The 228,387-nt window shown below is 44.8% G+C and carries 232 protein-coding genes, 2 tRNA genes, 1 other RNA gene and 3 pseudogenes (1 of these 238 only partly in view); 148 read left to right on the top strand and 90 right to left on the bottom strand.

Translation table 11 applies throughout. From position 1 onward, the window contains the following. Window positions 1-152: 152 nt before the first annotated feature. From LZG75_RS08160 to mqo, 6 genes and pseudogenes are all read left to right on the top strand, one after another. Window positions 153-365 (top strand): annotated as a pseudogene (locus LZG75_RS08160) (cupin domain-containing protein); the annotation flags it as partial. 164 nt (window positions 366-529) lie between these two features. Then, window positions 530-1,669, top strand: coding sequence for a kelch repeat-containing protein (locus LZG75_RS08165; RefSeq protein ID WP_233937207.1), 1,140 nt, complete (start codon window positions 530-532; stop codon window positions 1,667-1,669). Between the two features lie 288 nt (window positions 1,670-1,957). After that, window positions 1,958-2,491: a hypothetical protein gene (locus tag LZG75_RS08170; RefSeq protein WP_233925616.1), complete on the top strand. Its 534-nt coding sequence runs from the start codon at window positions 1,958-1,960 to the stop codon at window positions 2,489-2,491. Between the two features lie 187 nt (window positions 2,492-2,678). Continuing rightward, window positions 2,679-2,881, top strand: a pseudogene (locus tag LZG75_RS08175) (IS3 family transposase); the annotation flags it as partial. Window positions 2,882-3,156: 275 nt separating this feature from the next. Beyond that, complete coding sequence (locus tag LZG75_RS08180) at window positions 3,157-4,851, top strand: thiamine pyrophosphate-binding protein (RefSeq protein WP_233937208.1); 1,695 nt, start codon at window positions 3,157-3,159, stop codon at window positions 4,849-4,851. Continuing rightward, window positions 4,838-6,340: a malate dehydrogenase (quinone) gene (gene mqo / locus LZG75_RS08185; protein ID WP_233937209.1), complete on the top strand. Its 1,503-nt coding sequence runs from the start codon at window positions 4,838-4,840 to the stop codon at window positions 6,338-6,340. Before LZG75_RS08180 ends, mqo begins: the two co-directional genes overlap by 14 nt. Window positions 6,341-6,677: 337 nt before the next feature. On the opposite strand, the gene LZG75_RS08190 is transcribed toward mqo, so the two are convergent. The 4 genes from LZG75_RS08190 to LZG75_RS08205 all read right to left on the bottom strand — a co-directional run bounded on the left by LZG75_RS08190 (window position 6,678) and on the right by LZG75_RS08205 (window position 12,072). Continuing rightward, complete coding sequence (locus LZG75_RS08190; RefSeq protein ID WP_233937210.1) at window positions 6,678-8,024, bottom strand: arylsulfatase; 1,347 nt, start codon at window positions 8,022-8,024, stop codon at window positions 6,678-6,680. A gap of 31 nt (window positions 8,025-8,055) precedes the next feature. Beyond that, complete coding sequence (locus tag LZG75_RS08195) at window positions 8,056-9,027, bottom strand: tripartite tricarboxylate transporter substrate binding protein (RefSeq protein WP_233937211.1); 972 nt, start codon at window positions 9,025-9,027, stop codon at window positions 8,056-8,058. 307 nt (window positions 9,028-9,334) lie between these two features. Then, entirely contained in the window at window positions 9,335-11,566 is a 2,232-nt protein-coding gene (locus tag LZG75_RS08200) for a molybdopterin cofactor-binding domain-containing protein (RefSeq protein WP_233937212.1), read from the bottom strand. Between the two features lie 8 nt (window positions 11,567-11,574). After that, on the bottom strand, window positions 11,575-12,072 hold the full coding sequence (locus LZG75_RS08205; protein WP_233937213.1) for a (2Fe-2S)-binding protein: 498 nt from the start codon (window positions 12,070-12,072) through the stop codon (window positions 11,575-11,577). A 114-nt stretch (window positions 12,073-12,186) separates the two neighbouring features. On the opposite strand from LZG75_RS08205, the gene LZG75_RS08210 reads away from it, so the two are divergent. After that, window positions 12,187-13,266, top strand: a complete 1,080-nt coding sequence (locus LZG75_RS08210; protein ID WP_233937214.1) for a sterol desaturase family protein — start codon at window positions 12,187-12,189, stop codon at window positions 13,264-13,266. A 35-nt stretch (window positions 13,267-13,301) separates the two neighbouring features. Here the strand turns inward: LZG75_RS08210 and LZG75_RS08215 are convergent, their stop codons facing one another. The 3 genes from LZG75_RS08215 to LZG75_RS08225 all read right to left on the bottom strand — a co-directional run bounded on the left by LZG75_RS08215 (window position 13,302) and on the right by LZG75_RS08225 (window position 15,715). Further along, window positions 13,302-14,015: a MipA/OmpV family protein gene (locus LZG75_RS08215; protein ID WP_233925620.1), complete on the bottom strand. Its 714-nt coding sequence runs from the start codon at window positions 14,013-14,015 to the stop codon at window positions 13,302-13,304. A gap of 63 nt (window positions 14,016-14,078) precedes the next feature. Beyond that, window positions 14,079-14,816 (bottom strand): sterol desaturase family protein, encoded by a 738-nt coding sequence (locus tag LZG75_RS08220; protein ID WP_233925621.1) that lies wholly within the window; start codon window positions 14,814-14,816, stop codon window positions 14,079-14,081. Window positions 14,817-14,827: 11 nt separating this feature from the next. Beyond that, on the bottom strand, window positions 14,828-15,715 hold the full coding sequence (locus LZG75_RS08225; protein WP_233937215.1) for a carboxylesterase: 888 nt from the start codon (window positions 15,713-15,715) through the stop codon (window positions 14,828-14,830). A 37-nt stretch (window positions 15,716-15,752) separates the two neighbouring features. Between LZG75_RS08225 and LZG75_RS08230 the strand changes: the two genes are divergently transcribed. The 5 genes from LZG75_RS08230 to LZG75_RS08250 all read left to right on the top strand — a co-directional run bounded on the left by LZG75_RS08230 (window position 15,753) and on the right by LZG75_RS08250 (window position 19,790). Further along, window positions 15,753-16,208 (top strand): DUF4118 domain-containing protein, encoded by a 456-nt coding sequence (locus tag LZG75_RS08230; RefSeq protein ID WP_233937216.1) that lies wholly within the window; start codon window positions 15,753-15,755, stop codon window positions 16,206-16,208. After that, a complete protein-coding gene (locus LZG75_RS08235; protein WP_233925624.1) occupies window positions 16,201-16,428 on the top strand; it encodes an acyl carrier protein in 228 nt (75 codons plus the stop codon). The genes LZG75_RS08230 and LZG75_RS08235 overlap by 8 nt, the downstream gene beginning before the upstream one ends. A gap of 1 nt (window position 16,429) precedes the next feature. Continuing rightward, window positions 16,430-17,686 carry a beta-ketoacyl-[acyl-carrier-protein] synthase family protein gene (locus LZG75_RS08240; protein ID WP_233925625.1) on the top strand — a complete coding sequence of 419 codons (1,257 nt, stop codon included), beginning with the start codon at window positions 16,430-16,432 and terminating at the stop codon, window positions 17,684-17,686. Window positions 17,687-18,206: 520 nt separating this feature from the next. Further along, window positions 18,207-19,298, top strand: coding sequence for a hypothetical protein (locus tag LZG75_RS08245; RefSeq protein ID WP_233937217.1), 1,092 nt, complete (start codon window positions 18,207-18,209; stop codon window positions 19,296-19,298). Between the two features lie 93 nt (window positions 19,299-19,391). Beyond that, entirely contained in the window at window positions 19,392-19,790 is a 399-nt protein-coding gene (locus tag LZG75_RS08250; RefSeq protein ID WP_233937218.1) for a hypothetical protein, read from the top strand. A 43-nt stretch (window positions 19,791-19,833) separates the two neighbouring features. Here the strand turns inward: LZG75_RS08250 and LZG75_RS08255 are convergent, their stop codons facing one another. Continuing rightward, complete coding sequence (locus tag LZG75_RS08255) at window positions 19,834-20,529, bottom strand: SDR family NAD(P)-dependent oxidoreductase (protein ID WP_233937219.1); 696 nt, start codon at window positions 20,527-20,529, stop codon at window positions 19,834-19,836. A 91-nt stretch (window positions 20,530-20,620) separates the two neighbouring features. On the opposite strand from LZG75_RS08255, the gene LZG75_RS08260 reads away from it, so the two are divergent. From LZG75_RS08260 to LZG75_RS08285, 6 genes are all read left to right on the top strand, one after another. Continuing rightward, window positions 20,621-21,025, top strand: a complete 405-nt coding sequence (locus LZG75_RS08260) for a thiol-disulfide oxidoreductase DCC family protein (RefSeq protein ID WP_233925327.1) — start codon at window positions 20,621-20,623, stop codon at window positions 21,023-21,025. A gap of 86 nt (window positions 21,026-21,111) precedes the next feature. Next, window positions 21,112-21,396 (top strand): DUF427 domain-containing protein, encoded by a 285-nt coding sequence (locus tag LZG75_RS08265; RefSeq protein WP_233925328.1) that lies wholly within the window; start codon window positions 21,112-21,114, stop codon window positions 21,394-21,396. Between the two features lie 10 nt (window positions 21,397-21,406). Continuing rightward, on the top strand, window positions 21,407-21,979 hold the full coding sequence (locus LZG75_RS08270; protein ID WP_233937382.1) for an SRPBCC family protein: 573 nt from the start codon (window positions 21,407-21,409) through the stop codon (window positions 21,977-21,979). A gap of 120 nt (window positions 21,980-22,099) precedes the next feature. Then, entirely contained in the window at window positions 22,100-22,639 is a 540-nt protein-coding gene (locus tag LZG75_RS08275; protein ID WP_233925329.1) for an OmpA family protein, read from the top strand. 29 nt (window positions 22,640-22,668) lie between these two features. Further along, complete coding sequence (locus LZG75_RS08280; protein ID WP_233925330.1) at window positions 22,669-23,067, top strand: hypothetical protein; 399 nt, start codon at window positions 22,669-22,671, stop codon at window positions 23,065-23,067. Between the two features lie 88 nt (window positions 23,068-23,155). Continuing rightward, window positions 23,156-24,223 (top strand): asparaginase, encoded by a 1,068-nt coding sequence (locus LZG75_RS08285; RefSeq protein ID WP_233937220.1) that lies wholly within the window; start codon window positions 23,156-23,158, stop codon window positions 24,221-24,223. A 178-nt stretch (window positions 24,224-24,401) separates the two neighbouring features. Here LZG75_RS08285 and LZG75_RS08290 read toward each other — a convergent pair whose 3' ends face one another. From LZG75_RS08290 to LZG75_RS08300, 3 genes are read right to left on the bottom strand one after another with little or no spacing between them, the layout of a single operon-like run. Then, window positions 24,402-25,064, bottom strand: a complete 663-nt coding sequence (locus LZG75_RS08290; protein WP_233925332.1) for a hypothetical protein — start codon at window positions 25,062-25,064, stop codon at window positions 24,402-24,404. Next, on the bottom strand, window positions 25,061-25,402 hold the full coding sequence (locus LZG75_RS08295; protein ID WP_233925333.1) for an NIPSNAP family protein: 342 nt from the start codon (window positions 25,400-25,402) through the stop codon (window positions 25,061-25,063). The genes LZG75_RS08290 and LZG75_RS08295 overlap by 4 nt, the downstream gene beginning before the upstream one ends. 55 nt (window positions 25,403-25,457) lie before the next feature. Beyond that, the gene (locus LZG75_RS08300) at window positions 25,458-26,162 is read right to left on the bottom strand and encodes a substrate-binding domain-containing protein (RefSeq protein ID WP_233937221.1); all 705 of its coding nucleotides are present in this window, start codon (window positions 26,160-26,162) and stop codon (window positions 25,458-25,460) included. 252 nt (window positions 26,163-26,414) lie between these two features. On the opposite strand from LZG75_RS08300, the gene LZG75_RS08305 reads away from it, so the two are divergent. The 3 genes from LZG75_RS08305 to LZG75_RS08315 are packed head-to-tail and all read left to right on the top strand — an operon-like array spanning window position 26,415 to window position 28,662. Beyond that, window positions 26,415-27,146: an SDR family oxidoreductase gene (locus LZG75_RS08305; RefSeq protein WP_233925334.1), complete on the top strand. Its 732-nt coding sequence runs from the start codon at window positions 26,415-26,417 to the stop codon at window positions 27,144-27,146. Window positions 27,147-27,168: 22 nt separating this feature from the next. Further along, the gene (locus LZG75_RS08310) at window positions 27,169-27,657 is read left to right on the top strand and encodes a heme-binding protein (protein WP_233925335.1); all 489 of its coding nucleotides are present in this window, start codon (window positions 27,169-27,171) and stop codon (window positions 27,655-27,657) included. 12 nt (window positions 27,658-27,669) lie between these two features. After that, a complete protein-coding gene (locus tag LZG75_RS08315) occupies window positions 27,670-28,662 on the top strand; it encodes a tripartite tricarboxylate transporter substrate binding protein (RefSeq protein WP_233937222.1) in 993 nt (330 codons plus the stop codon). An 18-nt stretch (window positions 28,663-28,680) separates the two neighbouring features. Here LZG75_RS08315 and LZG75_RS08320 read toward each other — a convergent pair whose 3' ends face one another. Next, window positions 28,681-29,013, bottom strand: coding sequence for a LysR substrate-binding domain-containing protein (locus LZG75_RS08320; RefSeq protein WP_233925338.1), 333 nt, complete (start codon window positions 29,011-29,013; stop codon window positions 28,681-28,683). On the opposite strand from LZG75_RS08320, the gene LZG75_RS08325 reads away from it, so the two are divergent. The 14 genes from LZG75_RS08325 to LZG75_RS08390 all read left to right on the top strand — a co-directional run bounded on the left by LZG75_RS08325 (window position 28,994) and on the right by LZG75_RS08390 (window position 47,760). Continuing rightward, window positions 28,994-29,242: a nitroreductase family protein gene (locus tag LZG75_RS08325; RefSeq protein ID WP_370635225.1), complete on the top strand. Its 249-nt coding sequence runs from the start codon at window positions 28,994-28,996 to the stop codon at window positions 29,240-29,242. The two genes, LZG75_RS08320 and LZG75_RS08325, sit on opposite strands and share 20 nt — an antisense overlap. A gap of 589 nt (window positions 29,243-29,831) precedes the next feature. Beyond that, on the top strand, window positions 29,832-30,986 hold the full coding sequence (locus tag LZG75_RS08330) for an NnrS family protein (RefSeq protein ID WP_233937223.1): 1,155 nt from the start codon (window positions 29,832-29,834) through the stop codon (window positions 30,984-30,986). After that, complete coding sequence (locus tag LZG75_RS08335) at window positions 30,983-32,203, top strand: nitronate monooxygenase family protein (protein WP_233937224.1); 1,221 nt, start codon at window positions 30,983-30,985, stop codon at window positions 32,201-32,203. Before LZG75_RS08330 ends, LZG75_RS08335 begins: the two co-directional genes overlap by 4 nt. Further along, window positions 32,190-34,601 (top strand): adenosylcobalamin-dependent ribonucleoside-diphosphate reductase, encoded by a 2,412-nt coding sequence (locus tag LZG75_RS08340; RefSeq protein WP_233937225.1) that lies wholly within the window; start codon window positions 32,190-32,192, stop codon window positions 34,599-34,601. Before LZG75_RS08335 ends, LZG75_RS08340 begins: the two co-directional genes overlap by 14 nt. An 11-nt stretch (window positions 34,602-34,612) precedes the next feature. Next, complete coding sequence (locus LZG75_RS08345) at window positions 34,613-36,478, top strand: type IV pili methyl-accepting chemotaxis transducer N-terminal domain-containing protein (protein ID WP_233937226.1); 1,866 nt, start codon at window positions 34,613-34,615, stop codon at window positions 36,476-36,478. 15 nt (window positions 36,479-36,493) lie between these two features. Next, on the top strand, window positions 36,494-37,156 hold the full coding sequence (locus tag LZG75_RS08350; protein ID WP_233925345.1) for a response regulator: 663 nt from the start codon (window positions 36,494-36,496) through the stop codon (window positions 37,154-37,156). A gap of 124 nt (window positions 37,157-37,280) precedes the next feature. Next, complete coding sequence (locus LZG75_RS08355) at window positions 37,281-38,546, top strand: nitrate/nitrite transporter (protein ID WP_233925346.1); 1,266 nt, start codon at window positions 37,281-37,283, stop codon at window positions 38,544-38,546. A 22-nt stretch (window positions 38,547-38,568) separates the two neighbouring features. Next, window positions 38,569-39,951: a NarK family nitrate/nitrite MFS transporter gene (locus tag LZG75_RS08360; RefSeq protein WP_233937227.1), complete on the top strand. Its 1,383-nt coding sequence runs from the start codon at window positions 38,569-38,571 to the stop codon at window positions 39,949-39,951. 20 nt (window positions 39,952-39,971) lie between these two features. Further along, window positions 39,972-43,745 carry a nitrate reductase subunit alpha gene (locus LZG75_RS08365; RefSeq protein WP_233925348.1) on the top strand — a complete coding sequence of 1,258 codons (3,774 nt, stop codon included), beginning with the start codon at window positions 39,972-39,974 and terminating at the stop codon, window positions 43,743-43,745. 14 nt (window positions 43,746-43,759) lie between these two features. Then, complete coding sequence (narH, locus tag LZG75_RS08370; RefSeq protein WP_233937228.1) at window positions 43,760-45,283, top strand: nitrate reductase subunit beta; 1,524 nt, start codon at window positions 43,760-43,762, stop codon at window positions 45,281-45,283. Between the two features lie 10 nt (window positions 45,284-45,293). Further along, a complete protein-coding gene (gene narJ, locus LZG75_RS08375; RefSeq protein WP_233925350.1) occupies window positions 45,294-45,971 on the top strand; it encodes a nitrate reductase molybdenum cofactor assembly chaperone in 678 nt (225 codons plus the stop codon). Further along, a complete protein-coding gene (gene narI / locus LZG75_RS08380) occupies window positions 45,968-46,669 on the top strand; it encodes a respiratory nitrate reductase subunit gamma (RefSeq protein ID WP_233925351.1) in 702 nt (233 codons plus the stop codon). The genes narJ and narI overlap by 4 nt, the downstream gene beginning before the upstream one ends. Before the next feature lie 35 nt (window positions 46,670-46,704). Further along, window positions 46,705-47,292, top strand: a complete 588-nt coding sequence (locus tag LZG75_RS08385) for a nitroreductase (RefSeq protein ID WP_233925352.1) — start codon at window positions 46,705-46,707, stop codon at window positions 47,290-47,292. A 189-nt stretch (window positions 47,293-47,481) separates the two neighbouring features. After that, complete coding sequence (locus LZG75_RS08390) at window positions 47,482-47,760, top strand: nuclear transport factor 2 family protein (RefSeq protein WP_233937229.1); 279 nt, start codon at window positions 47,482-47,484, stop codon at window positions 47,758-47,760. Here LZG75_RS08390 and LZG75_RS08395 read toward each other — a convergent pair. Genes LZG75_RS08395 through LZG75_RS08405 form a run of 3 tightly spaced genes read right to left on the bottom strand, consistent with a single transcriptional unit; the run spans window position 47,757 to window position 50,595 of the window. Beyond that, window positions 47,757-48,239, bottom strand: coding sequence for a cupin domain-containing protein (locus LZG75_RS08395; RefSeq protein ID WP_233925354.1), 483 nt, complete (start codon window positions 48,237-48,239; stop codon window positions 47,757-47,759). The two genes, LZG75_RS08390 and LZG75_RS08395, sit on opposite strands and share 4 nt — an antisense overlap. A gap of 35 nt (window positions 48,240-48,274) precedes the next feature. Beyond that, window positions 48,275-49,477: an ammonium transporter gene (locus LZG75_RS08400; RefSeq protein ID WP_233937230.1), complete on the bottom strand. Its 1,203-nt coding sequence runs from the start codon at window positions 49,475-49,477 to the stop codon at window positions 48,275-48,277. Window positions 49,478-49,488: 11 nt separating this feature from the next. Next, window positions 49,489-50,595 carry an alpha/beta fold hydrolase gene (locus LZG75_RS08405; RefSeq protein ID WP_233925356.1) on the bottom strand — a complete coding sequence of 369 codons (1,107 nt, stop codon included), beginning with the start codon at window positions 50,593-50,595 and terminating at the stop codon, window positions 49,489-49,491. A 141-nt stretch (window positions 50,596-50,736) separates the two neighbouring features. Between LZG75_RS08405 and LZG75_RS08410 the strand changes: the two genes are divergently transcribed. The 5 genes from LZG75_RS08410 to LZG75_RS08430 are packed head-to-tail and all read left to right on the top strand — an operon-like array spanning window position 50,737 to window position 55,375. After that, window positions 50,737-51,099, top strand: coding sequence for a hypothetical protein (locus tag LZG75_RS08410; RefSeq protein ID WP_233925357.1), 363 nt, complete (start codon window positions 50,737-50,739; stop codon window positions 51,097-51,099). Between the two features lie 50 nt (window positions 51,100-51,149). Further along, window positions 51,150-52,421, top strand: a complete 1,272-nt coding sequence (locus tag LZG75_RS08415; RefSeq protein WP_233925358.1) for an MFS transporter — start codon at window positions 51,150-51,152, stop codon at window positions 52,419-52,421. A gap of 2 nt (window positions 52,422-52,423) precedes the next feature. After that, window positions 52,424-53,605 (top strand): CaiB/BaiF CoA-transferase family protein, encoded by a 1,182-nt coding sequence (locus tag LZG75_RS08420; protein ID WP_233925359.1) that lies wholly within the window; start codon window positions 52,424-52,426, stop codon window positions 53,603-53,605. A 15-nt stretch (window positions 53,606-53,620) separates the two neighbouring features. Beyond that, window positions 53,621-54,403, top strand: a complete 783-nt coding sequence (locus tag LZG75_RS08425; protein ID WP_233925360.1) for an enoyl-CoA hydratase — start codon at window positions 53,621-53,623, stop codon at window positions 54,401-54,403. Beyond that, entirely contained in the window at window positions 54,404-55,375 is a 972-nt protein-coding gene (locus LZG75_RS08430) for a tripartite tricarboxylate transporter substrate binding protein (protein ID WP_233937231.1), read from the top strand. It begins immediately after the preceding gene. Here the strand turns inward: LZG75_RS08430 and LZG75_RS08435 are convergent, their stop codons facing one another. After that, the gene (locus tag LZG75_RS08435; protein ID WP_233937232.1) at window positions 55,376-57,073 is read right to left on the bottom strand and encodes a thiamine pyrophosphate-binding protein; all 1,698 of its coding nucleotides are present in this window, start codon (window positions 57,071-57,073) and stop codon (window positions 55,376-55,378) included. A gap of 1 nt (window position 57,074) precedes the next feature. Next, window positions 57,075-58,067, bottom strand: coding sequence for a tripartite tricarboxylate transporter substrate binding protein (locus LZG75_RS08440; RefSeq protein ID WP_233937233.1), 993 nt, complete (start codon window positions 58,065-58,067; stop codon window positions 57,075-57,077). Window positions 58,068-58,183: 116 nt separating this feature from the next. Here LZG75_RS08440 and LZG75_RS08445 point away from each other — a divergent pair, with 116 nt between their 5' ends. The 12 genes from LZG75_RS08445 to LZG75_RS08500 all read left to right on the top strand — a co-directional run bounded on the left by LZG75_RS08445 (window position 58,184) and on the right by LZG75_RS08500 (window position 70,696). Beyond that, a complete protein-coding gene (locus LZG75_RS08445; RefSeq protein WP_233937234.1) occupies window positions 58,184-58,630 on the top strand; it encodes a hypothetical protein in 447 nt (148 codons plus the stop codon). Window positions 58,631-58,669: 39 nt separating this feature from the next. Next, complete coding sequence (locus LZG75_RS08450) at window positions 58,670-59,761, top strand: hypothetical protein (RefSeq protein WP_233937235.1); 1,092 nt, start codon at window positions 58,670-58,672, stop codon at window positions 59,759-59,761. 85 nt (window positions 59,762-59,846) lie between these two features. Continuing rightward, a complete protein-coding gene (locus LZG75_RS08455; protein ID WP_233937236.1) occupies window positions 59,847-60,275 on the top strand; it encodes a CHRD domain-containing protein in 429 nt (142 codons plus the stop codon). A gap of 47 nt (window positions 60,276-60,322) precedes the next feature. Further along, the gene (locus LZG75_RS08460) at window positions 60,323-60,769 is read left to right on the top strand and encodes a (2Fe-2S)-binding protein (protein ID WP_370634816.1); all 447 of its coding nucleotides are present in this window, start codon (window positions 60,323-60,325) and stop codon (window positions 60,767-60,769) included. An 11-nt stretch (window positions 60,770-60,780) separates the two neighbouring features. Continuing rightward, complete coding sequence (locus tag LZG75_RS08465) at window positions 60,781-62,973, top strand: molybdopterin cofactor-binding domain-containing protein (protein ID WP_233937238.1); 2,193 nt, start codon at window positions 60,781-60,783, stop codon at window positions 62,971-62,973. 4 nt (window positions 62,974-62,977) lie between these two features. Next, window positions 62,978-63,421 (top strand): sulfur oxidation c-type cytochrome SoxX, encoded by a 444-nt coding sequence (gene soxX / locus LZG75_RS08470; RefSeq protein WP_233937239.1) that lies wholly within the window; start codon window positions 62,978-62,980, stop codon window positions 63,419-63,421. Then, window positions 63,418-63,867, top strand: coding sequence for a SoxY-related AACIE arm protein (locus LZG75_RS08475; protein ID WP_233924098.1), 450 nt, complete (start codon window positions 63,418-63,420; stop codon window positions 63,865-63,867). Before soxX ends, LZG75_RS08475 begins: the two co-directional genes overlap by 4 nt. Then, window positions 63,864-64,193, top strand: coding sequence for a thiosulfate oxidation carrier complex protein SoxZ (soxZ, locus tag LZG75_RS08480; RefSeq protein ID WP_233924099.1), 330 nt, complete (start codon window positions 63,864-63,866; stop codon window positions 64,191-64,193). The genes LZG75_RS08475 and soxZ overlap by 4 nt, the downstream gene beginning before the upstream one ends. A gap of 24 nt (window positions 64,194-64,217) precedes the next feature. Then, complete coding sequence (soxA, locus tag LZG75_RS08485) at window positions 64,218-64,970, top strand: sulfur oxidation c-type cytochrome SoxA (RefSeq protein WP_233937240.1); 753 nt, start codon at window positions 64,218-64,220, stop codon at window positions 64,968-64,970. A gap of 100 nt (window positions 64,971-65,070) precedes the next feature. After that, window positions 65,071-67,377 (top strand): heavy metal translocating P-type ATPase, encoded by a 2,307-nt coding sequence (locus LZG75_RS08490; RefSeq protein WP_233937241.1) that lies wholly within the window; start codon window positions 65,071-65,073, stop codon window positions 67,375-67,377. Further along, window positions 67,374-69,350 (top strand): tetratricopeptide repeat protein, encoded by a 1,977-nt coding sequence (locus tag LZG75_RS08495; protein WP_233937242.1) that lies wholly within the window; start codon window positions 67,374-67,376, stop codon window positions 69,348-69,350. Before LZG75_RS08490 ends, LZG75_RS08495 begins: the two co-directional genes overlap by 4 nt. Before the next feature lie 44 nt (window positions 69,351-69,394). Beyond that, the gene (locus LZG75_RS08500; RefSeq protein ID WP_233937243.1) at window positions 69,395-70,696 is read left to right on the top strand and encodes a glutamate carboxypeptidase; all 1,302 of its coding nucleotides are present in this window, start codon (window positions 69,395-69,397) and stop codon (window positions 70,694-70,696) included. 11 nt (window positions 70,697-70,707) lie between these two features. Here the strand turns inward: LZG75_RS08500 and LZG75_RS08505 are convergent, their stop codons facing one another. Continuing rightward, on the bottom strand, window positions 70,708-71,853 hold the full coding sequence (locus LZG75_RS08505; protein ID WP_233937244.1) for an alpha-hydroxy acid oxidase: 1,146 nt from the start codon (window positions 71,851-71,853) through the stop codon (window positions 70,708-70,710). Window positions 71,854-71,986: 133 nt separating this feature from the next. Here LZG75_RS08505 and LZG75_RS08510 point away from each other — a divergent pair, with 133 nt between their 5' ends. After that, window positions 71,987-72,313, top strand: a complete 327-nt coding sequence (locus LZG75_RS08510; RefSeq protein WP_233924104.1) for an NIPSNAP family protein — start codon at window positions 71,987-71,989, stop codon at window positions 72,311-72,313. A gap of 24 nt (window positions 72,314-72,337) precedes the next feature. Beyond that, window positions 72,338-73,249 carry a DMT family transporter gene (locus tag LZG75_RS08515; RefSeq protein ID WP_233937245.1) on the top strand — a complete coding sequence of 304 codons (912 nt, stop codon included), beginning with the start codon at window positions 72,338-72,340 and terminating at the stop codon, window positions 73,247-73,249. Window positions 73,250-73,252: 3 nt separating this feature from the next. On the opposite strand, the gene LZG75_RS08520 is transcribed toward LZG75_RS08515, so the two are convergent. Continuing rightward, window positions 73,253-74,026, bottom strand: coding sequence for an SDR family oxidoreductase (locus LZG75_RS08520; protein WP_233937246.1), 774 nt, complete (start codon window positions 74,024-74,026; stop codon window positions 73,253-73,255). A 73-nt stretch (window positions 74,027-74,099) separates the two neighbouring features. On the opposite strand from LZG75_RS08520, the gene LZG75_RS08525 reads away from it, so the two are divergent. The 12 genes from LZG75_RS08525 to LZG75_RS08580 all read left to right on the top strand — a co-directional run bounded on the left by LZG75_RS08525 (window position 74,100) and on the right by LZG75_RS08580 (window position 85,034). Continuing rightward, on the top strand, window positions 74,100-75,119 hold the full coding sequence (locus LZG75_RS08525; RefSeq protein ID WP_370634810.1) for a Bug family tripartite tricarboxylate transporter substrate binding protein: 1,020 nt from the start codon (window positions 74,100-74,102) through the stop codon (window positions 75,117-75,119). A 28-nt stretch (window positions 75,120-75,147) separates the two neighbouring features. Next, entirely contained in the window at window positions 75,148-75,891 is a 744-nt protein-coding gene (locus LZG75_RS08530) for a 2OG-Fe dioxygenase family protein (RefSeq protein WP_370635192.1), read from the top strand. 13 nt (window positions 75,892-75,904) lie between these two features. Beyond that, window positions 75,905-77,101, top strand: a complete 1,197-nt coding sequence (locus LZG75_RS08535) for a nitrate/nitrite transporter (RefSeq protein ID WP_233924107.1) — start codon at window positions 75,905-75,907, stop codon at window positions 77,099-77,101. Next, window positions 77,067-79,556, top strand: a complete 2,490-nt coding sequence (locus LZG75_RS08540; RefSeq protein WP_233937248.1) for a heavy metal translocating P-type ATPase — start codon at window positions 77,067-77,069, stop codon at window positions 79,554-79,556. The genes LZG75_RS08535 and LZG75_RS08540 overlap by 35 nt, the downstream gene beginning before the upstream one ends. A gap of 19 nt (window positions 79,557-79,575) precedes the next feature. Beyond that, window positions 79,576-79,764, top strand: a complete 189-nt coding sequence (gene ccoS / locus LZG75_RS08545; protein ID WP_233924109.1) for a cbb3-type cytochrome oxidase assembly protein CcoS — start codon at window positions 79,576-79,578, stop codon at window positions 79,762-79,764. Window positions 79,765-79,876: 112 nt separating this feature from the next. Further along, window positions 79,877-81,319 (top strand): cytochrome-c oxidase, cbb3-type subunit I, encoded by a 1,443-nt coding sequence (gene ccoN / locus LZG75_RS08550; RefSeq protein WP_233924110.1) that lies wholly within the window; start codon window positions 79,877-79,879, stop codon window positions 81,317-81,319. Between the two features lie 10 nt (window positions 81,320-81,329). Then, entirely contained in the window at window positions 81,330-81,983 is a 654-nt protein-coding gene (gene ccoO / locus LZG75_RS08555) for a cytochrome-c oxidase, cbb3-type subunit II (RefSeq protein ID WP_233924111.1), read from the top strand. A gap of 17 nt (window positions 81,984-82,000) precedes the next feature. After that, window positions 82,001-82,162 (top strand): CcoQ/FixQ family Cbb3-type cytochrome c oxidase assembly chaperone, encoded by a 162-nt coding sequence (locus tag LZG75_RS08560; protein ID WP_255696488.1) that lies wholly within the window; start codon window positions 82,001-82,003, stop codon window positions 82,160-82,162. Between the two features lie 2 nt (window positions 82,163-82,164). Beyond that, complete coding sequence (gene ccoP / locus LZG75_RS08565) at window positions 82,165-83,088, top strand: cytochrome-c oxidase, cbb3-type subunit III (protein WP_233924112.1); 924 nt, start codon at window positions 82,165-82,167, stop codon at window positions 83,086-83,088. Window positions 83,089-83,090: 2 nt separating this feature from the next. Then, window positions 83,091-84,551 (top strand): cytochrome c oxidase accessory protein CcoG, encoded by a 1,461-nt coding sequence (gene ccoG / locus LZG75_RS08570; protein ID WP_233937249.1) that lies wholly within the window; start codon window positions 83,091-83,093, stop codon window positions 84,549-84,551. Between the two features lie 37 nt (window positions 84,552-84,588). After that, complete coding sequence (locus tag LZG75_RS08575) at window positions 84,589-84,777, top strand: FixH family protein (RefSeq protein WP_233924114.1); 189 nt, start codon at window positions 84,589-84,591, stop codon at window positions 84,775-84,777. Next, on the top strand, window positions 84,774-85,034 hold the full coding sequence (locus LZG75_RS08580) for a hypothetical protein (RefSeq protein WP_233924115.1): 261 nt from the start codon (window positions 84,774-84,776) through the stop codon (window positions 85,032-85,034). The genes LZG75_RS08575 and LZG75_RS08580 overlap by 4 nt, the downstream gene beginning before the upstream one ends. Here LZG75_RS08580 and LZG75_RS08585 read toward each other — a convergent pair. Further along, window positions 85,031-85,771 (bottom strand): helix-turn-helix domain-containing protein, encoded by a 741-nt coding sequence (locus LZG75_RS08585; protein ID WP_233924116.1) that lies wholly within the window; start codon window positions 85,769-85,771, stop codon window positions 85,031-85,033. The genes LZG75_RS08580 and LZG75_RS08585 overlap by 4 nt on opposite strands. 50 nt (window positions 85,772-85,821) lie before the next feature. Between LZG75_RS08585 and LZG75_RS08590 the strand changes: the two genes are divergently transcribed. Beyond that, window positions 85,822-86,541: a sulfite exporter TauE/SafE family protein gene (locus LZG75_RS08590; protein ID WP_233937250.1), complete on the top strand. Its 720-nt coding sequence runs from the start codon at window positions 85,822-85,824 to the stop codon at window positions 86,539-86,541. Here the strand turns inward: LZG75_RS08590 and LZG75_RS08595 are convergent. Both LZG75_RS08595 and LZG75_RS08600 read right to left on the bottom strand, forming a co-directional pair. Beyond that, the gene (locus tag LZG75_RS08595; protein WP_233924118.1) at window positions 86,515-88,158 is read right to left on the bottom strand and encodes a SulP family inorganic anion transporter; all 1,644 of its coding nucleotides are present in this window, start codon (window positions 88,156-88,158) and stop codon (window positions 86,515-86,517) included. The two genes, LZG75_RS08590 and LZG75_RS08595, sit on opposite strands and share 27 nt — an antisense overlap. Window positions 88,159-88,166: 8 nt before the next feature. Continuing rightward, complete coding sequence (locus LZG75_RS08600; protein ID WP_233924119.1) at window positions 88,167-88,568, bottom strand: DUF2177 family protein; 402 nt, start codon at window positions 88,566-88,568, stop codon at window positions 88,167-88,169. A gap of 81 nt (window positions 88,569-88,649) precedes the next feature. Here LZG75_RS08600 and LZG75_RS08605 point away from each other — a divergent pair, with 81 nt between their 5' ends. Next, window positions 88,650-89,090 (top strand): universal stress protein, encoded by a 441-nt coding sequence (locus LZG75_RS08605; RefSeq protein ID WP_233937251.1) that lies wholly within the window; start codon window positions 88,650-88,652, stop codon window positions 89,088-89,090. Between the two features lie 11 nt (window positions 89,091-89,101). On the opposite strand, the gene ccmI is transcribed toward LZG75_RS08605, so the two are convergent. From ccmI to LZG75_RS08655, 10 genes are all read right to left on the bottom strand, one after another. Further along, window positions 89,102-89,947 (bottom strand): c-type cytochrome biogenesis protein CcmI, encoded by an 846-nt coding sequence (gene ccmI, locus LZG75_RS08610; protein WP_233937252.1) that lies wholly within the window; start codon window positions 89,945-89,947, stop codon window positions 89,102-89,104. After that, on the bottom strand, window positions 89,944-90,447 hold the full coding sequence (locus LZG75_RS08615; protein ID WP_233924122.1) for a cytochrome c-type biogenesis protein: 504 nt from the start codon (window positions 90,445-90,447) through the stop codon (window positions 89,944-89,946). The genes ccmI and LZG75_RS08615 overlap by 4 nt, the downstream gene beginning before the upstream one ends. Beyond that, window positions 90,440-90,964 (bottom strand): DsbE family thiol:disulfide interchange protein, encoded by a 525-nt coding sequence (locus LZG75_RS08620; RefSeq protein ID WP_233924123.1) that lies wholly within the window; start codon window positions 90,962-90,964, stop codon window positions 90,440-90,442. Before LZG75_RS08620 ends, LZG75_RS08615 begins: the two co-directional genes overlap by 8 nt. A 10-nt stretch (window positions 90,965-90,974) precedes the next feature. Beyond that, complete coding sequence (locus tag LZG75_RS08625) at window positions 90,975-92,909, bottom strand: heme lyase CcmF/NrfE family subunit (protein WP_233924124.1); 1,935 nt, start codon at window positions 92,907-92,909, stop codon at window positions 90,975-90,977. After that, window positions 92,909-93,385, bottom strand: coding sequence for a cytochrome c maturation protein CcmE (ccmE, locus tag LZG75_RS08630; protein WP_233937253.1), 477 nt, complete (start codon window positions 93,383-93,385; stop codon window positions 92,909-92,911). Before ccmE ends, LZG75_RS08625 begins: the two co-directional genes overlap by 1 nt. Further along, window positions 93,369-93,545: a heme exporter protein CcmD gene (ccmD, locus tag LZG75_RS08635; RefSeq protein WP_233924126.1), complete on the bottom strand. Its 177-nt coding sequence runs from the start codon at window positions 93,543-93,545 to the stop codon at window positions 93,369-93,371. The genes ccmE and ccmD overlap by 17 nt, the downstream gene beginning before the upstream one ends. Continuing rightward, complete coding sequence (gene ccmC / locus LZG75_RS08640; protein ID WP_233924127.1) at window positions 93,545-94,285, bottom strand: heme ABC transporter permease CcmC; 741 nt, start codon at window positions 94,283-94,285, stop codon at window positions 93,545-93,547. The genes ccmD and ccmC overlap by 1 nt, the downstream gene beginning before the upstream one ends. A gap of 72 nt (window positions 94,286-94,357) precedes the next feature. Beyond that, a complete protein-coding gene (gene ccmB / locus LZG75_RS08645) occupies window positions 94,358-95,044 on the bottom strand; it encodes a heme exporter protein CcmB (protein WP_233924128.1) in 687 nt (228 codons plus the stop codon). Next, on the bottom strand, window positions 95,041-95,694 hold the full coding sequence (ccmA, locus tag LZG75_RS08650) for a cytochrome c biogenesis heme-transporting ATPase CcmA (protein WP_233937254.1): 654 nt from the start codon (window positions 95,692-95,694) through the stop codon (window positions 95,041-95,043). Before ccmA ends, ccmB begins: the two co-directional genes overlap by 4 nt. An 11-nt stretch (window positions 95,695-95,705) precedes the next feature. Then, window positions 95,706-97,193 carry a M23 family metallopeptidase gene (locus tag LZG75_RS08655; protein WP_233937255.1) on the bottom strand — a complete coding sequence of 496 codons (1,488 nt, stop codon included), beginning with the start codon at window positions 97,191-97,193 and terminating at the stop codon, window positions 95,706-95,708. Window positions 97,194-97,323: 130 nt separating this feature from the next. Here LZG75_RS08655 and LZG75_RS08660 point away from each other — a divergent pair, with 130 nt between their 5' ends. Together LZG75_RS08660 and LZG75_RS08665 are read left to right on the top strand one after the other, a co-directional pair. Next, window positions 97,324-97,572, top strand: a complete 249-nt coding sequence (locus tag LZG75_RS08660; protein WP_233924131.1) for a hypothetical protein — start codon at window positions 97,324-97,326, stop codon at window positions 97,570-97,572. 52 nt (window positions 97,573-97,624) lie between these two features. Next, entirely contained in the window at window positions 97,625-98,758 is a 1,134-nt protein-coding gene (locus tag LZG75_RS08665) for a mandelate racemase/muconate lactonizing enzyme family protein (protein ID WP_233937256.1), read from the top strand. Here LZG75_RS08665 and LZG75_RS08670 read toward each other — a convergent pair. The 4 genes from LZG75_RS08670 to LZG75_RS08685 are packed head-to-tail and all read right to left on the bottom strand — an operon-like array spanning window position 98,755 to window position 103,656. Further along, the gene (locus tag LZG75_RS08670) at window positions 98,755-100,770 is read right to left on the bottom strand and encodes a TRAP transporter fused permease subunit (protein ID WP_233937257.1); all 2,016 of its coding nucleotides are present in this window, start codon (window positions 100,768-100,770) and stop codon (window positions 98,755-98,757) included. The two genes, LZG75_RS08665 and LZG75_RS08670, sit on opposite strands and share 4 nt — an antisense overlap. Window positions 100,771-100,798: 28 nt before the next feature. Beyond that, a complete protein-coding gene (locus LZG75_RS08675) occupies window positions 100,799-101,749 on the bottom strand; it encodes a TAXI family TRAP transporter solute-binding subunit (protein WP_233937258.1) in 951 nt (316 codons plus the stop codon). 36 nt (window positions 101,750-101,785) lie between these two features. Next, on the bottom strand, window positions 101,786-102,706 hold the full coding sequence (locus tag LZG75_RS08680; protein ID WP_233924135.1) for a dihydrodipicolinate synthase family protein: 921 nt from the start codon (window positions 102,704-102,706) through the stop codon (window positions 101,786-101,788). Continuing rightward, entirely contained in the window at window positions 102,703-103,656 is a 954-nt protein-coding gene (locus LZG75_RS08685) for a 2-hydroxyacid dehydrogenase (protein WP_233924136.1), read from the bottom strand. Before LZG75_RS08685 ends, LZG75_RS08680 begins: the two co-directional genes overlap by 4 nt. 91 nt (window positions 103,657-103,747) lie before the next feature. Between LZG75_RS08685 and LZG75_RS08690 the strand changes: the two genes are divergently transcribed. Then, a complete protein-coding gene (locus LZG75_RS08690) occupies window positions 103,748-105,526 on the top strand; it encodes an IlvD/Edd family dehydratase (protein ID WP_255698864.1) in 1,779 nt (592 codons plus the stop codon). 4 nt (window positions 105,527-105,530) lie between these two features. Next, window positions 105,531-106,472, top strand: coding sequence for a 3-hydroxyacyl-CoA dehydrogenase family protein (locus tag LZG75_RS08695; protein WP_233924137.1), 942 nt, complete (start codon window positions 105,531-105,533; stop codon window positions 106,470-106,472). Between the two features lie 7 nt (window positions 106,473-106,479). Here LZG75_RS08695 and LZG75_RS08700 read toward each other — a convergent pair whose 3' ends face one another. Both LZG75_RS08700 and LZG75_RS08705 read right to left on the bottom strand, forming a co-directional pair. Beyond that, on the bottom strand, window positions 106,480-107,685 hold the full coding sequence (locus LZG75_RS08700) for an MFS transporter (protein WP_233924138.1): 1,206 nt from the start codon (window positions 107,683-107,685) through the stop codon (window positions 106,480-106,482). Between the two features lie 7 nt (window positions 107,686-107,692). Next, window positions 107,693-108,361 (bottom strand): site-2 protease family protein, encoded by a 669-nt coding sequence (locus LZG75_RS08705; protein WP_233937259.1) that lies wholly within the window; start codon window positions 108,359-108,361, stop codon window positions 107,693-107,695. Window positions 108,362-108,389: 28 nt separating this feature from the next. Here LZG75_RS08705 and LZG75_RS08710 point away from each other — a divergent pair, with 28 nt between their 5' ends. From LZG75_RS08710 to ygiD, 3 genes are all read left to right on the top strand, one after another. Beyond that, window positions 108,390-108,554 (top strand): hypothetical protein, encoded by a 165-nt coding sequence (locus LZG75_RS08710; protein WP_233924140.1) that lies wholly within the window; start codon window positions 108,390-108,392, stop codon window positions 108,552-108,554. A gap of 94 nt (window positions 108,555-108,648) precedes the next feature. After that, window positions 108,649-108,786: a hypothetical protein gene (locus tag LZG75_RS08715; RefSeq protein ID WP_233924141.1), complete on the top strand. Its 138-nt coding sequence runs from the start codon at window positions 108,649-108,651 to the stop codon at window positions 108,784-108,786. An 11-nt stretch (window positions 108,787-108,797) separates the two neighbouring features. Further along, entirely contained in the window at window positions 108,798-109,577 is a 780-nt protein-coding gene (gene ygiD, locus LZG75_RS08720; protein WP_370634817.1) for a 4,5-DOPA dioxygenase extradiol, read from the top strand. Between the two features lie 36 nt (window positions 109,578-109,613). Here the strand turns inward: ygiD and LZG75_RS08725 are convergent, their stop codons facing one another. From LZG75_RS08725 to LZG75_RS08755, 7 genes are all read right to left on the bottom strand, one after another. After that, on the bottom strand, window positions 109,614-110,612 hold the full coding sequence (locus LZG75_RS08725) for a tripartite tricarboxylate transporter substrate binding protein (protein ID WP_233937260.1): 999 nt from the start codon (window positions 110,610-110,612) through the stop codon (window positions 109,614-109,616). A gap of 59 nt (window positions 110,613-110,671) precedes the next feature. Continuing rightward, on the bottom strand, window positions 110,672-111,193 hold the full coding sequence (locus LZG75_RS08730; protein WP_233937261.1) for a chromate transporter: 522 nt from the start codon (window positions 111,191-111,193) through the stop codon (window positions 110,672-110,674). Further along, window positions 111,190-111,729 carry a chromate transporter gene (locus LZG75_RS08735; RefSeq protein WP_233937262.1) on the bottom strand — a complete coding sequence of 180 codons (540 nt, stop codon included), beginning with the start codon at window positions 111,727-111,729 and terminating at the stop codon, window positions 111,190-111,192. The genes LZG75_RS08730 and LZG75_RS08735 overlap by 4 nt, the downstream gene beginning before the upstream one ends. Before the next feature lies 1 nt (window position 111,730). Continuing rightward, entirely contained in the window at window positions 111,731-112,705 is a 975-nt protein-coding gene (locus LZG75_RS08740; protein ID WP_233924146.1) for a D-2-hydroxyacid dehydrogenase family protein, read from the bottom strand. Window positions 112,706-112,724: 19 nt separating this feature from the next. After that, window positions 112,725-114,098, bottom strand: a complete 1,374-nt coding sequence (locus LZG75_RS08745) for an MmgE/PrpD family protein (RefSeq protein ID WP_233937263.1) — start codon at window positions 114,096-114,098, stop codon at window positions 112,725-112,727. A gap of 28 nt (window positions 114,099-114,126) precedes the next feature. Then, a complete protein-coding gene (locus tag LZG75_RS08750; protein WP_233924148.1) occupies window positions 114,127-115,131 on the bottom strand; it encodes a tripartite tricarboxylate transporter substrate binding protein in 1,005 nt (334 codons plus the stop codon). Window positions 115,132-115,225: 94 nt separating this feature from the next. Then, the gene (locus LZG75_RS08755; RefSeq protein WP_233924149.1) at window positions 115,226-116,002 is read right to left on the bottom strand and encodes a sulfurtransferase; all 777 of its coding nucleotides are present in this window, start codon (window positions 116,000-116,002) and stop codon (window positions 115,226-115,228) included. A 181-nt stretch (window positions 116,003-116,183) separates the two neighbouring features. Between LZG75_RS08755 and LZG75_RS08760 the strand changes: the two genes are divergently transcribed. Both LZG75_RS08760 and LZG75_RS08765 read left to right on the top strand, forming a co-directional pair. Continuing rightward, the gene (locus LZG75_RS08760) at window positions 116,184-117,200 is read left to right on the top strand and encodes a tripartite tricarboxylate transporter substrate binding protein (RefSeq protein WP_233924150.1); all 1,017 of its coding nucleotides are present in this window, start codon (window positions 116,184-116,186) and stop codon (window positions 117,198-117,200) included. Between the two features lie 46 nt (window positions 117,201-117,246). Further along, window positions 117,247-117,798 (top strand): carboxymuconolactone decarboxylase family protein, encoded by a 552-nt coding sequence (locus LZG75_RS08765; RefSeq protein ID WP_233924151.1) that lies wholly within the window; start codon window positions 117,247-117,249, stop codon window positions 117,796-117,798. On the opposite strand, the gene LZG75_RS08770 is transcribed toward LZG75_RS08765, so the two are convergent. From LZG75_RS08770 to LZG75_RS08785, 4 genes are read right to left on the bottom strand one after another with little or no spacing between them, the layout of a single operon-like run. After that, complete coding sequence (locus LZG75_RS08770; RefSeq protein ID WP_233937264.1) at window positions 117,770-118,270, bottom strand: hypothetical protein; 501 nt, start codon at window positions 118,268-118,270, stop codon at window positions 117,770-117,772. The genes LZG75_RS08765 and LZG75_RS08770 overlap by 29 nt on opposite strands. After that, window positions 118,263-119,111, bottom strand: a complete 849-nt coding sequence (locus tag LZG75_RS08775) for an FAD:protein FMN transferase (protein ID WP_233937265.1) — start codon at window positions 119,109-119,111, stop codon at window positions 118,263-118,265. The genes LZG75_RS08770 and LZG75_RS08775 overlap by 8 nt, the downstream gene beginning before the upstream one ends. Next, window positions 119,112-119,651, bottom strand: coding sequence for an FMN-binding protein (locus LZG75_RS08780; RefSeq protein WP_233937266.1), 540 nt, complete (start codon window positions 119,649-119,651; stop codon window positions 119,112-119,114). 11 nt (window positions 119,652-119,662) lie between these two features. Next, window positions 119,663-120,580: a DUF6662 family protein gene (locus LZG75_RS08785; protein WP_233924155.1), complete on the bottom strand. Its 918-nt coding sequence runs from the start codon at window positions 120,578-120,580 to the stop codon at window positions 119,663-119,665. 147 nt (window positions 120,581-120,727) lie between these two features. Here LZG75_RS08785 and LZG75_RS08790 point away from each other — a divergent pair, with 147 nt between their 5' ends. The 6 genes from LZG75_RS08790 to LZG75_RS08815 are packed head-to-tail and all read left to right on the top strand — an operon-like array spanning window position 120,728 to window position 125,920. Beyond that, window positions 120,728-121,405 (top strand): 3-oxoacid CoA-transferase subunit A, encoded by a 678-nt coding sequence (locus LZG75_RS08790; RefSeq protein ID WP_233924156.1) that lies wholly within the window; start codon window positions 120,728-120,730, stop codon window positions 121,403-121,405. Between the two features lie 31 nt (window positions 121,406-121,436). Beyond that, on the top strand, window positions 121,437-122,099 hold the full coding sequence (locus LZG75_RS08795) for a 3-oxoacid CoA-transferase subunit B (protein ID WP_233924157.1): 663 nt from the start codon (window positions 121,437-121,439) through the stop codon (window positions 122,097-122,099). 36 nt (window positions 122,100-122,135) lie between these two features. Continuing rightward, window positions 122,136-123,131 (top strand): tripartite tricarboxylate transporter substrate binding protein, encoded by a 996-nt coding sequence (locus tag LZG75_RS08800; protein ID WP_233937267.1) that lies wholly within the window; start codon window positions 122,136-122,138, stop codon window positions 123,129-123,131. Window positions 123,132-123,157: 26 nt separating this feature from the next. Then, window positions 123,158-124,330: a thiolase domain-containing protein gene (locus LZG75_RS08805; RefSeq protein WP_233937268.1), complete on the top strand. Its 1,173-nt coding sequence runs from the start codon at window positions 123,158-123,160 to the stop codon at window positions 124,328-124,330. Further along, entirely contained in the window at window positions 124,327-124,728 is a 402-nt protein-coding gene (locus tag LZG75_RS08810; protein ID WP_233924160.1) for a Zn-ribbon domain-containing OB-fold protein, read from the top strand. The genes LZG75_RS08805 and LZG75_RS08810 overlap by 4 nt, the downstream gene beginning before the upstream one ends. Beyond that, a complete protein-coding gene (locus LZG75_RS08815; RefSeq protein ID WP_233937384.1) occupies window positions 124,721-125,920 on the top strand; it encodes a class I SAM-dependent methyltransferase in 1,200 nt (399 codons plus the stop codon). Before LZG75_RS08810 ends, LZG75_RS08815 begins: the two co-directional genes overlap by 8 nt. A gap of 8 nt (window positions 125,921-125,928) precedes the next feature. On the opposite strand, the gene LZG75_RS08820 is transcribed toward LZG75_RS08815, so the two are convergent. Beyond that, the gene (locus LZG75_RS08820; protein WP_233937269.1) at window positions 125,929-127,818 is read right to left on the bottom strand and encodes a hypothetical protein; all 1,890 of its coding nucleotides are present in this window, start codon (window positions 127,816-127,818) and stop codon (window positions 125,929-125,931) included. A gap of 294 nt (window positions 127,819-128,112) precedes the next feature. On the opposite strand from LZG75_RS08820, the gene LZG75_RS08825 reads away from it, so the two are divergent. Then, window positions 128,113-128,799, top strand: a complete 687-nt coding sequence (locus LZG75_RS08825) for a Crp/Fnr family transcriptional regulator (protein WP_233937270.1) — start codon at window positions 128,113-128,115, stop codon at window positions 128,797-128,799. Window positions 128,800-129,026: 227 nt separating this feature from the next. On the opposite strand, the gene LZG75_RS08830 is transcribed toward LZG75_RS08825, so the two are convergent. After that, window positions 129,027-130,370, bottom strand: coding sequence for a hypothetical protein (locus tag LZG75_RS08830; protein WP_233937271.1), 1,344 nt, complete (start codon window positions 130,368-130,370; stop codon window positions 129,027-129,029). A 115-nt stretch (window positions 130,371-130,485) separates the two neighbouring features. After that, on the bottom strand, window positions 130,486-131,127 hold the full coding sequence (locus LZG75_RS08835) for an outer membrane protein (RefSeq protein ID WP_233937272.1): 642 nt from the start codon (window positions 131,125-131,127) through the stop codon (window positions 130,486-130,488). A 261-nt stretch (window positions 131,128-131,388) separates the two neighbouring features. Between LZG75_RS08835 and LZG75_RS08840 the strand changes: the two genes are divergently transcribed. Continuing rightward, entirely contained in the window at window positions 131,389-133,650 is a 2,262-nt protein-coding gene (locus LZG75_RS08840; protein ID WP_233937273.1) for a hypothetical protein, read from the top strand. A gap of 156 nt (window positions 133,651-133,806) precedes the next feature. On the opposite strand, the gene LZG75_RS08845 is transcribed toward LZG75_RS08840, so the two are convergent. Then, window positions 133,807-135,531 (bottom strand): glycosyl hydrolase family 18 protein, encoded by a 1,725-nt coding sequence (locus tag LZG75_RS08845; RefSeq protein ID WP_233937274.1) that lies wholly within the window; start codon window positions 135,529-135,531, stop codon window positions 133,807-133,809. Between the two features lie 46 nt (window positions 135,532-135,577). Continuing rightward, on the bottom strand, window positions 135,578-136,747 hold the full coding sequence (locus tag LZG75_RS08850) for a hypothetical protein (protein ID WP_233937275.1): 1,170 nt from the start codon (window positions 136,745-136,747) through the stop codon (window positions 135,578-135,580). Between the two features lie 130 nt (window positions 136,748-136,877). Here LZG75_RS08850 and LZG75_RS08855 point away from each other — a divergent pair, with 130 nt between their 5' ends. Beyond that, the gene (locus LZG75_RS08855) at window positions 136,878-137,213 is read left to right on the top strand and encodes a hypothetical protein (protein ID WP_233937276.1); all 336 of its coding nucleotides are present in this window, start codon (window positions 136,878-136,880) and stop codon (window positions 137,211-137,213) included. A 96-nt stretch (window positions 137,214-137,309) separates the two neighbouring features. On the opposite strand, the gene LZG75_RS08860 is transcribed toward LZG75_RS08855, so the two are convergent. After that, a complete protein-coding gene (locus tag LZG75_RS08860) occupies window positions 137,310-137,951 on the bottom strand; it encodes an outer membrane protein (RefSeq protein ID WP_233937272.1) in 642 nt (213 codons plus the stop codon). Window positions 137,952-138,212: 261 nt separating this feature from the next. Between LZG75_RS08860 and LZG75_RS08865 the strand changes: the two genes are divergently transcribed. Next, the gene (locus tag LZG75_RS08865; protein WP_233937277.1) at window positions 138,213-140,255 is read left to right on the top strand and encodes a hypothetical protein; all 2,043 of its coding nucleotides are present in this window, start codon (window positions 138,213-138,215) and stop codon (window positions 140,253-140,255) included. 45 nt (window positions 140,256-140,300) lie between these two features. Further along, window positions 140,301-140,816 (top strand): DUF6790 family protein, encoded by a 516-nt coding sequence (locus LZG75_RS08870; RefSeq protein WP_233937278.1) that lies wholly within the window; start codon window positions 140,301-140,303, stop codon window positions 140,814-140,816. 283 nt (window positions 140,817-141,099) lie between these two features. On the opposite strand, the gene LZG75_RS08875 is transcribed toward LZG75_RS08870, so the two are convergent. From LZG75_RS08875 to ompA, 6 genes are all read right to left on the bottom strand, one after another. Then, on the bottom strand, window positions 141,100-141,690 hold the full coding sequence (locus LZG75_RS08875) for a mobile mystery protein B (RefSeq protein ID WP_233937279.1): 591 nt from the start codon (window positions 141,688-141,690) through the stop codon (window positions 141,100-141,102). Next, the gene (locus LZG75_RS08880; protein ID WP_233937280.1) at window positions 141,684-142,142 is read right to left on the bottom strand and encodes a mobile mystery protein A; all 459 of its coding nucleotides are present in this window, start codon (window positions 142,140-142,142) and stop codon (window positions 141,684-141,686) included. The genes LZG75_RS08875 and LZG75_RS08880 overlap by 7 nt, the downstream gene beginning before the upstream one ends. 284 nt (window positions 142,143-142,426) lie before the next feature. Then, window positions 142,427-142,785: a transfer-messenger RNA gene (gene ssrA, locus LZG75_RS08885) on the bottom strand. A 53-nt stretch (window positions 142,786-142,838) separates the two neighbouring features. After that, window positions 142,839-143,507 carry an HAD family hydrolase gene (locus LZG75_RS08890; RefSeq protein ID WP_233937281.1) on the bottom strand — a complete coding sequence of 223 codons (669 nt, stop codon included), beginning with the start codon at window positions 143,505-143,507 and terminating at the stop codon, window positions 142,839-142,841. Between the two features lie 10 nt (window positions 143,508-143,517). Beyond that, window positions 143,518-144,219, bottom strand: a complete 702-nt coding sequence (ubiG, locus tag LZG75_RS08895; RefSeq protein ID WP_233937282.1) for a bifunctional 2-polyprenyl-6-hydroxyphenol methylase/3-demethylubiquinol 3-O-methyltransferase UbiG — start codon at window positions 144,217-144,219, stop codon at window positions 143,518-143,520. 111 nt (window positions 144,220-144,330) lie between these two features. Beyond that, window positions 144,331-144,939, bottom strand: a complete 609-nt coding sequence (ompA, locus tag LZG75_RS08900) for an outer membrane protein OmpA (protein ID WP_233937283.1) — start codon at window positions 144,937-144,939, stop codon at window positions 144,331-144,333. Window positions 144,940-145,092: 153 nt separating this feature from the next. Here ompA and gyrA point away from each other — a divergent pair, with 153 nt between their 5' ends. From gyrA to cysM, 15 genes and pseudogenes are all read left to right on the top strand, one after another. Next, window positions 145,093-147,780, top strand: a complete 2,688-nt coding sequence (gene gyrA / locus LZG75_RS08905; RefSeq protein WP_233924169.1) for a DNA gyrase subunit A — start codon at window positions 145,093-145,095, stop codon at window positions 147,778-147,780. A 28-nt stretch (window positions 147,781-147,808) separates the two neighbouring features. Continuing rightward, window positions 147,809-148,906 carry a 3-phosphoserine/phosphohydroxythreonine transaminase gene (gene serC, locus LZG75_RS08910; protein WP_233924170.1) on the top strand — a complete coding sequence of 366 codons (1,098 nt, stop codon included), beginning with the start codon at window positions 147,809-147,811 and terminating at the stop codon, window positions 148,904-148,906. Window positions 148,907-148,909: 3 nt separating this feature from the next. Further along, a complete protein-coding gene (gene pheA / locus LZG75_RS08915; protein WP_233924171.1) occupies window positions 148,910-149,992 on the top strand; it encodes a prephenate dehydratase in 1,083 nt (360 codons plus the stop codon). A gap of 6 nt (window positions 149,993-149,998) precedes the next feature. Next, window positions 149,999-151,135: a histidinol-phosphate transaminase gene (gene hisC, locus LZG75_RS08920; protein ID WP_233924172.1), complete on the top strand. Its 1,137-nt coding sequence runs from the start codon at window positions 149,999-150,001 to the stop codon at window positions 151,133-151,135. Beyond that, complete coding sequence (locus LZG75_RS08925; RefSeq protein WP_233937284.1) at window positions 151,132-152,004, top strand: prephenate dehydrogenase/arogenate dehydrogenase family protein; 873 nt, start codon at window positions 151,132-151,134, stop codon at window positions 152,002-152,004. Before hisC ends, LZG75_RS08925 begins: the two co-directional genes overlap by 4 nt. Beyond that, entirely contained in the window at window positions 152,001-153,338 is a 1,338-nt protein-coding gene (gene aroA / locus LZG75_RS08930) for a 3-phosphoshikimate 1-carboxyvinyltransferase (RefSeq protein WP_233937285.1), read from the top strand. The genes LZG75_RS08925 and aroA overlap by 4 nt, the downstream gene beginning before the upstream one ends. Before the next feature lie 19 nt (window positions 153,339-153,357). Then, window positions 153,358-154,014 carry a (d)CMP kinase gene (gene cmk / locus LZG75_RS08935; protein WP_233937286.1) on the top strand — a complete coding sequence of 219 codons (657 nt, stop codon included), beginning with the start codon at window positions 153,358-153,360 and terminating at the stop codon, window positions 154,012-154,014. 154 nt (window positions 154,015-154,168) lie between these two features. Further along, window positions 154,169-155,842 carry a 30S ribosomal protein S1 gene (rpsA, locus tag LZG75_RS08940; protein ID WP_233937287.1) on the top strand — a complete coding sequence of 558 codons (1,674 nt, stop codon included), beginning with the start codon at window positions 154,169-154,171 and terminating at the stop codon, window positions 155,840-155,842. A gap of 52 nt (window positions 155,843-155,894) precedes the next feature. Next, window positions 155,895-156,221: pseudogene (locus LZG75_RS08945) on the top strand (integration host factor subunit beta); the annotation flags it as partial. A gap of 23 nt (window positions 156,222-156,244) precedes the next feature. After that, window positions 156,245-157,456 carry a lipopolysaccharide assembly protein LapB gene (gene lapB, locus LZG75_RS08950; protein WP_233937288.1) on the top strand — a complete coding sequence of 404 codons (1,212 nt, stop codon included), beginning with the start codon at window positions 156,245-156,247 and terminating at the stop codon, window positions 157,454-157,456. 34 nt (window positions 157,457-157,490) lie between these two features. After that, window positions 157,491-158,855 carry a UDP-glucose/GDP-mannose dehydrogenase family protein gene (locus LZG75_RS08955; RefSeq protein ID WP_233937289.1) on the top strand — a complete coding sequence of 455 codons (1,365 nt, stop codon included), beginning with the start codon at window positions 157,491-157,493 and terminating at the stop codon, window positions 158,853-158,855. Window positions 158,856-158,874: 19 nt separating this feature from the next. Next, on the top strand, window positions 158,875-159,807 hold the full coding sequence (gene rfaE1 / locus LZG75_RS08960; RefSeq protein WP_233924374.1) for a D-glycero-beta-D-manno-heptose-7-phosphate kinase: 933 nt from the start codon (window positions 158,875-158,877) through the stop codon (window positions 159,805-159,807). After that, a complete protein-coding gene (gene rfaD, locus LZG75_RS08965; RefSeq protein ID WP_233924179.1) occupies window positions 159,804-160,823 on the top strand; it encodes an ADP-glyceromanno-heptose 6-epimerase in 1,020 nt (339 codons plus the stop codon). Before rfaE1 ends, rfaD begins: the two co-directional genes overlap by 4 nt. Window positions 160,824-160,923: 100 nt before the next feature. Continuing rightward, window positions 160,924-161,361 carry a ComEA family DNA-binding protein gene (locus tag LZG75_RS08970; protein ID WP_233924180.1) on the top strand — a complete coding sequence of 146 codons (438 nt, stop codon included), beginning with the start codon at window positions 160,924-160,926 and terminating at the stop codon, window positions 161,359-161,361. Window positions 161,362-161,456: 95 nt separating this feature from the next. Then, window positions 161,457-162,395 (top strand): cysteine synthase CysM, encoded by a 939-nt coding sequence (gene cysM / locus LZG75_RS08975; protein WP_233924181.1) that lies wholly within the window; start codon window positions 161,457-161,459, stop codon window positions 162,393-162,395. Here cysM and LZG75_RS08980 read toward each other — a convergent pair. Next, on the bottom strand, window positions 162,392-163,723 hold the full coding sequence (locus LZG75_RS08980) for a lytic transglycosylase domain-containing protein (protein WP_233924182.1): 1,332 nt from the start codon (window positions 163,721-163,723) through the stop codon (window positions 162,392-162,394). The two genes, cysM and LZG75_RS08980, sit on opposite strands and share 4 nt — an antisense overlap. Before the next feature lie 42 nt (window positions 163,724-163,765). On the opposite strand from LZG75_RS08980, the gene LZG75_RS08985 reads away from it, so the two are divergent. The 5 genes from LZG75_RS08985 (at window position 163,766) to LZG75_RS09005 (ending at window position 169,968) form a co-directional block, all read left to right on the top strand. Continuing rightward, the gene (locus LZG75_RS08985) at window positions 163,766-164,686 is read left to right on the top strand and encodes a histone deacetylase family protein (protein ID WP_233924183.1); all 921 of its coding nucleotides are present in this window, start codon (window positions 163,766-163,768) and stop codon (window positions 164,684-164,686) included. Window positions 164,687-164,718: 32 nt separating this feature from the next. Beyond that, window positions 164,719-166,371 (top strand): acyl-CoA synthetase, encoded by a 1,653-nt coding sequence (locus tag LZG75_RS08990; protein WP_233937290.1) that lies wholly within the window; start codon window positions 164,719-164,721, stop codon window positions 166,369-166,371. 108 nt (window positions 166,372-166,479) lie between these two features. Continuing rightward, window positions 166,480-167,229, top strand: a complete 750-nt coding sequence (locus LZG75_RS08995; protein WP_233924185.1) for an electron transfer flavoprotein subunit beta/FixA family protein — start codon at window positions 166,480-166,482, stop codon at window positions 167,227-167,229. Further along, window positions 167,230-168,168, top strand: a complete 939-nt coding sequence (locus LZG75_RS09000) for an electron transfer flavoprotein subunit alpha/FixB family protein (protein WP_233937291.1) — start codon at window positions 167,230-167,232, stop codon at window positions 168,166-168,168. A gap of 12 nt (window positions 168,169-168,180) precedes the next feature. Continuing rightward, window positions 168,181-169,968 (top strand): acyl-CoA dehydrogenase, encoded by a 1,788-nt coding sequence (locus LZG75_RS09005; RefSeq protein WP_233924187.1) that lies wholly within the window; start codon window positions 168,181-168,183, stop codon window positions 169,966-169,968. 21 nt (window positions 169,969-169,989) lie between these two features. On the opposite strand, the gene LZG75_RS09010 is transcribed toward LZG75_RS09005, so the two are convergent. Both LZG75_RS09010 and LZG75_RS09015 read right to left on the bottom strand, forming a co-directional pair. Continuing rightward, complete coding sequence (locus LZG75_RS09010; protein ID WP_233924188.1) at window positions 169,990-170,454, bottom strand: hypothetical protein; 465 nt, start codon at window positions 170,452-170,454, stop codon at window positions 169,990-169,992. A gap of 14 nt (window positions 170,455-170,468) precedes the next feature. After that, window positions 170,469-171,029: an META domain-containing protein gene (locus LZG75_RS09015; RefSeq protein ID WP_233924189.1), complete on the bottom strand. Its 561-nt coding sequence runs from the start codon at window positions 171,027-171,029 to the stop codon at window positions 170,469-170,471. Window positions 171,030-171,155: 126 nt separating this feature from the next. Here LZG75_RS09015 and rpsP point away from each other — a divergent pair, with 126 nt between their 5' ends. From rpsP to LZG75_RS09045, 6 genes are all read left to right on the top strand, one after another. Next, window positions 171,156-171,407 carry a 30S ribosomal protein S16 gene (gene rpsP, locus LZG75_RS09020; protein ID WP_233924190.1) on the top strand — a complete coding sequence of 84 codons (252 nt, stop codon included), beginning with the start codon at window positions 171,156-171,158 and terminating at the stop codon, window positions 171,405-171,407. 6 nt (window positions 171,408-171,413) lie between these two features. After that, the gene (gene rimM / locus LZG75_RS09025; RefSeq protein ID WP_233924191.1) at window positions 171,414-171,971 is read left to right on the top strand and encodes a ribosome maturation factor RimM; all 558 of its coding nucleotides are present in this window, start codon (window positions 171,414-171,416) and stop codon (window positions 171,969-171,971) included. A gap of 13 nt (window positions 171,972-171,984) precedes the next feature. Then, the gene (gene trmD, locus LZG75_RS09030; RefSeq protein ID WP_233924192.1) at window positions 171,985-172,734 is read left to right on the top strand and encodes a tRNA (guanosine(37)-N1)-methyltransferase TrmD; all 750 of its coding nucleotides are present in this window, start codon (window positions 171,985-171,987) and stop codon (window positions 172,732-172,734) included. A 101-nt stretch (window positions 172,735-172,835) separates the two neighbouring features. Then, entirely contained in the window at window positions 172,836-173,246 is a 411-nt protein-coding gene (rplS, locus tag LZG75_RS09035; RefSeq protein WP_233924193.1) for a 50S ribosomal protein L19, read from the top strand. A gap of 66 nt (window positions 173,247-173,312) precedes the next feature. Continuing rightward, window positions 173,313-174,044: a CoA pyrophosphatase gene (locus LZG75_RS09040; RefSeq protein WP_233924194.1), complete on the top strand. Its 732-nt coding sequence runs from the start codon at window positions 173,313-173,315 to the stop codon at window positions 174,042-174,044. Then, window positions 174,041-175,003, top strand: coding sequence for a CobD/CbiB family protein (locus LZG75_RS09045; RefSeq protein ID WP_233937292.1), 963 nt, complete (start codon window positions 174,041-174,043; stop codon window positions 175,001-175,003). Before LZG75_RS09040 ends, LZG75_RS09045 begins: the two co-directional genes overlap by 4 nt. Here the strand turns inward: LZG75_RS09045 and rsgA are convergent. Both rsgA and LZG75_RS09055 read right to left on the bottom strand, forming a co-directional pair. Further along, window positions 174,984-175,961 (bottom strand): ribosome small subunit-dependent GTPase A, encoded by a 978-nt coding sequence (gene rsgA, locus LZG75_RS09050; RefSeq protein ID WP_233937293.1) that lies wholly within the window; start codon window positions 175,959-175,961, stop codon window positions 174,984-174,986. The genes LZG75_RS09045 and rsgA overlap by 20 nt on opposite strands. Before the next feature lie 30 nt (window positions 175,962-175,991). Beyond that, a complete protein-coding gene (locus LZG75_RS09055) occupies window positions 175,992-177,242 on the bottom strand; it encodes a M48 family metallopeptidase (RefSeq protein ID WP_233937294.1) in 1,251 nt (416 codons plus the stop codon). A gap of 15 nt (window positions 177,243-177,257) precedes the next feature. Here LZG75_RS09055 and orn point away from each other — a divergent pair, with 15 nt between their 5' ends. After that, window positions 177,258-177,827: an oligoribonuclease gene (gene orn / locus LZG75_RS09060; protein WP_233924198.1), complete on the top strand. Its 570-nt coding sequence runs from the start codon at window positions 177,258-177,260 to the stop codon at window positions 177,825-177,827. A 38-nt stretch (window positions 177,828-177,865) separates the two neighbouring features. Here orn and mog read toward each other — a convergent pair whose 3' ends face one another. Beyond that, the gene (mog, locus tag LZG75_RS09065) at window positions 177,866-178,489 is read right to left on the bottom strand and encodes a molybdopterin adenylyltransferase (protein ID WP_233924199.1); all 624 of its coding nucleotides are present in this window, start codon (window positions 178,487-178,489) and stop codon (window positions 177,866-177,868) included. A gap of 26 nt (window positions 178,490-178,515) precedes the next feature. Here mog and pmbA point away from each other — a divergent pair, with 26 nt between their 5' ends. Continuing rightward, on the top strand, window positions 178,516-179,862 hold the full coding sequence (gene pmbA / locus LZG75_RS09070; RefSeq protein ID WP_370634812.1) for a metalloprotease PmbA: 1,347 nt from the start codon (window positions 178,516-178,518) through the stop codon (window positions 179,860-179,862). Window positions 179,863-179,884: 22 nt separating this feature from the next. Here the strand turns inward: pmbA and LZG75_RS09075 are convergent, their stop codons facing one another. The 4 genes from LZG75_RS09075 to fdxA are packed head-to-tail and all read right to left on the bottom strand — an operon-like array spanning window position 179,885 to window position 182,599. Next, window positions 179,885-180,373 (bottom strand): dihydrofolate reductase, encoded by a 489-nt coding sequence (locus LZG75_RS09075; protein ID WP_233924200.1) that lies wholly within the window; start codon window positions 180,371-180,373, stop codon window positions 179,885-179,887. An 11-nt stretch (window positions 180,374-180,384) separates the two neighbouring features. Further along, window positions 180,385-181,179 carry a thymidylate synthase gene (locus tag LZG75_RS09080; RefSeq protein WP_233924201.1) on the bottom strand — a complete coding sequence of 265 codons (795 nt, stop codon included), beginning with the start codon at window positions 181,177-181,179 and terminating at the stop codon, window positions 180,385-180,387. Between the two features lie 20 nt (window positions 181,180-181,199). Further along, a complete protein-coding gene (locus tag LZG75_RS09085; protein WP_233937295.1) occupies window positions 181,200-182,246 on the bottom strand; it encodes an NAD(P)/FAD-dependent oxidoreductase in 1,047 nt (348 codons plus the stop codon). Window positions 182,247-182,275: 29 nt separating this feature from the next. After that, a complete protein-coding gene (gene fdxA, locus LZG75_RS09090) occupies window positions 182,276-182,599 on the bottom strand; it encodes a ferredoxin FdxA (RefSeq protein WP_233924203.1) in 324 nt (107 codons plus the stop codon). Between the two features lie 110 nt (window positions 182,600-182,709). On the opposite strand from fdxA, the gene LZG75_RS09095 reads away from it, so the two are divergent. Continuing rightward, window positions 182,710-183,699, top strand: a complete 990-nt coding sequence (locus tag LZG75_RS09095) for a D-glycerate dehydrogenase (RefSeq protein WP_233924204.1) — start codon at window positions 182,710-182,712, stop codon at window positions 183,697-183,699. Window positions 183,700-183,756: 57 nt separating this feature from the next. On the opposite strand, the gene LZG75_RS09100 is transcribed toward LZG75_RS09095, so the two are convergent. Genes LZG75_RS09100 through LZG75_RS09120 form a run of 5 tightly spaced genes read right to left on the bottom strand, consistent with a single transcriptional unit; the run spans window position 183,757 to window position 189,793 of the window. Then, the gene (locus LZG75_RS09100; RefSeq protein WP_233924376.1) at window positions 183,757-184,047 is read right to left on the bottom strand and encodes a hypothetical protein; all 291 of its coding nucleotides are present in this window, start codon (window positions 184,045-184,047) and stop codon (window positions 183,757-183,759) included. A 12-nt stretch (window positions 184,048-184,059) separates the two neighbouring features. Continuing rightward, window positions 184,060-185,391, bottom strand: coding sequence for a gephyrin-like molybdotransferase Glp (gene glp / locus LZG75_RS09105; protein WP_233924205.1), 1,332 nt, complete (start codon window positions 185,389-185,391; stop codon window positions 184,060-184,062). Next, window positions 185,388-186,071, bottom strand: a complete 684-nt coding sequence (mobA, locus tag LZG75_RS09110) for a molybdenum cofactor guanylyltransferase MobA (RefSeq protein WP_233937296.1) — start codon at window positions 186,069-186,071, stop codon at window positions 185,388-185,390. The genes glp and mobA overlap by 4 nt, the downstream gene beginning before the upstream one ends. Before the next feature lie 12 nt (window positions 186,072-186,083). Beyond that, window positions 186,084-187,205, bottom strand: coding sequence for a GTP 3',8-cyclase MoaA (gene moaA, locus LZG75_RS09115; protein WP_233924207.1), 1,122 nt, complete (start codon window positions 187,203-187,205; stop codon window positions 186,084-186,086). A gap of 41 nt (window positions 187,206-187,246) precedes the next feature. Next, a complete protein-coding gene (locus tag LZG75_RS09120) occupies window positions 187,247-189,793 on the bottom strand; it encodes an Rne/Rng family ribonuclease (protein ID WP_233937297.1) in 2,547 nt (848 codons plus the stop codon). 433 nt (window positions 189,794-190,226) lie between these two features. On the opposite strand from LZG75_RS09120, the gene LZG75_RS09125 reads away from it, so the two are divergent. Genes LZG75_RS09125 through LZG75_RS09135 form a run of 3 tightly spaced genes read left to right on the top strand, consistent with a single transcriptional unit; the run spans window position 190,227 to window position 192,962 of the window. Beyond that, window positions 190,227-191,243 carry an RluA family pseudouridine synthase gene (locus LZG75_RS09125; protein WP_233924209.1) on the top strand — a complete coding sequence of 339 codons (1,017 nt, stop codon included), beginning with the start codon at window positions 190,227-190,229 and terminating at the stop codon, window positions 191,241-191,243. A gap of 58 nt (window positions 191,244-191,301) precedes the next feature. Then, window positions 191,302-192,021, top strand: a complete 720-nt coding sequence (locus LZG75_RS09130) for an HAD-IA family hydrolase (protein ID WP_255696494.1) — start codon at window positions 191,302-191,304, stop codon at window positions 192,019-192,021. Further along, on the top strand, window positions 192,021-192,962 hold the full coding sequence (locus LZG75_RS09135) for a S49 family peptidase (protein WP_233937298.1): 942 nt from the start codon (window positions 192,021-192,023) through the stop codon (window positions 192,960-192,962). The genes LZG75_RS09130 and LZG75_RS09135 overlap by 1 nt, the downstream gene beginning before the upstream one ends. A 21-nt stretch (window positions 192,963-192,983) precedes the next feature. On the opposite strand, the gene LZG75_RS09140 is transcribed toward LZG75_RS09135, so the two are convergent. Next, window positions 192,984-193,751 (bottom strand): SAM-dependent methyltransferase, encoded by a 768-nt coding sequence (locus tag LZG75_RS09140; protein WP_233924211.1) that lies wholly within the window; start codon window positions 193,749-193,751, stop codon window positions 192,984-192,986. Continuing rightward, window positions 193,748-194,374, bottom strand: a complete 627-nt coding sequence (locus LZG75_RS09145) for a Maf family nucleotide pyrophosphatase (RefSeq protein WP_233937299.1) — start codon at window positions 194,372-194,374, stop codon at window positions 193,748-193,750. The genes LZG75_RS09140 and LZG75_RS09145 overlap by 4 nt, the downstream gene beginning before the upstream one ends. A 31-nt stretch (window positions 194,375-194,405) precedes the next feature. Here LZG75_RS09145 and LZG75_RS09150 point away from each other — a divergent pair, with 31 nt between their 5' ends. The 17 genes from LZG75_RS09150 to nagZ all read left to right on the top strand — a co-directional run bounded on the left by LZG75_RS09150 (window position 194,406) and on the right by nagZ (window position 209,776). Continuing rightward, window positions 194,406-194,957, top strand: coding sequence for a DUF177 domain-containing protein (locus LZG75_RS09150; protein WP_233937300.1), 552 nt, complete (start codon window positions 194,406-194,408; stop codon window positions 194,955-194,957). Between the two features lie 109 nt (window positions 194,958-195,066). Continuing rightward, window positions 195,067-195,246, top strand: coding sequence for a 50S ribosomal protein L32 (rpmF, locus tag LZG75_RS09155; RefSeq protein ID WP_233924214.1), 180 nt, complete (start codon window positions 195,067-195,069; stop codon window positions 195,244-195,246). A gap of 92 nt (window positions 195,247-195,338) precedes the next feature. After that, window positions 195,339-196,352 (top strand): phosphate acyltransferase PlsX, encoded by a 1,014-nt coding sequence (plsX, locus tag LZG75_RS09160; RefSeq protein ID WP_233924215.1) that lies wholly within the window; start codon window positions 195,339-195,341, stop codon window positions 196,350-196,352. Next, on the top strand, window positions 196,349-197,344 hold the full coding sequence (locus tag LZG75_RS09165; RefSeq protein ID WP_233937301.1) for a beta-ketoacyl-ACP synthase III: 996 nt from the start codon (window positions 196,349-196,351) through the stop codon (window positions 197,342-197,344). Before plsX ends, LZG75_RS09165 begins: the two co-directional genes overlap by 4 nt. 14 nt (window positions 197,345-197,358) lie before the next feature. Then, window positions 197,359-198,303 (top strand): ACP S-malonyltransferase, encoded by a 945-nt coding sequence (fabD, locus tag LZG75_RS09170; protein WP_233937302.1) that lies wholly within the window; start codon window positions 197,359-197,361, stop codon window positions 198,301-198,303. Then, the gene (gene fabG, locus LZG75_RS09175) at window positions 198,300-199,043 is read left to right on the top strand and encodes a 3-oxoacyl-ACP reductase FabG (RefSeq protein WP_233924218.1); all 744 of its coding nucleotides are present in this window, start codon (window positions 198,300-198,302) and stop codon (window positions 199,041-199,043) included. The genes fabD and fabG overlap by 4 nt, the downstream gene beginning before the upstream one ends. Before the next feature lie 102 nt (window positions 199,044-199,145). Further along, window positions 199,146-199,388 carry an acyl carrier protein gene (acpP, locus tag LZG75_RS09180; protein WP_233924219.1) on the top strand — a complete coding sequence of 81 codons (243 nt, stop codon included), beginning with the start codon at window positions 199,146-199,148 and terminating at the stop codon, window positions 199,386-199,388. A gap of 14 nt (window positions 199,389-199,402) precedes the next feature. Then, window positions 199,403-200,650 carry a beta-ketoacyl-ACP synthase II gene (gene fabF, locus LZG75_RS09185; RefSeq protein ID WP_233924220.1) on the top strand — a complete coding sequence of 416 codons (1,248 nt, stop codon included), beginning with the start codon at window positions 199,403-199,405 and terminating at the stop codon, window positions 200,648-200,650. Between the two features lie 137 nt (window positions 200,651-200,787). Further along, window positions 200,788-202,209 (top strand): DegQ family serine endoprotease, encoded by a 1,422-nt coding sequence (locus LZG75_RS09190; RefSeq protein ID WP_233924378.1) that lies wholly within the window; start codon window positions 200,788-200,790, stop codon window positions 202,207-202,209. A gap of 161 nt (window positions 202,210-202,370) precedes the next feature. Then, window positions 202,371-204,173 (top strand): translation elongation factor 4, encoded by a 1,803-nt coding sequence (gene lepA, locus LZG75_RS09195; protein ID WP_233937303.1) that lies wholly within the window; start codon window positions 202,371-202,373, stop codon window positions 204,171-204,173. Next, entirely contained in the window at window positions 204,174-204,980 is an 807-nt protein-coding gene (lepB, locus tag LZG75_RS09200) for a signal peptidase I (RefSeq protein ID WP_233924222.1), read from the top strand. 3 nt (window positions 204,981-204,983) lie between these two features. After that, window positions 204,984-205,775 (top strand): ribonuclease III, encoded by a 792-nt coding sequence (gene rnc / locus LZG75_RS09205; RefSeq protein ID WP_233924223.1) that lies wholly within the window; start codon window positions 204,984-204,986, stop codon window positions 205,773-205,775. 1 nt (window position 205,776) lies between these two features. Next, window positions 205,777-206,763 (top strand): GTPase Era, encoded by a 987-nt coding sequence (gene era / locus LZG75_RS09210; RefSeq protein WP_233924224.1) that lies wholly within the window; start codon window positions 205,777-205,779, stop codon window positions 206,761-206,763. Further along, window positions 206,764-207,498 (top strand): DNA repair protein RecO, encoded by a 735-nt coding sequence (recO, locus tag LZG75_RS09215; RefSeq protein WP_233924225.1) that lies wholly within the window; start codon window positions 206,764-206,766, stop codon window positions 207,496-207,498. Window positions 207,499-207,528: 30 nt separating this feature from the next. Then, window positions 207,529-208,296, top strand: a complete 768-nt coding sequence (locus LZG75_RS09220; RefSeq protein WP_233924226.1) for a pyridoxine 5'-phosphate synthase — start codon at window positions 207,529-207,531, stop codon at window positions 208,294-208,296. Then, window positions 208,293-208,688 (top strand): holo-ACP synthase, encoded by a 396-nt coding sequence (acpS, locus tag LZG75_RS09225; RefSeq protein ID WP_233937304.1) that lies wholly within the window; start codon window positions 208,293-208,295, stop codon window positions 208,686-208,688. Before LZG75_RS09220 ends, acpS begins: the two co-directional genes overlap by 4 nt. Further along, window positions 208,685-209,776, top strand: coding sequence for a beta-N-acetylhexosaminidase (gene nagZ / locus LZG75_RS09230; protein ID WP_233924228.1), 1,092 nt, complete (start codon window positions 208,685-208,687; stop codon window positions 209,774-209,776). The genes acpS and nagZ overlap by 4 nt, the downstream gene beginning before the upstream one ends. A 40-nt stretch (window positions 209,777-209,816) precedes the next feature. On the opposite strand, the gene efp is transcribed toward nagZ, so the two are convergent. Then, entirely contained in the window at window positions 209,817-210,377 is a 561-nt protein-coding gene (efp, locus tag LZG75_RS09235) for an elongation factor P (protein ID WP_233924229.1), read from the bottom strand. Between the two features lie 80 nt (window positions 210,378-210,457). After that, on the bottom strand, window positions 210,458-211,513 hold the full coding sequence (gene earP / locus LZG75_RS09240) for an elongation factor P maturation arginine rhamnosyltransferase EarP (RefSeq protein ID WP_233937305.1): 1,056 nt from the start codon (window positions 211,511-211,513) through the stop codon (window positions 210,458-210,460). Between earP and uvrC the strand changes: the two genes are divergently transcribed. The 5 genes from uvrC to LZG75_RS09265 all read left to right on the top strand — a co-directional run bounded on the left by uvrC (window position 211,512) and on the right by LZG75_RS09265 (window position 214,835). After that, window positions 211,512-213,401, top strand: coding sequence for an excinuclease ABC subunit UvrC (gene uvrC / locus LZG75_RS09245; RefSeq protein WP_233924231.1), 1,890 nt, complete (start codon window positions 211,512-211,514; stop codon window positions 213,399-213,401). The genes earP and uvrC overlap by 2 nt on opposite strands. Before the next feature lie 48 nt (window positions 213,402-213,449). Beyond that, window positions 213,450-214,022: a CDP-diacylglycerol--glycerol-3-phosphate 3-phosphatidyltransferase gene (pgsA, locus tag LZG75_RS09250; RefSeq protein WP_233924232.1), complete on the top strand. Its 573-nt coding sequence runs from the start codon at window positions 213,450-213,452 to the stop codon at window positions 214,020-214,022. Between the two features lie 44 nt (window positions 214,023-214,066). Continuing rightward, window positions 214,067-214,142, top strand: a tRNA-Gly gene (locus LZG75_RS09255). 49 nt (window positions 214,143-214,191) lie between these two features. Then, window positions 214,192-214,265, top strand: a tRNA-Cys gene (locus LZG75_RS09260). 120 nt (window positions 214,266-214,385) lie between these two features. Beyond that, window positions 214,386-214,835, top strand: a complete 450-nt coding sequence (locus LZG75_RS09265; RefSeq protein ID WP_233924233.1) for a hypothetical protein — start codon at window positions 214,386-214,388, stop codon at window positions 214,833-214,835. 13 nt (window positions 214,836-214,848) lie between these two features. Here LZG75_RS09265 and lexA read toward each other — a convergent pair whose 3' ends face one another. After that, window positions 214,849-215,553, bottom strand: coding sequence for a transcriptional repressor LexA (gene lexA / locus LZG75_RS09270; protein ID WP_233924234.1), 705 nt, complete (start codon window positions 215,551-215,553; stop codon window positions 214,849-214,851). A 317-nt stretch (window positions 215,554-215,870) separates the two neighbouring features. On the opposite strand from lexA, the gene rpsF reads away from it, so the two are divergent. The 5 genes from rpsF to dnaB are packed head-to-tail and all read left to right on the top strand — an operon-like array spanning window position 215,871 to window position 218,841. Then, window positions 215,871-216,254: a 30S ribosomal protein S6 gene (gene rpsF, locus LZG75_RS09275; RefSeq protein WP_233924235.1), complete on the top strand. Its 384-nt coding sequence runs from the start codon at window positions 215,871-215,873 to the stop codon at window positions 216,252-216,254. 50 nt (window positions 216,255-216,304) lie between these two features. Beyond that, the gene (priB, locus tag LZG75_RS09280; protein WP_233924236.1) at window positions 216,305-216,598 is read left to right on the top strand and encodes a primosomal replication protein N; all 294 of its coding nucleotides are present in this window, start codon (window positions 216,305-216,307) and stop codon (window positions 216,596-216,598) included. Window positions 216,599-216,611: 13 nt separating this feature from the next. Next, window positions 216,612-216,884: a 30S ribosomal protein S18 gene (gene rpsR / locus LZG75_RS09285; protein WP_233924237.1), complete on the top strand. Its 273-nt coding sequence runs from the start codon at window positions 216,612-216,614 to the stop codon at window positions 216,882-216,884. Between the two features lie 13 nt (window positions 216,885-216,897). Next, window positions 216,898-217,350: a 50S ribosomal protein L9 gene (gene rplI, locus LZG75_RS09290; RefSeq protein ID WP_233924238.1), complete on the top strand. Its 453-nt coding sequence runs from the start codon at window positions 216,898-216,900 to the stop codon at window positions 217,348-217,350. Between the two features lie 51 nt (window positions 217,351-217,401). Then, on the top strand, window positions 217,402-218,841 hold the full coding sequence (gene dnaB / locus LZG75_RS09295; protein ID WP_233924379.1) for a replicative DNA helicase: 1,440 nt from the start codon (window positions 217,402-217,404) through the stop codon (window positions 218,839-218,841). A 9-nt stretch (window positions 218,842-218,850) separates the two neighbouring features. Here the strand turns inward: dnaB and LZG75_RS09300 are convergent, their stop codons facing one another. Next, window positions 218,851-219,384, bottom strand: a complete 534-nt coding sequence (locus LZG75_RS09300) for a C40 family peptidase (protein ID WP_370634813.1) — start codon at window positions 219,382-219,384, stop codon at window positions 218,851-218,853. Further along, window positions 219,365-221,038: a PhoH family protein gene (locus tag LZG75_RS09305; RefSeq protein WP_233937306.1), complete on the bottom strand. Its 1,674-nt coding sequence runs from the start codon at window positions 221,036-221,038 to the stop codon at window positions 219,365-219,367. Before LZG75_RS09305 ends, LZG75_RS09300 begins: the two co-directional genes overlap by 20 nt. 57 nt (window positions 221,039-221,095) lie before the next feature. Here LZG75_RS09305 and LZG75_RS09310 point away from each other — a divergent pair, with 57 nt between their 5' ends. Next, window positions 221,096-221,272 (top strand): hypothetical protein, encoded by a 177-nt coding sequence (locus tag LZG75_RS09310; RefSeq protein ID WP_233937307.1) that lies wholly within the window; start codon window positions 221,096-221,098, stop codon window positions 221,270-221,272. On the opposite strand, the gene LZG75_RS09315 is transcribed toward LZG75_RS09310, so the two are convergent. The 7 genes in view from LZG75_RS09315 to LZG75_RS09345 are tightly spaced (at most 46 nt apart) and all read right to left on the bottom strand, a layout consistent with a single transcriptional unit that may run on beyond the window. Further along, complete coding sequence (locus tag LZG75_RS09315) at window positions 221,246-221,713, bottom strand: peroxiredoxin (RefSeq protein ID WP_233924240.1); 468 nt, start codon at window positions 221,711-221,713, stop codon at window positions 221,246-221,248. The two genes, LZG75_RS09310 and LZG75_RS09315, sit on opposite strands and share 27 nt — an antisense overlap. A 37-nt stretch (window positions 221,714-221,750) precedes the next feature. Further along, complete coding sequence (locus tag LZG75_RS09320; RefSeq protein ID WP_233924241.1) at window positions 221,751-222,686, bottom strand: polysaccharide deacetylase family protein; 936 nt, start codon at window positions 222,684-222,686, stop codon at window positions 221,751-221,753. A gap of 16 nt (window positions 222,687-222,702) precedes the next feature. Then, the gene (locus LZG75_RS09325; RefSeq protein WP_233924242.1) at window positions 222,703-223,752 is read right to left on the bottom strand and encodes a bifunctional UDP-4-keto-pentose/UDP-xylose synthase; all 1,050 of its coding nucleotides are present in this window, start codon (window positions 223,750-223,752) and stop codon (window positions 222,703-222,705) included. Window positions 223,753-223,798: 46 nt separating this feature from the next. Next, the gene (locus LZG75_RS09330) at window positions 223,799-224,662 is read right to left on the bottom strand and encodes a formyltransferase (RefSeq protein ID WP_233924243.1); all 864 of its coding nucleotides are present in this window, start codon (window positions 224,660-224,662) and stop codon (window positions 223,799-223,801) included. A 9-nt stretch (window positions 224,663-224,671) separates the two neighbouring features. Further along, window positions 224,672-225,619 (bottom strand): glycosyltransferase, encoded by a 948-nt coding sequence (locus LZG75_RS09335; RefSeq protein WP_370635402.1) that lies wholly within the window; start codon window positions 225,617-225,619, stop codon window positions 224,672-224,674. A gap of 37 nt (window positions 225,620-225,656) precedes the next feature. After that, entirely contained in the window at window positions 225,657-226,850 is a 1,194-nt protein-coding gene (locus LZG75_RS09340; RefSeq protein WP_233937309.1) for a DegT/DnrJ/EryC1/StrS aminotransferase family protein, read from the bottom strand. Window positions 226,851-226,854: 4 nt separating this feature from the next. Further along, window positions 226,855-228,387 carry the 3' portion of a glycosyltransferase family 39 protein gene (locus tag LZG75_RS09345; protein WP_233937310.1) on the bottom strand. The gene runs 144 nt beyond the window's last position, so only the last 1,533 of its 1,677 coding nucleotides appear in the window; its start codon lies beyond the right edge, outside the window; its stop codon occupies window positions 226,855-226,857.

Below are 228,387 nucleotides of genomic sequence, written 5' to 3' on the forward strand. Positions count from 1 at the left end.
CTGCCAGCAGGCTATCAATGAGTTCTTGGGGTACTGCTCGTTTTGCTGCTTCGGTCATCATCATTACTCCTATGGAGTGGGCTTTTACCCATTATTAGACCGTTTACACAAAATTTAGTACACCCCCGCCTCTCATGCAGCAGGGTAGCGGGTCTACTTTAGTTCGATGGGCGCCGCAAACATATTTCAATCCACATCGGCATTACGGTGGAGAAGAGATCTTTGTGATTGATGGGGTATTTGAGGATGAGCATGGCCGTTACCCCGCTGGATCATGGATCAGAAGTCCTCATATGAGTCAGCACCAACCCTTCAGTAAAGAGGGCTGCACTATCTTTGTGAAGACAGGGCATTTACCGACCTAGATAAGCGGGTACCATTCAATTCTCTAGCCCCGTTCAACTTCTGACGGGCTCACCAGAAAAGTAAACCCCCGCTTTATTTCATAATAAAATAATTTAGAATTTACCTTGCTATTTCTTTTGTAAATTAAAGTTCCGCCAACCTAAATTTTAATAGAGCTTTACATATGAAAAAATTTGTCTTATTGACTTTATCTACCTTCATTGCCGCTTTCCTAGTTTCTTGCAGTGGTAATGGAGATTCAGGATCATCGACATCATCTAGCACTACGGGTACATTTACTGCAACTGGCATGATGACAACTTCTCGCTCTATGCCAACGGCGAATTTATTGGCCGATGGTCGGGTACTGGTGGCGGGTGGAGTGGGACCTGCAAGTATCGCTGTTGCCTCTGCTGATCTCTATGACCCTACCTCAAGAACATTTAGCGCTACTGGATCGATGACAAATCCGCGCTACGCAGCAGCCTCTGTGCGACTTTTAGATGGGCGTATTTTTGTAGCTGGCGGTGAGGGTGTTGATGGAACTGGTATTAGTACTGTTGAAATTTATAATCCCGCATCTACTACGTGGCAGGTAACCAGCAACATGAGTACCCCACGTGTAAACCCAACAGCAACATTACTCAATAATGGAAAGGTGTTGGTTGTAGGTGGATATTCCTACGATAGCAATTGCTGTGCTCTTGCTAGCGCTGAAATCTACGATCCTACTACCGGAACCTTTTCTTCTACCGGATCATTGTCTACTGCACGTCGAAACGCAACAGCAACCCTTCTTAATAACGGTAACGTATTAATAGCTGGCGGCTATAATGGAACCAATTTAGATGCACCAGAAATTTACGATCCTATTACTGGTAAATTTAGTGTGACTGGCTCAATGGGTACACCTCGACGCTTTCCAACGGCCAATCTTTTGTTAGATGGAAAAGTACTGATTGTTGGCGGATATGGTGAAAATAATTCTGTCCTTGCCTCTGCTAGTTTATACAATTCACAAACTGGTACTTTTTCTTATACGGGGTCAATGAACACTCCAACTGGTCGACAAACATCCACACTGTTGATTGACGGCAAGGTTTTGATTGCAGGTGGATACGATCTGACAAATGTCCTTTCTTCTGCAGAGCTTTATGATCCAATTACAGGCACCTTTTCTGTTACTGGATCTATGACAGTACCTCGCTGGCGTCATGCAGAAGCGCGTTTATTAAATGGTGATGTCTTAATAGTGGGTGGCGCAAGCGTGGGAGGAAACTCCGGCGGCGCAATTGCATCGGCAGAGATTTATTCAAGAAAATAGAGCTGAGTAAGGCCAATAATATTAGTTCCGGAATCCTTTAGTCCTAGGCTCAAGTCCTCTTGGGCACACCATAAAAACCCTCACTAGCAATAGTGGGGGTTTTATCTTTTGAGCGTTACTTTAAGTAACGCTTGACTGGCTTTTGCGCAATATGAGGCAGTTAATAGCACCTCTTTTGCAAATATATTACTAGATACCTAATATTAAAACAAAGATCGATGCCTATATTTTTGGCCATTTAATTTATTACTGCAGTAGTATTACTAACACCATATTTTTGAGGATTAAATGAACTCTCAATACGATAAACGGTTTTTGATATCCGGACTCATCATGTTGGTGCTTGGGCTTTTAGCGCCAATTTATTCGCCCTATGCATTAGCAAAAATAGGCATCTTACAGGCGCACCTAATTGGAGCATTACAAGCTTTAGTGTTCTTTTCTTTTGCTTGGATGTGGCCTCAATTATCTCTTCCAAGATTTACTAAGTCTATTGCCACGGTTTCCTTGTATATCTCGTTATGGGCTAATTGGATTGGAACTTTATTTGTCGGTATTTTTGGTGCCGGGAAAGAGCAATATATTGTCAATCAAGATCTCGTTCCAGGTGCCAAAGGCTTTTGGAATATAGCAACCCTATTATTGATAAATCTTTCTCAGTTGGCTGTATTAGCCGTAGTCTTGGCCATTATTGGTTTCTTGGGGTGGGTATGGACTGCCAAAAAAGAGCGAATCATGAATTTCATTTCATTATTACTACTTCTAGCTATTTTAATAATTAGCCTTTTTCAAACCTTCAATCCACAATATTCAAATGGCTAGAGAGGCTAAATGAAATAATTATGTGCTTTTAGTTCAAAATTATTAGAACGGTCTGCTTTACAGCGTATTGCTGGCAAAATCCTTTGGTTGTTAATTTGCATCTAAAACTGAACCCATTCTCATACTTATTTGCAGCCAATTTCAGCCCACCGTCTTTTTAATATAGTCGGCTAGTAAAAGAAAACCTAATCACTTGGTGGTCGAGAGCTTCTTCCAATTACTCAAAAGGGAGCGCATCAAACGCAAAACCTATGCCAGTAGTGCAAAAGAAGGGAGGGCATCTTTGATTACATCAAAATGTTTTACGACCAAAGGAAGTCTCCGTGGGACAACCCGGTTAGGCGCCATGGTTACAACAATGGGCTTTCTCCAGTAGTATATGAAAAGTAGTACCAAGCGAGACTGGGAAGTGTCTAGGATATGGGTAGCGATTCAGTTCACCTTTAAGGTGAAGATTATCAAAAATCCTCTCTTTGGGAGGGGTACTAAAAATCAGGTCAGTTCATTAAAGAGCACATTGTAAAAATTTTGTAGTATTGTTCAGCCGTAATTTTGGCTAAGTTAATCTGCACTAAAATAGGGCATATGCCATAAATCTGCAATATTTTCCTTTCTAGTATTAATAGATTGCCTTAAAAATCGATTAAATTTTAAACAAGATAGATATGAATAATTCTCCATTAGTCAGCGTTGGCACTTATTTAGGGCTGCGGCTCGTGCAGGCTGGGATGCGAAATTTTTTTACTGTTCCAGGGGACTTCAATTTAGTTTTATTAGATCAATTATTAAAAGTGCCTAATTTGCGTATGATTAGTTGTTGTAATGAGCTTAATGCCGGCTATTCTGCAGATGGTTACGCTCGTGAAGCAGGCTTCTCAATGGCCGCTGTAACTTATACAGTAGGTGGTCTTAGTATGTTAAATGCCGTTGCTGGGGCATATGCTGAAAATTTATCCCTATTGGCAGTATCAGGCGGTCCCAATACCAATGATTCACCGGAGCACTATAAAACCCACCACACTATTGGTGAATACAATATTTATCATCAAGAGCAATGCTATGCCCCGGTAGTGAAGGCGGTATGTGCGATTCGCCACCTAGAAGATGCCGCCAGAATGATTGATGATGCTATTAAGGTCTGTTTGATTGAGAAAAAACCGGTTTATTTAGAAATTGCTTGTAACCTAGCTGGTCAACTTATCCCGGCCCCAACCGACTCTTTTTTAGAAAATTTTAGTTTTAAGGCTAAGAGTGATGAGAGAGCCCTAAATGCAGCTGTTGCAGCAGCTGCTTCTCGCATCAATGCTGCTATTAAACCCATCTTGATCGCAGGTGTTGATATTAGAACTGCTGATGCGAGCGAGTCTTTTTTACAACTAGCAAACAAAATGGAATCCGCTGTAGTCGTCACTCCCGATGCCAAGGGAATCGTACCTGAGGATTTATCCACTTTTATCGGCACTTATTGGCCAGAGGTCAGTAGCCCAAGTTGTTCTGCTATTGTTGAATCTAGTGACTGTCAAATTATGACGGGAGTACAGTTAACCGACTACACCACAACAGGTAGAACTGATCTTTATAAAAAGGACTCATCAATAAAAATTGGTAAAAATTCTATTAGCATGCCAGAAGGTTATTTTGCTAATGTGCAAATGAGTGATTTTTTGGCTGCCTTGGCTACCAAAGTAGCGAAAAATGATGACTCTATGCAAGAATTTTTGCGCCTTAAAGTTGATCCTCCAACTACTCCACCAGCTGCACCAGCCGATAAGTTATCTTTAAAAGAATTACGCAGACAAATTCAGGGAATTCTTACGTGTGACACTATCTTAATTGCTGAAACGGGTGACTCTTGGTTTAATGGGCAACTTTTGCATTTACCAAGGGGGTCACGCTATCACGTGCAAATGCAATACGGGTCAATTGGTTGGTCGGTAGGGGCTACATTTGGAGCCGCTCTGGGCTGTAAGCCTGGGGGTAGAGTCATTTCGCTAATTGGTGATGGGTCTTTTCAGTTAACGGCTCAAGAGCTATCCAATATGATTCGCTACAAGGTCAACCCTATTATTTTTCTTATGAATAATGGCGGCTACACCATTGAAGTAGAGATTCATGATGGGCCTTATAACAATATTCAAAATTGGGACTATGCGGGCTTAATCAACATCTTTAATGCAGGCAAAGGCAATGGCCTTGGTATTCGTGCTAATACGGCTGGTGAACTAAGTAGTGCAATTAAACAAGCCTTGGTGCATGAGGGTGGTCCAGTGTTAATCGAATGCTCTCTGAGTAGAGATGATTGCTCTATTGAGTTACTTGAATGGGGTAGCCGAGTAGCCAAAGCAAATGCAAGAATATAAAGCTATTAGCGAGCTTGACTGCGTCTTAGTTGGCGCAGGAATTATGAGCACTACTTTAGGCGTTTTCTTAAAGGAGATCAATCCAGATTTATCAATCGAGCTTATTGAAAAGCTGGGGAGTGCGGCTTTAGAAAGTTCAGAAAGTTGGAATAATGCAGGGACAGGCCATGCAGCCAATTGCGAGCTGAACTACACCCCCCTTGAGGCTGATGGCTCTATTAATATATCTAAAGCGCTTGAAGTCAACGTTGAATTTGATCTGTCCCGCCAATTTTGGTCTTACCTCATTCAAAAAGGCGCAATAACAGAACCGCAATCTTTCATTCATCCTGTGCCTCATATGAGTTTTGTTGAGGGAAATGACAATGTAGCTTTTCTTAAAAAAAGACAAGTGGCACTTAGTGCCCATCATTGTTTCCATGGGATGGAGTACTCCGAAGACCCAGATCAAATTGCTGAGTGGGCCCCGTTGTTAATTAAAGGAAGAGATGTTGGTAAAAAAATTGCAGCAACACGCATTGTTTCTGGGGCGGATGTAAGTTATGGATCATTAACTTCGCAGTTGCTAGGCCATTTAATAAAATTATCTGATTTTCGGGTTACATTTTTAGAAGAAGTTATTCATCTACAGCGTGAACCCGATCAGCGTTGGCGTCTTACGATTAAAAATCAGCGCAATGGTAATGAGCGTTTCGTAATAGCCAAATTTGTTTTCTTGGGCGCGGGCGGAGCTGCGCTACCTTTATTGCAAAAGTCGGGCATTCCTGAGTCGGTTGGATATGCTGGTTTTCCAGTGAGCGGCATATGGTTGCGTTGCAATAACCAAGATGTAGTCAGAGAGCACGAAGCAAAAGTATATGGAATAGCCTCTGTAGGGTCACCTCCCATGTCTGTTCCTCATTTGGATACACGCATTATTGATGGTCAACATTCATTACTCTTTGGCCCCTTTGCAGGCTTCTCTACTAAATTTTTAAAGTATGGATCTTGGCTCGATCTTTTCAAGTCGATTCGACCAGGCAATCTCTTGCCACTAGCAGCTGTTGGTATTACAAACTTAAGTCTTGTTAAATATCTAGTAGGGCAAGTATTGCAATCCAGTACAGATCGACTGAATTCACTTAAACAATATTACCCAACTGCCAATGCGAAAGACTGGGTAATTGAAGTCGCTGGCCAGCGTGTGCAAATTATCAAGAAAGATGCCACCAAAATTGGGATTTTAGAATTTGGTACCGAGATAGTTGAATCTAAAGACTCGTCCATGGTGGCCTTGCTTGGAGCTTCACCAGGTGCATCCACAGCTGTTGCGATCATGGTAGATATAATAGAGCGAATGACCCCTACTAAACTTCTGCCAAGCGAGTGGAGAGTTCAGATGAAAAAAATGATTCCATCTTATGGCGAATCTTTAATTACAGATGCCGCCCTTTGTAAAAAAATTAGGGCCAACACTGCAGAGACTTTGGGCTTGGTTAATATTAATTAAAGCTACACACCCGTTCTCAAAATTTCCTAGGTGTTACTTTGCATCTAAAACTGAACCCATTCTCATACTTATTTGCAGCCAACTTCAGCCCACCTTCTTTTTAATATAGTTCGCTAGTAAAAGAAAACTTGATCACGTGGATCAATTAAAGTTAGAGACCAATGGTGGGTTAGTTTTAGAGGCAAATTAATAATATGACGACTTTTATTTAAATTAAGTAATCATAGAGCCAAGCCGTAAGTTCTTTCTAACCCGTTTTTATACCAGTACTTTTGCCTATTTAATACTTGTTCAGGACTTAAATACAGCTAATTCGTGTGGTTAAGCAAAACATGGTTCAGATTGGTTTAAAGTCATCAGATGCGCCAGGGGGTATTGGTGGGTGCGTTTTTAAAGAGTTCTGAAAATTTATTACCATTTTTCGAATTGGGCCCCTCACCCAGCCCTGTGTCGTATTCACATCTGATTCTTCTTTTGGATCCTGGACAATATTAAATAGATAGGGTGTTTCTAGATGATTGGCACCAGCATTAGGCTCTACTTCCCAAACAAAATGCATTTTCCAGTCACGCCACTTTGCGGCCCTAAGTTCAGTTTTTATAAAATATACAAATCCTTCACGATTTGATTTCTCTTCCTTGCCTAGTAAAAATTGACTTTGATCGATCCCGTCAATCGGTCGATCTATCGGCATTTTTAAGTCAGCAATATGTGCTAGGGTAGGCAATAAATCTACCACATGAATAATTTCATTTGTCACTTTTCCAGCTGGAATTTTATTAGGCCAGCGAATGATGAGAGGCACTCTAAGGGCGCCCTCCATTGCGGTATGGTAGGTACCCGTCCACATGCCTGCGCTACCCCGCCAGGGCCGACGATACTCTGGCCCGTTGTCACTGGCAAAAATGAATATGGTATTTTCTGCGAGATCGTCTTGATTAATTGCATCCATTATTTGACCTACTCTTGCATCCATTTCAATTAATGAATCAGCAAAGTCGCCATAATTTGAATTACCCTCAAAATCACGGTGAGGCAGGGTTGGAAAGTGCAACTGAGTTAATGGAACATAAAGAAAGAATGGTTTTTTATTTGCATTACGGTGAATAAATTCACAACTGCGTTTTGTTAACTCGGCATCAATTTTTCGTCTCATTTCTAAATCGTATAGCTCTTTCTTTTCAGCTAGATTACCTTTTTTACCCTCCATCACGTAAGGAGCCTCAACAACGGATTGGTCATACCCAATTGAATCAAAAAACATACTTTCATTAGTAGTTCTTGGAATTCCATACCACTCATCAAAGCCTTTGTCATTAGGATATCGGCCTGCCTTATCGCCTAAATGCCATTTGCCAAACATTGCAGTCGCATATCCTGCTTCTGAAAATAGCTCTGCCATAGTTTTTTCCCAGGGGATAATCCCCTGAGGTAAGCCAGCTGGAACCGATTGAATTGCCCCAGTTCTAATGGGGTGTCGACCGGTCATGAGTGCAGATCTAGTTGGAACGCAATCGCTTTCTACATTAAAGTTGAGAAAGCGAGTGCCCTCTTGGGCAAGGGCATCAATTCTGGGAGTTGGCGCACCGCGAATTGCTCCACCGCCATAGCAACCTAGTTCGCCCCATCCAAGATTATCGGCAAGTATTAAGACAACGTTTGGTTGAGTATCTATTTTTTTCATTATAAAATTTATTAGCGATAAAGAGCAAATATTAATCGACTGGAATTTTTAGTATCTTATTTAATTCGATCCAGCGCTGTATTGAGTTTTTTAAAAATACCTCAAATTCACTTGCAGGCATAGGCCTTGCTGTTAATCCAACATCAAGTAATTTTAGTTTTATCTCGGGCTTTTCTAAAATCAATAAAATTTCTTTAGAAACTTTATTGAGAATCGCTGGGGGTAGATTTTTAGGGGCAACGACTCCCACCCACTGCGTAATAATAATATCTTTAAAACCTAATTCAGCTAAAGTTGGCACATTTGTGGCATTAGGATTTCGTTGTGCGCTAGTAAGGGCTAAAATGCGAATTCCCCCCTTCTTTTGTTGTGAAAGTAGGGGCGCAAAACCTAAAACTGCGGCAGGGGTTGTGCCCCCGGTCAGATCGATAATTGCTTGTCCGCCGCCTTTATATGGAATGTGCGTCCATTTGAAATCTGCTGATTTTGCTAACCACTCACCAATGTAATGCTGGTTTGTACCTTGGCCAGAGGTTCCATATGAAATAGTCCCTGGCTTACTTTTTGCCGCATTCAATAGGTCTGCTAATGTAAGGTAGGGCGTTTGACTTGACACTGCGATCCCAATGGGTTGATCGCCTATTAAGGCGACGCCAATTAGATCTCTCCCTAGGCGCCAACTTAAGGACTCTCTGGTGGCGCTTAGGATGGCAGAACTGTCGGAGGCAATGGCAAAGGTATAGCCATCTGGAATAGCATTAGCGGCCAGCTGCAACCCAATAGCGCCGGAAGCTCCGGGCTTATTTTCAATAACAATGGACTGATTTAAGGCTTTACCTAACTCAATCGCAATTATTCGGGTAATGATGTCATTAGTGCCGCCTGCTGCCTGCGGCACAATAATGCGAATAGGTCGATCTTTAGGCCACTCCTCAGCCCAAGAATTATTACCAGAGAGAATACTGGTAATCAAGATACAGCAAGTAACTATGTATTTTTTCACCATGTACCAGTATCGTTAATTTTCAATAGTTTAGCTTATTGATGAAAATACCCAGCCTTCGAATTAAAAATTAGGTAATCTTAAATTTACATTAACGTAAGTTACAGCCCACCATCTTTTTGATATAGCCCTAAGACGGAATTTTTGGCGCCTAGTTGCTCTACGGATGTCTTTAACCACCTGCTCAGCAGGGCTCTTAGGTTGATTGGATTTGATGTTCATCTTCATTCCTTATGTTAGAAGATGAACCAAAATCCTCCTTTAATCAAGTGCCCCTATTTGTCTCATAGTTGCTGACGTCGGACAATTAAGCTAACTTCAGCCCCTCTTTACTTAAGGGAAAGTTACGCACAGGCCTGCCGATTGCCGCTGAAATTGCGTTGGCTACGGCAGGGCCAACTACACAAATAGTAGGCTCTCCAACACCACCCCAAAAGTCAAAACTAGGCACTAAGACAGATTCGATGCGTGGAGTTGAGGCAAGGCCCAGCAATGGATAGGCATCCAAGTTTTTTTGCACGATACGCCCATTTTCTACAGTGATTTCGGGATTGAAAATCGCTCCCAATGCCATCACTACCGAACCTTCAATTTGTTCGCGTGCTAAATAGGGGTTAACTACATGACCAGAATTGAGGGCAAAAACTAATCGATCGATTTTGACGGTATTACCTTGCATCGATACTTCGGCCACGCACGCAGAATAGCTAGCATATCCCATAAACTGAGCTATACCTCGATACACCCCGGGCGGAAGTGGTTTTCCCCAATCTGCTTTCTGCGCTGCTGCATTCAAGACGGCCAAATGCTTGGGATGATTTTGCATCAATGCTTGTCGAAAAAGTAGTGGATCTTTATTTGCTGCCTTAGCACACTCATCCATGAAGCATTCCATGAAAATCGCATTTTGATTTGTATTGACACCACGCCATGGACCAACGGGTATATGCGTATTTCTCATGACATATTCAGTTAACAGCGTCGGAAATTGATAGCCCAGCTGTGCATCGGGACCCTTCTCATAAAGACCTTGAAGTTGCCGTTCATCTTTACCATTTTTAATATTCTGTGGTGCAAGCGTGGCATTAATCGACGGGCCAGAAACCTTAATATGCATACCCGTTAGATTTCCTGATGAATCTATGCCAGCAGTCATTTTTGCCATCGCAATGGGATGATAAAAATCATGAGTCATATCTTCTTCACGACTCCAGATTAATTTGATAGGCACACCTGGAAATTGTTGCGCAATTTTAGCGGCTTGGGTTACATAATCTTGTGTAGAGCCCCTACGTCCTAAGCCTGTACCTGAATCTAATTTATAGATCTCGCATTTATCAAGCGGAATACCCGTAGCCTCAGAGAGCGCAGCATGAGAACCTTCCCCATTTTGCGTGGGAACCCATGCTTCAGCCTGACCCCCTGAAATTTTGACTGTGGCATTCATGGGCTCCATATTGACGTGGGCACGATATGGAGTGAAATAGATTGCTTCCACTTTTTTAGGTGAGCCTTGAATAGCGCCTAGGGCATCACCTTCTTTTCGCTGCCAGTAGTTACCTTCTTCATCTAGAGCTTCTCTAAGTGTTTTGTTAATACCAGCTGAAGATACATTTGCGCCTTTGCCTTCATCCCAGACGATAGGTAAAGCGTCTAGCGCTGTTTTAGCGCGCCACCAAGAATCTGCAACTACCGCTACCGACTTATCGCTTACCTGTACAACGCCTTTAACCCCACGCATATTTTTAATTTGAGCCTCATTAAAGCTCACTAACTTGCCACCAAAAACGGGACATGCTTTGATAGCGGCACAAAGCATGCCAGGCAATTGCAAATCTGCACCAAATACCTTAGAGCCGTTGACTTTATTTGCGGTGTCAATACGGGCGTAAGGTTGCCCCGCGACCTTCCAGGTGCGCGGATCTCTTAAGGTAATAGCTTTAGGGTCGGGAGGACTTAAAGTAGAGGCAAGCTCGGCAACTTGTCCATAGCTAATTTGCCTACCTGTTTTGGCGTGAGTAATGATCCCTTTATCTACCGTCAATTCGCTGACTGGAACATCCCACTTATTCGCTGCTGCTTGCATCAGCATTATTCGCGCTGCTGCTGCACCGCGACGCACATAGTCTTCAGAAATACGAATACCACGACTGCCACCGGTACCATGCTCGCCCCATGTTCGTTTTCTGGCTAGGCTATGCCCCGGAGTTGGTGACTCTGTACTGACATTTTTCCAATTACACTCGAGCTCTTCAGTAACCATCTGCGCTAAACCTGTTCTTGTACCTTGGCCCATTTCTGAGCGGGCAATGCGGATCAGAACAGTTTCATCTGGCTTAATACTGACCCAAGCATTTACCTCTGGTGCGCCAATTTTTAATGGGCTATTGTGGTCATAGGCATTATTTTTTTGAGCCAGAGCATATTCAGGCAGTGCACCAAGCCCGAGCATTAAACCACCGCCAGCAAGCGTGCCCTTAATAATAAATTGACGACGCGAAGCGTTATCAAGATTTGGAGTTTGGTCAATTAGTCTCATATTTTTTCCTAACCACGACTCTGAGGAGAGGCTGCATACAGAGCCAAAATATCTACTAACGTCTTCTGTCCAGAGGCGACATGAATGCCATCGCGAATTTTTTGATAAGTACCACAGCGACAAACATTAGACATGGCTTTGTCAATATCCTGATCGGTTGGCCTAGGATTCTTTTTCAACAAAGCGGCAGCGGCCATGATCTGACCAGATTGACAGTATCCGCACTGAGGAACATCTAGTGCAATCCAGGCTTTTTGCACAGGATGCGAGCTATCTTTAGAGAGCGCCTCAATAGTCGTTATTTTCTTACCACCGACCGCAGAGACGGGAATCATGCAGGAACGCACAGGTTCGCCATTCATATAGACTGTACAGGCCCCACATTGCCCAATACCACAACCATATTTGGTGCCTGTAAGGCCGACGAACTCCCGAATTGCCCATAAAAGGGGCATATTAGGCTCGACATCGACGTTGTATATTTGCTCGTTAATGGTTAACTTCATGCTTGGCCTCTTATGTTTTATTATTTGCTATCGTTTTTTTTAATACTATATATTATTCTGGATAGCTAAGTAAACAGTAAATCAGGTCAATTAAATTTCTATTAAAATTGCTGGGTGAACGAACAGTTACTAAATCAGATTATCCTAATAGCCATCCCCATTTTCAGCATTTTTATGTTGGGCGAATTTTTTTATGGCTTAGCAATTGCTAAAAATACTTATCGGCTAAACGATACCATCAGCAGCATCAGCCAGGGACTACTAAGCCAGTCTATTTTGCTTTGCCTGGTTTTTTTTCAAATTGGGGCTTATGAATTACTCTACATATATTTTGGAGCAAGATCGTTTACGCTTTTTTGGGAAAGCTGGTATGGCTGGATCATTGCATTTCTAATATATGACTTTATAGATTATTGGCTTCATCGGGTCAGCCACCAATCTGCTCTGCTTTGGGGTTCTCATGTCGTCCACCACCAAAGTCAATTATTTAACTTTTCTACTGCTTTAAGACAGGAAAGTTTTTTCCCCATTATTGCCTGCTTCTTTTTTGCAGTCATGGCGCTACTCGGAATTCCACCATATCAATTTGTTTTAATTGGTCTATTTGTATTAATTTATCAATTCTGGATGCACACTGAACATATCGGCAAATTAGGATGGTTTGATAGCGTCTTTTCTTCACCCTCGAATCATCGAGTGCATCATGCAATCAACGACGAATATATTGATAAAAATTTTGGCGCAGTTTTAATCATTTGGGACCGAATTTTTGGCACTTATCGGGAAGAAAAAAGCGCCTGTATCTATGGCACCCAAACCCCCTTAAATTCTTGGAATCCTTTATGGGCGCTTGGTTCAGTATTTATTAACCTATATAAGAAAAGTCGCAACTATTCTGGGCTGATAACGAAACTCAAAATCTTCTTTAAGGGTCCTACTTGGAGGCCCAATGACGAAGGGGTGAAGGATTCAGAGGTAGTTGCTAATGTTTTTCAAATATATAACCCACCCTTGACGGGGCTGCAGAAATGGGTTGCAGTGATTATTTTTTCTGTGACAATTTTATTTTCTATTTATTTTTTTATCACAGTAGATCAGTACGCCTATTTCGATAAAATTATGTGCTTGATATTGGTTAGTATCGGCTTGTATTATGCAGGGTTTTTTATGGGACAAAAAAAGCAACCCACTTGAACCAAACCCCTTGTGATTATTTTTTCCTATACAAATTACTTAAATCGGTAAGCTAATGCCATAAATAGGTTGTCTTCAAATGTTCGGTTCATGACCGGGCTATTGCTAATTCCGCTTCCCATCCACTTGCGTTTGCCATAAATATTAATATACCAATCTTCAATAATTGGCACTTCTAATAAGAAACCTAACATTAAATTATTAGTAGCAGGAGCGGTATAGCTTTGGTAGCCGATGGTGTTCGCTTGTTGGTTATTTAAACCATAGTAATAGTTTGCATATTGGCTCGACTGTCTTTCAATACCGAGTTGGGGATACAGGGTTATTTTACGAACTATTTCAAGCTCACCGAAGTAGGAAAAATCATATAAAGCCCCCTTAGATTGACTAAAGTCATGGTAAGCATTGATAAGAAATCCCCCAATTGGTGTTTCTTGGAAGGTGCCAATCCCAATGGGAATGGGGTAACGCTTAACAATAGTTGTGGTTGTGAAGGGCGATTTAACCACGAAGTTATCGAGAATTGCTTTGCCAGTTACCTCAAGGTACCCATAACCAATTTTGGCTGTTTTAATACCGAACATATCAATTCTTGCAAAAGCTCTTTTATAGTTAGCAAAAACATAGGGCGCAACAAATGTCTGCGTACCATAAGTACCAAGGTGTAAATTAGAGGTATAAGTTGCTAAACCAATGTCACCAACTAAATGATCAGGAATGTCATCATCATAGGGTTTATCTTGAGCCAAGCAAAAAAAAGAAGAGGTAAAAAAAAGAAGAAAGAAGAAGCAACGCATTAAGTAAAAATTACTTTATTTAATATCGCGGCAAGAGAGCATATGCATTACTTTGCGCTCCGAATCAATTTCAAAGCCGCATTCTACTAGGCGAGATGAGTTTTCATAGGTGCCAAAAAGAATATCCCAAATAGGTAGGCCATAATTATTAGTATGGCGATTGCGTTCATGATGAATGCGATGCATTTCAGGTCTGACAATGAAATAGCCTAGCCAATGTGGGGTAGGGGTGTTGGTATGCTCCCAGAGTTCGAAGATGCTAACCCAAAGAGATGCCCAGACTGCAGATTCAATGTTTAATCCCAGAAAAGAGTAGGCAACAACATTAATAATGAGGGCATTCGCTAAGAAATCACTGGGGTGAGCATACAGCGCAGTTAGAGCTTGAATACGATGGGTGCTATGGTGAATTTGATGAAATATTTTCCAGATTAAACTATTGTGATGTCGAAGGCGGTGCCACCAATAAACAAAAAAAGTAATGCAAACATAGGCAAAGAGGCCATTCAGCCAGGGGGGAGTTTTTAAAAATTGCGTTGAAAAATTTGGAAATATTACGATGGCGCCCAAATGAGGAACCAAAAATATACCAATTATTATTGTCAGTAGTACTCCAAGACTGCCGAAGATAAACAGCCTTATAAGCCAGGATTTATCTGGGCTATAACGATGTAATGGGCGAATTTTTTCTAAGCCAATAAAAAAACCAGTAACTGCAATAAGAGCAATGATTGACGTCTCAGAAGTTAGCACAAGCCAATTCCTTAAGTCAATTTATTGAGCTCTTGATGCGACTTTTCCACCCTTAAAAAACGCTGCAGTTCAGGAGAAATAATTTTGTTTCTAATTTTTGAATTAGACAAGATGTCATACGTTTCTTTTAAAAAAGCAATTGACTCATAAGCAACGGTTTCGCGTTCATTATCAACCGTTATCATATGATAGCTATTCCCAAGGTAAATAGATCTCTTGAGTTCAGAGCTAATTGACTGATTCAACAATTCAACGTTATTTGGATGCGCAATCTCATCATCTACCGCATGAATAGTTAATGTTGCAGCAGTAACATAAGCTAGATTTTTTTTCACATAAGAGCACAATTGATTCGCTTGATAAATATGGTTAAGCGTCATATATGACCCGCCAATTTCTGAAATCTGATGGTTTGACATCGCTTTTTTAATGTAGGCTCGAATTTGAATATTTTTAACCCCAAAGGGATCTCGTTCCTTGTATTTAAATCGCCCTCCTAAGCCAAGCCATATTCCTAATTTAGCAAAAATTCGGTACCAAGGAATGGCCCATCCGTTGTAATTTAAGGTAGTAGATAGGCACAGAATTGCATGAATATTATCTAGCCTAGAGCCAACACCGAGCGCTAAAGTTGCCCCAAGTGAAACTCCACCAAGAGAGATGGGTAGCGACTCTTTCATCTGTAAATTACTCACATAATTAACTGCCTCATTAAGCCAATCATTCCAATTACCAGCATGATCACCAAAGTTATAGCCATTAAAAGTAGGGGTTTCAACACGAAAGCCACTCTTCCTGAGGACATTAGCCAAATAGCTTAACTCGAGCGGGGAAGAAGAAAGCCCATGAAATAGTACAATTAATGGGCTAGAGCTTGGAGTAGCTGCGAATGTATGCATGTAAAGATATTTTAGGCTTTTTTGGGAAGGGTAGGCAATGCAAATAAAAAATGCCAATAATTGGTGCGCGGTGCCCAAGCGGGCTATTTACCCCGTAACCCTTCTGGCATTCTTTTTGATAACTTGGGGTTTATTTGCTTTAGGGCAAGTTTTCTATAGTGAAAATCCTTATAAGTTCTACTATTTAATAGCGATCTTTTTAGCATATTCCTTTGGTTTTTTGCCTGCCTTAGTTTTTATTATTGGTGGCACCCTTTATGCTAATTATTGGTTTGTCGCCCCCTTTGGAGAATTTGAATTCAGCTTTCACGATTTGCAACAATGGGCGTTAAACTTTGCACTGGGTTTTACGTGCATATTATTGATTGAATATCTGCAACGTGAGCGGTATAAAACGAAATTACTATTATTGGTTGCAGACTCGCGCTATTTAATTTTATTGCACCGCGATAATGAGCTCATGAATGCATTGAAAAAAGAAAATAATGTCTGAAACAATGAAAATTCTGCTTCAGCAAGTGGCGGATCGCTTTGATAAAAATATCGATGATATTAGTCCAGATATGACTTTAGAGTCACTGGAGATTGATTCCCTTGGAAAAATAGAATTATTATTTGATCTAGAAGATCATTTTAAAGTGCGGATTCCGAATGAAACTATTAATCTCACCACGCTTCAAGATGTCGCAGATTTAATTGATTCTGCAAAATAAAGTGAGTGTAGATTCACAGCCCAATCGTGTGGTTATTACTGGTTTAGGTGCAGTTTCTTGTTTAGGCGTTGGTGCAGCTATTCAATTTCAAAAAGCCGCTACTTGTACGTCCGGAATAACCAGCCTTAATAAAGCACTAGCTATCCCCGTTGATTTAGCCTGTGCTGGTTTAGTCGCCAATCCACTGCCAATCCAATTGGATGCTTCATCACAAGGCATGTTCGATCGTGTGGCGCAGTTATCTTGGAGTGCGGCAAGAGAAGCGCTTGAACATTCTGGGCTAAAGGATCTGCCCGAGAAAACATTAGATCGTTGCGGAATTTTTTGGGGCACTGGTTTTGGGGGCGCAAATACGGTTGAAAGTGCCTTCGAGGATATTTTTATCAAACAGAAGGAGCGTGTTAGACCTTTTACTGTTATTGGTGTAATGGCGAATGGTTCAGCGGCATTAATTTCATTGAAGACGGGTTTTAAAGGCCCTTCAATGACTTATGCCACAGCATGTGCTTCCTCAGCGCATGCGATCGGCGAGGCTTATCGTAGCATCAAACATGGTTACTGTGATCGCGCAATTGCAGGCGGTGCAGAGAGTCTATTTACTGCAGCGTCGATTAAGTCTTGGGAGGCGTTGAAAACACTTGCCACTCCTGATCTCGAAAATATTGCCAATTCTTGCAAACCATTTTCAAAAAATCGTAGTGGCTTTGTATTGGGTGAGGGAGCTGCTGCAATTATGTTGGAATCATGGTCTAGCGCAAAAGAGCGTGGCGCTATTATCCTTGGAGAAATTATTGGCTATGGCACTTGCTCAGATTCATCACACATTACCAAGCCAGATCCTCTGGGTCAGGCTAAAGCAATGCAGCAAAGCTTAGAAGAGGCCCGCCTTAACTCTGCCGAGGTGGTTTACATTAATGCTCATGGTACTGCCACGCAAGTTGGTGATATTGCCGAGACCATTGCCCTTAAAAAAATATTTGGAGATGAGGGCGCCAAACGCCTATCGATTAGCTCAACTAAGGCCATTCATGGGCATACTCTTGGAGCCGCAGGCGCATTAGAGTTGCTGATTACTATTCAAGCAATGCAAAAAGGAATTGCTCCTGGAACCGCATTCTTGGAAATACCCGATCCTGACTGCGATCTCAATTTCTTGCCATTAAGATCCGCTGAAATACCGATTCCTTATGCAATGAGTAATTCCTTCGCCTTTGGTGGCTCAAACGTTTCACTTCTATTAGCCAGGGATGTGAATTAATTAATTTTTTTCTTAATTGGTGCGGTAATGTTATGAAACCAAAGTACCCCTAAGATAATGCCCGTTATCAAGACCTCTGCATCACTTACCAGCCCGTGAAAATTATCTGCCGCATAAGAGTTCGAGTTTAAATTAATCGCTAATTCTAAAAACACAACTGAAGCTGTAAAAATTAAGCGTGCCTTTTTTAGGGTTTGTAACAAGGGAGCATGGAGTTTATTTGCATTGATCAACAAATAGATTACTGAACAGAAATTGATAGACCAGAAAAGATAGATAAAAAAAGTTAAATTGAAAGGCGCGCTTAAGTAGTAAAGCGTAGAAACTAGAATCTGTAAAGAAAGTAAAAATTTAGTCACTTGAGTTAATTGTTTATTTAAACGATAACTGTACACCTTTTATTATAGATTTTCAGCGCCGGCTAAACTAATTTTCATAAATTTTGACATATATGTAATAATGGATAAATCATTACTAAATATTTTATTAACTTATCGCCGACCCTTTATATGGAGTTTTCATGACATCAGCAATGCAACGAAGTATTTTTTTAATTAGCATTGTTATCGCTAGTGTATTAGCAGCCTGTGGCGGCGACGGGACTAGTAGTTCTTCAACAGCTATTACTTACACTACTCTGAATAACCCCATAGCTACTGCAGCAAATTATATGAGCTTGACTGGTATTCGTGGTGTTGATAATTCCACTGATGTTTACATTACTGGAGCAACCATAGTAGGGACAACATATATAGCCCAGCTCTATAAAGGTCCCCTTACTGGAGGCGGCACATACTATACGATGCCCTTTCCCTCTTCTACTGGAGCTACTATTAGCAGTACTAATTCATATAGTGTTGACAATCTTGCAAATGGTGCAGTGAACTTAGTTGGTAGCTATACCACTACTCAAAATGCCAATCAACAGGGCTTTATTTATACTGGGTCTGTCACGAATAATCCGACTTCTGGATATGTCACGCTGAATTATCCGAGCGCTCGTCAAACCATTCCACATAGTGTTATGAATGATCTGGTGGTTGGGGGATATGAGACGCCGCTCGGCAAATTGCGGGCTTTTATTTACCAAATTAGTACTGGCCAATTTACCGATCTTAAAGTAGTAACTGATGCCAACAATGCGGTGACCGCTTATGGTGTTTGGCACAATGGTGGTAACAGTTACACCATTGTTGGTGGTTATACCGATATATCCACCAAAGAGCAGGCCTATATTCTTGATTACGATTCAAGTACGGGGGTTATAACTAATACAACAACGTATACCTACAATAACCAGGCTTCAGCTTTGACCCATTTTGAAGGTATTACGACTAATGGCAACGGCGGATATTATTTGGCTGGGTTTGGTCAAGTAACCTCAGGCGGTGCCGTTTCATGTGCTTTGGTCAGCATGACTAGAACCATTTTAGGACCCTTAAAAACGGCTGGATTTACAACTACCCCAACATGGGTCCAAGCAGTCTTTCCTGGAGCAACAACCCAATATGCCAATACTGTTTACCAAAATAATCTTTTAGGAACCTATTTACCGGGTCCGATTGCATTGAATGGCTATGTTGCAAATATTCCTACGAGTTTAATTAAATAAACCTATGACAGTATGCTCGGGTTCAATTGCCAGTTTCATTACAATTAAGGCGTGGCTTGGGGTAGCATATGAAAATTCTCTGGAGGAACTAACGTGATTCGATGTATCCGTTTATGGACAGGCGCAGACAATAACTCGTATTTTGAAGAGGGCGTGATTGATTTGAATTTAAAAAATAATCGCGGTGATGTACTTTCATCAGCATTTACAGCTCAAACGATTTCATTTCAAGAAACAAGCGAGGGGGGTAAATATGATTGGCATAATGACCCTGTAAGGCAGATTGTCATTACCTTAACCGGCACTTTAGATTTTGTCACGCGCAATAATGAGCGCTTCACCATTAATCCAGGTGATATCTTGTTGGCCGAAGATTCAACTGGCACTGGGCATTCTTGGAAATTAGTCGGCTCTGCACCATGGAAACGTGCCTATATTGTCCTTGCACCAGGCGCAGCGGTTGCCTTTAAAGCCAATAAAGCACAGCAGTAAAAAAAAGATTTAGCAGGCTTGAATTTCCATCTTGCTTTACTATTCACCAGGGTAGCCTTTCTCCTGAATAAGAAAGAAAGCTGCCAGAGTCTTCTTTGGTAGCGCTTTCTAAGACATGAAACATATCCTTGACGGCATCATCTGCATTCCTGCCAATTTCTTGGCCACGAAATGGTTTCGATAGATTGGAATTGACAGTACCAGGATGTAAGGCGATTAAAGCAATATTTGGCTTTGTTCTTTTGAGTTCAATGGCCGCTGTTTTAATCAACATATTTAATGCTGCTTTAGAAGCACGATAGCTATACCAGCCCCCAAGCCGATTATCTTCAATACTGCCAACTTTAGCCGAGAGGGTAGCCATTACGCTATTTTGTGGATCCAACAGTTTTGAGAAGTTTTTGATGGTTAATGCTGGGCCAATGGCATTAATATTCATTAGCTCATTTAATTGAGCATGATTCAAGTCAGCCAATTTCTTTTCAGGCATCCATTTTTCAGAATGTAATAAGCCAATTGTATTAATAATGAGCTGAAATGGCCCTAGGGCAGCAAGACTGTGGGCAGAAGATTCAATCGTTTCTGGTAGACGATAGTCAATAGGGTAAATAGAGTGACGGCTGATGCCCTCCACCTTTACACAAGCAGGATTATTTTCAAGCAGCCTCATAAAAGCAGAGCCGATAGTTCCAGATGAGCCAATGACTAAAGCGCGGAATGGTTTAGGCAGTAATCCCATGGCGTCCTATTGAGGGTATTGATTTATCTTCTAAAAATTAAGCATGATATGCCTGCAAGCAGCTTTAGTAAATTGGTCTTACACTTACTGAATGTCAAAAAAATTGCAAACACTTACCTTATTTTATGATGGTAAATGCCCCTTATGTCAGGCAGAAATTCGTTTTTTATCCAGCCGAAATGAAGCAGGCCTCTTAAATTTTATTGATATTCATTCCACTCGATATGATCCTCTTAGTATTGGCGTTACGTGCGAACAAGCATTGGCAGCAATGTACGCTCAATATGAAGATGGGTCAATCATTCATGGAGTTGCTGTTTTCCCCGAGGCTTATTGCCGGGCACGCTTATCTTTTTTAGCTTGGTTATTCTCCAGAAAAACACTTCAGCCCAGCCTAAAGGTAGCCTATCGGTTTTTTGCTAGAAATAGACATCAAATTTCTAAATTATTTGGACCAAGTGCATTGTGGCTGGTGAATTTGAAAATTAATAGATAGTCCTTGGGAAGCGGCTAAACAGACCAAGATAGGCAAATTCAACCAGCAATAGTAATTCGATTTATCCTCAATAAAAAAGGTAAGTGATGAAAGCAATTTGGAATAAGACAATCTTGGCAGATTCAAATCAGACTATTGTGGTGGAGGGTAATTATTACTTCCCATCTACGGCATTAAATATGGAATTTTTTAAGAAATCAGATAAAAAAACAGTTTGCTCTTGGAAAGGTACTGCTAGTTATTATGATATTGAGGCAAATGGCCAAGTCAATAAAGATGCTGCTTGGTATTATGCTGAGCCAAAGGCGGCGGCTAATAATATCGCAGGATATATTGCTTTTTGGAAGGGTGTTGAGGTACGAGATATTTAACTTGAAGTTAATGCACTTAAAATTATTTAGTTTCTTCGCAGCAACTTTTTTTTTAATATCGAGTCATGCTCAAGACAGCACTAATCCTTATGATGTAAAAGTGACAGTTACCTCCTTAGGAGGACGCTTGCAAATCAGCGCTACTTATGCAGTACCAGTTAATATGTGTAGTGCTTACACATTCCTTACCGACTATGAAGCCTCAAAAAATATTCCTGGTATTGTTGATGCGCAGATCATTTCACGAACTGCCAATAAAGTTCGCGTATACAGGGCGATAGAGGAAGAGATTCTTTTTTTTCAGGTTGAGCTGAAATCCTTGGTTGAATATACCGAGACCCCATATCAATTAATTAGTTTCGAACAAATTAGTGGCGATGCTAAATTCTATAAAGGCACGTGGAGACTTGTATCTGAGAAAGCTAAAACAGTCTTCAAATACGATAGCTTAGTTGAGCTAGATTCAGTAGTGCCATCTTTTGTAATTGCTTATTTTATAAAAAATAACATTCGTAGCCGCCTTGAGGCAATGGCTAAGAAGGCAACTCAACATAAAATTGTCGATATGGCAAACTGTAAATAGCTTGATTTCATAATCTTAGCCAAGATACTGCAAATGTGACTTGCGCATTTGCTATACTCAAAAAGACAGTTATAAAGAATCAATTGACTTTATTTGAGTCATCAACAAAGAAAGAATGGTATGAATTTACTTCAAAAGTATTTACTTTTAATTTGTACAGCAAGCCTTGGATTATTGGCTGGCTGTGTAACTCAACAAAGTTATAACCAGCTTGACGGGGCTTATAGTCAATTACAGCAGGCGTTTCAAGGCGATGAAGTGGAAATTCGTAAGTTACAAGGTGAATTACGCATCACCATTAAAGATAAAATCCTCTTTCCAGAAGGCGGATATCGTTTGAATAGTAAGGCTGATGCAGTGTTAGCCAAAATGGCACCAACCTTATCGGGTTTTAAAAATACGAAAGTTGTTGTACGGGGATATACCGATAATGTGCCAATTGGGGCAGGCCTCAAAAAAGAAGGCATAGAAACAAATCTTGATCTCTCTTCAAGACGTGCCGACAATGTGGTTGATTACCTCATCAAAAAAGGCGTTAGCCCTGGTTTAATTTCTGCGCAAGGTATGGGTGAAGCTAGCCCTATGGCGCCAAATGATACCGCCGATGGTCGTGCACAAAACCGCCGTATTGAAGTTACCTTAGTTGGCCCAGGTACCTAATCTCCAGTTTTTTTAATTAAGGATTAAAAATGAGTTATCAATTTAAAGTAGTAGCTGCCGTAGTTACTGGTCTTCTTTTGGCTGCTTGCTCAGGGATGCCAGATGTTAAAACCCCATCAGCAGATTTTATTAAAATCAATAACGGCATCTTGACTAGTAGTTATGGCAAAACTATCTATACTTTTGATAAAGATCAGGCTAATTCAGGTAAATCTGAATGCGTAGCCACTTGCGCTGATAACTGGCCGCCTGTATACGTTGAGTCGGGCATTAAAGTTTCAGGAGATTTCTCCGTTATTACTCGTAGTGATGGACAAAAGCAGCTGGCCTACAAAGGGAAGCCTTTATACTTTTTTGCCAAAGATAAAAATCCTGGCGATAAAACAGGTGATGGAGTAAACAATATCTGGCATACAGTAAGCCCTTAAGGTTACTCTTGACCTAGAGCCCCCAACAGTCGGACCTCAAGTCTAACCAAGGGGGCGTTTTTATGTGCAATTTTTTTGATAATGGCATATGAACACTAAGCCTTTAAATGCCGAACAATCTCCCCATATTTTAGTTTTAGGAATGGGAGGGACGATTGCTGGGCTAGCACCAAGCCCAGAAGTAAATCCGTTGGCTTATGAGGCGGGTCAAATTGAAATTGGTGATTTGTTAACAAAAATTGAGCAAATGTTCCCTCAAGGTCTTCGTATTATTTCTAGGCAGATTGCAAATATTAACAGTAGTAATTTAAGTGAATCCTTGTTAACGGAATTAGGTGAGCAGGTTAAAAAGGCGCTAGCAAGTTCTACGCTAATAGGCATAGTTATTACGCATGGCACAGATACAATCGAAGAAAGCGGTATATTTTTACAAGCTACTTGTGGCAAGTATGCTGAAAAGCTGGGAAAGCGGGTTGTCCTTACAGGGGCGATGTTGCCGTCGAATGCGGCTGGTGCAGATGGACCAGAAAATTTACTCAACGCAATTCAATGGGCATACACGGCGATTGATAACTGTCCAGGGGGTGTATTCGCAGTCTTTGCAGGTAAGGTCTGTATGGCACGTGATTTAGCAAAACGACATAGTAGTGCCCTAGCTGCACCCTTGCTAGACTCGCCCTCTAGTTCCGTCTCGTTAATTAATCCTTCATGGCTATCCACAGTAAGAGCAGCACAAGCAGTATTAGTAGACGATTTACCTATCCCCCAAGTTCAGGAGTGGCCTTGGGTTGAGATTTTGACAAGCCATGCAGGCGCACGCGCCGACCTTGTTCAATTGTGTATTAATGCTGGGGTAAAAGGATTAGTTCTTGCAGGAACAGGTCAGGGTGGGTTTAATAAGGCATGGCAAGACTCGGTTAATCAAGCAATTGCCGCAGGGGTTGCGATCGTTCGAGCCACCAGAACTGGCGCTGGTATCGTTCGGCCCAACATACCCGCACAAGATCCTGAGGGCTGCATTGCTGCTGGAAGCCTATCACCCCCAAAGGCGAGGATTGTTTTACAGCTAGCACTCAATGCGGCAAAAGTGAGTCAGGCTGAAGCAGAATCTTTTCGGCCAAGATGGCAAGATTACTTTGCACTACAGACATACTAGTGCACTGCAAATACCAAATTTAATAAGAGCTAAGAGAGTTACTGCCTGCATTCGGTATCTGATTTCTGAAGTCATCATCCATCCCGCCATCTTTACTGAAATTGCTCGCACACCCCGTGAACAAATTTGCAAAAAAAAGAGCAATGATTATTTTCCGCATATGCTTTTCCTTTAGAGTTTAATGTTGTATTAATTCGTCAATAAAAATCTGGTAACGCTGACTCTTGGGTTTATTCATATCTTCAGAATTCACATATTCAATGGATGTTTTTCCACCAATTAACCCTCTCGGCAAAATCATGACCCTTGCAAACGCTGAGGCTAAGGTCTTATCGGTGGCAGCATAAACTGCATCAGGGCCAGCCTCAAACCAGGCGCTCAAGGGTTGATGAGTATGGATATTGCCGAGGGTATGAATTTGGATAGAACCAAATAGTAAACAGCGAATACCCCCACCCAGATGTCGATGAGTCAGCGCCTCGCCTTCAGGAGGAAAATCGACTCTATCACAGCGAATAATGTACTGACTTAAATCACCTAACGCCATCTTGGCCGCTAAGAGTAGAGTACTTTGTGACGCTTGAATTTTATTAGAATTATCAACTTCATTAACCAGTTCCCAGCGCAACATGATTGCGTCAGCACTTCCACCACCCAAGGAAAATGATTCTGGAATAGAAAGGGCGCTATTCTGCGATAGAGTGAGCCTTGTAGAGACGCCATTTTTGATGGCTATACTTCCCTCAACTATATATATGGCTCGAGCATAGGTTGAGTTCAATTCGATCGATGCTGACTTTGCAGTTAGCTGATCAAGATAAAGTCGTAATTCGTAATTCATTTTGTAGCTTTTAATTGCTGCTCAAGCCACTGCGCAAAAAAGGGTGCTGGTTTTAAAATTCGGGTTTCTTGTACCAGCATCAGTGGCCTAATTTTAGGCAGATAAGCCTGCCAATGAGGGTCAAGCGCCAAAACGCCCCGTCTTTTTTCTCGATCTGCGGCGTCTTGGTATGCCCAGAGGTGAATTACCGTATTTTGCGGGCCAGTATCTACAGTGTAATAACCCACATTACAACCCAAAATATTTAATTGTATTGACCGACCTTCATCTTCATAAAGCTTAAGATACTCGGCAACTTTGCCGTGATGTAATGTATAGATTCGCTCTTCGACAATCATTTAGCTTCCTTTTGCTTGTAGTGCTGTAGTCAAATAATTTATATTAAAATGATCATTACCGTTTAATTAAATCCATACCGCTATTTTGAATGGGAACTGAAGCCTCGGGAGAGGTCAAAAATTGAATTAATTTTTTCGCCGATTCAACCTGTGTAGAACCTTGCGTGATGGCAATAGCAAATATCTGTAAAAGCTGAATTTCTTCTGGCAAGCGCCCAATAAAATCAATGCCTGTGACATTGACAAGTTCGCTGCTTGGTTGAATAGCTATAGCAGCTTCTCTTGCGGCTAATAGCGAGGTTGCTTGGCTACCGCGTTCAGTAATTTTTACTGAGATTTGTTTGGTAATTCCCAGCTTCGGAAAAAGTTCTTTTGTGAGATAAATACCGCTTGTACTGCCAGGGACAACAATAGAGTTAGCGTTCAATAATGCTTGTTTGAAGGCGGCAACAGTACTGATATCCGGCCTTGAGGCGCCTAATGGAACTGCCGCACCTAAGGGCGCAAGAGCCAAGTCGACATCTGAGCCGGGAATAATTCTACCTAAAGCAACTAATTCTGCAAGCCCTTCGCGGGACAGTATCACCACATCTACAGTGGCGCCACTCTCAAGTTGTGCTTTGATTGTTTTTGGTCCTGTACCTTGGGATGCTCCAGATAGAGTTTTGACTGTAATCCCCGTCATTTTTTCAAATTGCGGTAGCATTTGCTGGTATGGGCCACTAAATCCACCAGAAATAATTACTTGAAGTTGTGCCATGGAAGAGGTACTGATTAGAAATGCGCCGATACTGAAGAAAATATATTTCAAGGATGTCGCCCTATATTTTTACTGCGAAAGATAACTTATCGCCTAAGCCAGTGAAAGTATATTGTTTTTAGGTTGCAGATGGTAAATTTGAGTCAATTTAGCTGTAATCTATTAAAATTAAAGAATACTTAATTTTCACACTATTCTAGTGGTATGTACGGTATATCAATTTATTCTTATCTATAACCTATTTAGCATGAAATGAGCAAGACTAAAAATATCCTCATCTCGGGTGGAAGCGGCGGCATCGGCAGAGCTATTGCACGTAGAGTAATTGAGGATGGCTATAGCGTTATTAATTTAGATCAAGTACCCCCGAAAGAATTACTTGCTAGCGAAACATTTCATCGAGTCGACTTAACTGACGCCAAAGCAACTCAGGGGTTAATTGCAGACTTGCTGAAGACCACCAGCATATTACGCTTAGTAAATAACGCCGGTATTATTCGTCCCGGCGCCCTTGAGGATGTTAGTCTTGATGATTTTAATGCCGTGATGGACTTAAATCTGAAGGCACCGATGCTATTGGCTCAAAGTCTGATGCCGGCGATGCGCACTGCTCAATTTGGGCGAATTATTAACATTGCTAGTAGAGCGGCACTAGGCAAAGAAGAGCGCACGGCTTATGCTGCTAGCAAAGCTGGCCTGCTCGGAATGACGCGCACCTGGGCGCTTGAAATGGCCCACTTTGGTATTACGGTAAATGCCATTGGACCAGGGCCTATAGCTACTGAATTATTTACTTTGGGTAATCATCCTGACCATCCTAAAACAAAAAAAATTATTGCCAATATTCCAGTGAAGAGAATGGGTGAGCCAGAAGATGTTGCGCACGCTGTTGCACTATTTTTGGATGACCGCGCTAGCTTTATTACCGGACAAGTACTCTATGTTTGTGGTGGCATTACAGTTGGTCTTAGTAACGCAGCTTAATAATCCTTTATAAAGAACCATTATGGAAGAAAAACTGATTTCAATTTATTCAAGCCTAGACTTGGAAATAGCGGATAGCATTATTAATGCAGCAATTAAAATACGTGCAGCTAATGGAATTTTGCCGCAGGCGATTGCTGTCCTGGATTCGGGAGGGCAACTTGTGGCATTTAAACGTGAAAATGGCTGCGGTATCATGCGCTTCGATATTGCGCTTGGTAAAGCTTGGGCAGCTCTTGGCATGGGCATGTCAACTCGCCAAATTAGAGATCGCTTAGCGAATCGCCCCGTTTTTCTAAATGCTTTAGGAGGCGCGGCGGGTGGGCGGTTTATTCCAGTTCCAGGGGGTGTACTGATCTTAAATCAGCAGAGAATAGCCATAGGGGCTGTTGGCATTAGTGGCGATACCTCAGATAAAGACGAGTATTGCGCAATTGAAGCGATTAAATTATCTACGCTACTCGCTGAACCAGCCGAGCCGTCACCCGACTGGAATAGTAGTCAACTTTAATTGAGAAGCAAGATGAACTTAAGCAAAATATTTTTTTCAATAATGAGTTTATTTTTGTTTAGTACAAATTTTTTATCTGGTACTTCACAAGCACAAAATACCTACCCTACTAAGCCAATCCGTTTGGTTGTTCCATTTCCAGCTGGTGGACCAACCGACCAGTTTGCAAGGTTATATGCCCAATCGCTAGGGGTTCAGCTTGGGGTATCAGTAGTGGTTGATAACAAAAGTGGTGCTAGTGGTGCCATTGGTTCGCTTGAAGTAAAAAACAGCAATCCTGATGGCTATACCCTATTATTCGGCACTGCCTCTACGCATGTTCTTTATAGCCTGATCAATCCTAAGCCGCAATATGATTCGATCAAAGATTTTGTTGAAATTGCTGTGGTTGGTGATGCCCCCATTGTTTTTGCTGTAAGCCCCACCACTACTGGTACCTTCAAAGAGCTACTAGAATTTGCAAAACTGAATCCAGGTAAATTGCAATATGGCTCTGCAGGCGAGGGAACCTATCTACATATCGTTGGGGAGAGATTGAAATATGAATTGGGCGGCCTACAAATTCAACATATTCCATTCAGAGGAAGCGCGCAATCAATACCAGCATTGATGGGCAGCCAAATTAATATGACAGTCGATACATTGGGTTCTGTAATTAATCAACATCGAGCAGGAAAGCTAAGAATTGTCGCTATTGCAACTTCTAAGCGCTCGGCTTTATTGCCCGATGTGCCAACAGTGAGTGAGGTTACAGGCCTGAAAGATTTTCAAGCGGCTTTATGGAATATTGTCTCTGCACCGCATGGGCTTTCGCCTGAAATTACTAATAAATTAATCAATGCAAGTACGAAGGTACTTTCTGAGCCAGCCCTGATTGAAAAATTGACTACCCTTTCGATTCAGCCAATTAATAATATTACTGGGATAAAAGCGACTGCATTTATTGCGAAAGAGTTAGTGAGTTTGCGTCCAGTTGTGCAAGCGGCAAACCTGAAGAAAGAGTAATTGAACTACTGCATAGCTTTATAAGCAGATGCTATGAACTCCACAGGGTTTGATCATTGTCTCAGAGCCTACTGTTTGGCGTACGACCTCAGCCAATAATTGGGCTGCTGGCGAGGGCTCTTTCCCTTCGGGGAAAACAATGCCTAAACGCCGAGAGACTAGTGGGTTTTGAATGGGGCGCACTGCTAATGCAGTATTGCTTGGGCCAGGACAAAGCATTGACGGTAAAACGGTTACACCTAGCCCTGCTTCGACTAAACCTAATAAGGTGTGAACTTGCGTAGTTTCATAAACAATTTTTAAGTCAATACCAAGGGGCTCGGACCATTCAGTGCCCTTAAGTGAACGCATTATTTCTGCTGGATGTGCTATTCAAAATATCTTTCTAATGGCACATGCAATGGGCTTTGGAGCCAGTCCAACGAGTGGTAAGTCGATGTATATGCAGCCTATTCGTGATTTATTTGGCCTTAGTGTGGATGAAGATCCTTTATGTTTTATCAATATTGGCACACCGGATCGGTCGATGCCACAAAAACTACGAATGCAACCTACAGAGTTTGTCTCAATACTGAATTAGTCTTGCGCAAGAAATCATATTGGCGTAAGAAATAATTTATTTTTTAGTTTATAGTTATTATTCATCATGATTAATAATTTACCTTAAGGTAATGAGACTATGGAAATTAATATTGCTACAGAAGGCGAGCGCCTCTATCGTCAGTTATTAGCTGAAATTACCGCCTGCAACTGACCAGCGGTGGAAGCAATGTTTGCCCCCGGATTTCAATCAGTTCATTCTGATGGAGCACGTGATAGAGCTACCGAAATTCAAATGATTAAAAACGAAAAGATTGGCAAGTGTACGGTAAGTGATTTCAAAGTAACTCAGGTAGCAAACCTGAAGAAAGACTCAGTGTAGTTTGGCTGGCCCAAGGATTTCAATTACTTTAGTATTTTTAGCTTTACCATTACAAAAGAGTAATAAATCTAGCTAGTTATTTGATCTAGCGCAAAAAGATCGCTTTTTTTATAGGGTATAAACCCTATACTTAAGAATAGTTCTATAGAGCTATTTCATTTCTCCATTAATAAGTTGAGAATGCTGGCATTGCTTGTGATGCTGCAGCGCAGTAAGCCTATTTATAAAATTGATTGGAGTATATAAGGTGAGAAGCAGAACGCCCCCAATTTTTTCCTTGGGGTTTAGACCTTTTTATTTATTTGCCGCTTTATGGTCTGCGTTAGCGTTATTTGAGTGGCTTTTAGAATTAAATGGATATGGCATACGAAGGCAGCAATTAATTGTGGGCATGCAATGGCATGCTCATGAAATGCTGTTTGGCTTTGCCGCTACTGTCATTACTGGTTTTTCTTTAACAGCCGTTCGAGCCTGGACTGGTTTAGAAACCCCCACAGGCCTCTCTTTGGCTTTGCTAGTTCTTTTGTGGCTTTTAGGTCGCATTGGCCCTCTTTTAAACCCATTTTTTGCTATTTTTGATATCGCATTTCTTCCGGTAATTGCAATTGTAATTGGGCGGTTAATTTATCAACGTCGAATGCTTAGAAATCTTTTTCTACCGCTGACCATTTTAGTATTAGGTTTCTTGAATGGACTTTTTTATTTAGCGGCTTTAGGTTATATATCAATCGATCCAAACCCTTTACTTTTTACTGCCTTGTATTTAATTACCATGATTGAAGTCATGATTGGCGGCAGAGTAATACCAAGCTTTACTGCAAATGCGGTTCCTGGAATTCAGCAATTTCGTCATCCCACTTTAGCCAAAGCAACATTATTATTTACCGCGATATCATTTTTAACTCTTGCATTTTTTACGCCAAATATTATTTCAGCTGCCTTATGTTTTATAACTGCTACGCTACATGCCATTTTACTGTGGGGCTGGCGACCACTTGAAACTAAAAATAAACCAATCTTGTGGATATTACATATCTCATATGCTTGGCTGGTGCTTGGCTTTTCTTTATTAGGCATTTACTCGCTTAAATTAGTCTCGATCTATCCGGCCTTGCATGCATTTGGGATTGGGGCTACTGGCGGTTTAATTATTGGCATGATTACGCGCACAGCACTTGGCCATACTGGCAGACCATTGGTTGCTGGCAAGATCGAACATGCATGTTACTTATTAGTGCCTTGTGCTGCTACTTTTTGGTTAATAGCTCATCTGGCACCAAGTTATTTATTTAATCCCTTACTGGCAATATCGGGTGCTTGTTGGTGTTTGGCTTTTTTGCTGTATTTGCATAAATACTCTCCAATAATGTTTTCTGCAGACTTCATTAAAGCTGCTAAATGAATCCTTTAATACCGCAATCATCTGATCATCTGCTTGCATCAAGTGGGCTTAAAAGCTTGACAATAAAAGGCAAAACTATTTTACCGATAGTACAGGGTGGTATGGGTGTTGGAGTTTCAGCTCATCGCTTAGCTGGCGCAGTTGCAAAATTAGGCGGCATGGGAACCATTTCTTCAATTGATCTACGCCGCTTACATCCAGATTTAATGGATCTGACCCAACATCTTCTCCCTTCAGCAATAAGTAAAAAGGCTATAAATCAAGCCAACCTTGAGGCCTTGAAAAGAGAAATTAAGATGGCTCAAGAGGGTTCGAGTAGTTTCGGACTTATCGCAGTTAATGTTATGCGCGCTGTTAATGAATATGAGGCTTATGTTGCTTGTGCTTTAGAGAGCGGTGTTGATGCGATTGTGGTTGGCGCGGGGTTGCCGCTTGACCTGCCAGATCTAGCCGCCGGTTATCCAGCCACAGCATTAATCCCAATCTTATCGGAGGCTAGAGGTGTGCAAATATTGGTAAAAAAATGGGAGAAAAAAGGGCGCTTGCCAGATGCAATTGTGATTGAAAACCCTAAATTAGCTGGAGGTCATCTGGGGGCCTCTTCAGTTGCCGATATTAATAATCCTAAATTTGATTTTGAACATGTTATTCCTCAGGTAATCAATTTTTTTAAAACGATGGGGATAGAGGGTCAAATTCCTTTAATTGCTGCAGGTGGAATCAGTAATTTACAGGACATTCAAAAACTACAGTCCATGGGAGTATCAGGCGTTCAGTTGGGCACAGCCTTTGCGGTAACGATAGAGGGAGATGCAGATCAAGCATTTAAAAAAGTATTGGCAGGGTCAAAGCCTGAAGAGCTGGTTGAGTTTTTAAGTGTTGCCGGCTTACCTGCACGTGCGGTAATGACGCCTTGGTTAAAAAATTATATGAAAGCTGAGGCCAAGTTAAAAAATAAGGCACGTAAAAAGCCAAGATGCACAATGATATTTGATTGTTTGCATGATTGCGGCTTAAGAGACGGTAATGCTGCTTGGGGACAATTTTGTATAGATAAAGTTCTTGGGAGTGCATTAATGGGAGATACCCAAAAAGGCTTATTTTTTAGAGGGGCTGGAATATTACCCTTCGGCGATCAAATTCGTTCAGTGGCTGATTTATTTAATTGGCTGTTATTAGAAGTAATGCCCAAGATAGATAACTATGCAACAAATTAGTATTGATGTTTTAAAGGAAAAATACCTTAAGCCTGGCGAAGAGGATGCTGAGGCTATTTTTAAAAGGGTAGCTATGGGTTTGGCTGCTGTTGAATTACCAGCATTACAAAAAAAAATAGAAGCCCTTTTTCTGAAAAATATGCTAGCGGGAGCAATCGGCGCTGGTCGAATTATGAGTGCTGGCGGAACCGGTATTCAATCAACCTTAATTAATTGTTTTGTGCAGCCAGTTGGTGATTGTATTCAGGATTTTGATGAAGATGGATTTCCAGGAATATATGAGGCATTAAAACAAGCCGCAGAAACTATGCGTCGTGGCGGTGGAGTTGGCTATGATTTTTCGCGCATTCGGCCAAAAGGTGCCGAGGTAAAAGGCACTGCATCATTTGCTTCTGGTCCTTGTAGTTATATCAATGTATTTGATCAATCTTGTTCTACTGTTGAAAGTGCAGGCTCGCGGCGGGGTGCACAAATGGGAGTTCTCAAAATAGATCATCCCGATATTTTTGAGTTTATTAATGCTAAGCGAACCCCTGGGCGCTGGAATAATTTTAATGTTTCTGTAGGTGTTTCTGATGAATTTATGCGCGCAGTTGAAAGAGACAGTTTATGGGATTTAGTTCATAAAGCTAAGCCAAGCGATAAAAATATTACCAAAGAATTTCATCAACGTGCAGATGGGCTTTGGGTTTACCAAACAATCAAGGCAAAAGAAATTTGGCACCTGGTGATGGAATCCGCATATGATTTTGCTGAACCTGGGATTTTATTTTTAGATAATATTAATAGTGATAATAATTTAAGTTATTGTGAATCTATTGAAGCTACGAATCCATGTGGCGAACAACCCTTACCACCATATGGATGTTGTGATTTAGGCCCAATAATTTTGCCTCGCTTCGTTATTAATCCATTTGGATTTGCTGGAACTGCATCGTTTGATTACCCTGGATTTATTGAGGCAGTAAAAATTCAAGTAAGAATGCTGGATAACGTACTAGACGTAACTTATTGGCCTCTAAAAGAACAAGCTATTGAGGCCCAATCAAAACGTCGGATTGGTGTTGGTTTTACGGGTCTTGGGGATGCCTTGATAATGCTTAAATTAGCTTATAACAGTAACACCGGTAGATCTGAGGCGGCAAATATCGCAAAACATTTACGCGACGCCGCATATCAAGCTTCAGTCGATTTGGCAAAAGAAAAAGGTGCTTTTCCTGCTTTAGATATTGAGCAGTATTTGAGCGGAACAAATTTTGCTAACCGTTTAGATAGCAATTTAAAAACCGAGATTCGAAAATTTGGAATTCGGAACAGTCACTTACTTTCAATTGCCCCAACTGGAACAGTCAGTCTGGCTTTTGCTGATAATGCTTCCAATGGAATTGAGCCACCATTTTCTTGGGCTTATCAGCGCAAAAAAAGAGAGGCTGATGGATCAACCAGGGAGTACTCAGTAGAAGATCATGCATGGCGAGTTTTTAAAGAAATGGGGGGAGATATAAATGCTTTACCAGACTACTTTATTACCGCCTTAACAATGTCTGCGGAAGATCATATTGCCATGATGGAGGTAGTGCAGCCCTATATTGATACAGCCATATCAAAAACAGTTAATGTGCCTGCCGATTATCCGTTCGCAAGCTTTGTAAATTTATATTTGAAGGCGTGGCAATCAAATTTAAAAGGCCTGGCAACCTACCGGCCAAATTCAATTTTAGGTTCAGTTTTGCATGTGAATGAAACTGAGCCAGAAGAGATACCAATAACAACTCAAGGTGTATCTAACTTGGGAGGTAATCCATCAAAAAAAGTAGTTGATCGCCGACCCAATGGCGAGTTACCAGCTGTAGCTGAAAAAATTAATTACTGGACTCAAGATGGTCAAAAAACGCTATATTTAATTATTTCATTTTTAAACGTACATGGGTTTGTTAATGGAGAAGAAGTTCAATCAGAGCGAGCCATTGAATTTTTTATGCCAGTAGGCCAAAGTGGTGAATCGCAACAATGGATTACTTCAAGTATGCGCCTTCTTTCATTGGCTGCACGCGGTGGATTTCTAGTAAGAGCGCTAGGAGATATGCGTAAAGTTGCATGGGATCGCGGACCAGTTCGCTTGGGAACTAGGAAAAAAGATGATGGTATCGAGGTGCCAATGTGGCATGACTCTGAAGTATCAGCAGTTGCATTTGCCATTGAAAACATTTTGATAAGGCGTGGTGTTGCACAATTTAATGCACATACTGATATTCAGATTAGTAATGAGACAGCTGAATTAAATACTTCAGGAATGATGAGGGGAAAAAAATGCCCTGAATGTGGGGCGCACGCATTAATTAAAAAAGATGGCTGTGAATATTGCACTAATTGTGGATTTATCGGAGCTTGTGGATAAGATAATTAAAAATGCAAAACGAATTTACCCTCAAACATAAATTAGTCATTATTGGCACAGCACTCTTAGTGCTAGCAATGATATCTATTAGCTTTACTTTGTGGGTAACTTGGAAGCTTGAAGGTGGGGCAGCGGCAATAAATGAGGCAGGTAGAATGCGAATGCAAACTTATCAGCTAACTCTCTTAATTAATGAAAATGAGTCAAAGCTAGCGGCGCAACTAGAGCAAAAATTTGACGATAGCATGCAAGTGTTAAGGTTGGGAGACCCATCTAGGCCTTTATTCGTACCTTGGAATCAGGCAAATACGGCAGTTTTTTTAAATATTCAAGCACAATGGAATGATATTAAACATGGCCTTGCTTTACAGCAGGCCAATGTACTTTCCGTCCAGAATATTGATCGCTTTATCTTTAGCATTGATCGCTTTGTAGGCCTGATCGAGGGAGAGGTTGATTACTGGACTGGGCTATTGCATTTATTTCAATTTGGGATGTTAGCCATTTCTTTGATGGCAACTCTAGTCATAATGTATGTTGGCTATTCTGTTATTTTAGATCCTGTAACTAAGTTACGCATTGGGTTTGATGAAGTTAGGTCAGGCAAATTAAAAACCCATGTACAAATTGATGCCCAGGATGAATTTGGAGATTTGGCTAAAGGTTTTAATGCCATGACTGAAAATTTAAATGATCTATATGAAAGCCTGGAAGCAAAAGTACGCGAGAAAACTATGCACTTGCAAGAGCGCCAAGAAAGATTAGCTGCCATATATGATTTAAGTTCTTTCGTTTCGAGTGAAAATAATTTAGAGAATCTGGCAAAAGGTTTTGCTGATCGTGTGTCATTAATTAGTCATGCAGCAGCAATTGCTATTCGGTGGACCGATGAAGCTAATAAGCGTTATTTTTTATTATCTGGAACAAATTTACCGGATTCAATTTTGGCTGGTGAGCAGTGCATGAATGCAGGTGAATGCCACTGTGGAAACTCTACAGGTATACAAGATATTAAGGTAATTAAATTTAACCTGAACGAGGAGAGGGATCGATTTTGCGTTAAAGCAGGCTTTCAATCTCTTATTACTGTGCCTATACTTTTTCAGCAAAAGTTATTGGGGGAAATTGATTTATTTTATGCTGAATCATGCATTATTGATCACGAGCAATATGCTTTACTTGAAACGCTGGCCAATCATTTGGCTGGGGCAATGGAAGCTCTTCGAATCAAGGCCTTAGAGAAGGAGGCTGCCATTTCTGATGAACGTAGTCTCTTAGCTAGAGAGCTTCATGATTCGATTGCACAATCATTAGCATTTTTAAAAATTCAAGCTAGTCTATTACGCGATGAAATATCAACATTGCAAATGCCAAATGTCAAAGCAATTTTGAATGAACTAGATGAGGGTTTGAGGGAAAGTTATAGTGATGTGCGCGAACTTTTATTGCACTATAGAACTAGAACAAATGTTGAAGATATTGAATCGGCTATTAAGACTACGTTGCAAAAATTTGAGCACCAATTTGGCATTCAAGTAAACCTTAAAATGTATGGTCAGGGATTACCCTTGGCGCCTGATGTGCAAATTCAAGTGCTACATATTATTCAAGAGGCTTTATCCAACATTAGAAAGCATGCTAAAGCGGAAACTGTTACCCTAACGGTAAGGCAAAATCCGATTTGGTCTTTTGAAGTTATAGATGATGGTATTGGTTTTTTAATTGATTTAGATAAATTGGATAGTACCCATGTAGGGATGAGTATCATGAGAGAACGGGCCAGTAAAATTAATGCCGAAGTAACTATTTCTTCTTCTCCAAATGGCGGCTCGAGGGTTTTTTTACGTTTACCTAACTTGGCTTCAATGAGTGCTTAATTAAATAATAATTAATTGGAAAAAATTAGCATACTTGTAGTTGATGACCATACTCTTTTTAGAAGGGGGTTAATTTCTTTACTTGCTCAAGCTCCTGATTTCGATGTAATTGGTGAGGCAGGTGATGCAGTTGGAGCTTTGCGAATTTGTGAGGCCTTGCATCCCGATGTGGTTTTGCTTGATAATCACTTGCCTGGTGCTAGCGGCATTCAATCTTTGCCGGATATTTTTCGCGCTGCTCCTGATGTCACGGTCATTATGCTTACAGTGAGCGAAGATGAGGCTGATTTAATTCAGGCTTTACAAAATGGTGCCCAAGGCTATTTGCTAAAGACGAGCGAAAAAGATGATTTACTTATTGGAATACGAAAAGCATTTAATGGTGAGTCTGTTATTAGTCAGGAAATGACCCATAAATTAGTTACTGCATTTAAATTTAGTAAAAAAAATAATTTAGATAAAAATACTAGTGGCGCCTTGGCTGCCAGTCTTTCACCTCGAGAGTTGCAAATCGTTTGTCAAATTGCCAAGGGATCGAGTAATAAAGTAATTGCTCGTGAACTTGGTATTGCTGATACTACTGTTAAGATTCATGTGCAGCATGTCTTGCGTAAATTAAATCTTTCCTCCCGAGTGCAGGTAGCCGTATTTGCAAACGTCGAGAGGCTCTGCCCTTAGAAGTAGCCCTAAAGGACTAGTAAAGATGAAAAGTCTAGTTCCTTTGCTATTCTTAAATATCCTTTTGGGGGATATTCCTAGAGCAATTTAGTTTTGATAATGACTCATGAAAAGGGAGATTTTCATGAGTGCCATTACTCAAACAAATTCTAAAGCATATTCAGTTCTAATTATTAGCACCTTTGCCTTTACGGTGTGCTTCATGGTCTGGATGATGTTTGGCGTAATTGGCATTCCTATTAAGAAAACACTGAATTTAAGCTCTACTCAATTTGGCCTTCTTACTGCAATGCCGATCTTAACGGGTTCTTTGGTTCGTGTGCCTTTAGGGATATGGACTGATCGCTATGGGGGAAGAATAGTCATGCTTTCTTTAATGTTAGCTTGCGTAATTCCAATCTGGCTGATGTCATATGCAACGCAATATTGGCATTTCTTAATGATCGGACTATTTGTCGGTTTGGCTGGTGGATCTTTCTCAGTAGGCACTCCCTATGTAGCGAGATGGTTCCCAAATAATCGCCAAGGTTTTGCCATGGGTGTTTTTGGCGCTGGAAATTCTGGCGCGGCAGTAAATAAATTTCTAGCACCTGCTTTGGTAGTTGCTTTTGGTTGGTCAGTTGTGCCACAAGTTTACGCGGCTGTCATGCTTGGTGCCGCCATATTATTTTGGTTTATTAGTTATAGTGATTCCACGCATCTAGTGAGTACTAATACCTCATTTAAAGAGCAACTCAAGGCATTAAAAGATCCCAAAGTATTGCGCTATTGCCAGTATTACAGCATTGTTTTTGGCGGCTATGTAGGCCTTAGTTTATGGATGGTTCAGTATTACGTAGGCGAGTTTGGCCTAGAAATACGTACAGCAGCGCTATTGGCTGCATGTTTTTCATTACCAGGTGGAGTTTTACGCGCAATTGGCGGATGGTTTGCAGATAAGTATGGTGCCCACCAAATAACTTGGTGGGTAATGTGGGTTAGTTGGATATGCCTTTTCTTGCTTTCCTATCCTCCAACTGAATTCATCATTCAAACAATTAATGGACCAGAAACCTTTCATATTGGTTTAAATATTTATTTATTTACTGCGCTGATGTTTATTTTAGGAATTGCTTGGGCATTTGGCAAGGCGAGTGTCTTTAAATATATTGGCGACGACTACCCAAATAATATTGGCACCATTTCAGGAATTGTTGGCTTAGCAGGGGGGCTAGGGGGTTTTGTATTGCCTATCTTATTTGGAGCATTGTTAGATATCACCGGTATTCGGTCGAGTGCATTTATGTTGATGTATGGAGTGGTATGGGTATCACTCATTTGGATGTATTTCACTGAAGTCCGTCGTTCTGAACTAATGGGCGGTAAGGCCATTCCATCTGCAATTCAATAATTTACTATTAAAGGCGACTTATATGTCTTCTACTGTCATCACCCGCTGGGATCCTGAAAATAAACAATTTTGGGATGGAATCGGTAAGGCTATAGCAAAACGAAATTTATTAATTTCAATTCCGGCATTAACCTTAGCATTTTCAGTTTGGATGGTTTGGTCTGTAGTAGTAGTGAATTTACCAAACGTGGGCTTTAAATTCTCCACTAATCAATTATTTTGGCTCGCTTCTTTACCTGCGCTTTGTGGTGCAACCCTGCGTATTTTTTATTCTTTTGCAGTACCTATTTTTGGCGGTCGTCGTTGGACGGCAATTTCTACGGCTTCATTATTAATTCCAGCAACTGGGATTGGTTTGGCAGTCCAAAATACTGCTACGCCATATGAAATATTTATCTTGCTCGCATTGTTGTGTGGATTTGGAGGCGGTAATTTTGCATCATCTATGGCAAACATTAGCTTTTTTTATCCGAAGGCACAAAAAGGGACAGCCCTAGGATTAAACGCTGGATTAGGTAATTTGGGTGTATCAATTATGCAATTAGTTGTACCGTTGGTCATTACCACAGGGATATTTGGAGTATTTGGTGGCGAACCTCAAACAGTGATTAAGGCAGGCAATACTTCTTTGCTTTGGTTGCAAAATGCGGGATTTATTTGGTTACCTTTTATAGCTGCAGCATCTATTGCTGCTTGGTTTGGCATGAATGATTTAGCTGAAGCAAAGGCATCTTTCGCAGATCAGGCAGTAATTTTTAAACGTAAACATAATTGGCTAATGTGCTGGCTGTATCTAGGCACATTTGGATCTTTTATTGGCTATTCTGCCGGGTTCCCCCTGCTTATTAAAAGTCAATTTCCTGGGGTAAATGCTTTGAGCTATGCCTGGTTAGGCCCCTTAGTTGGTGCGCTAGCTAGACCTATTGGCGGATGGTTGTCTGACAAGTTAGGGGGAGCCAGAGTCACTTTTTGGAATTTTATTGCCATGAGTGGGGGTGTATTTGCTGTTTTAAATTATTTACCTAGCCATGGAACAGGTGGAAATTTCTTCGGTTTTTTAATTGCTTTTATGACTTTATTTGCTACCTCCGGTATTGGTAATGGCTCTACCTTTCGTATGATTCCCGTTATTTTTCTCACTGAACGTCAACGGGAAGCGAGCCAAACACAGTCAGGACAGGATCAGGCAATTCGTGATGCTAATAAGGAGGCTGCAGCTGTGCTGGGATTTAGTTCCGCAGTTGGTGCTTATGGTGGTTTCTTTATACCCAAAAGTTATGGCTCATCAATCGCCGCAACGGGCGGTCCAGAGGCCGCTTTATATGCATTTATTGTTTTTTATGTTACATGCACTGTGATCACTTGGCGGTATTACAGCCGTAAAAATGCCCCAATGCCTTGTTAAGAATTCATTAAAGGATAAATATGAGCCACTTTCTAGATCGCCTGAAATTTTTAACTGCTGATTCTGAGAAATTTTCGAATGGTCACGGTAAAACAGTTGCAGAAGACCGCACCTGGGAAGATGCCTATCGTTCTCGCTGGCAGCACGATAAGATTGTACGTTCGACCCATGGCACTAATTGCACTGGATCTTGTTCGTGGAAGATTTATGTAAAGGGTGGAATAGTTACTTGGGAAACCCAACAGACAGATTACCCAAGAACTCGGCCTGATTTACCCAATCATGAGCCACGAGGGTGCGCACGGGGGGCTAGTTATAGCTGGTACATGTATAGCGCAAATCGAGTGAAGTATCCAATGATACGAGGACGCTTGCTTAAACAATGGCGAGAAGCAAAATCAATTGCCAAAAGTCCTGTTGATGCGTGGGCCAATTTAGTAGAAAACCAAGAAAAACGTAAGGAGTGGCAGGCACAACGTGGAATGGGTGGATTTGTAAGGGCCTCATGGGATGAAGTAAATGAAATAATAGTGGCAGCAAATATTTACACCATTAAGCAGTATGGCCCAGATCGTATTATTGGCTTTTCACCCATCCCTGCAATGTCAATGGTAAGTTACGCCGCAGGCTCGAGATACCTGAGTCTAATTGGCGGTGTTTGTATGAGCTTCTATGATTGGTATTGTGATTTACCGCCTGCTAGCCCTCAGGTGTGGGGAGAGCAAACTGATGTTCCTGAGTCAGCCGATTGGTATAACTCAACTTTCATTATCGCTTGGGGATCAAACGTACCGCAAACGCGCACACCTGACGCACATTTTTTTACCGAAGTTCGATACAAAGGCGCCAAAACTGTAGCCATCACACCAGACTACGCAGAAGTTTCAAAGTTAGCTGATATTTGGATGCATCCGAAGCAAGGCACCGATGCTGCTATCGCTATGGCAATGGGGCACGTCATTCTTAAAGAGTTTTATTTTATTAAACGGACTGCGTATTTTGACGATTACGTGCGTCGTTATACCGATATGCCAATGTTAGTCATGCTAGAAGAAAAGGTCATTGAGGATGGCAGGACGATCCTTGTCCCTGGCCGTTATGTTCGTTCGAGTGATTTTGAGGGCAAGTTGGGGCAGACCAATGGCGCTGATTGGAAAACAGTAGCATTTGATATCGGTGGTAAACCAGTAGTGCCTAATGGATCGATTGGCTTTAGATGGGGTCCCGACGGGCGCAAAGATTTAGGCAAGTGGAATTTAGAATCAAAAGAAGCGCAATATGACCGAGAAATCAAATTAAAACTGTCTCTCATGGAAGATCAGTTGTTACATGAGATTGTGCCAGTTGGATTTCCCTATTTTGGTGGAATTGTTACGCCTCACTTTGATGTTAATAAACAAACCGATGTATTGGTTCGCAATATACCTGCAAAAAAAATTAGCTTAGGTGAAGTAGATAATAAAAAAGAAGTTTATGTTGCCACAGTCTTTGATTTATTGGCCGGAAATTATGGAATTAATCGAGGCCTAGGCGGCGAATGCGCAAAATCATACGAGGACAATGTGCCCTATACGCCCGCCTGGCAAGAATTAATTACTGGAGTCAAACAGGAGCAAGTAATTGCCGTTGCTCGCCAGTTTGCTGAAAACGCCGAAAAAACGCAAGGTAAGTCAATGGTGATTATTGGCGCCGCAATGAATCACTGGTATCACTGCGATATGAATTATCGCGGCATTATAAATATGCTAATGATGTGCGGCTGTATAGGACAAAGCGGCGGAGGATGGGCACATTATGTAGGTCAAGAAAAGTTGCGCCCGCAAACAGGATGGACTCCTTTGGCTTTTGCTTTAGATTGGATTCGTCCTCCGCGTCAACAAAATTCAACCAGTTTTTTTTATGCACATACTGATCAATGGCGTTATGAAAAGCTAGGGATGGAAGAAATTCTTTCACCCTTAGCTAATAAAGCTGACTATCAAGGCAGCATGATTGATTACAACGTTCGTGCTGAGAGAATGGGCTGGTTACCCTCAGCGCCACAGTTAAAAACAAATCCATTAGATGTTGCGAGAGATGCTCTCGCTGCAGGAATTGATCCCAAAGAATATGTGGTAAAGAATTTGCAGACTGGCTCATTAAAAATGAGCTGTGAGGACCCTGATCATCCCAATAATTGGCCGCGAAACATGTTTGTCTGGCGCTCAAACTTACTGGGGTCTTCTGGTAAAGGCCATGAATATTTTCTCAAGCACTTACTGGGTACGTCTCATGGAGTTCAGGGCAAAGACTTGGGTGTCGATGAGGCTAGACCTTCTGAGGTAGCTTGGCATGAGCAAGCACCCGAAGGAAAATTAGATTTATTGGTTACATTAGATTTTCGAATGAGTACAACCTGCTTATATTCTGACATTGTTTTACCTACGGCAACTTGGTATGAAAAGAATGATTTAAACACCAGCGATATGCACCCTTTTATTCACCCTTTATCAACCGCAGTAGATCCAGCGTGGGAAGCTCGAAGTGATTGGGATATTTATAAAGGATTTGCTAAGAAATTTTCCGAAGTTTGTGTTGGTCATTTAGGCGTAGAAAAGGATATTGTATTAACACCATTAATGCACGATACGCCTGCCGAGCTTGCTCAAGCGTTTGATGTGCATGATTGGAAAAAAGGCGAATGCGAGCTTATTCCCGGTAAAACTGCACCTCAAATTACTCTAGTCGAGCGAGATTATCCTAATACTTATCAGCTGTTCACGGCTTTAGGGCCGCTAATGGATAAAGTAGGGAATGGGGGTAAAGGTATTGCATGGGACACCAAAGATGAGGTTGAGCAGCTACGTGATTTAAATGGACGTGTTAAAGATGGAGCCATGAAGGGGATGGCTAACATTAATACTGATATAGACGCAGCAGAAGTAGTATTAATGCTAGCCCCAGAAACTAATGGTCATGTAGCTGTAAAGGCCTGGAATGCCTTATCGAAAATAACTGGTCTTGAGCATGCGCATTTAGCCTTACATCGTGAAGATGAAAAAATTCGCTTTAGAGATATTCAAGCGCAACCTAGAAAAATTATTAGTTCACCAACATGGTCAGGCCTAGAAAGTGAAAAAGTTTCTTACAACGCTGGATACACCAACGTGCATGAATATATTCCATGGCGAACCTTAAGTGGCCGGCAACAGTTTTATCAAGATCACAAATGGATGCGGGCATTTGGGGAGGGTTTAGTGTCGTATAGACCCCCAGTTGATTTAAAAACAATTAATGGCATTAAAGGGATTAAACCTAATGGCAATAAAGAAATTGTCCTGAATTTCATTACGCCACATCAAAAATGGGGAATCCATTCTACTTATAGCGATAACTTGATGATGTTGACCTTAAACCGCGGGGGCCCAGTGGTATGGCTCAGTGAAGATGATGCGGGTGATGCAGGAATTGTAGATAACGATTGGGTAGAACTTTATAACACTAATGGCGCTATAGCTGCGCGCGCAGTAGTTAGTCAACGCGTTAATCCTGGAATGGTGATGATGTACCACGCCCAAGAAAAAATAATAAATACACCTGGCTCCGAAATTACGGGTTTGCGTGGTGGTATTCATAACTCGGTAACCCGTATTGTATTAAAGCCAACCCACATGATTGGGGGTTATGCGCAATACAGTTACGGCTTTAATTATTACGGCACCATAGGCACTAATCGCGATGAATTTGTCACCATTCGAAAAATGCGCAAGATTGATTGGCTAGATAGTGAAAATAGGAACGCTATACAAGCGTAACAAGGAAAATTAAAATGAAAATTCGAGCGCAAATTGGCATGGTATTAAACCTTGATAAATGCATTGGTTGCCATACTTGCTCAGTAACCTGTAAACAAGTCTGGACTAATCGTCCGGGCATGGAATACGCTTGGTTTAATAACGTAGAAACGAAGCCTGGTATTGGTTATCCTAAAAATTGGGAAAACCAAGAAAAGTGGAAGGGCGGCTGGTCTCGGAAAAGCAATGGCAAGCTTGAGCCCAAGCAAGGCGGTCGATCAAAAATTTGGATGAATTTATTTGGCAATCCTAATTTACCTGAAATTGATGATTACTACGAACCTTTTACCTTTGATTACGAGCACTTACAAAATGCTCCAGAGTCTAAGGCAACCCCAACTGCGCGGCCTAAAAGCTTAATTACTGGGAAGCGAATGGAAAAAATTGAGTGGGGACCCAACTGGGAGGAAATTTTAGGTGGTGAATTTTCTAATCGGAGTAAAGATACCAACTTTGATCAGATGCAAAAAGATGTCTATGGGCAATTTGAAAATACCTTCATGATGTATATGCCAAGATTATGTGAACATTGCTTGAACCCTGCCTGTGTAGCCTCATGTCCGTCAGGGTCAATTTATAAGCGCGAAGAAGACGGCATCGTCTTAATTGATCAAGACAAGTGTCGCGGCTGGCGGATGTGTGTTTCAGCCTGCCCTTATAAAAAGATTTACTATAACTGGAAGAGTAGTAAGGCTGAAAAGTGTATTTTTTGCTACCCACGCATCGAGTCCGGACAGCCTACCGTATGCTCAGAAACTTGTGTAGGCAGAATTCGATATTTGGGCGTCATGTTATACGATGCTGATCAAATTGAACATGCTGCCAGCGTTGAGAGTGAACAGAATTTATATGAAGCCCAATTAAAGATTTTTCTGGATCCACATGATCCAGTAGTGCAAAGGCAAGCTTTACAAGATGGTGTGCCGCAAAATTGGTTAGATGCCGCTAAGAAAAGTCCAGTCTATAAAATGGCCATGGACTGGAAAATTGCCTTGCCGCTGCACCCTGAATACAGAACCCTACCCATGGTTTGGTATGTGCCACCACTTTCTCCGATTACTGGCGCAGTTGAGGCCGGATATGTTGGTGTGAATGGCCATATTCCCGATGTTAGGCAATTACGCATTCCAATTCAATATTTGGCAAATATGTTAACGGCGGGAGACGAGGCTCCAGTAGTTGCTGCATTAGAAAAAATGCTTGCAATGCGAGCTTGGCAACGAGATAAACATGTCAATGGCACTGAAAATCATGCTGCTTTAAATCAAGCCGGAATTTCTGCTAGTCAAGTTGAAGATATGTATCAAATTATGGCAATTGCAAACTACGAAGATCGATTCGTGATTCCAACTACGCATCGTGAATATGCAGAAAACACATTTGAGATGAAAGGAAGTTGCGGGTTTACATTCGGCAACGGCTGTTCAGATGGAGATTCAGAAGCTAGCCTCTTTGGTGGAACTAAGCGCCGCACGATTCCAATAAACCTAAGTGCTTAAGGGGATACGGATGAAAGATTCATTACCACTACGCGCATTATCTAGATTACTTCAATATCCCGATGTCGAACTTCGGGAAAATTTATTAGAAATGAAGCCTATTGTTATGGCCTTGCCAAAAATAAGCAAGTCTGTAGGAATTGGATTAAATGAATTAATACAATATTTACACTCTACCGATCTTTATGTTCTGCAGGAGGAATATGTAGAGTATTTTGATCGGGGAAGGGCTACCTCCTTACATTTATTTGAGCATGTGCATGGCGACTCACGTGAACGTGGTCAAGCGATGGTTGATTTATTACAGACCTATAAAGCGGGTGGTTTGATACTTGCAACCAACGAACTACCAGATCAATTATCAATTGTGCTTGAGTTTGCTTCCACTTTAAGACTAGCTCAGTCAAGGCAATTTATCGCAGAAATGGCGCATGTTTTGAACGCAATTTATAGTGCATTAGTAGCCCGCCAAAGTAGGTATGCATGGGTTGTCGCTGCTGCAATTGAATATTCTAGAGAGAAAGTAAAAATTCTTGCTCTAAAGCTTAAAGAAGAATCAATTGACGAGACTTGGGCAGAACCTCCTGCATTTGGGGGATGCACTACTCAAGGTCAAGGTAAGCCAGGCGATGAACAGCCACTTCATTTTATTCAGCATGCTAAAGATAAACAAGGAGTTCAAATATGAACTATTTAGAGTTATTTATTTTTGGAATTTATCCCTATATATGCCTAACGATATTTTTTTTAGGCAGTTTAATTCGCTTTGATCGCGATCAATACACCTGGAAAAGTGATTCAAGCCAGCTATTGCGTAAAAAACAACTACGTTTAGGTAGTATGTTGTTTCATATTGGTGTGTTATTTTTGTTCTTTGGGCACTTCTTTGGGATGCTCACCCCCCATTTCTTTTATGAGTCATTTATTGCTGCTGGTGAAAAGCAGCTTGTTGCCATGATAACGGGTGGTATTGCAGGTATCTTTGGATTGGTTGGTATAAGTATTTTATTGTATCGGCGTTTAATGGATGATCGTATTCGGCTTACTAGTAAGCCTAGCGATATTTTAATATTGCTTATTTTATGGGTACAACTTGTACTTGGGTTAGCAACAATTCCATTATCTGCTGCTCACTTAGATGGTTCGATGATGTTGAAGCTGGCTGGTTGGGCGCAGCATATTATGACATTTCAGGGTAGTGCAGTTGAGTTATTAAGTGGAGTTAATTGGATCTTTCGCCTCCATATGTTTTTGGGTATGACGCTGTTTCTAATCTTTCCATTTACCCGGCTGGTGCATATTTGGAGTGGCTTTGCCTCTATCACCTATTTATTTCGCCCATACCAAATTGTGCGCAGCCGACGATTGGGTATTGGAAGAAAATAGTCAATACTTAGCAATGAATCACGGGAAATAAAAAAATGGTAAATAGTCAATTGTGCGAAACAATCCAAACTCTAATTTCAACTCGCCAATCCTTTTTGCCAAAACGTTTATTTCAGCCTGGCCCAACTCAGGGGCAGTTAGATACCCTATTTTCAATGGCGGCAACTGCGCCAGATCATGGGTTAATTCGTCCATGGCGTTTTGTGATATGCCCGCTCGAAAAAAGGGGGGAGTTAGCTCAAGCATTTGCTCAATCGCTATTAGATCGAGACTCTTCAGCCACCGACCAACAAGTTCAAGATGCGATGGTTAAGGCACATCGGGCGCCCTTTGTGATGCTGTTAGTCGTTAATGCAAGGGGCTCGGACCATTCAGTGCCCTTAAGTGAACGCATTATTTCTGCTGGATGTGCTATTCAAAATATCTTTCTAATGGCACATGCAATGGGCTTTGGAGCCAGTCCAACGAGTGGTAAGTCGATGTATATGCAGCCTATTCGTGATTTATTTGGCCTTAGTGTGGATGAAGATCCTTTATGTTTTATCAATATTGGCACACCGGATCGGTCGATGCCACAAAAACTACGAATGCAACCTACAGAGTTTGTCTCAATACTGAATTAGTCTTGCGCAAGAAATCATATTGGCGTAAGAAATAATTTATTTTTTAGTTTATAGTTATTATTCATCATGATTAATAATTTACCTTAAGGTAATGAGACTATGGAAATTAATATTGCTACAGAAGGCGAGCGCCTCTATCGTCAGTTATTAGCTGAAATTACCGCCTGCAACTGACCAGCGGTGGAAGCAATGTTTGCCCCCGGATTTCAATCAGTTCATTCTGATGGAGCACGTGATAGAGCTACCGAAATTCAAATGATTAAAAACGAAAAGATTGGCAAGTGTACGGTAAGTGATTTCAAAGTAACTCAGGTAGACGGTTGCCTAGTCGTGACTAATATGCTGGCAGTAGAGGAAACCATCGACGGCAAAAGACTTCCAGCTAAATCTTTTGCGCGCCTTAGTGTTTGGAAGCAAAATCAAGGCACTTGGCAGATGATTGCTATCGCGAATTTAAGGACACTTTAATTCGGTTTGGTGCAAACTTCTGGCTTAATTTGATCTGGTTTTTCTTGGCCCATATACACACCAATAATTTTTACCGGTTGATTACCCACGGCGTGAGCAATATGGCACCATTCAATCGCCTCAATATATGACGCGCCAGATTTGAAGGTGCGCTTACCTTTGCTGCCATAGTCAACGATTACTTCACCTGAAACCACGTATATAAATAACGGGACAGCATGTTTATGAAGTGAAGTTTTTTTACCTACAGGTATTTCAATGTTGTACGCATTAATTAAGGGTGTGCCAGTGGGATATTTAAATGATTGTCCTAAAATCGTTTTAGGGGCATCTATTAAAGGAATGACTGTCGCCTTGATATCCTCATAGGGTACATCGCCGCCTAAATGCGTGACGGCTAGGGTATGTCCAGACAGGGCAAATAAACTAAGCGTAATCAGGTGTTTCAGTAAATGGTGTGTATTGGAAAAGGGCTTCATTTCTTCTTTCTGGGTTGCGGGGAATTTCGTTGAGACTACCAAACCGACTCTTTGCCTGGCGTAGACGTAATTTGATGGATACTTAAATCGGCGCCAGCATGTTCTTCTTCGGGGCTGAGTTTTAGTCCCATCGCACGCTTTAGCACGCCATACACAATAAAGCCGCCAACTAGCGCAATTGCAACACCAAGGGCCGAGCCAATTAATTGCGCTGAAAAGGATATGCCGCCAATTCCTCCAAAAAATTTCTGCCCAAAGATTCCTGCCGCTAAGCCGCCCCATAGTCCACATAAACCATGTAACGGCCACACCCCTAATACGTCGTCAATACGCCAGCGATTTTGCTCTAAGGTAAATACTTTGACAAAGAGCGCGCCAGCGACCAGACCAACTACTAAGGCGCCTACGGGATGCATTAAATCTGAGCCTGCACAAACGGCAACTAAACCAGCTAATGGCCCGTTATAGGCAAAGCCAGGATCATTCTTACCAACCAGCCATGCTGCCAGAGTTCCGCCAACCATGGCCATTAGTGAATTCATAGCCACAAGGCCACTCATCTTATCAATGGTTTGTGCGCTCATGACATTAAAGCCAAACCAACCTACCGTTAGAATCCATGCCCCTAGCGCAAGGAATGGAATACTCGAGGGCGGATGAGCGGAGACTTTGCCATCTTTGTTGTACCGACCATAACGTGCGCCTAATAAAATAATTGCAGGCAAGGCAATCCAGCCGCCGACCGCATGAACCACAATTGAGCCTGCGAAGTCATGGAATTCCTCACCTGTAAGGTTTTTAATCCAAGCTTGAATACCATAGTTTTGATTCCAGACAATGCCTTCGAAAAAGGGGTAAAGAAAACCGACCAAAATAAAGGTAGCAATTAACTGAGGGTTAAATTTAGCGCGCTCGGCAATGCCGCCAGAAACAATAGCAGGAATTGCGGCAGCAAAGGTGAGTAAGAAGAAAAATTTAACTAACTCAAAACCACTTTTTTGCGCTAAGACGGTAGCCGAATCCCAAAACCCGGTACCATAAGCCAGGCCATAACCAATAAAAAAATAGGCAATTGTTGAGACCGCAAAATCAATCAAAATTTTGACTAAGGCATTAACTTGATTTTTTTCGCGTACTGTACCAAGCTCTAAAAAAGCAAAGCCCGCATGCATGGCTAATACCATAACAGCACCCAACATAATAAAAAGTGCATCGAGAGCTGGCTTTAGATTTTCCATAGACCTAATTGTTATAGTTTAAGGGTGGCCAAGAAACTTTTAATGACCTGGTTTTGTAAATCATTTTCATCTTTAGTGGCGCCTGCCCCAGAGTAGTGCCCCATTGGCAAGCGCTCATTAATCGCAATATATTTAGCATTAGGAATGATCTTGGCAGTTTTTAGGGCATCTGCTTCTGGGTTCAGTAAGTCGCCAGTGCCTGCAAGAATCAGGGTTTTGGCTTTAATCGAGCGCAGTGCTGCGGCTGTGTCGCCATTAAAGCCAGCAGTTTGACCAACATCGTGGCGATCGTATGCTCGCGATTGCCAAATCCAATCGTTGGCATCCATTCTTTTCCAGCCTGCATCTTGTATCTTACGCAGGGCTTCGATTTCTGCTTCCGGCGAGGAAATCAATTGATTTTGGTAGGCGGGAGTACGAACAATCACGCCGCTAAGCCAACCAGACCACAGTCGCATACCTGCTTCCAGTGGTTTGTCGTATTGACCATTCCGGTAATTGGGGTCGCTCATAATACTTTGGCGTAGCATTTCTAGAATCCCTGTAGTCCAGGCTGGTGTTTTTGCAAGCGGCACAATGGGAATAATAGCTTGCATGGCATAAGGGTAAGAAACACCCCATTGCAAGGCTTGCATACCCCCCATCGATGCGCCAATTACCGCTACTAATTTCGTAATACCAAAGTGATCGACCACCAGACGGTATTGCGAATTCACCATATCGCGAATATTAAATTCAGGAAAACTCGTATTGGGTTGTAATTTGCTGTTCGATGGCGAAGTAGTAAGACCATTGCCAATGGCATCGGTACAAATAATGAAATATTTATCAGGATCCAGTGCTTTGCCAGGGCCGATTAAATAATCAAGGCGATGATGATTTCCACCAATGGCCGTAACCATCAAAATTGCATTACTTTTATCTTTATTTAGCGTACCAAAGGTTGTATAGCTTAAGGAAAAAACCCGAATAAATGCACCATTTTCAAGGGGCAAATTGCCTTCATGGTATATCTGGTGTTCAGGTTCATTGGCGCGATGGGCAAAGGTTGCAAAAGAAATACAGCTCAGCATAAAGCTGATGCCATAGATGATTACTTGTAACCCTCTTAAATACATACTGCACCTCCAAAGGCTAATATAGCTGTATTTATAACAGGAATTGGCGACCTACCAATAATTGCTAGGCTGGTCACCATTGCTGAGGCTAATTAGGTGATAATTAAGCAATAATTAAGCACTAATTTTAAAGGGTTAGAAATGAAGCTATCTATACTGTTATTAGGCATTCTTTTTTCTTTTAGTGTCCATGCTAAAGGGGTTCGGCTAATTTGCGCTGAGGCTAATTCAACATCCAATTTATTGATTCAAGTACATCATCAAAAAAACCAATGGGTCTACCAAATCGATGAGTTAGTGATGAAGAATGGTAAAACTGATGCTTTGGGTGGTGTTGCCCAGATATCCAAAAAGAGCGGTATTTACACCATCAATTACAAAAGCAATACTAGCGACTCAATTACCGTCATCAATCCAAAAGAAGGCACGATGACTGTTCAAGATCTTGCCGATGGCAATAAAACGACTGAATATCAATGTAAGCCTAGTAATTTCAAGAAGTAATCAATCAATCTTCGATAGCCTATTGGCCACGCACATAAAAGATATTATTGATGAGCTCACTGAGCCGTTCTGAATTAAAAATCTTAAGCCTTTCTGCGCTCGGCGGTGTGCTCGAATTTTATGACTTCATTATCTTTGTTTATTTTGCTACCTCAATTGGGGCATTATTTTTTCCAGCTAATATGCCCGACTGGTTGCGTCAATTACAAACCTTTGGTATTTTTGCGGCAGGATATTTAGTGCGTCCCATTGGTGGTATTGTGATGGCGCACTTTGGCGATACCCGTGGGCGCAAAAAAATGTTTACGCTTAGTATATTTTTAATGGCAATTCCCACTCTGGCTATTGGGCTGATGCCAACTTACGCTGATATCGGCATATTAGCACCGCTTATCTTATTATTATTTCGGATGATGCAAGGCGCAGCGATTGGTGGCGAGGTTCCGGGGGCATGGGTATTTGTCGCTGAGCATGTGGCCCCTCGCTATGTTAGTTTCGCATGTGCTGTTTTAACAGCTGGATTAACTGGCGGTATTTTATTAGGCGCAGTTGTAGCCGTGTTAATCAATACATTTTATTCACCAGAGCAAATTTTAAGCGGGGGTTGGCGTGTACCCTTTATTCTGGGTGGCGTGTTTGGGGTTATTGCAGTTTTTCTGAGGCAATGGTTACATGAAACCCCAGTATTTCAAGCAATGCAACAGCAATTAAGTCGTCAAGAATTACCTTTAAAGGTCGTTTTGCGTGCGCATCGTCCAGCAATTGTGTTAACAGCATTAATGACTTGGATGTTATCTGCAGCAATTGTGACGATGATTTTAATGACACCAACCTTGTTGCAAACTTTATTTAAAGTGCCCGCTAGACTCGCACTTGAGGCTAATATTTTTGCAACCCTAAGCTTAACAGCAGGGTGTTTAGTTTTTGGCGCTTTAGCAGGAAAATTCAATGCAGGACGAGTCATGCTGATTGGCTCAACTGGGCTGGCAGCAACGTCAATTCTTTTTTACCAACAGTTGGCAATTTCATCTGAACATATTTTTCTGCTCTATGGTTTAAATGGTTTTTTTGTCGGCGTTATCGCCATTATTCCTGCGGTTGGGGTAATGGCGTTTCCTGCACCCGTTCGATTCTCCGGGCTTTCCTTTTCCTACAACGTGGCTTATGCGATTTTTGGTGGACTCACTCCAATTTTTATAAGCCTATTAATTCCTTTAAATATGATGTCGCCTGCCTATTATGTGGCTGCATTAGGGGCTTTGGGTTTTTGTATCGGCCTTTATCTGATAAGAAAAAAGCCTGCACTTGAAATGATGCATTAAGTATGTCCAAAATAGTTGCTTCCAAAGCCTTATCCCGTTTTCGAGTGCTTGATTTAACCCGCGTTCGTGCTGGACCAGTATGCGTCAGGCACTTAGCCGATTTTGGTGCTGACGTAGTGAAGATTGAAAACCCGGGGCCTGAAGAATATGCTGGTCCACGCGATGCTGCCGACTTTCAAAATCTACATCGCAATAAACGCTCGATTACTTTAAATTTGAAAACCCCTGAAGGCAAAGCTATTTTTGAGCAATTAGCAAAAACTGCCGATGTCGTCGTAGAAAATTATCGACCAGATGTTAAGTATCGCTTAGGAATTGATTACGACTCATTAAAAAAAATCAATCCCAAAATTATTCTGGCGAGTATTTCGGGTTATGGTGAAGATGGCCCGTATAAAAATCGCCCTGGTTTTGATCAAATTACTCAAGGCTTATCTGGCTTAATGTCCGTGACAGGAGCCCCAGGAGATGGCCCGATGCGCGTAGGCGGCGCTGTAACCGATGTAACTGCTGGCCTGCTGGCAGCAATGGGGGTAATGACTGCCTTACTTGAACGGGATGAAAGTGGGCAAGGGCAGTGGGTACAAGCCAATCTCTTGCAAGCGGGTTTAACCTTATTAGATTTTCAAGCGGCGCGCTACACGATGAGTGGTGAGGTAGCCAAGCAAGTAGGTAATGATCATCCTACCTTCATGCCAACATCGGCTTATAAAACCCAGGATGGCTTTATTAATATCGCCGCCACTGGTTTAGGGGTTTGGGAAAAATTTGCTAGCGCGATTGAGCGTGATGATTTACTCCTCGATGAGCAATTTAAAAATGCTAAAGGTCGTTCTGCTGGTAGAGCAAGACTCAATGCTGAGTTAAGTAAAACTTTAATGCATAAAACTAGCGCTAAATGGGTAGAATTACTTCTAGAAAAAGGTATCCCGTGCGGCCCTATTTATACGATGGATCAAGTCTTTAGCGACCCACAGGTAATGCATTTGGAGGCTGTCGGTAAGGCTACGCACCCCACGCTAGGCGAGCTTGCTCTGTTAAACCAGTCGATTAAGTTAACTAGAACACCCTCTCAGATTGTCGCTAGCTCACCATTGCGTGGTCAGCATACTACTGAAATCTTGACTGAGTTAGGCTATGACAGTGCAACAATTGATTCTTTTACTAAAAACGCAATTATTTAAGCAAATAAAATACTTATGGCAGAACTCATTATTCGTAAAAATGGTGCAGTAGGCTTTATTATTTTTTCTAACCAAGAAAAAATGAATGCAATGACCTTCGAGATGTGGGCGAATTTACCCGCTGCGATGCAGAGCTTTGATGCTGATCCAACTGTAGGCGTCATAGTGGTTGCGGGTGATGGGGATAAAGCATTTATTTCAGGGGCAGATATTTCTCAATTTGATAAATTAAGAGGTACAGCTGAGGCTCAGGAGCAATACAACAATGCTGTCTTAGCAGCCTATGCTGCACCTATGGCCTGTTCGAAACCCGTGGTTGCGAGTATTCGGGGTTATTGCTTTGGTGGCGGCTTGGGGTTTGCTTCATCTTGCGATATTCGACTGTGTGCAGAAGACGCGCAGTTTAGGATGCCTGCCGCCCGTTTAGGTCTTGCTTATAGCCCAACAGGAATAGCGCGTTTTATTAGTATCATGGGGCCGGCTAACACTGCCGATATATTCTTTAGTGCCCGCCGTTTTAATTCTGCCGACGCATTGCAAATGGGGTTTGTGTCCAAGGTCCATAGTGTAAATACCTTAGACGCAGAGGTTTTGGCCTACGCAGAAGGGATCGCAGAAAATGCGCCGTTAACGATTGCGGCAAGTAAATTTGCGATTCAGCAGGCCTTAGCTGAGCAAAATCAACAAGACCATGCCCAAGCGATGGCAATGGTCGATGCCTGCTTTGCTAGTGAAGACTACAAAGAGGGCCGTAAAGCCTTTGCAGAAAAGCGGACCCCTATTTTTAAAGGTAAATAAATGATATTAAGAAAGCCAAGTTTTGCCTTGATTATGGGTTTTCTTGTGTACAACACTGCGGTCATGGCCCAAGGTGTTTATCCTGAGCGGCCAATTAAATTAGTCATTGGCTATCCCCCGGGTGGCGCAGCTGATTTTGTTGCGCGAATTAGTGCCGATCAAATTTCTAAAGAAATTGGTGTGCCCGTCAATGTTGAGAATAGACCGGGAGTCGGAGGTGCGATCGCAGCCGATTTAGTAGCCAAAGCGGCGCCCGATGGCTATACGATTTCGATGTCAGGGCCGCATGCGCAAATTAAAGCGCTTTTTCCCAAAATGGCCTTGGATCAACAGACCGATTTTATTCCCGTGACTAATCTTGCTAGTGGCTCTATGATTATTTGCGTTAACCCCAATGAGCCTTATAAGAATTTACAAGACTTAATTAAATTTGGTAAAGCAAATCCGGGGATTATTTTTAATGCTTCGTCGGGCAATGGTTCCACACCCCATTTAGCCACTGCTTTGTTTGAGGGTGTTACGCAAGTGAAGTTCACTACTATTCAATTTAAAGGCGGTAGTCCGGCAGCAGTTTCCACCATTGCGGGCAATACACAAGTGATGATTGCAACGCCACCTACAGTAATGGGTTTTATCAAAAATGGCACCTTAAGGCCATTGTCGTTAACTTCAGCCAAACCCTCAGCAGCAATTCCAGGAATTCCAAGTGCGGAGGAGAGCGGTTTAATGGGATATAACTCCACGTTTTCTTATGGCCTTTATTTTCCCGCTGGCACGCCTGCAATCATCGTGAATAAAATGTTTTCAGCGGTCGCTAAAGGTATGACCCAAGCTGGCGTTAAACAAAAGTTAGCCTCACAGGGAATGGATTTGGTCTTATCGAAATCACCAGCCCAGTTTCAGGCCACCTTAACAGCAGAAGCACCAGCACTAGCTGAGGTAGTGAGGCTATCTGGTGCCAAGGTGGAATAGCTAACCCATCCATTGACTAACTGGCGCTTGCGCGTCTTGTAAGGGTTGGGAAATGATGTCGATAAGCGTTGGTTCATCACTAGCAATGGCCTCTTTCATGACGGCCTCTAATTTGAGTGGATCCTCTACCCGCCAGGATTTAATGCCATAGGCTGCAGCAACTTTAGCGTGATCAGTGCGATTGAAATCGACCGAAAAGTAGCGCTGGTCGTAGCCTGATTTTTGACTTGCTTTAATCCATCCATATACTGAATTGGAAATGACAATCATCAGCAAGGGCAGTTTATAGCGAGTAATAGTTTCTAATTCACCAACAGTAAAACCAAAACTACCATCACCCATTACCGCAACGCATTTTGAACTCGGTCGACCAATGACTGCACCAATGGCAGCGGACATGGCAAAACCAAGCGCCCCTTGCGCACGGTTGGTAATGAAATGACGGCCAGCCACATCAGCTTGAAAATAAGCGGAAAAGTAGGGGCAAGGTGTGCCTGGGTCAGCGCACACGATCGCATCGCTGGGTAATAAGCGATTTAAGGTATGCACAATACGCTCTGGAAGAATTGGAGTTTCTTTAGCGCTAGCCAATTTTAAAAAAGGTAGCATTTTTTCTTCTTTGGCTTTGCTGACAACCGCCTTACCATCGACACAGCTTTGGCGCCGACTTGTGAGGTTGACTTGAATAGATACAAACAACTGTTCTAGAGTTAATTTAGCATCACCTACCAAACCAACAGCAGTAGGGTAGTTAGCGCCAATAGTTTCAGGATCAACATCTAGGTGAATGATGGTTGTATTTTTATTGGGGAAGCGCCAATTTTCGGTGGTGGTGGAGCCTGCTCGGCAAGAGATAAAAAAAACTAAATCAGCAGCACTGACTACAGCGCGTGTAGCCATCACGCCACCATTGGCACCAACCACACCAGCATTGAGGGGGTGCGTACCTGCTAAGCTACCTTGACCACTGACGGTAGTACAAAGGGGAATATTAAGGAGCTCAACAAGGCTTTGCAAAATTGCTTCTGCGCCAGAATTAATTACTCCGCCGCCGCAAATGATGACAGGATATTGTGCTTGGAGGATCAGTTCAGCGGCCCGCTCAAGATCGCTTGCATTGGCTACAAAACGTTGTGCCGGATAAATACTGTTTTCTGTTTGTGCCCAAATATCGCTAACTGAAACAGGATGTTTTTGTACATCATGCGGTAAACAAATATGAGCTGCCCCAGGTCGACCTGTTGTCATCGCACGAAAGGCATTGCGCACTGTGGCTGGAATTTGTTCTGCTAAGTCGATGGTGGCATTCCATTTTGTTAGTGGCTGATAAAGCGCTTGCTGGTTGAGTTCTGTAAGAGGGTATTTGCCACGCGAAGTAACCGGTACATCAGAGGTAATCCCCAATATGGGAATTGATGATTCATTGGCCTCAAGTAAGGCTGGGAGTAGATAGGTTGCTCCGCCACCGCTGGGCCCTTCACAGACACCTACTTTACCTGTTACCCGGGCATAGGCGTCAGCCATATACCCAGCACTGCGTTCATCGCGGGTGAGAATATGTTCCATGCCATGATCAAGCCGCTGTAAGGCATCATAAAAAGGCAGTGACGTATCACCACATAAGCCAAAAATATGTTTGACCTGATAGGCCTCAAGCATTCGTACTAAGGCTTCAGCACCAGTTAATTGATCAGCCATATTAGTCGTCGAGTTTTAACTGAGTTGTTTTAACAAATTGGCCCCAACGGTCAAATTCCGTTTTAGTGTAGCGATCTAAACTCGGCCCATCCGATGCCAAGACGTCAAAACCACCTTGAGTTAATTTGGCTTTAATTTCAGGGTCATTTAAAACTGCTTGAAAATCAGCCGTCAGTTTTTTTAGAATCGCTGGTGAAGTGTCAGCAGGGGCAAAAATACCAATCCAGGAGTAGGCATCAAAATTAGGGTAGCCTGATTCAGCAACGGTAGGCGTTTGGGGTAACTCAGGTAATCTGCGCGAACCAGTGACGGCCAAGGGCTTTAACTTGTCAGCCTGTATTTGCCCCTTCAGAGCTGCATAACTAAGTAAAGTAAGGCTAGCAGTATTACTGACTACAGCTTGAATAGCTGGTCCACCGCCGCCATAAGGAACATGTAAAACAAAAATACCAAATTTCCGTTTGATATCTTCCATGGCCAATTGATTTAATGAGCCAACTCCAGTTGAGGCATAACTATATGCACCCGGTTTTTTTCTAGCCGCTTCAATAAAACCCGCTAAATTATTTGCTGGTACTGATGGGTTAGCTGCAATGACCAATGGAAAGCGCACCAATAAACTCACCCCCACAAAATCTTTAAAGGTGTCATAAGGTAATTTAGGCTTAACAATGGGATTAATCGCATGATTATCAAAACTAACTAATAGCGTATTACCATCAGCGGGTGAGCGGGCCACATGTTGGGTCGCAATTTGGCTAGCAGCTCCTGCGCGATTTTCAATCACTACCGGTTTGCCAATCCGCTCGGATAATTTAGTTTGAATCGTACGTGCGGTAATATCAGTGCTACCACCAGGGGGGAATGGCACCACCAAGACCAAAGGTTTATCAACTTGGGCATAGGCGACGCAGACTATCAATAAGGTGCTAGCAAAAATTGAAAATCGGCTGAGTAAGCTAAATGAAGGCAAGAATAGAGATAAATGGGTCATGAAATAAAGCCCTGAAAGGTAGTTAAAGGGAGACGAGGCATTAGTATGCGCTATATTGAACTGAAATCCCATTCCTTCATGAGACACGCCATACAGCAAAAAACTATAATTTATAAATGGAAATAGCCAATCAAATTTTCTTTCTAGTTTTTGCTCTGCTCTCCTTAACTTTCCTATTAAGTTATTTGTGGCAATTTAATTTTAGTAAAAATGAATTAACTAATTACAACCTACTAATTAGCATTGCGCTTTATACACTTTGTTGTTTGTGTTTCGCTTTAGCGCCTTGGATCAATCGATTTTTATTAACTATCGCTAATGTTGCTTATGTTGCTGCTAACATAGCGCTCGTCATTTTATATGCCAACTGGAATAATCAGCAATTTTCTCGACGAGCTATCGATGGATCTCCCATTCCTGGGTGGCTTAAATTTAATCCTGAAACCAAAACTTTCTCAGCAGATAAAGCCCCTGAAGGCTTGCAGTCACTGCAAGTTAAAGTACAAACGATGCAGGGTGATAACTTCGTAGGTGAAACAACGCTGACGCTAAATACCAAATAGCTCTCAGCATTTTTTATCAAACGCGGATAGAATTCCGCAATGCGATATTTTGCTGTCCAAGCTCAACCCATAGTACTCATAGCAATCTCTCTTGCTATTGCTCTGGGTACGGTGGAATTAGCATATCGCACCATTTATAGCGATCGTGTTAGTACGAATTCAGGCAAAAGCAATCGCTACATGTTGTTTGGTTCATCTAGCGGTGGTAGCGCCTTTCAAAACTTAGACACTATCTTTACCTATAAACCCAACTCAACAATTCGTGCTGAAGCATTTTATGACGTTAACAATAATTTAAGCAAAGAATATGGCTATGAATTTAAAACTAATAATTTAGGCTTAGTGCAAGGTCAAGATATTGACCTTAATAAAGATAGCTTATTGTTATTAGGCGATTCCTTTACTGAAGGACAGGGGGCAAGCCCTTGGTTTGAGCGATTAGTACACACCAAGCCAAATGGACTGCAACTGATTAATGGCGGCCTTTTAGGCACAGGGTTTGAGCAATGGGGCTTATTGCATGACCACCTGATTAAAACAGGTGTAAAGGTCAAAAAAGTCGCGGTCATTTTTATTTCTGATGATTATCGCAGGACGGTTTGGAATTTTCCCGCTAAGGTGATTGCCTGTTTAAGCAAGATTGAAAATTGCGTGGGCGATGAGGGATATTTTCCCATTCCGCCAGACCAGGAATTGATGTCCTTTTTGCAAAAAATGCAAGATTTTCGTACTCAGGAATATGCGATTAAAGATGCGCGGCAATCCGAAAAATGGATCAGGCGCTATTTATCCTCGGTGCATCATGCTTGGGAATTTACCAAACAGAATTTCCAAATTCATTTTCGTAGCAAAAGCCCAGAAGTGATTGAGCAACTGACAAAAAAATACGGCGACGGTATGATTTTTATTCACTTACCCACTAAGGATGAGATTCTGGCAGGCAACCAGCCTGATGATTTAGGTCTATTTGCTCGTGAGCACATTCAGCAGCAGGGTGGAAAGTGGGTCGATGGGTTTTCACAATGTGGGTTAGGGACTGCTGATTTCCATCTCAATGATCCCCATCCGAATGAGCAGGGCTATGCCAAGATTGAAAAATGCGTGAAGCAGGCGCTTGTTGCATTGCAATAATTTCTTCAATATTACTCAAGAGTTCAGCAGACATTTTTCCCTAAATGTAGCTATGATTGAGTATCAATTTATTTAAGGACTTACTATGAAAATGATTTCTAAAATTCTCGTTATTTGCACGTTACTTTTTGCAGGTTCCGCTTTTGCAGCAAATGAAGTAAAAATGACTGCAGATCTCAGTGGTGCGCAAACAGTACCTCCCGTCAAGACTGCGGGCAAAGGCGCGGCAACCGTGATGTTCAATAAAGATAACAACGAATTGTCTTGGACGGTAACTTATTCAGGTCTTTCTGGTCCTGCTACGATGGGCCACTTTCATGGTCCAGCCGCAGTAGGAGCGAATGCAGGTGTAGTAGTTCCCTTTCAAGGTAGTGTAGAAAGTCCAATTAAGGGGAAGGCTACGATTACTGCTGATCAGGCAAAAAATTTATTAGCCGGCATGTGGTACATCAATATTCACACCAAAGAAAACCCAGGCGGTGAAATTCGTGGACAGGTCACTGTAGCTAAATAAAGAATATCAAAAGAAATAAATAAAGCCTAAAAAAAGGAAACAGTGTGATTACATTAAATGTTAATGGTAAAAAAATGAGTGTGGACGTTGATCCTAGTACGCCTTTACTTTGGGTTCTGCGTGAACAACTCGACCTTACTGGGACAAAATATGGCTGTGGTATTGGCCAGTGTGGGTCTTGCACTATTTTGTTTGAAGGGCAGGCTTTGCGGAGTTGCATGTTACCGGTCAGTGCTGCTGCTGGTAAAAAAATAGAAACCATTGAAAGCTTAGAAAAGAATGGCCAGCTCAGCAAAATTCAGCAAGCTTGGGTTGACAATCAAGTTCCTCAATGTGGGTATTGCCAGTCGGGCATGGTCATGGCCACTACGGCATTGTTGCGTAAAAATCCGAAACCAACTGATGCTCAAATTGACGCTGCTATCACGAATATTTGTCGGTGTGGCACCTTCCAAGAAGTACGTACTGCAATTCATGCTGTTGCTAAAGCTTAAGGGGCTGATTAATGAATACAACAATACAAAGCCCAGCGCGTAGAAAATTTATTGTTCAAACTGCGGCAGTTGGCACTGGCCTAACCCTAGGGTTTGAAATTCCGTTTGGTTTATGTGAGGCTGATGCTGCCCTAAGTGCGCCAGAAATTGGTGTGTGGGTCGTAATTCAGCCCGATGAGCGCGTGATTGTCCGCGTTGCTCGCTCTGAGATGGGGCAGGGGACGATCACAGGTTTGGCCCAAATGGTTGCTGAAGAGCTGGAGTGTGATTGGAAAATGGTGGGCTATGAATATCCGAGCCCCGCTGAAAACGTCAAACGTAAGCGTGTTTGGGGCGATTTTGGTACTGGTGGTAGTCGTGGTATTCGTACTTCTCAAGACTATGTTCGTAAAGGCGGCGCTGCGGCGCGCATGATGTTAATACAAGCTGCAGCAAGTGATTGGGGTGTGCCAGTAGGGGAGTGTGTGGCAAGTAATGGCGTGATTACGCATACTCCTACAGGGCGTAAAACAACATTTGGCAAAGTCTCAGTAGCAGCCGCAAAATTACCCGTGCCAACTGAAATTATCTTAAAAAATCCTAAAGATTGGAAGCTCATTGGTAAGCCAGTAGATCGAATTGATGACACGATTGGTAAGGTAACTGGCAAGCAGATTTATGCTATTGATTTAAAAATGCCAGGCATGTTGATTGCCAATATTAAAGAATGCCCCGTATTTGGTGGCAAAGTAAAAAGTTTTGATGCTAGTAAAGTAACTGGCATTAAAGGCGTGAAGAAAGTAGTACAAGTTGGCGACTCAGCAGTAGCTGTCGTGGCAGATACCTTTTGGATAGCTAAAACCGCACTTGATAAGTTGCCGATTGTGTGGGATGAGGGCCCTAATGCCAATAATTCCAGCGCGACTATTAAAAAGATGCTTGAAGATGGCTTAAATGCTGACGAAGCCTTTACTGGCAACACCAATGGCGACATGAAAAAAGCCATGGCTGGTTCCGCTAAAACCCATCAATCGATTTTCTTTTATCCCTTTTTAAATCACGCCACGATGGAGCCCCAGAATGCAACTGCAGTCTGGACGACCGATAGTTGCGAAGCTTGGGTACCAACCCAAGATGGCGAGGCATCGCTTGCCGCGGTGATTGCTGCTTCGGGTTTGCCAGGGGAAAAGTGCAACGTCACCAAGATTAATTTAGGTGGCGGTTTTGGACGCCGTGGCGCATTTCAGGATTACACCACTCAGGTGGTGAATATAGCCAAGCAAATGCCTGGCGTGCCAATTAAATTAATTTGGACTCGCGAAGAGGATATGACCCAAGGACGTTATCACCCCGTGATGATGGCAAAAATGAGCGCTTCTTTTGATGATAAGAAAAATCTCACCTCATTTCATATGCGCTTATGTGGGCAGTCAATTTTGCATGCAGTGCGGCCGGCAATTGTAGCTGCCAATAAAGGGATGGACCCCCTTACTTTTCAGGGTGTATTTAATACTGGTGAACATGCTTTCGGTTACCACTTTCCCGATTACCATATTGATCATGTGATGCGCAATACCCATGTGCCGCCAGGTTTTTGGCGCGGGGTCAATGTCAATCAAAACGCTATTTTCATGGAATGTTTTATGGATGAAATGGCCGAGATTGCCGGCGTTGATGCTGTCGAGTTTCGCCGTAAGTATATGGACAAATACCCACGAAATTTAGCTGTGCTGAATGCTGCCGCTGAAGGTATTGGCTGGACAAAACCAGCTCCTGCTGGAGTACACCGCGGTATTGCTCAAATGAAGGCTTTTGGCAGTTTCGTTGCAGCAGCCTGTGAGTTATCCGTGAATAAAAACAATGAAGTAAAAATTCACCGTATAGTGGCTGCAACCGATTGTGGTTATGCCGTAAATCCCGCACAAATTCGTCGTCAAGTTTCTGGTTCATTTGTGTATGGCTTATCAGCACTCTTTTTAGAGGAATGTACGGTCAAGAATGGGCGCATTGAGCAAACGAATTTTGATACCTTTAATTCTCTACGTTTAGCCCAAATGCCTAAGGTAGAAACGATCATTCTTGAAGGGGGCGGACCAGAGTGGGGCGGTATTGGTGAACCCACTATTGCGGTGGCAGCACCAGCAGTATTAAATGCCATTTATCGGGCGACTGGTAAACGCTATCGTACGATTCCCCTGAAGAATAGTGGCGTTAAGTTGGTTTAATTCTATGCCCATGCGGTCTGCGCTAGTCATCAGTTTATTTCTAGCGCTGCCGCTTTTATATCCACTATCAGTTTTCCCCCAAAGCTATTCTGGCGATGCTATCCCCGAACCGCTGACTCAAGAAGCGGGCAACGTCATGCGCGGTCGCGCTGTAGTGGCAAGTCGCCAAACTGGACTTTGTCTTTTGTGCCATAGTGGGCCATTTCCTGAGGAGCGTTTTCAGGGTAATTTGGCCCCCGATTTGCTGGTCAGTAGTGCGCGTTTATCATCACCTCAATTACGCGCGCGTTTGGTCGATGCAAGTCGTTTCAATCCAAATACCATCATGCCCGCCTATTTTCGTGTCAATCATTTAAACCGAGTTGCGCCACAGTTCACTGGAAAGACTATTTTGAGTGCCCAAGAAATTGAAGATGTAATCAGTTTTTTAGCGAGTCTAAAGCAATGAAAAATCAGCGCCGAAAGTTACTTAAGGCTTTAGGAATAGTAGGTTTAATTCCAGTACAGCAAGCGCATGCAACTCCAGAAGAAGCGTCCGCAGCAATAAATAGCATTATTGGCGCTAATACAGCTAAAGAAGGCAGGGTGCAATTAGAATTGGCCAGCTTAATTGAAAATGGCAATTTAGTAGTCATTAAAATTCGTGTCGATAGCCCAATGACTGCGAATGATTATGTTAAAGCAATTCATTTGGTAGCTGGAAAAAATCCTTTGCCTAATATCATTAGTGCATATTTCACTCCTCTATCTGGAACTGCGAACTTCACTACCCGTATTCGTTTGGCTGATACCCAGCGGGTTTGGGCGATTGCGCAAATGAGTGATGGTAGTTTTTATCAGACGTATGCTGATACGCTGGTTACTAGCTCTGCTTGCTCTGAGGGATTTATATGAGCAAAACTTCGCGCACCCTAATTACTATGCCAAAGATGGCGCGTAAAGGTGAAATTATCGAGATCAAAGCAATTGTGCAGCACGATATGGAGACGGGTTTTAGGCATACCGAGCAGGGTAAGTTGATACCGCGGGATATTATTCGGGTTTTTACGTGTCAATATAATGGCGCCGAAGTCTTTAAGGCTGATTTTTTTCCAGCCGTTGGGGCTAATCCATTACTGATATTTACGGTCATTGCAACGACTAGTGGAATTTTACAATTTTCTTGGGCGGGTGACGACGGCTATTTGGCTACCAATCAAAGTCAAATTTCCGTAACTTAAGTGAGTCCCTTTCATTTCCGAGTAGTGATTCTGGTCGGTTTACAGTTCATGCTGTTACACGCTGCTCCATCGTCTGCGGCTGATCCACGGCAATCTAGTTATCAGTTAATGTCAGCTGAAAATAAGGCGATGCAGGATGACCCCAACCTGAATCCAGCAACTTTTGCCATCTTAGATGGCCAAAGTGCTTGGCAAGAAAAGCTTGGGAGCTCTAATCAAGCGTGTGCAAGTTGTCATGGTGATGCAGCAAAATCAATGCGGGGAGTGGCTACCCGTTACCCACAGTTAGTGGATGGCAAGTTAACAAATTTAGAGGGTCGCATTAACCAGTGTCGTGCTGAAAAACAAAAAGTTAAACCGCTTCCTTATGAAAGCAAAGAACTCTTATCTTTGTTAGCCTATATTTCAGTGCAGTCGAAAGGCATGCCAATTCAAATTAAGGCTAATCCAGCAACACAGCCTTACCTTGATGCTGGTAAGCGCCAATTTAATCAACGTATTGGCCAGCTGAATTTATCTTGTAAGCAATGCCATGAAGAGCGGGCCGGTGAAAAGTTAGCCGGTATTCCAATACCTCAGGCTCATCCTACTGCTTATCCCATCTATCGAATTGAGTGGCAAAGCGTGGGTTCATTACAGCGGCGTTTACGTAATTGCATGAGCGGAGTACGGGCCGAGCCTTATGCGTATGGCTCGAAAGAGTTAACTGAGCTGGAGCTATTTTTAATGATGCGCGCCAATGGCATGCCGCTTGAAGCCCCAGGAGTTAGGCCTTAATGATGATTCTCTATAGTGCTCCATCATCTTTTTGCTTGATGCAATAGTAGCGAATTTTGCTTAGAGGCTGATGGTGGTGGTTTGGCACTAGAATTAGAGGATGGACCATACACATCATGTCTCTAGTCAGCCGAATTCCCCTGACCATCCTCAGTTAAAAGACCCAGTTTGCAATATGAATGTTACTGAGCAGTCAGTACATCATTTTGAATACCAGCACCATCAATATTATTTTTGCGGCGCCAAATGCCGCACCAAATTTAGTGCTGACCCGGAGTCCTACTTACATCCGGCCCCTAAAGAGCCTGAACCTGTAAAACCCGGAGCGATTTACACCTGCCCGATGCATCCTGAAATTCGCCAAGACCACCCTGGTAGTTGCCCCTTGTGTGGCATGGCTTTAGAGCCAGAGATGCCCAGTCTCGACGAAGGCGAAAATCCTGAGTTAATTTCATATCGACGTCGTTTTTGGTGGACTTTACCTCTAACGATCAGCGTTTTTATTCTGGCGATGTTTAATGAGTCGCTGCATTTAGTCTCGATGGCGAGTGCGAGTTTGCTTGAGTTTGCCTTAGCTACGCCAGTTGTTTTATGGGCTGGCTGGCCTTTCTTTATGCAAGCTTGGGTTTCGATTCAAAATCGGAGCCCCAATATGTTCACGCTCATTGGCATGGGTACCGGTTCTGCCTATATTTACAGTGTGGTTGCAACCCTCGTACCGAATGTTTTTCCGAGTTCCTTTACTTCTATGGGACGGGTCTCAGTGTATTTTGAGGCAGCGGCCGTCATTATTTCTTTAACTTTAGTGGGGCAGTTGATGGAGCTGCGTGCACGTTCACAAACTTCCGCAGCAATCCGTTCTTTATTAGGCCTAAGCCCTAAGACCGCACGGCGCATCGGTATTGATGGCAAGGAAGAAGATGTGCCCTTAGAGGTGATACAGCTGGGCGATTTAATTCGGGTACGGCCAGGAGAGAAAATACCGGTTGATGGTGTGGTGGTAGAAGGTGCGAGTTATATCGATGAAGCCATGATTACTGGTGAACCTGTACCGGTTAGCCGTAAAGCGGGCGGTAAAGTCATTGGCGCTACCTTGAATACGAATGGCACCCTAGTGATTCGTGCTGAACGCATTGGTTCTGAGACGATGTTGGCGCAGATCGTACAAATGGTAGCCCAAGCCCAGCGCTCTAAAGCCCCAATGCAAAAGATGGCTGATGTAGTCTCAAACTATTTTGTGCTCTCAGTGGTGAGCATTGCCTTACTTAGTTTTTTTGCCTGGGGTTTATTTGGTCCCCAACCCAGTTGGGTGTTCGGTTTAATTAATGCAGTGTCGGTATTAATCATTGCCTGCCCCTGTGCGCTAGGCTTGGCAACACCCATGTCGATTATGGTTGCAAGCGGTAAAGCGGCATCGCAAGGCATACTCTTTCGTGATGCGGCAGCGATTGAAAATCTTTGTAAAGTGAATACTTTAATCGTTGATAAAACCGGCACGCTCACTGAAGGCCGTCCACAAGTAGAGCGCATTATTTCTGTTGGAAACTATAGTGAGCAAGAAATTTTACAAATGGCTGCGAGTGTCGATCACAGTAGTGAACATCCCCTTGCTGCCAGTATTGTGGTGGCTGCTGTTGAGAAAAATTTAGGATTAGATCGGGTTGAGCATTTTGAAGCTGTACCTGGGATGGGCGTGAAGGGTCTTATCAATGGTCGCTGGCTGGCAATTGGTAATGTTGAGTTAATGGAAGCAAATCAGATAAGCCTTGCTCAATCTTCAGCAATTCAAGAGGCGTTGGCGCAGGGTGCGACAGTAATGTATTTAGGGGTCGACCAACAGTTTGCCGGCGCTATCGTACTATCTGATCCTATTAAAGCAAGCTCGGCAGAGGCCCTTGCTAGCCTGCAAGGTCTCGGTATTAAGATTGTGATGGCCTCTGGAGATCATCAGCTGGCCGCCGCAGCCATTGGCGCAAGACTGGGTATTAGTGAAGTCTATGGCAACGTAAAGCCGGCTGATAAATTAGCGCTAGTGGAACGTCTACAAAAAACTGGTCGGATTGTAGCAATGGCCGGTGATGGTATTAATGATGCGCCTGCCTTAGCCAAAGCCAATATTGGCATTGCCATGGGTACGGGCACTGACGTGGCCATTAACAACGCCCAAATTACCTTAGTGAAGGGTGATTTACGCGGCATTGCGCAAGCATTTTTAATCTCGCGGGCAACCGTGCGTAATATGAAACAAAATTTAGCTTTTGCAATGGTTTATAACGCCTTAGGTGTACCTATTGCAGCAGGTGTGTTGTACCCATTTATTGGACTTTTGTTATCGCCGATGATTGCAGCAGTAGCAATGAGTTTTAGCTCTGTTTCAGTCATCACGAATGCACTGCGCCTGAAATGATTGATGATTTATTAAAGCAAGCCATTACCGCATTTGAGGCTGGTAATTTTACCGCTTGCGAACTTGCTTTAGATGAGGCATTACATGCTGAGCCTAAGCATTTATCGGCTTTACAGATTTATGGTTTAGTTAAGGCTAGCCAAGGTCAGCATCATGCTGCAGCCAACTTCTTACAACAAGCGGCCCAGATTGATCCACAAGATGCAGGGCTACAATTTAATTTGGCAAAAGCTTTGTCTGAGTCTGATCAGGAGCATGCCGCTTTAGCCCACCATGAATTAGCCACGCAATTAACCCCCTTTAATCCTGCGGCATGGCTTAATTTTGGTATTAGTTTATTTAAGCTAAGTAATTATGAGGAGGCCCTCAGCTGCTATCAAAAAGCCTTAGCTATCCAAGATACTAATGCTGCAGCTTGGTTTAACCAAGGGCTGGCACTTAAAGCCTTAGGGCGTAACGAAGCTGCACTCAATGCGTATGGGCGGGCCATTAGTCTTAAACCTGATTATTTTGAAGCTTGGCTTAATACGGCGATTTTATTTACCCAACTCCACTACGAAGATAAGGCCTTCATTGCTTATGAAAAAGCGGTAGCCATAAAACCCAACTACGACTATTTATCTGCGATGCCATTTAATCTCAAAATGAGTATGGGTAAATGGATTGGCTATGATGCTGCTTTAGCGGCCATTCTCAATAAGCTCAGTGTTGGCGAAAAGGTGATCACCCCATTTGGCGTACTCGCCATCTCTAGTGATCCTGAGTTACAGCTTGCTGTGGCAAAACAATATACGCAAAAAAGAGCAAAAGCCGAGTTAGCACTACCAGCAATTGTCAAACGAAAGCGCAATAAAAAAATTCGGCTTGGCTATTATTCGGCAGATTTTCGTAACCATGCGGTTACTCAACTGATCGCTGGTTTATTTGAAAATCATGATAAAGCGCAATTTGAAGTCATTGCTTTTTCGTTTGGCCAAGATAATAATGCTGAAGTTTTTCAGCGGATTAATCAAGCCCTAGATCAATTAGTTGATATTCAAGGCCTGAGTGACCTTGAGGTAGCAAAACTGTCACGCGAAATGGAAATCGATATTGCGGTCGATTTAATGGGCTTAGTGCAGGATAGTCGTCCTGGTTTATTGGCTTATCGGGCGGCGCCAATTCAGGTAAATTACCTGGGTTATCCAGGCACCATGGGCGCTGACTATATCGATTACATCATTGCAGATCACACCTTAATTCCTGAAGATTGTCGGCAATATTATTCAGAAAAAATTGCCTATCTCCCTTTTTCATATCAAGCTAACGACAATAAAAAACAGATTGCAGAAAAAAAAGCTTCGCGCCCTGAGTTAGGGTTACCCGAACAGGGCTTTGTTTTCTGTTGTTTTAATAATAATTACAAAATCAATCCACCCATATTTGATTCTTGGATGCGGATTTTGGGGCAGGTAGAGGGCAGCGTTTTATGGCTCTTAGAGGACAATCGTTTTATAGCGCAAAATTTGCGCTTAGAGGCAATTAAAAGAAATATTAAACCTGAGCGCTTAATATTTGCTCCACGCCTAAGCTTAGCCGAGCACTTGGCGCGCCATCAGGCCGCTGATTTATTCTTGGATACCTTGCCCTACAACGCCCATACTACGGCGAGTGATGCACTCTGGGCTGGGCTACCCGTGTTAACTTGTGTGAATGCCGCTTTTGCTAGTAGGGTGGCGGCTAGTTTGCTCAAGGCAATTGGCTTGCCAGAGTTAATTACCACGAATACCGAAGAATATGAGTCTCTAGCGATTGCCTTAGCAAATGATTCCGCTAGACTGCAGCAACTGAGGGAGAAATTAGCCGAGCAACGTTTAAGTGCGCCATTATTTAATACCCCCTTATTTGCACAGCAGATTGAGGCCGCCTACCAACAAATGATGGAGCGCTATTGGGATGATTTACCAATAGATCATATTCAGCATTTACCCTAGGGCGAATGCGAGACAATAAGTAAAAATGAGAATATAAAGAGACTATGAAAATATTTCGAACCTTACGCATTTTTATGCCCTTGATTGTTGCTCCAATTCTAGCAATGGGCAGCTTGTGTTGGGCGCCATCCTCTCTAGCTGCGGAATTAAAGGAAATTCAAGCTAGCCAGATCGAGGTGCTTGCCAATAACGAAGTTCCTGAGTTATTAAAAACTTTAGAAGAATTAGTCGCAATTGAATCAGGCAGTACTGATTTAGAGGGTTTGGCGAAAATACAGGCAGCGATCGGTAAAAAATTAGATGGACTTGGTATTCCCTATCAATTAATTCAGGGTAGCGGAAATACTAAAACTGGAGCGATGATTTTAGTCAAAATAAAAGGCAATGGAACGGCAAAAATAGCGCTTATTGCCCATATGGATACGGTGTATCAAAAGGGAGATAGCAAGAAGCAGCCCTTTAAAGTCGCAGACGGTAAGGCCTATGGATTAGGTATTCAGGATGATCGCGCTGGTATTGCAGTTATTTTGCATACCCTCAAAATGATTAAAACTGCTGGAATCAATTCTTTTGGTGAGTTAACAGTACTTATTAATGCTGATGAAGAAATTGGCTCGCCTGGATCTAAAGAAACTATTATGGCATTAGGCGAGGCAAATGATCTGGTGATTTCATGTGAAACCAGTGGCACTAAAGCCGATTATGTACGCTTAGCAACATCCAGCATTGCTCGTGCTGATCTTAAGGTTCAGGGTAAGGCTGCGCATTCTGGCGCTAATCCTGAATTTGGCCGAAATGCTTTATATGAAATGGCACATCAAGTTTTGCAAACGCGCGATTTAAATAATATAGCCCCAGGAGTTAAATTTAATTGGACCTTGGCACAGGCTGGCACTGTGCGCAATATGATTCCCTTTGGGGCAACAGCAACGGCGGATATTCGGGCTAATAAAATGAGTGACTTTGATTTAGTGGAGGAAAAGCTCAAGGAAAAGATTCAACATCATTTAATTCCAGAGACTACTGTCACACTGGATTTTGTGCGCTCTCGACCCCCTTTAGTGCCGACTGAAAAAAGTTTAGCAGTAGCCAAATTGACACAGTCAATTGCAAAAGAAATTCAATGGCCCTTGGGTATCCTTGAAACTCCAACTGGTGGGGGTACTGACGCTGCTTATGCGCAAATTCGCAATCGTGGTGCGGTGATTGAAAGTTTTGGTTTGCAGGGCTTTGGCGGCCATACAGATAACGCTGAATACATCTTGATTGAATCAATCAAGCCCAGATTATTCATTACAAGCATGTTGATTGATCAATATTCGCGGCAACATAATTCAGCTAAGTAGTACTTCACACCCTAATAGGTACCAGGATATAAAATATCTTTAGTTACTTTGTGAATATCTCGATGGCCAGTAAAAGCCATTGAGAGATCAAGTTCGCGATGAATAATTTCCAAGCACTTCGTAACACCAGCTTCGCCCATTGCGCCTAGGCCATATAAAAAGGCTCTACCAATCATTGTGCCGCGAGCGCCTAAAGCCCAGGCCTTAAGGACATCTTGCCCTGAGCGAATGCCGCCATCAACCCAAACTTCAATCTCTTTGCCAACTGCTTCAACAATTGCGGGTAGGGCGTGAATACTGGAGACCGCATGGTCGAGTTGCCGTCCACCATGATTTGACACAATTAATGCATCTGCCCCCGAGTTGACAGCTAAGCGCGCATCTTCCACATCTAAAATACCTTTAATAATAAGTTTACCGCCCCAGCGTTTTTTAATCCATGCAACATCATCCCAGCTTAAGCCCGGGTCAAATTGTTCCGCGGTCCATGAGGATAAGGAGGCCATATTGCCAACTCCAGAGGCATGCCCCACAATGTTGCCAAAATTTCTACGTGGGGTTTGGGCCATACCAAGACACCAACTGGGTTTAGTCATCATATTGATGATGTTTGCAATAGTTAGTTTGGGCGGAGCGCTTAAACCATTTTTTAAATCTTTATGGCGTTGTCCCAAAATTTGTAGGTCTAGAGTAAGTACTAAAGCTGAGCAGGATGCTGCTCGAGCACGCTCAATTAGACGCTCGATAAAGTCGCGGTCCTTCATTACATACAACTGAAACCAAAATGGTTTAGTGGTGTGCTTGGCTACCTCTTCAATGGAACAAATACTCATGGTTGATAAACAAAAGGGGACACCAAATTTTTCAGCAGCGCGTGCCGCTAAGATTTCACCATCGGCGTATTGCATGCCAGTTAAACCAGTTGGCGCTAAAGCCACCGGCATGGCAACAGTTTCACCAATCATGGTCGTTTGGGTAGTACGATTTTCCATATTGACAGCAACCCGCTGCCGAAATTTAATTTTCTGGAAATCAGCTTCGTTAGCGCGATAGGTGGTTTCAGTCCACGAGCCTGAATCGGCATAGTCGTAGAACATTTTTGGGGCGCGCTTTTGATGCAATATACGCAAATCTTCAATATTCGTAATGATTGGCATAACTTCCTTTAATTTAAGGCTAAATTAGGGCTCACGGGGTGTTAGATAGGGTCAATTTAACTCACTTTGGGGCTCGTCTTGGCAATTTCGTTATTATCATTGCTAACAGTATATGTTTTATAAAGGATTGGCTATGTTGCATGAATTACGTATTTATCATTCGGTGCCTGGCAAACTGCCAGAGCTTAATAAGCGTTTTGAAACCATCACCTTAGAGATGTGGAAAAAACATGGTATTCGGCAGATTGGTTTTTGGACGGTCTTGGTAGGAGTGAATAGTAATTCACTTTATTATCTTTTGGAATGGGATAGCCTTGCTGAGCGTGAAAGCAAGTGGAATGCTTTTCAAAATGACCCCGCATGGAAATCAGCTAAAGCGGGTACTGAAGTCAATGGGCCTCTAGTCGAGCGTATTGAAAATATGATCTTGGTGCCAACCTCGTATTCAGCTTTACGTTAACTCGCAAAAAAGCTACCAGGTTTAATGAAAGCGGAAACTAAGGGCCTTTGGCTTGGGCTAGTAGGGATTATTTTTTTCAGCATTACCCTGCCGGCGACACGCTTAGTTGTCGCTGACTTTGGCACCTTCCCTGCTGCTTTTTATCGTGCTACTTTGGGCGGCCTAGGTGCTTTAGCTTACTTACTTTATTTGCGACCTGCTTGGCCCAATCGTAAAGATGCATTAGCTTTACTGGTCACTACTGTTTTTATTGTCTTCGGCTTTCCTTTAGGCATTAGTGTGGCAATGACTTACTTACCCTCCTCGCGTGGGGGCGTAGTGTTGGGTATTACGCCATTATTAACGGCTTTATTTGGTGCTTTGCGATTCGGCGAGCGGCCTTCGGTAGGATTTTGGATTACCGCTGCCATTGGTAGTCTGCTGGTAATTCTGTATTCACTTTGGCAAAGTCATGGCGGTCTGGAGTTTGCTGATTGGGCTTTAATTATTGCGGCGGTATCGGCTTCATATGGTTATGCGGAAGCAGCGAAGTTATCGCAAAAAATGGGCGGTCCAGTGGTGATTTCTTGGGTTCTAGTAATGGGTCTAGTAATTAATTTTCCCTTGGCGTTATATTTCGCTTTTCAAACACCAAATTTTTTGCAGTTAGCGCCAACCATTTCTATTGGCACTTGGATAGCCTTACTTTTTCTGGGATTGGTCTCCGCTTTTATCGCCAACTTCTTTTGGTATAACGGCCTCGCTTTAGGAGGCATTGCACGGGTTGGTCAGGTGCAGCTTTTACAACCCTTCATGACTTTTTTAGCGGCGAGCCTATTTTTACCTGAGCCCATTACCTTGGTAAATATTCTTTTCGCTACCGCCGTAGTCGCTGTGGTGATGATTGGCAGAAAAATGCCGATTCGTACAGTGGCAAGTAAATCAGCAACGGTTTAGGATTTAGCCGCGACCAACGAAAGGCATATTGTTAGCCATGATGGTCATAAAGAGCACATTACTCTCAAGCGGTAGTTGCGCCATATGTAAAACGGCTTGGCCGACGTGATCAACATCCATGCGGGGCTCAATTTTGCTCGAGCCATCCGCTTGAATAATGCCCTTAGCCATGCGCTCAGTCATTTCGGTGGCAGCATTACCAATATCAATTTGTCCACAGACAATGTGATGATTGCGGCCATCTAACGAAATGGCTTTGGTTAGGCCCGTCATCGCGTGTTTAGTGGCCGTATAGGGAGCGGAAAAAGGGCGCGGTGCATGCGCAGAGATCGAGCCATTATTAATGATGCGCCCACCTTGGGGTGATTGCGCTTTCATCATGCGAATTGCCTCTTGCGAGCATAAAAAGGCCCCACTTAAATTAGTATTAACTACCGACATCCACTGTTCGTAACTAATGTCTTCCATCGGCATTGCAGGTGTGCCTAAACCAGCATTATTAAATAAGAGATCGATTCGCCCAAATTTTGCCTCTAAGGCGGAAAATAATTTTTTAACCTCATCAGGTTTGCCAACATCGCAAGCAACCGCTAAGCAGTTTGCCTCAGTACCACCAATCGTAGTAATGGCCGTTTTTAATTTATCAATATTTCTGCCGGTAAGAACAATCTGAAAGCCGCCATGGAGTAAGGCCTTGGCTGCCGCTCTCCCAATACCGGTGCCAGCGCCTGTAACTAGGGCAACACGTTGGTGGGAAGTGTTAGGAGAATTCGTCATGGTGGTTTGATCTTTTATTAGTTGGGTTTAATTTACGTATTTATAGTAGGATCTTAACTGAATAGGGGGGCTTATGTATCAAACACAATCAAGCAGGAAATTGTTGAGTAGGCAGTTCAATTTAGGCTTCAGTTTGGCGGCAAGTTTAGGCTTCAGTTTGGCTTTAAGTTTACTGACTGAAACTGTACAAGCCCAGACCTACCCCACCAAGCCAGTGATATTGGTCGTACCGCAAGCGGCCGCTGGCACGAATGATATTGTTGCCCGCTTAATTGCGCCTGCTCTCAGCGAGGCTTTGAATGGTTCGGTGGTTGTTGAAAACCGACCTGGGGCTGGCGGTAATATTGGTACACAAGCAGTGGCCAAAGGCCCTAAAGATGGTTACACCTTGCTTCTCACGATTAATAGTGCGCAGGCAATTAATCCCGCGCTTTATAAAAATCCTGGGTTTGATCCCGTTGCTGATTTTACTTTTTTATATTACCTTGGCGCAACTCCCTACGTATTAGTTTCGCCACCTGGTTCGCCTCTAAAAACGCTGGCCGAGGTAGTAGCGGCAGCGAAAAAGAAACCGGGTGAGTTAGCTTATGCCTCAGCCGGCAATGGCACTATTAGTCATTTATTAGGAGCTATGTTAGCGACGAGTGCAGGCATTGAACTTCAACACATTCCTTACAAAGGAGTAGCCCCAGCGATTAATGATGTCTTAGGTGGGCAGGTTCCTTTGGCTTTTGCTAGTCTCCCTTCAGCCTTATCCTATATGAAAGCGGGTAAATTGCAATCGATTGCGATTAGTTCGGCCAAACGTTCGCCAGCTGCTCCAGATGTGCCAACGATTGCTGAAACCTATCCTGATTGTGTAGGTGAAGTATGGGTTGGCCTCTTTGCACCAACCGGCGTGAATCCAGAAATTGCCAAAACAATTCAAGCGGCTATGGCTAAGGTTATGGCTCGCCCAGATGTGCGAGAGCGTCTAACACAACAAGGACTTGATTTAACACCCGTTACTACCAATAAATTAGCGGGCTTTTTAAAAGAAGAAATAATGAAGTGGGCTCGTATTGTTAAGGCATCTGGGGCGCAACTCGATTAAAGGCGAAGAGATGTCCTAAAATAGGGGGGTGATTCTACAGCCCCCCTTTACACCCGCCAAGCAATTAGTTAAAACTTTACAGCGCCAAAGTTTTGCAGTAGCTGCGCCGCAAGCAGTGGCCGATTACAGCCAACTCTCGCTCTCTGACTTATCCCACCTTCAACAATATTGGCACGATTTACCTCGTGATCCCTATTTGAAAGATGGTGGTCGCTATCGTTTTAGACGGCATGATAGTTATCGAATTCATCAAGGTGCATTAGAGCTTATGCCGCATCGAGCACACTGGCAATCACTTAACTATAACGCTTTGCATGGCGGAATTCACCGGTGGTTTGAGCCGATCGTTAGTGGTTTAGCACGCGATCCAGTGTGGCAAAAACTCCTATGCGCTACCGCAAAAATATTAAGTCAAGCAAAGCCAGTAACTACTTGGTTTGTTGAAGCCCATCAGTTTCGGATTGATACTGCTGAGGGTATTGGTCGACCAACACCGGAGGGCGCGCACCGCGATGGAGTCGATTATGTAGCTGTATTTTTGGTCGATCGTCATCATATTAAAGGCGGTGAGACGCGCATTTTTGAGGCCCAAGGTTCGGCTGGACAACGCTTTACCTTAACCGACTCTTGGTCGTTATTAATGTTAGATGATGAGCGCATGATCCATGAGTCAACTCCAATTCAGCCACTTCAACCCGGGGGCTATCGCGATACCTTAGTGCTAACCTTCAGGGCGCATGGTTTTCAAGAACAAGTTGGCCAAGAGCAATAATTACACCCCGATAATGTTGCTGGCGCAGTCCTGCGCTTTGCTCGGCTTCGCCTGTTATGCCACAACTTTGTTGCCCTTACAAGCCTTGTGGCAACTCAGTAATTTGCAATCCGGCTTAATTGCTAGCGCAATTTTCTTAGGGTATATGTGTGCGGTGCCATTTGCCACTGCCTTAACCGATCGTATCGATGCCCGCAAAATTTATTTTGTTGGTGGCTTGCTCGGGTTTTTGGGTCTTTTGGGTATGGGGTTTATCGCCAATGGATTTTGGTCCGCTGTGCTTTTTATGGTGATCAGTGGCGCTGGGCTGGCAGGTACGTATATGCCTGGTCTGAAAATTCTTTCTGACCGCATTCAACAAGGCGAATTAAGTCGACATATTTCTTTTTATACCGCCTTCTTTGGTATCGGCACTGGCTTATCTTATGTACTTTCAGGCTGGATTTTAGAGGCTCAAGATTGGCAGGCAGTGTATCGATGGATTGCCTTAGGACCACTGGCAGCGACCTTAATTGTTTTATTTTTTATTCCACCTTTAAAGTCCGCAGCAGGGCTGGGTAGTTTAAATTTACATTGGCGCGATTTATTCCCGATTAAAACTTGGCGCTTAGTTTTGCATAATCGCGATGCTGCAGGATACATCTTTGGCTACACTACCCATTCGCTAGAACTATTTGCTTCACGTAGCTGGCTAGTAGCCTTTTTTGGTTTTTGTACACTTGCTTCTGGCAGCAATTTTTTCTTGGCGATTACCACCCTGGCAGGCATGATTAATTTCTTTGGTGTACCCGCATCGATCATTGGTAATGAAATTGCTCTACGCGTAGGTCGAAAAAATTGGATTGCATTTGTGATGCTAGGCAGTGCGGTAGCGGGGATTGCTTTAGCTACCGCTTCAGGACAAGCCTGGTGGTTAATTGTTAGCTTAGCCATTGCCCATGCGATTTTTATTATGGCCGACTCGGCAACGCTAACTGCGGGCTTAGTAATGAGTGCGCCAGAGAATATTAAAGGCGCAGCGATGGGCTTACATTCTTTAATGGGCTTTGGAGGCGGTTTATTAGGGCCCGCTATTTTTGGTTTTGTTTTAGATTTAACGGGTTCGCGTAGCTCGCCAGATGCTTGGATTTGGGCGTATGGCGCAATTGTCATTTGGGGTGTATTGTTCGTGATGTATGAAAAACGCCACGGCTGGAGTAGAAAGCGCTAGGGAGCAGATGGCCGCAGTGCATAACTGCTATCACTGCGGCAGCCTCATTCCTGCCGCTACTTATTTCGTAGCCGAGCTAGGCGGGTTGAAGCAAGTCTTTTGTTGCGCAGGCTGTATGGCGATTGCCCAAACTATTCATGGTAAAGGTCTCGATGTATTTTATGCTCGCCGGATACAGTTAGGTGTCAAACCAGACCAAGCGCTTAGCGGCAATACGATTCCGAATCGTTTACTTGCTTATGATGATCCTACCTTGCTTGCACGCTTCTCGCGCCCAATAGCTGATGGTCTATTAGAAACAACCTTACGCTTAGAAAAAATTCGCTGTGCTGCTTGTGTTTGGTTATGTGATCAGTATTTAAAGCGGCTCCCAGGGGTTCGTGATGTGCAAATTAATTATGTTACGCAAAAAGCCAAATTACAGTTTGACTTAGAGCAATGCAATTTGTCGCACTTGTTATTTGAAATTGAGCGGATTGGATATTCTGCTTGGCCATTCGAACCATCGCAAACAGCGGATTTAGGTAGAAGAGAGCGACGCCAATTACTTACGCGGCTTGGCGTGGCCTTATTAGGTATGATGCAGGTGATGATGTATGCTTGGCCAACCTATACTGGGACGGGCGATTTAAGCCAAGAATACGGTGCCTTATTGGGCTGGGCGAGTTGGGTTTTAACCGTGCCTGTAATTCTTTATTCTGCTGGACCGATTTTTCTTGCTGCTTGGCGAAGCGTACGACTTTTCCCGCAAACCCATATATTGGGTATGGATGTGCCAATTGCCATTGCTTTGGGCTTAGCGTTTTTTGCTGGCACCTTGAATTTATTAACTGGTAATGGCGCAAGTTATTTTGATTCGATCACCATGTTTGTGGCTTTTATTTTGAGCGCGCGCTATGTTGAACTATTAGCCCGGCAAGATGCCCAAAGCGGTGCCGAAGCTTTAGCAAAACAATTACCTGCTATCTGTGAAAAATATTTACACTATCCAGACTCCTTAGAGTTAAAAGAAGTGCCAGTAGTGAACTGCCATCAAGGTGATTTTATACGAGTATCACCAGGCGAGATTATTCCAGCCGATGGAGTTTTAATAGCCAATGAAACCGAGATTAATGAATCTCTATTAACGGGGGAGGCACGGGCGATTAGGAAAAAAATTGGCGACCCTCTTTACGCTGGAAGTCATAATATTTTGAATCCTTGCATCATGCGGATTGATACAGTAGGTCAAGCTACACGCATTGCAGGTATTGCTGCCTTATTAGATCAGGCTTTATTAGCCAAACCTCATTTAGTTAGCTTGGCAGAACGCTGGGCGAGCCATTTCATTCTATTTTTGCTTGCGACTGCTCTGATCGCTTCTGGTCTCTGGTTTATATTTGATCCTAGTAAATCATGGACCGTCTTAGTGGCGGTATTGGTAGCGAGTTGTCCTTGCGCACTGTCGTTGGCAGTGCCAACGGCGATGGCTGCAGCCCAAGGCGCCGTAACAAAATTGGGCATCCTCATCGTGCGCGGGCACGTCATGGAAAGCTTGGTTGAGGTAAGTGATTTAGTAATAGATAAAACGGGCACCTTAACTTTGGGGCAGCCTGAATTGCAAACTATTCGAGTGGCGCGAGCTGACTTTTCTGCTCACCGCGCTTTAAGTTTGGCGGCCGCAATGGAGGCAGGGCAAACGCATCCATTGGCCCTCTCACTCTTACGTGCGGCAGCAGTAGAAAATCTGCCCGTCCAAAATTTACCCCTCGCTTCGGTCGGCGAATTGGGGCGCGGTTTACGTGCGGGCGAATATCGCCTAGGTAGCGCGCTTCATGTTGGCCTGGATCAACAAATAGAAGCTGATCTTTTGGAGCGACAATCTGGCGAACACGGCAAAGTTTACTTGGTCGATGGACAGGGATTGATTGCGACTTTCTTATTTTTAGATACCCCCCGTCCAGGAGTACAAGAATTATTGTCAGCCGTACAGCAAAGAAAGATCACCGTCCATTTAGTTTCTGGAGATGATGCTCAGACTGTCGCTTGGTGGGCAAATTATTTTGGCATTACGAATTTTTCTAGCGCGGCTTCACCCGAGGGAAAATATGCTTATGTCGCTAAGCTACAAGAACAAGGGAAAATAGTGTGGGCGATTGGTGATGGCGTAAATGATGCGCCCCTATTAGCGCGTGCCAACGTTTCAGTAGCAGTAGGAGCCGGTGCACCCCTGATTACAGCTGGGGCAGATGCTATTTTAACCGCTAACTCGCTCGAGCCTTTGGTTTATTTACTACGCAGTGCCATCAAGACGCGTCTCATTATTAAAGAAAATATCGCGTGGGCTTTGTTATATAACGTAGTCGCTATTCCAGTTGCCATGCTGGGTTGGGTTAATCCCTGGGTAGCGGGCATTGGTATGTCGCTGTCATCATTGTTTGTGACCTTAAATGCTTGGCGATTGCGTAAAACCTAAATCAAGCTAGACTAAGAATATGGAAAGCTTATATTTGTTGATTCCCTTCTCACTCATACTGATTGCCTTATTAGCCTATTTATTTCATTGGTCGATTAAAAGTGGGCAGTTTGATGATATGGATGGGCCAGCACAGGCCTTATTAATGGATGAAGATGTGCCTAAACCCACGGCAGATCAGCAAGATCGGCAGAATCTGCCAAGTTAGTCGTTTTACCCGCCACCGTTTTGATCTAGATCAACCTACACTCGGCCGCTTAATTTGATAATTCAGAGGAATTATTAGATTGCGTGAAGTATGGGTTAACTAGGGAGAAACCATGGGCACTGCCGTGGATAACAGTCAGACATCATTTAATTACAAAATTGTGCGGCAATTTGCCTTGGTAACGGTTTTATGGGGCATTGTCGGAATGTTAGTGGGGGTATTAATTGCTGCCCAATTGATTTGGCCTGAGATTACCTTTAATATTCCTTGGCTTAGTTATGGTCGTTTGCGCCCTTTGCATACCAATGCGGTGATTTTTGCCTTTGGTGGATGCGCTCTCTTTGCCACTTCTTACTATATTGTTCAGCGCACTTGTCAAACCCGCTTATTTTGCGATAAGTTAGCGGCATTCACATTTTGGGGTTGGCAATTAGTGATTGTTGCTGCAGCAATTACTTTGCCCTTGGGGATTACTACCTCGAAAGAATATGCTGAGCTGGAATGGCCCATCGATATTTTAATAACCTTGGTGTGGGTTGCTTATGCAGTAGTATTTTTTGGCACTCTGATCAAGCGTAAAACTAAACATATTTATGTTTCTAATTGGTTTTTTGGCGCTTTTATTTTGACGATTGCGATTCTACATCTTGTCAACAACGTTGAGATGCCAGCTAGCCTATGGAAGTCTTACTCAGCTTACTCTGGTGCACAGGATGCCATGATTCAATGGTGGTATGGGCATAATGCAGTCGGTTTCTTTTTAACCACTAGTTTTTTAGGCATGATGTATTACTTTATTCCTAAAGCCGCTGAGCGCCCCATTTACTCATATCGCTTATCAATTGTGCACTTCTGGGCGTTGAATTTTACGTATATGTGGGCTGGTCCACATCATTTACAAAATACCTCCTTACCCGATTGGACGCAATCATTAGGCACGGTATTTTCATTAATTTTATTGGCACCGTCATGGGGGGGCATGATTAACGGCATCATGACTTTGTCGGGCGCGTGGCATAAATTACGCAGTGACCCAATTCTGAAGTTTTTGGTTGTCGCCTTATCTTTTTATGGCATGTCAACTTTTGAAGGCTCGATGATGTCCATCAAAACCGTCAATGCTTTATCGCACTACACCGATTGGACAATTGGCCACGTGCACTCTGGAGCTTTGGGCTGGGTGGGCATGATTAGTATTGGCTCCTTGTATTACATGATTCCGCGACTCGTCGGGCAAAAAGATATGTATAGCGTGAAGTTAATTGATTTACATTTCTGGATTGCTACAACAGGCGTGGTTATTTATATCGCTGCAATGTGGATTGCGGGAGTCATGCAAGGTTTAATGTGGCGGGCATTCGAGCCCGACGGAACTTTAACCTATAGCTTTGTGGAAAGTGTCAAAGCGACTTATCCCTTTTATGTCATTCGTTTAATTGGCGGTATTTGTTATTTAAGCGGCATGCTGCTGATGGCTTACAACGTATTTAAGACGGTCTATCGCAAGCCCTGTATTGACGCCATTATTCCAGTAACCACTCAATTAGCTCACTAAGGAGGCGAGAATGTCTGAACATCACCCATTTTTTTCGCACGCCACGCTAGAGCGTAATGTCGGTTGGTTAATCGTTGCCACGATTTTGGCTGTCGCTGTAGCGGGCTTGGTGCAGATTGTGCCCTTGTATTTTCAGCATTCCACCACTACACCTAGCGAAGGCATAAAACCCTTCCCCCCACTCAATTTAGCTGGTCGAGATATTTTTCAGCGCGAGGGCTGCTCTAATTGCCATTCACAGCAAATTCGCTTATTACGTTCTGAGACTGAACGTTATGGCCCCTATTCCTTGGCGGGCGAATCGGTATACGATCACCCGTTCTTGTGGGGGAGCAAACGAACTGGCCCTGATTTAGCTCGGGTTGGCGGCCGTTATTCTGACGATTGGCATCGTATTCATTTACGCAATCCGCGGGCGGTTGTACCCGAATCAAATATGCCAGCATATCCGTGGCTAGAAAATGCCCCTGCAGATGCTGATTCAATTCAATCCCACTTAATTGCACTGCGTCGAGTAGGCGTTCCTTATACCGATGAGCAAATTGCGAATGCACCCAAAGATTTGGCAGGTAAAACCGAAGAAGACGCTTTGATTGCATATTTACAGGGCCTGGGTATTAATCGGCGTGCGATTCCATTAACTAAAACAACGGCCAATAATTGATCGGGAAAGACATAAACATGGAACAGATTTTCCCCTATATTTCAGCGATCACTAATCTCATCGGCATCCTACTTTTTTTAGGTATTGTTTGGTGGGCTTATTCCGCAAAACGAAAAAAAGCGAATGAAGCATCTGCTGAACTACCGTTCGACCTTCCCGACGAATACCGCAAGGACTAATCATGAGTGATTTTTTAAGTGCTGGTTGGAGTATTTATATTGCCTCGATCACGATTATCGGCATTGTTTGGTGTATCTGGTTATTATTTTCTCAGCGTAAGGTTAAGGTTAAGTACAACGCTGACGGCTCTGTAGCCGATACTGGTCACGTGTGGGATGGTGATTTACGTGAACTCAATAATCCTTTGCCACGTTGGTGGATGTGGATGTTTTTATTGTCATGTATTTTTGGCTTAGTTTATTTAGTGCTATATCCAGGACTGGGTTCAATGCCTGGTATGTTGGGATACACCACCGTAAGTTCACACCAAGAATCGGTCATCGAGGCAAATAAAGAAGTACAACCCCTCTATACTAAATACATGGCGATGGATATCGCTCAAGTGGCTGCCGATCCAAAGGCGCATGATATTGGTCAGCGTTTATTTTTAAATTATTGCTCCCAATGCCATGGCTCTGATGCAGGGGGTGCTAAGGGTTTCCCAAATTTGACCGATGGTGATTGGCTTTATGGCGGTAGTCCAGAGGCAATTAAAACGACTATTAAGCAAGGGCGCGCAGGCGTGATGCCACCTTACGCCCATTTGGGTGCGGCAAAAATTCAAGAACTCGCTATTTACGTACGTAGTCTTTCTGGTTTAACAGTAGATGCCGCCAAAGCCAATTTAGGCGCCCCAATTTTTGCTGAAAATTGTGTCGCTTGTCATGGCGCTGAGGGAAAGGGCAATCAATTACTAGGCGCACCGAATTTAACCGATAAAACCTGGTTATATGGTAGCTCACAGGCTACTATTGAAGAAACCATAAATAAGGGTCGCAATGCCTTAATGCCAGCTCAGGAAAATAATTTAACACCTGAAAAAATTCATTTATTAACTGCCTATGTATGGGGCTTATCTAATCTCAAGCCAGCCTCAACTAAGTAGCAGTGCCCACTCCATTAACGCCTAGAAAGGCTATTCCGATTGAGATCGTAGAAGAATCTCTTTACGAAATCAGGCAAAAAATTTACGCCAGATCAGTATCAGGCACGTTTGCACGGTGGCGGATTTATTTTGTTTTTCTCACGCAAATTCTTTTTTATGGTTTGCCGTGGGTGAGCTGGAATGGTCGCCAAGCCGTTCTATTTGATTTAATTCAACGTAAGTTTTATATCTTTGGCTTAGTGTTATGGCCACAAGACGTGATTTACTTAACCCTATTACTGATTCTTTCGGCTTTAGCACTATTCCTCTTTACCGCCGTTGCGGGACGCTTGTTTTGTGGCTATGCTTGCCCACAAACCGTCTATACCGAAATTTTTATGTGGATCGAGCGTCAAGTCGAGGGCGATCGCTTCGCGCGAATACGGTTGGATGGCGAGGAATGGCCATGGAGTTTGCATAAGTGGCGCTTAAAAGTAGTCAAGCACAGCCTATGGTTAATCATCGCCTTCTGGACGGGTTTCACCTTTATTGGTTATTTCACCCCAATTCATGAGCTTAGTGGTGCCATTCTCACCTTGTCCTTAGGTCCGTGGCAAGCATTTTGGTTGTTCTTTTACAGCTTTGCAACTTGGGGAAATGCAGGCTTTATGCGCGAGCAAGTCTGCAAATACATGTGCCCTTATGCGCGCTTTCAAAGTGTAATGGTCGATAAAGATACTTTTGTGGTGACCTACGATAAATTACGTGGCGAACCCAGAGGTAGCCGACATAAAACTACTGATGTCGTAGCCGAGGGCTTAGGAGACTGCGTAGATTGCAGTATTTGTGTGCAGGTATGTCCAACTGGCATCGATATTCGCGATGGCTTGCAATATATGTGTATTGGATGTGGTGCCTGTATCGACGCCTGCGACTTAGTGATGGAAAAGATGCAATACCCAAAGGGTTTAATCCGCTACACCACTGAGCGAGCAATGCTTGATCATGAAACCAATCAAAGTGCCATACGACATATTTTACGGCCCCGCGTTATTTTCTATACCCTTTTCATTGCTGCTTTATCGGCCGCTTTTTTGTTTTCTCTCTTTACTCGAAATCCACTGCGGGTAGATGTCATGCGTGATCGCGGTGCATTAGCTCGTGAAGTTGATGGTGAGCGAATTGAAAATATTTATCGCATGCAGATTATGAATTCATCGGAGCATCCGATGACAGTTAATTTAAAGGTAAATGGTCTAGAAGAGCTAAAAATTTTAAACTCTCAAAATAAAGAAATAACTGAAATTAAAGTAGAGCCCTCAAGTAATTTACTCATGCCAATTAAAGTGAGTTCAAAATTAGGAAAAATTGAAGCAGGAAATTACCCCATTCATTTTGCAGTCAACGCGTATGAGATAGAGGATGATGCAAAACGTGTACTACGGCAGCGGGATGAAAAATCAATTTTTATTATTCCCCATTAAAAATTTTATCGAAATCATAATATTGAGAGGAAAGATGATGACAAACGAAATAGCCATAACGCCCTGGTGGAAACAAAGTTGGCCCTGGTTTTTAATTAGCCTGCCAACTATTGCAGTAGTTGGATGCTCGATTACGATTTGGTTGGCCTTTAGTCTGTATCCTGATGCACCTATCCGGGATGGAGTGGTTAAACAAGGCTTCAAAGTTGAGCAGGTTGCAAAATGAAATTCCGCATACTGATCTGGATACTGTGGCCAGCTTTTTTGGTTGCGGGTTTAGCTGAGGGTTTGCTCTTTAGTTTTATTCGGCCCGAAGATTTAATTTTCTTTGGGCACCACTTAACCCTCTCCGATGAGGGCATTTATTCGCTTGGGTTTTTTCTAATCTGGGGTTTTTGCGCTTTATCGAGCGCCCTCAGTATTTATATTTTGCCAAGCAAAGATGCTCATGGCAGCTCTGAGCAAGATTCAGGTCTTATTTAGCAGGGCGTTTTGATGGTGTTTAAATGGAGGGGATTAGGTTGACCAGCCAACTCATAGAGGCCATCCATATCAATTAATTTCACATGTCTTTGTTGTAATTGAATGAGGCCAGATTCAGCAAAACGAGAAAACATACGACTAACCGTTTCAAATTTAATACCCAGGTAACTGCCGATTTCTTCACGACTCATGCGTAAGGTAAATTCATTATTGAGATAACCGCGGGCTGCCAGGCGCACTGAAAAATTAATTAAAAACCCGGCTAATCGTTCCTCGGCTCTTAAGCTGCCAAGCGATAAAAGGTGCCGCTGATCTTGGGTTAATTCGCGGCTCATAATACGGTGGAACTGCTGTTGTAAATTGGGAATTTGGTGGGCAAGGCCTTCGAGTTCATGAAAATCGATAACACAAGCTTCACTTTCTTCAAGGGCAATGGCATTTAATTGATATTGGCTTTCACCAATGCCATCAAGTCCAAGCATTTCGCCTGGCAAGTGAAAGCCAATTATTTGTAAACGACCATCGGGCAGGGTATGTTCGGTTTTTAATGAACCAAAACGGAGGCTGTAAACCGCGCTTAAGGGGTCGCCATGCCGATAGAGAGAATCCCCTTTTTTAAGGTGAAGGCGTTTATCTACCAAGGAGTCTACTCGCCCAATATCAGCGGGAGAAAGCCCTACCGGCAAACAAAACTGCCCAAGTACGCAGGTCGAGCATTTATTTTTAAGCTCTTTCATTCCCCCTATTCTATTACGATAGACCCTATGCCGAACCAACTTAAAACCTCGTGTTAACCACTAGCCTATTATTAGCGATTTTTCTGGGTTCTTTACTCAGCGGCTGGCATTGCGCCTTGATGTGTGGGGGGATTGCCGCCGGAATTGAAGGCGGCGCTGAAAAACCGTTACTAAAGTCGTCAATCCAGCGTTTATGGCAACAACAGCTCATTATGCATTTCGGGCGCATGACAACTTATGTGCTCTTAGGAGCCCTGGCAGGAGGTATTGGGGCGGCGTTATGGCAACAAAATTTCATCCCCTTGCAGCGGCCTTTATTTGCACTTGCTTCCAGTATTTTGATTTTTCTTGGGCTACGGCTGCTTTATCGAGAAAAAGCCAAGGTTGGGCTTGCCGGTCTTTGGTTTGGGAATCATTTGGCTCGCTATTGGGCCCACTATTTAGGGCGCCAGGCAAGTACGCCAGCCCGCTGGTTTAGTGGCATGTTGTGGGGCTTAGTGCCATGTGGTTTGGTCTATAGTATTTTGCCCTTAGCTTTTTTATCGGGTTCACCCCTGACTGGGGCAGCATTCATGTTAGCTTTTGGCTTGGGTACTTTGCCCAATTTATTACTAATCACTCGGTTTTCAGCTGCCTTAGTGCAATTTAGTCACTATCCTTGGGTACGAATCTTTGCGGCCAGTCTGTTAATTGTGAGCGGTATATTTGGTTTTTATCGTGCTTGGACGCTACCCGAAGCGCTCTTAAAAGGTGGCTTTTGTTTTACTTAATGCGAAGTGAATGCCCTGCGCTAGATCGGGATAAAAATATTCTGCCGGCATCAGCTTAAATAAATCCATCCGTTGAGCAATATCATGAGGTTGGTTATTCAGCCCACAGAGAATGAAGTGTACCCCTGCCTGTTGGCAGTGGCGATAAAGCTCGAGAAGGGCATCCATGCCTGAGCTATCGATATAAATAATATTTTTTAGATCAAGGATTAATATTTTTTTTGGTAGTTTAGTTTCAAGTCGTTCAATGAGCTTAACTGCGCCAAAGAAAAGTGCGCCATACATGCGGTAAGCGGCGACTTCACCTGTCAATGGCTTGAGTTCAGGGTGCTCCTCTAAATTCACTGCCTCAGAGCGCGAGAGGTTTGACACGCGGTAAACAAAAGTTAGGAGCGCACAAAGCAAACCTACTTCAAGAGCAACCGTTAAATCAACTACTACCGTGAGGATAAAAACGCTTAGCAAAGTGATACGGTAGGGTAGGCGAAATTGCTTAAGGTAAATTAACTTACGCCATTCGCCCATATTCCATGCTACATACATCAAGATAGCCGCCAAACAACCGAGCGGAATATTTTGTGCTAAAGGGGCGGCAAATAAAATAATGAGTAATAAAGTTAAGGCATGGATCAGGCCAGCTAGGGGTGTCGTGCCGCCGCTTTGTATATTGGTAACGGTGCGGGCAATAGTTCCAGTAGCTGGCATCCCGCCAAAAAATGGTACGACACAGTTAGCCATGCCCTGGGCCATTAATTCTTGATTTGAATCATGACGTTGATGAATTAAGCCGTCAGCAACTCGAGCACATAGCAGTGATTCAATTGCTCCTAATAGCGCTAAAGTGATTGCTGGTGCAATCATTAATTGAGCGCTATCCCAATTCACTGCGATCAAATCAAATTGCGGTAGGCTCGCTGGGATTCCGCCAAAGCGACTGCCAATCGTCGCGGTGGATAAATTAAAAAAACTGACTGCCCAAGTTGCGCTTACCATCACTACAACGGGACCTGGTAAATGCCTAAACCAACCGAAATGATGATGCAAGAAGCGCCAAGCAATAAGCAGACCCAGACTCGCAACTGAGACACTTAGGGTAATGGGATTGAAGGTATTTAAGGCGCTAAAAATTGCGCTCATCATGCCGAAAAATTGCGCTGGCATTTTCTCAATAGTCAGGCCGAAGAAATTATTTATTTGCGACAGGGCAATTAACAGGGCAATCCCATTTGTAAAGCCGACGATGACAGCGATGGGGATAAAGCGTACCAAGGTACCTAAGCGGAAGAATCCCATGGCAAACAAGAAGATGCCAGACATAAAGGTGGCGATAAGGAGGTTAGCAATACCGTAGCGATCAACGATGCCATAGACGATGACGATGAAAGCGCCGGCTGGTCCGCCAATCTGCACTCGACTACCGCCAAATAGCGAGATCAAACCACCACCAATAATGGCGGTGTAAATACCAAGCTCTGGTTTGAGGCCGCTGGCAATTGCAAACGCCATTGCTAAGGGGAGGGCAACAACCCCAACCGTAATACCAGCCAAAATATCTTGGGTAAAAAGCCTAAAGTTATAGCCAGCAAATGATTGTAATAATTGCGGGCGATAGTGCATTTAGTAAATTAAGCCAATTTATTGACTACCCAATAAGCAAAGGTAGAGGTAATCGCGGTTACAGTACAACCCCATGCAATATCAATAAAAGCCAATTGCGTAGGAAAATCGCGCACCACTGCTAAATTGGTTAAATCGTAGGTCATATAGCAAAAGAAGCCGAAAAGGGCGCCCATACCTAAGGCATAAAGCCATGATTCTTTAGAAAGGGCTGGTCCCACAACAAAAATACAAACGCCTAGAGCGTAAAGGACGTAAAAGGCGAGCCCCGCCCCTAGTTTCGGGTCTGGTGACATGAGCCCCCCCATTTGGGACTGGTAGAGGTTTTTGGCAATGCCGAGCAACCAAGTGAGGTCAAGGGCCAAAAGAGTGATAAAAACCGCAAAATACGTGATTAAATACTTGAGCAATTCAGTTCACCTTTTTAGCTGTTGATTAGTTAATAAGAGCATTATCATAGATGTAGACTTGTTACTCAAAGGGGAGTGTGTATGTTTAAGCAATTATTGGTTCCGATTGACGGCTCTGAGCTGACTAAAAAGGCCCTGAAAAAGGTCGCTGTTTTAGCTAAGGCCGATGATGCTAAGGTTGTTTTAGCCTATGTATCTGATCCAACCCCGCCGATGGTTTATGGGGATAGCACCTTAGGCTATGGTTTTACGCAGAAAGAGCATAAAAAAGCCTGCGATGCCTATGCTAAAGCGCTCTTTAAAAAAGCCCTACCAATATTAGGAATAGGGCTTAAAGCGAGTACATTGCATTTGTATCATCCCAATTTAGCTGAAGGCATATTAGACGCGGCCAAGAAAGCCAAGGCGGATGTCGTCGTCATGGCATCTCATAAGCGCACCGGCATTAAGGGTATGTTGCTTGGCAGTGAAGCTCAGGAGGTGATCGTTCATGCAAGCTTGCCAGTGTTAGTTTTAAGCTAATTTAGCGCGCTTTATTTTTTAGCGGCGGCATTTTTTGCCGCCGTTATATTTTCTGCCATGCCTTTAGCAAAATCACTTTCTGGTGGTGCGAGTGCATAAGCTTGTTGCCAGTATTTTTCAGCTTTAGCAAAATCCCCTACTTCAAAATAGGCTGTACCAGCTAAAGCAAGCACTTTCAAGTTTTTTGGATCAAGGACTAACGCTTTCTGAATTAATTGCAGCGGCTCGCCCTTGGTGCTGCGATTTTGAAAGGCAAGTAAGTCAGCGTAATCAATTAAGAGCTGCGCATCATTGGGAGCTAACGCTACCGCCTTACTATAAGCTTGTACAGCTTCTGGCAGGCGCTGCAAAGCTAGATAAGAGCGGGCTAGCATTTGCCAGCCTTGGGCATTATTGGGCTCAGACTTCAATTTTTCGGCCAGACGCTCAACCATTCCTTCAATATCTTGTTGGCTCGGAATATTTTGGGTCGTACGCTGCGGAGCGTCTATGGCGAAAGGGCTGCCTACAATTAAATAAAGGCTTAAAGCGAGAATAGGTAAGCCAATACTAATGAGCAAGACCGGTATCAGCATCTTTATTTTTTTTGTCGCCGGGCTTGGTAAGTCTGCCGCTATGGCTCGCTCTTCGAGGAGCACACGTTTGGCAATATCAGTTTGGGCCAGCTCAAGTTGATCGCGATCGATACGTCCATTACTAAAATCAATGGTCAACTGTTGCAATTGATCGCGCAAAATAGCCAGATTATCAGCTTGATCGCCCGCGTTAAAAGTGGCCGGTTTTCTAAAGGGCAAAACCAATACAAGAATTGCCAGCGTGACCATTCCTAGTGCAATAGCAAAAAATAACCAAGTCATGCTTGATCCTTAGGCTGAGCTAGATTATTTTGCGTACCATTATTGAGTAATGCTTTTGCTCTAGCGAGGTCTGCCGCAGAAAATTGCTGTTCACCAAGTAATTTTTTGCGCACCTGAATTTGCCGCCACAAAAAGAAAAACGCTAGTAATAAAATAGCAAAAGGCCCGAGCCATAAAAACCAAGTACTGGCTTTTAATGGCGGCTTGTAGAGTACAAAATCACCATAGCGCTGCACCATATAGTCAAGAATTTCTGTTTGGGTTCGGCCTTGGGTTAACTGGGTGCGGATTTGATTTTTGAGATCAACTGCTAAGTCGGCATGCGAATCGGCAATCGTTTGATTTTGACAAACTAAGCAGCGTAACTCATTGGCAATGATATTCACTTGCGCTTCGAGAGCAGGATTAGTGCTGAGGGGTTGTGCAGCACTTGGCGCTTGTGCTAAACAACTAACTTGCCAAGCATAAATCAAGAGTGCGACTGAAATCACTTTACGCATTTAATTTCCGAATCAGTGGCAAAATTTTGTCTTGGAATATTTGTGGTGTTAAGGGGCCAATCTGTTTATAGCGAATAACGCCATTTCGATCGATGACAAATGTTTCGGGCACGCCATACACACCATAATCAATTCCCACTTGGCCTTGGCTATCCGAAATTGAGAGGACATATGGATTCCCACGCTCTTTAAGCCACAACTCGGCATCAGCTACTTTGTCTTTGTAATCTAGGCCAATCATCGGCACTAATTTTTGTTGGCTAATCGTCATTAATAAATCATGCTCTTCTCGACAAGCTACGCACCAAGATGCCCAGACATTGAGCAGCCAGACTTGGCCACGCATTTGTGGCGGGGAAAAGCGGAGTGTTTCATTACCTAAAACACCTAAAGTAAAGTTTGGAGCTGGCTTATCAATTAGGGGTGAGGGTACTTCGCGGGGATGAAGTTGTAAACCCAAACCTAAAAATCCTAAGAGTAGGACAAAAATTGCTAGAGGGATTAGAAATCGCTTCATGATTTAGGGGTCAAGACCGTTTGCGATAGCGGCGATCGGTAATAGCCAGTAAACCGCCTAAGGCCATCACAAAACACCCACCCCAAATCCAATCAACAAACGGCTTAATATGAATGCGCACACTCCAGTCGCGCTCGTTGAGTTGCTCGCCAAGTGAAATATAGAGATCACGACTCAAGCCAACACTAATAGCCGCCTCGGTCATTGGCATTTGACTGGAATCATAGAGACGTTTTTCTGGCGCCATCATGGTAATAACTTGGCCATTTTGTGTGACGACAAATTGACCTTGCATGGCTTGATAGTTTGGTCCTTGAAGTGGATTTAAGGCGCGCAATTCAAAGTCATAGCCGCCGAGTTGGGCGCTGCTACCCACGGTCATGCGTAAATCTTGTTCACTTTCAAAGCCCCGCACGCCAGTGACGCCGATGATAAAAAAAGCCACTCCAAGGTGCGCCATGACCATGCCATAAAAGCTGGCTGGCTGTGCTAGTAAATTTTGCCACCAGCTTCGTTCAGCAGTACTACGCGCACGCTCAATAAGTTGTACCGTACTGGTGGTGATAATCCAAGCTGCTAAAAATAATCCAAAACCAATCAGTGGTGTCCAGCCACGCAAAATGAAAGGTGCAATGACTGCAGTGAGTGCACTTACTGCCGCGGCCCATTTGAGTTTTTCAGCAATATCAAGGGGAGCCGATTGCCGCCAACGAGTCATGGGCCCAATGCCGATGAGAAAGAGTGCGGGGGTCATCAAGGGCAAGAACACGGCTTCAAAATAGGGTACCCCCACCGAAATTTTGCCTAAGTTCAGTGCATCCAGAATCATTGGGTATAAGGTGCCGAGCAATACTGCGCCGGCTGCTACTAAAAATAAAACATTATTTGCTAGCAACATACTTTCACGCGAAACCGTGGCAAATGAGCCACCGATGTTAGCTTTGGGGGCGCGCCAAGCGAAGAGAAGTAAAGAACCGCCAATGACGACTGCCAGAAAGCCAAGAATAAAAATACCGCGTTTAGGGTCGGTGGCAAAAGCATGCACTGAGGTAAGTACACCTGAGCGGACTAAAAAAGTGCCCAATAAGGATAAAGAGAAAGCAATAATGGCTAAGAGCGCAGTCCACATTTTGAACCCACCCCTTTTTTCAGTCACCGCTAACGAGTGAATGAGTGCCGTACCCACTAACCACGGCATGAAAGAAGCATTTTCTACTGGGTCCCAAAACCACCAGCCACCCCAACCTAATTCGTAATAGGCCCAAGCACTGCCTAAGGCAATGCCAATGGTCAAGAAACACCATGCTGATGTAACCCATGGTCGTGACCAGCGCGCCCATGCAGCATCAAGACGCCCTGATAAAAGTGCAGCGATAGCAAAGGCAAAAGCGACTGAGGAACCCACATACCCCATATACAAAAAAGGAGGATGCGCAATCATGCCAGGATCTTGCAACAGTGGGTTAAGGTCTTTTCCTTCCATGGCTGCTGGTAAAAGGCGCATGAACGGGTTAGAAGTTAATAATGTAAATAGCAACACACCTACGCTGAGTAAACCTAAGACAGCCAAAATTCGGGCAACCATTTTTTGGGGCAGGTGCTTGGAAAAAACTGCGACTGCTAAAGTCCAACCAGCGAGCATTAAAGCCCACAATAAAATGGAGCCCTCATGGCCACCCCACACTGCACCAATACGATAAATTGTGGGCAGCAGTGAATTCGAATTTTGCGCCACATATAAAACAGAAAAATCATTTTGAATAAAGGCAATCATTAGGCAAATAAAAGCCATCGCTACCCAAATAAATAAAGCGATCGCGGCCGGTCTGCCGACGAGAGTAAGAGAGGGGCGGTTGGTTTGCGCTCCAATGAGCGGCAAGACGCCTAATATGAGTGCTGTTATTAAAGCTAGAATGAGCGCCAGCTGACCTAATTCAGGGATCATTAGCGGAAACTTCCTGCGGGTGCGCTCAAGGTTGGCGCAGCTTGAGTTTGATGGCTTTGGGCTTTTTTCAAGGCTTCTGCTGCTTCAGGGGGCATATAGTTTTCATCGTGCTTCGCGAGTACTTGATCGGCGATAAACATGCCTTGATTATTTAGGCGTCCTTGGGCTACCACACCCTTACCTTCCTTAAAGAGGTCTGGCAACATTCCCTCATAAGATACTGGGGTTTCATTAACTAAGTCGGTGACAATAAAATTAACCTTGAGTCCGGCAGGGTCACGTTGTAAGCTACCTGCCTTAACTAAGCCACCAAGGCGAAAGGCTTTATCGATGGGCGCCTCTTGCGCGACAATTTGGCTTGGGCTAAAAAAGAAGACCAAATTACTTTGAAAGGTTTTAAAAACCAAAAAGGCGGCAACGGCAAGGCTAATGAGGCCAATAACAATTGCCAGTAGACGTTTAGTGCGGGGTTTCATAGCCCCTTATTTTGCCTAATTTTTCGCAAGTTGCTTTTCTGCTGCGAATCAGGCCAATCCATTCCCCAATAAAGAGCATGAAGGTGACGCCAAATGACCACCAGACATAGGCGCCATAGCCTCCCATCGCGAAAAATTCACTAACATTAGTCCAGTACATTATTGCGCCTCTTTCATGACCCAAGCAGTATGCTCTTCACGTTCTAATACCAGTGTGCGGCAGCGATAAAAGCTAGTAGCAATGGCATAAAGCCAAAATGAGCCCGCCATGAGCAGCATGCCAAGCAGCATTTGACTTGCCATCGACGGTGCTTTTGTCATACTAATGGTCGCGCCTTGGTGCAAGGTATTCCACCACTTCACCGAAAAATAAATAATAGGCACGTTAATCACGCCAACTAAAGCTAATACCGCTGCACTGCGATCAGCTCGCCGCGGGTCATCAATTGCGGCATGAAGTGATAAGAAGCCAAAATATAAAAATAATAAGATCAACTCAGAAGTTAAGCGCGCATCCCAAACCCACCAAGCGCCCCAAGTGGGCTTACCCCAAAGCGCACCAGTAAACAAAGCAATAAAAGTCATGAGGGCACCAGTGGGTGCCAATGATAAAGCCAGCATGCTAGCTAAGCGAGCATTAAAAATTAAGCCAATAGCCGCCCAGAAAGCAACGAGGAGATAAATGAACATCGACATCCAAGCGGCGGGTACATGGACAAAAATAATGCGGTAGGCGTCTCCCTGTTGGGCATCCGTGGGGGCAACTAAGAGTCCAACATAAAGTCCAGCAAGCCCAAGAAATAATGCGCCTGCTGCAAACCAAGGGATCAATTTGCCAGCCAAGCCATAAAAGGGTTGGGGTGCTGAATACTTGAACCAGTTGATATTTCTGAGGGGCAAAAGGAAGTGCTTTCTATAAAATTGAAATGGATTGAATGGTATAGGGAATTTTAGAACGATTATTCGATCCGTTTATTCCACTGCAATACGCAAGCTCAGGGCAGCAGCTAAAGGGGCAAAAAATAGGCTAAGCACAAAAAGGGCCCCTAATAAATAAAAATGACCCGCCACGGGTAGCCCAGATTGATGTGCCTCAACTGCCCCTGCACCAAAAATTAAGATTGGGATTAAAAGCGGCAAGACTAAGAGAGATAACAGAACACCACCCCCCCGGGTACCTAAGGTTAGGGCCGCACCGATGGCGCCAATCAGGCTAAAGATAGGCGTACCTAATAGCAGTGAGAGAAAAAGAATCAACACACTTTCAGCCGAGAGGTTAAATTGTAAGGCCAGCAGTACTGCAGCAAAACTCAGCAAGAGCCCTGAACTAATCCAATGCGCAATCATTTTTGCTAGCACTGCTAATGGCAGAGGAATCGTACCCAAGAGGAGCAGATCAAGCGTGCCATCTTGGAAATCATCAGCAAAGAGACGATTTAAAGAAAGCATCGCTGCAAGTAAGGCTGCAATCCATAACATTCCAGAGGCAATTTGCTGTAGTAATTTGGGCTCTGGTCCCACCCCCAGGGGGAATAAACTAGCGACAACAGCAAAGAAAAATAGGGTTGCAAGGCTATCATTTTTCCGTCGCCAGACTAAGCTTAAGTCGCGTTGAATCAGCGCGGCCATGGCAGTAAAGAGACTGAAGATATTGGTCATAATTCAATACGTACTAGTGCATTGGGCTGCTGAAGCAGAATTTCTTGATGACTACTCAGAGCCACTATTCCACCCAACTGAAGATGTTGCTGAATACATTGTTGTAAAGCGTCACTGGCATCACGATCAAGCGCATTAAAAGGCTCGTCTAATAGCCAAAATTGTTTACGCGGCTGAAGTTGAAGTTGCGCTAAGGCGATTCGCTGTTTTTGCCCTTGAGATAAGGTGCGAACCATTGTATTCCGGAGGGCTAATAATCCCACTTTCCTAAGAACATCGTCTACCTCAGAAATTGACAAGGCATCTTGGCGACAGAGTGCAGCGCTCAGCAGATTTTCAGCGGCGGTAAGATCACCCTTCAGTGCTGGCACATGACCAAGATAAATCAATTGCGCATTAAATTGTTCGGCATCAGTACGAATTGCCTGCCCTGACCATTTTACTTGCCCGCTACTGGGGCTAAGCAGCCCACATAAGATACGGAGCAAACTGGATTTACCTGAACCATTTTTACCCACAATATGTAGTAGCTGACCTGGTTTAATTAACTGGGTTAACTCAGAAAAAAGTACTTTACCCTCCCGCGTACCAGCGAGGTTCTCCAGCAGTAATGATTGATCGAGATAAGTAGATATAGGGCTAGTTGGCATAAGGAAAATAATTAACTGCCAAAAAGTAATAGTAATTTAGTGAATTGTCCGCTATCACTATTTAACATGGTCCATAAGTCGAGTTGTAACTTAGGATTGTATGGATTGAGGTAAACCCCATCTTTGCGTAATTCAAAATGCAAGTGGGGGCCAGTTGAGCGACCTGTATTGCCGACATAGCCAATTTCAAAACCGCGCCGAACTTCGTTACCTACATCTAATTCCGCATTGAAGTTGCTGAGGTGGGCGTAATACGTTCGATATCCGCCTGGGTGTTCTAAGATAATCAGATTACCAAAAGCCCCGTTATAGCCGCGCGCTACAACCTTGCCAGTAGCCACGCTAAAGACGGGCGTACCAATAGGGGCAGAGTAATCAATGCCCATATGCGCTCGATACCTCGAGTTAGTAGGTGGCGCTTGTACAGTATTATTTTTTCTAGTTACGGCAGGCACTTTTTTCCGCCCTGCAGGAACCATTCCCACTCCACGCGAGATGCGCCGATAACTGAGGGGATTAGTCCACATGGTTCGTTCTATCGATTCACCATTAGGGGTGTAAAAGCCTCCGGGGAGCTCGTTGCGATTGAGCCAAAAAGCACTAGCCAAAACCTCTTTTGTGCTTGGGGCAATAATTTCCACCGCCCAAATTTGCGCCCATTGCTCGCGATCGCCATAATCTACGATCACGCGGACGATGTTATTGGTTTGTTCTGTGATGTTATTTTCTTCGGTATAAATTTGTTTCACCACAGTGTTTAATTCCCAGACTAATTCAATTGGTAATTTATTTTCAACTTGATTTGGGTCATAGAGAACCGCCTTTAATGGGATTTCAATTTCAGTTAAGCGCCCCAATTCATTCACTAAAGGCTCTTGTTGTAATAAAAAACCATCAAATGCTGAGGGTGTAAAAGTCCAAATTTCTGTTTTAGAGTCACGTTCATTACCCGTTAAAAGACTTAAGGACTCGAAGCGATTTCGCTTCCCAAGTGCTAAAGCATAGGGAATGCAATTTCCCCTTACGCGGGCAAAAAAAGCATTAGCCTGGGTTGCAAAAAAAGCATTGAACAGTTTATTTTCAACCCCAATTTGTTCTAGTAGTTGGCCATCGAAAAAGTTACGGCGGGCACAGCCACGTTCTACCCGGTAATCTAAATTCCCGGCGCCAGTAATGAGCACATCATCTTGGGCATTTGAATCCACTAAAGCACTATTCAGCTTGCGTACTTCTAGACCCGTTTTAGAGCGATCTTGAATGCCGCCAGTTTGAGGGTTAACGCCCTTATTCGCTTTCGCTGTATTACTTGAGTTAATAGTGGGCTTTCTTTCTTTAACAACAATAGGAGCCCTTTTTTGATTAGGGTTACCTTCATTAGACGCAACTGAGGGTTTGTTGGAAGCTGGGGTTTGAGCGAGCGCAGCCCCCATCAATCCACATAAAACAAGCAGTAAGGCCTTGAGTCTAAAAACGCGCAGGGTATGGAGAAGTGCAATCACCGCTAGATTATCTAATATTGTTAGACTTGGGCTAGTTATTTTTGCTGTGCTGCAACATTTTAGATAGCTATAGTAGGCATAATTACCTACATAGTTCTACCTAGTACCCTCGTTGCAAAAAGGATGTTAAATGCGCAAATACCTCGGTTTAGTAGTACTGATTGCCGCTAGCAGTTATCTACCAAGTGGATTAGCTAAAACGTGTGCCGCCAGTGCAACTGAAAAAAAATTAACCGGCGCGGCTAAATCGAGCTTTTTAAAAAAATGTGAAAAAGATATTAAAGCGGCTTGCGAGGCGAGCGCCAATGAAAAAAAATTAACTGGTGCAGTACGGCATAGTCATGTGCTTAAATGTAGCAAGGATGCGGCGAGCCATTAAGCCCAATTCGCGTTTTAAATATGGCTACAATAAGTTTTTTTAAGAGAGCCCCATGCCTATTATTGAATCGGTTCAAGTTGCTGTCATTGCTGTTCCTTTAGATCAAGTGACTTCATTCTCAACCCGTACGGTTTCTGAGCGCCATTATTGTTTGGTAAAAGTGCGTAGTAAAGAGGGGCTTGAGGGTATCGGTTTTTGTTATGTTGGTAGCGCCGCTGGTGAGATTGCCAAGATTGCCGTAGCGCAATTACTGGCCCCCAAATTGCTAGGTCAAGAAAGCCACCGAAGTGAAGGGTTGTGGTTAGACATGTATAACGAATCAGTATTACAGGGTCGTACAGGTTCGGTGATGCGTGGCATTTCTATTTTAGATAATGCCCTTTGGGATCTGAATGCCCGTTCCGCTAGCTTACCTTTGCATCTCTACTTAGGGGCAGTGGTCAATGATCGGGTGCCCGCCTATGCTAGTGGCGGTTACTATTTGGCAGGCAAGACTCCAGCCAAATTAGGTAAAGAAATGGAGTCCTATCTTAAGTTAGGTTTTAAAGCGGTCAAAATGAAAGTAGGTCGCCTCTCGCCACGCGAGGAAGAGGCGCGAGTGAAGGCGGCTCGTCAGGCAATTGGCCCCGATATTTTATTGATGTTAGATGCCAATAATGCTTGGCGCGACCTACCTACTGCTTTAGATTATCTACGGCGGTTTGAGGCTTATGACCCATATTGGATTGAAGAACCCTTTTCACCTGATGCCATTGATTTGCATGCCGCTTTAGCCCGTAGCACCATGATTACCGTAGCCACTGGAGAGATTGAGGCTGGCCGCTGGCGCTTTCGTGAGCTCATTGACGCGGGTGGTGCAGGCATTTTACAAAGCGATGCAGCGGTTTGTGGTGGCATTTCAGAATGGCGGCGCATTGCGAATTATGCCGATGCTAAAGGCATCACCGTTTGTCCACACTGGTTTCATGATTTACACGCACCGCTAGTAGCAGCTACACCAAATGCGCGGTTTGTCGAGTTTTTTGCTGACGATCAGGTGCTTAATTTCCGGCGCCTTATCAATAAGCAATTAAGCTTCAACAACGGCGATTTAATTTTGCACCAAAGCCCTGGTTTAGGTTTTGAATTTAATGAAGTGGAAATTAAAAAGTTGGCAGGTAAATTAGCGTGGACTACCATCACTTAAGTAATCTGGGATCGCTGGATTCGGAAGTGTCGCAGAACTTGGGTTGCTAGAACGACCGCAAAGCCAATAAAGCCAATTAAATCTGCTTCAGTTGATGGGTAAGCTAAGGCCACACCCGAGATCACCATAATAGTGCGCTCGAGCCATTTAGTCTTTTCAATAAACCAGCCTTGTAAGCCGCCGGCCAAACAGACAACACCAATTGCGGCGGTAAAAGAGACCCAAGCAATATCAGCCCAATTCGCTTTGCTTAAGGCCTCCATAGACCCCATCAGCAGTAAAGAAGTGCCCGACTTGTCTAAAGTAAACATAAAGGGCACCAAAATAGCTGGCGCAACATACTTCCACGTTTGCATGGTGGTTTTGTAGGGATTACCTTTACAAATAGCCGCCGCTGCAAAAGGCGAGAGCGCGGTAGGTGGAGATACTTCCGAAAGTACAGCGTAATAAAAAATAAACATGTGGGCAGCAAAAGCCGGCACACCTAAATTAATTAGTGCTGGGGCTGCAATAACTGCGCAAATAATATATGAAGCAGTTACTGGAACAGCTAGACCAACCACCCAAACTACCAGAGCCGTAAAAATAGTGGTTAGTAATAAAGAGCCACCGGCATATTGAATAACGATGGTACTAAATTTAAGACCTAAGCCAGTCAGGGTGACTGTGCCAACAATTAAGCCCGCGCCAGCGCAGGTCACCGCAATGGCTAGAACGCCAGTAGAGCCAGCGGCTAGGGCTTTAATTAAGTTAGATTGATACAGTCCTGATAGGAAGGGCAATTTACCGGTAAACCAGGCATACGGAATAATTGCGGTATCTCGCCGCAGCATGCTTGACGCAGCTGATACCACTGTAGCCCAGAAGACCGACATGATGGGAGAAAAACCATACATCATGAAGACCACAATAGAAATCAAGGAAAAGAAGTGGTACCAGTATTTTTTGGCTAAAGACCAGGCACTTTCAGCTGTTTCAAAATGAATATCTTTCATGCCGTATTTACGTACATCAATTTCAACCATGACAAAAAGACCAAGATAAAATAAAACCGTAGGAATACTAGCCATTAGCAGTACATCGAGATAAGAAATTTTTAAGAAGTCAGCAATCAAAAATGCTGCCGCCCCCAATACCGGCGGCGAGATAATGGCTCCCAGCCCGCCTGCAGCCAAAAGACCGCCAGCCGCATTGCGTTCATAACCCACTTTTTCGAGCATTGGCGCTGCCACTGAGCCAACGGTAACAGTTGTTGCAACTCCAGAGCCTGATGGGCCGCCAAGTAAAAATGACGATAAGACGATGGTGCGCCCCACACCCGACGATTTACCACCCATAGCAGCGAATGAAAAATCGATAAAAAATTTACCCGCACCAGTGAACTGTAAAAAAGCCCCAAAAATAGTGAAGAGAATAATTAAGGTTGCCGAAACATCTACAGCTGTGCCATAAATACCTTCAAGCGTCATGTACATATAGCCTACGAGGCGATCTAGGTCGTAACCTTTGTGTGTCCAAGGTGCAGGTAAATGATTGCCAAAAAGGGCATAAAGTAAAAAACAGACCGTAACCGCGACTAAGACTAAGCCATTGGTGCGACGCACAGCCTCTAGAATCATTAAAATTAGTGCAATGCCATACATTACATCCGTGGGATTAGGGGCTGTATTACGATCAGCAAACTCATCGCCACTACTTAAGATGTAATAGGCAATCACAATTGAGCCAACGGCTAACAGCACATCCCACCACATCAAACGATTTTTAAAGCGATTTAAAAACGGAAAGCTGAGGAATACCAAAAACAACACAATACCCACATGCACCGTGCGCAGTACTTGGGTAGGCACGATGGCATAGGCCGCGTAGAGGTGAAATAGCGACATGCCAACTGCCGCCAAAGTAATAAAGGTTGCTAACCACCCACGGTAATCATTTGCATCACCTTCTTCTTGTTTGATAAATGACTCAAGTTTGGCTTGAGTGATGTTATCAATGGGCACTTGTTCCATGATTGACCTAATTAAATGAAGCGGGTGATTAATTCAAATTTAATTTCTTTTCTTTGAAGTACTTTAAAGCACCAGGATGGTAGGCTACTGGCGTAGATTTGGTTTTTTGATTTTCTAAAGTGACGTTAATGTATTCCTGATGGGTCCGCACTAAATCGAGTTTATGATCAAAAATGGTTTTGACAATTTGGTAGGCTTCTGCATCTGACATATTAGCGTTGACAACCAAAATATTGGCCACCGCTGCCACTTTGTTATCTTTGGCCATGCCGCTATAAATTGTTTTTGGAATGACGGTAGGAAAATAGAGGTTGCCATACTTTTTATTCATCGCAGCGACTTCATCTGCATTATCAATCATGACGATTTTCATGCCAGGACTATTGGCTAAATCAGTAACTGCTGCAGTTGGCAGACCACCAACCCAAAAGAAGGCATCAATTTTCCGATCTTTGATTGCGTTGACGGATTCAGCAACACTGAGGCGTTCGCGTTTCACATCTTTATCTTTATCCAGCCCAGCTGCCTCGAGCTCACGAAAGGCCATAATCTCAGTAGCGCTACCTGGGGCTCCAGTGCTTACTCGCTTACCTTTTAAATCTTTCATGGTTTTAATACCAGTTGACTCTACTGTGGCCACGTGCATTAAATTGGGATAGAGTACTAAGAGCGTACGTAAGTCGACTTTTTTATTTACAAATTTACCTTCACCCATTTGCGCGTCTTTAGCCGCATCGGCCATTGAAAATCCAACATACGGTTTTCCTGTGCCAATCAAATTCAAATTGTCAACCGAGCCACCAGTGACCTCAGCAGTAGCCGACATATTGGGAATATATTTAGAAAGCACCGCTGCAAGCCCGCCGCCCATGGGGTAATACACCCCCCCAGTACCACCAGTGGCAATTGATAAATTTTCCGCTTGAACACTAGAAAAACAGAATGCAGTAAGTACAAAAAGTAATTTAGATAGTTTCATAAAGTGTCTCCAAAGAGGAAAATAAACGTGGGGAAATCACAGTCCAGGCATGGTGAAATTAATGGCTGCTAATTCAGCAATTAATTTTTTCTGCTGCTCAACTGGCAAGGTGACGAGAGGTGGGCGCATACGTAACCAACCTGGATCTTTACTGAAGTGGGCAACCACTGCTTTCATGGCGGCCATTGGGGGATATTGCATAAACACTGCGCGCACCTTGTCTAAAGCCGCCTGACTTTCATCAGCATAAGCATCTTCCCAGTGGGCGCCTAAATCGGCAATGGCTTTTGGGTTGATATTAGCTGTAGCAGAAATACAGCCCACTCCGCCAGCGCGCATGGTACGCAGTAAAAATATTTCGCTGCCCGCATACACGCGAAAGCCAGTAGGAGCTAATACTTTAATCACCGATTCAGTGTAATCCCAGTCGCCCGAACTGTCTTTAATGCCGACTACGGTTTTTGGAAAGGCCTCGACTAAGCGTTCGAGCAAATCTAAGCTCAAACCAATTTTGCTCACAGGCGGGATGTTGTAAACATAAATTTGTAAAGCGCTATCACCAACTTTTTCAATCACTTCAGCAAAGTAAGCAAACAATCCATCGTCTGAAACATCTTTATAGTAAAAGGGCGGCAACATTAAAACGCCGGCACATTTAGCCTTGACTGCAGCTTTAGTCATGGTGACAGCATCATCGACGGAGCAAGCACCGGTACCTGGCATCATTTGGCTTGGATCGAGCCCGCCCGCCAATAAATCATCAAGTACCCGCAATTTTTGGGTGGCCGACATGGAATTTGCTTCGGAATTAGTACCAAAAACGGCATGCCCAACGCCATTTTTTGATAACCATTGACATTGTTTTAATAAGACTTTGGAATTGGGACTGCCATCTGCGTTAAATGGAGTTAACACCGGCGAAAGAATAGTTGGCAGGGAAGAGGCAATCGTTTTCATAAGGTCTCCAGATCAAATGGTATTGGGGTAAGAAGGGGCTGCTGTTGAAAAAAAGCGTCGAGATTATCGAGGGTTAAGTTTGTCATGGCAATGCGGGTTTCATTCGTACCGCTAGCCATATGCGGCGTGAGTACAACATTGCTATATTTAAAAAATTCAGGATTAGGAGTGGGCTCATTTTCGAATACATCTAAGGCGGCTCCAGCAATCAGCTTATTTTCTAGTGCGTGTAAGAGCGCGGCTTCATCTAGCACACTGCCACGGGCAATATTAATAAAATAAGCGGTGGGTCCGAGGGCCTTAAACACCGCCGCATTCGCGATTTTTGCGGTGCTTGGCCCAGCGGGGCACAGCATGATCAAAATATCACTATTGGCAGCTAAGCTGACGATATCGCTATAGTAGGTGTAGGGCACATTTTTTTGATTCGGACCGCAATAACTCAAATGGACTTTAAATGGCTTGAGACGCTCAACCAAATCGAGGGCAATACGGCCAAGGCCGACGATACCCACCCGCTTGCCAGCCAAACTGCTAGTTAAGGTGTAGGGCCCGTTACTCCAAGTGCCGGCACGTAAATACTGTTCTGCAGCGGGTATTTGGCGCATTAATGCCAACAGCAAACCCACTGCCAATTCGCAGACTGCATCATTAAGAACCCCAGGTGTATTGCTAGCAATAATATGTTTTTGCTGCAAGTAATCTAGCGGCAAATTATCGTAACCAACCCCACAATTGGCGATAATTTCTAATTTTGGCAATTGTTCTAAAAGGCTAATGGGAAGAATAGTAGGCGAGCGGGTGAGGATCGCCTTAAATACACCAAGGGGCGGTTTATCGAGCGGATTAAGTAACTTACCATAGTTACCATGACCGATCCGGCGATCGATTTCCGCTTGCATGGGGCCTGAAAATGGGCCGACTTGGAGCACCGAATTGACGGGAATCATGTCTCTTTATGTTTTTTTGAAATAATGGCACATTGTAAGTGTTTTCTTAATCCTGCTACCCTGATTCATTCACCACTTTTGGGGCAAACCATTGAGCAATTCCGATCCAGCCAAGACTACCTCCCGCGGCATGCTTAAGGGGCTGACACGCTATGGCGATGCGGGATTTTCACTATTTTTACGCAAAGCCTTTATTAAGGCGATGGGTTATAGCGATAGTGCCCTCGACCGCCCAATTATTGGCATTACGAATACCTTCAGCGACTTTAACCCCTGTCACGGCAATGTGCCCCAAATGATTGAGGCTGCCAAGCGTGGTGTGATGCAAGCTGGCGGCATGCCGATGGTTTTTCCTACTATTTCGATTCATGAGTCTTTTGCCTTCCCAACCAGTATGTACTTACGTAATTTGATGGCTTTAGATACGGAAGAAATGATCCGTGCACAGCCCGTTGATGCAGTGGTGTTAATTGGGGGCTGCGATAAAACGATTCCAGCGCAATTAATGGCTGCAGCTAGCGTATCAGTGCCAGTTATTGTGATCCCCACAGGACCCATGCTAACCACCACTTATCAAGGCGATCGTTTGGGGGCTTGTACGGATTGTCGGCGTTACTGGGCAAAGTTTCGTGCGCATGAAATCGATCAGACTGAAATTGATGCAGTGAATGAAAAATTAGCCCCGACGACGGGTACCTGCATGGTCATGGGAACGGCTAGCACGATTGCCTGCATGACTGAGGCTGCCGGCATGAGTTTAGCGGGAACGGCAGCAGTACCCGCAGTGATGGCTGAACGCTTTCGTCTTGCCGAGTTCACTGGTCGGCGTGCAGTCGAGCTGGCGCAATTACCTGATCCTAGTACATTTTCTAGTCAGGCCATTTTGACTCCACAGGCTTTTACGAATGCATTTACCGTATTGCATGCGATTGGTGGTTCGACCAATGCCTTGATTCACTTCACTGCCATTGCCGCACGCCTAGGAATACAGATTGACTTAGAGGCGATTGACCGTTTAGGTCGTCATGTGCCAGTTCTGGTTGATTTAAAACCGAGTGGTAGCCATTACATGGAACATTTGTACGAAGATGGTGGCTTGATGGCGATCTTGCAAGAATTAAAACCCCATCTCTATTTAGATTGCCTGACGATTAGTGGTCGCACCCTAGGCGAAGAAATAGAATCAGCACAAAATAATAAAAGTATGGCGCGTCATAAAAAGGTGATTCGGATCGCTGCCGAGCCGATCTTCCCTGTCGGAGGTTTAGCGGTCTTAAAAGGCAATTTAGCCCCGCGCGGAGCCGTCATTAAACACTCGGCTGCGACCCCTGCTTTATTGCAGCATCGCGGTCGCGCTGTGGTATTCACCTCTTTAGAAGATTTAGCTTCGCGTATTGATCGCGATGATTTAGATGTACGAGCGGAAGATATTTTAGTGTTACAAAATGCGGGTCCAAAAGGCGCCCCAGGAATGCCCGAGGCGGGATATTTACCTATCCCCAAAAAATTAGCCCAAGCTGGAGTGAAAGATATGGTGCGTCTTTCCGATGCACGGATGAGTGGTACTGCCTTTGGCACGATCGTTTTGCATATTACTCCAGAGGCTGCTGAAAATGGACCACTTGCAGCGGTACGTAACGGTGACATGATTGAATTAGATGTACCTAAGCGCAGCATCACACTGTTAGTCGATGAGGCAGAAATTAAGCAACGTTTAGCCGAGTTAGTCGCCCCTGAAGCACGCTTAGAGATTCCAGCGACAGGTTATCGTCGGCTTTACCAAACGACTGTTACACAAGCCGATGTGGGCTGTGATTTTGATTTTATGGTGCCTGTAGCAACTCGTTCTGCACCCCTAATTAAGGAATAGTGTGATGTTATTTACTCCAGCTGAAACTAAAGTATTAATTATTGGCGGCGGCACGATGGGCGCTGATGTGGCAACCGTATTTGCCCGCGGTGGCTGTGCTACGCAAGTATGTGAACTCACCACCGAACGCCGTGCAGCTTTACCTACTTACTTTGCTAATCAAATGATCGAGTTGGGCTACGAGCAGCGCATCCATCTTTTGACGACAGCAGGCTCGTTGAATGACGTCGATTGGTCTGAAGTCGATTTAGTCGTTGAGTGTATTCCCGAGCGCTTAGATATTAAACAAGCCTTATTTATTGAATTAGAAAAACGCGCTAAAGCTGAAACAGTCTTAGCGAGCAATAGCTCAAGCTTTCCAATTAGCGCGATCTGTACAGATTTAAAAACGCAAGCTCGTATGATTGGACTACATTTTTTTATGCCAGCGCATTTGGTGCCCTGTGTCGAAGTTGTTTATGGTCCAAAAACGTCACCTCTTGTCGGCGAAAGCCTGTCACGCCTCATGACGGCATGCGGCATGGTGCCAGTGAGGGTAAAAAAAGATTTACCTGGTTTTTTAGCCAACCGGCTGCAACATGCTTTATCACGCGAAGCCTTTTGGATGGTGGATGAAGGTATTGCAAGTTTGGAGGATATTGATAAAGCGGTGCGCTTTGGCTTTGGCTTTCGTTATTTAGCTGCTGGCCCCGTGTTACAGCGTGATCATGCCGGCCTTGATATTCATGCCGCTGCAGGCGCGAGCATTTATCCATCGCTTAACAATTCTCCACAAATTGCGCAATGCTTAGCAGAGCCTGCAGCCCATGGCAAATTGGGCATGAAAACCGGTGAGGGGTTTTTTCAATGGACGCCAGAAACGATTCGAGCAGAGCGAGAGCGCTATAACAATCTTTTAAGGGCTAGCTTGCAATTAATTCAAAAAGAATTACCTGAAATTAAATAAATTATTTTTAAGATAAATCGGCAATATGTAAGCGGCGCAATTGTGGTGCAAGATAGTAAGTGCAGGTTACCACTGCAATTGTGGCAATTCCGCCAAAAATAATTGAGGGCACTAGACCCATTAAGCTGGCAGCAATGCCTGATTCGAGTGCGCCGAGTTCATTCGAAGAGCCAATAAAAATACCGTTGATAGCACTGACTCTGCCACGCATTTGATCCGGGGTAGTGAGCTGCATAATCGAACCGCGAATGACCACCGATACTGAGTCACAGCAGCCCGATAGCATTAAGAAGCTTGCCGCTACCCATAACTCAGTCGACAGCCCAAAGCCAACAATGGCCAAGCCAAAGCCCGCAACCGACATTAATAAATAACGGCCCGAGTTATAAAGCATGGGTTTGCGAGCCAAGATAACGCCTGTAATCACTGCCGCGAGTGCGGGTGAGGCACGTAAAATACCTAAAGTTTCTGGTCCAGCATGTAAAACTTCTTTCACAAAAGCTGGCAAGATTGACACCGCACCCCCCAGCAAAACTGCAAACATATCGAGGGCCATTGTCGCTAAAATTAACTCGTGCTTACGAACATAATTAAAGCCCTCTAAAAAACTCGTAAAAAAATGAGCCCTTACCGTGCTGAGCTGCGGTTTTTGCGCTTGAATAAGCCAAGCACCATACAAGCCGACTCCAGCGCAGAGTCCAGCTAGACAATAAGTCCACGATAGACCAGCAAAGCCAATGAGTAGGCCGCCGATACCGGGCCCCGCAACCACACAAATTTGAAATACCGAAGAAGCGAGCGCGGTGTAGCGGGTGAGTTCTGCACGCGGAATAATTTGGCCAAAGATGGCCGTATACGAGGGGCGCATCAGCGCTCTACCGATACCTAGAAAGGCAACTGCCGTATAAATAAGGGGTACTGGTGGACTCATTAAATTGAGCGCAATAGCCACCAGAAAAAAGGCCACACCGATATGAATAGAGCAGGCAATGGCCGCAATCAAACGTCGCGAGTAGGTATCGACTGCGTGACCTGAGTAAAGCGCAAAAGCAAAGTAGGGTACTAGCTCCGCTAAGCCAACTAACCCCAGTGACACCACGCTATTCGTTAGCTCATAGATATGCCAACCCACTGCAACCATGATAATTTGGTAGTTGAGGGTGACGCCTATGCGGTAGATTAAAAGCGTTTGAAAAGCTTGGCGAGTGGACATCTCGAGTTTATGCTCCAAAGAGGAGTCGTAGCGGCGAAGTAATGAGGGTGAGCAACCAAATAAAAAAAGCACTGAGCGGCTGCATCCACCAAGTGGTAATGAAACCGGTGAAAGCTAAACCGAGCACAATAAAAAATCCCCAGGGCTCTATTTTTCCTAAAGCAATGGATTGACGCACTGGTAAGAGGCCAGACAAAATTCGGCCACCGTCTAATGGTGGCAAGGGAAATAAATTGAACACTAGCAAGCCAATATTCCAGAGCACCCCTGCTTTAGCCATGGAAATAAAAAAAGTCTCATCGATACCGAATCCTTGCAAGGTAATCCAGAGAATGGCCCAGACGATGGCTTGGATAAAATTCGAGCCGGGGCCAGCCAAAGCAACCCAAATCATATCGATTTTGGGGTTACGTAAATGGTCAAAGCGAACAGGTACTGGTTTCGCGTAACCAATTAAAAACGAAGACCCCATTAAAATAAGTGCTAAGGGGATTAAGATGGTGCCCACCAAGTCGATGTGCTTGGCTGGGTTAAGGGTCACTCGGCCTAGCATGTATGCCGTGTTGTCGCCAAAACGCTTAGCCGCATAACCATGGGCTGCCTCATGTATGGTAATGGCAAAAATGAGCGGAATTGCATTAATGGCGACAGCTTGGATAGAATAGTCAGTAATCATGACAATATGATATCGATAGGAGCAAATTGTGACGGAAGAAAAGAAACCAGCAAGTAAGAATCCAGCCAAGCCAGCGGCGGGTAAACCCCCGGCACGTCCTGTAGCGAAAGGCCCACAGAGCTTAGGCGGGCGTCCGCAGGCAGGCTTTGGTGGCGGCAAGGGCATGATGCGCAAGGCTGGCCGTGGGCGTTAAGAATCACGAAGCGAGGCGCTTAGGTGGCAGAAGTAGGAGCTTGGCTTCTGAATAGGGGATAATTCAAATATGAGGAATGCACTAGGGGATCAAAATGAATGAATGGCATGGTGAGGAAAAATCGGCAATTAATCGTAAGATTATTGTTTTAGTTGTAATGCTTGCGGTAGCAACGAGCTTGGCTATTTTGTTTGCGATTACTGCTGCCCATATTGGATACGTTTTTAGATAAACGTTAACCGTATACAGTTACAACCCCTTGTTTTTCTTGGCCATGGAAGCCCTATGTATGCGCTTGAGGCTAATCGGCATACCAAAGCTTGGGCCGAATTAGGAAAAAATCTCCCTCGTCCCGACGCGATTTTAGTCATTTCAGCCCATTGGTTAACCCGCGGCGTTTGGGCTACCGCAATGCAAATGCCCCAAACAATTCATGATTTTGGTGGCTTTCCAGATGCCCTATTTCAGTTGCAGTACCCTGCTCCTGGCAGCCCTAATTTAGCGCAACGGGTAAAAACCTTATTAGCACCGCTGACCGCAGTGGTTTTAGAAGAAAATGAATGGGGTATCGATCACGGTGCTTGGTCGGTACTGCGCTACCTCTATCCTGCAGCCGATATACCAGTAGTGCAAATGAGTTTAAATGGCGGCTTAGACGCGCAAGGCCATTACGATTTAGCTCGTCAATTAGCCCCCCTGCGAGCAGAAAATATTTTAATTCTGGCGAGTGGCAATGTAGTTCATAACCTACGCCTCATTCATTGGCAGGCAGATGCTACCCCTTATCCTTGGGCTCTGGAGTTTAATCATTTCTTTTTACAGGCGTTGCAAGCAAACCAGTATCAGGCTTTAATTGACTACGAAAGTCTTGGTGAGGCGGCCCGCTTAGCGATTCCAACACCTGAGCATTATTGGCCGGCACTTTATCCGCTAGCTTTACAGCAGCCAGGTGAAAAAGTTACTGTCATTACTGATGGAATTGAAATGAGCTCAATTAGTATGTTGAGCTTCATCATCCACTAGGACCCCTATTTTTTGACCCTAGTGGCTGTCCCAAATTTATTCAGGCTTGATGTTATGAGCCTTTACTACTGCACTCCACTTAGCCGCTTCTGCTTTAATCAGTGCTGCAAAGTCTGCCGGTGTACCACCGCCAATTTCATTACCTTGCGCAAGCATCAATTCACGAAACTGGGGATCTTTTAATGCTTCGTTGGCCACTGCATTGAGTTTATCAATAATTGCTTTGGGTGTGCCTTTGGGGGCGACCAAACCTTGCCAATTGAGCACCTCAACTTTGGGGTAGCCAAGCTCGGTGAAGCTGGGGATATTAGGCAACAAGGGTGAACGTTTTTTGCTGGTAATAGCCAAGGCGCGTAATTTATCGCCTTTAATGCTTGGCATGGCCGAATACATTTGATCAAACATCATATCAACATTACCCGCCATTAAATCGGTTAGACCTGCAGACCCACTTTTATAAGGTACATGAATCATTGTTATACCGGCGCTATCCATAAATACTTCAGCTGAAAGTTGGTGGCTACCACCGATACCCCCAGAAGAAAAAGTCAGAACACCAGGCTTTGCTTTAGCCGCAGCAACAATATCTTGCACAGTTTTATAGGGCGATTTAGGATTAACCACTAAAACTAAAGGCCCTTTTTCGATTAATACAATCGGTACGAGATCGGCTTCAGGATCGTAGCGTAAATTACCAAATAAACTTTTATTAACGGCTAGGGGGGCAAAATTCCCCATGCCGATGGTGTACCCATCTGGCGCAGCCCGGGCAATAAATTCGGTACCAATATTACCGCCAGCACCAGCTTTATTTTCCACGATGATGCTTTGCTTCAAAATTGCGCTCATGCGCAGGGCAATTTGACGGCTACGTGAATCTGCACCGCCACCAGCACCATAAGGCACGATGAAATTAATCGGCTTAGTGGGATAGTCTGCTTGTGCATGACTAAGGCTGATATTGCAACTAGCACCGATTAAGCCCAGCGCAATGAAGGCAATTCGAACCCAAGGCCAATTGTTTAGTTTAGACATATCTTGCTCCGCGTTTTGAAGATATTGCGATTAATTGAGTTCAAGTGAAATAGGAATACTTAAATAATACCGAATAAACCGCATAGGGCGCCCAGCAAAATAAGCCATAAGGGGTGCCAAGGCGTTAGCAGCATGATAGCAAGGGTGCCCAGAGTAATGACATAAGCTACGACCCCATGATTAATTTGCCAGGATATTTGCCACGCGGAAGCAAGCACTAAACCAATTGCGAGGGCCGCCGCCGCATACTGAATAGCTTGCTGATGTTGCACATTTTTCATACTCTGAATATAGCGTTGTAACCAGAAAATAAGAATAGAAGAGGGCCAAGCAATAGCCAGAGTCGCCACTAAGGCTCCCACTACGCCGTAAACATGCCAACCAATTAAGGTGACAGTCATAAAGTTAGGGCCTGGGGCTGCTTGTGCAATGGCAAAATAGTTGGCAAAGGTTTGGGCATCAATCCAATGCTCTTGGTTGACTGATATATCGTAGAGCACGGGCAGTAAGGCATTGACGCCGCCAAAGGCAATTAAAGAAAAAGCCGAGAATTGAAGAAATAGACCGAGAAGGACGCTCATGGTTGCTTGACCTTACCCCACGCGAGCCACAAGCCCAGCGGCAGAGCGATAAGTACCACCCAGCCAAGCGCTAAGTGAAATACGGTTGCTGCGACAAACGTGACTGCTACCACAATGAACATCAGCGGATAGTGAAATCCATCGCGCATCATTTTGAAGCCAGTGGCGGCAATTAACCCTACGCCAACTGCAGAGATGCCACGCAAGACGCCTTGGACTGCAGTCAGGTAGCCGTACCGATCATAGAGTGCCGCCAACACCAATACCAAGCTAATTGGACCCAGCATCAAGCCTGCTACTGCGGCAATAGCACCTTTGACACCAGCAAAGCGTGAACCAATGCAAACGGCTAAATTCATAATATTAGGCCCAGGCACGATTTGACATATACCTAATATGGCGTTGAACTCATGCGCGGTTAACCATTTATTTTGTTCAACAACCGTCCTGCGCGCCCAAGGCAGCACGCCCCCAAAGCCTGATAATCCAATTTTGGTAAAGCCAATAAATAGTTGTTTGGGACTGACTGATTTCAAGTTAAGGCTTAAATGGATGCGGTAGGGGTTTGTTATCGAGCCAGGCCATTAAGGTTTGTGTGATGCCGTCAGCAAAGGCGGCAAAAATAGGTTCGGCAATAAAGCCTAAGTGGGGCGTAACTAATAAATTGGGGGTTTTACGCAAAGGATCACCAATAGGTAGTGGTTCAAGATCAAATACATCGATTGCGGCTTGACCTGGGTGACCATCAGCCAAGGCCGCAGGCAGGGCTTGCATATCAATTAAGCTAGCGCGCGAGGTGTTCACCAGAATGGCATCGGACCGCATCAGAGCTAATTTTTCCGCGTTGATTAAACCTTTGGTATGAGGCCCAGCTACTAAATGCAGGCTGACGACTTTTGCGGTACTAAGTAGCTCATCAAGAGTGACAGATTTTGTGTTCTCAGCTGCTGCGCGCTCTACAGTCATGCGTGGGCTCCAAGTGACCACTTCCATGCCAAAGGCTTGGCCGACGCGGGCTACTCGACTACCAATCGCACCTAAACCAATAATGCCCAAGCGTTCGCCACTCAGCATTGGCAGAACAGATAGTGCGTCACGCCAGCCACCTTGGACGATTAACTGATTTTGTTCAAGCAGGCGTTTAGAAGCACCCAAAATTAAAGCCCAAGTTAATTCGGCAGTAGTTTCTTTTGATGGTCCACCAGGGGAACAAGCCATAGGAATATTGCGCTCGACTAGCGCAGTAGCTTCAAGAGTGCCATTACGCTCGCCAGTAAACATCAAAAATTTGAGTTTATTTAAGCGCTTGAGGAGGGCTTTATTTAAGGGCGCACGGTCGCGTACAATCGCAATGGCATCAGCATCTTTAATTACCTCAAAGAGCGCCTCATCGCGAAGCGGTTGATGATGGAAGCTTAGATTCGCACGTTGTTCAAGTGCATCCCAATTTGAGAAACGGCGAATGGCTTGCTCATAGTCACCTAGAATGACGATATTTGGACGCGTTTTCATCTGCATATTTCCTCTAGTGTTACGAAGGAATACTTAAGCGCAAGATGGTGTGTAAATCGGGCGCTTTACCCAGACTCCATAGTGCTGCAATTAATTGCTGGGTTTTTTCTTTGCCAATAATGGGCTCCGCCAAACTGGTAAATTTAGCTTCGAGTTGGGCATCGCTCATGGGATTTTCAATCGATCCAATTGCATGTTCAACAAACACATGCACTTGCTGCCCACTTTTTAAGAAGGCCGTGACATCAACTGCTGCTTCGCTGATTGAAGCATCAATCGTGGCATGAACTTTATCGCGCAAAGCAACGACATCGGCACGGGTAACGATGTCATCAGCATATTCACTTTCAGCGGCTTGACCAAAAATAAGCCCAACAGCACAACCATGATAAACACTAAATTTACCCTCAAGACCCCGCTGCGGGGTTTTCTTGCCAGTTAGTTCTAACACTAAAGGATGAACTTTTATTTCAAGGCGTTCTACTTCATCTGGCTTCACGCCTTGCGCTCTAAGTTGTACACACGCATCGATACTTGGATGAATCACAATGCCGCAAGCAAAAGGTTTATAGGTATTAAGGGAAATTTCAAATACCTTACCTAGACCGCGCTCGATTTCAGACCAATCGGCTTTGGTTGAAACGGTCTGGACATATCCTCGACCAGCCTCAAGCGCTTTACTGCTAGCAGTAAAGCCGTGTTTTGCTAATAAAGCTGAAAGTTGACCTGCTCGTGCCGCTCCACCAGGATGAAATGGTTTAGTCATCGTGCCAAATTGTTCCCGCATCCCAATGGGTTGCGAAGCGGCAATTCCGAGTGCCATGGTAGTTTGTTGGGCATTGAGCCCCATTAAGCGAGCACTCGCTGCGGCTGCGCCTAACATTCCAGTTGAGCTGGTAATGTGCCAACCACGATGGTAGTGATCGGGATACATACACTTACCAATCCGACATTCAACATCAATCCCTAAAACCAGCGCATCAATCAGCTTACGACCATTGGTATTAATATGTTCGCCTAAAGCCAAAATAGCGGAGGCTACGGGTCCAGCAGGATGAATCACAGTTTTTAAGTGGGTGTCGTCAAAGTCGAAGGTGTGCGAACTAATGCCATTAATTAGCGCCGCACCCGCCATATCAACCCGTTCTTTGCGGCCCAGAATAGTGGCTTGTGGGGCGGGTTGAAATTCTTGAATTGCCGCTAATGATGTGGCAACGCTTTCGTGTTGAGCTGCGCCAATTGCACAGCCGAGCCAGTTTAAAAAAGTGCGATGGGCTTCATGTTCGACTTCAGGAGTCCAGCCCCGACTGGGATGCTTGGCAACAAAATCAGCCAGAATTTGGGTAACCGGTGGGGCGTTAAGATCGGCTGCTGCTTGAATTGTGTTTGACATGATGGGTTCTAGCGCTTTATTTAATTATTTATTCGATTTCGATTTTTCGGTCTTTGACAACTTTAGTCCAGCGGGCAATGTCGTCGGCCATATAACGCCCAAATTGGCTGGATGACATGGGCATGACTACTAATGCTTCGCTGGTTAACTTCGCCGCAAACTCGGGATTATTTAAAACCTTATTCAATTCCATGTTTAATTTATTGACAAGAACTTCAGGCATTTTTGCGGGACCAACAATACCGTACCATTGTTGACCTTCAAACCCAGCGTAGCCGAGCTCTTTAAAAGTGGGCACATTGGGAATCGCCGGGTTTCGGTTTGGGCCAGTTACGGCAAGCGGGCGAATTTTATCGGTATCAATATAGGGCAGCGCAGCAAAGAGTGCGGGAAACATCGCTTGGGTTTGCCCACCCATTAAATCAGTAAAAGCCGGAGCAATTCCTCGGTAAGGAATGTGAACTAAATAAATACCCGACTCATTCTTAAATTGTTCCATTGATAAATGCGTGAGAGTACCAGGGCCAGCTGAACCATAACTTAATTTAGCGGGATTTTTTTTAGCATAGGCAATAAATTCTTTCACGTTCTTTGCGGGTATGGACATGTTTAAAACGAGGACATTTGGAGTTGCGCCAATCATGCCAATCGGCGTGAAATCTTTAATTGCATCATAAGGAAGCTTGCGGACTGCAGGGTTAGTGCCATGGGTGCCGACATAACCAATCATCAGGGTGTAGCCGTCAGGAGCAGCTTTGGCAGTCGCTTGCGAGGCAATAATGCCGCCCCCGCCAGTGAGGTTCTCAACGATGATGGTTTGCCCTAAAGCATGACCTAAGCGTTCAGCCACAGTGCGGGCAATTTTATCAAGGCCGCCACCAGCAGCAACTGGTGCTAGCAAACGAATCGATTTATTAGGGTAGGGAGCAGGTTGTGCTAGCCCAGATAGGGACCAACCCAAAGTAAAACAGCCCAGCGCAACTATTTGTATAGATAAAAAAATCGGCGGTAGCCGATTAACTAGTTGGTTCATGAATTTATCCCCGAATATTATGCTTATTATGTTAATTATATTTCTTGTTCTATTTTTTTTAAGACTTTGCTGAGAGCTAGAAATATTTACAAGGTTATTTTACTATTTTAATCCGTTGTTTGCGGATCGATTGCTCAAGACCAATAGTTGCAAGATTTGGCTCGAGTGCTTCACGTTCGTCGAAAACAAAACAGGTGCCCTGATAATGATTTGACCCGACTTCTTCAAAATACTTCAAGATCCCACCCTCTAATTGATAGCTATGTTGGGCACCTAATTCACGCATGTAGATACCCGATTTTTCACAGCGAATTCCGCCCGTACAAAAGCTGACGACGGTTTTATTTTGTAAGTCTGCAAGGTGCGGCTGAATTGCGGCAGGAAAGTCACTGAATTTTTCAAGCTGCAAGTTCAGGGCATTTATAAAAGTACCGTATTCCACTTCAAAGCCATTACGGGTGTCGAGCATGACTACTGGTCGACCCAGATCATCGGCACCACGATCTAGCCAAGCACATAACTGTTGAGGGGAAATAAATTGGGCGCGACCTTTTTTAGGTTGAATGGTGGGATGATTCATGCGGATAATTTCTGCTTTAATTTTGATCAGCAATCGACGAAACGGTTGCACATCAGACCAACTTTCTTTCGCTTCAATTTGGGCAAAGCGCGGATCATTCCGTAGCCAAGCGACAAAAGTACGCACGGCATTTTCAGTGCCCGCGAGAAATAAATTGATACCCTCAGGTGCAAGTAAGATGGTCCCCTTCAAATGAAGGCGCTCACACTCTGCCAAAGCGCTTTGGCGCAATTCGCTGGGATTTTCAATCTCCACAAATTGGTAACTAGCAATATTTAAAATGGGCGACATACCCTATTATCAAACAAGATGAATACTGACTATCGAGGGCGCACTGCGCTAGAGCGCGAAGGCGGTTAAACTGAGGCGCTTGCTTGCTGGCGAGGCTTAGTCTAAACAAGCCTATTGTCAACCCTAAGCGAGCCCAAACAAGGTATAAAGATCCGCAAAACGCTGTATTTAGGAGATGAGTATGAGTTACCGAAGCAAATTAAAAACCTGCCTTTTTAGCTTTATTTTTGGCCTTGCAGCTTGTTTGCTCGGGTTCAACGCCTTTAGCCAAACCAGTCGCATTGCTGCTGGCTTAGGCACTTGGCCGACCCAAAAACCAGTGCGTCTGATTGCGGTTTTTCCTCCTGGCGGTTCGGTTGATCAGGTGGCGCGAATTTTGGCGCCCGCTATTCAGGCTGAACTCAAACAAAATGTGATTGTGGAAAATATTGGTGGTGCTTCTGGCGTAATCGGTACTGGGGCGATGGTGCGCTCAGATCCTGACGGTTACACTTTTGCAATTGTTTTTGATACACATGGCGTGAATCCTAGTATCAAAGATAAATTACCCTACGACACCATCACTGACATTGCGCCAGTTACCTTAATTGGCACCTCAGCTATGGTCTTGGTAGCTAGTAAAAACTCGGGAATTAAAACTTTTCAGCAATTAGTGGAAGAGTCGAAAGCCAAGAAAAAGTTTAACTATGGCTCAATTGGGGTCGGTAGCTTAGGGCATTTAGCCATTGCGCGTTTAGCCAAAACTGCAGGCTTTGATTGGGTACACGTACCTTATCGGGGGGGTGGGCCTTTAATGCAAGATATTCTGGGTGGCCAGGTGCCCCTTGCTATTGGCTCGGTGTTTTTAGTCAAGCCGCATATCGATAGCGGTGGTGTTATTCCTTTGGCAGTCACTACTACTAAACGTACTGCCGAATTACCGAAAGTTCCCACGATTGCAGAAAGTGGTTTCCCGGGATTTAATGCGCCAGCATGGTGGGCGGTATTAGCACCGGCTAAAACGCCACCAGCGATTGTGAATGCGATGAATCAAGCGGTTACTAAAGCGCTAAAAAGCCCAGCAGTCGCCGATAAATTGCGCGCTCAAGGCATTGAGATTGTGGCTGGCGGACCCGAAGCTACTAAAGATTGGATTGGTAAGCAGATTGCCCTATGGGGTAAGTTTGTGATCGAAAATGGTATTAAAGATACGCCTTAATTAATACCGTTCATTTAGTCACCTTATTTCTCCAGAAAGCTAACTGATGACCAATCGCGCCATTGACTATCAACCACTTGATATCGCAGAACCGGCTGAATTAGTGGCCGCAATTCGTAAACGTCGTGGCGGACAATTGATTAATTTAGACCGCATGCTTTTGCATAGCATTCCTGTGGCACGGGGCTGGAACGCATTTATTGGTGAAATTCGGGAAAATTTATCGCTGGATCCAAAGCTACGTGAATTAGCAATGTGTGGTGTGGCCGTGTTAAATGGTGCGGAGTATGAGTTTTTTCATCATGCTCCGCCATTTCGTAAAGCCGGCGGCACCGAAGAGCAAGTAGAGGCCCTACGTCACATTGGCGAGAGTAGCTTTCCACAAGAGCGTTTTAATGCAGTAGAACTTGATACTGTGAAGCTCACTTTACAAATGACGCGTGATGTAGTGGTGGATAAAACCGTTATCAACCATTTACAAAAAGCCTTAGGCAATACGGCAGTGGTGGAATTGGTAAGCGTGATCGCCGCCTACAATATGGTTTCACGTTTTCTCATCGCGCTTGATATTAACCCTGAAGATCATCCCCCCGCTTAAGCGCGACACTACATTTGCTCCCTGAGCGCTTCACAATATGGCAGTAAGCAATTAATATGCTTAACACTCCAATAAGCCAATGTGCAGTAATGACCCATTCGCGAGTATCGCCACTGCCGTAATAGAGTAATTGACCAGAGATCATTAGCACCATCAGGACTGTAGTGAAACCAAGTCCACTGAGAATATTTTTATTCAAATGCAGGCCAAGCCGAATATGTAGGGGCAGAGCGGCACCAAAAATAATCGTGACTGCCATTGCCGATACCCCATGCAAAATAAGTACCCATCGATTAGCCACAAAGCTAAGTTCAGTAGCCCATTCTTGAATAAGCAGATAGAGAAGACCGCTCCCCATGCAAATACAAAAACTAGGATAACTTAAGTGCCTCTGCCAGTTTGGCATCACCTTAAGAGTAGATTTTGTTAAAGACTGACTGGGCGACTTCATTTTTGGAGCAACTTTATTCATGGTAAAAAATCACAGGTTTAGCGCTAAATCGCTCAAAGCAGGGATGCCTTACATCATTTGAAAGTATCAATACCTTAGTTAAGGCATCGGCATGTACACACTGCGGCGCTATAACTGAATAGGAATGGGGTGAGTCACTTCGTAACCCTGCTGTAGGGTGAACAATGCCTTGACGTTCTGTTTGTGCTTGATCGTGGCGATAAAAATAATTAGCTGAACTAGCAACTGCACCATTTTGTAATTCACCTAACTCGATCAAACTTTGCCATTGATGCGGCAGGCGAATATAAATTTTTTGTCCACTTGCGCCAAATACTCTGAGGTCTCCTCCAGCATTTACACAACCTGCAGCAACCCCTTGTTGCAGTAAATTTTCGACCGCACAGTCGACCGCATACCCTTTTGCAATACCACCTAGATTTAAGCATAAAGGTCGTTTTGCATAAACTAGGCCATTGGGAAGAAATTCCAGATCAGCCAGATCACCAAAGGCTGCCCGCGCTTTTTTTAATTTAATGGTGCGCTGACCAATTCCGCAGTTAAATAAACCAGCAGAGTGCACAAAGATCTGTTGGGCAATTAATAAGATTGTCTTTAATTCAGTCGAGATGCTTAGTGGCCTTAAATGTACTAAGCGATTGAAATGTGAAAGCTCACTGTCGTCTGCATAAAAATTTAGTCTGCTCTGGATCTCGCTAATAGTAGTAAAAGCTTTTTCGATGCAGTATTTAAGATCGCGATATGCAATCGAATGTCCTGTGTAGGTATGCGCAGATATATCCACATAGGTGCCTAATAAGGGTTTACAGCGCTTTAAACTTCGCCAATCAGTTTGGTTCATTTAGTTGGCAACCTTAAGCGCTATTTCATAGAAATGCATCACCCGCTTTACACCATCAGTAATGTGCTTACTAGAAAGAGTAGCCCCTGAAATATTTTGGATATCGCGATTGAGTTTAAGCGGGTCTTGCGCTGTTTTACCTACAAATTGTTGGCGCCATTGCTGCTCAGCTACTTCATAGCCATATGATTCTCGGTACTCTAAAATTTCAACCCCCTGAATGCGTCCTGTAGAGCTTATACCAACGGCATAGCTAATCATTTCATGTTTGCCAACGACTTCATCGACTATAAGATAGTTACCTGCTTGATCATGCCAAATGTGCTCACCGCGAAAGGGGTAGTGCACCCCAGATATTTTTTTCATGCTGGCTTGAAGTGAAGAATGAATAATCATCGGCTGCAAAGTAAATTTCTTACTAGGAAAGATGATTTTTTGCGCTTGTTCGGCCGAGATATAAATCTTGGCGTGGGCGAGGCTAGCCCCACTAATAACGCTAGCCCCCGTCAAAAACATAATTGAACTAGGTTTCCAAAGCATGTTGCGATTTCTTAGCTAAATGGAAAACCAATTTTGGCAATAATTTCATTCGTGCCATGGCTATCCCAGACATTGCCTCCAGAGCACTCTGCCGTACCTTCACCCATGCATTGCCCATCTATTTGGTAACGCCAAGCAAGGGTGGCCCACCAATTTTTATCCGCATAGTGCAAATTGGGCCCAATGAAGTTAGCGGTTTGCACTTGGTTTTGCCAGAAATAGCTGTTGTAATCGGTGTGATATCGATACTCAATACCAGCTGACCATTTAGGCGCAAATCGGTAGCTTGCCCCGAGTAAAACATCAATTAACGATTCAGGAATGGTTTCGCCAGTCGATTTCAACTGCTCATTTTCTAAGACGAGGTTGCCGGCCAAAATTAAACGATCATCAATAAAGTTAGCTTGCACTAGAAGGCGCGACTCAAATGCATTTTTCAGTTTTCCTAAAGTAGGTTCTAAATAAATTCCCACGCCAATAGGTTGAGTAACAGGGTTGGTAATCCGCCAAATACCTTCTAATGAGCCGCCATCTAAGCCAGTTTTACCGTAGCCATCAAATTCATTGGCACTATCTGGAACCCCGTACCCAGAAGTACAAGAGACGGCATCACCACAAACCTCAGGATTAAGGTAATTTTGCGAGGCATCAACTGAATAGGCATTGAGATAAGCCGCCACTTGAATATCATCAGTTAGGCCGTATTCCAGCTCAGAACGCGAATACCAAAAATCGTATTTCCCGTTCGCTTGACCAGTTGTTAATTGCAAGCGTTGCTCAAACTCGAGGCTACCTTTGGGTTGTAAATCAAGGGTATAAATCCACCCAAATAGGCCTTCACCCGCACTTGCTAAACTACTGACTGAAATTAGGCCAGCACAGAGGTATTGTTTTAGGCCTAGCGGGAATGATTGTTTTCTTACTGCCATTATTTCTCCTTGGTGAATACGTTGATGAACTGAGTGGGTGAGGAGAAATTCTAAATGAGAACAATTATCAACTACATAATTGTGGGATTATTCGGATAAGAAAAAAAGAGGTTAAGCTATGCGCATGAAGCAAAAGGGAGGGCAGTAGTGATCCAAAAAATCGTCGCCAATACAGCCGAAGCAGTGAGAAATATTTTGGATGGCGCCACCATTCTGGTGTCAGGATTTGGAGGCGCAGGCCTACCATTTCAGCTTTTAGATGCCCTCCTCGAACAGGGCGCTAAAGACTTAACCATTGTGAGTAACAATGCTGGTAATGCGGGTTTGGGGATTGCTAAATTAATTGCTAATGGACGGGTACGCAAAATGATCTGTTCATTTCCACGTCAACCTGAATCTGGGGCTTTTGATGATTTATTTCGTGCTGGAAAAATTGAATTGGAATTAGTGCCACAAGGCACTTTAGCCGAGCGTATACGTGCTGGCGGTGCAGGTATAGGCGCTTTTTTCACCCCTACTGCTTATGGCACTGAACTAGCAGTTGGCAAAGAGATTAAGGAGATCAATGGTGTTCAACAAATTTTAGAAATGGCGATTCAAGCCGATTTCGCATTAATTAAAGCTGATCTAGGTGATCGTTGGGGCAATTTAACGTATCACGGTACAGGCCGTAATTTTGGGCCTGTCATGGCTACTGCCGCAACGTGCACGATTGCTCAGGTAAATCGGCTGGTGGAATTAGGAGAATTAAATCCCGAGACGATTATTACCCCCGGGATTTTTGTGAAGCGCGTGGTCTGTATCGGTGAACGGGAGAAAAAATGACTCTCAAAATAAATTCAAGGCGGGGCTTAGCATGGATCTAAGTCAGCTTAAAAAGCGTAGTACTGCAGAGATTGCTAAACGCATCGTCGCAGACATACCCGATGGCGCAACGGTGAATTTAGGGATTGGTCAGCCAATGACTATTTCCAATTATTTACCGCCTGATCGCGAAATTATTTTGCATAGCGAAAATGGTTTGCTGGGTATGGGGCCTTTAGCTGTAGGCGAACAAATAGACGAAGAAATTGTTAATGCGGGTAAACAACCTGTCACGATGCTGCCTGGCGCATCATTGTTTCATCATGCTGATTCATTCGCCATGATTCGCGGAGGGCACATTGATATTTGTGTTTTAGGCGGCTTTCAGGTTTCAGTAGCAGGTGACTTAGCTAATTGGCGTACTGGCGATCCCAAGGCCATTCCAGCAGTAGGTGGAGCGATGGATTTAGCTTTAGGGGCAAAAAAATTATTTGTGATGATGGAACATCTGACTAAATCAGGTGTATCTAAGATTGTTAATACTTGTACCTACCCCATTACAGGGCTAGCCGTGGTTGATTGTATTTATACCGATTTAGCAACAATTTTAGTTACCCCAAGTGGGCTTGTTGCACTCGATTGGGTGGACGGTTTAAGCTTTGAGCAGTTGCGTGAACTCAGTGGAGTTGAGCTACGCAATGGCAAAAGCAGTTAAGTTGATGCAGATCAGAAGAGCGCGGCAGATTACATCATGAGACAAGAATATCGTTTTATATCCCTATTTACTTCGGGACTGGCTACTTTACTGGTCTTATGCGGTACTGCGGTATTCGCGGCGACCGATAACTCGACCTATCCATCGAAAACCATACGCTTGATTGTCGGGTTTTCTCCTGGCGGAGCAGCGGATACGGTAGGGCGCTCGTTAGCAGAAAATTTATCGTTACGCCTAGGTCAATCAGTCATTGTTGAAAACCGTGCAGGGGCCAATGGCAATATCGCTGCAGAATTAGTCGCGCGTTCAGCGCCTGATGGCTATGTTTTATATTTTCCTTCGATTGGCCAAGCAGTCAATGCTTCGCTGTATAAGAATCTCAATTACGATCCGATTAAAGACTTTACGGCAATTGGTAGCGTTTTTTCGGCGCCTAATATGTTCGTGGTGCCGATGAGTTCGCCCTATAAGACAGTGGGCGAGCTCATTACCGTAGCTAAAGCAAGCCCAGGCAAACTCACTTTTGCTTCTAGCGGTAATGGCACCTCAGTCCATTTATCGGCTGAACTTTTCATGAAAATGGCCAATATTGATTTAGTCCATATTCCCTACAAAGGAACTGGTAGTGCAATGGCCGATATTATTTCGGGGCAAGTAGATATGGCTTTCCCGAATTTACCCAGTGCATTACCGCAAGTGAAGGCTGGAAATTTACGGGCTTTGGGTGTTACTACCGCCAAGCGCTCCCCTGCAGCCCCCAATATACCCACCATTGCAGAAGCAGGTGTACCTGGGTATGACATGGGCACATGGTATGGCTTAGTGGGTCCAGCGGGCTTACCAGTAGAGATTCGGAATCGTTTAAATAAAGAACTACAACTGATTTTGGCTGATCCTAAATTTAAAGATAAATTAATTGCGCAAGGAGCTGATCCAATGCCAGGCACTCCAGAACAATTTACCCGCTTTATTTCCAGTGAAGTTGAGCGCTGGCGCAAGTTAATAGTGCAATCGAAAATTACCATTGAATAATTGCGCTGGTCCGCTAGGAATTACGAATGTCATCTAAATCAAACGCCTGCATTGTAGGTATTTATGAACACCCACTACGGGTAGCGCCTAATCATACGGTGGCGCAATTGCATGCTGAGGTAGCTCGAGGTGCGCTATTAGATGCAGGCTTAAGCTTAAATGATGTTGATGGCTACTTTTGTGCTGGCGATGCTCCAGGAATGGGCCCAGTGTCGATGGTCGATTATTTGGGCTTAAAAAAGGTTAACTATCTTGATTCAAGCGATATTGGTGGCGCTTCTTATTTAGCGCATATAAATCATGCTGCTCGCGCAATCGCCCAAGGGCAGTGTAAGGTTGCTTTGATTACCTTAGCAGGCCGGCCTAAATCAGAGGGTTCGAGCGGTACACAGGTGCGCAGTCAACATGCATCTGCGCCCGACTTTGCTTTTGAAAAACCCTACTCACCAGCGCCATTAAATACGTATGCGATGTGTGCCATGCGCCATATGTTCGAATTTGGCACTACCAGCGAACAGCTGGCGTGGATTAAAGTAGCCGCCTCAGCGCATGCGCAACATAATCCCCATGCTTTACTGCGGGAAGTGCTAACGGTAGAAGATGTTTTAAGCTCGCCAATGATTGCTGATCCCTTGCACCGAGCCGATTGTTGTGTGGTAACCGATAGCGGCGGCGCAGTAATTGTGGTGCATCCCGATATCGCTAAGTCATTAAAGCGCCCAGTAGTACAAATGCTGGGTGCTGCTGAATCGGCTAAAGGACAAATGGGTGGCAAGGTCGATTTAACCTATTCTGGTGTAGCTTGGACTGGCCCTCGCGCGTTTGCAGAAGCCGGTATAACGCCAAAGCAAATTCGGTATGCCTCGATTTACGATAGTTTTACTATCACCGTATTAATTCAGTTAGAAGATTTGGGTTTTTGTAAAAAAGGCGAAGGTGGTCGTTTTGTCGAGCACGGCCAGTTAATCGCTGGTAAAGGTTCGCTAGCTTTTAATACTGATGGTGGTGGCTTATGCAACAACCATCCAGCCAATCGAGGCGGTATGACGAAGATCATTGAGGCAGTGCGCCAATTGCGCGGTGAAGCCCATCCGGCAGTGCAAATTCCGAATCTGGAATTTGCTTTAGCCTCTGGCATTGGCGGCGCTCTGGGAACGCGCCACGGTGCAGCCACCTTAATTATGGGCAGAGTGTCATGAGCAATATTTTGAATGTGCCCTTGCCAAGCCCAGTGATTAATGCCGAAAATAAGCCGTTTTGGGAGGCGGCTCAAGAGGGGCGTTTGTTATTAAAAATGTGCTCAACTTGCAATGAACCCCATTTTTATCCCCGAACGATTTGCCCGCATTGTGGCAGCGATCAAACCCGTTGGGTTGAGTCGAGTGGTAAAGGCGAAATTTATTCGTTTACCGTTATGCGCCGTGGCGTAGAGGTACCATTTGCCATGGCTTATGTGACCTTAGAAGAGGGCATCAAAATGCTAACGCATATTACCAATTGTGATTTTGATGCAATTTATATTGGTCAACCGGTTAAGGTGGTGATGCAAGAAACCCAAGAAGGTCAGAAAGTACCGTTGTTTGAACCCATTGCCTGATAAGTCTACCGTTACTTGGCTTGAGGGCGATCAAAGCCACTCGGCACTTTGGCATTCAGAAAATCGACTGCTGCCCCCTAAAAAAATGGTGCTGGCAGACGATACAATCCCCGCAGACGATGCGTATCGGCTAGCTTGTGAGGGGACTGCATTATTATGGCGGGGCGACTTTCAAAATGCCCGGCAACTTTTACAAGCAATTGCGCGGCGCATTGATCGCCCACGGAAGAAAAAACGTGTTTCCAAAAAGAATGTGCAGGAGAAGCTGCATGACAAATTGCCAGTTGCAATAACAAATGATGTATTTAATCTGCATCGCCTAGCGCAATCACAGCGTGCGAGAACTTTAGGTCAGATCATAATTCGCGTAGACCCAAATCACCAGATTGCATTACGCCGAGCACCATTAGTTGCAGAAGCTTGCTTTGAGGCTTTCGGGGAAATCAATGCGTCTTACCTCATTTCCTTACGCGAATTATTGGGTTTAGTAGGTGCCCATGAATGGCGTAAAAAAGGGGTAGTAATTAAGGCTTTAGACGCCAATGGCACGCAACGTATTTATCCCCATTACGGTGTTTTTTCCCCGATTCGCGGTGAATATCTTGAGTTGGTGGCAAATGCTGTGCTACCAAAAGCGCTTAGCTTGAATTCCACAGCATTCGATATTGGTACAGGAACGGGCGTGCTCGCTGCCATTTTGGCAAAGCGTGGCATTGAAAAAATTATTGCCACTGAGATTGATGCGCGTGCCTTAATCTGCGCACAAGAAAATCTCTTACAGTTGGGCTTAAGCGAGCAGGTGACCGTAGCTGAGTACGATTTATTTCCGCCAAGTAAAGCAGCCCTCATCGTTTGTAATCCGCCGTGGATTCCAGCACGCCCGAGTTCTGCATTAGAGCGCGCTATTTACGATCCCGATAGTCAAATGTTACGCGGGTTTATCAATGGCTTAGCTGCGCATTTAGAAACAAATGGCGAAGGGTGGTTGATTCTTTCCGATATAGCTGAACACTTAGGTTTACGCTCGCAGGCAGAGTTAATGACGTGGATTGAAAATGCAGGCTTAGTGGTTCTGGGAAAAGAATCCATCAAGCCACGTCATCCCAAGATAAGTGACGCAACAGATCCGCTACATGCTGCGCGCTCTGCTGAGATCACTAATTTGTGGCGCTTGGGAGTGGTTGAGCGCTAAATAATTGACTAGCTACAACTTTGTACGGTCCATGCAGAGCTAGTTGCACTACCAGTAGCTGGCGCATAAGCCCATTCCGCACTGCTATTGCACCAAGCTGCAACACCGGCATTGCACTTGTATAAAAAACCATCGCTAGCTTTTACGATGGTTCCACTTAAATAGCTACCACGTCCAGCTGGATATACCTGTGAACCACTTGGACAGTTATTACTAATACTTGATGTTGGGCTTGACAATGGTGATGTCGTAGCACCACCAATGGTGGTTTGAGTAACGGCACTAAAGCTAATGTTTAAGTTAGCAGCTAAATTATTAATCGCAGCATCTAATAAATTAAAGAATTGCGTTCTGCCAGCAGTAGTAGAAATATTTAAAATAGTAGTCGAGCTCAAACCAGTGGCTGTTAAGGCTACAGTAAAAGCTTTATTACTATCTGCGGGCGCTATATAGCTATATTGGTTGGAACTGTTAAGGTATGCCATCGTTCCAAATACGTTACTAAAAATAGTCGCAATATCTTGAGCATTTAATTGCACACTATTTGTAGCAAGAATTGCGCCAGAATTAAATGTTTTTTGGTTATAAATTTGATCAAGGTATAAACGAATTTGGCGGGGATATAAAATAAAGGTTGAACCAGCAGATTCTGTTGAGCCAATGGCTGCTATATAAGCGGTGTCAGACAAGCTGTAGTCACCTATTGATTTCAATTGCGCCATTTCTGGGTTTGTTGTGTACATCCCCGCGCAGACTCTGAAATAATCTTTAATGATTGCGGAATACGTACCCGCGTTATAGGCCGCGTTCAAAATTAAATCATAAATATTATTTACAGCTTGAGCCGAGCTAGGTAGCGATAAATTACTCATACATTTGGCATAATATTGAGATTGGGGACCCCAAGTTTGCGCATTATTCATTGCCAAACGATTCATATCATTAAAATGGAAATATGCGGCGGCTAATGGGCCAAAGTATTTTTGATCAAGGGAATCTGGCCCCTTACTTAAAGTTTGACTACCGTTATCTTGTTGTTCCACGGTATACCCAAGGCCTTTTTGGAGTGCCACAAAATTAACCAAACCAATACCGCTTGAATCTTCAAGGCGTTTTGAGTAGTCATTAATTTGATATGGCCCACCTTGGCCAATCGCTAATAAGCTTGCCCGTTGCGCATCATTTGCATTGATCCAATTGGTCGAATTAATATAACCTGCTGTATCAATATTTTCTTGCAATAATTGACCAAACAAACTGCCATAAATATAATCTTTATTAAACTGTAAGTTCGGATATTTTTCGCGCATCATTCGTCCAAGCAGGGCTCCGGCGACATAATTTGAAATCAATAAATCCGTGTAATTTGAAGTCAAGGTTAATTTTTCAATATTTCCAGAGCCATAGGGCAAATTCAAGTGATAATTAATCACCCCACTAGCAGTACTTAATGGCGTAAATTGAATGGGAGATGGTAAACCATTTGTAGCATTGGTAATATTAGATGGGGCGGGTGGCACCGCAGTCGGTGGATTGACTAAGGGTATTGGTTCAGCTATCGGGGTTGGAGCAACTCCACAATTGCTTATTAATGTCCATGGCTGACCACTCCCAGCACCCCCGCTATTCGTTTCTGGATTATTTCCTTGGGTCCACCAATTATTTTTATATTCACTCCCATTTTGTACTACCAGCATGCCAGGGGTTGCATAAACTTTATTGGTATCCCAAGTAGCAATTCCATCGCATGTTGAATTTGTCAGGCCATTGGCCGATAGTTGTAAAGCGCGGTTTTGCGCTACAGTAGGTTCATTAGATGACCCGCCCCCACAGGAGATGAGCCATAAAAGTGGTAGCAAATACACTATCGACAATAATTTTTTTAAATAAGTAAGCATCGCATTCTTCTTGATTTAATTAGGCGCAAGGATTCGCCCGCTTAGCCAAGTCTAATAGACCCTTATAAGCCCTATCAAGAAATGAATTATTTTGGGCGGTAATAGTACCGATTTTAAGAATTATGTTGATTTTTTAATTAATTTTAAGATCCACTTTAGTAAAGTAAATTTTTGCTAAACTATTTCCAAAGGGGTATTAATTGCGCCTAAAAGCCAGTTAATTTATCCTGAATAATTGAAGGGTGACTCTTTTCGCCGCCTAAAATTTATAGTAATTTGCGGAGACTTTAACTGATGACACTCTCACCGACAGTTTCAAATTTACTACTGCAAAACATCCCCCTTTTTTCTTTGTTATCTGAAGATAGCTTAACTTTACTTTCGAGGGCAACGGCTAGGAAAAAATTTCCAAAAGAATACCTTATTATTTCTGCTGGTGAGCATGCCAATAATCTTTATGCAATTATTAGTGGTGAAGTAAAAGTCTTCATGAATGATAAAAAACAGAAAGAAATTATTATTACCAAGTTACATAAAGGAGACTTCTTTGGGCATATGGGGTTATTAGACAATAGCAAGGGTTTGGCTTCGGTGATGACAACCAAAGATACGGAAATATTATTATTAAGTAAAATTGAATTTCAAAAGTGTCTTAAAAAAAATCCTAATTTGGTTTTAGAATTACTACATACCATGGTTCACTATCTTCGTGCCGCAGATCACAAGATCAGTAGCCTTGCTTTGTTAAGTGTTTACCAGCGCGTTGCTGATTTTCTAATCATGACAGCCAAGCCAATGGGCGATAAGCGGGCATATGTTGATGAGGCTTCAAGACAAGATATTGCAGAAGTTGTGGGCGCTTCTAGAGAAATGGTTGGGAAGGTATTGCATAGCTTGGAAATGAAAGGGTTGATCCAGATTCACGGCAAAGCAATCGTTTTAAGCCAGGAGATTGCATTACCCACCAATGATGACGAATAAACACCTGTTCCAGAGGCGACTTCATTGCCTCTGGAACAGGAGGATAAAGTCATTATGGCAGAGATGCTTATGGTAATTTTTTTTAAGGTTTGTTGGCACATCAATACTCTTGGCAATATTCAATTTGCTTGTTTAGCTTTATTTTGAGTGAATCATTTAATTTATGAAAAAAATAGCATTAAAAAATGCTATTTTTTTCATACACAATCTAAATATAGATCATCGCCTTAATTGGCTATCCCTAAAGATTTTGCAAAAGCTTTTGAAGTCTGCCCAGGTGATGTTGCGCCTGCATTATTGAAATAAAGCCAATCTGCTGAGGCTTGCCACATCATCATGCCATTCATAATTGGCAGAGAGTTGGCGATATCGGAGGTTAAGCTATTTAAGACTGTTAAATAAGGAACAGCTGGTACGGATACTGTAAATTCTGAGCCAGCACCTGCCTGATTATTGACTGCTTCTCCAAGCAGTACCCCGGAAACTGAATCTGGAACACAAGATGAATTAGGAAAACTTCCATTGGAACAGCTAGAGCTGCTTAAAATTGAAAAGATTTGTGCAAACTTAGCCAAAGATCCCAATGCCATAGGATTCGTACCATCAATAGTGTAGCCATATTGGTTATATAGTTGGGTCTGAATGTAGTCAACTTTCCCAGCTGCAATAGCTGGATAATATTCATTATTGGCAGGACTCCCTCCCTTCCCCCAATAAACGCTCATACTGGGATCTTGGCATCCCCCTACGAAAGGTGGGTTGTAATTGGTTCCTGTGCCACCGCCCGAGGAATACCAAACATTATTTTGTGGGCTTGTGGACACAAGGTTGCTTTGACTGGAAACTATTTGTGGTGCTATTGAAACCTTAAGATTGGCGCTCTTGATTGCTGTAGCAGCATCCAAAATAAAAGCACTGCAATGACCATTTTCTAATTCCAAATCAATTCCTACAAGCTGCGGCAATCCAGCAGCATTTAAGGCGGTGTTGTAGGCTTGCACTTGCTTAATAGCTGCATTTGCAAAAATTGTCCCATTTCCTGTAAAGAGGGTGCCATTGCAGGGGGCACCACGCGGATCTCCATAGCTGCATGTGGTGCCGCCCCCTACTGTATAGAAATTAAGGGTTCCTGGAGATTCAAGTGAAATAATAGACTTCATATACCCAAGATATGTTGGGTTAATGGCTCCATTAGAATTTACGTCAGTTGCAGACATGGCGCCAAACATGACCATATTGTAATTTTTCATTCCAGAGCTACCAATTGCATTTGGTAAATTGCTCATATCTCCCACCGCCGTCATATCAAAATAAATTGACGACTTCTGACTATTCTGTCCAATCCTATCCATTGCCGCTTTAGTTGATGTTACCGAAGTCGAGACAGCACTATTCGAGGTAGCGCTATTCGCTGTAGCACCATTAGGCCCACCTGCACTAACCGCACTAGCTGAAGTCACTCCAGTAACTGCACCACCAGAGGCGACATCATTGCCACCACCACAAGATGCTAAAGCTATGACTGAGGTAGCGCAAATTAAAATGTGTTTTATTGATGAGTTTATTTTCATTTTGATTGATCTCGTTTAATGGATACTTTTTAAGTTTAAGAGACTGATTAAGTCTTACCCAAGCAATAAATGATTAAAAGCGGTAATAGTGCCGATTTTGATAAAAATTATTGAATTAGAATTTATAACCAACCCCAACTAGGGCATTCATTGCATTAATGCTAACGGTGCCGGTCGCATTATTTGCTAAGTTTTGGTTACCGTAGCTGGTGTAGTTAACCTCACCAAAGCCATACCAATTACCCATAATAATTTGACGATAACCTAGACCCAAAGAGTAGCCAGTAAAGTTATCAGTTTGTTCGGCCTTATATTGAGCACCTGCATAGCCAATTTTGGCGTAGGCTAGTTTCTCTTTATCAATCGCCCACGCTGGTGAGATAAAAATATTATAAGAATTTTGTTTTTTCACACCTTGCTGCTCAGTGTATTTAGCGCTAGGAATAGTTACAGTGTAATTGGTCGAAGGGCTCTCAATTGGAGAGTACTCAGCACCAATGCCTAAGAGAAAGGCATTTGTGATCGGAAAGTAATAGCCTGCTGCGACTGTGCCAGTAAAGTAATTGAGATTACTAGAAGAGACTGAATAGGTATAAGGGGTACCAGTTACAGTACCGCCTGAAAAACTTGGCGCAGAGGACTCATAACCAATACCAATTTGCCCATAAAACCCTTGAAATACTGATTGGGCAAAAGCACTAGGAGCGATGCATGCGCTAGTTAGTGCTGTGGCAATGATGAGTTGTTTGGTTTTCATGGGAGCCCCTGATTGATTATCAATAAATTTATAAAAATGATTATCTTATGAGAAGGTAAAAGCATCTAATCTCATTAAAAAAAGTATATTTTAAAAGTTGTAGTTACATACAAAAATATCGTAAGGGAATACCCGTAGCTTGCCTAAAAAACCATAGAAGAATGGTAAAAGTACCGAATTACAGTACTTTCTATAAGGAAAAGAGTAGATATAACTATAATATTTTTTATATAAATTGATTGACCTTAAAGGATGGCTACCATGAAATCTAAACTTTATGTATCTTCAGTTGTATGCTTAAGTGTTTTTACCTTAGCATCTTGTGGCGGCGGTGATGGTGGTTTATCGAGTAATTCACCAGGTGCCACTAGCGCATCTGCTACATCTGCTACACCGATTACTGCTGCGATTGATAAGGTTGGAAATAACTTGGGCCCAACCCCAATTACGGCGACCGTTCCTGGCTGGCCTAATTATCTTGCGATGGGAGCTGTTGGTGGACCAAATACATTTCCTCCAACTAATCCTCCAGTTCCAGGTGCTGGTGGAATTTTAAATCAGGATGATTTTGGTGGAACTCCAATTGATGCGGTATTTAAGTACGGCGGAATAAATGGCAATGGCGATCCTGGGGTAATCGATCCTCCAACCTTAGCCCTAATGATGTCGAGCGATCTTAATGGAAGTCTAAGCTTGTTCACTTCATATGGGACTAAAGCCATACCAGGTATTTCTTACCAAAATGGTAAAGTTGCACGGCCAGTTTTAGTGGAGTACACATCACAAATGAGTGGTGGATTAAATTTAACTGACTTTACAGATACGCTATCTCCCACTGGATGGGATAACAAGACTTATCTTATGTCCCGTCACTTTAGCTCTCTAATGGGCGATGTGATGGCATTATATGCAAACCCAATAACGTTGAATAGTCAAAATTACTATGGCTCCATCATTATGAATCCAGATCTTTTTGGGTTCATACAGCAAAATAATTATATTGGGGTTGTAAATGATGCACTTCCAGCGGGGAGAGTAAATCTAGCAGTGGATAGGGCGCTTTGTTTAATGACGCCAACAAATCGGACATACACTAATACGTTTAATCCAAATGCATTAAGCCCACCATTCCCACCATATTTAACATCACCTACTAATTCTTTCTCAGGCTCAGTAGTGGGGATTTTGACCCAAATGTTAAAAGCTAATTATCCTGTTTACAGCATTAATTCAACAAGTGGCTTAGAGCCATTTTGGAATGCCGCTACAAATAATCTCATCAATGGGGGAACTCCAACGGTAGTTGGCGCTTGGTTTAATGCTTGTACTGCTAATCCAACATATGACAAAACCCAATATAATCGTCCGAATTTTCCTGCTGGATTTGATGGGTGGATACAGGCACAGAATTGGATTATTCGGACATTTGCTCCGCCAATTAATGGTCAAAATACTGTTACTTTTGGTTGGCATGACAATATGTCTGCCGTCAATACTGGCTGGTGGGTTCATAATGATTACCCCACTTCCGCTGGGGCTACAATCCCCAGTGTTTATTCAACCCCCGTTTCACAATGGCTCTGCGCAAATGCGCCGAGTGCAATTTGGACGAGCTCCAATTCTTCTGTAACCGGCAATTGCCCAACTGGCTTATATAAACCCGATTTTTTTGTATTTGATCGATACGAGCATGACGACAGTATGGTTCCCGATGATTCTCAAGCCACTTTATATAATGCGCGCGATTGGGATAACTATTTAACAGCCGTAGGACAAGTTAGTAAGAATTTTAGTAATATACCTGTGATGATTTGGCAGATTCCTGGTTCGGGACTGCCAATTCAAGGTTATGCTGAAATATGGCCCGGCGGTACTCCTTCACCCTCTTATGTATTTAGCTCCGCACCCGCTTATTTTTTTGGAGACACAAATACTAATGCTAGTTTAAGTAATATCATCATTGGTACTCCACCTGGAATTCAGAGTCTTACCTCAAGTGGACTTACGGCAACTGTTACAACTACTGCTCCGCACCAACTAACAAATAACTCTTCGACCCTGATTGCACAAGCAGTTCCTCTCGCCTATAACGGCTCCGTTAATTCAATTAACGTTACGGGTTCAAATACTTTTACCTATACTTTGGCTGCGTCGCCTGGTAGCTCTGCAACTTCTATGGGTATTTATGCCGGCAATAAGGAGCCACTTGCTTCAATTTACGCGGGAGCTTATCCCATGCCTTGCACTGGATCATTAAGCTATAACTGTAAGGTGGGCACCACTTATCAACAATACCTTCTTACCTACCCTGGTGGAAATTATAATTGGAGCCAAAATAATGGAAAGTTAGCTTTAGCAGCTTCCAATAATGTATTTGCCATTATGTGGGGCGGTGGTAATACAACTAACGTGATCTATAACCTGCAGGATCAGCCTGCCTCAGATGGAGGTAAGTTGAAACAAATGCTAATAAATTATTATCAGTGGACGCCGCCAGGCAATCTCACTCCCACTACTAAATAAATAAAGTTGAACTCTATAAAAAGAAAGGCACCCACCTTGAAATCTAAACTTTATGTATCTTTAGTTACATGTTTAATTATTATTCTTTAGCGTCCTGTGGGTGTCGATATAGATGGATTTATTGTTCTACCAAATATGCTGTTTATTCATCAGGCACTAATTACTTACTCCTGAGCAAGTATATTGATAACCTGGGCCAGGGGCATCAGCATTAATCGTTAATGTATATGTTGTGTTGGCTTGAAAATTAAAGTTACTTACGCACCCTCCGCCTGGTGGAGACCAAACAATCGCTGGGGTGCCGTTCCAACCATTAATCGGAGTTGACCCTGCAGCTCTATCTGCAGCATTTGCATAAGTCGAAATATTAATAGCGTTTATTAGGACGGATTGAGCCAAACTTTGAAAATAGCTATCTAAGTCAGCATTAACAGGAATAGCCGGATTGATTTTATTGGTAGCTGTAGTGCCGATAGTCACTGAAGCTCCAGGAGCAATTGCGTTAACACCATCACCAATAGTATTTGCAGATCCTAGAGGCGCAGGGAAGATATTTGCTACCGCATAATTTTTAGTACCTACGTTTTTTATTACCAACGTGAATGGGGAGGTTGGCCCCGGAGGAACTGGACACTGCATGACAAAAGATGATCCAAAAATAACTGAACTAAACCCGCCCTTGCAAGCATATTTATCACTATAGACAGTTGGAGAATAGTCAACATTCAAAGACCACACCATAATTCCATTCTTGCCAGTTTTAGTAAGAATAGGAATATCAGCTGTGATTTCTGTAGCCAATGCATTCAATATAGTTGGATAAGGATAAGAGGGCGTGCTTGTCCCCACAGGACTTACTGCGGGTTGCCAAATAGTAGCCGCACCCGCTGCACCTCGGCTTGAAGGCAGGCCAATGGCATATCGAGTAGTACTCGGAATGCATAGAGGAGTGCCATTAGATCCCGCACAACTTGATTTTGTTATGGTATTAAACGCGTTTGCTAATGCCCCAACAAGGCAGGTTTGAGTTTCGTCACAGCCGTCCATGCTCCAACCCCCTGTGTTGTAAGCCTGAACAAAAATATAGTCCACATTACCGCTGGCGATAACAGGCCCATATTGATTATTACAACCGCCCGATGCCATTCCTAATAAGGCTGGGTAAGATGACTTCATGCTATGTGATGGGGTTACAGGACACATGGGGGTTGAATCTATAGATACCGCTTGAGGTGCAATTGAAACTAAGAACCCAGCCTGCTTAAAGCCCAGTGCTAAAGCTGAAATAGTTGGTGCATCAATCGGCTGTCCACCACCTTCTAAGTCTAAATCAACCCCAACAATTTGATTGGTTGGGGGTAGGGTTGCATTCAGGGCCTTAATTCCTGCAGTTACATTAGTAATAATCGCCCCAGCAGTACTTGTATTGATCGTTGACGAAGTTGCAGTTTGACCACCAATACTAATAAAAGTTTTCGATCCAGCGCCCTGCTTTTTCACCCCACTAGTTACTGCATTTGTCAGTAATGTATCTAAAGTAGGTGTGGTTAAGCCCGTTATTACAAAACCATAGATAACAATATCAGGTGCGGCAAGTCCTGCGGGTTCAATAGCTGAAAATGAGCCGGTTGCAGTAGCATCAACATAAGCAACCTTCAAAATTGAGGCCGCAGGAACAGTAGCAAAGCCCACACTATCCATCGCCGCTTTAGTTGATGTTATCAAAGTCGATGCAGCGCCATTAGGTGCATTAGTAGCAACCGCACTTGCTGAAGTCACTCCAGTACCTGCGCCGCCAGAGGCGACATCATTGCCGCCGCCGCAAGACACTAAACTCAATAAACCTAACACCAATGCTAAATTATTTAAATAAGACCGCATGATTTATTCTTTAGTTAACGTGTGTGGATTAGCAAGATTGATAAGCTCATTTAGCTATTGCGGGGTTAATCTGCGGTGTTGAGGATGCAGAGCTCAGAAAAGTAGTTTGGGTAATAGCATTAAAACCAGTGAAATTAGTATTTATTAAACTACTTTGTAAATTCTGAATCGCTGTATCTAGCAAAGTAAAAAATTTAGCTCTATCAGTGGCATTCGAGATGTTTAAAATAGATTGCGCAGTTAAGCTGCTAGCCGTTATTGCCTTGGTAAAAGCTAGATTGCTATCCGCAGTAGCTATGTAGCCATATTGACCAGCGCTATTCACATACGATAAGGTGCCAAAAACATTTGCAAAAACGCTGGCAATATCATTTACGCTTAAGTTAACACTAGAAGTGCCCGTAAATGCGCTTGAAGGAAAAGTTTGTTGGTTATAGATTTCATCAAGATATAAGCGTACTTGGCGGGGGTAATAAAGATAGAGATAGTCGGGTGTCAGGGGGGCCGGGGAGCCCACACCTAAACCAGCTGCTGCGATATAACTTGTCGGAGAAAGACTATAGTTACCCATGGACTGTACTTGTGTAGTAGCTGGATTTCCTGCTGTGTACATTCCAGCACATATAGCCATAAAATCTTGAGTTATTGAAGCCGAAGTCCCCGCGTTATAGGCTGCATTTAAAATCATATCCAAAATATTATTTCCACTTTGTGCTGAGCTTGGCAATTTCAAATTGTTCAAACAAGTGGCAAAGTTTGAAGTACTACTATAAGCATTAAGCTCAGTTAAGCGGTAGATATCATTGAACTGGAAATACGCAGCAGCTAATGGGCCGAAATATTTTGAGTCGAGTGAGTCAGGCGCCACATTTACTGCTTGGCAGTTGTTATCTTGTTGGTAAACGCTGTAGTTAAGACCTTGCTGGAGTGCGGTGTAATTAGCTAAACCTAGACCCATTGGTGCCGCCATCCCAGCTGGTGCAGTCGCACTGTAATATTCTAATCGTTGTGGATAGCTATTAATTTGGTATGGTCCACCTTGCGTTGCCGCCATTAAAGGGGCAAGTGTTGCTGGATCTTGGATGATCCAATTTTGCCTAGGACCTACATTAGAATAATTATTGGCACCATTACTTTCTTGTAATAATTGCGCGAATAAAGTTCCATAAAGATAATCTTTATTAAACTGTACGCCTGGATACGTATCGGAAATCATTCGCCCGATTAAGGCGCCTGCGACATAATTAGAGGTTAATAAATCGGTGAAATTGGATGATAACGTGAGTGTAGTTGGGGGATTGCTGCCAGCCGGTAAAAGTAGCTTATAACTCAATGTTCCACTAGCCGTGCTGTTAGTCGTAAATTGTGTTGGCGTTGGCAGGCAACTGAGATTTTGGCAAGCTGGTGTGGTCGAGGGAGGCGGACAATTCCCCACCCTATCCATTGCCGCTTTAGTTGATGTTACCGAAGTCGAGACAGCACTATTCGAGGTAGCGCTATTCGCTGTAGCACCATTAGGCCCACCTGCACTAACCGCACTAGCTGAAGTCACTCCAGTAACTGCACCACCAGAGGCGACATCATTGCCACCACCACAAGATGCTAAAGCTATGACTGAGGTAGCGCAAATTAAAATGTGTTTTATTGATGAGTTTATTTTCATTTTGATTGATCTCGTTTAATGGATACTTTTTAAGTTTAAGAGACTGATTAAGTCTTACCCAAGCAATAAATGATTAAAAGCGGTAATAGTGCCGATTTTGATAAAAATTATTGAATTAGAATTTATAACCAACCCCAACTAGGGCATTCATTGCATTAATGCTAACGGTGCCGGTCGCATTATTTGCTAAGTTTTGGTTACCGTAGCTGGTGTAGTTAACCTCACCAAAGCCATACCAATTACCCATAATAATTTGACGATAACCTAGACCCAAAGAGTAGCCAGTAAAGTTATCAGTTTGTTCGGCCTTATATTGAGCACCTGCATAGCCAATTTTGGCGTAGGCTAGTTTCTCTTTATCAATCGCCCACGCTGGTGAGATAAAAATATTATAAGAATTTTGTTTTTTCACACCTTGCTGCTCAGTGTATTTAGCGCTAGGAATAGTTACAGTGTAATTGGTCGAAGGGCTCTCAATTGGAGAGTACTCAGCACCAATGCCTAAGAGAAAGGCATTTGTGATCGGAAAGTAATAGCCTGCTGCGACTGTGCCAGTAAAGTAATTGAGATTACTAGAAGAGACTGAATAGGTATAAGGGGTACCAGTTACAGTACCGCCTGAAAAACTTGGCGCAGAGGACTCATAACCAATACCAATTTGCCCATAAAACCCTTGAAATACTGATTGGGCAAAAGCACTAGGAGCGATGCATGCGCTAGTTAGTGCTGTGGCAATGATGAGTTGTTTGGTTTTCATGGGAGCCCCTGATTGATTATCAATAAATTTATAAAAATGATTATCTTATGAGAAGGTAAAAGCATCTAATCTCATTAAAAAAAGTATATTTTAAAAGTTGTAGTTACATACAAAAATATCGTAAGGGAATACCCGTAGCTTGCCTAAAAAACCATAGAAGAATGGTAAAAGTACCGAATTACAGTACTTTCTATAAGGAAAAGAGTAGATATAACTATAATATTTTTTATATAAATTGATTGACCTTAAAGGATGGCTACCATGAAATCTAAACTTTATGTATCTTCAGTTGTATGCTTAAGTGTTTTTACCTTAGCATCTTGTGGCGGCGGTGATGGTGGTTTATCGAGTAATTCACCAGGTGCCACTAGCGCATCTGCTACATCTGCTACACCGATTACTGCTGCGATTGATAATATTGGTAGCCCTGCAGGTGGACCATGGGGCCTAGGTTATATCGCAATGGGGGCTGTTGGCGGGCCAAATCAATCTGCTCCAACTGCAACTAGCACTGGCGGACAGGATGATTTTGGAGGGAAGCCAGTCAATGTCGTATTTGAGTACGCTGGCGACGATGGACGTGGCAACCCTGGCGATATTCTTGCCCCAATCAATTACTGGAAAATGGTTCAAGACTGGAACGGCATCCCGCCCAATCGCTATGGTGTGGCAGCTACCACTGGCCTAGTTAATATTAATCAATTTCCCACGCGGATTGCGATGGTTGAATATACCGCGCAGATGAGTGGCGGTACAAATTTTTCCGACTTTACTAATGGCCCCCCAGGCCTAAGTAGCTCTGACACAAGTGCTGCTTACATTATGGCGAAGCACTTTATTAGCTTGGGGGCCGATGCACAGATGATGATTGCTAGCCCTGTTGTTTATGGAGGTAAAAATTATTATGGCACTTTAATTATGAATCCGGATATGCTGGGTGCGATTCAACAAAATAATTTAGTCAATACAGTTAATAGTACTTTGGCTACCTATGACGTCAACACTGCTGTAGCCCAAGCCATGTGCGTTTTAAATACTCAGGGCACATATACCAATACGTTTAATCCCAACTCATTAAACCCAACAACGGGTGTGCCATATATTAATAAAGCATATAGCGGCACCCCAATTCAGATTGCAATCGCAATGTTAAATGATGGTTATCCAGCATATAGTTTGGCGGGTCAGGTTGACCCTTATTGGAATAGTATTACTGGAAATCAAATACCACAATGGGTGAACCCTACCGCACCCCAAGCCGATACGCAAATTCAGAAATGGTTTAACGTATGCCTCTCAGCAAAGCCTACTACCAAATTTCCGGCAACTTTAGATGGCTGGGTACAAGCAAATCACTATATGATTCGCAGTTTTGCACCTAAAGGCACAGTAACAGTTGGATGGCAAGATAATATGTGGGCAGTTAATACTGGTTATTGGGTACATAATGATTTCCCAACTTCCAGTGGCGCAACAGTCTCCAGCACATACTCTGGCCCAGTGATAACTTTCCTGAAAAATAGTGCACCAAGTACGATGGATATGAGTGCTAATGGAGTAGATTTTTTCGCCTTTGATCGCTTTGAACTTGACGATAGTAGTTGGGGTGGCGTTCAGTACCAAGCTACCCTTGACAACGCACGTGCTTGGGATAACATCCTTACAGCAGTCGGTCAAGTGAGCACAGGTTGTAATGGGATTAATGCAAATTGCAGCAACATACCCATTATGCTTTTCCAAATTCCTGGCTCGCACATTACTAATACTACAGAATCTACTCCTGAAAAATTAACTGTTGCTGGCGTAGGTAATCCCGTAATAAATCCTTGTGGTGCTGCGGGCTCAGCTAATTGCATAGCATACCCACCTCCACAGCCACAACAATATGTCTTCAGTACTGCACCGGTTTATTTCTTTGGCGATAGTAATTTAAAGTCAGATTTAAGTAATATTATGACTGGGCCCACAAGTGCCACTCCAAGTGGAACAATGGTCGGTAACTATCAGTTGCCCTGCGGACCTAATTTGGCCCCCTTATCAACTACCCCTGGATACAATTGTTTAAATAATACGCAAGTTACTTATCAACAATATTTAATGCAGTATCAGCTTAAGTCTAATAACTATGATTGGAGTAAAGATAACGGTAAGCTCAAACTAGCCGCTCAAAATAATGTGTTTGCTATTTTGTGGGGCGGCGGACAAACAACCAGCGTGATTCAAAACTTTTCAAATAATAATGATAACGGTTGGTTAGCGGGGAAAATTAAAGCTTATTTTACAAATCCTACCCCATTACAGTAGCTTCGAGCATAAATAATTTGAGTAAATGCTAAGAAAAAATTGAGCGTGGAAAACCTAATTCAGGCAGTTTTATCTAATTTCACACTCACTTTTTTTGTTTTGGGGTTACTCTGCTCGGGCGCATCTATTGCTTTACAGAAGATGCCGCTAAGCAACCGAGATCAAGTATATGAAGTTGTTTTTAAGTGGTATTTATTTTTTTCGATTGGCGCCGCTTTTGCTTACGGCTTCATCGGTCATGTTTTTTTTGGGGCGCTGACTGCCCAATTTATTGGCTGGGCTCCGAGCCCATTTCAACTCGAAGTGGGGTTTGCTAGCCTAGGGTTTTCAATTCTGGGATTTATGGCTTTTGCGGGCAATTGGAATATGCGTTTGGCTGCTGTTATTGCGTCTGCTGTCTTTCTATGGGGCGCTGCTGTTGGACATATTATTCAAATGATGCAATTTCAGAACTATGCCTCAGGTAATGCAGGCGCTATTTTTTATACCGATAGCGTACTTCCTATCTTTAGCATTTGGCTCTTATGGGCTACCAGACCTAGAAAATTCTATTTAAAATAAATAGTTGGAACAAACCCCTTGACCGATTCACTAAGGGTGGTTGTTACAAGGAAGTTGCCGCTAATTCGGTTCATATTAAAGAGTTCCTTAATTTAAAGTAATCTATTAAAGCCTCCATTAATTACAGGCGAATCAATGACTTAGAGAGCTAAAACACGCTTTTTTACACATTATTAGACCGTTTACAAAATGTAGTACACCCCTACTTCAGAGGCGCCAGTAGCTAGCTTAGAAGAGCCAATGGATAGCATCGCTCAACATCTAGGCATATGGGAATTTAGTTTTATTGCCTAGCAAATAGCATTAAGGGTGTGATATCGCCTTTATCTGCGGCACGTAGGGCTGATAAGTAGTTTTGGCGTGTGAGACCTAGGGTGGCGATTGAAGTGTTACCACCCCAAGAAAATCTTTTACCACCAAGGTTGACGATTAAAGCATCCGCTATCAAGCGAGCATGACGGCCATTGCCATTTGGAAATGCATGGATTAATAGTAGCTGATGATGAAAGCGCACTACGATTTCATCAATGGGTACTGCTTGATTTTCAATTTGATAAGCGGTGTTATCTAAGAGATTCTTAAGAGCAACAGCAATCTGAGTCCAGTCAATACCGATGCTCTTGGCACTTTTTCTGAACGTACCAGCCCAGAGCCATGTTTTGTTAAACATTCGGCTATGCATCTCACGTACCAACCCCTCATCCAAACATTGAATGATCTTTTGACGCGCGATCCAATTTGCGCCTTCGACTATATTCATTTCTTCCCAAGCATTTAAATCGGCTTGAGTGCTAATGTGTTTTGGAATGAGGTCAAGAGCTTCATCCGGATCAATCGGAGTGGCTCCTGGCGCATATTCAAACTGCATCACCATAAATTCCTTCTAGGCCCGTCCAAAATCTCTTTTGCCAATAGTTGCAGTTGCTTTTCACTGGCGGACTTGTCTACCGACTGATCCTCAAGACTCATCGAATGAGAAATAGGGCGCAATCGCTCCCGCGCAATCGTAATGGCGCGATCTTCCAAGATTTCTTCTAAAGACTTGCGTGGCACCAAGGTGTATTGCAACTCGCAATCTAAGGCGCTAGCCAGCTTGCGCAGGCTAGCTAAGGTGATCTTTTCATCAGCTTCAGCCTTTTCAAGCTTGGCTATGCTATGGGGCGTAACCCCCAGCTTGCGAGCCAGCGCAGAGGCCGACATACCCAAAGATTCACGGATAGCCTTAACCCACCCATTGCCTGGGCGGCTTGGGGGATGAGCATCCCTTAACTTAGTAAGGGCAGAATCCATTTGATGGAGTTGTAAGTTAGCGAATTTCTTGTTCATATTGATACCTATAGGTATTAATTAATATGCCTAATTGTAATCTATAGGTATGAATTAATACAATAAATTGATACCCATAGGTATCAAATAGCTATAAGAAGGAGGGGTTTTAGGTTAAATAACAACGTCATTCCGTCAAAGGCACCCCAAAGGGGTGGCTTGCGAACCCTTGATAGTCACGAACAAAGAAACGTGTAGTAGATACCAATAGACAACAAAAACCCCTTAAGGCTTTATTCCGTAAGGGGTTAGTTGCTGTTGCTAGGTAATGCTACTACTAATAATGGTGGAGTCGGCGGGAATCGAACCCGCGTCCGCAAATCCTCTACAACAAGTTCTACATACTTAGTTGTGTTATTTAATTTAACCATTGCACCGCGAACCAACACGCTATGCAATCGCGATTCACTTAGTTTTCGTATCACCCCTCGTGACACGAGATGATCTTATCTCTTGTAAATGACCCTGATGTAGCTTGCGCTACCTGACCCAAGAGAGAATCAGTTCAGGGGCAACCGCATTTAAGCGGCTAGTGCGTAACGTTCGTCGTTAGCAGTTATTACATTCCCATTGATTTACGAGATAACGGGTCCTCGGTATGCCCTTGCTGCTTTGTAATCCACGTCGAAACCATGTCGACCCCGAATTAAAAACGTTGGGACGACTATTTTAAAGCGCTTCTAAAGAAATTGCACCTTATTTGGGAAAGACGATCGCCAGTAGCTCGCGAGGATCATTGACGAGGAAGTCAGCGCTCCAGTCTTGCGGGGGTTCAGCACAACCACAGTAGCCATAGGCGGCTGCGACGGTTTTCATTCCAGCGGCTTTACCAGCGACGATATCGCGAATATCATCACCGACATAAAGGGATTTATTGGGGTCCACTTGGGCAATTTCTGCTGCATGCAGCAATGGCGCGGGGTGGGGTTTTGGATGGGCAGTCGTGTCTCCTGAAACGGTGGAGGCAGCGCGATGCCGTAAACCCATGAGCTCAGTTAATGGATGCGTAAAGCGCTCACTTTTATTGGTAACGATACCCCAAGGCATTTTGGCATCGTCTAAGGTATTTAATAGATCATGAATACCTTCGAAGATGCTGCTATGGACTAATAGCGCTTGTTCGTAATTAATAAAAAATTCATCGCGCAAAGGAATGAAGTCAGGATGCTTGGTATCGATACCAAAGGCGCATTGGATTAAACCGCGCGCACCTGCAGATGAGTGGGGACGCATTTCTTCATAAGGCTTTGGTGGAAGTTGACGGGCAATGAGTAATAAATTGGCAGCATTAACTAAATCAGGCGCAGTATCAGCAAGCGTACCGTCTAAATCAAAAAATATTCCTGCGAACGGGCTATGGGCCAAATCATTACCCCTAGTTTTTAGAAGCTTTACGCGTCGCAATTAAATAATTAACAGAAGTGTCGTCACTAAGGCTATAAATTTGCGTAAGCGGATTGTAGCTAAGACCTTTAATGTCAATGATTTCAAGCCCTGCATCACGCACAAAGCGCCCCAATTCAGAGGGCGTAATAAATTTACGGTAGTCATGAGTACCTTTTGGTAGCAAACGCAGTAAATACTCGGCCCCAATGATGGCAAATAAATACGATTTTGGGTTGCGATTGAGGGTGCTAAAAAATAAGGTGGCTCCAGGCTTAGCTAGTGTTGCACAGGCATGGACCACTGAAGCAGGGCTGGGTACATGCTCGAGCATTTCCATGCAGGTCACTACATCAAAACTTTCGGGCTCAGTTAGCGCAAGTGCTTCGGCAGAGATGGCTTGATAATTTACTTGTGCGCCACTTTCAAGCGCATGTAACTCAGCCACTTTTAGGGCCTTTTCCGATAAATCAATGCCAGTCGTTTGTGCACCCGATTGTGCCAAGGCTTCAGCCAAAATGCCGCCACCACAGCCAACATCTAAAGCACGTTGATCATTCAGTTCGACGAAAGACTTTATCCAGCCCAGTCGTAATGGATTTATAGCATGCAAGGGTTTGAAATCGCTATTTTGGTCCCACCAGCGATGGGCAAGAGCGCTAAATTTAGCTATTTCAGATTGATTGACGTTCATATATTTATAGACGAGTGAAAAGAGGAATTAGAGAGCTAGACTTCCAAATTTACGAATATAGCGGAAACAAAAAAGCCCGGGATTAACCGGGCTTTTTTGCGAGAGAAGCGCTTACTTCTTAACAGCAGCTGTTCCTACAACTTCAATGTCGGTACGGCGGTTCTTAGCACGTCCTTCAGCAGTAGCATTGCTAGCAACTGGGTTGCTCTTGCCTTTGCTTTCGGTATAGATACGGCTTTGATCGACACCTTTGCTAACCAAATAGTCTTTAACTGATTGCGCACGGCGCTGGCCAAGAGCCATGTTGTATGCATCAGTACCAATGCTATCGGTATTACCAACAGCAATGATGACTTCTAATTTGATTTTGCTTAAATCAGCAGCAATTTTGTCTAAAGTAGCTTTGCCTTCTGGCTTCAATGTTGATTTATCGAAGTCATACAAGGTATCGGCTTGTAAAGTGATTTTGCTTTGGGTTACAGCAGGTGCAGCAGCAGGAGCAGGAGCAGGAGCAGGAGGCTTAGGAGCAATCCAGCCATCACAATTTGCCATTGCTGAAGCGGGTGTCCAGTTGTTATCGCGCCAGCACAGTGTGCCATCGGAGTTTTTCCAAGGTATGGTGCCATCTGAGTTAGCCCAGTTGTCTTTACCTTGGGCCATAGCCGAGCTTGCTGAAATGGTAATTACAGAAGCGAGCAATAGTTTTACGGTTTTGTTCATTTTTTGTCCTCAAAAATCACTTTAAAATAATGTCAAACTCACACGTTTCGCTTTGCTTTATTAAGCTTTTGCAAGGCGACACATCTAAATTTCTTACAATCTGACCAGAATGTTAGCACAAGTTATGGGTCTTCTAGATGATATTATTTCGATATGGAACAAGCCGCTAAAGAAACACTACCAATATCCCTAGAAGACGAAATGCGGAGGTCCTATTTGGACTACGCCATGAGCGTCATAGTCGGCAGAGCCTTGCCAGACGTACGTGACGGTCTAAAACCGGTCCACCGCAGGGTCCTTTTCGCGATGTATGAATTAAACAACGATTGGAATCGTCCTTACAAAAAATCTGCCCGTATAGTTGGCGATGTCATCGGTAAATATCATCCGCACGGCGATTCTGCGGTCTACGACACTATTGTCCGAATGGCTCAAGATTTCTCGCTAAGGTATATGTTAGTTGATGGCCAGGGCAATTTTGGTTCAGTGGATGGCGATAATGCCGCGGCAATGCGGTATACCGAGATTCGCTTACGCAAAATCGCCCATGAGCTTTTAGCCGATTTAGATAAAGAAACCGTTGATTTTGGGCCTAATTACGATGGGAGCGAACACGAACCCCTGATCATGCCTGCCAAAGTACCCAATTTACTGATTAACGGCTCTTCAGGCATCGCCGTGGGTATGGCTACGAATATCCCCCCCCATAACTTAGATGAAGTGATCACCGCTTGTTTGTATGTCCTTCATAACCCCGATTGCACTATTGATGAGTTAATCGAAATCGTGCCCGCCCCCGACTTCCCTACTGCGGGCATTATTTATGGGGTTCAAGGCGTGCGTGAAGGTTACCGTACAGGCCGAGGACGGGTAGTGATGCGGGCTAAAACCCACTTTGAAGATATTGATAAGGGTTCACGCCAAGCCATCATTGTTGATGAGTTACCGTATCAGGTAAATAAAAAGAATTTACTCGAACGCATTGCTGAATTAGTCAACGAGAAAAAAGTTGAAGGCATTTCCGATTTACGTGATGAGTCTGATAAATCAGGCATGCGGGTTGTTATTGAACTTAAGCGCGGTGAGGTGCCAGAAGTCGTACTCAATAATTTATACAAGAGCACTCAGCTACAAGATAACTTCGGGATGAATATGGTGGCCTTGGTTGATAACCAACCACGCCTGCTCAATTTGAAACAGATGCTGGAATATTTTTTACAGCATCGACGCGAGGTAGTTACGCGGCGGACGATTTTTGAATTGCGTAAAGCTCGCGATCGCGGCCATGTGCTTGAAGGACTCGCAGTTGCATTGGCGAATATCGACGAGTTCATCGTACTCATTAAAGCCGCGGCAAATCCGGTGGTTGCTAAACAAGAATTAATGAGCAAACCTTGGGATTCTGCCATGGTGCGCGAGATGTTAGCGCGCGCTGAAACCGACACTCCCGGCGGTCGTAATGCTTACCGCCCCGATGGTTTATTGCCCGAGTATGGCATGCAAGCCAGCGGTTTGTATCGCTTATCCGATAGTCAGGCGCAAGAAATTTTACAAATGCGCTTGCAGCGTTTGACTGGTCTTGAGCAAGACAAAATTGTTGCGGAATATAAAGAGGTCATGACTGAAATTTCCGATCTGCTCGATTTGTTAGCCAAGCCATCAAGGGTCACGCAGGTTATTGAGGAAGAATTAAAAGAAGTGCAAGCTGAATTTGGTATTGCTGGTGGTGATTCAGGGCGGCGCTCTTTTATTGAAATGAATGCGACGGAATTATTCACGGAAGATTTAATTACGCCTACTGATATGGTGGTGACCCTTTCGCATACCGGCTACATGAAGAGCCAGCCTTTAAGCGAATATCGGGCACAAAAACGGGGGGGTCGCGGTAAACAGGCCGCAACGACAAAAGACGAAGATTGGATTGATACCTTATTTGTTGCCAATACCCATGACACGATTTTATGTTTTTCCGATCGGGGTCGGATGTATTGGCTAAAAGTGTGGGAAGTACCGCAAGGTAGTCGTACTTCGCGCGGCAAACCGATTGTGAATATGTTCCCTTTAATTGAGGGCGAAAAGATCACTGTTATTTTGCCAATTAAGGGTTATCAGGATGATCACTTTGTCTTTATGGCCACTAGCTTGGGAACCGTCAAGAAAACGCGTTTATCTGATTTTTCTAATCCCCGTAAAGGCGGCATTATTGCGGTTGATTTAAACGAAAACGATTTCTTGGTTGGCGCAGCAATTACCGATGGTAAGCATGATGTGATGTTGTTCTCGGATGCTGGTAAGGCGGTTCGCTTTGATGAAAATGATGTGCGTCCCATGGGCCGAACTGCGCGTGGGGTAAGGGGTATGAACCTCGCCGCCGCCCAGCAGGTCATTGCCATGTTGGTAGCGCCTGCTGAAACAGCTGCAGAAGTTACCGAGGGTAGTGTCTTAACAGCTACCGAAAATGGTTTTGGTAAGCGCACACCTATCGTGGAATACACCCGTCACGGCCGCGGTACCAAGGGTATGATTGCGATTCAAACTTCCGAGCGAAATGGCAAAGTAGTTGCAGCCGCTTTGGTTTCCCCAGATGATCAAATTATGTTGATTACAACGGGAGGTGTTTTAGTGCGCACCCGGGTTGCTGAAATTCGGGAGATGGGCCGAGCTACTCAGGGCGTTACCTTAATTAATGTCGACGAGGGCACCCGTTTATCAGGTCTGCAGCGCATTGCTGAGAGCGATACCGATGATGATGGCGAAGAGGTCGATGCAGATGGTGGGCTGGTGAGCGAAGGCACGCTAGATACGGGGTCTGATGTGCCTGATGATGATGCGGGTAACTAGCCTGTCTTGGGCTAATTAACTCACCAACATGACGTTTGACCACCGCATCTTTAATTTTTCAGCGGGGCCCGCAACCTTGCCTGCCGAAGTCTTGCAGCAGGCAGCTGATGAATTATTAAATTGGCATGGTCTTGGCACAAGCGTGATGGAAATTAGCCATCGCAGCAAAGAGTTCATGGCAGTATATGAAGAGGCTTTGCAAGATTTACGTGCCTTAATGCACATTCCCAATAACTACGAAATTTTGTTATTGCAAGGGGGCGGTATTGGTCAAAATGCGGCGATTCCTCTGAACCTCATGTCCTTAGCTCCCAATGGGCCCAAAGCCGACTTTATTGTCACAGGGGTGTGGTCGGAAAAGTCGATTAAAGAGGCTGAAAAATATGGGGTTGCCCATTTAGCGGCCACTTCAGTAGCAGATCATTACCGCTCGATTCCCGATCGAGCGACTTGGCAATTATCGAGTGATGCGGCGTATGTGCATTACTGCGCAAATGAAACCATTGGTGGAGTGGAGTTTCAAACGATTCCAGAGGTGGGTGATGCTCCCCTCGTTGCCGATATCTCCAGTAATATTTTGTCGCGAGAGTTCGATGTGTCACGCTGTGGTGTTTGTTTTGCCGGAGCACAAAAAAATATTGGTCCAGCGGGGGCGGCGATAGTGATTATTCGGCGCGATTTAATCGGCCACCAAATGCAAATAACGCCCTCGGTATTTGATTGGGCTAAACAAGTTAATCATCAATCGATGTTTAATACCCCAGCGACCTTTTCAATTTATATGGCAGGATTGGTATTTAAATGGTTGATTCAACAAGGCGGTGTCCCCGTAATGGCCAAGCGTAATCAACTAAAAGCCCAACTACTTTACGATTTTATAGATGGTAGTAGTTTGTACGAAAATCGCGTCGAAAAATCGGTACGTTCGCGGATGAATGTCACTTTCTTTTTAAAAAATGAAGAATTAAATACTGCATTTTTAGCGCAATCGAGTGAAAATGGCTTAGCAGCATTGCGGGGTCATAAGGCAGCGGGAGGGATGCGCGCTAGTATTTATAACGCGATGCCCTTAAAAGGTGTCGAGACTCTAATTGAATTTATGCGTGAATTTGAAAGATTGGCTTAATTAATGGCAACGGAAGATCAACGCCTTGCACCCTTGCGAGCGCAAATTGATGCTCTCGACATCAAGCTTCTTGAGCTCATGTCTAAGCGCGCTCGTACCGCGCAGGAGATTGGGCACATTAAAGGCGAGGCCGCTTCGCCAGTTTTTCGGCCTGAACGCGAGCTACAAGTGATTGCTAATTTGCTGCAATCGAATCAGGGCCCTTTGCATGCGGAAGGCATTACGGCCATATGGCGAGAAATTATGTCTGCCTGTCGGGCTTTAGAAGCTAAGCAAACGATTGCCTATTTAGGTCCAAGAGGAACTTTTTCAGAGCAAGCAGCTGAGGCCGCTTTTGGAAGTTCGATTGAAGGCCTTGCTTGCAATAGCCTTGATGAGGTATTTAAGGCGGTTGAAAAGGGGGCAGCGCAATTTGGCGTGGTGCCTGTAGAAAATTCGAGTGAAGGGGCAATTTCTAGAACTTTAGATTTACTCTTAGATTCGCCCTTGCAAATTAGTGGCGAAGTAGTTTTGCCGATTCGTCACCATTTACTTACCAAGACAGGCTTGCTTGCTGGAGTAACCACGGTTTGTGCACATGCACAAGCTTTAGCGCAGTGTCAGCAATGGCTTACTGCCCATACTCCAAACCTCAAACGACAGGCCGTCAGTAGCAATGCTGAGGCGGCTCGCATGGCTGCACTCGATCCCACTTTGGCTGCAATAGCCGGTGATCCTGCTCAAATTGCTTATGGTTTGCAAGTGAATGCAGGGCATATTCAAGATGATGCGCACAATCGCACCCGTTTTGTCATTATTGGTCGGCATACTTGCCAGGCAACGGGTCACGATCAAACTTCTTTAGTGTTATCGGTGGATAACCAAGCCGGTGCGGTTTATCGCTTATTAGCGCCGCTAGCCCAACATGGGGTGTCAATGACGCGCTTTGAGTCTCGTCCCGCGCGTAAGGGCACTTGGGAATATCATTTTTTTATTGATATTGCGGGTCATGCTGAAGATGCCCAAGTTGCTTTAGCCCTTAGCGATTTACAGGCGCTAGCAGCATTTTATAAAATGCTGGGTTCTTATCCTCGCGCTACGGTTTAATTGACGATGATTACGAAGACTGCCCAACTGGGTTTACAACATGTGCAGGCTATTGCACCTTATATTGGCGGCCGGCCTATTAGCGAGGTAGCACGGGAATATGGTCTAGATGAAAGCAAGATTGTCAAACTAGCCTCGAACGAAAATCCCCTCGGTATGCCGCAGTCGGCAATGGATGCAATGGTTCGTGCAGCAAGTGACTTAGGTCGCTACCCTGATTCCAATGGCTTTGAGCTGAAGGAAGTTCTTTCTAATCGCCTCGGCGTTCCTAGCGATTGGATTACTTTGGGGAATGGCAGCAATGATATTTTAGAGCTTGCGGCCCGAGCAGTAGCCCAAGCAGGCGACACCATTATTTTTTCTAAACATGCTTTTGCGGTCTATTCATTAGCAACGCAAGCCGTTGGCGCGCAGGCTATTGAAGTTGCACCCACGGCAGATTATGGGCATGATTTAACTGCCATGCTTGCAGCAGTTAACAATACCGAGTCATTAGGTAAATCTAAAGTCAGGTTAGTTTTCATTGCCAATCCGAATAATCCAACGGGTAGTTATTTAAGTGCATCGGCAATTGAAGCTTTTTTAAGCGCTGTACCTAGTCATGTGGTGGTGGTGTTGGACGAGGCGTACAACGAATACTTAAGTCCCGAACAGCGTTATAACGCGATTGACTGGGTTAAGCGCTTTCCCAATTTACTGGTATCAAGAAGTTTTTCTAAAGCCTATGGCTTGGCTGGATTACGAATTGGCTATGGCGTTGCACAACCCGAGTTAACCGATTTACTCAATCGGATTCGCCAGCCATTTAATGTGAATAGTTTGGCCCAAGCTGCGGCGATTGCGGCTTTGCAAGACACGGAATTTTTACAGCGTGGTTACGATTTGAATCGCGCTGGTTATGCGCAGTTGACTGCAGCATTCACCGAACTCAATTTGCCCTTTCTGCCCTCAGCGGGTAACTTTGTTTTAGTTAGGGTAGGCGACGATGAAGGTGCGGGCGTGCGAGTGAATTTAGCTTTGGTTAAGCGGGGCATTATTGTGCGACCGGTTGGTAATTATGGTTTACCGCAATGGTTGCGAATTTCAATTGGCTTGCCTGAAGAAAACGCCATTTTTATTGCAGCCTTACGCGCCATCTTATGAGTCAAGCCCATTTTGGAACGGTAACGATTGTTGGGGTGGGCTTAATTGGTGCCTCACTTGGTTTAGCTTTAAAAAAAGCGGGTTGCGTAACAGAAGTTTTGGGGGTGGGGCGTAGTCAAGCTAATTTAGATCAAGCATTAACAATGGGTGCGATTGATGCGGTAGTAAGTCTTCCTGAGGCTGCTGCGCGCTCGCAAATTATTGTTTTATGCATGCCCGTTGCGCAAATGCGTGCCTGCTTTATTGCCCTCGAGCCGATCTTACAAGTCAATACCTTAGTGACCGATGCAGGCAGTACTAAGAGCGATATTATTTTGGCCGCAAAAGAAGTCTTGGGCAAAAAAGCTTGCCAATTTATTCCGGCCCACCCAATTGCTGGGGGCGCGCAACATGGCGCAGCAGCTGCGCAAGCCGATTTGTTTAGGGGAAAGCAAACCATTATTTGCCCCTTACAAGAAAATTCTGCGACCGATTTAGATTTAATTAAACAATTTTGGAGTGCTACAGGCGCAACTGTAAAACTGATTTCAGCAATCCAACACGACGCTATTTATGCTGCTGTATCACACTTACCTCATGTTTTATCTTATGCCTTGATGTTAAGCGTGATGAATGCGGAAGATGCAGCTGAGAAGTTAGGCCACGCGGGCGGTGGGTTTCGTGATTTCACCCGCATAGCTGCATCTAGTCCTGAAATGTGGCGTGATATTTGTTTGGCTAATCGGGCAGCCATCTTGCATGAATTAGATCAATATCTTGCTATAACAAAACACTTACGCGATTTAATTGCCAATAGCGACGGCGCTGCCTTAGAAAAATTATTTATTAAAGCGAGTGAGGCACGCCAAAAATGGACTGGGTCTGAATGACTGAGCTTAGTCAAGCTCCCATGATTCAATTGGGCCCCTTTACCCAAGCTAGTGGAACAGTGCAATTGCCCGGTTCTAAAAGTATCTCTAATCGCGCTTTGCTCTTAGCAGCTTTAGCTAGCGGAGAAACCCGTTTACAAAATTTATTGGATGCTGATGACACGCAAGTGATGCGGCAAGCCCTGCGCACTTTGGGTTTACAGGTCACCGATCAGGTCTTTGAGTTGGCTTGTACGGTGCAGGGATGTAGCGGGCACTTTCCTGTTAAGCAAGCTGATTTGATGATGGGTAATGCGGGTACTGCTATTCGCCCATTAACGGCGGCTTTAGCTGTACAAGGGGGTTCATATCGCTTATCGGGAGTGCCGAGAATGCATGAACGCCCCATTCGCGATTTGGTGGATGGCTTACGTCAACTGGGCGCAGAGATTGAATATCTTGGTACAGAAGGTTATCCACCCATTCAAATTAATCCAGCTGCGATTTCAATTCCTGCAGCAGTGCAAGTTCGTGGTGATGTTTCGAGTCAGTTTTTAACGGCCTTGTTGATGGCATTACCGTTAGTGGCAAAACAAGCCATTCGACTTGAAGTGGTCGGTGAATTAATTTCTCGTCCCTACATTGAGATTACCCTCAAGATGATGGCTTTATTTGGAGCGGTTGTGCAGTGTCCCGATGACCATACTTTTTTAATTCCCGCAGCTAAGGGCACAGCGTACCAAAGCCCTGGCACAGTTCTGGTTGAGGGCGATGCTTCATCAGCATCCTATTTTTTAGCAGCCGGTGCCATTACTAAGGGTCCGATGCGGGTGTTGGGAGTCGGTCGCGATAGTATCCAAGGTGATGTCGCATTTGTGGCCGCGTTGGCGCAAATGGGGGCGATAGTTCATCAAGGCGCCGATTGGCTTGAGGTGGCTGGAGTACAAACATCCTCAGGTCGCTTACAAGGCATTACCTTAGATTGCACGGCGATTCCAGATGCAGCGATGACCTTAGCGGTAGTTGCCTTATTTGCTGAAGGAGAAACTCGCTTAAATAATATTGCTAGTTGGCGGGTAAAAGAAACCGATCGCATTGCAGCGATGGCAAAAGAATTACAAAAATTAGGAGCAACCGTAGAGGAAGGGGATGATTATTTGTGTATTCGGCCGCCAACCACACGCGCAAATTGGCGTTCACCAGTTGCGGGAATCGATACCTACGATGATCATCGCATGGCCATGTGTTTTTCATTAGCCAGCTTCGGTCCAAAGGCAATTCAAATAAATGATCCTGCATGCGTAGCAAAAACCTTCCCTGATTATTTTGCCGTCCTCACCAAGCACCTCACTTAATTGATTTAAGACTTAATTCATGCCATCTTTACCCCCCGTCATTGCCATCGATGGCCCCACTGCTTCGGGCAAGGGGACGGTAGCGATATTGGTCGCCCAGGCCTTGGGATTCCATTATTTAGAAAGTGGCGCCTTATATCGTCTAGTGGCACTGGCCAGTGAGCGAGTGGGCTTAAGTTCCACCAACGCTGTTGCTTTAGGGCAACTTACTGCCACACTGTCAATTTCCTTCAAGGATGGCTTAGTTTTACTGCATGGGGCGGATGTTAGTAGCGCTCTTCGGGCGGAGTCAATTGGCAAAAGGGCCTCGGAAGTAGCGATTCATCCTGAGGTTAGAGCCGCTTTAGTGGGTTTGCAGCGCAGTTTTCGTCAATTGCCAGGCTTGGTGGCTGATGGGCGCGATATGGGTAGTGTGATTTTCCCTGATGCCAGCCTTAAGGTCTACCTCACCGCGAGCGTACTGGCGCGCGGCCAACGAAGGTATAAGCAGTTGATAGCTAAGGGATTTTCTGCTAATATGGCAGACTTACTGCGAGATTTAGAAGAGCGTGATGCACGGGACCAATCCCGCAAAAATGCGCCCCTCTTAATAGCAGAAGGAGCCAAAACCTTGGATACCTCTGACTTATCAGTTGACCAAGCGGTGCGGCAAGTTTTAGCTTGGTATGAAGAATGAATCCAAGTGTTTTTGGTAAAAGTAGTTTGTAATTCGTTTTCTTGTTTTTTTGGCGTCTTCAGAAACTCTACAACGCAAATTCTTAAAAGCGTGTTTCTGTAAGGCTTTTGCAACCTAACCCGTCGGGCCTTCCGGCGGCACAAAGTGAATACACATGTCTGAATCTTTTGCAGCACTATTTGAAGAATCCCTAACCCGTTCTAATATGAAAACCGGCCAGGTTATTTCGGCCGAAGTACTTCGTATTGATCATAATTTCGTAGTTGTAAACGCTGGTTTAAAGTCGGAAGCGTTTATTCCTGTTGAAGAATTCCATAACGACGCTGGTGAAATTGAAGTCAACCCTGGCGATTTTGTTTCTGTTGCCATCGATGCGCTTGAAAATGGTTATGGCGATACGATTTTGTCCCGTGACAAGGCCAAACGATTGGCATCATGGATGAATCTCGAAAAAGCCCTCGAACAAGCCGAGATCGTCACCGGTACAGTGACTGGTAAAGTTAAAGGCGGCCTCACTGTGATGGTGAATGGCATTCGCGCTTTTTTACCTGGCTCACTGGTTGATACCCGCCCCATTAAAGACACAAGCCCCTATGAAGGCAAAACGATGGAGTTTAAAGTTATTAAACTTGATCGGAAGCGTAACAATGTGGTCTTATCCCGTCGTGCAGTAGTCGAAGCCAGTCAAGGTGAAGAGCGCGCTAAGTTGATGTCGAATCTCAAAGAAGGTTCCGTCGTACAGGGTGTGGTGAAAAATATTACTGATTACGGCGCCTTCGTTGACTTGGGTGGCATTGACGGCCTCTTACACATTACCGATTTGGCCTGGCGTCGCGTGCGTCACCCAAGCGAGATGTTGACTGTTGGTCAAGAAGTTACCGCAAAGATTTTGAAGTTCGATCAAGAGAAGAACCGTGTCTCACTCGGTGTGAAGCAGCTTGGCGATGATCCTTGGGTTGGCATCGCTCGACGCTATCCTCCAAATACCCGTTTATTTGGCAAAGTCACGAACCTCACCGATTACGGCGCGTTTGTTGAAATCGAATCTGGTATCGAAGGCTTGGTCCACGTTTCTGAAATGGATTGGACTAATAAAAATGTCGCACCTAGTAAGGCCACTGCTTTAGGCACCGAAGTTGAAGTGATGGTGCTTGATATTGATGAAGATAAACGCCGTATTAGCTTGGGCATTAAACAGTGCAAAGCGAACCCTTGGGAAGAGTTTTCACGTGGTCAACAAAAAGGCGATAAGTTAAGCGGTGCAATTAAGTCGATTACCGACTTCGGAGTATTTATTGGCTTGCCTGGGGGCATTGATGGTTTGGTGCATCTCTCCGACCTATCATGGAACGAGCCAGGTGAAGAGGCTGTGAAGAAGTATAAAAAAGGCGATGAAGTTGAGGCAACTGTACTAGCAATTGACGTTGAGAAAGAGCGTATTTCGCTTGGTATCAAGCAGTTGTCTGGTGACCCATTCAACAATTACACCTCGACTAGCGATAAAGGTAGTATGGTTACAGGAACCGTGAAGAGTGTTGATGCCAAGGGCGCAGTCATTCATTTGGCCGATGAAGTAGAAGCATATTTACGTGCTTCCGAAATTTCAACTGATCGGGTTGAAGATGCGCGCAATGTGTTGAAAGAGGGTGATTCGGTAACTGCAATGATTATTAATATTGACCGTAAGTCACGCACCATTAATCTTTCGATTAAAGCAAAAGATAGTGCTGATCAGCAGGACACGATGACTAAAATGCAAGGTGAGGCGCAATCGGGTACAACCAATTTAGGCGCTTTATTAAAAGCAAAAATGGACAATCAGGGCTAATTTAAATCTACGCTACTTTCATCTGAAGGTAGCGTTTTTTTATTTATTCATCATGTCAGATCAAGAGCAACAAGCGATTACCCGTTCAGAGTTAGTCGAAAGCTTGGCGGAGCAATTTCCACAGTTATTACCTCGTGACGTTGAGTTGGCGGTGAAAACGCTGCTCGATACCATGACTCAAGCCTTAGCTGAGGGTAAGCGTATTGAATTGCGTGGCGTAGGCAGTTTTGTTTTGCATCATCGCCCAGCGCGCGCAGGCCGAAATCCGAAATCTGGAGAAAAAGTGCTCATCCCCGAGAAGCGGGTGCCGCATTTCAAGCCTGGCAAAGAATTACGCGAACGAGTCGACTATCAAGCGCTTAAAGCCAAAGGTAGTTCGGGTGTTTAGTCGCTTTGGGTGTCATGATTCAGATTGAAACCGCATGGTTATTACTCCTGCCGGTGTTGTTTGGTTTGGGGTGGCTAGCATCGCGATGGGATTTTCGTTTAGAAAGTCGGATGGATGAACAAGAGCGCATGCGTCAACAGCGCTCGACTTTTAAAGGCTTAAGCCTTTTACTGAATGAGCAGCCTGATCAGGCAATCGAAACCCTAGTCAAAATTGCCCAACTTGATCCCGAGACCATTGAGCTCCATTTTTCATTGGGAAATTTATTTCGGCGAAGAGGTGAAACTGAAAGAGCGATTCGGGTGCACCAGCATTTAGCGAATCGTACTGATTTAAAATCGCGTGATCGCGATCATGCCGCATATGAATTAGGTCGGGATTTTTTGCGCGCAGGCTTATTAGATCGTGCTGAAGCCTCTTTAAACCGCGTGGGTGAAGGTAAATACGCCATACCCGCTAAAGAAAGCTTATTGGAAATGTATCAAGTTGAGCGCGATTGGAAAAAAGCGATCGTTGCTGCTACTGAACTTGCTGCCTTACAAAAGAAAAGTCACCAAATTGAAATTGCCCAGTTTCATTGTGAGATCGCCCAAGAGGCGCTGCGCAGAAACGACTTGCTAGAGGCTGAACAATCAATTGAGCGTGCTTTACAAGCTGTGCCAAATCAAGCGCGAGCGCTCATTTTGCAAGGGGATTATTTGCTAGCCATGGATCGGCCAGCACAAGCAATTGAAGCGTGGAATTTAATTGCCCAAAATCATCCTGCATATATGCATTTAGTTGCGGATCGTTGGATGGCTGCTTTCACTAGTTTAGATAGGGCTAAGGAAGGCTTAAATCAGCTGGCAGATTTGTTACCAACGCAAGGTTCAGGCGAATTGTTGGATATCGTTCATAAGCACACTATGAGCTTATTGGGTGCAAATGCTGCGGAACAGATGTTAGTTGAGGTCATGCAGCATTCACCTAGCTTAAGCGCTTTAGCAAAGTTGGCAGAAACGCGCTTGATTTTAGCAAAGACCGATGGCCCTGCGACACGTGTCACCGATTTACAGGCTACCCTAGGGCTACTAAAACTACGTACGACCTCATTAGCGCGTTATACCTGTGGTAATTGCGGCTTTAGGGCTAGACGTTTTTATTGGCAGTGTCCAGGTTGTAACCATTGGGAGGCATACTCGCCTCGTAGATCAGAGGGTGTCGTGATTAGCGGCCCTTCTATGTGATGATAACCAATTTTGTAGACGTAAGGAAAGATTGATGAAAGTAACCATTGTTGGTAGCGGATATGTTGGTTTGGTAACTGGTGCCTGTTTAGCTGAAATTGGGAATGATGTTTTTTGCTTAGATTTAGATCCCAAAAAAATCGCCACTTTAAATGCAGGTGGGGTGCCCATTTTTGAGCCTGGACTTAAAGAGGTCATAGAGCGTAATCGCGCAGCGGGTCGTTTGCAATTTTCTACCGATGTTGCCGCCAGTGTGGCGCATGGCGAGATTCAATTTATTGCGGTCGGTACACCGCCCGATGAAGATGGTTCAGCCGACTTACAATATGTAGTTGCCGCCGCGCGTAATATTGGCCGCCACATGATATCTCCGAAAGTCATTGTTGATAAATCGACAGTACCCGTAGGGACTGCCGATCGAGTAACAGCAGCAATTACAGCGGAACTTCAGCTGCGCAACTTAAATCTAGATCTGTGTTCGGTTGTTTCAAACCCAGAGTTTTTAAAAGAAGGTGCTGCAGTTGAAGATTTTATGCGCCCTGATCGGATTGTGATTGGTACTGCTACCGACGCTGCAGGCTTACGTGCACGAGAACAAATGCGGAAGCTATATGCACCCTTTAATCGTCATCATGAGCGCACCTACTATATGGACGTAAAAAGTGCTGAGCTCACCAAGTATGCAGCTAATGCGATGTTAGCCACACGTATTTCGTTTATGAATGAATTAGCCAATTTAGCAGATATTGTTGGTGCAGATATTGAATCGGTAAGACAAGGAATTGGTTCTGATTCGCGTATTGGATATGGTTTTTTATATTCTGGCACCGGTTATGGCGGCTCTTGTTTTCCTAAAGATGTTTCGGCGCTGAGTCAAACAGCGCTTGAGCATGGTCGCGATTTAAAAATTTTACAAGCAGTTGAGGCGGTGAATGAGGCGCAAAAAACCATTTTGATTGAAAAAATAGTGAAACGTTTTGGCAATGATTTATCCGGCTTGAAATTTGCTTTATGGGGCTTAGCTTTTAAGCCGAATACGGATGATATGCGTGAGGCGCCTAGTCGCGTCATTATTCAAGAATTGGTTCGCCGTGGCGCTAGCGTCGTGGCTTATGATCCTGTTGCGATGACAGAGGCCCAACACTGCCTTGAACTAGACTTTCAAGATAATCCTACGGGTTTAAAAAAAGTCAGCATGGTAAACGGTCCTATGGAGGCGGTTGACGCTTGCGATGCCTTGGTCATCGTGACTGAATGGAAGGCGTTTCGGAGTCCCGATTTTGAGCAGTTGAAACAAAAGTTGAAAAACCCCGTTATTTTTGATGGCCGAAATTTATATGAGCCGTTAACTATGCAAGAATTAGGGATTGAATATTTTGGCATTGGGCGGCATAGTTAAGTTAGCGAGCAAAAAGCAGATGGTCGAAAAAGCACAAGCTACACAATTTCAACAAACCCGCATCTTGGTGGTGGGCGATGTCATGTTAGATCGCTATTGGTTTGGGGATAGCGAGCGCATCTCTCCTGAGGCCCCAGTACCAATAGTGCAGGTAGCAAAAATTGACGAGCGTTTGGGTGGGGCTGCAAATGTCGCCCGTAATGTGGCTGCCTTGGGGGCAAAAACCAGCTTATTGGGCGTCGTTGGGGAAGATGAAGCGGGCACTCGTGTGCGCGAACTGCTTTTAGCTAGCGGAGTTGACAGTCAATTAGAAGAAGATGCCAAAGTGCCGACTACGGTTAAATTGCGTGTCATTGCGCGGCAGCAACAACTGATTCGCCTTGATTTTGAAGAGGCGCCTAGCGCTGCAGCCTTAAAACATAAATTAGCCCGGTTTGAATCCTTACTTACTGCAGTCGATGCAGTGATTCTGTCGGATTATGGCAAAGGCACTTTAGATCAAGTTGCCACCATGATTTTGCAGGCCAGGGCTCAACAAAAAATTATCTTAGTTGATCCTAAGGGTAGCGATTTTGAACGCTATCGAGGCGCAACGGTGATTACGCCGAATCGCGCTGAATTGCGGCAAGTCATTGGCAAATGGGCTAGTGAAGAAGAGCTGACCGAGCGTGCGCAAGCCTTACGGCGTTCCTTAGAAATTCAAGCTTTACTACTCACGCGTTCAGAAGATGGCATGAGTTTATATACCGATGCTGGTGTCAGCCATGTACGTGCTCAAGCCCGCGAAGTATTTGATGTATCTGGTGCTGGCGATACAGTCATTGCTACTTTAGCAGTGGCTCTGGCAGCGGCTTGGCCCCTAGAACGCGCTATGGCTTTAGCTAATCGTGCTGGTGGTATCGTCGTGGGTAAGCTAGGCACAGCCACCGTTACTAGTGAGGAATTACAGTGACCGTTATTGTTACTGGGGCCGCCGGTTTCATAGGCTCTAATTTAGTCCAAGCACTGAATGCGCGCGGTGAGCGGCAGATCATTGCCGTCGATGATTTGAGTCAAGGGGATAAATTTCGGAATATGGCCGATCTGCACATAGCAGATTATGTCGATAAGTCAGCTTTTATTAATTCCTTTAAAAAGGGCTGGTTTGGCGAGGTGAGTGCGGTTTTCCATCAAGGTGCCTGTTCTGACACCATGGAAAGTGACGGCGTATTCATGATGGCAAACAATTATCAATATTCGTTGGATGTTTACGAAACCTGTATGGCTCAAAAGACAGCGTTTCTGTACGCCTCTTCTGCTGCAGTGTATGGCGGCTCTGAAAAATTTATGGAAGAGCGCCAATATGAGAAGCCACTAAACGTTTATGGTTACTCGAAATTTTTATTTGATCAATATATGCGCGCCAAGTTTGTTGAAAATGTTAATACGGCGCAAGTGGTTGGCCTACGTTACTTTAATGTTTATGGCTCGCGCGAATCACACAAAGGTCGCATGGCCTCAGTCGCATTTCATCAATTTCATCAGTTTAAAAAACAAGGTTTTGTACAATTATTTGGTGAGTATGGCGGGTATCAGTCAGGCGAACAAAGTCGGGATTTTGTTTCGATTGAAGACGTGGTTAAAGTCAATTTATTTTTCTTTGATCATCCCGACAAAAGTGGCATTTTTAATTTAGGTACTGGCCAAGCCCAGCCATTTAATGATGTTGCTTGTGCAGTAGTCAATTCTTTGCGCAAAGCTGCCGGCGAGCCACCACTGACTCTGCCCGAATTAGTTAAAGCTGGTTTGATTCAATACATGCCGTTTCCAGCTGATTTAAAAGGTAAGTACCAGTGTTTTACGCAAGCTGATATGCAACAATTGCGCGCTATTGGCTATTCTGATTCCTTCCTCAATGTTGAGCAGGGCGTCAGTCGTTATGTTGACTGGCTGTCAGCTAACGCTGATTTTTTAGCCCAGCCGATCTAATCCCGTTTTTTTAGTCAACTCACCATCTTCAATTCCGTTGTAATGCTTCGCAGGCTTCAGCTTGTGAATTGTTATCGATGTTTAAACTTTTGGAGAATCTATGGCTTGGAATTTGAATACAGTTTTTCGTAATACGCTTTTAAAGCTTGCCTTGGTCTTGGCGCTTATTTCATCTTGGGGGATATTGCATTCCACCGCAATAGCTGCTACAGACGGTATTAATGTGAATACGGCCAGTCAAAGTGAGCTCGAAAGTATTAAGGGTATTGGTCCCGCACGTGCGCGAGCGATCATTACTGCGCGTGATGATGGTGGTGCATTTCAAAATGCCGATGACTTGCAAAAACGGGTACGCGGTATTGGCAGCAAATCTGTAGAAAAATTAATCGATAACGGTCTGACGATTGAAGCGGCTAGTGGTTATCGTGAAACCAAAAGCAAGGGCCGCGCTGATCAAGGTGGGGGTCGTCGTAAGCCAAGTAATAAAAGTGCTGAGCGTGAAAAGGCCTATTCAGGAAAGCCGTCACCAAGAAATTAAGCCGCGGTTTAGGCGTTAACTCAGGCGGTAAGTTGGCGCTAAAGTAAGATGCTCAGCCTACGGCAGGTAATTTCCAATATAGCTAAAATGAAGCAATGAACTTGCCTGCCGTGCCAAATGTCGACCCAACTCCTGCCTACCTTACTATTGCCGATACTGTGGGTAATACGCCTTTGGTCCGTTTACAACGAATTCCTGGGGCGGTAGGTGAGCCCCGTAACAATCTCATTTTGGGTAAGTTAGAAGGGAATAATCCCGCCGGTTCAGTCAAAGATCGTGCAGCTTTATCGATGATACGACGCGCCCATGAGCGCGGTGAAATAGAACCGGGCGATACCTTGATTGAGGCAACTAGTGGCAACACGGGTATTGCCTTGGCCATGACGGCGGCGATGCTGGGATACAAAATGCTCTTAGTAATGCCAGAAAATCAAAGTCTAGAACGCCGTCAAAGTATGACAGCTTATGGCGCTGAATTAATTTTAACTTCGGCTTCTGGGGGTATGGAATTAGCCCGTGATTATGCTGTACAGCTGCAGCGTGAGGGACGTGGACGTTTACTCGATCAATTTGCCAATACCGATAATCCCCGCGCTCATTTAGAAACTACCGGCCCTGAAATTTGGCGTGATACTGCCGGTCAAGTTACTCACTTTGTCTCGGCAATGGGCACCACTGGCACGATTACTGGAGTATCTACCTATCTAAAGATGATGAATCCAGCGATTGAAATTATTGGCGCGCAACCTGCCGAAGGATCGCAAATTCCCGGAATTCGCAAATGGGCACCTGCTTATTTGCCCAAAATTTATCAAGGCGAGCGCGTTGATCGTATTGAGTACGTAACCCAATCGGCTGCAGAAGAAATGGCGCGCCGAATGGCCGCGGAAGAAGGGATTTTTTGTGGAATTTCTGCAGCTGGCGCTTTAGTTATTGCTTTACGGATTGCGCAAGAAGTAGAGAATGCCACTATAGTTTTTATTGTTTGCGATCGGGGTGATCGCTATTTGTCGACAGGGGTTTTCCCCGCTTAATTTGCGAGATTAGTCTTCTGCCGTTTTTTCTTGGTACTCGCTTTCGCTTTCGCTGAAGAGCTTGACGGTACTGTTTTTTCCATCACTAAAGATTGCATGGATTGAGGAATAATAGGAACCGCACTTTTATTTTCGTAACCCAAGGCTTCAGCAAATTCAGCCACACTTTGAGCATAAAAATAACTGCGGTTGTAATTTACTATACTGAGAAAATTGGCTAGTCCGACTACATAGCGAGTTTGTTCAAGGCCTTTTTTATCCAGATAAGGTAAATCAACAATCAGCGCTTTGCTTGTTGGACTCACGCCACCATGCTGTAAATCGCCTCGCTCGGGGGCAAGAATCCCAAGTCGAATGAATTCCTGAATAGTATGTTTTAGGTCAGGTTCGCCATCGGCAAGGAGAGCAGCGGCAGTTAGGGCTTGTGAACTAGGTAATAGTGGAAAATAAATTGGCATACCAACTTGCCAGCCCTGTTGTTGCAAAAAATTGGCTACGCTTGCAATGGCGTCTTTAGCGCTGACCTTTAAATCAATCTTATTATCGCCATCCCCATCTTTGGCGTAGGCGCGAATACTGCTTGGCATAAATTGAGGTAATCCAATGGCGCCAGCATAAGAGCTATTTTGATTGAGGCATTGATTAAATTGAGTTTGCTGAAAATTTGCGCCAGTATTGCTTTCGGCCCAGCAAAGTAAAATGAGCTCTTTAATTTGCTCTCGGAATAAGGCTTCACGAGTAGCTTGGTTAGGGGTAGGTGGGTATTCAAAGGCGAGAGTAGTTAAGACATCTTTAGCCCGAAAGGCTCCTAATTGACGGCCATAAATTGTTTCGATGCCAATAATTGCGACGATTAAAGGGGCCGGAACTCCAGTACTGGCTTCGGTTTGGCTCAAAAATTCGCGATTTTGCACCCAAAATGCTTGCGCAGCCTTAATGCGCACGGGTTCGATAAAGCGCAGGCGATAAGCGGCCCAATTCTTTTTAAATTCCTGAGATGGGGGTAATACCAATTTCTTAATACTATGAATCGATTTAGTATCTTGAAATCCCGCCTCAAGGATGGCTAGCGGCACGTTATGATTGTTTGATACCTGGAGTAATAGTTCAGTCAAGTTTTTTGCGAAACTAGCATCTGGAGCCCTAGCATTAGGGGTTTGGGCTGGAGCAATGGGGTCTTGGCTGACTAGTGTCTCGGGAGTTCCGGAGGGGATGGGTGTAGTGCAGCCTGACAAGCAGAGCGCAATCAGAATGCAGGTGGCAATGAAAGTAAAAATGAAGCCAAGCTTGACAGTGTTCAATTGATTAATGGAATAAAGTTTATTCATAGAGCAGAAGTAGTTTACCGTTTAGATGGAAAGGCAGTAAAAATGACCACCGCTTATATCAGCCACCCAGATTTTTTATTACATGAGATGGGGCGCCACCACCCTGAGTGTCCTGAGCGTATTCAGGCGATTGAAGATCAAATTATTCAAAGTCGTATTGATGGTTATTTGCAACGGATTGATCCCCCCCTAGCAACCGAAGCCAATTTAGAATTAGTGCATGGCGCAGATCATATTGAGTTTGTAAAATCGCACGCACCTGCCAGTGGCTACTTCATGCTCGATGGCGATACGATTATGAATAGTGCTTCTTGGCAAACTGCCCGCCGCGCCGCAGGTGCGGCAATAGCAGCAGTTGATGCGGTGATGAAGGGCGAAGTAGAAAATGCCTTTTGTGCGGTACGGCCACCTGGACACCATGCTGAGCCAAATCGTGCTATGGGATTTTGTATTTTTAATAATGTTGCCATAGCCGCACGCTATGCGATGCAGCAATATGGTTTAGAGCGGGTAGCGATTATTGATTTTGATGTCCACCATGGTAATGGTACCGAAGCCGCCTTTATCGATGATCCACGAGTGTTAATGTGTAGTTTTTTTCAGCATCCGTTTTATCCATACAGCGGCTTAGAGGCTGCCGATAATATGATTAATATTCCCTTGCCGGCATCAACCAATGGCAAAGTTGTGCGCGAGTTGGTAGATGCAGTATGGTTACCCCGCTTAAGAGAATTTAAACCGCAGCTCATTGTGATTTCAGCTGGGTTTGATGCTCATCGTGAAGATGATTTAGGTCAAATGGGTTTAGTTGAAGATGATTATGCGTGGATTACCAAGCGCCTCAAAGCTGTTGCACATGAGTTTGCTGAAGGTCGAATTGTGAGTTGCTTAGAGGGCGGCTATAACCTTTCTGCATTAGGGCGCAGTGTAGTTGCTCACTTAAAGGCTTTAGGGGATTTATAAGTATATTTACAGGAATCATTTCTGAGGTCAAGATGGCAAGTATTTTTGAAGAAGGTTTAGAGCGAAACGCGGCAAATTACACGCCCATGACACCGCTTTTATTTGTTGAGCGAGCAGCGGATATTTATCCTCATCATTTAGCCATTATTCATGGATCCTTGCGGCAAACTTGGAGCGAGACGGCCATTCGTTGTCGCCGCTTAGCTAGCTCTCTTAACAAACAAGGAATTACAGTAGGCGATACGGTAGCAGTGATGTTGCCAAACACGCCGCCGATGGTCGAGGCTCACTTTGGGGTGCCGATGTCGGGCGCAGTGTTAAATGCACTCAATACCCGTTTAGATGCTGAGGCGATAGCTTTTATGTTAAATCATGGTGAAGCTAAAGCGGTGATTGTTGATCCTGAATTTGTGCCCACAATGAAAAAAGCATTGGCCTTAGCGCGCGCAGAAAGTGGTCGTGAGATTTTAGTCATTGACGCAGAAGATGTTGAGTATTCAGGGGCAAGTGAAAAAATTGGCAAGCTGACCTATGAGCAATTATTAGCTGAAGGAGACCCCCAATATAAATGGGCATTACCTGCAGATGAATGGGCGGCAATTTGCCTTAACTACACTTCTGGTACCACCGGTAATCCAAAGGGAGTGGTGTATCACCACCGAGGTGCAGCAATTAATGCTGTTTCCAATATTTTAGAATGGGATATGGCAAAGCATCCTGTGTATTTATGGACTTTGCCACTATTTCATTGCAATGGTTGGTGTTTTGCATGGACTGTTGCGGCGCGTGCTGGCATCAATGTCTGTTTACGACGAGTTGACCCCCAAACGATTTTTGCGGCCATTAAAGAGCAGCACGTGACCCATTATTGTGCGGCACCCATTGTGCACAATATGCTCGTCAATAGCCCAGCTGAATTAAAAATTGGTGTGCCACGCGGTGTTAAGGCAATGATCGCTGGGTCGGCGCCTCCCGCAGCCATTATTGAGGGCATGGAAATGATGGGCTTTGATATGACCCACGTATACGGCCTTACTGAAACTTATGGTCCTGCCGCTGTCTGTGTCAAGCAGGATGATTGGGAGCAGCAAGATTTAGGCACTAGGGCACGTCTTAATGCACAGCAGGGTGTGCGCTATCACTTGCAAGAAGCTTTTATGGTATTTGATCCAGAAACCATGCAAGCTGTGCCAGCTGATGGGGAAACTATGGGTGAAATTATGTTTCGCGGCAACATCACCATGAAGGGTTACTTAAAAAACCCGCAAGCAACACAAGAAGCCTTTGCGGGCGGTTGGTTTCATTCAGGCGATTTAGCCGTGATGAATCCTGATGGTTACATCAAAGTTAAAGATCGCAGTAAAGATATTATTATTTCTGGCGGTGAAAATATTTCTTCACTCGAAATTGAGGATGTACTGTATCGCCATCCGGCGGTATTAGCCGCCGCAGTAGTGGCTAAGCCCGATCCTAAGTGGGGCGAAACGCCCTGCGCATTTCTAGAGCTTAAGGCCAGTGAAACCGTAACTGCCGCCGAGATTATCGCCCATTGTAAGCAATATTTAGCCAACTTTAAGGTGCCTAAGGCGGTTGTTTTTGGTGAATTGCCCAAAACTTCAACTGGCAAAATTCAAAAGTTTGAGTTACGTAAACGCGCTGGCTCAGCTACGGCTATAGATGTTTAGATAGTCTATTGCCAGAGCTTGATAAAATAGCACTGAGGCTGGAATAAGCCATTTCCCCCATTAATTTTAATGCCCTAAAGTGATTTTTTAGTATTTAAAGAGAGTGCAATGAAAATTTTAGTTGCGGTAAAGCGAGTCGTTGATTACAACGTCAAAGTGCGGGTTAAATCAGATCAATCTGGAGTTGATATCGCTAACGTCAAAATGAGTATGAATCCTTTTGATGAAATTGCTGTTGAAGAAGCAGTACGCTTAAAAGAGGCTGGTTTAGCTTCCGAGGTGATTGTGGTTTCTGCTGGCTTACCCCAATGTCAAGAAACCTTACGCACTGCTTTGGCAATTGGTGCCGATCGCGCCATTTTGGTTGAGACCGAGCTTGACTTGCAACCCTTAGCAGTCGCAAAAATTTTGCAAGCCCTCTGTATTAAGGAGGCCCCGCAAATGGTCATTCTTGGAAAGCAAGCCATTGATGATGACAGCAATCAAACTGGCCAAATGTTAGCTGCCTTATTAGATTTCCCCCAGGCTACTTTTGCCTCTAAGGTGACGGTTGCTGATGGTAAGGCGAATGTAACTCGCGAAGTTGACGGTGGTTTAGAGACTATTTCAATTACTTTACCCGCTATCATTACCACCGATTTACGCTTAAATGAACCACGGTATGTAACCTTGCCTAACATCATGAAGGCGAAGAAGAAAACCCTTGAAATCATCAAGCCAGCAGACTTGGGCGTTGACGTGAACCCCCGCTTAAAAATCCTGAAGGTGGAAGAGCCTCCTAAACGAACTGCTGGAGTCATGGTTGCCGATGTAGCGGCTTTAGTTGATAAATTAAAAAATGAAGCAAAGGTAATTTAAATGAGCGCTTTAGTTCTTGTCGAGCATGATAATCAATCGCTCAAATCTGCAACATTGAATACCGTTACTGCTGCTTTAGCCTGCTCTCCTGAAGTCGATCTCTTGGTGATTGGTTATGTAGCAGAGGGCGTGGCACAAGCAGCAGCAAAAATCGTGGGCGTGCGTAAAGTTATTCACATTGACGCCGATTTTTTAAGTAATCAGTTGGCTGAGCCCGTTGCTGCACAAATCTTATCGTTAGCACCGTCATACGATTATATTTTGGCGCCTGCAACCTCGCATGGTAAAAATGTTTTACCTCGCGTGGCAGCAAAATTAGATGTGGCCCAAATTTCTGATATTACTAAAGTGATTTCGGCAGATACCTTTGAACGCCCTATATATGCGGGAAATGCGATTGCGACGGTGCAGTCCAGTGACGCTAAAAAGCTCATTACTGTGCGCACTACGGGTTTTGATGCCGTTGCTGCCACGGGGGGTACAGCAAGTATTGAGCAAAAAACTGCAGTTGCAGATCTAGGTAAATCGAGTTTTGTAGGTCGCGACTTAACTAAATCAGATCGCCCTGAGTTAACCGCAGCAAAAATAATTGTTTCAGGTGGTCGAGGTTTAGGTTCGAGTGAAAAATACCATGAGTTGATTGACCCTTTAGCCGATCAATTGGGGGCGGCATTAGGAGCTTCACGGGCAGCAGTCGATGCTGGTTATGTGCCCAATGATTATCAGGTAGGCCAAACTGGAAAAATCGTAGCACCCCAGCTCTATATCGCCATCGGAATTTCTGGGGCCATTCAGCATTTGGCTGGCATGAAAGATTCGAAGGTTATTGTGGCTATTAACAAAGATCCTGAAGCACCAATTTTTGGTGTTGCTGATTATGGCTTGGTAGCCGATTTATTTACTGCAATTCCTGAGCTCACTGCATTGTTAAAGAGCTGATCTGCCATTGTCATGACATACCATGCGCCAGTGAAGGATATGTTGTTTGTGATGCAAGAATTGGCTGATTTGGCTAAGGTAGTGCAATATCCGCGGTACGCTGAAGCGGGTGCTGATGAAGAACTGGCCCCTGCTGTTTTAGAAGAGTCTGCGAAATTCAATGAGACTGTTATTGCACCGCTGAACTGGGCTGGCGACCAGAATCCCAGCACTTGGAATAACGGTGTGGTGAGCATGACTGCTGGCTTTAAAGAAGCCTTGCAGCAATATGCAGATGCTGGCTGGCAGGGTGTGATTCATCCCGCGCAGTATGGCGGCCAAGGCCTACCCAAATTAATTGCTACACCCTGCTTAGAGATGGTCAATGCAGCTAACCTCTCTTTTGCTTTATGTCCGCTCTTAACTGATGGTGCGATTGAAGCTCTGTTAATTGCCGCTAATGATGATTTAAAGGCGCAATATTTACCCGCGATGATTTCTGGTGCTTGGGCTGGCACAATGAACTTAACTGAGCCGCAAGCTGGCTCCGATCTTTCCTTGGTGCGCACCCGCGCTGAACCAGAAGCCGATGGTAGTTATCGGCTCTTCGGCACCAAAATTTATATCACCTATGGTGAACACGATATGACTGACAATATCGTGCATTTGGTATTGGCTCGAACTCCGCACGCGCCTGCGGGAATCAAAGGCATTTCTTTATTTGTGGTGCCAAAATTCCTGTTAGCAGCAGATGGTAGTTTAGGTGCGCGAAATGAGGTTGAGTGCATTTCAATAGAACATAAATTGGGGATTAAAGCGAGCCCCACTGCAGTTTTACAGTTTGGCGATCAGAGTGGAGCAATCGGCTATCTGGTGGGCGAAGAAAATCGTGGGCTGGAGTATATGTTTGTGATGATGAATGCCTCTCGCTTTGCAGTGGGCATTCAGGGCATAGCGGTGGCTGATCGAGCTTATCAAAAGGCCGTTGCTTATGCTAAAGATCGGGTGCAAGGGCGTGATTTAGATGGTTCAGAAAATTCTGTCAGCATTATTCATCAACCTGATGTGAAACGCATGTTGTTAACGATGCGGGCTTACACCGAAGCAGCGCGCGCATTAGCCTACATGGCTGCTGCTCAATACGATGCTGCACATGCTGCTGTAGATCTTAAGCAGCGAACCCATGGCCAAGGGCTGTATGAATTTTTAGTGCCTATTGTTAAAGGCTTCTCTACTGAAATGGCGATAGAGGTTGCGAGTCTTGGCGTGCAAGTGCACGGCGGAATGGGTTTTATTGAGGAGACTGGCGCCGCGCAGTTTTATCGTGATGCGCGTATTTTGACGATTTATGAAGGTACCACAGCTATTCAGGCCAATGATTTGATCGGTCGTAAAACGGTCCGCGATGGGGGCAAAGTAGCCTATGAACTCATTGCCAGTATTGTGGCTACAGAAGCGAACTTGAGGACCAGTAATAGCGTTGCTGCACTAGCAGTGTTAGCACAATTACAAATAGGTCGCTTGGCTTTTGAGCAAGTACTGAGCTATATCTTATTGCACGCCAAAACAGAAGTTAAAAATGTGTATGCTGGCAGTTACGCCTATTTAAAGCTGTGCGGTCTAGTATTAGGCGCCTGGCAAATGGCGCGCGCACTACTAGCTGCAGAGCGTTTACGTGATCAAGATCCAACATTTTATGAGGCGAAAATAATCACCGCCCAATTTTTTGCTGAAAATTTACTGCCTCAGGCGAGTGCTTTAGCCACTAGTATTATTACTGGGGGCGCTATTACCAATGCTCTCGCTAGCGAACAATTTTAAATTGGGCGTGCACACTATTTTTTATTGCGAGAGTTTACGCGCTTCTGCCAATTGGGCAATAAAAAATTGCTCAAATGCAATCGCTAGAAAAGTCATCATTACTCCAGCCCCGAAGACCAACGAAAAAATCACGGTTAACACGGTTAGCCAGCCTGATTGAGTAGCTTGCTGCGGGTCAATTAAGGGATTGAATTGGGCATCCCAGCGTTGATCGGTACGTAAACCAAAGGCAATTGTCGTTAGCCAACTGGCCTCTAAAGAAATAAAGCCTAGCGTTAATAATATCCAGCCGAGTACGGAATTTAATTCGGCACCCTGCAAGATGGTCCAGCCGATGCAACCTAAAAGCAGGGCGAGTAACTGAGACCAAGCCCAAAATGAGGAAAGGCCGCGCAAATAAAAACAATTCATGCCTGTGCCAGGCAAAAGTAGGCCAAGGGCGCAAAAGAGCAGTTTTGATTTCCGTTTAATTTGGATAGTGGGCAAGTAGCGTTACTCTCTTAATTCTTTTTTGGGTTTATGGAGGCGGGTCGTTGTATAAAGCTGAGCACTTCACGGTCACGACCAATGAGGAGCAGTCGATCACCATCACGCACTAGATTACGATAATCATTGAGTTCATAAAGAAAATCATTTTCTAATTCATTTCTTGGGCCCGAACAAGACATACGGGTACTAGCCACGCGTTCAATGCTAATACCTCGTGCTTCCTCAACAATCTCACCAGTAAAGCGGTTGCAGCCAGTAAAACCACTGATGATGAGGCCTTGAGGAGCGAATTCAAATTGAATCGGCTGGCCCAGATCCCCTTGAGGAATTGGTCGCTGACGCACCTCTCCGGCAGTATTGGGGGGTAAATTCCAACGTATCAGTTCCCACTTAGTGCCGCGCAATTCCGCATAAGGCGGGCTTACTCTAGCGGCGCAAGGTGGGGTAAGGCTGCTGCAGGCGGTAAGAAGGCCTAGTAAGCAGCTGATGACGATGCCTTTAATAGGCGATAAGCAGATCGCCGATAGGGGCCTAGATGGCGTATAAGATGTTGTTTTTAAGGGGTTTTTCATATCTAGCTAATGATAGGTTAGGGAATTTGATGGCTCAAAGCACGGTTTTCATCTAGAATATGGGGTTCTCTGCTTTGGCATGAGTCATCAATAACCCGTTTTCATTTTAGATTTTAAGGAATAAGTATGGTCGTCATTCGACTGGCACGTGGAGGTTCTAAGAACCGCCCCTTTTATAGCATTGTTGCAACCGATAAACGCAATCGTCGTGACTCGAACTTCATTGAGCGTCTGGGTTATTTCAACCCGAATGCTGTTGAATCCGAGCAGGCCATGCGTATTGCGCAAGAACGCATGACTTACTGGACTACCGTCGGTGCTCAAATTTCGCCGACTGTAAAACGCTTGATCAAAGATCATCCTGCTGCTGTAGTTTAAGCTGAGGTGGCTGATTCACTGCCAGACGATTTAGTTGAGTTAGGCCAAATTCAAGATGCACAAGCCTTGCAGGGCGGAATTAAAGTTCGCCCTTTTTCCCCAGATCCTGTTGCCCTATTAGCAATTAAGTCGGTTTGGTTGTCGTTGCGCCCCCATTTGGCGAAAGATGCCGCTGGTGAAAAGTCTCCTAGTTCAGTTTTCTCCCCCCAAAAATATGCTGTTAAGCAGGCAAAGAGCCATAGTGGCTTAGTCGTGCTCCACCTAGAGGGGGTAACTGATCGTGATGCAGCCTTAGCTTTAAAGGGCGGTCGTATTTTAGCGAGACGAAGCGATTTTCCAAAGCCTGAGAATGACGCGTATTACTGGGTTGATTTGATCGCCTGTAAAGTAATTAATCTCCAGGGGGAAGATTTGGGCGAGGTAATCGAGATTACGGATAACGCAGCCCACCCGATCTTGTCAGTCGGACCAAAACCTATCCTGATTCCCTTTGTACCCGAAATCATTAAAAAAGTGGATTTATCTTCCCGTACCATTGAGCTTGATTGGCAAGCCGACTGGTAAGAAAGGGGCTTCAATGCGCTTTGATGTCGTTACCATCTTTCCCGAAATGTTCTCCGCTTTGACCAAGTGGGGTGTAACAGGGCGTGCATGTGAGCACCAGCTAACTAGCGTAAGTCTTTGGAATCCAAGGGATTTTTCTACTGATGCCCGTAAAACAGTCGATGATAGGGCTTATGGCGGTGGTCCTGGCATGGTGATGATGGCCAAGCCGCTTGAAGATGCGGTCGAGGCAATTCAGGCGCAACATCAACAGCTAGGCATTCGTTCAGGCCCAGTCTGCCTTTTAGCCCCGCAAGGAAAAGCATTTTCGCAACAGATAGCAGCAGATATCCTCAATTACGGTAATTTAACCCTAATTTGCGGTAGGTACGAGGCAGTTGACCAGCGTTTTATTGAGCGCAAGGTCGATTTACAGCTTTCTTTGGGGGATTTTGTGCTTTCTGGGGGTGAATTACCTGCCATGGCGATGATGGATGCGGTGATTCGCTTAATTCCTGGGGCACTTGGGGATCAAGAGTCAGCAGCCCAAGATAGCTTTATAAATGGCCTTTTGGACTATCCGCACTACACCCGACCAGAAATAGTTGGTAATTTATCTGTGCCGGACGTGCTTTTAGGCGGACATCACGCTAAAATAATGGGTTGGCGTCGGCAGCAGTCTTTGGCGCTGACAAAAAGGTTACGACCAGATCTCATTGAGTCTGCTCGTGCAAAAGGGTTATTAAGTCAAGAGGATGAGCAGTTTCTGCATTCTCTAGCTTAATAAAAATGGTTTAATTGCATCCTCTATCTGGTCCGCTCTCAGGTATTTATTACTAAGAGGTAAACGGGATTAAACGCAGACATGATGTTTAAGGAGTTGTAATGAATTTGATTGAAAAAATTGAGCAAGAAGAAATTGCTCGTCTCAGTGCTAATAAAAAAATGCCGAGCTTTGCGCCTGGCGATACCATTGTGGTTAGTGTCAATGTGGTTGAGGGCACGCGTAAGCGAACACAGGCTTTTGAAGGCGTCGTGATTGCAAAACGCAACCGTGGCCTGAATTCCAGCTTTATTGTGCGAAAAATTTCCTCTGGAGAAGGGGTCGAGCGAACCTTTCAGTTATATTCACCCCTAATTGCTAATATTGAGGTGAAGCGTCGCGGCGATGTTCGTCGTGCCAAGCTCTATTACTTGCGCGATCGCTCAGGCAAATCTGCGCGTATTAAAGAAAAGTTGCAAGCCCGCGTTAAAGCGGTGGTTGCTGAAGTTGTTGAAGCGCCTGCCACTGAATAAGGGCATTTTTCAGCGGCAAAACTAAGGCGACTACAGTCGCCTTTTTTATTACCCTAAAATAGTCCAATGATGTCTAAACTTTCGCCGTCCGCTACCTCGATTGCCGTACCACTTGGGTTTAATCCGCAGGCGGTTCCGATTCAGTCTAATTGTGCTGGCGAGCCATCAATTGCAAGTAGTAGGCTACTACCCGATCAATTGCGCCAGCGTTTTATTGCGCCACCAATATGGACGCCGGAAATTACCGATGAAAATCGCCATGTGATGGCCAGCGATATTATTGCGCAGCGCCAAGCACAAGGCCTTTCGACTCAAGCTGCAGTGCTGATTCCGCTGGTCTTACGAGCAGCGGGTATAGCTGTTTTATTGACTCAAAGAACCGATCATCTTCACGACCATGCGGGGCAAATTAGCTTTCCTGGGGGGCGCATGGAGTCAAGCGATAGTAGCGCTGCGGTGACCGCCTTACGTGAGAGTTATGAGGAGGTTGGGCTAGCAGCTGATCAGGTTGAGTTACTAGGTCAATTGCCTGAATATTTAACGGTCTCGGGGTATCGCGTTACTCCCATCGTAGGTTTAGTGCATCCACAGACCAATTATGTTTTAGATGAATTCGAAGTGGCTGACGCGTTTGAGGTGCCTTTAACATTCTTAATGAATCCGGCCCATCACCAAGTGCGCGTGGCAACTAGCGAGCAGGGCAGTCGTCGGTTTTACGCGATGCCCTTCGAAAATCGTTTTATTTGGGGTGCTACAGCAGGTATGCTGCGCAACCTTTATCATTTACTTAAAGTATGATTTTCTTCTCCATTCTCTTTGCCCTCATTGCTGAACAATATCGGCCAGTCAATGCACAGCATTGGGTTCGTCGTTGGAGTGTTGCTTGGCTAGATTGGGTTGCCAAAGAATTTAGCGGCAAAGCTGGGCAGGGTGCCACTCCAGTTGGGGCTCGCCTCGCCTGTTTGATTGCTTTTATTTTGCCAACCTTTTTAGTTTTTATTATTCACATTGCTTGCATGATGACGTATCCAATTTTGGCTTTCTTCTGGAATGTTTTAATTGTGTATTGGTTCTTTGGTTTTCGTCAATTTAGTCATTCTTTTACAGCGGTGCATCAGGCCATTCAAAACCATGATCTGCCAGCAGCGCGCCTTGCATTGGGTGAGTGGTATGGACCCGATTTAGAGCTTGCACATTTAAATGAAATTGAGATTATTTCTTTGGCTTTAGAAAAAGCCATTATTGGCTCGCATCGTCATGTATTTGGCGTATTTTTTTGGTTTCTGATGCCCCTAGGGCCTGGCGGCGTTGTTTTATACCGTTTGGCCGATATGGCCGCCGAGCGTTGGGGTAAGCATGTGCCCAATTCACATAATTTAGAAGCGGCTGCCCGTCATTTCTTTTATGTGCTCGATTGGGTGCCGGCACGTTTAACGGCGATGAGTTTTGCTTTGGCTGGAAATTTTGAAGACACCATCTATGCTTGGCGCTATCTCACGCATAAGTGGGCTGATGAATTATCAGCAGTGATTTTAGCGGCCGGTAGTGGCGCTCTGGGTGTTCGCTTAGGTGAGCCTTTACGTGAGCCTGATAGTGAAGAAGCTTTACGCATGGCTGAGGCGGGTGACGCGCCAATTTATGATGTAGGGCTTGAGCCTAGTGAAAGAACATTGCGTTCGGCAATTGGTTTAGTCTGGCGCGTGATTATTGCTCTGATGATTTTGTTGGCAATGTTGACTATCGCTGTTTGGCTGTAGTAATACCCATCATTTGGATATCAGCGGTTTGCGAGTCTGAGCGTAGTTGACGAAATAAAGCCAAACGCTCTGGTGCAATTATGTGCTTAGCAACCGCTTCACGAATCTCACAGCCAGGCTCTGTTTCATGGGCGCAATTATGAAAACGACAGTGCCCCAGATAGTCTTTGAACTCGCGAAATGCATGTTGTAACTCACTCACTGAGAGATGAGCAAGACCAAATTCTTGAAAACCGGGTGAGTCGATAAGGGCGCCTAATTTACCATCTGCTATGCCCCATTCACTGGGTAAATTAAAATAGCGACAGGCAGTAGTTGTATGTTTGCCGGTATCAAGGCGCACAGAATACTCTTGGGTGACGGCCGCGGCATTGGGTACCCAAGCATTCAGTAAACTTGATTTACCCATACCCGATTGGCCAACCAGTACAGAAACTTTACCCTGCAGCGCGCCATGAAGACGCTCGAGTGAGGCGGTATCAAATTTTGCGGAGACTTCACTCACTGGATAGCCCATGCGTGCATAGGGCTCAATCAATTTTCGCGCAGTTTCAATTGAGTCGCTTAAGTCACATTTATTAAGCAAGATATGTAAACCAATTTGATTGGCCTCTGCTGCCACAACTGCACGCCCTAGCAGGTCTGGAGAAAAAGCGGGTTGAGTTGCCAAGACCACGAGGATTTGATCCACATTAGCAGCGATTAATTTACTTTTAAATGCATCGGAGCGATAAAGCAAATTACGGCGGGGCTCAATTTCAACTAAGCGCGCTTGTCTATCAGAACTTCTTTCTAATTGCAAAATATCACCCACTGCACCCAAATGGCGTTTGCCTGGCGTGGTCACTTCGATCAGTGGCCCGCCATGGGATTGATGCTTAGATACATCGGTACGCAGAGTTTGGGCTAAATAATGCCTGCCATACGAAGCTATTAGTAGGGCGCGACTAAGCGACATGGAACGCGAGCCATTGGGGTTAAGAGTGCATCAGCGGCTTTGCTTTAAATTCGCAATGCGCAGCGGTGCAGGGGGATGTGAGCTATAGAATGCGGTGTAGAGCGGATCGGGAGTTAAGGTTGACGCATTGTCTTGATAGAGCTTCACTAATGCTGAAATTAAATCGCTCGCAGACGATTTTTCAGCCGCAAAGTTATCGGCCTCATATTCATGTTTACGAGAAGCAAGGCTATTAAGGGGGGTAAGGAAAAAACCAAATACGGGTGACACCAACATAAATAAGGCCAATGCTAAACCGCCGTTATAGCCAGACAGACTCGGTGTGACACCCAGATCAAAATAGAACCAAGGTTGCCCACTAAGCCAGCCTAAGAGTGCTAATACCACTAAGCTGAGGGCAAATGACACCAATAAACGTTTGCGGATATGTTTACGTTTGAAGTGGCCTAACTCATGCGCTAAAACTGCCTCGACTTCGCCCGGGTTTAGTTTTTCAATCAGCGTATCGAAAAAAACAATTCGCTTCGCCTTGCCAATTCCCGTGAAATAAGCATTACCGTGGGCACTGCGGGTACTGCCATCCATCACAAAGAGGCCTTGACTAGCAAAGTCACAGCGCTTTAAAAGTTGTTCAATTTGAATTTTGAGGGGACCATCTTCAAGGGCTTTAAATTTGTTAAACAGTGGTGCAATAAAGGTTGGAAATAGCCACAGTAATAGGCCATTGAATGCAGTCCAGACAAACCAAGTCCACAGCCACCAGAGCGGCCCTGCCTCAGCCATTAAGCTTAGGATTACCCACAGCAGTGGTAGGCCCAAAGCAGCACCTAAGACCACGCCCTTTAATAAATCGAGGCAAAACAGTTTTAGGGTCATGCGATTAAAGCCAAAGGCCTCTTCAAGCTTGAATTGCTTGTACCAACTAAAGGGTAAATCGAGCACCCCAGTAATGATGAAGATGCTGCACAGTAAAGCGATTTGTTGCGAAATGCCATTCCCAAGCCATTGCGTGAGTTGTTGATTTAAGTATTCAAGACCCCCCAAGAGCGTGAAGGAGATTAAGACGATGGCACTCAGAATGTTTTCAATAGTGCCTAAGCGTAATTTGGCGATGGTGTAGTCGGCAGCTTTTTGATGTTCTACCAAAGAGATCCTTGTCGCAAATTCGGCCGGGATGACATCGCGATGTTGGGCGACATACCTTATTTGCCGCTGGGCAAGCCAGTAGCGTATGCCAAAGCTAAGAAAAAAGGCGCTCAAGAAGATAATTGTGAAGGTCATGAGATGATTATAGTTATGAGTGAAAAAACTGCCCTAAGTACTGCTAGTGAGTCATTAATTTGGATTGATATGGAAATGTCAGGACTTAAACCTGATAGTGATCGAATTCTGGAAATTGCCTTGGTCATTACCGATGCAAACTTGAACTTACTGGCTACCGCACCCGTTTTCGTAGTGCATCAAAGCGATGCAGTTTTAGACGGCATGGACTCTTGGAACACTGGCACCCACAGTAAATCTGGGCTAATCGATAAAGTCAAGGCCTCAGTGCTTGACGAAGCCATGGTTGAGCAGGCCGCCATCGATTTTCTTAAGCAATATCTGAAAGCGGGCGTTTCTCCTATGTGCGGCAATTCAATTTGTCAAGACCGCCGTTTTATGGCGCGTTATATGCCAAAGCTCGAAGCGTTTTTTCATTATCGCAATGTGGATGTATCAACCATTAAAGAATTGGCGAAACGCTGGCAACCCAATTTAATGAAAGGCTTTGCGAAGCAGCAAGCCCATACTGCTTTAGCGGATATTTTAGAATCGATTGAAGAGTTGAAGTATTACCGCGAAAAATTCTTTATTACCCCCAATTAGCGAATTAGCGCAAAAGCAGGGTCGCTTGACGGCAATCGCTATTTTTTCAATGCACTTTTTGGTCGAAAAGCTTTCACCACTGCTTCATTCGTTTCCATATAAGGCCCGCCAATGAGGTCTATGCAATAAGGTACTGCGGCAAAAATACCTGGAACCAGTACTTTGCCATCAGCGTCTTTAAGGCCTTCTAGCGTTTCTTGAATGGACTTCGGTTGCCCAGGTAAATTAATAATTAAAGCAGCATGGTCAACAATTTCACGCAAGACTGCAAGCTGCCGTGAAAGAATAGCGGTGGGTACAAAATGCAAGCTAATCTGCCGCATTTGTTCACCAAATCCAGGCATGATTTTTGTCCCCGCCTCTAAAGTCGCCTCGGGGGTAATATCGCGCCGAGAGGGGCCAGTGCCGCCAGTGGTGAGAACTAAATCGCAGGCATACTCATCGACCAGCTCAATTAAGGTGACGGTAATGAGTTCTTGGGTATCAGGGATGAGGCGCTCAACAAAAACATGGGGAGAGACTAGGGCCTGATCAAGCCAAGCGCGCAAGGCAGGAATGCCTTGATCGGTATATACCCCTTGACTGGCTCGGTCGGAAACCGAGACCAAACCAATCTTCAGTTCATTGGGGGTACTGCGGTGCCAAGCTTCGGTATGCTTCATATCGCTATTCTAGCTATTATTAGGGTATGTTTACCTATACCACTGAGCAATTTCAATTAATTGTGCAATTTATGCTGGCAGAAGCCAGTCGTTTAGGGGCGAGCGATGCCGCCGCAGAGATTTCTGAGGGCCATGGGCTAGCTGTAACCACCCGCAAGGGAGAAATTGAGACCATAGAGCAAAGCCTCGATAAACAAGTGGGGGTAAGTCTTTATTTGGGACAGCGACGCGGTAATGCAAGTACTAGCGACTTTTCACCGACCTCGCTACGGGCTACCGTCGAAGCCGCCTTTCATATAGCTCAACATACTGCCGAGGATGATTGTGCAGGTCTCCCAGAGTATGATTTGCTTGAAAAAAATCCCCTGAATCTCGATTTATTTCATCCTTGGGATATTGAAGCCATAGACGCTATTGAAATAGCACGCTCTGCCGAGGCGGCTGCATTTGCAGTGAGCCCCCAAATTCAAAATAGTGATGGCGCTTCTGTCTCAACGCATCAAGGTCATTTTATTTTGGCTAGTAGCCAAGGGTTTTTAGGCGGCTATGCCTATTCACGCCACTTTATTTCATGTGCACCCATCGCGAGTACAACGGGCAAAAGACCGTCTATGCAGCGTGACGATTGGTATTCCAGCTCACGTATTCCAACTCAATTAGCTCCGCCCGCCGAAATTGGGCGCTATGCAGCTCAGCGTGCCTTGGCTCGCCTCAAAGCACGGTCAATTCGCACGCAGCGTTGCCCCGTTATTTTTGAGGCGCCAGTGGCCGCTGGTTTATTAGGCTCTTTTGTGCAGGCTGTTTCTGGGGGCGCTTTATATCGGCGCTCGAGTTTTTTATTAGATAGTTTGGGTAAAGCTGTTTTGGCAAGTCACCTTAGCTTATATGAAGATCCACATATTCCTGGTATTAGCGGTAGTGCACCATTCGATGAAGAGGGTGTTAAAACACAGGCTCGCACGGTAGTTGCAAACGGTGTTCTGCAAGCTTATTTTTTATCGACTTACACCGCACGAAAATTAGGCCTTCAAAGTACTGGCAATGCAGGTGGCTCACATCATCTTCGCTTGGCGAGTAACAATACCGTATCGGGCGGTTTACCCGCACTACTGAAGGCGATGGGTACCGGCCTACTCGTGACCGAATTAATGGGTCAAGGGGTCAATTATGTCACTGGCGATTACTCGCGCGGAGCCTTTGGTTACTGGGTCGAGCAGGGAGAAATTCAATATCCAGTTGAAGAAATTACGATTGCGGGTAATTTACGCGAAATGTTGCTTGATATTCAAATGGTGGGCAGTGATGTTTTAGTGCGAGGCTCGAAGGAGTCGGGCTCACTCCTCATTGGCTCAATGACTATTGGTGGTAAATAAGCCAGTGCGTTTATTTACGCAACTATTTTTTGCGCTCTAGCGTTAAAAAACGGAAATGAATTTCCCCTTCTTGACCTTCGACACATTCGATTTCCTGCCAATTTTGTGGGTCAGGAACTGCAAAAAAAGTATCTCCAGTAATATCTAGATCAATTTCGGTAAGATAAAGTTGGTCGGCTTTTGCAAAAGCCTGGGTAAATAATTGTTGGCCACCAATAATGAATACCCGCGGAACGTCAGCAAGCTGCTTCAGGGCATCGTCTAGCGAATGCATCACTTCCGCCCCAGCTAATTGCAAGTCGGTATTACGACTGATAACCAAGTTCCGCCGTCCTGGTAATGGCCGGCCAATAGAATCCCAAGTCTTTCGCCCCATAATAATGGGATGCCCCATAGTGACGCGTTTAAAGAATTGCAAGTCAGCAGAAATCTTCCAGGGTATTTGATTGTCTTTGCCAATGACGTGGTTACGGGTGCGAGCAACGATAAAAGCAATGGCTGGATTAGTCATATTCGATTGGTTTAGATGGCGACAGGAGCCTTGATATGGGAATGAGACTGATAGTTCAGTACTTCAAAATCGTCAAACTCATAGTCAAATAAGGAAGCGGGCTTACGGCGAAATTGCAATGTAGGCAGAGGAAAGGGTTCACGCGCTAATTGCATTTCTACTTGGGCTAAATGATTGTTATACAGATGGCAATCGCCACCGGTCCAAATAAAGTCTCCCACTTTTAAATTAGCTTGCTGAGCAACCATATGGGTAAGGACTGCATAACTGGCTATATTAAAAGGTACGCCAAGGAAAATATCAGCGCTACGCTGATAGAGTTGACACGATAGCTTATTGTTCGCGACATAAAATTGAAAGAAGGCATGACAGGGGGCGAGTGCCATGCGAGGAATGTCTGCTACATTCCACGCCGACACAATCATTCGGCGTGAGTCGGGGTTCGATTGTAGGGTTGCCATGAGCTCTTGAATTTGATCAATATGTTGGCCATTTGGCGCTGGCCATGAGCGCCACTGATAGCCATAAATAGGGCCGAGTTCGCCATCGGGTGCAGCCCACTCATCCCAAATAGAAACGCCACGGTCTTTCAGCCACTGATTATTTGTACTTCCATTCAGAAACCACAGTAATTCATACACAATCGATTTGAGGTGGAGTTTTTTGGTAGTGACCATGGGAAAACCCGCAGCCAAATCGAAACGCATTTGATAGCCAAAAATCGATTTAGTCCCAGTACCAGTGCGATCAGCCTTATCAACGCCTTGTACCAATACTGCTTTCATTAAGTCATGGTATTGGCGCATTAGCAGCTGTCTTTAAGCAATTAATCAAAAATAGGCGATTCAACACCAAGGACTTTATGTAACTTAGTTGAGGTGGTGGTGTATTGCAGGTGCACCTTTTTATCAGGATAAATATATTGCACACACCCGAATGCCGCCAAGGCGGCTTCATGAAAACCTGACAAGATCAGTTTTTTCTTGCCTGGATAGATATTAATGTCACCCACCGCAAAGATGCCGGGAACGGTTGTTTCAAAGCGCTCGGTATCGACGGTAAGTTGCTTGCGATCAATACCTAAGCCCCAATTAGCAATGGGGCCCAATTTGGGTGAAAGGCCAAAGAAAACTAGTAAAACATCGAGTGGCATCCGCCGCGTAACCCCATCACTACCAGTGACTTTAATTTCCCTTAGGTGGCCATCGCGTTCTTCGAAGCCGGTAATTTGTCCAACCTCAAATTGCATTTCATATTTGGCACATAACTCCTTCATTTTTGCTACTGAGCTAGGCGCAGCTTTAAAACCATCGCGGCGATGAATTAAGATGACACTTTCCGCTTTACCAACAAAATTGAGTGCCCAATCGAGAGCGGAATCGCCGCCGCCACAAATGACGATATTTTTGCCAGCAAATTGGGTTGGATCTTTGACGCGATAAAACAGTTGTTTATTTTCGAACGCTTCAATGCCATCAATTTTAATGGTGCGCGCTTGAAATGAGCCCACACCAGCGGCAATAAAAATTGTTTTCGTGATGAGATGAGTACCTAAAGTAGTGCGCAGATCGAAGCGGCCATCGCTGCGTTTTTCTACCTCAGTCACTTCTTGCCCCAAATGAAAATGGGCGCCAAAAGGCTCAATTTGTTTCATTAAATTATCGGTGAGCTCTTGCCCGGTACACATGGGTACAGCGGGGATATCGTAAATAGGCTTATCAGGATATAACTCCACGCATTGGCCACCAACGACCGGCAAAGAGTCGATTACATGGGCTTGAATTTCTAAAAGGCCAAGCTCAAAGACTTGAAAAAGTCCAACGGGTCCGGCGCCAATAATGACGGCATCGGCTTCAATAGGGGGGAGTGACACAAATAGTCCTAAAAAGTGCAGCTCACAGTTTACTTAACTAATTCGTTAAGTTTATCTTTAACGTCTTGCCATTCATCGGCATCAGCTAACGGCGCTTTTGATTTGGTAATTGAAGGCCAGAGGCGAGACAGTTCAACGTTGAGTTGAATAAACGCTTGTTGATCTCCAGGTACGTCATCCTCTGCATAAATGGCATTCACAGGGCATTCGGGAACGCAGACCGCGCAATCGATGCACTCATCAGGATCGATTGAGAGAAAATTAGGGCCTTCGCGGAAACAGTCTACGGGGCAAACATCAACGCAATCGGTATATTTGCAACGGATACAGGATTCAGTAACAACGTAAGTCATGATTTTAGGTCGATAAATAAAAGCCCATAAAAGGCGGATACTTGATTTTAGCCGAAATGAAGCTAAAAGCGCCAAGCACCCCAATTTCCAGCTTGTTGTAAAGTTTAGGGATGAATACAAGCCACAAACCCAAAATCTTAGTTGCTAGGTCAATTTTCCCCGATGCTTTGGCTGCTTTACATGAGTCTTTTGAAGTCATCGATAATCAGGCCGATCGTGTGTTCACGCCAGCCGAACTGCAAAAATACTTAAGCGAAGTCGATGCGGCCCTGGTAGCCGGCAGCGAACGGATCGATGCGAACGCATTGGCCCAGGCAAAAAAACTAAAAATTGTTGCCAATATTTCGGTTGGCTATAACAATTTTGATGTACCCGCCATTACTGCCGCAGGTGTGATGGCGACAAATACACCTGATGTTTTGACGAATACCACCGCTGATTTTGGGTTTGCGCTATTGATGGCTACGGCGCGGCGCGTTACTGAATCTGAACATTGGATTCGTAATGGTCAATGGGACCAATGGTCGATTACCAACAACCCTTTAGGTATGGATATTCATGGCAGTACTTTGGGCATTATTGGTATGGGCCGGATCGGTCAAGGGATTGCAAAACGGGCTTTAGGTTTCGGCATGAAAGTGATTTATAACAATCGTCGGCGCTTACCCGAGGCCGATGAAATGGCCTGTGGAGCCACGTATGTTGATAAAGAGAGCTTGCTCCGTCAAGCTGATCATGTCATTTTAGTTTTGCCTTATTCCGCTGACAATCATCACACCATAGGCGCAAAAGAAATTGCGCTGATGAAGCCTACCGCGACATTAGTAAATATTGCGCGGGGCGGGATCGTAGATGATGTAGCTCTGGCACAAGCCTTACGAGAAAAGAAAATTTTTGCCGCTGGCCTCGATGTGTTTGAAGGTGAGCCCGTTGTGCACCCTGATTTATTAAAACTCAGTAATGTGGTGTTGGCGCCGCATATTGCTAGTGGTACAGAAAAAACGCGGCGCGCAATGGTTGATTTAGCGATTCAAAATGTGCGCGCTGCTTTGGCAGGTGATAGGCCGCCCAGCTTGATTAATCCTGAAGTACTGAAGTAATTATTTGTATTGATTGGCCAAAAGAATTCACAGCGAGCGTATTTTCTGCATTAATAATCAGTCATTGGTTTCTTCGGGCACCTCTTTCAAGGCTAACTCGATACCGCCGAAATTATTGGCAACCCAGTTATAAACCTTGCAGGCTACCCAAAGCAAGCCAAAGCCAAGAACAGCATTAAGAATAAGAGCAGACAGCACTGTAAATCCCGGTATTGCGCCATCACGAATAAAGGCAACAAAGAGGGCTAAAAGCACGATTGGAACTGAAAAGCATAAGTAAACCAAAACTAAGGTTTTGGCGGTATGCATAGGATCAAGGAAGGTTATTTCTTTTTTAGTTAATTTCATCATGCCGTAATCTTAAAGCAGTCCTTCAAAAATCTCTACATTAACTAAATCACCAACCTGAATATTGCCTTGTTCCGCCGGCAAAACAATAAAGCAGTTGGCTTCACTCATCGAGCGTAAGATGCCTGCTCCTTGGCTGCCAGTAGTCCGAACTGTGGCTTGCCCAGCATCATCAAGCGTAACAATACCCCGTTGAAATTCGGTGCGCCCGGGTTTTTTTCGAATTGCTTCGCCAGAGCGCACTTGAATGGTGGGGACAGCGGTCTGGGTTGCGCCATTCAATTGCAGTAGCGCCGCGCGGACGAACTGATAAAACGTCACCATCACCGCTACTGGATTGCCTGGTAAGCCGAAAAATAAGGTACTATTTTTAGCTTCTGGAGAGTTGGCAGCGTCCGCCAGCGGTTTTAGTACTCCAAAAGCCATCGGCCTACCTGGGCGCATCGCAATCTGCCAAAAGCCAATATCACCCAACTCTTGCAGGACTTGCTTGGTAAAGTCTGCCTCACCAACGGAGACGCCACCCGATGAAATGAGCACATCAGCCTTTAAGGTTGCGGCACAAAAGGCTTTTTTTAAGGCCACTGGATCGTCTTGCACAATTCCGCAATCGATTATCTCTAAATTGAGGCGAGTAAGCAGGCCAATAAGGCTATACCGGTTGCTATCGTAGACGCTACCGGTATCAAGTGCTTGGTCAAGGCTCCGTAATTCATTGCCAGAGGAGATAATGGCAACCCGTATTTTGTTACGCACGGATAGGGTTTTAATCCCCAAAGAGGCAGCTAAACCCAAATCAGATGGCCGCAAAATACGTCCCGCAGGAATGGCAACTTGGCCTAAACGCAAATCTTCGCCCCGTAGCCGACGATTTTCTCCCACCCTTACGGCGTTAGCCGGAAATAGCAATTCATTTTCGTGAGCGGCGTTAGAGATGATTTCTGTAATGCGCTCTTGAGGAATAACGGTATCGCAGCCGGCAGGCATGAGTGCGCCAGTCATTATTTTGATGCATTCATGAGCGCCCAATTGACCCAAGAACGGTTTTCCAGCGAACGCCGTACCAACGATTTTTAATTTTTTTTGCCCTGCATGAGCAGCTTCATTGACGTGACCTTGAAAAGCATAACCATCCATCGCGGAATTATCTGCGTTGGGAACATGCATTGGCGATAAAAGATCTTCAGCCAGAATACGATTAACCGCATTTTCAAGTGCAATCGTTTCGCTCTGAAGCCCCCCGTTTTTTGTGCGTACCTCTTCGTTTATTTGGGTAATTAATGCACTGATAATACGGCGGGTCTCGATAACGGATAAGGAGCTAGTGGGGGTATTGAGGGTCATGTTTTTATTTGGGACTGCACCGCAATTTTGTTTTGCTTCTCGAGGTGCGCCAATGTTTCTAGCGAGGCTAGCTCTGCGGGTGTATTGGCATTTGCAAAGGCCTGTTCATTTTCAAAAAGTACGGCACTACTATTGACATTTTCAAACCAGCGGTCAATTTTCCGCGCACCACTTGCTAAAAATTCTGCAAGCGATAATTGAACCGTTTTTTTCATGAGGCAGAAAACGGCTTGATTCCATTGATGCCCGGTGTTATCAATACTGCATGCGTATACTAAATCAAATGGACCGCGCAGTAATTCAGCGCTTAAGCGTGCGCCTAAATCAAGCGGAAAGAGCGGTGAATCACATGGCACGGTAAGGAGATATTCAGTTTGACAATGGCGCAGACCAGCCATAAAACCTGCGAGCGGACCAAAATAAGATGGTGCAGATTCAACCGCACTGTCATCGGCAATAACAGGGTAGCCATAGCTTGCATAACGCATGTGATTGCGATTGGCATTAATTAGGATCGTGCTTACCTGATCTTGAAGGCGGGTTAACGCAGTCTCGATCAGGGGTTTTTCTAGGTAGGGTATTAAGCCTTTATCACTTCCGCCCATCCGCTCTGCTCGACCCCCTGCCAGGACTAAGCCCGTGATTGCTAAGGGCGGTAATGAAGCTATGATTGCTGCCATTCGGGATTGAGCCTAGCCACCGATATAAGACATTTCAACCTTACGACCAGTTGAATTTCCGATGGGAGTGTGTGAACCTCGGATTTCAGAATAGTGATCATCACGTTTAGCCCAAGTATTCATGATGGCATTCGCAATTTCTAAATCACTCTTGCCGGAGCGAAGCAGAGCTTTGAAATCGACGCCTTGATGCGCAAATAGACATAAAAAAAGATGTCCATCGGTTGAGAGCCTAGCACGGGTACAGGTATGGCAAAAGGTTTGCGTCACACTAGAAATCACCCCAATTTCACCAGCGCCGTCGGCATAGCGCCAGCGTTGCGCAACTTCACCGACATAGTTTGGTTCTAGTGATTGCAAGGGAAACTCAGCATGAATTTGGTTGATGACTTCTCGCGAAGGCAATACCTCAGCCATATTCCAACCATTCGAACTTCCCACATCCATAAACTCAATGAAGCGTAGGGTAATACCAGAGTTACGAAAATGCCGCACCATTGGCAAAATCTCCTGCTCATTAACCCCTTTCTTAACGACCATATTAACCTTGATGGATTTAAAGCCAGCCTCTTTTGCTGCCTCAATACCATCCAGTACCTCGTCAACTGCAAAATCAACATCATTCATCGCTTTAAAAACAGGATCACTTAATGCATCGAGACTAACTGTGATGCGTTGTAAGCCCGCATTTTTTAAGAGCTGCGCTTTTTTTCTTAAGAGGCTACCATTCGTTGTGAGAGTGAGATCTAATTTTTGCCCTGCTGGCGTGTTAACTTGGGCGAGCATCGCCACTAAAGCCTCTAAATTTTTTCGTAAAAGCGGCTCGCCTCCTGTAAGGCGAATTTTTTCTACACCCAGACTGGCAAAGATTTGCGTCATGCGGGTGATTTCCTCAAAACGCAGTAAGGCATCTTGCGCTAAATACGGATAGTTTTGATCGAAGACCGATTTCGGCATGCAATAAGTGCAACGAAAATTACAGCGATCCGTTACTGAAATGCGTAAGTCACGTAATTGCCGCTGACGTAAGTCAGTTGTTTCAGAATGGACCCCTTGCAATACTGTTGGAATTGCCGCTGAGGCACCAACAGTATTGCTGATGGGAATAATGCGCGAATAGGCTCGATCAACCATAGCTAAATAAGTTTATACCTAGTCTATTGAGTATTACCAGACTAGTTTTTATCAATCATTTTTTCTTGGCCACCTGTTTCTACTAAGACCATGGGACCACTAGGTAATATTTTTGGCGCCTTAGGGGCGCGTTCGGCCCGCGGTTGAATGGGTTCAGCATTCATTTGCGTTTGTGCTTCGGCAAATTTAGTCGCATCGGTAGCAACCCAAACCATTCCCACTGATTGCACCACTTGCTCCAAAGGCGCCTCTTCTAAACGCGAGAAGGAGACTTTAGGTAAAGCAGCAGGCACGGGAACGAAATTTGCTACAGGCGCGGTTTGGGGTGCACCGCTTAAATTACTTTGCAGATCGTGCAGCGGCAAAGTAGCTGCATCACCAGCCATATGTGCCATGCCTACTGGCGGCCAGGTGGCAGAAACCTCGGTAATGGCTGGGTGAGTTACTGTTGAGTTTGAATCAGCTTCTTGAGCAGGGATATCTGTGCGATTATCACCACGTTCACGTTGACCACGACCACGTCCACGGCGATTACGTCCCCGCGGACGCTCTTCGCCTTCAGCGTTAACTAAATCAGTGGCCCCAGTATTCGCATTGTTGGTGATGCCTTCAGGCGTGTCGTTGCCGTTTTGATTCGCTGGACGTTCAGGACGGGAATTACGGTTACGACCGCGACCCTCTTGACGGGGTTTTGCTTCACGCCCATTTTTTTCAGTAGGAGCAATTGTTTCGTTGGTAGATGCTGTTGCTGGACGTTCATTACGACCACGGCGATTACGACCACCACGTTCATTACCATTGCGGCCTTCGCGTGCTCCGCTAGGACGAGGACGTGCTTCGGGTGTTGCTACGGTTATTTCTGGAGTTGAAGTAAATAGTTTCTTAATGAAACCCATAAATCCACCGGTTGACTCAGCCACCGCTTTTTCGTTCGTGGCAGATACACGTGCCGCACGGGGTTGGTTCATTGGCGCAGGTTGACTTGGCGTAATACCTTTGACTGCAGCCTCAGGTTTTACTTTGGTCTCTTCCTTGCGACTCACAATCGTATCGGCTTCTAACTCGGTAGCAGCCTCTTGCGCCATGACATAGCTGGCTTTTTGATCATCTAAACGGGGATCATCATGACGTAAGCGCTCTAATTTGTAATGCGGTGTTTCAAGATGCTTATTCGGCACCATCAAGACATTAACCTTAAAGCGACTTTCAATTTTGATGACTTCAGCCCGTTTCTCATTGAGAAGGAAAGCTGCGACCTCAACAGGTACTTGTGTATGAATAGCTGCCGTATTGTCTTTCATCGCCTCTTCTTGGATGATGCGTAGTACTTGCAAAGCAGATGATTCGGTATCGCGAATATGGCCAGTACCATTACAGCGCGGGCAAGTCACATGACTGCCTTCTGAGAGCGCGGGTCGTAAGCGTTGCCGCGACATTTCCATTAAGCCAAATTTAGAAATTTTGCCCATTTGCACGCGGGCTCGATCATGGCGTAAGGCATCGCGTAAGCGGTTTTCAACATCTTTTTGACTTTTCGCTGATTCCATGTCAATAAAGTCGATGACGATCAAACCCCCTAAATCGCGCAAACGCATTTGGCGGCCGATTTCTTCTGCAGCTTCTAAGTTGGTGCGGGTGGCGGTTTCTTCAATATCCGATCCCCGTGTAGCGCGCGCTGAATTCACGTCAACCGAAACCAAGGCTTCGGTATGGTCAATCACAATGGCGCCACCTGAGGGTAGCGGTACCGTACGCGAGTACGCAGTTTCAATTTGATGCTCAATTTGAAAGCGGGAAAAGAGCGGGACATCATCTTGATAGCGCTTGACGCGGGGTAAGTTATCAGGCATCACCACCGACATAAAGGCTTGAGCCTGTTCGAAAATATCGTCAGTATCAATCAAAATTTCGCCAATATCGGGTTGGAAATAATCGCGAATGGCGCGAATAACCAAGCTCGATTCAAGATAAATTAAGAGCGGCGCCGAGTTGCTTTTGGCAGCCTCATCAATGGCTTTCCATAGCTGCATGAGGTAATTCAGGTCCCACTGTAATTCAACGGCATCGCGCCCAATTCCGGCGGTGCGAGCGATAATGCTCATCCCTTCAGGAACCTCGAGCTGACCCATGGCCTCACGGAGTTCTTGACGATCTTCGCCCTCAATACGGCGAGATACACCACCCCCCCTTGGGTTATTAGGCATTAAGACAAGATAACGGCCAGCCAAAGAAATAAAAGAAGTGAGCGCGGCGCCTTTTTGGCCGCGTTCTTCTTTTTCAATCTGAATAATAATTTCTTGGCCTTCGCGTAAGGCATCTTTAATTGATGCGGTACGAACGTCAACGCCTTCTTTAAAGTAAGCGCGGGCTACTTCTTTAAATGGCAAAAAGCCATGACGCTCTTCACCGTAATTAACAAAGCAGGCCTCTAAGGATGGCTCAATGCGGGTAATAACCCCTTTGTAAATATTACCTTTGCGTTGTTCACGCCCAGCTGATTCGATATCAATATCGATTAATTTTTGACCGTCGACAATCGCGACGCGCAACTCTTCTTGCTGAGTTGCGTTAAATAGCATGCGTTTCATAATTCTCTCCAAATGGGGTTGGAGGACGATGCGCGACGCGATGTAGATGAGATTAAGGCTACCAAAGAACTAGGTTCTATTGGCCCCTACAGGGCGTGGTTTAAAAGAGAACTAAGCTGCTAATCAGTTAGCTCGAATCGAGTCCATTACTGGACATCGTTGCCACCCCGAACGCTCGCCACAGCTACCCTCCTTTAGGGTCATCAATGTAGGCGCGCGCCTGAAAACTGTCATCTACTCGCGGGTCGCGGCATACAGCACGCCAACCCTGCGCCTCGTTAAACAGGGGAGGGGCAACCCTGGGAATCTATTTCTGATGGTTGATTCCAGCACCACGATTGGGGTTTCAAGTAGATATTCTCCGTTGAACCCAATCTGAGCCAATATGGCTAGTGCCTTGATTATAAGGCAGAAGTTCATAATAAGCATTCTCATGACTTCTCATTCCCTCGGTAAAGCGCCTAAACCACCAGCAGTGGTATTGCAAACCATTGGTCCTGATGACGCTGGTCAGCGTCTGGATAACTATTTACTGCGCTGGGCTAAAGGCGTACCCAAAAGCCATGTTTATCGGCTCATTCGTGCTGGGGAAGTACGGGTCAATAAAAAGCGCGCTGAGCCCACCACCCGCCTCGTTGAGGGTGACATCGTCCGTTTGCCACCCGTGCGCATTGCCACACCCGAGCGCGTGCAGGCTGGTCAAAATTTCGCTCGGGCTCAGCAATATGCCGCACAAATCCCGATTTTGTATGAAGATGACGTGCTCCTGATCATCGATAAGCCCGCGGGACTGGCCGTGCATGGTGGCTCGGGTATTGCCTTGGGGGTCATTGAGACTTTACGGTTGACCCGCCCAGAACTCCATTTTCTTGAATTAGTGCATCGCCTCGATCGCGATACCTCCGGGGTGCTGTTATTGGCTAAGCGCAGAAGTGCCTTGGTTGAAATGCATCGCCAAATACGTGAAGGCTTAACTGATAAGCGCTATTGGTTATTGGCGCACGGCAAAATTGAAACAGGCGCACGGGTAATGCAGTTAAAGTTTCCCTTGCATAAATTTCTCTTAGCAAATGGCGAACGTCGAGTTCGGGTTGATGCTGAGGGGTTGCCCAGCCATACTGCGGTGCGGGTTACGCAACTGTTCGCGGGGGAGGCGGGAGCGCTGAGCTTGGCAGAGGCGCAATTAAAAACCGGGCGCACCCATCAAATTCGGGTGCATTTACAGCGTCTTGGCCACCCGATTTTAGGTGATGATAAGTACGGCCTAGAGGAAGAGGATCGCCGCTTAAAATCCAAACGCTTATATTTACATGCCCATTTGGTGGGTTTTGTTCATCCGCGCAGCGGTGCCAAAATGCGCATTGAGTCACCGCTACCTGCCGAGTTCAACGCCTTATTAAAGAGGCTGAAGGTGGAGCCCAGCAGCAGCAACCCAGCGGCGACGCCGTAAGCCACAAAACAGTATAGTGGGATGTTATTTAATTGAAGGTTGCTGAGGGAATGTCCGTTTGAACCACACGCATCAACAGAATCTAGAGCGACGCTACGATTTAATTGTCTGGGATTGGGATGGTACCGTAATGGATTCAACCCCAACCATCGTGCATTGCATTCAACAGGCTTGCCGCGATTTAGACTTACCAGTGCCCAACGATGCATTAGCTAGCTCGGTGATTGGTTTAGGTATCGATGATTCCTTGCGGCGCGCCGTTCCCAGTATTGCGCCTGCACGATACCCTGCTTTAGTTGCGCGTTTTCGTTTTCATTATTTAGCCCGCGATCATGAATTGCATTTATTTATCGGCATTCGTGAATTGCTCGAGCACTTACGTCAAGCGGGATTTTTGCTAGCCGTGGCTACTGGTAAATCGCGGCAGGGCCTAGATCGCTCCTTGGGATTTCATCAGCTAGAAGCACTTTTTCACGCTAGTCGTACTGCCGACGAAACGGCGTCAAAACCAAATCCGACAATGCTGTTAGAGTTATCGGATGTTTTGCAAGTACCATTGCGGCGAATGCTGATGATTGGCGATACCACGCACGATCTACTGATGGCGCAAAATGCCGGAGTGGATAGTGTCGGCGTTACCTATGGCGCCCATCCGCTAGAGGAGCTGCGCACTGCCAATGCCTTAATTTGCGTTGATAATGTGCAAGAATTAGCGCAGTGGTTCAATCAACATTTGTACGAGCAAACCTTGAACATAAATAAGAAAGTAAAGCATTGATGGAGCCGAAAGAAAACTGGGAGCGACAGGCTCTTGAGCATTTACTGCTTGAAAATTTAAAAGAAACTCGTAAGGCTAGGCGCTGGAAAACAATTTTCCGCTTAGTTTTACTAGTGTTAGTTGTCGGTATCATTGCCCAGGTATTTGATTTGCATATACCAGGCCGTGGTATGCATATTGAAAAGCATACCGCTTTAATTAGTTTAGATGGCATGATTTCACCGACTACGACAGCGAATGCAGTCGACGTGAATGCAGCGCTAGATGCGGCTTTTGAAAATACCAATAGCGTCGGCGTGATCTTACGAATTAATAGCCCGGGTGGCTCACCAGTTCAGGCGGGCATGATTAATGACGAGATTCGCCGCTTGCGTACTTTGTATCCACAAAAACCATTCTATGTGGTGGTAGAAGATATTTGTGCATCGGGTGGATATTACGTAGCGGTAGCGGGTGACAAAATTTTAGTTGATAAAGCTAGCTTAATCGGCTCAATTGGCGTGGTCATGGAGGGCTTTGGTTTTACTGGCCTAATGGATAAATTAGGAATTTCTCGCCGCTTGATCACGGCTGGTTCGAATAAAGGCATGCTCGATCCTTTTAGCAAGGAAAATCCGAAACAGGTTGAAATGGTGCAATCGATGTTGGATCAAATTCATCAACAATTTATTGCAGTAGTTAAAGCGGGACGTGGCACGCGCTTAAAAGAAAATGCTGAATTATTTTCGGGGCGGGTATGGAATGGCGAGCAAGCAGTTCAATTGGGTCTGGCTGATGGGTTTGGTACCGTTGATTCGGTAGCCCGCGATATTTTGAAGGCACCAGATGTTTTGGATTACACCTTAAAGGAAAATTTTGCTGAAAGGGTAGCTAAAAAGTTTGGCGCAGAAATGGGCACCTCAATGGGTCAAGCGTTAATGAAAGATGCCAATCTGAAATAAGTAGTACGTTTTACTACGTACTTAAGCTAGTAGCAAAAAAATCGCCGGACGGTTTTGTAATTCACCGGCCATTTTTTCACCAGGGTAGCGTTTCCGCCACTCGGTGAGCGTGTAGGTATGAATCGATTCACTCGCTAAACTCAGGTCGATGCCAATACATAAGCGGGTTTCTGCTGTTAATGCTTGCAGGCAAGCGTCGAACATCGCAGCATTGCGATAAGGGGTCTCAATCCAAATTTGTGTTTGTTGTAAGCGTCGCGATTCCGCTTCTAGTTGCTTGAGGCGATTAATCCGTTCTGGGTTTTGATTGGGTAAGTAGCCTTGAAATGCAAACTGTTGGCCGTTTAGACCGCTTGCCATGAGGCCTAACAAAATAGAGCTAGGGCCTACTAAGGGTTTGACGGGGGCACCTAAACCATGCGCAGCCAAAATTAATTCGGCTCCAGGGTCGGCCACTCCAGGCACTCCTGCTTCTGACATTAATCCCATATTGTGCCCATCTACTAAGGCTTGCAACAAACTCTCAGGACGTGTTTTTGAATTGTATTTTGCATTTTGCGCAGCGCCACGCCATTCCAGTAGCACTAATTCCTGCAAAGGCGTACTCAGCGGCGTAACGGTATCAATTGCTTTTAAAAATGCCCGTGCGGTTTTAGCATTCTCCACAATCCAGTATTTCAGCGTGGCTGCTTGAGTGATGGTTGCGGCCGGCAAAACCCACGGCAATTGGTCTGCGCGACCTTCCGCACCCAAGGTATTCGGGATAAGAAAAAGTGTGCCGATAGTCATTTACTGGTTGCGAACCAATTTTTTGCAGGTAGCGCAAAACCGGCATCTCGCAATAATCCGCTTAATGCGATCAGCGGTAAACCAACAAGAGCAGTGGGATCATCGCTTTGAACCGACTCAAGGAGACTGATGCCAAGCCCCTCTACTTTGGCACTACCAGCACAATCATAGGGTTGCTCAGCATGTAAATAAGCTTCTAATATCGCGTCAGATAGATCGCGAAACTGTACCGTGGTTGGCACGCTCAGGGTGGTGTACTGCTCGTCGCGCATGAAACATAGTGCCGTATGAAAGTGGACAGCATTGCCGCGCATCAACTGTAATTGGGCTAAGGCCCGCTCAAAATTACCCGGTTTGCCTAATACAGCGCCAAATAAATCAGCTACCTGATCTGAGCCGATAACCCATGCCCCCGGGTTCTGTTGCGCTATCACTCTGGCTTTCAGTTCAGCCAAACGCAAGGCTAGAGCAAGGGTAGTTTCATGGGGCAAAGGAGTTTCATCAATTGCAGGCGTGCTGCAAGTAAAGGGCAGCCCTAAGCGGGCAAGCAATTCGCGGCGATACGGCGAGCTTGAGGCCAAAATAATTGGCGCTGGATGCCTTGCTACGTCGGAATTCGTCATGAAAAATAGCGCCTTGAATTAGACTAATGAGATGAATCGTAAACAAGTTTTACCTGAAGTTGAAATTTCTGCAACTCCGCAAGCATTACAAGCGGTTGATTTGTGTGCCCCGCAAACCTACCATGGTGAGGGTAGGTTGTCGCTGGGCGCCTTACCCCGAGTGGCTTTAGAGCTGGCTATCAGCAGCCCAGATAATGGTTTTGCTTGGCAAATCCAAACCCAGTTTACGGCTAATCAAGCCGGAGACCAAGCGCAAACCTTGCGTTTGAGGCTTAATGGACAAGCACCCTTAACTTGTCAGCGGTGTTTACAGACTTTCCAGTATTCCTTAAACGTGGAGCGTTTATTTATTGTTGTGGCCGATGAAGCGGCTGCGGATGCCTATCCAATTGAAGATGACCTTCTCGACCCCTTAGTCTGCAGCCCCCATTTTGATATATTGGCGCTAATCGAAGATGAAATTCTTTTATCCTTGCCATTAGTGCCAAAACACCCTGAAGCGCTATGTGCCCCAAGCCCATTATTGGGTGTAATTGAAGAACCTGAAAACCCCTTTAAGGTATTGAAAAATATCAGGAAATAGCTCTGGCGGCTGGGTTAATTGAGGCCTTTAATACCTACCCATCAATGCCTAGAATCCCGTATTTAGAGGCATTTTTATGCTAGAATGCCCCCTTGTTTAGGAGTCCAATATGGCCGTTCAGCAGAATAAAAAATCCCCCTCTAAGCGTGGCATGCACCGCGCCCATGATTCTTTGACCGTGGGTGCATTGGCAGTTGAAGCAACCACCGGCGAAACGCATTTACGTCATCACATTTCCCCCAACGGTTTTTACCGTGGTCGGAAAGTCGTGAAAACAAAGAACGATTAATTTTTTCATTTAATCAATCGAAGCGGCTTTAAATTGGCCGCTTTTTTCTTGGCTCAGCAAATTTGGCAACCCCAGCGCCCATGAATTCTCTGATGAACGTCAGGCTTGCAGTAGATGCAATGGGCGGAGATCAGGGTTTAGCAGTCACGGTACCTGCGTCCCTTGATTTTCTCCAAGTTCACGCCGACGCTCATATTCAGTTAGTGGGTGACTCACAGTTACTGACGCAATTGTTAGCTAAGGCAGCGCCTGAATTGCTGAAGCGCATTGAGATTATTGCTGCCAACGAAGTCGTGCTCATGGATGATTCAATTGAGGTTGCGTTGCGACGCAAGAAAAATTCTTCGATGCGTCTAGCCATTGATCAAGTCAAAACAGGAAAGGCCGAAGCAATTATTTCTTCTGGTAACACTGGCGCTTTGATGGCGATTTCGCGTTATCTATTGAAAACGCTCGATGGCATTGATCGCCCAGCAATTGCCACCGCAATTCCGAATGAATTGGGTACGAGTACTACCGTGCTCGATTTGGGCGCTAATGCCGATTGTCTGCCGGTGAATTTGTTACAGTTTGCGCAAATGGCGGATGTGATGTTGCGAGTTGTTGATGGCAAGCCTTCACCATCGATTGGCCTGCTGAACATCGGCGAAGAAGTCATTAAGGGTAATGAAGTCGTGAAGGAAGCCGGTGAGTTATTACGTAATAGCCAATTAAATTTTTTTGGTAATGTCGAAGGAAACGATATTTTTAAGGGCACCGTCGATATTGTGGTCTGCGATGGCTTTGTGGGTAATGTTGTTTTAAAGGCGAGCGAAGGTCTGGCAAAAATGATGACTGGGATGATTCGTACGGAATTTAATCGCTCTTGGCTAACTAAGCTCATGGCCTTATGTGCCATGTTGCCTTTAGTTCGTGTCAAAAATCGGGTTGATCATCGGCGCTATAACGGCGCTGTGCTGCTTGGTTTGCGCGGTTGTGTGATTAAGAGTCATGGCTCTGCCGATCGCCTAGCTTTTACCGCCGCTCTGGAGCGTGCTTATGAAGCTGGCAAGAATCGCATGGTTGAACGCATCGCTGAAGCTTTTAGTGCAGAGGTGAGGCCATGACTTCAAGGTCTCTTTATTCACGCATTGCTGGAACAGGCAGTTATTTGCCTGCACAACGATTAAGTAACGATGATTTAGCAGCGCGTTTAGCGCAAGTGGGCATAGAGACAAGTGATGAGTGGATTCAAACGCGTAGCGGTATTTCAGCGCGTCATTTTGCCGCTGACAATGAATTAACCAGTGACTTAGGTATGTTGGCCGCACAGGCTGCATTGCACGACGCCAATCTTCGTGTCGATCAAATTGAGTTAATTATTTTGGCCAGCTCAACCCCAGATCATTTGGGCGGCTTTCCCAGTACCGCTTGCGTGATTCAAGACAAGCTAGGTATTCACAATGGCAGTGCGGCGTTTGATGTGCAGGCAGTGTGTGCTGGCTTTACCTACGCACTCGCCATTGCCGATGCATTTATTCGCGCAGGTACATACCGCAAAGTTTTAGTTATTGGGGCTGAAATTTTTTCCCGTATCTTAGATTTTAATGATCGCACAACCTGCGTTTTATTTGGTGATGGTGCAGGTGCAGTGGTGCTTGAGGCCACAGATGAACCCGGTATTTTGGCTGCAGCGTTACATGCTGACGGCAGGCAACGCGCCATTTTGTGTGTACCAGGTCGTGCAATTGCCGGTGGCATTGAGGGCACCCCATTCTTAACGATGGACGGCCCAGCTGTTTTCAAATTTGCTGTGAAGGCCTTAGAGCAGGTTGCGCTTGAAGCTTTAGAGCGCGCACAATTACAGCCAACACAAATTGATTGGCTGGTTCCTCATCAGGCTAATATTCGTATTATGGAAGGTACGGCGCGCAAATTGGGACTCTCAATGGATAAGGTAATTGTGACCGTGGCCGAGCATGGCAATACGTCTGCTGCTTCAATTCCATTGGCTTTAGACTTTGGTATCCGCAATGGTCAAATTCAGCGTGGTCAACATCTCTTGTTAGAGGGCGTTGGCGGCGGATTTGCTTGGGGCGCAGTCGCTCTAAAATATTAAACAGGTTTTTTCTCATGACATTTGCATTCGTTTTTCCAGGACAGGGTTCGCAATCTGTGGGTATGCTGAACTCGCTTGCCGCTCGTCCCGAAGTGCAGGCTACCTTGGCCGAAGCATCACTCGCCCTAGGCGAAGATCTCACGCAATTAATTGCTGCTGGACCAGCAGAAGCCCTCGCACTCACAACCAATACGCAACCAGTGATGTTGGTAGCAGGTATTGCTTGTTATCGTGCTTGGTTGGCAAGTGGTGGTGCAAAACCGATTTTTGTTGCTGGCCATAGCTTGGGTGAATATTCAGCTTTAGTTGCCGCAGATGTCATTTCGTTTCAAGATGCCGTGCCACTCGTTAGATTTCGTGCAGAGGCGATGCAAACCGCAGTGCCCTTAGGCACAGGAACCATGGCAGCGATTTTGGGTTTAGACGGCGCCCAAGTGCAAGCAGTATGTGCTGAGGCGAGCACCTTGACGAATGAAGTAGTTGAGGCGGTCAATTTCAATGCCCCTGGTCAGGTGGTCATAGCAGGCGCCAATGCAGCAGTCAGCAAAGCCTGCGAGTTATTAAAAGCAGCTGGCGCTAAACGGGCTTTACCCTTATCGGTATCAGCCCCGTTTCATTCCTCTTTATTGCAAGCAGCCTCTGAAAAACTGGCGATTTATTTAGAAAATGTCACCTTTCATCCGCCTTCGATTCCCTTGATTAATAATGTTGATGTCAGTATCTTGAGTGATCCGCAGGCTATTAAAGATGCTCTAGTAAGGCAGGCTGCTAAACCCGTACGTTGGCAAGAAATTATTCAAGCGATGGCCGCACAAGGCATTACTCAGGTGATTGAATGTGGACCAGGCAAAGTGTTGGCAGGTTTAACCAAGCGCATCGATGCGCAATTACAAGGCTTCGCATTATTTGATGATGCGAGCTTCAATGAAGTGAAGTCAGCTTTAGGACAAGTCACATGAAAATTGATCTAAGCAAACAAATTGCCTTAGTTACTGGTGCTTCCCGTGGCATTGGTGCGGCGATTGCCGAAGCGCTTGCACAGTCGGGCGCGACAGTTATTGGCACTGCCACCTCAGCCGCTGGTGCATTGGCTATTACAGAACGCTTACAGGCTTTTGGTGGGCGGGGCGAAATTCTGAATGTGAATGAGGCTGCGGCAAGTGAGCAAATAATTGAGGCCATGTGCAAAGAATTTGGCGGCATTCATATTTTGGTCAATAACGCTGGCATTACCCGCGATCAACTGTCGATGCGGATGAAAACCACGGAGTGGGCAGATGTGATTGATACCAACTTAAGCGCAGTCTTTCGACTTTCGCAAGCAGTTTTGCGGCCGATGATGAAAGCCCGCTTTGGGCGCATTATTAATATCACCTCGATCGTCGGCCACATGGGCAACCCCGGACAGGTGAATTATGCTGCTGCAAAAGCGGGGGTTGCGGGAATGACTCGGGCTTTGGCGCGGGAAATTGGCAGTCGCAACATTACCGTGAATTGCGTCGCTCCAGGGTTTATCGATACCGATATGACCCGCGCCTTAAGTGAAGAGCAACAAAATGCCCTCAAAGCGAACATTCCCTTGGCCCGTTTAGGGAGCCCAGAAGATGTGGCGCAGGCAGTGGTCTTTTTGGCTTCAGGAGCAGCGGGCTATATTACGGGAAATACCCTCCACGTCAATGGGGGCCTGTATTTAGCCTGATTTATGGAATGGGGTTTTAGGAGTCTGGCGCAGTAATCTGAGGGTGACTTTGCCAAACTGATAAAATCCCTAAATCGTTTTTTACTACCCTAGGGGGACTTGATGGACAACATCGAACAACGTGTTAAGAAAATTGTTGCTGAGCAGTTAGGCGTACCAGAAGCAGATATTAAGAATGAATCTTCTTTTGTGAATGACCTCGGCGCTGATTCGCTTGATACGGTAGAGTTGGTAATGGCTTTAGAAGATGAGTTTGGAATTGAAATTCCAGATGAAGAGGCTGAAAAAATTACCACTGTTCAGCTTGCGATTGATTTCGCAAAATCTAAAGCATCACAGGGCTAATATTTGGACTCGCTGTGTCTGCTTTAAAACACCAACGCCGGGTCGTAGTTACCGGCTTAGGTCTTATTTCTCCAGTTGGAAATTCTGTCGCGACGGCTTGGTCAAATGTACTTGCTGGTAAATCTGGTATTGCGACGATTACCAAGTTTGATCATACCCCGCTAAGCGTTCACTTTGCTGGCGAGGTTAAAGACTTTAATATTGAAGAGTATGTCTCAGCTAAAGAGGCGCGCCATATGGATCATTTCATCCACTATGGTATTGCCGCGGGAACCCAAGCACTGCGTGATAGTGGTATTGAAGTAAGTGAGGCGAATGCGGAGCGCATTGGCGTCATGGTTGGGTCAGGAATCGGCGGCCTACCGATGATTGAAAATACCGGTGTCGAGCTTTTAGAACGAGGTCCGCGGCGGATTTCCCCCTTCTTTGTGCCGGGCTCAATCATTAATATGATTTCAGGGCATTTAAGTATTTTATTTAATTTAAAAGGACCCAATATTGCAGCGGCAACGGCCTGTACTACCGGCCTACACAGCATTGGTTTGGCGGCCCGTTTAATTCAATCGGGCGATGCCGATGTCATGCTTGCTGGGGGTGCCGAGTCGACTATTTCTGCTTTAGGCGTTGGTGGTTTTGCTGCGGCCCGCGCGCTTTCAACTCGTAATGATGACCCCACTACCGCTTCCCGCCCCTGGGATAAGGATCGCGATGGCTTTGTGCTGGGCGAAGGCGCGGGCGTCATGGTCTTAGAGGAATATGAGCAGGCCCGTGCGCGCGGCGCCAAGATTTATTGTGAGTTAGTGGGTTTTGGAATGAGCGGCGATGCTTATCATATGACGGCCCCTAATATGGATGGTCCCCGCCGCTGCATGTTGAATGCTTTGCGCGATGCAGGTTTAAATCCTGAGCAAATTAATTACATTAATGCGCACGGAACTTCTACCCCTTTAGGGGATAAAAATGAAACTGAAGCCATTAAAGCAGCCTTAGGTGATCATGCCAAAAAGGTCGTCATTAACTCTACCAAGTCGATGACGGGTCATTTACTAGGCGGGGCAGGCGGTTTAGAGGCAGTTTTTACTGTTTTAGCCTTACACCATCAAAAATCACCGCCGACGATTAATATTTTCAACCAAGACCCTGAGTGTGACTTGGACTTCTGCGCCAATACCGCACGCGATCTGCCCATTGACTATGCTGTGAAAAACAATTTTGGCTTTGGGGGTACTAACGGCACCTTGATTTTTGGTAAGTTGCCCTGATATACAGTTATCTTTGTTTTACGGGGTTCTCACCGAAACTCGCTTTCAAGTTGATCCAAATGAAAAAAATATTGCTTCATACCCTTAGTGTTATTGCTTTTGTTGGCATTGTGCAATTGCCTGTTGCGCCGCTTGTTATGGCGCAACCCCCCCGTGTAGCAATTCCCGATTTTGCCGATTTAGTCGAAAAAGCCAGCCCTGCGGTCGTAAATATTCGTACGACAGAAAAAGTGGCTGTGCAACAAGCTGGTGCCAATGGCCAGGGCGGCACAGATGAGCAGCAGGAGTTCTTTCGGCGTTTTTTTGGGATTCCTTTCCCCAATATTCCGGGCATACCTGGTTCGCCTAAGGCGCCTAACCAAGCTCCTAATCCAGGCCCTAATCGTCCAGGACCGCCACAGGAGAATGACCGTGGCGTAGGCTCGGGTTTTATTATTGATGCTAATGGTTATATTTTGACTAATGCTCACGTCATTGAAGGTGCAGAAACTATTTATGTCACCTTAACTGATAAGCGAGAATTAAAAGCAAAATTATTGGGCGCTGATAAGCGTACCGATGTCGCGCTTATTAAAATTGAGGCTAGCGGCTTACCTAAGTTACCGCTGGGCGATTCTTCTAAGGTACGGGTTGGCGAGTGGGTTTTAGCAATTGGCTCACCTTTTGGCCTAGAAAATACTGTTACGGCTGGAATTGTTTCAGCAAAAAGCCGTGATACTGGCGATTACTTACCTTTTATTCAAACTGATGTGGCAGTGAACCCTGGTAATTCTGGAGGGCCTTTGCTCAATACCGCTGGACAAGTGATTGGCATTAACTCGCAAATTTTTAGTCGCTCTGGTGGTTATATGGGAATTTCTTTTGCCATACCCATTGATGAGGCAATGCGAGTAGCTGATCAGTTAAGGGCGAACGGCAAATTGGTCCGCGGGCGAATTGGGGTCTCGATTGGCGATATTACTAAAGAGACTGCTGAAAGTTTGGGTCTTGGCAAGCCGCGTGGTGCCTATGTACGTAATGTTGAGCCGGGTGCGCCTGCAGCGCTTGGTGGCATTGAGGCAGGCGATGTGATCTTGAATTTCAATGGCCTGGAGATTCAGAAATCAACTGATTTACCGCGCCAAGTAGGTCAGACTAAACCTGGTACGCGCGCAACAGTGCAAGTTTGGCGTAAGGGTGCTATCAAAGATTTATCTGTCGTAGTAGCCGATGCCGAGCCGAGTGAAAAGGTAGCAAGCAAAAAAGCCGAGAGTTCAACCCCGCAAAGCGGCGCCTTGAATTCCGCATTTGGGGTTGCAGTCGCAGAGCTGACTGATGCCAAAAAACAAAGCTTAGGCATCAAGAATGGTGTTGAGGTTACTGCTATTAATGATGGCCCGATGGCACGTTCCGGCGTGCGCGTGGGCGATGTCATTGTGCGCATTGGCGATGTAGATATAACTGGAGTTAGGCAATTTGAAACCGTTGCCAAGGGCTTAGATCTCAATCGTCCGGCGGCTGTTTTTGTGCGTCGCGCAGATAGCACTTTAGTTTTACCAATACGCCCAAACAAGCCCTAAATCACCCTAAAAGCCGGTTTTTCTGCTTTTGGGATGATCCACTAAGCCCTGCAAAGTAGGGTTTCTGTGCAACCATTACAATGCGGGTAAGACGGCTTTTTGCAGCGCATCATTTTGCTGTGTTGCAGCAAGGCGTTTTCTGATGGACTTCATAAAGCGCAATGGATTTAATCCGTAATTTCTCAATCATCGCCCATATCGATCATGGCAAGTCGACTTTGGCCGATCGAATCATTCAATTGTGCGGCGGCCTTTCCGATCGTGAAATGGAATCACAAGTGCTTGATTCAATGGATATTGAGCGCGAACGTGGGATAACGATTAAAGCGCAAACGGCCGCTCTAAGTTATCAAGCCAAAGACGGCAAGATTTATAACCTCAATTTAATTGATACCCCTGGACACGTTGATTTTTCATATGAAGTAAGTCGTTCGCTATCCGCTTGCGAGGGTGCATTACTAGTGGTTGATGCTAGCCAAGGCGTAGAAGCGCAAACAGTGGCAAATTGCTATACCGCAATCGAGCTTGGGGTCGAGGTTGTGCCGGTATTAAATAAAATTGATTTACCGCAGGCAGATCCAGAGCGCGCCAAACAAGAAATCGAAGATGTCATTGGTATCGATGCTACAGAGGCTTTAACTTGCTCAGCTAAAACAGGTCTAGGTGTACCCGAAATATTGGAAGAAATGATTCGGCGGGTACCGCCGCCAAAGGGCGATGCTAGCGCGCCATTGCAGGCGCTGATTATTGACTCATGGTTCGACAACTATGTGGGTGTGGTTATTTTAGTAAGGGTGGTGAATGGCACGCTAAAACCCAAAGATAAAATTCTGCTGATGGCCAACGGCTCAACGCATTTAGTCGAGCATGTTGGAGTATTTAGCCCTAAATCAGTCGATCGACCCTCACTAAGCGCTGGCCAGGTAGGCTTCATCATTGCGGGCATTAAAGAATTAAAAGCGGCCAAAGTAGGCGATACAGCAACCCACGCACCAGGACAACAAGGCCGCATCTCAGCTACTTCAGCGCTACCTGGTTTTAAGGAGGTGAAGTCGCAAGTCTTCGCTGGGCTATACCCAGTTGAAGCTAACGAGTACGATGTGCTGCGCGAGTCATTAGAAAAGCTTAAGCTCAATGATGCGTCCCTACTTTATGAGCCCGAAGTTTCGCAAGCCTTGGGTTTCGGTTTCCGTTGTGGCTTTTTGGGTTTACTGCACATGGAAATTGTGCAGGAGCGCTTAGAACGGCAGTACGGCATGAACCTGATTACCACGGCACCCACTGTGGTATATCAAGTGCAGCAAAGAGACGGCAGCATGCTCACCGTTGATAACCCATCGAAAATGCCGGACCCAAGTAAGATCGAGGCGATTCTAGAGCCAATTGTGACAGTCAATTTATATATGCCACAAGAATATGTAGGCTCGGTTATTACTCTATGCACGGGTAAGCGTGGCGTGCAAACCAATATGAATTATTTGGGTCGCCAAGTGCAGTTAACTTATGAAATACCCATGGCAGAAATTGTGCTCGATTTTTTCGATCGTTTGAAGTCTGTCTCACGTGGTTACGCATCGATGGATTATGAATTTAAGGAATACCGCGCTGCCGATGTGGTGAAAGTCGATATTTTAATTAATGGGGATAAGGTTGATGCGCTATCCGTTATTGTGCATCGGAGTAATAGCCAATTACGTGGGCGTGACGTAGTGGCAAAAATGCGCGGCATTATTCCGCGGCAGATGTTTGATGTAGCGATTCAAGCGGCAATTGGTAGCAATATTGTGGCGCGTGAAAACGTCAAAGCGTTGCGTAAGAATGTATTAGCAAAATGCTACGGCGGCGATATTTCGCGTAAACGTAAACTGTTGGAAAAACAAAAAGAAGGTAAAAAACGGATGAAACAAGTTGGCAATGTAGAAATTCCGCAAGAAGCCTTTTTAGCTATTTTGCAGGTGGAATAAATGAATTTTGCTTTAATTCTTTTTATTTTAGTTATCGCCACAGGTATTGCATGGGTCGCTAATCGCTTTTATTTTGCCCCACGCCGTATTGCTGCAGGCGACCAGCGTGTGCCACTATGGGTAGAGTATTCAGCGAGTTTTTTCCCGGTTATTTGTGCAGTATTTTTTCTGCGTTCTTTTTTATTTGAACCTTTCAAAATTCCATCGGGATCAATGATTCCAACCTTACAAATTGGCGACTTTATTTTGGTCAATAAGTTTACCTATGGCATTCGTTTGCCGGTGATTAATCGCAAAGTAGTCGAGCTTGGTACTCCCAAACGAGGTGATGTGGTGGTATTTCGTTATCCCCGTGATGAATCGGTTGATTACATTAAACGGGTGGTAGCGATTCCAGGTGATGTCATCGAATACCAAAATAAGCGTTTAATTATTAACGGCGAACCTTTGCTCTATAGCGGCGGAGCACCCTATTTAGATCCAGAAAACATGCGCTATGAAAAAGAGTTTACCGAAACCTACCCAGCAAATTTAGGTGGAGTAGTGCATAAAATTTTAAATGATCCCGAACGCACTACGGGTGTTTTTCAGCCTGAAAAATTTCCAGGAATTGAGCATTGCCAATATCAAAGCTCTGGTATGACTTGTAAAGTACCGGCTGGACATTATTTTGCCATGGGTGATAATCGTGATAACAGTGCTGATTCGCGCTTCTGGGGTTTTGTCCCCGATCAAAATATTGTTGGGCGAGCTTTTTTTGTGTGGCTTAACTTAGGTTCCTTAAGCCGTATCGGCAGATTTGAGTAAGCCATGAACGCTCGCGCTGTGATCGACCACGGACCCCTGCAAGAGCGTTTGGGCTATAGCTTTAAAAAACCTGAGCTGCTAAACCAAGCGCTTACTCATCGCAGCCATAGTAAAAAAAATAATGAACGCTTAGAGTTCTTAGGCGACTCAGTCTTGAATTGTGTCGTTGCCGAAATGTTATATGAACGTTATTCTGATTTAGATGAAGGCGACTTGTCGCGGGTGCGGGCAAATTTGGTAAAGCAGCAGGCGTTGTATGAAATTGCACAATCGTTATCGCTCTCCGATTATTTGCGCCTAGGAGAGGGCGAGTTAAAAAGTGGTGGTTTTCATCGACCTTCTATTTTGGCTGACACCTTAGAGGCGGTAACTGGCGCTATTTTTATTGATGGCGGATTTGATGCGGCACGCGCAAGCTTAAATAAATTGTATTCCACGATCTTGGCGCATGTTGATCCAAAAACTCTGGGTAAAGACGACAAAACGCTTTTACAAGAGTATTTGCAGGGTTTTCAAATGCCTTTGCCAGCCTATAACGTTACCGGTACAACTGGGGCTGCGCATAGCCAGCAATTTGAAGTCGAGTGCGTGATTGCGAGCTTAAAAATTCAAGTAAAGGGTGGTGGGGCATCGCGCCGTGCCGCTGAACAAGCGGCAGCTAAGTTAGCCTTAAGTGCCTTACAAAAAGCGCTGCCCCAAGAAACTCGCAAACCCAAGAAAACCCGCTCGGCAAAGAAAAAAGCGGCCAAATCGGCCTCCACCGATGAACAGTTGAAGCTGAAGCTAAAAGGCTAATATGACAATTGAAGGTGGAGCAGATGTATCCCTAGAGACGCTTGCTGATGGTGTGTTTCGCTGCGGCACCATTGCAATTGTGGGTAGACCCAATATGGGTAAGTCGACGCTGTTAAATGCTTTAGTGGGGCAGAAAATTAGCATTACCTCGCGTAAAGCGCAAACCACACGCCATCGTATTTTAGGGATTCAAACTCGCCCCCAAGCACAATTTATTTTTATCGACACTCCAGGCTTCCAAACCCGATTAATGAACACCCTCAATAAGGCGCTGAATCGTACGGTTACCAGCGCTTTGCAGGGAGTTAATGTGGCTTGTTTTGTAGTTGAGGCCGGATACTTTGGGGCCGATGATGTCAAAGTATTGCAGCTTTTGCCACCTGACTTACCGATTATTTTAGTACTTAATAAGCTGGATTTATTTTCTCGGCGCTTTCAAACTCCTGGCGAGCGCGATTTAGTCTTACTCGATTTTATGAAACAAATGGGTTTGCCATGGAATGAGCTGGGCGGTCGACCTGACCAAACGCAGCAGTTTGCTGAGATTGTACCCATGAGCGGTAAAAATCCCGATGATGTTAAGCGACTGCTTGATCTTTTGGAAAATTATTTACCTCTTGGTGAGGCTCAGTATGATCCAGAAACATTAACCGATCGCAGCGAACGATTTTTAGCGGCTGAGATTTTGCGTGAGAAGGTTTTTCGTTACACTGGTGAAGAGTTGCCTTATGCCAGTTCGGTGATCATCGATCAATTTAAAATGGATGGTCGGATGCGCCGTATTGCGGCGACTATTTTGGTTAATCGGGACAGCCATAAGCCAATGATTATTGGCGAGAAGGGTGAGCGCTTAAAGAAAATTTCAACTGAAGCCCGTATCGATATGGAAAAACTCTTTGACGGTAAAGTTTTTTTAGAAACCTGGGTTAAGGTGAAGCGGGGTTGGGCCGAGGATCATGCTGAATTGCGAGCACAGGGCTTGGAATAAATGGCTTCAATTCGAATCATCGATGAGCCCGCTTTTGTACTGCATAGTATTCCCTATAAAGAAACCAGCTTAATTCTTGATGTTTTTACTCGTCAACATGGGCGGATGGCCTTAATTGCGAAGGGAGCGAAACGTCCTCATTCGGTATTACGCCCGGTATTACAGCGCTTTCAACCCCTATTAGTCTCTTGGAGCGGTCGTTCTGAATTACGCACCCTCACTAAATCTGAGTGGGTGGGGGGTACGCCCTCATTAGTAGGCGATGCCTTGCTATGTGGTTTTTATCTCAACGAACTGTTGGTGAAGTTTTTAGCCCGCGAAGATGCTTACGAAAAGCTTTACGATCGTTATGCCCAAACCATTCTTGCCCTGGCAGAGTTAGAGCAGGCGCGTTTAGGTATTGAGCAAATCTTGCGACCATTTGAGTTAAGTCTCTTGCAAGAAACTGGCTATGCTGCTGCTTTAGACCGTTGCGTTGAAACGAATACCGTTCCCGAAACTGGTAAACAATATGTTTATCAACCTGAGCGTGGTATTCGCCCTTGGCAAGCCGATGATCCTGGACACTGGCCGGTATTAAGTGGCGATACTTTGGCGCAGATTGCGGTGGGTGATTATGCAGGAGCGGAGACGCTCACCGAAAGTAAGCAGCTCATGCGGTTTTTGCTTGGCTTGCATTTACAAGACCAAGTCTTAACAACTCGACAAATTTTGATTGATCTCAAAAAAATCTAAATCATTTTATAAATCAGTTAACCTTGCCCTATGAGCCTCTCTGTACAGACTAATCACTCGACACTTGAGTTAGGTGTCAATATTGATCACGTAGCGACTTTACGTAATGCTCGCGGTACCCTGTATCCCGATCCTCTTCGTGCCGCGCTCGAAGCTGAAGCAGCAGGAGCTGATTTAATTACTTTGCATTTACGTGAAGATCGACGCCATATTAAAGATGCTGATTTGTTTGCTCTGCGACCCTTAATCACTACCCGTATGAATTTAGAGTGTGCGGTCACCCCAGAAATGCTCGCCATTGCTTGCCGAGTCAAGCCCCATGATGTTTGCTTAGTGCCCGAACGACGTAGCGAAGTGACAACTGAGGGCGGGCTTGATGTGCTCAAACAGAAGGCAGAAGTGCAAGCAGCGGTACAGCTATTACAAGCTGCAGGCATACGGGTATCCTTATTTATTGATCCGACTTTGTCCCAGATAGAAGCAGCACAACAGCTTGGCGCTACCGTCGTCGAGTTACATACGGGTCGCTATGCCGATACAGAAGGTGCAGCGCAAGCAGCAGAGTTACAGCGCTTAGTTGTGGGAGCCCGCTTAGCTAAAAGCTTAGGCTTGCGGGTAAATGCAGGACATGGCTTACATGAAGGTAATGTGGCGCCAATTGCTCAAATTAGTGAACTTTCTGAACTCAACATTGGTCATGCCATTGTGGCAGAGGCTATATTTAAGGGTTGGCAACCAGCCATTACGGCAATGAAAAAAATCATGCTCAATGCGCGCAGTGGAGCTGATAAAAGATGATTATCGGCATTGGCACTGATATTTTGCAATTACCCCGTTTGGTTGCGGCATATGAGCGTACACAGGGTCGTCTAGCGAAGCGTATTTTAGGTGAACAAGAGCTGATGGTGTTTAGTCAACGCTTGGCTCGCAATCATCGCCGTGGCATGGCCTATTTGGCAACCCGTTTTGCCGCAAAAGAGGCATTTTCAAAAGCCATTGGTCTTGGTATGCATACACCGATGAGCTGGCGTTCGGTTGAAACATTGAATGAAGCGAGCGGTAAGCCCATACTCCATTACACCGGTGTGCTAGCGCATTGGATGGCAGAGCGTGATTGGCATGCTCAAGTGACTGTTAGCGATGAGCAAGATATGGTCATTGCTTTTGTCATTGTGAGTACTCAAGCATGAAAAAAATAGCTCCACAAATTGCGCCAGGACCGATTACCTTAGATGTTCTTGGCCTTAGTTTGACTGCGACAGATCGCCAGCGTATTTTGCATCCCTTAACAGGAGGCGTGATTTTATTTGGTAGAAACTTTACCAATCGGGCTCAACTAACTAAGTTGACTGCGAGTATTAAGGCTTTGCGCCCCGATGTGCTGATCTCGATTGATCATGAGGGTGGTCGAGTGCAGCGTTGTAAAAAAGATGGCTTTACGCATTTACCTGCAATGGGTCGTTTGGGTGAAATGTGGTTCGCTGATGGGAAAGCTGTGAAAGCCACAAACTATCCTGCAACTGCAGCAATCCGGGCCATGCAAACTGCTACTGCCTGTGGATATGTTTTAGCTGCAGAGTTACGTGCGTGTGGAGTTGATTTTAGTTTTACACCAGTGTTAGATTTAGATTTTCAACGTAGTGGAGTGATTGGCGATCGTTCTTTTTCGCGAGATCCACAAATTGTGTTTGCTTTAGCTAAAAGCTTAAATGCGGGATTGCAAATGGCTGGCATGGCCAATTGCGGAAAGCACTTTCCTGGGCATGGTTGGGCAAAAGCGGATTCCCATGTCGCTATACCCGTAGATGAGCGACCCTTAAAAAAAATCCTGAATGATGATGTCAAACCTTATGAATGGTTGCATTTGAGTTTAGCGGCTGTCATGCCTGCACACGTAATTTATCCCAAAGTCGATCAGCATCCGGCGGGGTTTTCCGCAATTTGGTTACAAACCATTTTGCGCCAGAAATTGGCTTTTCAGGGGGTCATTTTTAGTGATGATTTAGCCATGGAAGGCGCTAGTGTGGCAGGTGATGTGGTCAAGGCAGCGCAATTAGCATTAACAGCAGGTTGTGATGCAGTATTAATTTGTAATCGCCCCGATTTAGCAGATCGTTTACTCACAGAGTTAAAGGTATCTAGCGCAAAATTGCAGTCTTCAAGACAGCGATTAAGTCATCTAATGCCGCGCGTTGCGGGCTTCAGTTGGGATGAATTGCAGCAGCAGGCAGAATATGTCCAGGCGAAAAAGTTACTGAGCCAGCTGCAGCTAATTTAAGCGCACTCAGTTTTTAAACTAATCCTGATTGATCTGGCGTTTAATTAGCGCGACTACGATATTCGCCTGTACGGGTATCAATTTCTATTTTGTCGCCAGTGTTACAGAACAGCGGCACTTGTAATTCATGGCCAGTAGCTAATTTGGCGTTTTTCAATACTTTGCCCGAACTGGTATCACCTTTAACTGCCGGTTCGGTATAAATAATCTCGCGAACCAATGAATTTGGCATTGCTACCGAGAGTGCTTTGCCTTCGTAGAACACAACTTCACAGGGCATGCCTTCTTCGAGGTAATGCAATGCATCGCCCATGAATTCAGATTCAACCTCATACTGGTTATATTCGGCATCCATAAATACATACATGGGATCGGCAAAATAGGAATAGGTGCAGTCTTTTTTATCTAAGATCACCACATCGAATTTGTCATCAGCTTTATAAACGCCCTCATTCGGCGTGCCTGTTAACAAATTTTTTAATTTCATTTTCACCACTGAAGAGTTGCGCCCTGAGCGACTGTATTCGGCTTTCACCACTACCATGGCATCGGTGCCGACCATCACTACGTTACCAACGCGGAGTTCTTGAGCTGTTTTCATCTTGGGTGTTCCTAATGATCCTAATGACAAATTGAGATTGGGTGACGCAAAAGCCCACCATTTTACCTATTTGGCGGCGATTACTCGATAAAACGTAATAAACGGGCTGCCAAGCCGCCATCAGCTTGTTCGGCCAGCAACTTGGTACGCCATAATTTGGCATGGGTTTCCCATTCGGGTAATAGGGCCCACCAGACTGTAGGAGAGGCCCATTTAGAGGCTTGCCAGCAAGCTGAAATGAGTGCGGGCGAGGCATTTTCTAAATAGAGGTCGAGAAATGCCTTAAGTTTGACCTCATGCGCTAAGTCGTCTTGCGGATAGATGTTCCAGAAAAACGGTTTAGCAGCGAGTTGTGCGCGAACAAATGAATCCTCACCGCGCACGATATTGAAATCGCATTGGTGCAGGAGCCAGTCATAGTCATCTTGCGGAATAAAAGGTAAAAAATGCAGGCGCATCGACTCAGGCAATATTAGCGCTTGATTTAAGTAGGAGGCGTGGTCAAAGGTGAGCAAAACATCGTATTCAGCATCTAGCGTGGCAAGGTTCTTAAGCCATTCCTGCAAGGGCGCTGTGGGGTAGCAAAAAATACTAATGCGTTGCGCTGTCGGGCGCATTTGCTGCCAAAGGCTTGCAAGGCTGGCAGGCGGTGCAGCTATAGTGGGTATTGGCAAAACCGGATCAATGAGTAGGCCCCCGGTATTGGCTTGAAAGCCTGGAAAGAAGAAATATTTTGCTAAACCATGTGCCTGGGGAGAGGCTTTGGCATGATATTCACCAACCCATGCTTCGGCGCTGAGGTATTCCAAATTAATTAAGACTGCTTGGTGGTTGGCAATAACGAGGTTCGTGAGATAGGCTTGGGGCAGCTCGCAGCCAAAGGCTTCAATCACCACATCCGGAGCCATCTGGGCAGAGGTGTTATTAAGGAGAGGGTTAGAGCTTGCCTCCCACGCATGGATTGTGAGCCCCATCATCGGCAGTTGACCGGAAACGAGTAAATTAAGGGTAGTTAGATCATCACAAAAAAGACGAACAACTTGCTTGTGGCGAATTGCTAAACTGCGGGCAAGACGCCAGCAAACCCCTGCATCTCCAAAGTTATCAACGATTTGACAGAAAATATCCCAACGCATGAGTGATTCGCTTTTCAAAACCTTACAAAAAGATGTTAAACGGCTCCCTGGTTTACCAGGGGTCTATCGCTTTTTTGACGCGGCAGGCCATATTTTGTATGTCGGGAAAGCCCGCGATCTAAAGAAGCGAGTCGCCAGTTATTTTCAGCGCACTCAATTATCACCGCGGATTGAACGCATGGTGGGAAAAATTGCGCGCTATGAAACCACTGTAACTCGGACCGAGTCTGAAGCCTTAATTTTAGAAAATAATTTAATCAAGGAATTGGCGCCGCCGTTCAATATTTTGTTTCGCGATGATAAGTCTTATCCCTATCTCATGTTGAGTGGCAGTTCCTTTCCACGTTTAGCTTCTTATCGCGGCAAGGTCGACCGGCGTAATCGGTATTTTGGCCCTTTTCCTAATGCCTGGGCGGTGCGCAATAGCATCCAAATTTTGCAAAAGGTATTTCGTTTGAGAACGTGTGAAGATTCTGTTTTTAAGAATCGTAGTCGGCCTTGTTTACTCCATCAAATTCATCGTTGTAGTGCGCCCTGTGTTGGCCGCTTAAGTGAAGAGCAATACGGTCAAGATGTAACTCAAGCGATGCGATTTTTAGAGGGCGACCATAGTCAGGTTTTGGTAGAGCTCGAAAAGGAAATGGAGGCGCATAGTGCTGCTATGGAGTTTGAAATGGCCGCAGTATTACGTGATCGAATTGCCGATTTATCGAGCGTCTTGCAACAACAATCGATGGACGCGGTTGCCGATGGTGAAGGCGATGTGGACATTTTGGCAGTAGCCGAATTAGAGGGAATGATCTGCGTTAATTTGGCAATGGTTCGTGGCGGACGTCACTTAGGCGACCGCGCGTATTTTCCGAAGGCCTTGCGCTCGGTGGCTGGTGAATTGCCTGCCCCAGCAGAAATTTTAGAAGCTTTTATGCAACAACATTACTTAGATGGAGACGTAGCTTCAGATAGTCATTTTATTCCACCGACGATTATTTTGAGTCACTTGACTCAAGCTGAAGGCGACGTTGAATTAGCGTTTGATTTACCAGAGGTATTACAAGCTAGAGCGGGTCGTAAAATCCATTTTCTGCATCAACCCCATGGCCAACGACGCCATTGGTTAGCGATGGCTGAAGGCAATGCAAAAATTGCCATCGCCAAGCGTTTAGTTGAAGCGGGTGGACAACTCGCTAAAGCGCGCGCCTTAGCCGATATTTTGGCTTTGGAGGTCGACAATTTAGAGCAGTTACGTATTGAGTGCTTTGATATTAGTCATACCGCAGGTGAGGCAACTCAAGCAGCTTGTGTGGTGTATGCAAAAAATGCCATGCAAGCCAGCGAATATCGGCGTTTTAATATTAAGGATATTACCCCCGGTGATGATTACGCAGCGATGCGCCAAGTGTTGCAACGTCGTTACGCTAATTTTCAAGAAATTCCACCCGAACGATTACCGCAAGTTATTTTGATTGATGGGGGTAAAGGTCAGGTGGAAATGGCTCGCCAAGTACTAGTCGACTTTGGTATGGATATTAGTTTGATTGTTGGCATCGCTAAGGGCGAGAATCGCCAAGTCGGTTTAGAGACCTTAATTTTTGCTGACGATCGCGCCGCGATTGCTTTAGGAGTCGATAGTGCAGCATTAATGTTGTTAGCGCAAATTCGTGATGAGGCTCACCGCTTTGCCATTACAGGAATGCGAGCGAAGCGAGCCAAAACCCGCACCGTATCGCGGCTTGAGGAAATTGAAGGCATTGGTGCCAAGCGGCGGCAAAAATTATTAGCCCGTTTTGGGGGTTTGCGCGGCGTTGCGAATGCCAGTATTGAAGAGTTACTTGGAGTAGAGGGTATCTCACAGGTTTTAGCCGAACAAATTTACCGGCAGCTTCATTAACCTTAAGGGTTTTTTAAATTCTGGCAAGGTTTAGTTTATGCTTGCAGGATGCCTTTTAATTTACCGATTGCATTAACTTGGTTGCGGGTAGGTGCAATTCCAATCATTGTTGGTATTTTCTATTTACCTAATAGTTGGCTTACTCCTTTTGAAAAAAATCTACTCGGCACCATTCTTTTTGTCTTAGCCGCATTAACCGATTGGTTAGATGGTTTTTTAGCCCGCCGCTGGGGTCAAGAATCAGCTTTTGGCGGCTTTCTCGATCCGGTAGCCGACAAATTAATTGTGGCGGCAGCACTGTTGGTTTTATTAAATCTCGATCGGGTGCAGGTATGGGTTGCGCTGGTGATTATTGGGCGTGAAATTACGATCTCGGCCTTACGCGAATGGATGGCTCAAGTCGGAGCTTCACGGAGCGTGGCGGTGCATTTCATCGGTAAGCTAAAAACTGGGGCGCAGCTTGTGGCTATTCCCTTTTTGCTACTTAACGATACCCTGTTTGGCTGGCTTGATTGTGCGCGGGTAGGGAGTTGGTTAATTTGGGTCGCTGCCCTATTAACGCTGTGGTCGATGTTTTATTATTTGCAAAAAGCCTTCCCTCAATTGGTTGATAAGCAGTAAAGAGGCAGGTTAAGGGATTATTTGCTAAACTAGCGCCCTATTACGCGGGAATAGCTCAGTTGGTAGAGCGCAACCTTGCCAAGGTTGAGGTCGCGAGTTCGAGCCTCGTTTCCCGCTCCAAGTTCGATGGGAAGCCCTAAAAAGCTTCCCATTTTCGCTTCGAGAATTTGGTGCGTTGGCCGAGTGGTTAGGCCGGAGCCTGCAAAGCTTCTTACGGGGGTTCGATTCCCTCACGCACCTCCACTTATCTTCATTTAGCCCCCTTTATCCTGTAGTTGAGGCCTCAATGCCACTGCTTGACGAAATTCGAATGCACCCTAAAATGGGAATAGTTCTTTTTCTATATCGCTGAAAGACACGGTGATGCGCAAAATCTTATTTAGTTGTTTGTTCCCCTGCTTCCTCATTGCCTGCGCAAGCTCGGGTTCGGGTGATATCGCCACTGGTACGCCCGATGAAATTAACCAAACTCAAGCTGAATTATTGGGCGGTTTACCCTTACCCACTGGCGCGCGCATCATTGGTGCCGAGTCTTTAATTATTGGCAGAGGCGATGCCTGGGTGGGGCGCGTGGTATTGAGCGGTTTGCAAACCCCAACTGATATTTATGCATTTTTTCAGTCTGAGTTTCCTAAAGCAGGATGGACTACGATTAGCGCCGTTAAGGCGAAATGGAGTATTTTGGTTTTTACCAAGGGTGACCGCACTGTGCTGGTTGAAGTTGCTGATGGTTCGATGGTGGGACCAAAATCACAGATCATCCTCACTTCATCGCCAAAAAACGCCAATGTGGTTGCACCGACAAAAAAGTAAGACTAACTTCGGCTTATAAACCCTGCGAGCGAATTAAGCCAACCGCCTGACCTTCAACGGCAAAGTTAGGCTGGCGCGCATCGACTAAGATGTTTTTAAAGTCGGGATTCTCTGCCTGTAATTCAATTACCAAGCCCTGCGCCGTCCTTTTTTGGTGCCAACGTTTTACGGTAACTTCATCATCTAGCCGAGCTACCACGATATCCCCGTTGCGCACTTCACTGGTTTTTTTCACGGCTAAATAATCGCCATCGAAAATGCCTGCATCGCGCATGCTCATCCCTTTTACTTTTAATAAATAATCAGCACCTTTACTAAATAAGCTGGGGTCAATTGGCACTTGTTTTTCAATATGTTCAATTGCCATAATGGGCGAGCCAGCAGCTACTCGACCAATGAGGGGTAGGGTTAATTGCTGTAATGCCACTGAGGGCAGTGCCATTTGGTAAGCATGTTGCGCGCGCCTTTGCGTATGTTGGGGGGGAATCCGAATTCCACGAGAGGTACCAGGACTTAACTCAACATACCCTTTGCGGGCGAGGGCACGCAGGTGCTCCTCAGCGGCATTGGCCGAAGCAAAGCCCAGTCGAGTAGCGATTTCAGCGCGGGTAGGCGGCAAACCACTTTCTTCAATAGATTGAGAGATAAGGGCCAAAATCTCTCCCTGGCGGGGGGTTAATTTGGGTAAATTGAGAAATTCGACTGTATTTATGTCCATACTGATATTGTATACAGTAGTTTTGATACTTCAAGAACTTTTATCGACTGAATGCCCTTAAAACCACGAAAATTTATCATTAAACCTCCAAAAAAATGCTCCCATGCCTGCCTAAGCGTCTTTTTAAGCCTCGAGGGCGCTGAATTTGAGTCTTGAGCAGTCTTTTTTGCTAGAATAGCCCTCTTATCTGAATTTAGATAAATCGGAGTTGCAGTTTTTCTACAATTTGTTTCCACCCTTGTCATACTGGCTGCCGACTTCAAAACCATCAGAAGTTAGCAAGACGCCCAGATGACTTTATCCAGAAGGAGTGTTAGATGCGTCATTATGAAATAGTCTTTATCGTCCACCCGGACCAAAGCGAGCAAGTGCCCGCGATGATTGAGCGCTACAAAGCGGTGTTAGCTGCTGCAGGCGGAAAAGTTCATCGCATTGAAGATTGGGGTCGTCGGCAGATGGCTTACATGATCGATAAGCTTGCTAAAGCCCATTATGTTTGCATGAATATTGAGTGTGACCAGAAAACGCTGGAAGAGCTCGAACATGCCTTCAAATTTAACGATGCGGTTTTGCGTCACCTAATCATCAAGGCAAGCAAGGCTGAAGTTGAGCCTTCCGTCATGATGAAGGAAGTGCAACGTGAAGACGCACGCAAGCAAGCGCAAGCCGACGCACCAGTTGCGACGGAATCAGCTAGTTAATTTAAGAGAAATACGGAGGCGATAGAGCGTAAGCAAGTGGCGGAACGGCGTTGAATCATTTCACCCTAACTGCTTCCCTGGTATCCAAAGACGCGATTCGATTTACCCCAGCAGGTCTACCCGTGATGCATTGCCAACTTGAGTATGTTGGCGAGGTTAGCGAAGTAGCCATGCCAAGGAAAATTCAGATGCGTGTTGAGGCAATTGCGATTGGCCCTGTACAGCGGGGTTTAGAGCAAATGAACTTAGGAAGTATGGCAGAGTTTGCAGGATTTTTAGCCCCTAAAACCTTACGTAATCAGCGTCTTGTATTTCATATTACCCATATTCAATTGAAAGATTAAAGAGGAATTCATCATGGCGTTTGGAAAGAAACCCGATTTCAAAAAGAAACCCGCGCAAAACCCATTGTTTAAGCGGAAGCGTTACTGTCGCTTTACGGTCGGCGGTGTTGAGCAAATCGATTACAAAGATATCGATACCCTCAAAGATTTTATTGGTGAGAATGCAAAAATTACGCCCGCTCGTTTAACTGGTACAAAAGCAAAATTTCAGCGTCAGTTAGATACGGCGATTAAGCGCGCCCGTTTCCTGGCTTTGTTGCCATATTCAGATCAACACAAGAAATAATTGGGAGCCCTTAATGCAAATCATTCTCTTAGAAAAAGTCACTAATTTAGGCAACCTCGGTGATGTCGTGCGCGTCAAAGATGGCTATGCACGTAATTTCTTGATACCCCAACGTAAAGCGCGTCGTGCTACTGAATCAGCGATTGCAGATTTTGCTACGCGTCGTGCCGAACTTGAAAAACTGGCCGCAGAAAAACTGGCTGCAGCGCAAACAGTTGGCCAAAAACTCGATGGCTTAGTGCTGGAAATCAGTCAAAAGGCAGGAGTCGATGGCCGTTTGTTTGGTTCAGTCACCAACCATGATATTGCCGATGGCTTAAAAGCCAAGGGTTTTGAGATTGAAAAATCATTTGTGCGTATGCCCACTGGCCCTTTAAAAATTGTGGGCGATCATCCTGTTGCGGTGGCGGTACATACCGATGTGATTTCTAACATCGTGATTCGCGTGGTTGGCGAACAGGCTTAATATAGCCTTATGGCTGAATCCCGTTCCCGTTCTATTACGCTTAATCCTAGCATGGCGGGGTCAGGGGATGCGGTACTACAGGCCTTAAAAGTACCCCCCCATTCGGTAGAGGCTGAACAGTCTCTGCTGGGGGGCTTACTTCTCGATAATTCTGCTTGGGATAGGCTGGGTGGCATTCTCACCGAGGTCGATTTTTATCGCCCTGAACACACCTTAATTTTTCGCGTAGTACAAAACTTAATTGGCGATAACCACCCTGCTGACGTGATTACCGTGCACGAGGCCATGAAGACAGAGCAGGGGGGTGAATTAGTGGGTATCGACTACCTGAACTCCTTAGCGCAAAATACGCCCAGTGCAGCCAATATCAAAGGCTATGCTGAAATTGTGCGTGACCGCAGTATTTTGCGCCGACTGATTGCGGTTTCAGACAGCATCGTGAATTCTGCATTTGTACCTGAAGGTCGTTCCGTTCGCACTTTATTAGATGAAGCTGAATCACGCATCTTGCAAATTGGGGAAGAGGGTAGCCGCAAAGGCGATTACCTAGAAATTGAGCCGCTCTTGCAAGAGGTAGTGTCACGCATTGACGAGCTATATAACCGTCAGGGCGGCAGCGATATTACGGGTATTGCTACTGGGTTTATTGATTTAGATAAACAAACAAGTGGCTTGCAAAAAGGGGATTTAGTCATTGTGGCTGGCAGACCTTCGATGGGTAAAACCGCGTTAGCACTAAATATCGCTGAAAATGTCGCTTTAGTTGAGGGCTTACCGGTAGTAGTGTTTTCGATGGAAATGTCAGGAACACAATTAGCTTCACGCCTTTTGGGCTCAGTAGGGCGCGTTGATCAATCACGCATGCGTACCGGGAAGTTACAAGATGATGAATGGCCGCGAGTTACGGATGCGATTGCCCGCTTAAGTAATACCCAAATTTTAATTGATGAGTCTGGTGCTTTATCAAGTCTCGAGTTACGCGCGCGAGCACGCCGTATTGCGCGAAAATTTGGCGGCACACTAGGATTGGTGATTGTTGACTATTTACAATTAATGAGCGGTAGTGGCGGGTCTAGTTCTGAAAATCGCGCCACTGAGATTTCAGAAATTTCTCGTTCTTTAAAGTCACTTGCTAAGGAATTGCAATGCCCCGTGCTGGCATTGTCACAATTAAATCGTGGTTTAGAGCAGCGCCCCAATAAGCGCCCCATCATGTCTGATTTACGTGAGTCGGGTGCAATTGAACAAGATGCCGATTTAATTATGTTTATCTATCGTGATGAGGTTTATCACCCCGATACCACTACCGATAAAGGCGTGGCGGAAATTATTATTGGCAAGCAGCGTAATGGACCGATTGGAACGATTCGCCTCAGCTGGCAAGGCCCATACACTAAATTTGATAATTTGGCGCTCGGGGCTGCCGGCTTTTCATCGAGTAATGGCTCCAATGGTTCTGGTAGTAGCTTTAGTGGGTACGAACCCTTTTAATTGCGCCACTTAGTTGTTAGGTACGATGCGCCTTGCTTCAGTAAAGCGTGCGGCCCAATAGGGCGTGTCAATGCGGTCTAAACGAACCGTGCCACCGGCGCTAGGCGCATGCACAAAGCGACCTTGACCCACATAAATTCCTGCATGCGAATACTTTTCTCCAGTGGTATTAAAAAAGATCAAATCGCCTGGCGCTGGCGCTTGTTGACCAATGCCACTTCCTTTTCTACTCATTTCTTCAATCGTTCGCGGCAGTCTTATTGAAACCGCTTTGTTATAAACATAAACAATTAAGCCGCTACAGTCGAAACCGCCATTTGGAGTGTTGCCTCCAAAACGATATGGCACATCAACTAAACCAACAGCAGCAATGGATATATCTTCAGCGCCAACGCTAGTATCTTCCTTAAACTGGCTTACTCGTGGCGAAGAAAATGGCGAGACTTGAGTTGAACGTCCGCCAAACATGCCGCACGCCGTGAGACCAAAAACAGCAAGACCAATAAGCAGACTAAAGCGATAGTTATAAGGCTTCTGCAGCATGATCGGCAAGGCGTGAGCGCTCGCCACGGGCAAGAGTCACGTGACCGCTATGACGCCAACCTTTGAAGCGGTCAACGACATAGGTTAGACCAGATGAGCCTTCAGTTAAATAGGGGGTATCGATTTGGGCGATATTGCCTAAGCAAATAATTTTCGTACCAGGACCAGCTCTGGTAACCAAGGTTTTCATTTGCTTTGGCGTTAAGTTTTGCGCCTCATCAATAATCACAAACTTACTGACAAAGGTGCGGCCGCGCATAAAGTTCATACTCTTGACCTTAATACGCGAACGAATGAGTTCTTGGGTTGCAGCGCGACCCCATTCACCAGAGTTATCTTCATTGCGATGCAAGACTTCAAGATTATCATCAAAGGCACCCATCCAAGGCTGCATTTTTTCTTCTTCGGTGCCAGGCAGGAAGCCAATATCTTCGCCGACTGGTACGGTCGCGCGAGTAATGATAATTTCGTTATAGCGTTTGCTATCTAGCACTTGCTCAAGGCCAGCCGCTAAAGCAAGAAGGGTTTTGCCGGTGCCCGCTTGGCCGAGTAGGGTAACAAAATCAACATCGGGATTCATCAGTAAGTTCATCGCAAAGTTTTGCTCGCGATTGCGTGCGGTTACGCTCCAAACATTATTTTTTTGATGGGAGAAATCGCGCAGCGTTTGTAGGAGCGCAGTCCTGCCATTAATTTCTCTTACTTGCGCATAAAACGGCGTCGAGCCATCGGGATTTTCTTGATAGACAAATTGGTTAACTAGCATACTAGATACTAATGGACCTGTGACTCGGTAAAACATCGAGCCTGATTTGACATCTGACCAACTTTCCATCGCTTTGCCATGCTTAGGCCAAAAATCGGTTGGTAAATGCATTACCCCCGTATACATTAAGTCACGGTCTTCTAAGACTTGATCATTAAAGTAGTCTTCTGCAGGCAAGCCTAGTGCCCGTGCCTTAATCCGCATATTGATATCTTTCGATACCAAGACCACCTCTTGTTCGGGTTTCGTTTGCTTGAGCTCACGTACTACCCCGAGAATTAAATTATCTCCCTTACCTTCGGGCAGCCCCTCAGGCAGTACATGGGTAAATAATTGGGTTTGAAAAAACAGCCGGCCTGAAACATCCGAGTGTCCCAACTTGTTCAGCGGGATGCCCTCCTCAAGAGTGCCAGTAGTCCCCGCGATGAGTTGATCGAGCGAACGACTGACCATGCGGGCATTACGCGCAACTTCGCTCATCCCCTTTTTATGGTTATCGAGCTCTTCTAAAGTCGTCATTGGTAAATATAAGTCGTGCTCATCAAAACGGAAGAGCGATGCAGGGTCATGCATTAAAACATTGGTATCCAGCACAAATAAAGTTGGTGGCCCGCTACGGATAATGCGTTTTGAATTTTTATTTTCAGTTTGCTTCAGCCGATGATCACCTTTAATTTTTTCAAGGGCTAATTCTGCGGCGGATAAATCAACTTGAGCACTATTTGCCCAATCTGCTGAGCTTAGGGCTTCAAGATCAACTTGGGTATCTAAGAGGGTATCCACCGCATTGCTGACAAGGGGCACTAGCCTTTGTTTTAAATCCGGAGCTTCTTTACGGTTCAATTTCACTTGATCGGCAATTTGCTTCGGCAGTGGGGGCAAAGGCATGCAGGGCTCCTAAAAGAAAAAACCGCCAGGCAAAGCGCGGTGGCGGTTGACAAAAAAATGATAAAAATTAGCCAAACTGTGGGGGAGGTTGCGCTTACTTGGCTTTGTATTGCCAAGGCTGATGATCAAACCATACCATCGTTTTTGGTGCATATGCCTTTACTTTACCTCAAATTAAATGCAATGCAAGGGTTAATTGTTGCTTTTTTATTGAAGGGCTTCTGCCGCTTGTAAAACCTCGGCTGCGTGCCCAGGTACTTTGAGGCCGCGCCATTCTTTACAGAGCTTACCAGTCGAGTCAAATAAAAAGGTACTTCGCTCAACTCCGCGGACTTGCTTGCCGTACATATTTTTCATTTTGATTACCCCAAAAAGGGCGCAGAGTTTTTCTTCGGTATCGGCCACCAATTCAAATGGCAAATCCAGTTTTTGCCGAAAATGATCATGTGATTTCAGGTTATCGCGTGAGACCCCGACAACTAAGGTGTTGGCTTTAGAAAAGGCATCAATGGCGTCACGAAACTCGCCAGCCTCAACCGTGCATCCTGGGGTTGAATCTTTAGGATAAAAATATAAAACCAGTTTACGACCCGCATATGCTGCGGGAGAAAATATGCGTTGCGAGGTTGCAGGAATAGTGCAATTCGGTAAACGTTGGCCAATAGCAATGCTCATATCAATCCTTTAGGGTTAAAAAGTATTTCAAAATAACTTACGGTAAGACCATTAATTCACCACTGCGATTGGGGACGGTACCCCAACTTAAGGGACAAGCCATAATTTTATCGAGTTGCTGCGTAGCCACCCAAGATTGGTGTAATTCGCCCAAGGTGACTAAATGGTGACCTTGTAACAACCAACCCTCGATTAATTCTACAAAAGCCGGCAAGAGCTTCTGCCCCTCTAGTTCTGCATGAAGGGTAAAGACTTGATCATTGGGGTTGCTTTGGGTCAGACTTAGTAGATGTCGAACGGCAGCAAAAGCATCCATACCTGCAACACCAATCAGTTCATCTAGGGTTGGCAAGGTAGTGGGGTATTGAATGCATTGACTTTTGCTGGGTGGGGCACCTTTTTTTTCTGCGGGGAAGAGCAGGCGATAAGGCGCTAAATTTAGGGGTGCACGACCGTCTGAGGCATATTTTAAACCCCAGCTATCTAGTTGCTGAAGCGCTACCTCATTCATTTGCCAACCAGCCGCGCCAGCAGTACTTGGCGGACGACGAAAAATTTCTTGAAAGCGATCGTAGGCGAGCTGCATGTGTTTGAGGGTCCATTTAGCATTGCGGTTACGAACCCCATCGTGCCAAGCGACATGATCCCAAGCATGAATCCCGGTTTCATGACCCGCACGATGAATCGCTTGCATCTCCTCGCGAGCCAATTGACCAATATCGGGACCTGGCAATAAGACCCCATAAAGTAAGGTGCGAATACCGTAATGCTCAACGACAGAAGTTCGCCCTACTTTTTTTAAAAAACCAGGTCGAAAAACGCGCTTGAGTGCCCAACCAGTATGGTCGGGCCCCAGACTAAACAGAAATGTAGCGTGCAGGTGTAAATGCTCCAGAACGCGGGCTAAATTAGGCACCCCTTCGCGCGTGCCGCGTAGTGTATCCACGTCCACCTTGAGGGCGATTTTTGCCATGGGCTAAGTGGTCAACTTAATTGTCTTGATCGACTAAGTTCCGCGCCTTAGGAACATCATGCCGATAGGCTTCAAAAATATGTTTCAAGGCATCATGCATGGTCGTACTTGGCTGCCAATGTAACTCGGTCCTAGTGTTATCAATCGCCGGAACGCGATTTTGCACATCTTGATAACCTTCACCATAATAGGCGGCAGAGGTCGTTTCAATAATCTGGACTTGTTGCGCAGTTTTTGCATACTCGGGAATACTGCAAGCAATTTCGAGCATCATAGTAGCTAACTCGCGTACAGAATGATTATTTTTAGGATTGCCAATATTAAATATCTTGCCATTCGCAATGTCATTAGTATTGGCGAGGATTTTCATCAACGCATCGATGCCATCATCTATATAAGTAAACGCCCGTTTTTGCTCGCCACCGTCGACTAAATTAATTGGCTCACCCCGCACAATGTGCCCTAAAAACTGGGTGACAACGCGTGACGAACCTTCTTTAGGCGTATAAATACTATCCAGGCCTGGACCAATCCAGTTGAATGGACGGAATAAGGTAAAGCGCAACCCTTCCATGCCGTAACCCCAAATCACCCGATCCATTAATTGTTTAGAGCAGGCGTAAATCCAGCGTTGTTTATGAATGGGTCCGTAAACTAGATTTGAAGTAGCTGAGTCAAACTCGGCATCACTGCACATGCCATAAACTTCAGAGGTTGAGGGGAAGACCAAATGTTTTTTGTACTTAAGCGCTGAACGCACAATGGGTAAGTTTGCTTCGAAGTCGAGTTCAAATACACGAAGCGGCTGCTGCACATAAGTGGCTGGCGTAGCAATGGCGACTAAGGGCAAGATGACATCACATTTACGAATGTGATACTCAACCCATTCACGATTAATTGTGATATCACCTTCAAAAAAATGCATGCGCGGATTACTCAGCAAATCGCTTAGACGATCATTTTGCATGTCCATGCCATACACTTCCCAATCGGTGGTCGCAAGGATACGCTTGGAAAGATGGTGGCCAATAAAACCATTAACCCCAAGAATGAGGATTTTTTTCATCGGTGCTGCCTCGTCTAAAAAATTGAATACAAATGCACGCTAAGCACTAAGCGGGATACCAGTGCAGGATCTGAATGACCTGTCGATCACCGCAAATGCCAAACACCTGATTATCAACCATCTGCACACCCAGCTCACTAAGCTCAATTTGTGGGGGTGGTAAGGCCAATAAAATCGAGCTTGCTATGACCATTTGCCGTCCTTGCCAAGTGGTAAACGCCCCTGGATAGGGGGGCGCAACCGCACGAATCAAATTATGAATCGATTGCGCAGTTTGCGACCAATCAACTTTGCCGTCAGCAGGTTTGCGACCACCAAAGTAACTACCTTGTTTGAGGTGATTGGGTAAGCGTTTGATTTGCCCGAGCAACAGCTGCGGCAGAGCAATTTGGAGTACGTGAACCGCGGCCGCGCTAACTTTTGCGAAGACAGTTGTGGCGGTGTCATTTGGGCCAATGGCAACCGCTTCTTGACCAACAATATCGCCAGCATCTGGTTTTGCTTCCATGACATGCAAGGTGGCGCCCGTTTCAGTTTCACCGTGCAAAATAGCCCAATTCACTGGGGCACGCCCCCGATATTTGGGCAGTAGAGAGCCATGCATATTGAGGGCAGTAATGCGGGCACAGGCTAAAAGGGTGGCAGGAATTAAGTAGCGGTAATAAAACGAAAAAATATAGTCTGGTTGAAGGGTTTGTAAGTGGGGTAAAAGAGCATTTAATTCATTAGCCAGAGGCTGTACATAAGGAATATTTTTTTGCTTACAGAGCTCTACTACACTCGCAAACCAAATATTTTCATTGGGGTCATCGGTATGGGTGATGACTAAATCAACTTTTATACCTGCGTCGAGAAGCGCTTGCAAGCAATTCACGCCAACATCATGATAGGCAAAAACAACTGCGCGCATAAAAATAACTTAAGGTTTTTCGAGTACGGCCTGCACTACGTAGCGAGGCCGTTGGCGAATTTGTTGATAGATGCGCCCAATGTATTCGCCCAATAAACCCAGCCCAAATAACATGACTCCAATGAGGAAAAAGGTTAGTGCAAAAAGGGTAAACACACCCTCGACCTCAGCGCCAATAATAAAGCGCCGAATTAAGAGGGTGGCAAATAAACTGCCTGCTGCCAAGGCCAATAACATGCCAAGAATGGAAAAAATTTGCAAGGGCACCACCGAAAATCCAGTGACTAAATCAAAATTAAGACGAATCAACTGGTAAACGCTATATTTCGACTCTCCCGCAAACCGTTCTTCATGTTGCACAGTAATTTCGGTTGGATTGGTAGCAAAGGTATAAGCCAGTGCTGGAATGAAAGTATTGCTTTCATTGCATTTTCCTACTAAATCAATAATGCGCCGCCGGTAGCCGCGTAACATACAGCCTTGATCGGTCATGGTGATATGGGTAATTTTTTCGCGTAAGTGATTCATCAGCCGCGAGGCACTTTTACGAAATAGGGTATCTTTACGATTAGTGCGAATCGTCCCCACGTAATCGTGCCCTGCAACTAATTCTTGGACTAGCGCATCGATTTCTTCGGGGGGATTTTGTAAATCCGCATCTAAAGTGATAATGTATTCACCGCGAGCGTATTCAAAGCCAGCCATGATCGCCATATGCTGGCCAAAATTATTTTGAAATAACACGACGCGTGTGGTATCTGGGCGTGCTTCAAATTGCTGACCCAACATGGCTGCAGAACGATCGCGACTACCATCATTAATAAAAATAATTTCGTACTGTAGCTGACGTTTTTGAGCCAGCGTATCCAGTGCAGGATAGAGGCGACTAAAGAGCGCGGGTAAGCCAGCTTCTTCGTTGTATACCGGCACAATAATGCTTAATTGCGGTGCATTGATGAGCGAATTGAGTTGCGTTGAGGCCGTCATAGCGTAATTATGCGCTGGCTTGATAATGGTGCTGAAAAACCCCGATTAAAGAGCTGCAAACGCGTTTGACATCAGCATCGCTCATGGCAGGAAATAAGGGCAAGGTCAAAATTGAGCGGCCAATGACTTCGGCTACTGGCGTCGTTTCTGCAAGGTAACCTAATTTTCGATAGAGCGAGAAATTAGTAATGATGGGATAGTGCACGCCTGTGCCAATACCCAGTGCTTTTAATTCGGTCATGATTTGCGACCGCTCTACTTTTAATTGCTGCAAAGGTAACAGCACTTGATACAAATGCCAATTACTATCACTAAAGTTTTCGGGAGGCAGTTGCAGGGCAAAGCCCTTAAGTGCACTTGTATTTAATCCGGCCTTTAATAACTCAAAATAGTGTTTTGCAATGGCGACACGTCGCGCTTGAAAAGTGGGCAGATTTTTAAGCTGATGTAAACCAATAACGGCATTGATATCGGTAAGGTTATCTTTACCCCCTAAGACATCGACATCCATCCCATCTGGGCCATGCCGAGTAAGGCCTTGCAAACGCAGTTTTTCAGCTAGGGCAGTTTCATTGGAGTTATTGAGAACGAGGCAGCCTCCTTCAACGGTAGTCAGATTTTTATTTGCTTGAAAACTAAAGCTGACTAAGTCACCTATGCTGCCAATGCGTTTGTCGCGCCAATGTGAGCCAAATGCTTGTGCAGCATCTTCAATCACTCGCAGGTGATGGGATTTGGCAATGGCGTATAACTCGTCCATATCAACGGGTAAGCCCGCTAAATACACTGGCATGATGGCGCGGGTTTGCGGGGTAATGGCCGCAACAATTTGTGAGAGATCGAGGTTGCGAGTGCGCGGGTCGACATCGACAAAAATAGGCTTAGCGCCAACCGATAAAATCACATTGGCAGTGGCAACCCAAGATAGCGGTGTGGTGATCACTTCATCGCCTACGCCAATACCTGCTATTTGCAAGGCAATTTTCATTGTTGCTGTGCCATTGGCAAAGCAACGCACTGGTCGGTCTCCAAAATAACGGCTTAACTCTGCCTCAAATTCGGCGACTTTCGGGCCCGAAGTAACCCAGCCCGATTGCATTACTGCTGCCACCGCAGCAATCGTGGCCTCATCAAAGCTTGGCCGAGTAAAAGGAATAAAGTCTGGTGGCGAAATCTGGCTTGCAGCGGTTTTTTCGTTCATGGTGCTATTTTCGCAAACTTGGGTGAGCCACTACCACTCGCCGAGAATCGCGACCCATTTCCTGCATCGGTAAGCCTAATTTTTGTAAGGCCAGATATTGCTCTGGCACCATCAGCGCATAGGCAGTGGGCTCATTTTGCCAGCGCTCGATAAACTCATCGAGGGTAGGCACCCAGCGCTTTGGTTCCTGTTTAACGCCAAATTCAAGTTCGTCTGGAAACTCGACCATCACCATGGTTCTACCAAGATAAAAAGGGAAGGTGTGATCTAAAATCCGCACGGAATAAATGGTGGCATCACGAGGAATTTGGGCTTTTACTTGGGCGGCTAAATCAACTCCAGAAACGGCACGTCCCAGAGCTTCATGACCGGTGCCGGCAATGGTGCAGGTGAAAAAGAATCCGAGCGCGTAACAATAAATACTGGCTAACGCATTGCGTTTAGCCAATAGTGCTGCAGCAAGGCTAAATAGAATAAGCATAAGCAATGCAGTGATAACCCACTGTGTATAACTGGCATAGGCCAATAATTCATCCGGCTTGGCTTCAAAGCCAATTAGCGGTAAAAAAGCAAAGCCAACACAACCTAGCACGACAAAAAATAGCGCTTGTACCTTCCAGTAAGTAGATAAGTGAGTACGCTCGCCCAAACTGCGATCAATGGCATAGCCAGCCAGCAAGGCTAGGGCCGGAAAGGTGGGCATGATGTAGCCCGGTAATTTTGATTGTGAAACGCTAAAGAAACCGAGAATGACGAGAGCCCAGCAGCTTAATAAGCCAAGACTAGAAAACTGGATCCGGCGCTGAGTGCGGAACTGTTGCCATGCTTGCCACATTGCACTGCCGACTTGCGGTAGCCACGGCAGAAATCCCAATAACAGAAAGGGCAGAAAAAAATAGATTGGACCTGGACGACTATGTTCTTCTTGGGTAAAGCGCTGAAAGTGTTCATTGATAAAAAAGAATTGGGCAAACTCAGGATTGCGTAGTGACACTAAAATAAACCACGGGGCCGTGATGGCAAGCAATAGTAATAAGCCTTTGAGTAAAGATAATGATTTCCAAATGTGCCAATTCCAAGTCGCCATTGAATACACCACAAAAACCATGGCAGGCAACGCAATGCCAATTAAGCCTTTGCTGAGGGTTGCGCAGGCCATGGCTGCCCAGCACCCGAGCATCCAGCGGCTGCGGGTACGCGTTTCAGGGCTCGCTTGCGCTAGCAAAAAAGTGCATAGCGCGGCTGCTAAGCAGGCCGATAAACCGGTATCGAGTGAATTAAAGTGTCCACCCACCACCCACATCGGGGCAGAACCCAAGGCCACTGCTGCCAATAGTCCTGCACGCGGGCTATACAAGCGCCAAGCTGTAAAGCCGACCAGCAGAATCGTGAGATAACCCAACAAGCCAGACCATAAGCGGGCTTGCCATTCCCCAATACCAAAAACCTGAAAGATGACAGCGGTTGCCCAAATATGTAAAGGGGGTTTTTCAAAATAGAGATAGTCGTGATAGCGCGGCGTAATCCAATCGCCACT

The organism is Polynucleobacter sp. IMCC30063 (genome assembly GCF_021395235.1).
Classification (GTDB): Bacteria; Pseudomonadota; Gammaproteobacteria; order Burkholderiales; family Burkholderiaceae; genus Polynucleobacter.

What these genes read in the sequence shown, in the direction of transcription:
- LZG75_RS08500 (WP_233937243.1), top strand. Translation starts at nt 69,395, where the DNA reads ATGAAAATATTTCGAACCTTACGCATTTTTATGCCCTTGATTGTTGCT.
- ccoP (WP_233924112.1), top strand. Translation starts at nt 82,165, where the DNA reads ATGAGTGATTTTTTAAGTGCTGGTTGGAGTATTTATATTGCCTCGATC.
- LZG75_RS08435 (WP_233937232.1), bottom strand. Translation starts at nt 57,073, where the DNA reads ATGGCTGATCAATTAACTGGTGCTGAAGCCTTAGTACGAATGCTTGAG.
- LZG75_RS08780 (WP_233937266.1), bottom strand. Translation starts at nt 119,651, where the DNA reads ATGCTTTGGAAACCTAGTTCAATTATGTTTTTGACGGGGGCTAGCGTT.
- LZG75_RS08310 (WP_233925335.1), top strand. Translation starts at nt 27,169, where the DNA reads ATGGAAGAAAAACTGATTTCAATTTATTCAAGCCTAGACTTGGAAATA.
- LZG75_RS08420 (WP_233925359.1), top strand. Translation starts at nt 52,424, where the DNA reads ATGTCCAAAATAGTTGCTTCCAAAGCCTTATCCCGTTTTCGAGTGCTT.
- LZG75_RS09120 (WP_233937297.1), bottom strand. Translation starts at nt 189,793, where the DNA reads ATGAAACGCATGCTATTTAACGCAACTCAGCAAGAAGAGTTGCGCGTC.
- LZG75_RS09150 (WP_233937300.1), top strand. Translation starts at nt 194,406, where the DNA reads ATGAATCGTAAACAAGTTTTACCTGAAGTTGAAATTTCTGCAACTCCG.
- ubiG (WP_233937282.1), bottom strand. Translation starts at nt 144,219, where the DNA reads ATGAACGTCAATCAATCTGAAATAGCTAAATTTAGCGCTCTTGCCCAT.
- LZG75_RS08775 (WP_233937265.1), bottom strand. Translation starts at nt 119,111, where the DNA reads ATGAACCAAACTGATTGGCGAAGTTTAAAGCGCTGTAAACCCTTATTA.
- LZG75_RS08315 (WP_233937222.1), top strand. Translation starts at nt 27,670, where the DNA reads ATGAACTTAAGCAAAATATTTTTTTCAATAATGAGTTTATTTTTGTTT.
- LZG75_RS08515 (WP_233937245.1), top strand. Translation starts at nt 72,338, where the DNA reads ATGAAAGCGGAAACTAAGGGCCTTTGGCTTGGGCTAGTAGGGATTATT.
- ccmD (WP_233924126.1), bottom strand. Translation starts at nt 93,545, where the DNA reads ATGTACTGGACTAATGTTAGTGAATTTTTCGCGATGGGAGGCTATGGC.
- LZG75_RS08525 (WP_370634810.1), top strand. Translation starts at nt 74,100, where the DNA reads ATGTATCAAACACAATCAAGCAGGAAATTGTTGAGTAGGCAGTTCAAT.
- glp (WP_233924205.1), bottom strand. Translation starts at nt 185,391, where the DNA reads ATGACCCTCAATACCCCCACTAGCTCCTTATCCGTTATCGAGACCCGC.
- LZG75_RS09040 (WP_233924194.1), top strand. Translation starts at nt 173,313, where the DNA reads ATGATGTCTAAACTTTCGCCGTCCGCTACCTCGATTGCCGTACCACTT.
- pheA (WP_233924171.1), top strand. Translation starts at nt 148,910, where the DNA reads ATGGCAACGGAAGATCAACGCCTTGCACCCTTGCGAGCGCAAATTGAT.
- moaA (WP_233924207.1), bottom strand. Translation starts at nt 187,205, where the DNA reads ATGGTTGATCGAGCCTATTCGCGCATTATTCCCATCAGCAATACTGTT.
- LZG75_RS08385 (WP_233925352.1), top strand. Translation starts at nt 46,705, where the DNA reads ATGGTAAATAGTCAATTGTGCGAAACAATCCAAACTCTAATTTCAACT.
- LZG75_RS08440 (WP_233937233.1), bottom strand. Translation starts at nt 58,067, where the DNA reads ATGACCCATTTATCTCTATTCTTGCCTTCATTTAGCTTACTCAGCCGA.
- trmD (WP_233924192.1), top strand. Translation starts at nt 171,985, where the DNA reads ATGCGCTTTGATGTCGTTACCATCTTTCCCGAAATGTTCTCCGCTTTG.
- LZG75_RS08765 (WP_233924151.1), top strand. Translation starts at nt 117,247, where the DNA reads ATGACCAATCGCGCCATTGACTATCAACCACTTGATATCGCAGAACCG.
- LZG75_RS08970 (WP_233924180.1), top strand. Translation starts at nt 160,924, where the DNA reads ATGGCTTGGAATTTGAATACAGTTTTTCGTAATACGCTTTTAAAGCTT.
- fabD (WP_233937302.1), top strand. Translation starts at nt 197,359, where the DNA reads ATGACATTTGCATTCGTTTTTCCAGGACAGGGTTCGCAATCTGTGGGT.
- ccmI (WP_233937252.1), bottom strand. Translation starts at nt 89,947, where the DNA reads ATGACTTGGTTATTTTTTGCTATTGCACTAGGAATGGTCACGCTGGCA.
- mqo (WP_233937209.1), top strand. Translation starts at nt 4,838, where the DNA reads ATGCAAGAATATAAAGCTATTAGCGAGCTTGACTGCGTCTTAGTTGGC.
- LZG75_RS08290 (WP_233925332.1), bottom strand. Translation starts at nt 25,064, where the DNA reads ATGAATTACGAATTACGACTTTATCTTGATCAGCTAACTGCAAAGTCA.
- LZG75_RS09135 (WP_233937298.1), top strand. Translation starts at nt 192,021, where the DNA reads ATGGAGCCGAAAGAAAACTGGGAGCGACAGGCTCTTGAGCATTTACTG.
- LZG75_RS09140 (WP_233924211.1), bottom strand. Translation starts at nt 193,751, where the DNA reads ATGACTATCGGCACACTTTTTCTTATCCCGAATACCTTGGGTGCGGAA.
- rpsA (WP_233937287.1), top strand. Translation starts at nt 154,169, where the DNA reads ATGTCTGAATCTTTTGCAGCACTATTTGAAGAATCCCTAACCCGTTCT.
- lapB (WP_233937288.1), top strand. Translation starts at nt 156,245, where the DNA reads ATGATTCAGATTGAAACCGCATGGTTATTACTCCTGCCGGTGTTGTTT.
- LZG75_RS08540 (WP_233937248.1), top strand. Translation starts at nt 77,067, where the DNA reads ATGAAAAACGCCACGGCTGGAGTAGAAAGCGCTAGGGAGCAGATGGCC.
- LZG75_RS08810 (WP_233924160.1), top strand. Translation starts at nt 124,327, where the DNA reads ATGAGCAATATTTTGAATGTGCCCTTGCCAAGCCCAGTGATTAATGCC.
- ccoO (WP_233924111.1), top strand. Translation starts at nt 81,330, where the DNA reads ATGTCTGAACATCACCCATTTTTTTCGCACGCCACGCTAGAGCGTAAT.
- LZG75_RS09320 (WP_233924241.1), bottom strand. Translation starts at nt 222,686, where the DNA reads ATGGCAAAAATCGCCCTCAAGGTGGACGTGGATACACTACGCGGCACG.
- lexA (WP_233924234.1), bottom strand. Translation starts at nt 215,553, where the DNA reads ATGGACATAAATACAGTCGAATTTCTCAATTTACCCAAATTAACCCCC.
- LZG75_RS08840 (WP_233937273.1), top strand. Translation starts at nt 131,389, where the DNA reads ATGAAATCTAAACTTTATGTATCTTCAGTTGTATGCTTAAGTGTTTTT.
- ccmB (WP_233924128.1), bottom strand. Translation starts at nt 95,044, where the DNA reads ATGACCAATATCTTCAGTCTCTTTACTGCCATGGCCGCGCTGATTCAA.
- LZG75_RS08235 (WP_233925624.1), top strand. Translation starts at nt 16,201, where the DNA reads ATGTCTGAAACAATGAAAATTCTGCTTCAGCAAGTGGCGGATCGCTTT.
- LZG75_RS08755 (WP_233924149.1), bottom strand. Translation starts at nt 116,002, where the DNA reads ATGTCGCCCATTTTAAATATTGCTAGTTACCAATTTGTGGAGATTGAA.
- LZG75_RS08475 (WP_233924098.1), top strand. Translation starts at nt 63,418, where the DNA reads ATGAAAAATCAGCGCCGAAAGTTACTTAAGGCTTTAGGAATAGTAGGT.
- LZG75_RS08465 (WP_233937238.1), top strand. Translation starts at nt 60,781, where the DNA reads ATGAATACAACAATACAAAGCCCAGCGCGTAGAAAATTTATTGTTCAA.
- LZG75_RS08295 (WP_233925333.1), bottom strand. Translation starts at nt 25,402, where the DNA reads ATGATTGTCGAAGAGCGAATCTATACATTACATCACGGCAAAGTTGCC.
- LZG75_RS08445 (WP_233937234.1), top strand. Translation starts at nt 58,184, where the DNA reads ATGGAAATAGCCAATCAAATTTTCTTTCTAGTTTTTGCTCTGCTCTCC.
- acpP (WP_233924219.1), top strand. Translation starts at nt 199,146, where the DNA reads ATGGACAACATCGAACAACGTGTTAAGAAAATTGTTGCTGAGCAGTTA.
- uvrC (WP_233924231.1), top strand. Translation starts at nt 211,512, where the DNA reads ATGAGTGATTCGCTTTTCAAAACCTTACAAAAAGATGTTAAACGGCTC.
- LZG75_RS08665 (WP_233937256.1), top strand. Translation starts at nt 97,625, where the DNA reads ATGCCTATTATTGAATCGGTTCAAGTTGCTGTCATTGCTGTTCCTTTA.
- LZG75_RS08925 (WP_233937284.1), top strand. Translation starts at nt 151,132, where the DNA reads ATGAGTCAAGCCCATTTTGGAACGGTAACGATTGTTGGGGTGGGCTTA.
- LZG75_RS08860 (WP_233937272.1), bottom strand. Translation starts at nt 137,951, where the DNA reads ATGAAAACCAAACAACTCATCATTGCCACAGCACTAACTAGCGCATGC.
- LZG75_RS09125 (WP_233924209.1), top strand. Translation starts at nt 190,227, where the DNA reads ATGACTTCTCATTCCCTCGGTAAAGCGCCTAAACCACCAGCAGTGGTA.
- ccmA (WP_233937254.1), bottom strand. Translation starts at nt 95,694, where the DNA reads ATGCCAACTAGCCCTATATCTACTTATCTCGATCAATCATTACTGCTG.
- LZG75_RS08850 (WP_233937275.1), bottom strand. Translation starts at nt 136,747, where the DNA reads ATGATTTCCGATACGTATCCAGGCGTACAGTTTAATAAAGATTATCTT.
- narH (WP_233937228.1), top strand. Translation starts at nt 43,760, where the DNA reads ATGAAAATTCGAGCGCAAATTGGCATGGTATTAAACCTTGATAAATGC.
- aroA (WP_233937285.1), top strand. Translation starts at nt 152,001, where the DNA reads ATGACTGAGCTTAGTCAAGCTCCCATGATTCAATTGGGCCCCTTTACC.
- LZG75_RS08980 (WP_233924182.1), bottom strand. Translation starts at nt 163,723, where the DNA reads ATGAATAAACTTTATTCCATTAATCAATTGAACACTGTCAAGCTTGGC.
- LZG75_RS08190 (WP_233937210.1), bottom strand. Translation starts at nt 8,024, where the DNA reads ATGAAAAAAATAGATACTCAACCAAACGTTGTCTTAATACTTGCCGAT.
- LZG75_RS08705 (WP_233937259.1), bottom strand. Translation starts at nt 108,361, where the DNA reads ATGATTACTGACTATTCTATCCAAGCTGTCGCCATTAATGCAATTCCG.
- LZG75_RS08805 (WP_233937268.1), top strand. Translation starts at nt 123,158, where the DNA reads ATGTCATCTAAATCAAACGCCTGCATTGTAGGTATTTATGAACACCCA.
- ccoN (WP_233924110.1), top strand. Translation starts at nt 79,877, where the DNA reads ATGGGCACTGCCGTGGATAACAGTCAGACATCATTTAATTACAAAATT.
- LZG75_RS09075 (WP_233924200.1), bottom strand. Translation starts at nt 180,373, where the DNA reads ATGACTAATCCAGCCATTGCTTTTATCGTTGCTCGCACCCGTAACCAC.
- LZG75_RS08880 (WP_233937280.1), bottom strand. Translation starts at nt 142,142, where the DNA reads ATGAACAAGAAATTCGCTAACTTACAACTCCATCAAATGGATTCTGCC.
- LZG75_RS08450 (WP_233937235.1), top strand. Translation starts at nt 58,670, where the DNA reads ATGCGATATTTTGCTGTCCAAGCTCAACCCATAGTACTCATAGCAATC.
- LZG75_RS08280 (WP_233925330.1), top strand. Translation starts at nt 22,669, where the DNA reads ATGAGTTATCAATTTAAAGTAGTAGCTGCCGTAGTTACTGGTCTTCTT.
- LZG75_RS08685 (WP_233924136.1), bottom strand. Translation starts at nt 103,656, where the DNA reads ATGATTCCCGTCAATTCGGTGCTCCAAGTCGGCCCATTTTCAGGCCCC.
- LZG75_RS08785 (WP_233924155.1), bottom strand. Translation starts at nt 120,580, where the DNA reads ATGGCAGTAAGAAAACAATCATTCCCGCTAGGCCTAAAACAATACCTC.
- LZG75_RS08605 (WP_233937251.1), top strand. Translation starts at nt 88,650, where the DNA reads ATGTTTAAGCAATTATTGGTTCCGATTGACGGCTCTGAGCTGACTAAA.
- LZG75_RS08830 (WP_233937271.1), bottom strand. Translation starts at nt 130,370, where the DNA reads ATGAAAATAAACTCATCAATAAAACACATTTTAATTTGCGCTACCTCA.
- LZG75_RS08285 (WP_233937220.1), top strand. Translation starts at nt 23,156, where the DNA reads ATGAACACTAAGCCTTTAAATGCCGAACAATCTCCCCATATTTTAGTT.
- cysM (WP_233924181.1), top strand. Translation starts at nt 161,457, where the DNA reads ATGAACTTGCCTGCCGTGCCAAATGTCGACCCAACTCCTGCCTACCTT.
- LZG75_RS08400 (WP_233937230.1), bottom strand. Translation starts at nt 49,477, where the DNA reads ATGGAAAATCTAAAGCCAGCTCTCGATGCACTTTTTATTATGTTGGGT.
- LZG75_RS08320 (WP_233925338.1), bottom strand. Translation starts at nt 29,013, where the DNA reads ATGCGTTCACTTAAGGGCACTGAATGGTCCGAGCCCCTTGGTATTGAC.
- LZG75_RS09340 (WP_233937309.1), bottom strand. Translation starts at nt 226,850, where the DNA reads ATGAACGAAAAAACCGCTGCAAGCCAGATTTCGCCACCAGACTTTATT.
- LZG75_RS09045 (WP_233937292.1), top strand. Translation starts at nt 174,041, where the DNA reads ATGATTTTCTTCTCCATTCTCTTTGCCCTCATTGCTGAACAATATCGG.
- LZG75_RS08620 (WP_233924123.1), bottom strand. Translation starts at nt 90,964, where the DNA reads ATGAAGCGATTTCTAATCCCTCTAGCAATTTTTGTCCTACTCTTAGGA.
- LZG75_RS09080 (WP_233924201.1), bottom strand. Translation starts at nt 181,179, where the DNA reads ATGCGCCAATACCATGACTTAATGAAAGCAGTATTGGTACAAGGCGTT.
- LZG75_RS09165 (WP_233937301.1), top strand. Translation starts at nt 196,349, where the DNA reads ATGACTTCAAGGTCTCTTTATTCACGCATTGCTGGAACAGGCAGTTAT.
- LZG75_RS08345 (WP_233937226.1), top strand. Translation starts at nt 34,613, where the DNA reads ATGCAAAACGAATTTACCCTCAAACATAAATTAGTCATTATTGGCACA.
- LZG75_RS09015 (WP_233924189.1), bottom strand. Translation starts at nt 171,029, where the DNA reads ATGAAAAACCCCTTAAAAACAACATCTTATACGCCATCTAGGCCCCTA.
- LZG75_RS08505 (WP_233937244.1), bottom strand. Translation starts at nt 71,853, where the DNA reads ATGCCAATCATTACGAATATTGAAGATTTGCGTATATTGCATCAAAAG.
- LZG75_RS08575 (WP_233924114.1), top strand. Translation starts at nt 84,589, where the DNA reads ATGACAAACGAAATAGCCATAACGCCCTGGTGGAAACAAAGTTGGCCC.
- LZG75_RS08750 (WP_233924148.1), bottom strand. Translation starts at nt 115,131, where the DNA reads ATGAACCAACTAGTTAATCGGCTACCGCCGATTTTTTTATCTATACAA.
- LZG75_RS08390 (WP_233937229.1), top strand. Translation starts at nt 47,482, where the DNA reads ATGTTTGCCCCCGGATTTCAATCAGTTCATTCTGATGGAGCACGTGAT.
- LZG75_RS08355 (WP_233925346.1), top strand. Translation starts at nt 37,281, where the DNA reads ATGAGTGCCATTACTCAAACAAATTCTAAAGCATATTCAGTTCTAATT.
- LZG75_RS08425 (WP_233925360.1), top strand. Translation starts at nt 53,621, where the DNA reads ATGGCAGAACTCATTATTCGTAAAAATGGTGCAGTAGGCTTTATTATT.
- LZG75_RS08265 (WP_233925328.1), top strand. Translation starts at nt 21,112, where the DNA reads ATGAAAGCAATTTGGAATAAGACAATCTTGGCAGATTCAAATCAGACT.
- LZG75_RS08760 (WP_233924150.1), top strand. Translation starts at nt 116,184, where the DNA reads ATGAGTTACCGAAGCAAATTAAAAACCTGCCTTTTTAGCTTTATTTTT.
- LZG75_RS08875 (WP_233937279.1), bottom strand. Translation starts at nt 141,690, where the DNA reads ATGGTGATGCAGTTTGAATATGCGCCAGGAGCCACTCCGATTGATCCG.
- LZG75_RS09100 (WP_233924376.1), bottom strand. Translation starts at nt 184,047, where the DNA reads ATGAAATTAACTAAAAAAGAAATAACCTTCCTTGATCCTATGCATACC.
- mobA (WP_233937296.1), bottom strand. Translation starts at nt 186,071, where the DNA reads ATGGCAGCAATCATAGCTTCATTACCGCCCTTAGCAATCACGGGCTTA.
- LZG75_RS08615 (WP_233924122.1), bottom strand. Translation starts at nt 90,447, where the DNA reads ATGCGTAAAGTGATTTCAGTCGCACTCTTGATTTATGCTTGGCAAGTT.
- LZG75_RS08165 (WP_233937207.1), top strand. Translation starts at nt 530, where the DNA reads ATGAAAAAATTTGTCTTATTGACTTTATCTACCTTCATTGCCGCTTTC.
- LZG75_RS08795 (WP_233924157.1), top strand. Translation starts at nt 121,437, where the DNA reads ATGGATCTAAGTCAGCTTAAAAAGCGTAGTACTGCAGAGATTGCTAAA.
- ompA (WP_233937283.1), bottom strand. Translation starts at nt 144,939, where the DNA reads ATGAACAAAACCGTAAAACTATTGCTCGCTTCTGTAATTACCATTTCA.
- LZG75_RS08700 (WP_233924138.1), bottom strand. Translation starts at nt 107,685, where the DNA reads ATGTCCACTCGCCAAGCTTTTCAAACGCTTTTAATCTACCGCATAGGC.
- soxZ (WP_233924099.1), top strand. Translation starts at nt 63,864, where the DNA reads ATGAGCAAAACTTCGCGCACCCTAATTACTATGCCAAAGATGGCGCGT.
- lepA (WP_233937303.1), top strand. Translation starts at nt 202,371, where the DNA reads ATGGATTTAATCCGTAATTTCTCAATCATCGCCCATATCGATCATGGC.
- LZG75_RS08680 (WP_233924135.1), bottom strand. Translation starts at nt 102,706, where the DNA reads ATGAAAACGATTGCCTCTTCCCTGCCAACTATTCTTTCGCCGGTGTTA.
- era (WP_233924224.1), top strand. Translation starts at nt 205,777, where the DNA reads ATGACAATTGAAGGTGGAGCAGATGTATCCCTAGAGACGCTTGCTGAT.
- fdxA (WP_233924203.1), bottom strand. Translation starts at nt 182,599, where the DNA reads ATGACTTACGTTGTTACTGAATCCTGTATCCGTTGCAAATATACCGAT.
- rplI (WP_233924238.1), top strand. Translation starts at nt 216,898, where the DNA reads ATGCAAATCATTCTCTTAGAAAAAGTCACTAATTTAGGCAACCTCGGT.
- LZG75_RS08245 (WP_233937217.1), top strand. Translation starts at nt 18,207, where the DNA reads ATGACATCAGCAATGCAACGAAGTATTTTTTTAATTAGCATTGTTATC.
- nagZ (WP_233924228.1), top strand. Translation starts at nt 208,685, where the DNA reads ATGAAAAAAATAGCTCCACAAATTGCGCCAGGACCGATTACCTTAGAT.
- LZG75_RS08430 (WP_233937231.1), top strand. Translation starts at nt 54,404, where the DNA reads ATGATATTAAGAAAGCCAAGTTTTGCCTTGATTATGGGTTTTCTTGTG.
- LZG75_RS09000 (WP_233937291.1), top strand. Translation starts at nt 167,230, where the DNA reads ATGAGCGCTTTAGTTCTTGTCGAGCATGATAATCAATCGCTCAAATCT.
- LZG75_RS08715 (WP_233924141.1), top strand. Translation starts at nt 108,649, where the DNA reads ATGAATGAATGGCATGGTGAGGAAAAATCGGCAATTAATCGTAAGATT.
- LZG75_RS09095 (WP_233924204.1), top strand. Translation starts at nt 182,710, where the DNA reads ATGAATACAAGCCACAAACCCAAAATCTTAGTTGCTAGGTCAATTTTC.
- pmbA (WP_370634812.1), top strand. Translation starts at nt 178,516, where the DNA reads ATGTTTACCTATACCACTGAGCAATTTCAATTAATTGTGCAATTTATG.
- LZG75_RS09315 (WP_233924240.1), bottom strand. Translation starts at nt 221,713, where the DNA reads ATGAGCATTGCTATTGGCCAACGTTTACCGAATTGCACTATTCCTGCA.
- LZG75_RS08825 (WP_233937270.1), top strand. Translation starts at nt 128,113, where the DNA reads ATGACACTCTCACCGACAGTTTCAAATTTACTACTGCAAAACATCCCC.
- LZG75_RS09305 (WP_233937306.1), bottom strand. Translation starts at nt 221,038, where the DNA reads ATGCCTTTGCCCCCACTGCCGAAGCAAATTGCCGATCAAGTGAAATTG.
- LZG75_RS09310 (WP_233937307.1), top strand. Translation starts at nt 221,096, where the DNA reads ATGATAAAAATTAGCCAAACTGTGGGGGAGGTTGCGCTTACTTGGCTT.
- LZG75_RS08255 (WP_233937219.1), bottom strand. Translation starts at nt 20,529, where the DNA reads ATGGGATTACTGCCTAAACCATTCCGCGCTTTAGTCATTGGCTCATCT.
- pgsA (WP_233924232.1), top strand. Translation starts at nt 213,450, where the DNA reads ATGCCTTTTAATTTACCGATTGCATTAACTTGGTTGCGGGTAGGTGCA.
- LZG75_RS08800 (WP_233937267.1), top strand. Translation starts at nt 122,136, where the DNA reads ATGAGACAAGAATATCGTTTTATATCCCTATTTACTTCGGGACTGGCT.
- gyrA (WP_233924169.1), top strand. Translation starts at nt 145,093, where the DNA reads ATGGAACAAGCCGCTAAAGAAACACTACCAATATCCCTAGAAGACGAA.
- mog (WP_233924199.1), bottom strand. Translation starts at nt 178,489, where the DNA reads ATGAAGCATACCGAAGCTTGGCACCGCAGTACCCCCAATGAACTGAAG.
- LZG75_RS09330 (WP_233924243.1), bottom strand. Translation starts at nt 224,662, where the DNA reads ATGCGCGCAGTTGTTTTTGCCTATCATGATGTTGGCGTGAATTGCTTG.
- LZG75_RS08670 (WP_233937257.1), bottom strand. Translation starts at nt 100,770, where the DNA reads ATGGAACAAGTGCCCATTGATAACATCACTCAAGCCAAACTTGAGTCA.
- narI (WP_233925351.1), top strand. Translation starts at nt 45,968, where the DNA reads ATGAACTATTTAGAGTTATTTATTTTTGGAATTTATCCCTATATATGC.
- LZG75_RS08985 (WP_233924183.1), top strand. Translation starts at nt 163,766, where the DNA reads ATGACCACCGCTTATATCAGCCACCCAGATTTTTTATTACATGAGATG.
- LZG75_RS08395 (WP_233925354.1), bottom strand. Translation starts at nt 48,239, where the DNA reads ATGAAGCCCTTTTCCAATACACACCATTTACTGAAACACCTGATTACG.
- LZG75_RS08365 (WP_233925348.1), top strand. Translation starts at nt 39,972, where the DNA reads ATGAGCCACTTTCTAGATCGCCTGAAATTTTTAACTGCTGATTCTGAG.
- recO (WP_233924225.1), top strand. Translation starts at nt 206,764, where the DNA reads ATGGCTTCAATTCGAATCATCGATGAGCCCGCTTTTGTACTGCATAGT.
- narJ (WP_233925350.1), top strand. Translation starts at nt 45,294, where the DNA reads ATGAAAGATTCATTACCACTACGCGCATTATCTAGATTACTTCAATAT.
- serC (WP_233924170.1), top strand. Translation starts at nt 147,809, where the DNA reads ATGACGTTTGACCACCGCATCTTTAATTTTTCAGCGGGGCCCGCAACC.
- LZG75_RS08995 (WP_233924185.1), top strand. Translation starts at nt 166,480, where the DNA reads ATGAAAATTTTAGTTGCGGTAAAGCGAGTCGTTGATTACAACGTCAAA.
- hisC (WP_233924172.1), top strand. Translation starts at nt 149,999, where the DNA reads ATGATTACGAAGACTGCCCAACTGGGTTTACAACATGTGCAGGCTATT.
- LZG75_RS08730 (WP_233937261.1), bottom strand. Translation starts at nt 111,193, where the DNA reads ATGAGCGTCCTTCTCGGTCTATTTCTTCAATTCTCGGCTTTTTCTTTA.
- rsgA (WP_233937293.1), bottom strand. Translation starts at nt 175,961, where the DNA reads ATGTCGCTTAGTCGCGCCCTACTAATAGCTTCGTATGGCAGGCATTAT.
- LZG75_RS08455 (WP_233937236.1), top strand. Translation starts at nt 59,847, where the DNA reads ATGAAAATGATTTCTAAAATTCTCGTTATTTGCACGTTACTTTTTGCA.
- rfaE1 (WP_233924374.1), top strand. Translation starts at nt 158,875, where the DNA reads ATGGTCGAAAAAGCACAAGCTACACAATTTCAACAAACCCGCATCTTG.
- LZG75_RS08560 (WP_255696488.1), top strand. Translation starts at nt 82,001, where the DNA reads ATGGAACAGATTTTCCCCTATATTTCAGCGATCACTAATCTCATCGGC.
- LZG75_RS08835 (WP_233937272.1), bottom strand. Translation starts at nt 131,127, where the DNA reads ATGAAAACCAAACAACTCATCATTGCCACAGCACTAACTAGCGCATGC.
- earP (WP_233937305.1), bottom strand. Translation starts at nt 211,513, where the DNA reads ATGCGTTGGGATATTTTCTGTCAAATCGTTGATAACTTTGGAGATGCA.
- LZG75_RS08260 (WP_233925327.1), top strand. Translation starts at nt 20,621, where the DNA reads ATGTCAAAAAAATTGCAAACACTTACCTTATTTTATGATGGTAAATGC.
- LZG75_RS08270 (WP_233937382.1), top strand. Translation starts at nt 21,407, where the DNA reads ATGCACTTAAAATTATTTAGTTTCTTCGCAGCAACTTTTTTTTTAATA.
- LZG75_RS08580 (WP_233924115.1), top strand. Translation starts at nt 84,774, where the DNA reads ATGAAATTCCGCATACTGATCTGGATACTGTGGCCAGCTTTTTTGGTT.
- LZG75_RS08335 (WP_233937224.1), top strand. Translation starts at nt 30,983, where the DNA reads ATGAATCCTTTAATACCGCAATCATCTGATCATCTGCTTGCATCAAGT.
- LZG75_RS08990 (WP_233937290.1), top strand. Translation starts at nt 164,719, where the DNA reads ATGGCAAGTATTTTTGAAGAAGGTTTAGAGCGAAACGCGGCAAATTAC.
- rplS (WP_233924193.1), top strand. Translation starts at nt 172,836, where the DNA reads ATGAATTTGATTGAAAAAATTGAGCAAGAAGAAATTGCTCGTCTCAGT.
- rnc (WP_233924223.1), top strand. Translation starts at nt 204,984, where the DNA reads ATGAACGCTCGCGCTGTGATCGACCACGGACCCCTGCAAGAGCGTTTG.
- LZG75_RS08745 (WP_233937263.1), bottom strand. Translation starts at nt 114,098, where the DNA reads ATGTCAAACACAATTCAAGCAGCAGCCGATCTTAACGCCCCACCGGTT.
- LZG75_RS08740 (WP_233924146.1), bottom strand. Translation starts at nt 112,705, where the DNA reads ATGAAAACGCGTCCAAATATCGTCATTCTAGGTGACTATGAGCAAGCC.
- LZG75_RS09190 (WP_233924378.1), top strand. Translation starts at nt 200,788, where the DNA reads ATGGCGCAACCCCCCCGTGTAGCAATTCCCGATTTTGCCGATTTAGTC.
- LZG75_RS08820 (WP_233937269.1), bottom strand. Translation starts at nt 127,818, where the DNA reads ATGCTTACTTATTTAAAAAAATTATTGTCGATAGTGTATTTGCTACCA.
- acpS (WP_233937304.1), top strand. Translation starts at nt 208,293, where the DNA reads ATGATTATCGGCATTGGCACTGATATTTTGCAATTACCCCGTTTGGTT.
- LZG75_RS08305 (WP_233925334.1), top strand. Translation starts at nt 26,415, where the DNA reads ATGAGCAAGACTAAAAATATCCTCATCTCGGGTGGAAGCGGCGGCATC.
- LZG75_RS09145 (WP_233937299.1), bottom strand. Translation starts at nt 194,374, where the DNA reads ATGACGAATTCCGACGTAGCAAGGCATCCAGCGCCAATTATTTTGGCC.
- LZG75_RS08205 (WP_233937213.1), bottom strand. Translation starts at nt 12,072, where the DNA reads ATGAAGTTAACCATTAACGAGCAAATATACAACGTCGATGTCGAGCCT.
- LZG75_RS08510 (WP_233924104.1), top strand. Translation starts at nt 71,987, where the DNA reads ATGTTGCATGAATTACGTATTTATCATTCGGTGCCTGGCAAACTGCCA.
- LZG75_RS08230 (WP_233937216.1), top strand. Translation starts at nt 15,753, where the DNA reads ATGCAAATAAAAAATGCCAATAATTGGTGCGCGGTGCCCAAGCGGGCT.
- LZG75_RS09005 (WP_233924187.1), top strand. Translation starts at nt 168,181, where the DNA reads ATGACATACCATGCGCCAGTGAAGGATATGTTGTTTGTGATGCAAGAA.
- LZG75_RS09220 (WP_233924226.1), top strand. Translation starts at nt 207,529, where the DNA reads ATGAGCCTCTCTGTACAGACTAATCACTCGACACTTGAGTTAGGTGTC.
- LZG75_RS08360 (WP_233937227.1), top strand. Translation starts at nt 38,569, where the DNA reads ATGTCTTCTACTGTCATCACCCGCTGGGATCCTGAAAATAAACAATTT.
- orn (WP_233924198.1), top strand. Translation starts at nt 177,258, where the DNA reads ATGAGTGAAAAAACTGCCCTAAGTACTGCTAGTGAGTCATTAATTTGG.
- rpsP (WP_233924190.1), top strand. Translation starts at nt 171,156, where the DNA reads ATGGTCGTCATTCGACTGGCACGTGGAGGTTCTAAGAACCGCCCCTTT.
- LZG75_RS08495 (WP_233937242.1), top strand. Translation starts at nt 67,374, where the DNA reads ATGATTGATGATTTATTAAAGCAAGCCATTACCGCATTTGAGGCTGGT.
- LZG75_RS08865 (WP_233937277.1), top strand. Translation starts at nt 138,213, where the DNA reads ATGAAATCTAAACTTTATGTATCTTCAGTTGTATGCTTAAGTGTTTTT.
- cmk (WP_233937286.1), top strand. Translation starts at nt 153,358, where the DNA reads ATGCCATCTTTACCCCCCGTCATTGCCATCGATGGCCCCACTGCTTCG.
- LZG75_RS08180 (WP_233937208.1), top strand. Translation starts at nt 3,157, where the DNA reads ATGAATAATTCTCCATTAGTCAGCGTTGGCACTTATTTAGGGCTGCGG.
- LZG75_RS08415 (WP_233925358.1), top strand. Translation starts at nt 51,150, where the DNA reads ATGAGCTCACTGAGCCGTTCTGAATTAAAAATCTTAAGCCTTTCTGCG.
- LZG75_RS09325 (WP_233924242.1), bottom strand. Translation starts at nt 223,752, where the DNA reads ATGAAAAAAATCCTCATTCTTGGGGTTAATGGTTTTATTGGCCACCAT.
- LZG75_RS08340 (WP_233937225.1), top strand. Translation starts at nt 32,190, where the DNA reads ATGCAACAAATTAGTATTGATGTTTTAAAGGAAAAATACCTTAAGCCT.
- LZG75_RS08695 (WP_233924137.1), top strand. Translation starts at nt 105,531, where the DNA reads ATGTTATTTACTCCAGCTGAAACTAAAGTATTAATTATTGGCGGCGGC.
- LZG75_RS08225 (WP_233937215.1), bottom strand. Translation starts at nt 15,715, where the DNA reads ATGCATACATTCGCAGCTACTCCAAGCTCTAGCCCATTAATTGTACTA.
- efp (WP_233924229.1), bottom strand. Translation starts at nt 210,377, where the DNA reads ATGAAAACAGCTCAAGAACTCCGCGTTGGTAACGTAGTGATGGTCGGC.
- LZG75_RS08660 (WP_233924131.1), top strand. Translation starts at nt 97,324, where the DNA reads ATGCGCAAATACCTCGGTTTAGTAGTACTGATTGCCGCTAGCAGTTAT.
- LZG75_RS08200 (WP_233937212.1), bottom strand. Translation starts at nt 11,566, where the DNA reads ATGAGACTAATTGACCAAACTCCAAATCTTGATAACGCTTCGCGTCGT.
- LZG75_RS08170 (WP_233925616.1), top strand. Translation starts at nt 1,958, where the DNA reads ATGAACTCTCAATACGATAAACGGTTTTTGATATCCGGACTCATCATG.
- LZG75_RS09055 (WP_233937294.1), bottom strand. Translation starts at nt 177,242, where the DNA reads ATGACCTTCACAATTATCTTCTTGAGCGCCTTTTTTCTTAGCTTTGGC.
- dnaB (WP_233924379.1), top strand. Translation starts at nt 217,402, where the DNA reads ATGGCGGGGTCAGGGGATGCGGTACTACAGGCCTTAAAAGTACCCCCC.
- LZG75_RS08955 (WP_233937289.1), top strand. Translation starts at nt 157,491, where the DNA reads ATGAAAGTAACCATTGTTGGTAGCGGATATGTTGGTTTGGTAACTGGT.
- rpsR (WP_233924237.1), top strand. Translation starts at nt 216,612, where the DNA reads ATGGCGTTTGGAAAGAAACCCGATTTCAAAAAGAAACCCGCGCAAAAC.
- LZG75_RS08405 (WP_233925356.1), bottom strand. Translation starts at nt 50,595, where the DNA reads ATGTATTTAAGAGGGTTACAAGTAATCATCTATGGCATCAGCTTTATG.
- LZG75_RS08770 (WP_233937264.1), bottom strand. Translation starts at nt 118,270, where the DNA reads ATGAATAAAGTTGCTCCAAAAATGAAGTCGCCCAGTCAGTCTTTAACA.
- LZG75_RS08595 (WP_233924118.1), bottom strand. Translation starts at nt 88,158, where the DNA reads ATGCACTATCGCCCGCAATTATTACAATCATTTGCTGGCTATAACTTT.
- rpmF (WP_233924214.1), top strand. Translation starts at nt 195,067, where the DNA reads ATGGCCGTTCAGCAGAATAAAAAATCCCCCTCTAAGCGTGGCATGCAC.
- LZG75_RS08300 (WP_233937221.1), bottom strand. Translation starts at nt 26,162, where the DNA reads ATGGCACAACTTCAAGTAATTATTTCTGGTGGATTTAGTGGCCCATAC.
- LZG75_RS08625 (WP_233924124.1), bottom strand. Translation starts at nt 92,909, where the DNA reads ATGATCCCTGAATTAGGTCAGCTGGCGCTCATTCTAGCTTTAATAACA.
- ccoS (WP_233924109.1), top strand. Translation starts at nt 79,576, where the DNA reads ATGGAAAGCTTATATTTGTTGATTCCCTTCTCACTCATACTGATTGCC.
- LZG75_RS08585 (WP_233924116.1), bottom strand. Translation starts at nt 85,771, where the DNA reads ATGAAAGAGCTTAAAAATAAATGCTCGACCTGCGTACTTGGGCAGTTT.
- LZG75_RS08675 (WP_233937258.1), bottom strand. Translation starts at nt 101,749, where the DNA reads ATGAAACTATCTAAATTACTTTTTGTACTTACTGCATTCTGTTTTTCT.
- lepB (WP_233924222.1), top strand. Translation starts at nt 204,174, where the DNA reads ATGAATTTTGCTTTAATTCTTTTTATTTTAGTTATCGCCACAGGTATT.
- LZG75_RS08725 (WP_233937260.1), bottom strand. Translation starts at nt 110,612, where the DNA reads ATGTCTAAACTAAACAATTGGCCTTGGGTTCGAATTGCCTTCATTGCG.
- soxX (WP_233937239.1), top strand. Translation starts at nt 62,978, where the DNA reads ATGCCCATGCGGTCTGCGCTAGTCATCAGTTTATTTCTAGCGCTGCCG.
- LZG75_RS09265 (WP_233924233.1), top strand. Translation starts at nt 214,386, where the DNA reads ATGCGCAAAATCTTATTTAGTTGTTTGTTCCCCTGCTTCCTCATTGCC.
- LZG75_RS08410 (WP_233925357.1), top strand. Translation starts at nt 50,737, where the DNA reads ATGAAGCTATCTATACTGTTATTAGGCATTCTTTTTTCTTTTAGTGTC.
- rpsF (WP_233924235.1), top strand. Translation starts at nt 215,871, where the DNA reads ATGCGTCATTATGAAATAGTCTTTATCGTCCACCCGGACCAAAGCGAG.
- LZG75_RS08490 (WP_233937241.1), top strand. Translation starts at nt 65,071, where the DNA reads ATGGACCATACACATCATGTCTCTAGTCAGCCGAATTCCCCTGACCAT.
- plsX (WP_233924215.1), top strand. Translation starts at nt 195,339, where the DNA reads ATGAACGTCAGGCTTGCAGTAGATGCAATGGGCGGAGATCAGGGTTTA.
- fabG (WP_233924218.1), top strand. Translation starts at nt 198,300, where the DNA reads ATGAAAATTGATCTAAGCAAACAAATTGCCTTAGTTACTGGTGCTTCC.
- LZG75_RS08520 (WP_233937246.1), bottom strand. Translation starts at nt 74,026, where the DNA reads ATGACGAATTCTCCTAACACTTCCCACCAACGTGTTGCCCTAGTTACA.
- LZG75_RS08275 (WP_233925329.1), top strand. Translation starts at nt 22,100, where the DNA reads ATGAATTTACTTCAAAAGTATTTACTTTTAATTTGTACAGCAAGCCTT.
- ccmE (WP_233937253.1), bottom strand. Translation starts at nt 93,385, where the DNA reads ATGAAACCCCGCACTAAACGTCTACTGGCAATTGTTATTGGCCTCATT.
- LZG75_RS08845 (WP_233937274.1), bottom strand. Translation starts at nt 135,531, where the DNA reads ATGCGGTCTTATTTAAATAATTTAGCATTGGTGTTAGGTTTATTGAGT.
- LZG75_RS08535 (WP_233924107.1), top strand. Translation starts at nt 75,905, where the DNA reads ATGTTGCTGGCGCAGTCCTGCGCTTTGCTCGGCTTCGCCTGTTATGCC.
- LZG75_RS09300 (WP_370634813.1), bottom strand. Translation starts at nt 219,384, where the DNA reads ATGCTGCAGAAGCCTTATAACTATCGCTTTAGTCTGCTTATTGGTCTT.